At 54.6% G+C, this 230,686-nt stretch carries 201 protein-coding genes, 7 tRNA genes, 1 other RNA gene and 5 pseudogenes (2 of these 214 only partly in view); 149 read left to right on the forward strand and 65 right to left on the reverse strand.

The window, feature by feature from the left end; translation table 11 throughout:
• From galE to thiL, 8 genes are all read left to right on the forward strand, one after another.
• A protein-coding gene (gene galE, locus AC1Z3F_RS04170) for a UDP-glucose 4-epimerase GalE (protein ID WP_483566632.1) crosses the window boundary here: on the forward strand, window positions 1-156 show its end. 936 nt of this gene lie to the left of the window's left edge; 156 of the gene's 1,092 nt are visible here — the last part of the coding sequence; the start codon falls outside the window, past its left edge; it ends in the stop codon at window positions 154-156.
• A gap of 17 nt (window positions 157-173) precedes the next feature.
• A complete protein-coding gene (locus AC1Z3F_RS04175; RefSeq protein WP_483566633.1) occupies window positions 174-938 on the forward strand; it encodes a fumarylacetoacetate hydrolase family protein in 765 nt (254 codons plus the stop codon).
• A gap of 157 nt (window positions 939-1,095) precedes the next feature.
• Window positions 1,096-2,601: a glutamate--tRNA ligase gene (gltX, locus tag AC1Z3F_RS04180; protein ID WP_483566634.1), complete on the forward strand. Its 1,506-nt coding sequence runs from the start codon at window positions 1,096-1,098 to the stop codon at window positions 2,599-2,601.
• A 368-nt stretch (window positions 2,602-2,969) separates the two neighbouring features.
• Window positions 2,970-3,041 (forward strand) — tRNA-Gln (locus AC1Z3F_RS04185).
• Between the two features lie 48 nt (window positions 3,042-3,089).
• Window positions 3,090-3,165, forward strand: a tRNA-Glu gene (locus AC1Z3F_RS04190).
• A gap of 98 nt (window positions 3,166-3,263) precedes the next feature.
• Window positions 3,264-5,033, forward strand: coding sequence for a dynamin family protein (locus tag AC1Z3F_RS04195; protein ID WP_483566635.1), 1,770 nt, complete (start codon window positions 3,264-3,266; stop codon window positions 5,031-5,033).
• Complete coding sequence (locus AC1Z3F_RS04200; RefSeq protein ID WP_483566636.1) at window positions 5,030-6,673, forward strand: GTPase; 1,644 nt, start codon at window positions 5,030-5,032, stop codon at window positions 6,671-6,673. The genes AC1Z3F_RS04195 and AC1Z3F_RS04200 overlap by 4 nt, the downstream gene beginning before the upstream one ends.
• A 6-nt stretch (window positions 6,674-6,679) precedes the next feature.
• A complete protein-coding gene (thiL, locus tag AC1Z3F_RS04205; protein WP_483566637.1) occupies window positions 6,680-7,690 on the forward strand; it encodes a thiamine-phosphate kinase in 1,011 nt (336 codons plus the stop codon).
• 37 nt (window positions 7,691-7,727) lie between these two features.
• On the opposite strand, the gene AC1Z3F_RS04210 is transcribed toward thiL, so the two are convergent.
• Window positions 7,728-8,453 carry an IclR family transcriptional regulator gene (locus tag AC1Z3F_RS04210; protein WP_444613259.1) on the reverse strand — a complete coding sequence of 242 codons (726 nt, stop codon included), beginning with the start codon at window positions 8,451-8,453 and terminating at the stop codon, window positions 7,728-7,730.
• Window positions 8,454-8,575: 122 nt separating this feature from the next.
• On the opposite strand from AC1Z3F_RS04210, the gene leuC reads away from it, so the two are divergent.
• The 6 genes from leuC (at window position 8,576) to AC1Z3F_RS04240 (ending at window position 15,174) form a co-directional block, all read left to right on the forward strand.
• Window positions 8,576-10,015, forward strand: a complete 1,440-nt coding sequence (gene leuC / locus AC1Z3F_RS04215) for a 3-isopropylmalate dehydratase large subunit (protein WP_262199741.1) — start codon at window positions 8,576-8,578, stop codon at window positions 10,013-10,015.
• Between the two features lie 14 nt (window positions 10,016-10,029).
• Window positions 10,030-10,635 carry a 3-isopropylmalate dehydratase small subunit gene (gene leuD, locus AC1Z3F_RS04220; protein ID WP_483566638.1) on the forward strand — a complete coding sequence of 202 codons (606 nt, stop codon included), beginning with the start codon at window positions 10,030-10,032 and terminating at the stop codon, window positions 10,633-10,635.
• Between the two features lie 257 nt (window positions 10,636-10,892).
• Window positions 10,893-12,212 (forward strand): UDP-N-acetylglucosamine 1-carboxyvinyltransferase, encoded by a 1,320-nt coding sequence (gene murA, locus AC1Z3F_RS04225; protein ID WP_131088023.1) that lies wholly within the window; start codon window positions 10,893-10,895, stop codon window positions 12,210-12,212.
• 98 nt (window positions 12,213-12,310) lie between these two features.
• Window positions 12,311-12,994 carry a lysophospholipid acyltransferase family protein gene (locus AC1Z3F_RS04230; protein WP_483566639.1) on the forward strand — a complete coding sequence of 228 codons (684 nt, stop codon included), beginning with the start codon at window positions 12,311-12,313 and terminating at the stop codon, window positions 12,992-12,994.
• Between the two features lie 33 nt (window positions 12,995-13,027).
• Window positions 13,028-14,062, forward strand: a complete 1,035-nt coding sequence (locus AC1Z3F_RS04235; protein WP_483566640.1) for an NAD(P)H-dependent glycerol-3-phosphate dehydrogenase — start codon at window positions 13,028-13,030, stop codon at window positions 14,060-14,062.
• On the forward strand, window positions 14,062-15,174 hold the full coding sequence (locus AC1Z3F_RS04240) for a D-alanine--D-alanine ligase family protein (RefSeq protein WP_483566641.1): 1,113 nt from the start codon (window positions 14,062-14,064) through the stop codon (window positions 15,172-15,174). Before AC1Z3F_RS04235 ends, AC1Z3F_RS04240 begins: the two co-directional genes overlap by 1 nt.
• 78 nt (window positions 15,175-15,252) lie before the next feature.
• Here AC1Z3F_RS04240 and AC1Z3F_RS04245 read toward each other — a convergent pair whose 3' ends face one another.
• Complete coding sequence (locus tag AC1Z3F_RS04245) at window positions 15,253-15,705, reverse strand: DUF3515 family protein (RefSeq protein WP_483566642.1); 453 nt, start codon at window positions 15,703-15,705, stop codon at window positions 15,253-15,255.
• Window positions 15,706-15,840: 135 nt separating this feature from the next.
• Between AC1Z3F_RS04245 and AC1Z3F_RS04250 the strand changes: the two genes are divergently transcribed.
• Genes AC1Z3F_RS04250 through rsmD form a run of 4 tightly spaced genes read left to right on the forward strand, consistent with a single transcriptional unit; the run spans window position 15,841 to window position 20,657 of the window.
• Entirely contained in the window at window positions 15,841-16,884 is a 1,044-nt protein-coding gene (locus AC1Z3F_RS04250; protein ID WP_483566643.1) for an LCP family protein, read from the forward strand.
• Between the two features lie 22 nt (window positions 16,885-16,906).
• A complete protein-coding gene (locus AC1Z3F_RS04255) occupies window positions 16,907-17,875 on the forward strand; it encodes a DAK2 domain-containing protein (protein WP_483566644.1) in 969 nt (322 codons plus the stop codon).
• Window positions 17,865-20,054 carry an ATP-dependent DNA helicase RecG gene (locus AC1Z3F_RS04260; protein WP_483566645.1) on the forward strand — a complete coding sequence of 730 codons (2,190 nt, stop codon included), beginning with the start codon at window positions 17,865-17,867 and terminating at the stop codon, window positions 20,052-20,054. Before AC1Z3F_RS04255 ends, AC1Z3F_RS04260 begins: the two co-directional genes overlap by 11 nt.
• Before the next feature lie 18 nt (window positions 20,055-20,072).
• Window positions 20,073-20,657, forward strand: coding sequence for a 16S rRNA (guanine(966)-N(2))-methyltransferase RsmD (gene rsmD, locus AC1Z3F_RS04265; RefSeq protein WP_483566646.1), 585 nt, complete (start codon window positions 20,073-20,075; stop codon window positions 20,655-20,657).
• Here the strand turns inward: rsmD and AC1Z3F_RS04270 are convergent.
• On the reverse strand, window positions 20,634-21,413 hold the full coding sequence (locus tag AC1Z3F_RS04270) for a spermidine synthase (RefSeq protein ID WP_483566647.1): 780 nt from the start codon (window positions 21,411-21,413) through the stop codon (window positions 20,634-20,636). The genes rsmD and AC1Z3F_RS04270 overlap by 24 nt on opposite strands.
• Window positions 21,410-22,660, reverse strand: a complete 1,251-nt coding sequence (locus AC1Z3F_RS04275; RefSeq protein WP_483566648.1) for an aminotransferase class I/II-fold pyridoxal phosphate-dependent enzyme — start codon at window positions 22,658-22,660, stop codon at window positions 21,410-21,412. The genes AC1Z3F_RS04270 and AC1Z3F_RS04275 overlap by 4 nt, the downstream gene beginning before the upstream one ends.
• Before the next feature lie 73 nt (window positions 22,661-22,733).
• Here AC1Z3F_RS04275 and coaD point away from each other — a divergent pair, with 73 nt between their 5' ends.
• Both coaD and galU read left to right on the forward strand, forming a co-directional pair.
• The gene (coaD, locus tag AC1Z3F_RS04280) at window positions 22,734-23,201 is read left to right on the forward strand and encodes a pantetheine-phosphate adenylyltransferase (RefSeq protein ID WP_131088034.1); all 468 of its coding nucleotides are present in this window, start codon (window positions 22,734-22,736) and stop codon (window positions 23,199-23,201) included.
• Window positions 23,202-23,293: 92 nt separating this feature from the next.
• Window positions 23,294-24,193 carry a UTP--glucose-1-phosphate uridylyltransferase GalU gene (galU, locus tag AC1Z3F_RS04285; protein ID WP_483566649.1) on the forward strand — a complete coding sequence of 300 codons (900 nt, stop codon included), beginning with the start codon at window positions 23,294-23,296 and terminating at the stop codon, window positions 24,191-24,193.
• A 205-nt stretch (window positions 24,194-24,398) separates the two neighbouring features.
• Here the strand turns inward: galU and AC1Z3F_RS04290 are convergent, their stop codons facing one another.
• Both AC1Z3F_RS04290 and AC1Z3F_RS04295 read right to left on the reverse strand, forming a co-directional pair.
• A complete protein-coding gene (locus AC1Z3F_RS04290; RefSeq protein WP_483566936.1) occupies window positions 24,399-24,806 on the reverse strand; it encodes an SGNH/GDSL hydrolase family protein in 408 nt (135 codons plus the stop codon).
• On the reverse strand, window positions 24,757-25,146 hold the full coding sequence (locus AC1Z3F_RS04295; protein WP_483566650.1) for a hypothetical protein: 390 nt from the start codon (window positions 25,144-25,146) through the stop codon (window positions 24,757-24,759). The genes AC1Z3F_RS04290 and AC1Z3F_RS04295 overlap by 50 nt, the downstream gene beginning before the upstream one ends.
• 428 nt (window positions 25,147-25,574) lie before the next feature.
• Between AC1Z3F_RS04295 and AC1Z3F_RS04300 the strand changes: the two genes are divergently transcribed.
• From AC1Z3F_RS04300 to AC1Z3F_RS04350, 11 genes and pseudogenes are all read left to right on the forward strand, one after another.
• Window positions 25,575-26,645, forward strand: a complete 1,071-nt coding sequence (locus AC1Z3F_RS04300) for an LCP family protein (protein WP_483566651.1) — start codon at window positions 25,575-25,577, stop codon at window positions 26,643-26,645.
• Window positions 26,646-26,779: 134 nt separating this feature from the next.
• Complete coding sequence (locus AC1Z3F_RS04305; protein WP_483566652.1) at window positions 26,780-27,628, forward strand: ABC transporter permease; 849 nt, start codon at window positions 26,780-26,782, stop codon at window positions 27,626-27,628.
• Window positions 27,629-27,776: 148 nt separating this feature from the next.
• A complete protein-coding gene (locus AC1Z3F_RS04310) occupies window positions 27,777-28,496 on the forward strand; it encodes an ABC transporter ATP-binding protein (RefSeq protein WP_483566653.1) in 720 nt (239 codons plus the stop codon).
• Window positions 28,497-28,503: 7 nt separating this feature from the next.
• The gene (locus AC1Z3F_RS04315) at window positions 28,504-29,541 is read left to right on the forward strand and encodes a glycosyltransferase family 2 protein (RefSeq protein WP_483566654.1); all 1,038 of its coding nucleotides are present in this window, start codon (window positions 28,504-28,506) and stop codon (window positions 29,539-29,541) included.
• Window positions 29,538-30,359, forward strand: a complete 822-nt coding sequence (locus AC1Z3F_RS04320; RefSeq protein ID WP_483566655.1) for a CDP-alcohol phosphatidyltransferase family protein — start codon at window positions 29,538-29,540, stop codon at window positions 30,357-30,359. Before AC1Z3F_RS04315 ends, AC1Z3F_RS04320 begins: the two co-directional genes overlap by 4 nt.
• Before the next feature lie 44 nt (window positions 30,360-30,403).
• Entirely contained in the window at window positions 30,404-31,294 is an 891-nt protein-coding gene (locus AC1Z3F_RS04325; protein WP_483566656.1) for a glycosyltransferase family 2 protein, read from the forward strand.
• A gap of 209 nt (window positions 31,295-31,503) precedes the next feature.
• A complete protein-coding gene (locus AC1Z3F_RS04330) occupies window positions 31,504-32,874 on the forward strand; it encodes a stealth conserved region 3 domain-containing protein (RefSeq protein ID WP_483566657.1) in 1,371 nt (456 codons plus the stop codon).
• Window positions 32,875-33,028: 154 nt separating this feature from the next.
• Window positions 33,029-33,490, forward strand: a complete 462-nt coding sequence (locus AC1Z3F_RS04335; protein WP_444613275.1) for an FAD synthase family protein — start codon at window positions 33,029-33,031, stop codon at window positions 33,488-33,490.
• A gap of 48 nt (window positions 33,491-33,538) precedes the next feature.
• Window positions 33,539-34,813 (forward strand): CDP-glycerol glycerophosphotransferase family protein, encoded by a 1,275-nt coding sequence (locus tag AC1Z3F_RS04340; protein WP_483566658.1) that lies wholly within the window; start codon window positions 33,539-33,541, stop codon window positions 34,811-34,813.
• 186 nt (window positions 34,814-34,999) lie between these two features.
• A complete protein-coding gene (locus AC1Z3F_RS04345) occupies window positions 35,000-38,836 on the forward strand; it encodes a CDP-glycerol glycerophosphotransferase family protein (RefSeq protein ID WP_483566659.1) in 3,837 nt (1,278 codons plus the stop codon).
• A gap of 549 nt (window positions 38,837-39,385) precedes the next feature.
• A pseudogene (locus AC1Z3F_RS04350) lies at window positions 39,386-40,584 on the forward strand (IS30 family transposase).
• 40 nt (window positions 40,585-40,624) lie between these two features.
• Here the strand turns inward: AC1Z3F_RS04350 and AC1Z3F_RS04355 are convergent.
• On the reverse strand, window positions 40,625-41,860 hold the full coding sequence (locus AC1Z3F_RS04355) for a CDP-glycerol glycerophosphotransferase family protein (protein WP_483566660.1): 1,236 nt from the start codon (window positions 41,858-41,860) through the stop codon (window positions 40,625-40,627).
• 438 nt (window positions 41,861-42,298) lie between these two features.
• On the opposite strand from AC1Z3F_RS04355, the gene AC1Z3F_RS04360 reads away from it, so the two are divergent.
• The 6 genes from AC1Z3F_RS04360 to AC1Z3F_RS04385 all read left to right on the forward strand — a co-directional run bounded on the left by AC1Z3F_RS04360 (window position 42,299) and on the right by AC1Z3F_RS04385 (window position 47,247).
• Window positions 42,299-42,805 carry a YceD family protein gene (locus AC1Z3F_RS04360; RefSeq protein WP_207306456.1) on the forward strand — a complete coding sequence of 169 codons (507 nt, stop codon included), beginning with the start codon at window positions 42,299-42,301 and terminating at the stop codon, window positions 42,803-42,805.
• A gap of 17 nt (window positions 42,806-42,822) precedes the next feature.
• Entirely contained in the window at window positions 42,823-43,026 is a 204-nt protein-coding gene (gene rpmF, locus AC1Z3F_RS04365) for a 50S ribosomal protein L32 (protein WP_060701450.1), read from the forward strand.
• Window positions 43,027-43,050: 24 nt separating this feature from the next.
• Complete coding sequence (gene rnc, locus AC1Z3F_RS04370; RefSeq protein WP_444613278.1) at window positions 43,051-43,728, forward strand: ribonuclease III; 678 nt, start codon at window positions 43,051-43,053, stop codon at window positions 43,726-43,728.
• A 9-nt stretch (window positions 43,729-43,737) separates the two neighbouring features.
• A complete protein-coding gene (gene mutM / locus AC1Z3F_RS04375) occupies window positions 43,738-44,670 on the forward strand; it encodes a bifunctional DNA-formamidopyrimidine glycosylase/DNA-(apurinic or apyrimidinic site) lyase (protein ID WP_131088048.1) in 933 nt (310 codons plus the stop codon).
• 472 nt (window positions 44,671-45,142) lie between these two features.
• Window positions 45,143-46,249 carry a PQQ-dependent sugar dehydrogenase gene (locus tag AC1Z3F_RS04380; protein ID WP_483566661.1) on the forward strand — a complete coding sequence of 369 codons (1,107 nt, stop codon included), beginning with the start codon at window positions 45,143-45,145 and terminating at the stop codon, window positions 46,247-46,249.
• A gap of 47 nt (window positions 46,250-46,296) precedes the next feature.
• Window positions 46,297-47,247, forward strand: coding sequence for an aldo/keto reductase (locus AC1Z3F_RS04385; protein WP_483566662.1), 951 nt, complete (start codon window positions 46,297-46,299; stop codon window positions 47,245-47,247).
• Between the two features lie 144 nt (window positions 47,248-47,391).
• Here the strand turns inward: AC1Z3F_RS04385 and AC1Z3F_RS04390 are convergent, their stop codons facing one another.
• The gene (locus tag AC1Z3F_RS04390; protein WP_262197882.1) at window positions 47,392-48,207 is read right to left on the reverse strand and encodes a serine hydrolase domain-containing protein; all 816 of its coding nucleotides are present in this window, start codon (window positions 48,205-48,207) and stop codon (window positions 47,392-47,394) included.
• A 149-nt stretch (window positions 48,208-48,356) separates the two neighbouring features.
• Between AC1Z3F_RS04390 and smc the strand changes: the two genes are divergently transcribed.
• Complete coding sequence (gene smc / locus AC1Z3F_RS04395) at window positions 48,357-51,929, forward strand: chromosome segregation protein SMC (RefSeq protein ID WP_483566663.1); 3,573 nt, start codon at window positions 48,357-48,359, stop codon at window positions 51,927-51,929.
• 51 nt (window positions 51,930-51,980) lie between these two features.
• Here the strand turns inward: smc and AC1Z3F_RS04400 are convergent, their stop codons facing one another.
• The gene (locus AC1Z3F_RS04400) at window positions 51,981-53,384 is read right to left on the reverse strand and encodes a tetratricopeptide repeat protein (RefSeq protein WP_483566664.1); all 1,404 of its coding nucleotides are present in this window, start codon (window positions 53,382-53,384) and stop codon (window positions 51,981-51,983) included.
• 490 nt (window positions 53,385-53,874) lie between these two features.
• Here AC1Z3F_RS04400 and AC1Z3F_RS04405 point away from each other — a divergent pair, with 490 nt between their 5' ends.
• Window positions 53,875-55,383, forward strand: a complete 1,509-nt coding sequence (locus AC1Z3F_RS04405) for a glycosyltransferase family 2 protein (protein WP_483566665.1) — start codon at window positions 53,875-53,877, stop codon at window positions 55,381-55,383.
• Window positions 55,384-55,476: 93 nt separating this feature from the next.
• On the opposite strand, the gene AC1Z3F_RS04410 is transcribed toward AC1Z3F_RS04405, so the two are convergent.
• Entirely contained in the window at window positions 55,477-56,760 is a 1,284-nt protein-coding gene (locus AC1Z3F_RS04410; RefSeq protein ID WP_483566666.1) for an MFS transporter, read from the reverse strand.
• A gap of 172 nt (window positions 56,761-56,932) precedes the next feature.
• On the opposite strand from AC1Z3F_RS04410, the gene ftsY reads away from it, so the two are divergent.
• The 14 genes and pseudogenes from ftsY to AC1Z3F_RS04480 all read left to right on the forward strand — a co-directional run bounded on the left by ftsY (window position 56,933) and on the right by AC1Z3F_RS04480 (window position 70,695).
• Window positions 56,933-58,105 carry a signal recognition particle-docking protein FtsY gene (ftsY, locus tag AC1Z3F_RS04415; protein ID WP_131088056.1) on the forward strand — a complete coding sequence of 391 codons (1,173 nt, stop codon included), beginning with the start codon at window positions 56,933-56,935 and terminating at the stop codon, window positions 58,103-58,105.
• Window positions 58,106-58,571: 466 nt separating this feature from the next.
• Window positions 58,572-58,865 (forward strand): annotated as a pseudogene (locus tag AC1Z3F_RS04420) (SH3 domain-containing protein); the annotation flags it as partial.
• Between the two features lie 483 nt (window positions 58,866-59,348).
• Complete coding sequence (locus AC1Z3F_RS04425) at window positions 59,349-59,912, forward strand: SH3 domain-containing protein (RefSeq protein WP_483566667.1); 564 nt, start codon at window positions 59,349-59,351, stop codon at window positions 59,910-59,912.
• The gene (locus tag AC1Z3F_RS04430; protein ID WP_483566668.1) at window positions 59,906-60,094 is read left to right on the forward strand and encodes a hypothetical protein; all 189 of its coding nucleotides are present in this window, start codon (window positions 59,906-59,908) and stop codon (window positions 60,092-60,094) included. Before AC1Z3F_RS04425 ends, AC1Z3F_RS04430 begins: the two co-directional genes overlap by 7 nt.
• Window positions 60,095-60,110: 16 nt before the next feature.
• Window positions 60,111-60,413 (forward strand): hypothetical protein, encoded by a 303-nt coding sequence (locus AC1Z3F_RS04435; protein ID WP_483566669.1) that lies wholly within the window; start codon window positions 60,111-60,113, stop codon window positions 60,411-60,413.
• A complete protein-coding gene (locus tag AC1Z3F_RS04440) occupies window positions 60,380-60,790 on the forward strand; it encodes a hypothetical protein (protein ID WP_483566670.1) in 411 nt (136 codons plus the stop codon). The genes AC1Z3F_RS04435 and AC1Z3F_RS04440 overlap by 34 nt, the downstream gene beginning before the upstream one ends.
• Before the next feature lie 388 nt (window positions 60,791-61,178).
• Complete coding sequence (locus AC1Z3F_RS04445; RefSeq protein ID WP_483566671.1) at window positions 61,179-63,287, forward strand: acyltransferase family protein; 2,109 nt, start codon at window positions 61,179-61,181, stop codon at window positions 63,285-63,287.
• 179 nt (window positions 63,288-63,466) lie between these two features.
• A complete protein-coding gene (locus AC1Z3F_RS04450; RefSeq protein WP_483566672.1) occupies window positions 63,467-64,126 on the forward strand; it encodes a hypothetical protein in 660 nt (219 codons plus the stop codon).
• A gap of 296 nt (window positions 64,127-64,422) precedes the next feature.
• The gene (locus AC1Z3F_RS04455) at window positions 64,423-65,643 is read left to right on the forward strand and encodes an ammonium transporter (protein ID WP_262199738.1); all 1,221 of its coding nucleotides are present in this window, start codon (window positions 64,423-64,425) and stop codon (window positions 65,641-65,643) included.
• Window positions 65,644-65,894: 251 nt separating this feature from the next.
• On the forward strand, window positions 65,895-67,457 hold the full coding sequence (ffh, locus tag AC1Z3F_RS04460; RefSeq protein ID WP_483566673.1) for a signal recognition particle protein: 1,563 nt from the start codon (window positions 65,895-65,897) through the stop codon (window positions 67,455-67,457).
• 261 nt (window positions 67,458-67,718) lie between these two features.
• A complete protein-coding gene (locus tag AC1Z3F_RS04465; RefSeq protein ID WP_483566616.1) occupies window positions 67,719-68,039 on the forward strand; it encodes a helix-turn-helix domain-containing protein in 321 nt (106 codons plus the stop codon).
• A gap of 47 nt (window positions 68,040-68,086) precedes the next feature.
• Window positions 68,087-68,890 (forward strand): IS3 family transposase, encoded by an 804-nt coding sequence (locus AC1Z3F_RS04470; RefSeq protein ID WP_483566937.1) that lies wholly within the window; start codon window positions 68,087-68,089, stop codon window positions 68,888-68,890.
• A 197-nt stretch (window positions 68,891-69,087) separates the two neighbouring features.
• The gene (locus tag AC1Z3F_RS04475; protein WP_262197871.1) at window positions 69,088-69,216 is read left to right on the forward strand and encodes a hypothetical protein; all 129 of its coding nucleotides are present in this window, start codon (window positions 69,088-69,090) and stop codon (window positions 69,214-69,216) included.
• A gap of 285 nt (window positions 69,217-69,501) precedes the next feature.
• Complete coding sequence (locus AC1Z3F_RS04480; RefSeq protein WP_483566674.1) at window positions 69,502-70,695, forward strand: hypothetical protein; 1,194 nt, start codon at window positions 69,502-69,504, stop codon at window positions 70,693-70,695.
• 92 nt (window positions 70,696-70,787) lie between these two features.
• Here AC1Z3F_RS04480 and AC1Z3F_RS04485 read toward each other — a convergent pair whose 3' ends face one another.
• Window positions 70,788-72,506, reverse strand: coding sequence for an AMP-binding protein (locus tag AC1Z3F_RS04485; RefSeq protein ID WP_483566675.1), 1,719 nt, complete (start codon window positions 72,504-72,506; stop codon window positions 70,788-70,790).
• Between the two features lie 230 nt (window positions 72,507-72,736).
• On the opposite strand from AC1Z3F_RS04485, the gene AC1Z3F_RS04490 reads away from it, so the two are divergent.
• On the forward strand, window positions 72,737-73,540 hold the full coding sequence (locus AC1Z3F_RS04490) for an IclR family transcriptional regulator (RefSeq protein WP_131088066.1): 804 nt from the start codon (window positions 72,737-72,739) through the stop codon (window positions 73,538-73,540).
• Window positions 73,541-73,556: 16 nt separating this feature from the next.
• Here AC1Z3F_RS04490 and AC1Z3F_RS04495 read toward each other — a convergent pair whose 3' ends face one another.
• The 5 genes from AC1Z3F_RS04495 to AC1Z3F_RS04515 all read right to left on the reverse strand — a co-directional run bounded on the left by AC1Z3F_RS04495 (window position 73,557) and on the right by AC1Z3F_RS04515 (window position 80,496).
• Window positions 73,557-74,498 (reverse strand): beta/alpha barrel domain-containing protein, encoded by a 942-nt coding sequence (locus tag AC1Z3F_RS04495; protein WP_262197867.1) that lies wholly within the window; start codon window positions 74,496-74,498, stop codon window positions 73,557-73,559.
• Entirely contained in the window at window positions 74,495-75,742 is a 1,248-nt protein-coding gene (locus tag AC1Z3F_RS04500) for a CaiB/BaiF CoA transferase family protein (protein ID WP_262197865.1), read from the reverse strand. The genes AC1Z3F_RS04495 and AC1Z3F_RS04500 overlap by 4 nt, the downstream gene beginning before the upstream one ends.
• A 31-nt stretch (window positions 75,743-75,773) precedes the next feature.
• The gene (locus tag AC1Z3F_RS04505) at window positions 75,774-77,195 is read right to left on the reverse strand and encodes a GntP family permease (RefSeq protein WP_483566676.1); all 1,422 of its coding nucleotides are present in this window, start codon (window positions 77,193-77,195) and stop codon (window positions 75,774-75,776) included.
• Between the two features lie 192 nt (window positions 77,196-77,387).
• Window positions 77,388-79,094, reverse strand: a complete 1,707-nt coding sequence (locus AC1Z3F_RS04510) for an AMP-binding protein (RefSeq protein WP_483566677.1) — start codon at window positions 79,092-79,094, stop codon at window positions 77,388-77,390.
• 253 nt (window positions 79,095-79,347) lie between these two features.
• Window positions 79,348-80,496, reverse strand: a complete 1,149-nt coding sequence (locus tag AC1Z3F_RS04515) for a thermonuclease family protein (RefSeq protein ID WP_483566678.1) — start codon at window positions 80,494-80,496, stop codon at window positions 79,348-79,350.
• Window positions 80,497-80,877: 381 nt separating this feature from the next.
• Here AC1Z3F_RS04515 and AC1Z3F_RS04520 point away from each other — a divergent pair, with 381 nt between their 5' ends.
• Together AC1Z3F_RS04520 and AC1Z3F_RS04525 are read left to right on the forward strand one after the other, a co-directional pair.
• A complete protein-coding gene (locus AC1Z3F_RS04520) occupies window positions 80,878-81,588 on the forward strand; it encodes a hypothetical protein (RefSeq protein ID WP_131088073.1) in 711 nt (236 codons plus the stop codon).
• Window positions 81,589-82,126: 538 nt separating this feature from the next.
• Window positions 82,127-82,996 carry a VOC family protein gene (locus AC1Z3F_RS04525; RefSeq protein WP_131088074.1) on the forward strand — a complete coding sequence of 290 codons (870 nt, stop codon included), beginning with the start codon at window positions 82,127-82,129 and terminating at the stop codon, window positions 82,994-82,996.
• 14 nt (window positions 82,997-83,010) lie between these two features.
• Here AC1Z3F_RS04525 and AC1Z3F_RS04530 read toward each other — a convergent pair whose 3' ends face one another.
• Window positions 83,011-83,790, reverse strand: a complete 780-nt coding sequence (locus AC1Z3F_RS04530) for a CatB-related O-acetyltransferase (protein WP_483566679.1) — start codon at window positions 83,788-83,790, stop codon at window positions 83,011-83,013.
• 64 nt (window positions 83,791-83,854) lie between these two features.
• Window positions 83,855-85,699: a glycosyltransferase gene (locus AC1Z3F_RS04535; protein ID WP_483566680.1), complete on the reverse strand. Its 1,845-nt coding sequence runs from the start codon at window positions 85,697-85,699 to the stop codon at window positions 83,855-83,857.
• Window positions 85,700-85,915: 216 nt separating this feature from the next.
• On the opposite strand from AC1Z3F_RS04535, the gene AC1Z3F_RS04540 reads away from it, so the two are divergent.
• The 17 genes from AC1Z3F_RS04540 (at window position 85,916) to AC1Z3F_RS04620 (ending at window position 101,833) form a co-directional block, all read left to right on the forward strand.
• Window positions 85,916-87,607: an HNH endonuclease signature motif containing protein gene (locus tag AC1Z3F_RS04540; protein WP_483566681.1), complete on the forward strand. Its 1,692-nt coding sequence runs from the start codon at window positions 85,916-85,918 to the stop codon at window positions 87,605-87,607.
• A 254-nt stretch (window positions 87,608-87,861) separates the two neighbouring features.
• A complete protein-coding gene (gene rpsP / locus AC1Z3F_RS04545; protein ID WP_131088078.1) occupies window positions 87,862-88,272 on the forward strand; it encodes a 30S ribosomal protein S16 in 411 nt (136 codons plus the stop codon).
• 2 nt (window positions 88,273-88,274) lie between these two features.
• On the forward strand, window positions 88,275-88,517 hold the full coding sequence (locus AC1Z3F_RS04550; protein ID WP_022876627.1) for an RNA-binding protein: 243 nt from the start codon (window positions 88,275-88,277) through the stop codon (window positions 88,515-88,517).
• Between the two features lie 147 nt (window positions 88,518-88,664).
• Window positions 88,665-89,234, forward strand: a complete 570-nt coding sequence (gene rimM, locus AC1Z3F_RS04555) for a ribosome maturation factor RimM (RefSeq protein ID WP_131088079.1) — start codon at window positions 88,665-88,667, stop codon at window positions 89,232-89,234.
• A gap of 3 nt (window positions 89,235-89,237) precedes the next feature.
• A complete protein-coding gene (gene trmD, locus AC1Z3F_RS04560; protein WP_444613304.1) occupies window positions 89,238-90,095 on the forward strand; it encodes a tRNA (guanosine(37)-N1)-methyltransferase TrmD in 858 nt (285 codons plus the stop codon).
• 251 nt (window positions 90,096-90,346) lie between these two features.
• Window positions 90,347-90,706: a 50S ribosomal protein L19 gene (rplS, locus tag AC1Z3F_RS04565; protein WP_131088081.1), complete on the forward strand. Its 360-nt coding sequence runs from the start codon at window positions 90,347-90,349 to the stop codon at window positions 90,704-90,706.
• A 13-nt stretch (window positions 90,707-90,719) separates the two neighbouring features.
• Window positions 90,720-91,367, forward strand: a complete 648-nt coding sequence (gene lepB, locus AC1Z3F_RS04570; RefSeq protein ID WP_131088082.1) for a signal peptidase I — start codon at window positions 90,720-90,722, stop codon at window positions 91,365-91,367.
• Window positions 91,368-91,796: 429 nt separating this feature from the next.
• Complete coding sequence (locus AC1Z3F_RS04575) at window positions 91,797-94,109, forward strand: S1 family peptidase (protein ID WP_483566682.1); 2,313 nt, start codon at window positions 91,797-91,799, stop codon at window positions 94,107-94,109.
• Between the two features lie 189 nt (window positions 94,110-94,298).
• A complete protein-coding gene (locus AC1Z3F_RS04580; RefSeq protein WP_262197851.1) occupies window positions 94,299-94,874 on the forward strand; it encodes a hypothetical protein in 576 nt (191 codons plus the stop codon).
• 207 nt (window positions 94,875-95,081) lie between these two features.
• Window positions 95,082-95,786 (forward strand): signal peptidase I, encoded by a 705-nt coding sequence (lepB, locus tag AC1Z3F_RS04585; RefSeq protein ID WP_242632432.1) that lies wholly within the window; start codon window positions 95,082-95,084, stop codon window positions 95,784-95,786.
• 1 nt (window position 95,787) lies between these two features.
• A complete protein-coding gene (locus AC1Z3F_RS04590) occupies window positions 95,788-96,525 on the forward strand; it encodes a ribonuclease HII (protein WP_483566683.1) in 738 nt (245 codons plus the stop codon).
• On the forward strand, window positions 96,525-96,845 hold the full coding sequence (locus tag AC1Z3F_RS04595; protein WP_131088087.1) for a DUF2469 domain-containing protein: 321 nt from the start codon (window positions 96,525-96,527) through the stop codon (window positions 96,843-96,845). The genes AC1Z3F_RS04590 and AC1Z3F_RS04595 overlap by 1 nt, the downstream gene beginning before the upstream one ends.
• 120 nt (window positions 96,846-96,965) lie before the next feature.
• On the forward strand, window positions 96,966-97,328 hold the full coding sequence (locus AC1Z3F_RS04600; protein ID WP_444613310.1) for a YraN family protein: 363 nt from the start codon (window positions 96,966-96,968) through the stop codon (window positions 97,326-97,328).
• A complete protein-coding gene (locus AC1Z3F_RS04605) occupies window positions 97,325-98,884 on the forward strand; it encodes a YifB family Mg chelatase-like AAA ATPase (RefSeq protein ID WP_483566684.1) in 1,560 nt (519 codons plus the stop codon). The genes AC1Z3F_RS04600 and AC1Z3F_RS04605 overlap by 4 nt, the downstream gene beginning before the upstream one ends.
• Before the next feature lie 10 nt (window positions 98,885-98,894).
• Window positions 98,895-100,139 carry a DNA-processing protein DprA gene (dprA, locus tag AC1Z3F_RS04610; RefSeq protein WP_483566685.1) on the forward strand — a complete coding sequence of 415 codons (1,245 nt, stop codon included), beginning with the start codon at window positions 98,895-98,897 and terminating at the stop codon, window positions 100,137-100,139.
• A 19-nt stretch (window positions 100,140-100,158) separates the two neighbouring features.
• A complete protein-coding gene (locus tag AC1Z3F_RS04615) occupies window positions 100,159-101,187 on the forward strand; it encodes a tyrosine recombinase XerC (RefSeq protein ID WP_262197846.1) in 1,029 nt (342 codons plus the stop codon).
• A 142-nt stretch (window positions 101,188-101,329) separates the two neighbouring features.
• Entirely contained in the window at window positions 101,330-101,833 is a 504-nt protein-coding gene (locus AC1Z3F_RS04620; protein WP_131088091.1) for a DUF3145 domain-containing protein, read from the forward strand.
• Window positions 101,834-101,987: 154 nt separating this feature from the next.
• On the opposite strand, the gene AC1Z3F_RS04625 is transcribed toward AC1Z3F_RS04620, so the two are convergent.
• From AC1Z3F_RS04625 to aceE, 6 genes are all read right to left on the reverse strand, one after another.
• Window positions 101,988-102,563, reverse strand: coding sequence for a dihydrofolate reductase family protein (locus tag AC1Z3F_RS04625; protein WP_262197845.1), 576 nt, complete (start codon window positions 102,561-102,563; stop codon window positions 101,988-101,990).
• A 209-nt stretch (window positions 102,564-102,772) separates the two neighbouring features.
• Window positions 102,773-104,020, reverse strand: coding sequence for a beta-ketoacyl-ACP synthase II (fabF, locus tag AC1Z3F_RS04630; protein ID WP_131088093.1), 1,248 nt, complete (start codon window positions 104,018-104,020; stop codon window positions 102,773-102,775).
• 108 nt (window positions 104,021-104,128) lie between these two features.
• Entirely contained in the window at window positions 104,129-104,374 is a 246-nt protein-coding gene (locus AC1Z3F_RS04635) for an acyl carrier protein (RefSeq protein WP_131088094.1), read from the reverse strand.
• Window positions 104,375-104,582: 208 nt separating this feature from the next.
• Complete coding sequence (locus AC1Z3F_RS04640) at window positions 104,583-105,506, reverse strand: ACP S-malonyltransferase (RefSeq protein ID WP_262197844.1); 924 nt, start codon at window positions 105,504-105,506, stop codon at window positions 104,583-104,585.
• A 190-nt stretch (window positions 105,507-105,696) separates the two neighbouring features.
• Entirely contained in the window at window positions 105,697-106,905 is a 1,209-nt protein-coding gene (locus tag AC1Z3F_RS04645; protein WP_131088096.1) for a PucR family transcriptional regulator, read from the reverse strand.
• A gap of 158 nt (window positions 106,906-107,063) precedes the next feature.
• Complete coding sequence (gene aceE / locus AC1Z3F_RS04650; RefSeq protein ID WP_483566686.1) at window positions 107,064-109,808, reverse strand: pyruvate dehydrogenase (acetyl-transferring), homodimeric type; 2,745 nt, start codon at window positions 109,806-109,808, stop codon at window positions 107,064-107,066.
• 404 nt (window positions 109,809-110,212) lie between these two features.
• On the opposite strand from aceE, the gene AC1Z3F_RS04655 reads away from it, so the two are divergent.
• The 4 genes from AC1Z3F_RS04655 (at window position 110,213) to ltrA (ending at window position 113,154) form a co-directional block, all read left to right on the forward strand.
• Window positions 110,213-110,587 (forward strand): DUF3052 domain-containing protein, encoded by a 375-nt coding sequence (locus AC1Z3F_RS04655; RefSeq protein ID WP_131089758.1) that lies wholly within the window; start codon window positions 110,213-110,215, stop codon window positions 110,585-110,587.
• A complete protein-coding gene (locus tag AC1Z3F_RS04660) occupies window positions 110,587-111,036 on the forward strand; it encodes a redoxin domain-containing protein (protein ID WP_131088098.1) in 450 nt (149 codons plus the stop codon). Before AC1Z3F_RS04655 ends, AC1Z3F_RS04660 begins: the two co-directional genes overlap by 1 nt.
• 119 nt (window positions 111,037-111,155) lie before the next feature.
• Window positions 111,156-111,231, forward strand: a tRNA-Val gene (locus tag AC1Z3F_RS04665).
• Window positions 111,232-111,744: 513 nt separating this feature from the next.
• A complete protein-coding gene (gene ltrA / locus AC1Z3F_RS04670; protein ID WP_483566687.1) occupies window positions 111,745-113,154 on the forward strand; it encodes a group II intron reverse transcriptase/maturase in 1,410 nt (469 codons plus the stop codon).
• A gap of 103 nt (window positions 113,155-113,257) precedes the next feature.
• Here the strand turns inward: ltrA and AC1Z3F_RS04675 are convergent, their stop codons facing one another.
• On the reverse strand, window positions 113,258-113,728 hold the full coding sequence (locus AC1Z3F_RS04675; RefSeq protein WP_131088099.1) for a hypothetical protein: 471 nt from the start codon (window positions 113,726-113,728) through the stop codon (window positions 113,258-113,260).
• Window positions 113,729-113,926: 198 nt separating this feature from the next.
• On the opposite strand from AC1Z3F_RS04675, the gene AC1Z3F_RS04680 reads away from it, so the two are divergent.
• Together AC1Z3F_RS04680 and AC1Z3F_RS04685 are read left to right on the forward strand one after the other, a co-directional pair.
• Window positions 113,927-114,002 (forward strand) — tRNA-Val (locus AC1Z3F_RS04680).
• Window positions 114,003-114,093: 91 nt separating this feature from the next.
• Window positions 114,094-114,702 carry a class I SAM-dependent methyltransferase gene (locus tag AC1Z3F_RS04685; protein ID WP_131088100.1) on the forward strand — a complete coding sequence of 203 codons (609 nt, stop codon included), beginning with the start codon at window positions 114,094-114,096 and terminating at the stop codon, window positions 114,700-114,702.
• Between the two features lie 49 nt (window positions 114,703-114,751).
• Here the strand turns inward: AC1Z3F_RS04685 and AC1Z3F_RS04690 are convergent, their stop codons facing one another.
• Window positions 114,752-115,987 carry a methyltransferase gene (locus tag AC1Z3F_RS04690; protein ID WP_131088101.1) on the reverse strand — a complete coding sequence of 412 codons (1,236 nt, stop codon included), beginning with the start codon at window positions 115,985-115,987 and terminating at the stop codon, window positions 114,752-114,754.
• 202 nt (window positions 115,988-116,189) lie between these two features.
• Here AC1Z3F_RS04690 and AC1Z3F_RS04695 point away from each other — a divergent pair, with 202 nt between their 5' ends.
• Window positions 116,190-116,384 carry a CsbD family protein gene (locus tag AC1Z3F_RS04695; protein WP_061952239.1) on the forward strand — a complete coding sequence of 65 codons (195 nt, stop codon included), beginning with the start codon at window positions 116,190-116,192 and terminating at the stop codon, window positions 116,382-116,384.
• Window positions 116,385-116,479: 95 nt separating this feature from the next.
• Here AC1Z3F_RS04695 and AC1Z3F_RS04700 read toward each other — a convergent pair whose 3' ends face one another.
• Window positions 116,480-117,691: a glycosyltransferase gene (locus AC1Z3F_RS04700; protein ID WP_483566688.1), complete on the reverse strand. Its 1,212-nt coding sequence runs from the start codon at window positions 117,689-117,691 to the stop codon at window positions 116,480-116,482.
• 67 nt (window positions 117,692-117,758) lie between these two features.
• Here AC1Z3F_RS04700 and AC1Z3F_RS04705 point away from each other — a divergent pair, with 67 nt between their 5' ends.
• The 3 genes from AC1Z3F_RS04705 to AC1Z3F_RS04715 all read left to right on the forward strand — a co-directional run bounded on the left by AC1Z3F_RS04705 (window position 117,759) and on the right by AC1Z3F_RS04715 (window position 120,947).
• Complete coding sequence (locus AC1Z3F_RS04705) at window positions 117,759-118,412, forward strand: TetR/AcrR family transcriptional regulator (protein WP_131088103.1); 654 nt, start codon at window positions 117,759-117,761, stop codon at window positions 118,410-118,412.
• Between the two features lie 94 nt (window positions 118,413-118,506).
• Window positions 118,507-119,676 carry an acetylornithine deacetylase gene (gene argE / locus AC1Z3F_RS04710; RefSeq protein WP_242632434.1) on the forward strand — a complete coding sequence of 390 codons (1,170 nt, stop codon included), beginning with the start codon at window positions 118,507-118,509 and terminating at the stop codon, window positions 119,674-119,676.
• The gene (locus tag AC1Z3F_RS04715; RefSeq protein ID WP_483566689.1) at window positions 119,673-120,947 is read left to right on the forward strand and encodes an MFS transporter; all 1,275 of its coding nucleotides are present in this window, start codon (window positions 119,673-119,675) and stop codon (window positions 120,945-120,947) included. The genes argE and AC1Z3F_RS04715 overlap by 4 nt, the downstream gene beginning before the upstream one ends.
• 78 nt (window positions 120,948-121,025) lie before the next feature.
• On the opposite strand, the gene trhA is transcribed toward AC1Z3F_RS04715, so the two are convergent.
• Both trhA and AC1Z3F_RS04725 read right to left on the reverse strand, forming a co-directional pair.
• Window positions 121,026-121,715, reverse strand: a complete 690-nt coding sequence (trhA, locus tag AC1Z3F_RS04720; protein WP_483566690.1) for a PAQR family membrane homeostasis protein TrhA — start codon at window positions 121,713-121,715, stop codon at window positions 121,026-121,028.
• Window positions 121,716-121,902: 187 nt separating this feature from the next.
• A complete protein-coding gene (locus AC1Z3F_RS04725; protein WP_444613322.1) occupies window positions 121,903-122,163 on the reverse strand; it encodes a GlsB/YeaQ/YmgE family stress response membrane protein in 261 nt (86 codons plus the stop codon).
• Window positions 122,164-122,482: 319 nt separating this feature from the next.
• Here AC1Z3F_RS04725 and AC1Z3F_RS04730 point away from each other — a divergent pair, with 319 nt between their 5' ends.
• Window positions 122,483-123,004, forward strand: a complete 522-nt coding sequence (locus tag AC1Z3F_RS04730) for a gluconokinase (protein ID WP_483566691.1) — start codon at window positions 122,483-122,485, stop codon at window positions 123,002-123,004.
• A gap of 47 nt (window positions 123,005-123,051) precedes the next feature.
• Window positions 123,052-124,467, forward strand: a complete 1,416-nt coding sequence (locus AC1Z3F_RS04735) for a GntP family permease (RefSeq protein WP_483566692.1) — start codon at window positions 123,052-123,054, stop codon at window positions 124,465-124,467.
• Window positions 124,468-124,564: 97 nt separating this feature from the next.
• Here the strand turns inward: AC1Z3F_RS04735 and AC1Z3F_RS04740 are convergent, their stop codons facing one another.
• Entirely contained in the window at window positions 124,565-125,299 is a 735-nt protein-coding gene (locus AC1Z3F_RS04740; protein ID WP_131088109.1) for a FadR/GntR family transcriptional regulator, read from the reverse strand.
• Window positions 125,300-125,505: 206 nt separating this feature from the next.
• Here AC1Z3F_RS04740 and gndA point away from each other — a divergent pair, with 206 nt between their 5' ends.
• The 4 genes from gndA (at window position 125,506) to AC1Z3F_RS04760 (ending at window position 130,930) form a co-directional block, all read left to right on the forward strand.
• Window positions 125,506-126,945 (forward strand): NADP-dependent phosphogluconate dehydrogenase, encoded by a 1,440-nt coding sequence (gene gndA, locus AC1Z3F_RS04745; protein WP_483566693.1) that lies wholly within the window; start codon window positions 125,506-125,508, stop codon window positions 126,943-126,945.
• Between the two features lie 197 nt (window positions 126,946-127,142).
• Complete coding sequence (locus AC1Z3F_RS04750; RefSeq protein ID WP_483566694.1) at window positions 127,143-128,138, forward strand: phosphodiester glycosidase family protein; 996 nt, start codon at window positions 127,143-127,145, stop codon at window positions 128,136-128,138.
• A 4-nt stretch (window positions 128,139-128,142) separates the two neighbouring features.
• The gene (locus AC1Z3F_RS04755; RefSeq protein WP_131088112.1) at window positions 128,143-129,240 is read left to right on the forward strand and encodes a bifunctional glycosyltransferase family 2/GtrA family protein; all 1,098 of its coding nucleotides are present in this window, start codon (window positions 128,143-128,145) and stop codon (window positions 129,238-129,240) included.
• 67 nt (window positions 129,241-129,307) lie between these two features.
• Entirely contained in the window at window positions 129,308-130,930 is a 1,623-nt protein-coding gene (locus tag AC1Z3F_RS04760) for a carbohydrate-binding domain-containing protein (RefSeq protein ID WP_131088113.1), read from the forward strand.
• 102 nt (window positions 130,931-131,032) lie between these two features.
• Here the strand turns inward: AC1Z3F_RS04760 and AC1Z3F_RS04765 are convergent, their stop codons facing one another.
• On the reverse strand, window positions 131,033-131,617 hold the full coding sequence (locus AC1Z3F_RS04765) for a TetR/AcrR family transcriptional regulator (RefSeq protein ID WP_131088114.1): 585 nt from the start codon (window positions 131,615-131,617) through the stop codon (window positions 131,033-131,035).
• Window positions 131,618-131,715: 98 nt separating this feature from the next.
• On the opposite strand from AC1Z3F_RS04765, the gene AC1Z3F_RS04770 reads away from it, so the two are divergent.
• A complete protein-coding gene (locus tag AC1Z3F_RS04770; RefSeq protein ID WP_262197828.1) occupies window positions 131,716-132,102 on the forward strand; it encodes a DUF1304 domain-containing protein in 387 nt (128 codons plus the stop codon).
• 46 nt (window positions 132,103-132,148) lie between these two features.
• The gene (locus tag AC1Z3F_RS04775) at window positions 132,149-133,159 is read left to right on the forward strand and encodes an NADP-dependent oxidoreductase (RefSeq protein WP_131088116.1); all 1,011 of its coding nucleotides are present in this window, start codon (window positions 132,149-132,151) and stop codon (window positions 133,157-133,159) included.
• A gap of 109 nt (window positions 133,160-133,268) precedes the next feature.
• Here the strand turns inward: AC1Z3F_RS04775 and AC1Z3F_RS04780 are convergent, their stop codons facing one another.
• Complete coding sequence (locus AC1Z3F_RS04780; RefSeq protein ID WP_483566695.1) at window positions 133,269-133,778, reverse strand: N-acetyltransferase family protein; 510 nt, start codon at window positions 133,776-133,778, stop codon at window positions 133,269-133,271.
• Window positions 133,775-136,042 (reverse strand): ATP-binding cassette domain-containing protein, encoded by a 2,268-nt coding sequence (locus tag AC1Z3F_RS04785; protein ID WP_483566696.1) that lies wholly within the window; start codon window positions 136,040-136,042, stop codon window positions 133,775-133,777. The genes AC1Z3F_RS04780 and AC1Z3F_RS04785 overlap by 4 nt, the downstream gene beginning before the upstream one ends.
• Window positions 136,043-136,473: 431 nt before the next feature.
• Between AC1Z3F_RS04785 and AC1Z3F_RS04790 the strand changes: the two genes are divergently transcribed.
• Complete coding sequence (locus tag AC1Z3F_RS04790; RefSeq protein ID WP_483566697.1) at window positions 136,474-137,757, forward strand: dicarboxylate/amino acid:cation symporter; 1,284 nt, start codon at window positions 136,474-136,476, stop codon at window positions 137,755-137,757.
• 71 nt (window positions 137,758-137,828) lie between these two features.
• Here the strand turns inward: AC1Z3F_RS04790 and epsC are convergent, their stop codons facing one another.
• From epsC to msrA, 3 genes are all read right to left on the reverse strand, one after another.
• The gene (gene epsC, locus AC1Z3F_RS04795; protein WP_444613332.1) at window positions 137,829-138,413 is read right to left on the reverse strand and encodes a serine O-acetyltransferase EpsC; all 585 of its coding nucleotides are present in this window, start codon (window positions 138,411-138,413) and stop codon (window positions 137,829-137,831) included.
• A 141-nt stretch (window positions 138,414-138,554) separates the two neighbouring features.
• Window positions 138,555-139,490, reverse strand: coding sequence for a cysteine synthase A (cysK, locus tag AC1Z3F_RS04800; RefSeq protein ID WP_131088121.1), 936 nt, complete (start codon window positions 139,488-139,490; stop codon window positions 138,555-138,557).
• Between the two features lie 127 nt (window positions 139,491-139,617).
• Window positions 139,618-140,145, reverse strand: coding sequence for a peptide-methionine (S)-S-oxide reductase MsrA (gene msrA, locus AC1Z3F_RS04805; RefSeq protein ID WP_262199733.1), 528 nt, complete (start codon window positions 140,143-140,145; stop codon window positions 139,618-139,620).
• A 132-nt stretch (window positions 140,146-140,277) separates the two neighbouring features.
• Between msrA and AC1Z3F_RS04810 the strand changes: the two genes are divergently transcribed.
• The gene (locus AC1Z3F_RS04810; RefSeq protein WP_444613333.1) at window positions 140,278-141,228 is read left to right on the forward strand and encodes a Nif3-like dinuclear metal center hexameric protein; all 951 of its coding nucleotides are present in this window, start codon (window positions 140,278-140,280) and stop codon (window positions 141,226-141,228) included.
• 12 nt (window positions 141,229-141,240) lie between these two features.
• Window positions 141,241-141,639 carry a VOC family protein gene (locus AC1Z3F_RS04815; protein WP_483566698.1) on the forward strand — a complete coding sequence of 133 codons (399 nt, stop codon included), beginning with the start codon at window positions 141,241-141,243 and terminating at the stop codon, window positions 141,637-141,639.
• A gap of 128 nt (window positions 141,640-141,767) precedes the next feature.
• Here the strand turns inward: AC1Z3F_RS04815 and AC1Z3F_RS04820 are convergent, their stop codons facing one another.
• Both AC1Z3F_RS04820 and AC1Z3F_RS04825 read right to left on the reverse strand, forming a co-directional pair.
• On the reverse strand, window positions 141,768-144,032 hold the full coding sequence (locus AC1Z3F_RS04820) for an exo-alpha-sialidase (RefSeq protein WP_483566699.1): 2,265 nt from the start codon (window positions 144,030-144,032) through the stop codon (window positions 141,768-141,770).
• Window positions 144,033-144,184: 152 nt separating this feature from the next.
• Window positions 144,185-144,991, reverse strand: coding sequence for a YaaA family protein (locus tag AC1Z3F_RS04825; RefSeq protein ID WP_483566700.1), 807 nt, complete (start codon window positions 144,989-144,991; stop codon window positions 144,185-144,187).
• Window positions 144,992-145,152: 161 nt separating this feature from the next.
• Between AC1Z3F_RS04825 and rnpB the strand changes: the two genes are divergently transcribed.
• From rnpB to AC1Z3F_RS04840, 3 genes are all read left to right on the forward strand, one after another.
• Window positions 145,153-145,507, forward strand: an RNA gene (gene rnpB, locus AC1Z3F_RS04830) — RNase P RNA component class A.
• Window positions 145,508-145,710: 203 nt separating this feature from the next.
• Window positions 145,711-147,168 carry a glyceraldehyde-3-phosphate dehydrogenase gene (locus tag AC1Z3F_RS04835; RefSeq protein WP_131088127.1) on the forward strand — a complete coding sequence of 486 codons (1,458 nt, stop codon included), beginning with the start codon at window positions 145,711-145,713 and terminating at the stop codon, window positions 147,166-147,168.
• Between the two features lie 129 nt (window positions 147,169-147,297).
• Window positions 147,298-148,344, forward strand: coding sequence for a winged helix DNA-binding domain-containing protein (locus AC1Z3F_RS04840; protein WP_483566701.1), 1,047 nt, complete (start codon window positions 147,298-147,300; stop codon window positions 148,342-148,344).
• Window positions 148,345-148,356: 12 nt separating this feature from the next.
• Here the strand turns inward: AC1Z3F_RS04840 and def (AC1Z3F_RS04845) are convergent, their stop codons facing one another.
• The 5 genes from def (AC1Z3F_RS04845) to orn form a co-directional block, all read right to left on the reverse strand.
• Window positions 148,357-148,929, reverse strand: a complete 573-nt coding sequence (def, locus tag AC1Z3F_RS04845; RefSeq protein ID WP_131088129.1) for a peptide deformylase — start codon at window positions 148,927-148,929, stop codon at window positions 148,357-148,359.
• A gap of 24 nt (window positions 148,930-148,953) precedes the next feature.
• Window positions 148,954-150,102, reverse strand: a complete 1,149-nt coding sequence (locus AC1Z3F_RS04850; RefSeq protein WP_262197821.1) for an acyl-CoA dehydrogenase family protein — start codon at window positions 150,100-150,102, stop codon at window positions 148,954-148,956.
• Between the two features lie 870 nt (window positions 150,103-150,972).
• A tRNA-His gene (locus AC1Z3F_RS04855) sits at window positions 150,973-151,048 on the reverse strand.
• A 346-nt stretch (window positions 151,049-151,394) separates the two neighbouring features.
• Window positions 151,395-151,470 (reverse strand) — tRNA-His (locus AC1Z3F_RS04860).
• A gap of 156 nt (window positions 151,471-151,626) precedes the next feature.
• On the reverse strand, window positions 151,627-152,241 hold the full coding sequence (gene orn / locus AC1Z3F_RS04865) for an oligoribonuclease (RefSeq protein WP_483566702.1): 615 nt from the start codon (window positions 152,239-152,241) through the stop codon (window positions 151,627-151,629).
• Between the two features lie 212 nt (window positions 152,242-152,453).
• Between orn and mptB (AC1Z3F_RS04870) the strand changes: the two genes are divergently transcribed.
• The 6 genes from mptB (AC1Z3F_RS04870) (at window position 152,454) to AC1Z3F_RS04895 (ending at window position 160,494) form a co-directional block, all read left to right on the forward strand.
• Window positions 152,454-153,980 (forward strand): polyprenol phosphomannose-dependent alpha 1,6 mannosyltransferase MptB, encoded by a 1,527-nt coding sequence (gene mptB / locus AC1Z3F_RS04870; protein WP_483566703.1) that lies wholly within the window; start codon window positions 152,454-152,456, stop codon window positions 153,978-153,980.
• Entirely contained in the window at window positions 153,980-155,497 is a 1,518-nt protein-coding gene (gene mptB, locus AC1Z3F_RS04875; RefSeq protein ID WP_483566704.1) for a polyprenol phosphomannose-dependent alpha 1,6 mannosyltransferase MptB, read from the forward strand. Before mptB (AC1Z3F_RS04870) ends, mptB (AC1Z3F_RS04875) begins: the two co-directional genes overlap by 1 nt.
• Window positions 155,498-155,558: 61 nt before the next feature.
• A complete protein-coding gene (locus AC1Z3F_RS04880) occupies window positions 155,559-156,677 on the forward strand; it encodes a VanZ family protein (protein ID WP_483566705.1) in 1,119 nt (372 codons plus the stop codon).
• A gap of 117 nt (window positions 156,678-156,794) precedes the next feature.
• Window positions 156,795-157,583, forward strand: coding sequence for a DUF2637 domain-containing protein (locus AC1Z3F_RS04885; RefSeq protein ID WP_444613345.1), 789 nt, complete (start codon window positions 156,795-156,797; stop codon window positions 157,581-157,583).
• 79 nt (window positions 157,584-157,662) lie between these two features.
• Window positions 157,663-158,760, forward strand: coding sequence for a GTP pyrophosphokinase (locus AC1Z3F_RS04890; protein WP_131088135.1), 1,098 nt, complete (start codon window positions 157,663-157,665; stop codon window positions 158,758-158,760).
• Between the two features lie 132 nt (window positions 158,761-158,892).
• Window positions 158,893-160,494, forward strand: a complete 1,602-nt coding sequence (locus AC1Z3F_RS04895; protein ID WP_131088136.1) for an ABC-F family ATP-binding cassette domain-containing protein — start codon at window positions 158,893-158,895, stop codon at window positions 160,492-160,494.
• Between the two features lie 525 nt (window positions 160,495-161,019).
• On the opposite strand, the gene AC1Z3F_RS04900 is transcribed toward AC1Z3F_RS04895, so the two are convergent.
• The 3 genes from AC1Z3F_RS04900 to AC1Z3F_RS04910 are packed head-to-tail and all read right to left on the reverse strand — an operon-like array spanning window position 161,020 to window position 162,569.
• Window positions 161,020-161,925, reverse strand: a complete 906-nt coding sequence (locus AC1Z3F_RS04900; RefSeq protein WP_131088137.1) for an SURF1 family cytochrome oxidase biogenesis protein — start codon at window positions 161,923-161,925, stop codon at window positions 161,020-161,022.
• Complete coding sequence (locus AC1Z3F_RS04905; protein ID WP_131088138.1) at window positions 161,926-162,171, reverse strand: acetone carboxylase; 246 nt, start codon at window positions 162,169-162,171, stop codon at window positions 161,926-161,928.
• A complete protein-coding gene (locus AC1Z3F_RS04910; RefSeq protein WP_483566706.1) occupies window positions 162,171-162,569 on the reverse strand; it encodes a DUF3099 domain-containing protein in 399 nt (132 codons plus the stop codon). The genes AC1Z3F_RS04905 and AC1Z3F_RS04910 overlap by 1 nt, the downstream gene beginning before the upstream one ends.
• A 215-nt stretch (window positions 162,570-162,784) precedes the next feature.
• Between AC1Z3F_RS04910 and fabG the strand changes: the two genes are divergently transcribed.
• Entirely contained in the window at window positions 162,785-163,507 is a 723-nt protein-coding gene (gene fabG / locus AC1Z3F_RS04915; protein ID WP_131088140.1) for a beta-ketoacyl-ACP reductase, read from the forward strand.
• 65 nt (window positions 163,508-163,572) lie between these two features.
• Window positions 163,573-164,322, forward strand: a complete 750-nt coding sequence (locus tag AC1Z3F_RS04920) for an SDR family oxidoreductase (protein WP_131088141.1) — start codon at window positions 163,573-163,575, stop codon at window positions 164,320-164,322.
• Window positions 164,323-164,484: 162 nt separating this feature from the next.
• Here the strand turns inward: AC1Z3F_RS04920 and AC1Z3F_RS04925 are convergent, their stop codons facing one another.
• The gene (locus AC1Z3F_RS04925; protein WP_131088142.1) at window positions 164,485-166,215 is read right to left on the reverse strand and encodes a VanW family protein; all 1,731 of its coding nucleotides are present in this window, start codon (window positions 166,213-166,215) and stop codon (window positions 164,485-164,487) included.
• Window positions 166,216-166,377: 162 nt separating this feature from the next.
• On the reverse strand, window positions 166,378-167,298 hold the full coding sequence (serB, locus tag AC1Z3F_RS04930) for a phosphoserine phosphatase SerB (RefSeq protein WP_262197818.1): 921 nt from the start codon (window positions 167,296-167,298) through the stop codon (window positions 166,378-166,380).
• A gap of 123 nt (window positions 167,299-167,421) precedes the next feature.
• Between serB and AC1Z3F_RS04935 the strand changes: the two genes are divergently transcribed.
• The 5 genes from AC1Z3F_RS04935 to lplAB all read left to right on the forward strand — a co-directional run bounded on the left by AC1Z3F_RS04935 (window position 167,422) and on the right by lplAB (window position 171,495).
• Window positions 167,422-168,207, forward strand: coding sequence for an ABC transporter ATP-binding protein (locus tag AC1Z3F_RS04935; protein WP_131088144.1), 786 nt, complete (start codon window positions 167,422-167,424; stop codon window positions 168,205-168,207).
• 28 nt (window positions 168,208-168,235) lie between these two features.
• Window positions 168,236-169,033 (forward strand): sulfite exporter TauE/SafE family protein, encoded by a 798-nt coding sequence (locus AC1Z3F_RS04940; protein WP_131088145.1) that lies wholly within the window; start codon window positions 168,236-168,238, stop codon window positions 169,031-169,033.
• A 4-nt stretch (window positions 169,034-169,037) separates the two neighbouring features.
• Window positions 169,038-169,871 carry a TrmH family RNA methyltransferase gene (locus AC1Z3F_RS04945; protein WP_131088146.1) on the forward strand — a complete coding sequence of 278 codons (834 nt, stop codon included), beginning with the start codon at window positions 169,038-169,040 and terminating at the stop codon, window positions 169,869-169,871.
• A 148-nt stretch (window positions 169,872-170,019) separates the two neighbouring features.
• Window positions 170,020-170,277, forward strand: coding sequence for a type B 50S ribosomal protein L31 (locus tag AC1Z3F_RS04950; RefSeq protein WP_131088147.1), 258 nt, complete (start codon window positions 170,020-170,022; stop codon window positions 170,275-170,277).
• Between the two features lie 162 nt (window positions 170,278-170,439).
• A complete protein-coding gene (gene lplAB / locus AC1Z3F_RS04955) occupies window positions 170,440-171,495 on the forward strand; it encodes a lipoate-protein ligase LplAB (protein ID WP_483566707.1) in 1,056 nt (351 codons plus the stop codon).
• A gap of 81 nt (window positions 171,496-171,576) precedes the next feature.
• Here the strand turns inward: lplAB and pepN are convergent, their stop codons facing one another.
• Together pepN and AC1Z3F_RS04965 are read right to left on the reverse strand one after the other, a co-directional pair.
• Entirely contained in the window at window positions 171,577-174,225 is a 2,649-nt protein-coding gene (gene pepN / locus AC1Z3F_RS04960; protein ID WP_262197816.1) for an aminopeptidase N, read from the reverse strand.
• A 63-nt stretch (window positions 174,226-174,288) separates the two neighbouring features.
• On the reverse strand, window positions 174,289-175,014 hold the full coding sequence (locus AC1Z3F_RS04965; protein ID WP_131088150.1) for a FadR/GntR family transcriptional regulator: 726 nt from the start codon (window positions 175,012-175,014) through the stop codon (window positions 174,289-174,291).
• 141 nt (window positions 175,015-175,155) lie between these two features.
• On the opposite strand from AC1Z3F_RS04965, the gene AC1Z3F_RS04970 reads away from it, so the two are divergent.
• From AC1Z3F_RS04970 to AC1Z3F_RS05010, 9 genes and pseudogenes are all read left to right on the forward strand, one after another.
• On the forward strand, window positions 175,156-175,257 hold the full coding sequence (locus tag AC1Z3F_RS04970; RefSeq protein WP_131088151.1) for a twin-arginine translocation signal domain-containing protein: 102 nt from the start codon (window positions 175,156-175,158) through the stop codon (window positions 175,255-175,257).
• Between the two features lie 69 nt (window positions 175,258-175,326).
• The gene (locus AC1Z3F_RS04975) at window positions 175,327-176,763 is read left to right on the forward strand and encodes an ABC transporter substrate-binding protein (RefSeq protein WP_483566708.1); all 1,437 of its coding nucleotides are present in this window, start codon (window positions 175,327-175,329) and stop codon (window positions 176,761-176,763) included.
• A 100-nt stretch (window positions 176,764-176,863) separates the two neighbouring features.
• On the forward strand, window positions 176,864-177,820 hold the full coding sequence (locus AC1Z3F_RS04980) for an ABC transporter permease (RefSeq protein ID WP_483566709.1): 957 nt from the start codon (window positions 176,864-176,866) through the stop codon (window positions 177,818-177,820).
• An 11-nt stretch (window positions 177,821-177,831) separates the two neighbouring features.
• Window positions 177,832-179,799 (forward strand): annotated as a pseudogene (locus tag AC1Z3F_RS04985) (dipeptide/oligopeptide/nickel ABC transporter permease/ATP-binding protein); the annotation flags it as partial.
• 27 nt (window positions 179,800-179,826) lie between these two features.
• A pseudogene (locus AC1Z3F_RS04990) lies at window positions 179,827-180,621 on the forward strand (ABC transporter ATP-binding protein); the annotation flags it as partial.
• 49 nt (window positions 180,622-180,670) lie between these two features.
• On the forward strand, window positions 180,671-181,618 hold the full coding sequence (locus AC1Z3F_RS04995) for a dihydrodipicolinate synthase family protein (RefSeq protein WP_262197814.1): 948 nt from the start codon (window positions 180,671-180,673) through the stop codon (window positions 181,616-181,618).
• A gap of 41 nt (window positions 181,619-181,659) precedes the next feature.
• Window positions 181,660-182,565 (forward strand): annotated as a pseudogene (locus AC1Z3F_RS05000) (ROK family protein).
• Window positions 182,566-182,576: 11 nt separating this feature from the next.
• Window positions 182,577-183,263, forward strand: a complete 687-nt coding sequence (locus tag AC1Z3F_RS05005; RefSeq protein ID WP_131088156.1) for an N-acetylmannosamine-6-phosphate 2-epimerase — start codon at window positions 182,577-182,579, stop codon at window positions 183,261-183,263.
• Between the two features lie 90 nt (window positions 183,264-183,353).
• A complete protein-coding gene (locus tag AC1Z3F_RS05010) occupies window positions 183,354-183,917 on the forward strand; it encodes a hypothetical protein (RefSeq protein ID WP_131088157.1) in 564 nt (187 codons plus the stop codon).
• Here AC1Z3F_RS05010 and AC1Z3F_RS05015 read toward each other — a convergent pair.
• Complete coding sequence (locus AC1Z3F_RS05015; protein ID WP_131088158.1) at window positions 183,914-185,326, reverse strand: aminotransferase-like domain-containing protein; 1,413 nt, start codon at window positions 185,324-185,326, stop codon at window positions 183,914-183,916. The genes AC1Z3F_RS05010 and AC1Z3F_RS05015 overlap by 4 nt on opposite strands.
• Here AC1Z3F_RS05015 and AC1Z3F_RS05020 point away from each other — a divergent pair.
• From AC1Z3F_RS05020 to AC1Z3F_RS05030, 3 genes are all read left to right on the forward strand, one after another.
• Window positions 185,325-186,272 carry a DMT family transporter gene (locus AC1Z3F_RS05020; RefSeq protein ID WP_131088159.1) on the forward strand — a complete coding sequence of 316 codons (948 nt, stop codon included), beginning with the start codon at window positions 185,325-185,327 and terminating at the stop codon, window positions 186,270-186,272. The two genes, AC1Z3F_RS05015 and AC1Z3F_RS05020, sit on opposite strands and share 2 nt — an antisense overlap.
• A gap of 73 nt (window positions 186,273-186,345) precedes the next feature.
• Window positions 186,346-187,239, forward strand: a complete 894-nt coding sequence (locus AC1Z3F_RS05025; RefSeq protein WP_207306500.1) for a dihydrodipicolinate synthase family protein — start codon at window positions 186,346-186,348, stop codon at window positions 187,237-187,239.
• 67 nt (window positions 187,240-187,306) lie between these two features.
• Window positions 187,307-187,750 (forward strand): VOC family protein, encoded by a 444-nt coding sequence (locus AC1Z3F_RS05030; RefSeq protein ID WP_131088161.1) that lies wholly within the window; start codon window positions 187,307-187,309, stop codon window positions 187,748-187,750.
• A gap of 69 nt (window positions 187,751-187,819) precedes the next feature.
• Here AC1Z3F_RS05030 and AC1Z3F_RS05035 read toward each other — a convergent pair whose 3' ends face one another.
• A complete protein-coding gene (locus AC1Z3F_RS05035; RefSeq protein WP_131088162.1) occupies window positions 187,820-189,835 on the reverse strand; it encodes an acyl-CoA dehydrogenase family protein in 2,016 nt (671 codons plus the stop codon).
• 49 nt (window positions 189,836-189,884) lie between these two features.
• On the reverse strand, window positions 189,885-190,544 hold the full coding sequence (locus AC1Z3F_RS05040) for a TetR/AcrR family transcriptional regulator (RefSeq protein WP_131088163.1): 660 nt from the start codon (window positions 190,542-190,544) through the stop codon (window positions 189,885-189,887).
• Between the two features lie 73 nt (window positions 190,545-190,617).
• On the opposite strand from AC1Z3F_RS05040, the gene AC1Z3F_RS05045 reads away from it, so the two are divergent.
• The 3 genes from AC1Z3F_RS05045 to AC1Z3F_RS05055 are packed head-to-tail and all read left to right on the forward strand — an operon-like array spanning window position 190,618 to window position 194,112.
• A complete protein-coding gene (locus tag AC1Z3F_RS05045; RefSeq protein ID WP_131088164.1) occupies window positions 190,618-191,913 on the forward strand; it encodes an acetyl-CoA C-acetyltransferase in 1,296 nt (431 codons plus the stop codon).
• Window positions 191,913-193,250 carry a 3-oxoacyl-ACP reductase gene (locus AC1Z3F_RS05050; RefSeq protein ID WP_131088165.1) on the forward strand — a complete coding sequence of 446 codons (1,338 nt, stop codon included), beginning with the start codon at window positions 191,913-191,915 and terminating at the stop codon, window positions 193,248-193,250. The genes AC1Z3F_RS05045 and AC1Z3F_RS05050 overlap by 1 nt, the downstream gene beginning before the upstream one ends.
• A gap of 1 nt (window position 193,251) precedes the next feature.
• Complete coding sequence (locus AC1Z3F_RS05055) at window positions 193,252-194,112, forward strand: MaoC family dehydratase (RefSeq protein ID WP_131088166.1); 861 nt, start codon at window positions 193,252-193,254, stop codon at window positions 194,110-194,112.
• A gap of 62 nt (window positions 194,113-194,174) precedes the next feature.
• Here the strand turns inward: AC1Z3F_RS05055 and AC1Z3F_RS05060 are convergent, their stop codons facing one another.
• The 5 genes from AC1Z3F_RS05060 to AC1Z3F_RS05080 all read right to left on the reverse strand — a co-directional run bounded on the left by AC1Z3F_RS05060 (window position 194,175) and on the right by AC1Z3F_RS05080 (window position 198,845).
• The gene (locus AC1Z3F_RS05060; protein ID WP_262197806.1) at window positions 194,175-195,365 is read right to left on the reverse strand and encodes a glycosyltransferase; all 1,191 of its coding nucleotides are present in this window, start codon (window positions 195,363-195,365) and stop codon (window positions 194,175-194,177) included.
• A 66-nt stretch (window positions 195,366-195,431) separates the two neighbouring features.
• A complete protein-coding gene (locus AC1Z3F_RS05065; protein ID WP_483566710.1) occupies window positions 195,432-196,340 on the reverse strand; it encodes an alpha/beta fold hydrolase in 909 nt (302 codons plus the stop codon).
• A 180-nt stretch (window positions 196,341-196,520) separates the two neighbouring features.
• Window positions 196,521-196,604 (reverse strand) — tRNA-Leu (locus AC1Z3F_RS05070).
• Window positions 196,605-196,832: 228 nt separating this feature from the next.
• Entirely contained in the window at window positions 196,833-197,480 is a 648-nt protein-coding gene (locus tag AC1Z3F_RS05075) for an NADPH-dependent F420 reductase (protein ID WP_262197803.1), read from the reverse strand.
• 81 nt (window positions 197,481-197,561) lie between these two features.
• A complete protein-coding gene (locus tag AC1Z3F_RS05080; protein WP_483566711.1) occupies window positions 197,562-198,845 on the reverse strand; it encodes an Nramp family divalent metal transporter in 1,284 nt (427 codons plus the stop codon).
• Window positions 198,846-199,087: 242 nt separating this feature from the next.
• Here AC1Z3F_RS05080 and AC1Z3F_RS05085 point away from each other — a divergent pair, with 242 nt between their 5' ends.
• The 5 genes from AC1Z3F_RS05085 to AC1Z3F_RS05105 all read left to right on the forward strand — a co-directional run bounded on the left by AC1Z3F_RS05085 (window position 199,088) and on the right by AC1Z3F_RS05105 (window position 204,736).
• Window positions 199,088-199,756 carry a response regulator transcription factor gene (locus AC1Z3F_RS05085; RefSeq protein ID WP_131088171.1) on the forward strand — a complete coding sequence of 223 codons (669 nt, stop codon included), beginning with the start codon at window positions 199,088-199,090 and terminating at the stop codon, window positions 199,754-199,756.
• 179 nt (window positions 199,757-199,935) lie between these two features.
• Window positions 199,936-201,186 (forward strand): sensor histidine kinase, encoded by a 1,251-nt coding sequence (locus AC1Z3F_RS05090; protein WP_262197802.1) that lies wholly within the window; start codon window positions 199,936-199,938, stop codon window positions 201,184-201,186.
• Window positions 201,179-202,153: a TAXI family TRAP transporter solute-binding subunit gene (locus AC1Z3F_RS05095; protein ID WP_131088173.1), complete on the forward strand. Its 975-nt coding sequence runs from the start codon at window positions 201,179-201,181 to the stop codon at window positions 202,151-202,153. The genes AC1Z3F_RS05090 and AC1Z3F_RS05095 overlap by 8 nt, the downstream gene beginning before the upstream one ends.
• A gap of 86 nt (window positions 202,154-202,239) precedes the next feature.
• A complete protein-coding gene (locus AC1Z3F_RS05100; protein ID WP_483566712.1) occupies window positions 202,240-203,553 on the forward strand; it encodes a M20/M25/M40 family metallo-hydrolase in 1,314 nt (437 codons plus the stop codon).
• Between the two features lie 43 nt (window positions 203,554-203,596).
• Window positions 203,597-204,736 (forward strand): acyl-CoA dehydrogenase family protein, encoded by a 1,140-nt coding sequence (locus tag AC1Z3F_RS05105; protein WP_262197800.1) that lies wholly within the window; start codon window positions 203,597-203,599, stop codon window positions 204,734-204,736.
• On the opposite strand, the gene AC1Z3F_RS05110 is transcribed toward AC1Z3F_RS05105, so the two are convergent.
• Entirely contained in the window at window positions 204,733-204,972 is a 240-nt protein-coding gene (locus tag AC1Z3F_RS05110) for a DUF5703 family protein (protein WP_131088176.1), read from the reverse strand. The genes AC1Z3F_RS05105 and AC1Z3F_RS05110 overlap by 4 nt on opposite strands.
• 44 nt (window positions 204,973-205,016) lie before the next feature.
• On the opposite strand from AC1Z3F_RS05110, the gene AC1Z3F_RS05115 reads away from it, so the two are divergent.
• From AC1Z3F_RS05115 to mshC, 3 genes are all read left to right on the forward strand, one after another.
• Window positions 205,017-205,226 (forward strand): hypothetical protein, encoded by a 210-nt coding sequence (locus tag AC1Z3F_RS05115; RefSeq protein ID WP_262197798.1) that lies wholly within the window; start codon window positions 205,017-205,019, stop codon window positions 205,224-205,226.
• 78 nt (window positions 205,227-205,304) lie between these two features.
• On the forward strand, window positions 205,305-206,129 hold the full coding sequence (locus AC1Z3F_RS05120; protein ID WP_262197797.1) for an undecaprenyl-diphosphate phosphatase: 825 nt from the start codon (window positions 205,305-205,307) through the stop codon (window positions 206,127-206,129).
• A 127-nt stretch (window positions 206,130-206,256) separates the two neighbouring features.
• Window positions 206,257-207,519: a cysteine--1-D-myo-inosityl 2-amino-2-deoxy-alpha-D-glucopyranoside ligase gene (mshC, locus tag AC1Z3F_RS05125; protein ID WP_131088179.1), complete on the forward strand. Its 1,263-nt coding sequence runs from the start codon at window positions 206,257-206,259 to the stop codon at window positions 207,517-207,519.
• Window positions 207,520-207,568: 49 nt separating this feature from the next.
• Here the strand turns inward: mshC and AC1Z3F_RS05130 are convergent, their stop codons facing one another.
• The gene (locus AC1Z3F_RS05130; protein WP_131088180.1) at window positions 207,569-208,477 is read right to left on the reverse strand and encodes a proteasome assembly chaperone family protein; all 909 of its coding nucleotides are present in this window, start codon (window positions 208,475-208,477) and stop codon (window positions 207,569-207,571) included.
• An 82-nt stretch (window positions 208,478-208,559) separates the two neighbouring features.
• Between AC1Z3F_RS05130 and AC1Z3F_RS05135 the strand changes: the two genes are divergently transcribed.
• The 16 genes from AC1Z3F_RS05135 (at window position 208,560) to AC1Z3F_RS05210 (ending at window position 227,343) form a co-directional block, all read left to right on the forward strand.
• Window positions 208,560-209,273 (forward strand): HAD family hydrolase, encoded by a 714-nt coding sequence (locus AC1Z3F_RS05135; RefSeq protein WP_131088181.1) that lies wholly within the window; start codon window positions 208,560-208,562, stop codon window positions 209,271-209,273.
• Window positions 209,270-210,397: a site-2 protease family protein gene (locus AC1Z3F_RS05140; RefSeq protein ID WP_131088182.1), complete on the forward strand. Its 1,128-nt coding sequence runs from the start codon at window positions 209,270-209,272 to the stop codon at window positions 210,395-210,397. The genes AC1Z3F_RS05135 and AC1Z3F_RS05140 overlap by 4 nt, the downstream gene beginning before the upstream one ends.
• A gap of 43 nt (window positions 210,398-210,440) precedes the next feature.
• Entirely contained in the window at window positions 210,441-211,496 is a 1,056-nt protein-coding gene (locus AC1Z3F_RS05145; RefSeq protein WP_131088183.1) for a tRNA (adenine-N1)-methyltransferase, read from the forward strand.
• A 201-nt stretch (window positions 211,497-211,697) separates the two neighbouring features.
• Complete coding sequence (gene arc / locus AC1Z3F_RS05150; protein ID WP_483566938.1) at window positions 211,698-213,353, forward strand: proteasome ATPase; 1,656 nt, start codon at window positions 211,698-211,700, stop codon at window positions 213,351-213,353.
• Window positions 213,350-214,966, forward strand: a complete 1,617-nt coding sequence (gene dop, locus AC1Z3F_RS05155; protein WP_262197794.1) for a depupylase/deamidase Dop — start codon at window positions 213,350-213,352, stop codon at window positions 214,964-214,966. The genes arc and dop overlap by 4 nt, the downstream gene beginning before the upstream one ends.
• A 62-nt stretch (window positions 214,967-215,028) precedes the next feature.
• Complete coding sequence (locus AC1Z3F_RS05160) at window positions 215,029-215,214, forward strand: ubiquitin-like protein Pup (protein WP_131088185.1); 186 nt, start codon at window positions 215,029-215,031, stop codon at window positions 215,212-215,214.
• A 77-nt stretch (window positions 215,215-215,291) separates the two neighbouring features.
• Entirely contained in the window at window positions 215,292-216,665 is a 1,374-nt protein-coding gene (gene pafA / locus AC1Z3F_RS05165; protein ID WP_131088186.1) for a Pup--protein ligase, read from the forward strand.
• Between the two features lie 120 nt (window positions 216,666-216,785).
• Complete coding sequence (locus AC1Z3F_RS05170; protein WP_131088187.1) at window positions 216,786-217,721, forward strand: FKBP-type peptidyl-prolyl cis-trans isomerase; 936 nt, start codon at window positions 216,786-216,788, stop codon at window positions 217,719-217,721.
• 33 nt (window positions 217,722-217,754) lie between these two features.
• Complete coding sequence (locus AC1Z3F_RS05175) at window positions 217,755-218,150, forward strand: FKBP-type peptidyl-prolyl cis-trans isomerase (RefSeq protein WP_131088188.1); 396 nt, start codon at window positions 217,755-217,757, stop codon at window positions 218,148-218,150.
• A gap of 93 nt (window positions 218,151-218,243) precedes the next feature.
• Window positions 218,244-220,241 (forward strand): helix-turn-helix transcriptional regulator, encoded by a 1,998-nt coding sequence (locus AC1Z3F_RS05180; RefSeq protein ID WP_131088189.1) that lies wholly within the window; start codon window positions 218,244-218,246, stop codon window positions 220,239-220,241.
• A 3-nt stretch (window positions 220,242-220,244) separates the two neighbouring features.
• Window positions 220,245-220,604 (forward strand): hypothetical protein, encoded by a 360-nt coding sequence (locus AC1Z3F_RS05185; RefSeq protein ID WP_131088190.1) that lies wholly within the window; start codon window positions 220,245-220,247, stop codon window positions 220,602-220,604.
• Between the two features lie 32 nt (window positions 220,605-220,636).
• Window positions 220,637-220,852, forward strand: a complete 216-nt coding sequence (gene tatA, locus AC1Z3F_RS05190; RefSeq protein WP_131088191.1) for a Sec-independent protein translocase subunit TatA — start codon at window positions 220,637-220,639, stop codon at window positions 220,850-220,852.
• A gap of 9 nt (window positions 220,853-220,861) precedes the next feature.
• On the forward strand, window positions 220,862-221,728 hold the full coding sequence (tatC, locus tag AC1Z3F_RS05195) for a twin-arginine translocase subunit TatC (RefSeq protein WP_131088192.1): 867 nt from the start codon (window positions 220,862-220,864) through the stop codon (window positions 221,726-221,728).
• A 29-nt stretch (window positions 221,729-221,757) separates the two neighbouring features.
• Window positions 221,758-224,541 carry a DEAD/DEAH box helicase gene (locus AC1Z3F_RS05200; RefSeq protein WP_483566713.1) on the forward strand — a complete coding sequence of 928 codons (2,784 nt, stop codon included), beginning with the start codon at window positions 221,758-221,760 and terminating at the stop codon, window positions 224,539-224,541.
• Window positions 224,542-224,604: 63 nt separating this feature from the next.
• Window positions 224,605-226,203, forward strand: a complete 1,599-nt coding sequence (locus AC1Z3F_RS05205) for an amidohydrolase (RefSeq protein WP_262197791.1) — start codon at window positions 224,605-224,607, stop codon at window positions 226,201-226,203.
• 411 nt (window positions 226,204-226,614) lie between these two features.
• A complete protein-coding gene (locus AC1Z3F_RS05210; protein WP_483566714.1) occupies window positions 226,615-227,343 on the forward strand; it encodes a polyprenol monophosphomannose synthase in 729 nt (242 codons plus the stop codon).
• 182 nt (window positions 227,344-227,525) lie between these two features.
• Here AC1Z3F_RS05210 and AC1Z3F_RS05215 read toward each other — a convergent pair whose 3' ends face one another.
• From AC1Z3F_RS05215 to def (AC1Z3F_RS05235), 5 genes are all read right to left on the reverse strand, one after another.
• On the reverse strand, window positions 227,526-227,873 hold the full coding sequence (locus AC1Z3F_RS05215; protein ID WP_131088196.1) for an RNA polymerase-binding protein RbpA: 348 nt from the start codon (window positions 227,871-227,873) through the stop codon (window positions 227,526-227,528).
• Window positions 227,874-228,058: 185 nt separating this feature from the next.
• A complete protein-coding gene (locus AC1Z3F_RS05220; RefSeq protein WP_131089763.1) occupies window positions 228,059-228,988 on the reverse strand; it encodes an SPFH domain-containing protein in 930 nt (309 codons plus the stop codon).
• A gap of 58 nt (window positions 228,989-229,046) precedes the next feature.
• Complete coding sequence (locus AC1Z3F_RS05225) at window positions 229,047-229,523, reverse strand: NfeD family protein (RefSeq protein WP_131088197.1); 477 nt, start codon at window positions 229,521-229,523, stop codon at window positions 229,047-229,049.
• 103 nt (window positions 229,524-229,626) lie between these two features.
• Window positions 229,627-230,478, reverse strand: coding sequence for a putative RNA methyltransferase (locus AC1Z3F_RS05230; RefSeq protein WP_131088198.1), 852 nt, complete (start codon window positions 230,476-230,478; stop codon window positions 229,627-229,629).
• Window positions 230,478-230,686, reverse strand: partial view of a peptide deformylase gene (gene def / locus AC1Z3F_RS05235; protein ID WP_131088199.1) — the 3' end only. It continues 433 nt past the right edge of the window; 209 of the gene's 642 nt are visible here — the last part of the coding sequence; its start codon lies off the right edge, out of view; it ends in the stop codon at window positions 230,478-230,480. The genes AC1Z3F_RS05230 and def (AC1Z3F_RS05235) overlap by 1 nt, the downstream gene beginning before the upstream one ends.

Here is a 230,686-nt window from a genome sequence, read left to right on the forward strand (position 1 = left end):
GCAGAGCGTGGTGTCGAGGAAATGGCCCGCGACATGTGGCAGTGGCAGTCCAAGAACCCAGCCGGGTACCCGGAATTTTCCCTCGATGATATTTCTGAAGACGAGATGAACGAGTTTATTCGAGGCGAACGAACTTCGCTGGCAAAACAAGATTAGATAAGAGAAGTAATCGAATGAAGATAGCAAGGTTTGTAGTAGACGGCGACCCGCTTTACGGCGTCGTTGATGGAAATGATATTCACGTTCTCGCGGGAGACCCGTTCTTCCAAGGAATCAAGACAACTGGTGCGACCCATAGCTTGGATGACGTTCGGCTTGTCGCGCCGATCATTCCTCGTTCCAAGGTTGTCGGATTCGGCCGCACCTATCGCGAACATGCCAAGGAACTAGGTAATGAGGTTCCAAAGGAACCAATCATGTTCCTTAAGCCCAACACTTCGGTGGTTGGTCACGGCGACCCGGTTACTCTGCCGGCATTCTCTGAAGAAGTCTCTTTCGAGGGTGAACTTGCTGTGGTCATTGGTCGCATCTGCAAGGATGTTCCAGCAGACAAAGCTCAAGACGTGATCTTTGGCTACACGGTGGCAAATGACCTGACCGCACGGGATGCACAGCGGTCAGATCCGCAGTGGGCACGTGCCAAGGGATTTGACGGATCTTGCCCATTGGGTCCTTGGATTGAAACTGAACTGGCCGATCCAGATGACGCTGGCATTGTGACTCGCGTGAACGGTGAAGTCCGTCAGGACGGATCTACTAACGAGATGATCTGGCCAGTGAACGAACTTGTGGCTCGCGCCTCCGAGGCATTCACCCTCCTGCCAGGTGACGTCATCATGACCGGCACTCCAGCGGGTGTTGGTTTGGTTGAAGCTGGAGACGTAGTTGAAATTGAAGTTGAGGGCATTGGCTCCTTGCGAAGTGTATTTAGACGTTAAGTATCGTCTACTAGGCAGACAGGCGCTCCCTAGCTATCCTGCCCAACTTGCCATCATCAAATTGGTGGAACCGCACTGGCTCTCGATCATTTATGTGATCGGGAGCCTTGCGGTTTAACTGCAACTTTCGGCTTCAAAGGCATAGAATGTAGACATCATGACTGATCTATCGCTGATTCCTGAAGTAACCGAAGACACCCCAGTACGCGTTCGTTTTTGCCCATCACCCACAGGTACGCCACACGTTGGCTTGATCCGCACGGCCCTGTTCAACTGGGCCTACGCTCGTCATACCGGTGGAAAGATGATTTTCCGCATCGAAGACACCGACGCAAAGCGCGACTCGGAAGAAAGCTACAACCAAGTGCTTGAAGCATTGGGCTGGTTGGGCATCGACTGGGACGAAGGCGTCAATGTTGGCGGACCACACGAGCCATACCGTCAGTCACAGCGAGGCGAGATCTACCAAGATGTCATTGCAAAGCTTCGTGCAGCTGGACACGTATACGAGTCCTACTCCACCCCGGAAGAAGTAGAAGCGCGCCACAAGGCTGCTGGTCGTGACCCTAAGCTGGGCTACGACAACTTTGACCGTGAACTCACCGATGAGCAGAAAGCAGCGTTCAAGGCAGAAGGCCGCGAGCCAGTCTTGCGCGTTCGCATGCCGGATCACGATGTGACCTTCAACGACCTTGTTCGCGGAGAGATCACCTTCAAACCAGGCACTGTTCCGGACTACGTTGTAGTCCGCGCCAACGGACAGCCGCTTTACACGCTGGTCAACCCTATCGATGACGCGTTGATGGGTATCACTCACGTGCTTCGTGGAGAAGACTTGCTTTCTTCAACTCCACGTCAGGTTGTCCTGTACGCACTGCTCCACGACATTGGCGTCGCACAGTACATGCCGCGCTTTGGTCACCTGCCATACGTAATGGGACAGGGCAACAAGAAGCTTTCCAAGCGTGATCCAGAATCAAGCTTATTCTTGCACCGTGACAACGGCTTCATCCCAGAAGGCCTGCTGAACTACTTGGCGCTCCTTGGTTGGTCCCTAAGCGCTGATGAAGATATCTTCTCGCGTGATCAGCTTATTGAAGCCTTTGACGTGACGGACGTGCTGTCTAACCCAGCACGCTTTGACGTGAAGAAGGCCGAAGCTATCAACGGTACTCACGTGCGCATGCTTGATCCACTAGATTTCCGTGACCGTTTGGTTCCTTACCTTCAGGCTGCTCAGCTTGTTGGTGAAGAACTTACCGCGCGCGAAAACGAGATCTTGGATCAGGCTGCTCCACTGGTGCAGGAACGCATTGCCTTGCTCGGCGAAGCTACAGACATGCTTGAATTCCTCTTCAAATCAGATGATCAGATCGTTATCGCTGACAATGCGCTCAAGGGCATGCCAGCTAACTTGGTCGAGGTCGTTGATGCATCGGTAGCCGCTTTGGAAACTGTCAGCGAATGGAATGCTGAACACATTCAGGTTGCCCTGCGTGCCAAGCTCGTTGATGAACTGGAATTGAAGCCTCGTCAGGCATTTGGTCCAGCCCGTGTTGCCATCTCAGGCAAGCGAGTTTCTCCTCCACTTTTCGAGTCAATGGAAATCCTGGGACGCGAATCAAGCCTGAACCGCCTGCGTGCCTTCGGTGAAAGCCGATAGATAGCCACTGTAGGTTTTCTTGATTCGATCCGTCGCTCCGAGGTGCCGCAACATTTTTGTTGTAGCCCTCGGGGCGATGTTTTTGTGTCACTGACGCCTTGGTCTACCTTCGACGCAGAACTCTCTGTTTCGTTCTTGGCTAGTCGTAGGAAGAGTGCGTTAATTCACAGATACTAAACACTGGGTTCTGCACTTGATGAAGGTGAACTGAACTGAGTGGTTCCGCACCATGTCGCGCAATATCTCCTTAAAAACCAACACAGTTTCCGATTTGTGTAGATAATCGTAGAGCTGTATAGTTTTATCTCGTGCTGCGGGAGTGGACGGAAATCAGAACTATCTGAATTCCCTAAACCTCCAAGTCACATTGGGATATGGTGTAATTGGCAACACAGCAGTTTCTGGTTCTGTCGTTCTAGGTTCGAGTCCTGGTATCCCAGCGCTTCACCAAAGCAATTTGGTGAGTTGAAGATCCGTCTTCGGCATACGGCCCCATCGTATAGCGGCCTAGTACTCCGCCCTCTCACGGCGGCAACACGGGTTCGAATCCCGTTGGGGTCACCATATTAAAACCACGGAGAAATCCGTGGTTTTTTCTTTTGCCCCAAAATTCTGCGTTGGGCTCTCCATAATCACCGTTGTCATAAGGCAAGATGGTGCACATGGAGTCGAATTCAGATCAGAGCGAAAACGCAGCAAGTAATGTTGCTAGTGGTAGAGGATTCAGCAGCGTCGCCACCCAGAACCTGACTGAACTACGAGACACACTCACCGAATTAGTCTTTGTTCACGGTCCTTCAGAAGCTGTGTCCCAAAGCGAAGAGCTGCGTGCCAAAACCTTGCACCAGATTTCTGATTACCTTCTGCCCCGTGTATCAAACTTGGGAGCACCGTTGCTCGCCGTGGTTGGCGGGTCTACCGGTTCAGGAAAATCGACTTTGGTGAATTCGTTACTGGGGGAGCAAGTCAGCGTTTCCGGTGCCGTGAGGCCAACCACTCGAACTCCAGTCCTTGCATTTAATCCTGCAGACCAAGCTTTTTTTGATTCGGAACGCGTATTACCGGAACTCATCAGAGTAACAGGACAGGGCTTTGCTGTGGGCGGCGACTCATCTCGAAGTGATGCGCTGCTCATGACTCCACACGAACGCGTTCCGCAAGGTCTAGCAATTTTGGACGCGCCGGATATTGACTCGGTATCCGACGATAATAGAGCGCTTGCGGGACAGCTTTTGAACGCCGCGGATTTGTGGATTTTTGTCACCACAGCCAACCGGTATGCCGATGCCCTACCGTGGGATCTGCTCACCGACGCCGGAGTTCGAAACATTACTGTGTGCGTCGTACTCAACCGCGTACCTCTGGGCGCTGAAAAAGATATCGTCCCTGATCTACGCCGGCTGTTAACGGAAAAGAATCTTGACCCCGCGCTGCTTCATGTACTGAACGAGACGCAGCTAAACGACGACAAGCTAATTCCAGCAGACCAAGTAGCTCCACTATCTCAGTGGCTTAACGAACTGGCTGCGGATGCGACTAGGCGACAGCAACTGGCAGCCCAGACGCTTGAAGGAGCAATGCGCAGAACCACAGCTGACGCAGGTGAGCTGCTGGCTGAAGTGCAAGATCAGGAGAACCAACTAGCTGAACTTCGCAAACTAACTTCCGACAGGTTCGATCAAGCGCTGGCGAGAATTAACGAAGGGCTAGACGACGGTTCGCTTCTTCGAGGCGAAATCTTGGCCCGGTGGCAAGACTTCGTCGGCGCAGGAGAGCTACTTCGCGGGATTGAAGGTGCTGTTGGCCGCATGCGTGATCGCGTGAGTTCGTTCTTCTCTGGTCGGCCAGCCGCGACCCATAAAGTGGAACAGGCGATTGAATCTGGACTCCATACAGTCTTCATTGCAGAAATCACCAAAGCCTGCCACGACATAGACCGATCTTGGAAAAACACACCTCTGGGGCAAGTGCTTCGAGGCGAACTCAGTTCGCCTCGGCCCGCCGCTGACTTTAATGAGCAAGCTGCCGACAGCATTCGGCTTTGGCAAAAAGACATTCTTGAGATGATCCGTGAAGAAGGTGCGGGCAAACGCAAGACCGCCCGTATGGCCGCTTTTGGTGTTAACGGAGTCGCGGTGATCTTGATGGTGGTGGTCTTTGCCTCCACCGCTGGGCTCACCGGGCTAGAGATCGGTATTGCCGGCGGGTCCGCGGTTGTTGGCCAAAAGCTCTTGGAAGCGATTTTTGGTGAGGACGCTGTGCGTCGCATGGCTTCACGAGCAAGAAAAATGCTTGATACGCGAGCAAAAGCACTCATTGCAAATACATCTGAGATCTACACGAATGAAATAGACGGACACTCGCAGCCTGAGGTTGTAGAGGCATTGAACCGTGCTACGGAGAGCCTGAACAACAAGGGGGCCCGCAAATGACGGAACGCAAAGTAGTTCGTGCAGCCAATGGTCTTGATCAGCAGATCAACAGCGTCGTCCAAGCGATGCAACTTGCTGAACCATACCTGGACACGGAGAGTATAGATTTAGCCGCTGCAGTCATCAACAAAGCTGAATCACGCCGTCAACTATCAGCTGACCACGTAGTAGTTGGGTTGTTCGGGGCTACCGGAAGCGGAAAATCCACACTCTTCAACGCACTCGTTGGCCAGAAGCTAGCAAGCACAGGGGTCATTCGACCTACAACAACAAAGACCGTCGCAGCCATTTGGGAGACCGAAGGTGCCAACGAACTCCTTGATTGGCTAGAAGTCACTGACCGCCACGTCATTGAGAAATCTGCTGAAGGGAAAAGAAGGGTAACCAAGAAGTCCCTAGACTCAGGCTTGATGCTCTTGGATCTGCCCGATATGGACTCCACAAGAGTAGAACACCATGAGATTGCCGCCCGGCTGGTTGGTCAAGTGGACTTCTTAGTCTGGGTGCTAGATCCCCAGAAGTACGCCGACGCGTCGATTCATCATGGATATCTGAATTCCTTGCGCAGTCAGCAGGGAAATATTGTGATTGTCCTGAACCAGATCGACAAGGTTGCAGAAACAGACCGCAAGAACGTCGTGCATTCACTGCGCGAGATCCTCGCGCAATCTGGTCTCGAACGGTTGCCGGTAGTTTGTGCTTCTGCTGTGACTGGCGAGGGCCTGGACGAGGTTCAGAAGCAGATTGCAACTGTGGCTAAGAACAAGGCTTTGTCTACTCGGCGTTTACGTTCTGACGTAGATCAAGTTATCCATAAGCTCAACGGTGATTTGAGTACCGAAAAGGTGCGTTTGCCGGGGCAAATGCATCAAGCAGAGCTTGAACAGACAATTGCCAATGCGCATGGAGCAAAGTACATCGCTGATGCTGTTGAAACTTCGTACAAGCTTCGTGGCGCGCAACGCACCGGCTGGCCACTGACCACGTGGTTGATCCGACTGCGAAATGACCCGTTGCAGAGAATGAATTTGGGGCGTAGTAGGCAAACTTCTGATGTGTCCATTACTTCGCGTCCAGAGCTCTCGGTTGCAGAATCCGCGGCTATTGATCATGGGATCGACAAGTACGTAGCAGAGGCTACAAGTCAATTGCCGGAGAGCTGGCATGAACCGATTAGAGATGATGTCAGCTCAAACGTTACTTCGTTGGACAGCGCAGTAGACTCAGCCATCGCCGCAACACCACTTGGGGTGGAACGTCCTTCTTGGTGGTGGCCAGTGATCAAGTTTGTTCAGTGGGTGGCACTGCTCGCTGCACTGGCAGGGGCTCTTTGGCTCGCGGCCTACCCGGTGGCCGGATACTTCCAATTTGACCTGCCAGAAGCACCGCGCATAGAGGGCATAGCCGTACCAACGTTGGTTCTTGTCATTGGTGTGTTGCTTGGCGTGGTGCTGGGTATAGGGTGCTCGTTCGTCAATCGAATAGTGGCTAAAGTTAAACGTAGAAAAGCGTTGAAGAATATTCAACGTTCTGTGTCGGGTTTGGTCCGGACGGCAATCGTTGATCCGGTTGATCAGTACCTGAACACTTACAACAGTTATGCCGAACTCATCAGCTCGGCAGCAAAGAAAGCCGAATAGAACTCCGTGACTAATTTTCAATCCGAAGCTACGGTTGGTGACCTTGGCGAGCAAGGAATACTTGACGCCATTTTGCCGCTTCTTGATTCAAGCAAAGCGAGCTTGGGTCCCGGTGACGATGCGGGTGCGTTGCGTGTGGCCGGGGGAGAAGTTCTCGTTTCGGTTGACACGCTAGTTGAAAATCAAGATTTCAGGTTGGTCTGGCCTAGCGGGCAAGAACATAAGGCTTATGACATTGGGTGGAAATCAATTGCCCAAAATGTCTCTGATATCAACGCAATGGGTGGCAAATCCACTGGGGCTGTTATCTCGTTATCCCTTCCTGGTAACACGCCATTGGAGTGGGCCAAGGATTTTGCCCAGGGCGTTACGGATGCAATCAAGTATCTCGGAGCAGAGGAACTGACTATCCTCGGCGGTGATCTTGGAAAGGCCTCAGAAATTTCGGTGACTACCACGGTGCTCGGTGAATCTGAGCATGGAAAAATTCTGCGTAGCGGTGCCAAGCCGGGTGACCTCATTGCTGTGGCTGGCCATTTGGGTGATGCTGGTGCCGGTCTAGAAGTACTGGAGCATCAAAGCGATTCAGCAACCTGGAACCGAGCTGTGCGTCGGTTAGTCGCTGGACAGTGTAGGCCTGTTCCTCCACTAGGCTCTGGACCTCGCGCCGCAGAAGCTGGTGTTCATGCACTAATGGATATTTCGGATGGGCTGATTCGTGACAGCACCCGTATGGCTAAAGCCAGCGGTGTGAGCATTGATTTTGATCTTGAGGTTCTCAAGAAATTTGCTGAACGGTTAAAGCCGGCTGCCGTGTTGACCAAGCAAGAGCCGATGAAGTGGGTTTTGCACGGCGGTGAGGATTTTGGACTCCTGGCTGCTTTCCCGAACGCTTCGGATGTGCCAGAAGAATTCACTGTCATTGGCAAAGTCACTGCCCGCAGTGGCCGTCGGTCTGTGGTGACTGTGGGTGGCAAGCCCGCTCTTGGAAGTGCGGGCTTTGATCACTTCAGCTAAGTCAGCCTAGCGGCCGCAGCGTAGTGCAACTCAGCGCTTAGACGTGGTCGTTCTGAACGCGCAGTAGTTCGGAAAGTTCGTGGGCCGCGCTGGTCACCGCTTCATGATGTATTTTGCCCGGCTGTCGGGTTAGACGTTCAATCGGTCCTGACAGCGATAACGCGGCGATGACTCTTCCAGACTGTCCGCGAACTGGAGCTGAAACAGAAGCGACGCCTGGTTCACGTTCGCCCAGTGATTGGGCCCAACCGCGTCTGCGCACGCCGGCGAGGATCGTTGGAGTGAAGCGAGCATGGTGAAGCCCATCAACCATGCGTTCATTGTCTTCCCACGCAAGCAGGATCTGGGCGGCGGAGCCTGCCTTCATGGACAGCTGTGTTCCTACCGGAATGGTGTCTCGTAAGCCGATAGGTCGTTCTGCGCTGGCAATGCACACACGGAAGTCACCTTGCTTGCGGAAAATCTGAGTACTCTCACCGGTGATATCTCGAAGCTTAATCAGAATCGGTCCAGCGGCGCTCACAAGACGGTCTTCGCCGGCGGCGCTAGCCAGCTCTACCAACCGGTTGCCCAGCTCAAAACGGCCATGCATGTCTCGTCCAACGAGTCCGTGATGCACCAAGGATTGGGCAATGCGATGCACGGTGGGACGTGAAATATCGGTCAGGTCCACAAGCTGAGAAAGGGAAGTGGGTCCATTCTCAAGCGCGTTGAGAATAGCCGCTGCTTTGTCGAGTACGCCTACACCGCTACCAATAGTCATACAGTTAGTATCGCGTCTCATTATTTGAGATTCAAGTCCGCATACTGGAAAAGACTCTCTGTGAAGTGTCAAAGTTGAACTACCACAATTACGTAGCTTGAGGAGTGTGTCGCATGTCCGTCATGCAGTCGCCCCAGACATTGGCAGAAAAAGTTTGGAACGCACACGTTGTGCGCCATGGAGAAGGCAACGGCGAAGCCCGTCAGCCTGATTTGATCTACATTGATCTCCACCTATTACACGAGGTGACCTCCCCGCAGGCCTTTGAAGGTTTGCGCTTAGCGGGACGTCAACTTCGTCGCCCAGATCTGACCATTGCGACAGAAGATCACAACACTCCCACGCTTGAAATCGATAAGCCTATTGCTGATCTCACCAGCCGTACGCAGATCGAAACCTTGCGCGAGAACTGTAAAGAGTTCGGCGTGCGTCTGCACTCGCTGGGTGACAAGGAACAGGGAATCGTTCACGTTGTCGGCCCCCAGCTGGGACTGACCCAACCTGGCATGACCGTCGTTTGCGGAGACTCCCACACCTCAACCCACGGTGCCTTCGGCGCTTTGGCATTTGGTATCGGAACTTCCGAAGTTGAACACGTCATGGCTACTCAGTCTCTGAGCCTGAAGCCCTTTAAAACCATGGCCATCAACGTTGAAGGCACTCTGAAGCCGGGTGTTACCGCAAAGGATATTATCTTGGCTGTTATTGCCAAGATCGGTACCGGTGGCGGTCAAGGTTACGTACTTGAATACCGCGGTTCAGCAATTCGCTCGCTGTCCATGGACGCACGTATGACCATCTGCAACATGTCAATTGAAGCTGGCGCTCGCGCTGGCATGATTGCTCCAGATGAAACGACTTTTGAATACGTCAAGGGACGTCCACACGCGCCACAAGGCGAAGACTGGGACGCAGCAGTTGCCAACTGGAACACCTTGCATTCTGATGAAGGCGCGAGCTTTGACGCAGAAGTCTTCCTGAATGCTGATGAACTTGAGTCGTTTGTCACCTGGGGTACTAACCCTGGTCAAGGCGTTTCACTCTCGCAGAGTGTTCCTTCCCCGGAAGATTATGAAGACGAGAATGACCGTAAGGCTTGCGAACGCGCATTAACCTATATGGGCCTGACTGGCGGAACGCCAATGAAGGACATCCGTGTAGACACAGTCTTCTTGGGATCATGCACCAACTCCCGCATGGAAGATCTGCGAGCGGCTGCAGAAGTAGTCAAGGGCAAGGTCAAAGATCCAAACGTACGGATGATTGTCGTTCCGGGTTCGGCTCGCGTTCGCTTGGAAGCCGAAGCAGAAGGCTTGGATCAGATATTCAAAGACTTCGGAGCAGAATGGCGATTCGCCGGTTGCTCAATGTGCTTGGGAATGAATCCAGACCAGTTGGACGAAGGGGAGCGTTGCGCTTCGACCTCCAACCGAAACTTTGAAGGACGTCAGGGCAAGGGTGGGCGTACCCACTTGGTTTCACCGCTGGTTGCAGCTGCAACCGCAGTGCGCGGAACCCTGTCTTCACCTAGCGACCTGGCCAATACTCCGGCCGCAGTCTAGAAAGGATTACCATCATGGAAAAGATTCTTACTCATACCGGCATTGGTGTCCCACTGCGTCAGAGCAACGTTGACACGGACCAGATCATCCCTGCCGTTTATCTGAAGCGTATTACCCGTACTGGGTTTGAGGATGCCTTGTTTGCTGGCTGGCGCCGCGACGAGAACTTCATCCTGAACAAGGAACCATTCAACGAAGGTTCTGTGTTGGTAGCGGGCCCAGACTTTGGTACCGGTTCTTCCCGTGAACACGCAGTATGGGCGCTGAAAGACTACGGCTTCAAAGCTGTAATCTCAGCTCGATTTGCCGATATCTTCCGTGGGAACTCTGGCAAGCAGGGATTGGTTACTGCCGAGGTTGCGCAAAGCGACATTGAGCTGATCTGGAAGGAACTGGAAAATAATCCAGGCACTACCGTGAGCGTTGATCTTGAGTCACGCACGGTTCAGTGTGGATCGATTTCTGCTCCGTTCCAGATTGATGATTACACTCGCTGGCGCCTGATGGAAGGTTTGGATGACATCGGGCTGACCTTACAGCAGGAAGACGCCATCACGGCGTATGAAGCCACGCGCCCGGAGTACAAGCCAAGAACCCTGCCTGCTAAAACCGCCGAATAATTCTCACGCGCAATTGAGGAATAATAGGTCCGTTCTCATCTGTTCAAATAGGTGAAGAACGGACCTACCTTTCTTTAAGGACGCACATACCGTGCGAGAAGGCTGACGTGGCTGAAAGCATGCTCACAATGTGTGCGCCACACGATGACCTGAACGTATCAACAGCTAGATAAGCGGTATGCTTGCTAAGTCCTGCCAGTTCGAAAGCTCAAAAGCTTCGGCGGGCGATAACGACTACGCGATGAGGTAATTCATACATGGGTAAGATCTTGACGATCCATGGTGGTGTCCCACTTAAGGGCACCGTACGAGTCGGCGGAGCTAAGAACCTAGTGCCAAAAGCCATGGTTGCAGCTCTGCTCGGTGACACTCCTTCGGTTTTGCGAAACGTACCGGAGATTAAAGATGTCGTTGTAGTACGCAGCTTGCTTGAAATCCACGGAGTCAAGGTTGATCAGGACCCAACCACCGGTGACCTCTCGCTGGATCCAACCAATGTGAAGACCGCGTCGAATCAAGCAATTGATGCGCACGCTGGTGATTCACGTATTCCTATTCTTTTCTGTGGCCCACTGATCCACGCACTGGGTGAAGCCTTCATTCCAGACCTTGGTGGTTGCCGCATTGGTGACCGTCCAATCGATTTCCACCTAGAAGTTCTTCGCGAATTCGGTGCAGTCGTAGACAAGGCTCCTGATGGCATTCGTATCTCGGCTCCAAATGGTCTCACCGGCGCTAAGCTGAACCTCCAGTACCCAAGCGTCGGCACCACCGAGCAGGTACTGCTTTCGGCAGTTCGTGCTAAGGGTGTTACCGAGGTCAGCAACGCAGCTATTGAGCCAGAAATTCTAGATTTGATCTCGCTGTTGCAGAAGATGGGCGCAATCATCTCTGTACACCGTGACCGTGTGATCCGTATTCAGGGTGTAGATAAGCTCAGCGGCTTTGACCACACTTCGCTGCCAGACCGCAACGAGGCAGCTTCATGGGCTTCGGCAGCGCTGGTGACCAAGGGTGATATTTTCGTTCAGGACGCGCAGCAGCGTGACCTGACCGCATTCCTGCACGTCTACCGCCAGATTGGTGGCGAGTTCGAGGTCAAGTCCAACGGCATTCGTTTCTACCACCCAGGTGGAGATCTGAATCCGTTGATCCTCGAAACCGACGTTCACCCCGGCTTCATGACCGACTGGCAGCAGCCGTTGGTTGTCGCTTTGACTCAGGCTAAGGGCGTCTCAGTAATTCACGAGACGGTCTACGAAAACCGTTTCGGTTTCACCGACGCATTGGTGCGCATGGGTTCTACGGTTCAGGTGCACACTGACTGCCTTGGGTCCACTCCTTGCCGGTTTGGCCAGCGAAACTTCAAGCACTCTGCAGTTGTTGTCGGTCCAGCAAAACTCAGCGGCGCAGACATTGACGTTCCAGACTTGCGTGGCGGCTTCTCGCACCTGATTGCTGCCTTGGCAGCTGAAGGTACCAGCCGTGTGACCGGGATTGAAATCATCAACCGCGGTTACGAGCACTTCATGGACAAGCTTCAGGGCCTGGGCGCAAACGTCGAGCTGAGCAACTAACTAAGGGGATCTCGTACGTGGTAAAGATCCTGGCTCCCGGAGAGTCTGCTAGCACCAAACTTGTTTTTTCTGTCTTGGCAGGAATTGTCCGTTCAGGCATGAACCTGATGACAGGCAAGTCATGGAAGGGCTTTGATTCTCTTCCAAAGGGTGGCTACATTGTGTGCCCTAATCACTTGACGGAAATTGATCCGTTGGTGGTTGGCCACGCAATCTATAGCAACGGCAGGCTCCCACGGTGGCTGGCAAAGGAATCTTTGTTTAAGGTTCCTTTACTTGGCTGGTTCCTTAAGAAGACCGGTCAGGTTCCGGTGACACGTAGTTCAGCTAGTGCTGGGGAATCTCTGAAATCAGCGCAAAAAGTTCTGGACGCTGGGGGAGTCATTGTGATCTACCCAGAAGGTACCCTTACCCGAGATCCAAATTTATGGCCAATGGTCGGTCGCACTGGTGCTGCGCGTCTTGCGCTGCAGACCGGTGCGCCGGTCGTGCCTATGGCCCACTGGGGAGACCAAGAGCTACTGCCTAGGTATTCCAAAAAGATGTATTTGTTCCCTCGCAAACACGTAACCGTCGCTGTTGGTGCGCCGGTAAACCTTGATGATTTGCGTGATGGCCCCAGGACTCGCACCGTTCTTCAAGAAGCCACGGACCGCATCATGGATGCAATTACCGGTTTGCAGGCCGAACTTCGTCAAGAAGAAGCTCCGGCTACTCGCTGGGATCCTAGCGACCACGGCCAGACTCAGACCGGGCGTAGTTTCGACAAGCCAGAAAACTAATCGACTTCATCATCACTTTCTAGAGGACAGATAATGACTAAGCCGCTTCCACGTAAAATTGCCGTCATGGGTGCCGGCAGCTGGGGAACCACCTTCGCCAAAGTACTTGCCGACTCCGTTGTGGACAAGGGGACTCCGGTGCAAATCTGGGCTCGCCGTGATGACGCAGCTGCAGAAATTAATGAACGCCACACCAACTCCCGCTACCTGCGTGAAACAAAGCTTCCGGCGAACATCTCTGCTTCCTCAAATCAGCGTGAAGTGCTAACGGATGCGGATCTTGTGGTCCTGGCCATTCCTGCGCAGTCGTTGCGACAGGAACTGGCGGCGTTCAAAGAACACTTTGCGCCTGGCGTGGTTTTGCTTTCGCTGATGAAGGGTCTGGAACGCGGCACCGATCTACGCATGAGCGAAGTCATCTCGGAAGTGACTGGATTGCCAGCCGAACAAGTAGCCGTGCTTTCAGGTCCAAACCTTGCAATGGAGATTGCCCGTGAGCAGCCAACTGCCTCGGTTGTAGCTTGCACAGATTCGGAAACTGCTGAGTGGATTGCAGAACTTTGTTCAGCACCATATTTCCGTCCTTACACCAATGACGATGTGTTGGGCGTGGAGCTTGGTGGAATCGTCAAAAACATCATTGCCCTTGCTGTTGGCATGTGTGATGGCATGGGCATGGGTGATAATACAAAATCGACTGTCATCACCCGCGGCTTGGCAGAAACCACTCGTCTAGTTCTCGCGCTCGGTGGCCGATTAGATACTCTGTCAGGGCTCTCCGGCCTGGGTGACCTGGTGGCAACGTGCTCATCATCATTGTCGCGTAATAACACCGCGGGTCGCTTGCTGGGGCAGGGACTTTTCCTTGAAGAAGTCAATGACCGCATGTCGCAGACCGCTGAAGGCATCAAGTCTGCACGTGCAGTGTTTGATCTGGCACAGACTCACAAGGTCGAAATGCCAATTACTGAAGCAGTAGTCATGGTTCTTGAAGGTACGCTAAGTGTTGAAAACATGGCAGCACGTCTACTTTCTCGTGAATTGAAGTCTGAAGGAGAACAGCACTAATGGTCGATCGTAAACTCCGAGTCCTGCTCCTTTTCGGCGGTCGTTCATCTGAGCACTCCGTATCTTGTGTAACGGCAGCCGGTGTCATGCATGCCATTGATCGTGAACGTTTTGACGTAATTCCAGTGGGAATTACTCGTGACGGAGGCTGGACCTTGCTGGACAAAGACCCAGAGGGCTGGGCTTTGGACTCCGGCCAACTGCCGGAAATCTCCTCCGTTGACCACCCGGTGCAGTTGTCTCCTGAAACCAATACAACATCTCTTCAGTCATTGACTGGCGCGACCATTTCTGAGGTTGCTGAAGTTGATGTGGTCTTCCCATTGCTCCATGGTCCTTTTGGCGAAGATGGATCAATCCAGGGAATGCTGGAAACCGCAGGCGTTCCTTACGTCGGCTCCGGAATTGCCGCCAGTGCCATCGGCATGGATAAGCACTTCATGAAGGTCGTTTTTGAAGGCGCTGGATTCAACGTTGGACCTTATGAGGTCATCACCAATAAGCAGTGGCTACGCGATAGCGAATCTGCTCTAGAACGTTGCCAGAATCTTCAGTACCCACTGTTCGTAAAGCCTGCCCGTGCAGGTTCCTCTGTGGGTATCACCAAGGTGGATGTCCCATCGGAACTTCGCGCCGCAATTGAAATCGCTCGGGCCGAAGACCCTAAGGTCATTGTCGAGCAAGGCATCGTTGGTCGCGAAATTGAGTGTGGCGTATTGGAAGGCCGGGGTAGTTCAGCTGCACGAGCTTCATTGCCTGGTGAAGTTGCCGTCGCAGCTAACGGACACACCTTCTACGATTTTGAAGCGAAATATGTGGATGGCACCGCAGCCCAGCTCAGTTGCCCAGCTGAACTGAGTGAAGAAGCCACGACAGAAATCCGCGAGCTTGCTGTTAAAGCCTTTGACTCTTTGGACGCTGAAGGTCTATCCCGCGTTGATTTCTTCTACACGCCCGAGGGCGAGTGGATCATCAATGAAATCAACACCATGCCGGGCTTTACGCCGTCAAGCATGTACCCACAAATGTGGGACAAGACTGGCATTGAATATCCAGAGCTCATCAATGAGCTCATAGCTTTGGCGACTGAACGAAACGTAGGACTGCGCTAAACGACATACTGCTTTTCCAAATAACAAAGCGAGGAGACGATTCGTCTCCTCGCTTTGTTATTGCTCAGTGGTTCTTGGCTACAGCTTTTCTGCCTTATCGACGCTTACACACGCCTTTTGGGCTGGGATCTTGGCCGCCGCGTCAGAAAGGGAAGCGAGCACCGTGCTGGAAGGTATGACGTTCGGGTCAAGCACCACTTCTGTCGCAGGAGTGCGTCCGTAGGTGGTCAATGTCCAGATCTTTGACTTTTCATCTTCGTGAGCAACCCAGTCAACATCATTGACTGATACACACGGATCTGAAGTAGGCGTAGGAACTTGCACGCCGCAACGCAGTACTACTTGCGAAGGATCGCCCCAGGCTGAGGTAGCTTGAGAAGTTGTGGACCGTCGTTGTGCGTCCCCGATTAAATCAGGTAGCGCCACCATCATCTCTGCGCAGGCAGGATTGGCCGCGTCTGGTGCAGCGTCAACGGCGGCGACAGATGAACAAGCAGTGAGAGAAGCAAGTGCAACTACGCTTGCCGCCATGGTCGCAATCTTTTTTATATCTGCATAACATTTCGGCGACACTTCGGAATTCACACTGAGTTTAGACACTTCATAAGCCTACATCCCTACGCTGACAGATAAGATGTATTCAGATGAAACTGTGAAAGGTAGCATATGTCCTTCGATGCACACGCAAGTCAGCCAGTAAAGAAAAAACATACTGGCCGCGCGATAGTACTGAGTATTCTTGTTTTGGTCGCAATTGCGGCGCTTGTAGCCGCGGGCTACCTTTGGAATCTGGGGCGAACATTCGACTCTGAGAGTGGCAAGATTGCTGATGCCTTCCCTAACGAGGACACCCGTCCTGAAGTTAAGGATGAGTCCAAGGATGCAGTCAATATTCTTCTGCTAGGTACTGACACTCGGGCCACGCGAGATGCGTCTGAAGACAGCGAAGACTTTGGCACACTGCCAAATGGCGGTCGTTCCGACACGATGATGCTGGTTCATATCCCGTCGGATCACAAGAACATTTTCGTCACCTCCATCATGCGTGATACCTGGTTAAACATCCCAGGTGTAGGTGAAGCAAAAATTAATGCTGCCTTCGCCCATGGTGGCGTTTCCAAAGCTGTCGAGACCCTCGAAGGTCTATTCGGCGTTCGCATCAATCACGTTGCGTCAATTGACTTTGAAGGCTTCAAGGGCCTCACCGATGCCGTTGGTGGCGTGACCATCAACAATCCACGTGCATTCAATTCAACATCTTTCAAGGGCAATAATTTCCCTGAAGGTGTTCAGACCCTCAACGGTGATCAGGCATTAGCGTTCGTTCGTGAACGCCACGCGTTCCCCGAGAGTGACTACCAGCGCGTCAAGAACCAGCAGCTTTTTGTCAAGGCCTTGCTTGGTCAGATCATGTCTAAAGACACCCTGACCAATCCTGCTAAGGTATCGGACGCCGTGGGACAGATCGCCCCATACATTGCTGTTGATGATTCTCTTGATTCAACTCAGGTTGCTTCATATGCATCGTCCATGCTCAACGTTCGTCAGAGCGACATGGAATTCTTCACCCTTCCAAATAGTGGTACCGGTACATCTGCAGACGGTCAGTCCATCGTAGTTCCAGACATGGCAGCCATTGATAAGTTTGGTCAAGCGCTTCAGGACGATACAGTTTCTGAGTTCGTGAAAACCACTGATCTATCTAAATAGTTCAACTAAGGACTAGGAATCCATGACTCCCCAAAAGCTCGATACCTCCGTGCGCGCAATTCATGAATGGCTTGCGCGGAGCGTCAAGAGTCTCGGGAACCACTCTGATCGACTTAATGCCATCAACGTCTTTCCAGTTGCAGACGGGGATACCGGGAGCAATCTCTATCTCACCGCCCGGGCTGGGCACGATGCCGTTAGCCAACTGAAAAGTGACGATATCGGTGGTTTTCTTGAAGTTGCTGCGCGCGCATCCATGGAGTCCGCCCGCGGTAACTCAGGAACGCTCTTTGCCGTCTTTCTTAGCGGCCTCAGCGAGCCATGGATTGGCCACGAGCGCCTGACCGCACCTCTGCTCGCTCTAGGATTGGAGCGAGCAAAGGTACGTTCATGGTCTGCATTGAGTGAACCGGTTGAAGGCACCATGCTTTCGGTAATTAATGCGATAGCTCTAGCTGCCGGATCGACCCTTTCGCATATCAAGACTGATCTCGAAAGTCGTGCTGCATTAGACGCACTGTTGACCCAAATGACTCAGGCGGCGCAGCTAGCGGTCAAGGGTACGGAAACGGAATTGGAACCACTGCTTGAGGCCGGAGTTGTCGATGCCGGAGCAGTGGGAATGCTGATCATCATTGATGAGCTCTGTGCAGCGATCCGTAATGACGTCACTGATTTTGAATCTTATGAATCATTCCATGGCTACAGGGTGCAGGATCCGCATGTTCACCTGAATCGAGAAACCGAATCCGGGGTTGAAGTCATGTGCACCGTTTCCTTAGATGCCTTGGGTGCGGCCACGTTGCGTGGCCAGCTAGACGCCATGGGCAATTCGGTGATCATGTCGCCGGTGAACCAATTGGAAGAAGATACCTATCGTTGGCGAGTCCATGTCCATGTTCCTGAAGCAGAGCCAGCCATAGAACTAATTGGGAAATACGGCGATCCTATAAATGTCAGCGTCACCGACTTGTGCACGAATGATGACTGAACAGACCCTGGTTTCTTTTGAGGCTTCAGAACTTTCCACCTACCTTGGCGACAAGAACGCCGCGGCACTGGAAAAGGCTTTTGGATATACAACAGTAGGGGAATTGCTGTGGCACTTTCCGCGTCGATATGTTGAAGTCGGTGAGCTGACCCCTATCGCTGAGTTGCCATTTGATGAACACGTCACCGTGGTCGCTCAGGTTGTCAACGTTAGCCAACGTCAGATGCACTCACGCCGAGGCTTCATCTATGAAGTTACGGTTAGTGATGAGCTGAGCTCTGGCGGACAAGAACTGAAGATGACTTTCTTTAATGGTTATCAAGCGCGCACTGATCTGACTGTCGGTACTATCGCGATGTTCAGTGGAAAAGTTGGTTGGTATCAGGACCACTTACAACTCAGCCAACCAGACTACGCAGTATTGGACGAAGCCTCCCAAGCGGACCCTCGACCAATTCCTATCTATCCTGCATCGGCAAAGATGCCCAATAAGCGGATACGAGATTTGATGGGGCTGCTTCTCCCACACGTCATCGAAGAGAACCTGCCTGAATTTCTCCCTAGCGACCTTCTTGGATCAAATCATTACCCCCAGCGTTTCCAGGCGTACCTCCAGCGCCATGCGCCACGCGAGGTTAAGCACGCGTACGTTGCCCGTCAACGCTTTGCTTATGAAGAAGCATTTGTATTGCAGCTGACCCTAGCTGAACGTAGTCGTCAGCTCGGTGCCCAGCATGCCGTTGCGCGTCCACGTCAGTCCGGGAAACTGGCTGACAAGTTTGAAGCGCAATTGCCTTTTACCTTGACCGAAGACCAGCTACAAGTAGGGGATCAGCTTGCGTCTGATCTTTCCCAACCACATCCAATGCACCGTCTTTTACAGGGTGAAGTGGGCTCCGGTAAAACGATCGTCGCATTGCGGGCAATTCTCCAAGTCATTGATGCTGGGGGACAAGCCGCCCTCTTAGCGCCAACGGAAGTTTTGGCTGCTCAGCACTTTGCGTCCATTACTAAGATGTTGGGCAGACTTGCAGACTCAGGACTATTCGGTGAAGGCGTGGGGGCCGGCGTTGCTCTTTTGACCGGTTCTGCAAAAACGGCACAACGACGACAAGCCCTGTTGGGCATCGCTAGTGGCGAGATCGGTTTGATTATCGGTACTCATGCCTTGCTTAGCGACCAGGTGCAGTTTGCCGAACTCGGGCTCGTCGTTGTTGACGAGCAACACAGATTTGGCGTTGAGCAACGCGATGCGTTGCGAGACAAGTCTGGTGACGCGGTTCCACACACTTTGGTCATGACGGCTACACCAATTCCACGTACCGTCGCGATGACAGTATTTGGGGATCTAGACACCTCTACCATCAAGCGTTTGCCAGCTGGACGTGCGCCCATTCAAACGCATATTGTGCCAATGCAACTGACCAGTTTCCGGGAACGGTTGTTCTCGAAAATTACGGAAGAAGTGAGTCAGGGGCACCAAGTGTATGTGGTGTGCCCTAGGATCACTGACACCGCTGCAGAACAAGGTGTACTTCTGTCGACGTATGAAGAATCGTCGGGACAAACCATGAGCGTTGAAGCCATGATGGAGTTACTGGCCGGTATGCCTAGTTTCGCTAATGTGCGGGTCGAAGCATTGCACTCGCAATTGGACTCAGATGAAAAACAAGACGTTATGGACTCATTTGCTGGGGGCAACGTCGACGTTCTAGTTTCCACGACGGTCATCGAAGTTGGCGTTGACGTCCACAACGCGACTCTCATGGTGATCATGGACGCTGAACGATTCGGAATCTCACAGCTGCACCAGCTTCGCGGACGTGTTGGTCGTGGCGGGTTGCAGGGAACATGCCTAATGACTACGTGGCTAGATGCTGATCATCCATCTGTGAGGCGGCTCAAAACAATCGAGTCCACCATGGACGGATTTGAATTGGCCGAGGCCGACTTGGCTGAACGTAGGGAAGGCAATATTCTCGGTGCGCAGCAGTCCGGAAGTAGGTCAGCCTTGAAAGAGCTAAGCATTATCAAGGACCGTAAGCTCATTGAGCAGGCCAGAGCCAATGTTGAGGCGCTGATGAATGTACCCGAGTGGCAAAGCAAATACCCAGAACTGCTGAAGATGGCTGGTTCCTGGGTGGACGAGTCATCTCAAGAATTTTTGAATAAGAACTAACTAAAGATTGAGGCTGGAATGAGCCGTATTATTGCCGGTGCAGCGGGCGGAAATCCGTTGAAGTCAGTACCCGGAGATGCGACGCGACCAACTACGGATAGAGTCAAGGAAGCACTGTTTTCCCGCTTAGAGAGCTGGGACGTGCTTTCTGGTGCACGCGTTCTGGACCTATTTGCAGGGTCAGGTGCTCTTGGCATTGAATCGGCAAGCCGGGGCGCACGCCAAGTTGTGCTTGTTGAAAAAGCGCCTAAGGCAGCGAGCGTTTGTCAGCAAAACGCGTCCATGGTTAACAAGGCGCTCAAGGCAACGGTGGTTGCGGTGCAACGAGGTTCTGTTGATTCGGTACTGGACAGTTTCGTGTCAAGTAGTACAGGTCTGCCGAACCGAACATTCGACCTTGTTGTTTTAGATCCTCCCTACCCGCTGACCGAAGAAGAACTAACGGTTACTTTGGGCAAAATATCCAAGGTTCTAGCTGATGACGCGACAGTAGTGATCGAACGCTCGGCTCGTTCACCCGAACCAACCTGGCCCGAGGGCCTAGAGAATTTCTCAGATAAAAAATACGGAGAAACGCACTTATGGTTTGCTGAACCTGTCTAGGTCCAGCGAGTGCCGCACCTCGGAAGGATGCGGCCCGGCTGCTTGGCATCGCTCAACCATGTCTTCGGGTAATGGGCTCTGCATGGCGGTGAGGATCAAGTTTCCCGGATAGCGCTGCGTAAACATCTCGGGGCTAGAACTGAGCATCACAAATCTAAAGACTGACTGAGCTGCAACGACTTGAGACTTCGCAAAGTTCAACGGGGGATCATCGCCAATGTTGACGAATAGTAGTCCGTCCTCGGACAAGGAATTTAGAAGTTCTGAGTAGTAGTCAGCTGTAGTTAGGTGTCCGGGAGCTTCCGGACCAGAGAAGATATCCAAAACGATGACATCAAATTTTTCGTTTGCTAGTTGTTCGCTTAGCACCGATCTTGCGTCGGCAACAATTGGTCGTAGCTGGCATTGCGTGGGCAACGGCAATTGGGTCAGTACAAAGTCCAGAAGCTCACGCTCAATGTCTACTGCCACATGGGTGCTAGAAGGGTAGACAACGCTGGCCCACCGGGCCAGAGTTAGAGCTCCTGCGCCCAGATGGAGCATTTTGAGAGGTCTATCCGGGGTGCGCAGCACCTGCAAATGATTAGCAACACGGGCAAGATATTCGTAGAAGACCTCTTCAGGGTGCGCCAAGTTCACATGCGACTGCGGAGCATCACCTATGGCCAGTATTTTTGATCCTGGGATCAAATCGTCATCATAAATTGTTGCGTGCTCTTGGACGAATCCAAGCCAACGCTTTGCTGTTTTGCTCATCGGTTTAATACCTCTGGTAGGTGCTGGAGCTTTTCTACTGCAGCGGCGATCACCTGGGGTTGTTTGCAGAAAGCGAATCGTAAGAAGCCCTGATAGTGCTTCATGTTTTCGGGGCGCACAAACACTGACAACGGTATCGCAGCGACACCGACTTGTTCAGGCATCAACCGTGCTACCTCCACTGCATCCTTGCGCTTAAATTGATTAATGTCCGCCACAAGGAAGTATGTGCCCCTGGGCCTGATGACAGGGATGCCAGCGGCCTCCAGCCCACGGGACAACGCTATTGCGCTTTCCTCTAGCGTTGCGGCGAATCTTTCAAAGAATGGATCTGGCAGCTGTAGAGCTTGGGCAATTGCTGGCTGAAAAGCTGGGCCTGAGGAGTAGGTGAGGAACTGCTTGACTGTTCGAAGCGCGGTGATCAGTTCTTTTGGACCAGTGGCCCAGCCGACTTTCCAACCCGTGAAAGAAAATGATTTACCGGAAGACGAGATCGTGAGCGTTCGTTCAAAACCGCCAGGCAGGCTTGCAATCGGAACATGCTTCGTACCAAAGGTGAGGTGTTCATAGACTTCATCGGAGACGATGATGCAGTTGTGCTGATGAGCCAGGGCAATGATCTCATTGAGAACAGTGAGTGAAAATACCGCACCCGTAGGATTATGTGGGTTATTGATAAGAATGACTCGAGTTTGGTCCGTGACTGCACTGCGAAGATCATCTAAGTCGGGTTCAAACGCGGGAGCCCGCAGCGGGACTACCTTATGCTGCGCATTCGTCAAGCCGATCATGGCCGCATAAGAGTCATAAAACGGCTCGAAAGTTACTACCTCGTCGCCTGGTTCTATGAAAGCCAGTAGCGCCGCGGCGATGGCTTCGGTCGCACCAGTGGTTACAACTACCTCGGATAGTGGATCGATCTTCAACGAATAGAAGCGGTTCTGATGCTCTGAGATTGCCTCTCTGAGCTGCAGGGTTCCGGATCCTGGCGCATACTGATTGGCCCCGCCCATTATGGAATCTATAGCAATTTGGCGGACTTCCTCCGGACCTTCAGTATCCGGGAAACCTTGACCTAAGTTGATTGCATTATGTTTGTTGGCGAGTGCGGTGATCTCTTCAAAGATCGTCACTCCGGGTTGACCGGCAGAGTCCAGAAGATTCGCCTCGTGCGCTGTACGTTGCCAAGGAGTCATTGAAATACCCATAGGTTCATTATGAGTGCCTTGTAATGGTTTGTTGGCCATTTAGTCAACAAGTGGTTGCATGACATTTACCTTAGAACCAACAATTGAGCTGAGTTCTTGATAGATTCAGTTCATGCGAAGAGCAGTATGCCCCGGATCCTTTGACCCCATCCACAATGGTCACGTTGAAATCATTGCGCGTGCGGCAAGCCTTTTTGACGAGGTGATCGTTGCTGTGTCGACGAACTATTCCAAGAAATATCGGTTTAGTGAAGACGAGCGCGTTGCAATGGTTGAAGAGACCGTCGGGGGGTTGCGCGGCGTCACTGCTGTCCCGATGGGGCAGGGGCTCCTAGCTGATTTCTGCAAGGAAAACGGCGCCGAGGCCATAGTCAAAGGACTTCGTAGCACTGTGGATTACGCATATGAGATCCCAATGGCGACCATGAATCGACACTTAACTGGCGTCGAGACGGTGTTCCTACAGGCAGATACTCGTTTCACTCATCTGTCTTCTTCACTGTTGAAGGAAGTTCAAGCATTGGGTGGAGACGTTGACGAGTACTTCCCTCGTTCAGTCAAAAAACGGCTCCTTGAATAGCTGATGCTTAACGCAATTGGTAATTACACAGGGTAGATATAAGATTAGGGTCTTGAAAGATCACTCTCACTTTTTCGGACGGTATTTCTAAAATGAATCCACGAGTCATCACTAAAGCAGTAATCCCAGCCGCAGGTTTGGGTACTCGCTTCTTGCCAGCAACCAAGGCAATGCCAAAGGAGATGCTGCCGGTTGTTGATAAGCCAGCTATCCAGTACGTTGTCTCGGAAGCTGTAAAGGCTGGCTTCACCGACCTTTTGATGGTCACCGGCCGTAGCAAACGAGCTCTAGAGGATCACTTTGACCGAGTTCCATCGTTGGAGTACTCGCTAGAGGCTAAGGGCGACAAGAAAAAACTGGCTGCAATTCACGAAGCAACTCACTTGGGCGACATTCACTATGTCCGCCAGGGCGATCCAAAGGGGCTCGGCCATGCAGTCTTACGTGCTAAGCAGCACGTCGGTAACGAGCCATTCGCTGTCTTGCTTGGTGATGACCTGATCGATGAGCGTGACGAGTTGCTTTCGGTGATGGCTGAAGTTCAGCAAAAAACCGGTGGTTCTGTGATCGCTTTGATGGAAGTTGAGCCAGAGCAGATTAGCGCATACGGTTGCGCCGACGTATCAGTCGTTGAAGGCGAAGAATACGTCAAGGTCAACGGGCTTGTTGAAAAACCGGCAGTGGACGAAGCACCAAGCAACCTGGCGATTATTGGACGCTATCTTCTTCACCCACGTGTGTTTGAAGTACTTGAGCACACCGCGCCAGGACGAGGCAACGAGATTCAGCTGACCGACGCTCTCCAAGTTCTTGCAGCTGCAGAAGGGGAGGGTGCTGGTGTGCACGCTGTTGTGTTCCGTGGACGCCGTTACGACACTGGTGACAAGCTGAGCTACCTTCAGGCAAATATCACTCTGGCAGTAGACCACGAAGATCTCGGCGCAGGACTCAAGACCTGGCTGAAGGACTTTGTAGCAGGACTCGACGACTAGAGAGCTCCCGGCCTGTTCCGGATGGCATAGACGCTATAAAAGCGGCGACCTAGAAAAATCTAGGTCGCCACTTCGATTTTGAGGGTTCAGGTTTCAACTTCGTGGAATCCAAAGGTTCAGCTGATCTGGTGCTGAAATGTGTCCATCGTGAAGCTGAATTGCCACTAGAGATACCAGAACGGAATGGGTCGCCTAAACCCAAATCTTATTTGGCCTGCAGCCCCAGTTCGCGGCTAAGTCTTTTCGCGATGGCCTGATGACCCAAATTATTTGGATGGAATGCGTCTGACTTCCCTTTCCAAGTGACGGCGCCGGCAGGCCCACGATTGGCTGGCTGATCAAAGATGTCGGAGATTTGAATATAAGTGCCACCGTTTTGCAGGCATGATTCGCGAATGATGCGATCTAGGGCTTGAGTATTCTTTGATTTTGAATCATGCCACACGCCTAGACAAACCAGTTTTACCTTTGGCGAGCTGGCTTTGATCTTTTTCAAGTATGCCTGATATTCACGCTTGAACACTTGGGCCGGTGTGCGTCCCCTTATGTCGTTGGTCCCCAGCTCAACGATCGCCAGGTCGACTTTTGAGGGCAGTTCCTTGCGCTCGGCGATGTACTTTTAACTTCGCACCGGACTTGGCAATGTTCGTGATTGAATTCGTTCCTCCGCTGCTGAGCTTTTTCTCAACAAGTTCACGAAAGCTCTTGGGCAGTTCCTGAGCATCACGACCGACGGTGATGGAATCGCCCGCAAACAGCACACGGTCGTAAGTGTTGATCGTGGTGGTCTGTTGCGGATCGGTACTTGGCAGTGTCTCATTGGCCTGATCTGAAGAGGTGGTGACGCTTCGAATTACCGGAATTGCTCCTACGGCAAGAACGATTAATATGATTAGTCCGATTGCTAGCTTGCGACCCGCGGATTTCCTATCGGTGCTGGGGTGGTCAGGCACTCGGCACTCCCACAAAGACGATTCTCTTACTTCTTGACGGCAGGACTTAGTTTATCGGTGGAGTGTGAATACCGGGTCTCGGGCAGCTGGGGAAGCTAGTGACCTACATCGCACTTTGAGAAGTGTCGGATTCGCTCCATGGGGGTCTGATTCTGCAGGTTTGTTCTTGTTGACTCACCCCAAACATCCATATTGGACTTTCGTTTCAATAACTTCAGTTCTTGATTAATTCGATAGGTCAATGACGTATGAAAGCAATATTGATCGGCTCATTCTATGATTTCGTGGATTAATCGTGGTAATTATCACTAGCGAATCGGCTGATTTTGCTCAGGGTAAACACAACTAGCGTCGGTATTCTGTTTGCTTGCGCGAAGTCTCGCGGATCGTTGGTTTGCTTCGGTGTGTGTCATCCCCGTGGAGTTGGTTTGAAAAAAGAAGTCCCTGAGTCGTCAGGTTTTGCGTCACGTAGTACGCGCAAAGCGGTAAAACGAAAAAAGAAGAAACGAACTAGAACTGTCTTCGCCGCTGTCGTTGCAGTGATGTTGGTTTGTGTGCTCGGAGCCGGTTACTACGTCTTTGATCTTCAACGACAGTTCAACTCAAAATCTAATTCGCTGTCTTTGGCTTTTTCGGATGCAGACCAGCAAGCCCGTCCCGTGAAGGACCCTGACGACAAGTCGATGAACGTCTTAATGCTTGGCGTGGATCATGCAGAAGATGACAGTGACGGATCAGCTGCTTTGAGCGGTGCTGTCGAGCAGCGTAGTGACTCAATGATGCTTGTGCATATTCCGGAAGACCGTTCGCAGATTTACGTCATGTCCATGGTTCGAGACATGTATGTGGATATTCCCGGGCATGGCCAGAACAAGATCAATGCCGCAGTGTCATTGGGTGGCGTTCCGCTTCTAATGCAGACTGTCGAAGGTATGTTTGATACAAAAATCGACCATGTCGCCATGGTCGATTTTGAAGGTTTCAAAGAGCTCTCGACCGCACTCGGGGGAGTGAGCGTGGAGAACGACATTCCATTTACTGCAAATGACACTGACTACTTCTATCCAAAGGGCACAGTTGCCCTGGAAGGAGATAGAGCCCTTCGGTTTGTTAGAGAACGTAAGTCATTCTCAAACGGTGATTATCAGCGCGTAGTCAACCAGCGAAAATTCATTGCCTCGGCCGCCAATAAGCTCTTGTCTTCGGATACGCTGACGAATCCAGTCAAGCTTTACGACATTGTGGATACCGTTTCGCCTTACCTAACCTTTGATGAAGATTTTGATGCAGCGACCCTGGTTGGTCTCGGCACCCAGCTAAAGAACGTGGATACAGAGAACATGGCCATGTTTACAATGCCTACCGCGGGAAGTTCGGTCGATGCCCAAGGTCAATCTATCGAGCTTGCCAGTGAGCAGGCCGTCGCCCAAATAGGTGAGGCCTTACGTACGGATGCCATGGCGGAGTATCTCAAGGAAAATCCACCTGAGAGCGAATAATCTTGTGATCGGCGTGACAAAACGGCTGATAGTCAAGTCGAATCACGAGGATCGCTGATCCTATCTACTAGACTTTGAACATCTGTGCTTACGAACTGAGCCACAGTTAGCTTCGAGAATGAGGACTTTTGGGGATGACAGTTGCAGAGGAGGCCGACAAGTTCGGCTTGCACCGAGTTGGTGCGCGTCCTTCACTGGGCGACTATCTGAGGCAAACTTGGGAGCGCCGCGAATTCATTTATGAGTTAGCGAAGGCTCGGGTTCAGAAACAGAACCAACAGAATCGCCTCGGAATGATTTGGGTTGTTCTCAAACCCACCATGAACGCCATCATGTATGGCGTTATTTTCGGCGTTTTGCAGGGAGACAAGAAGGGGCCGGATTTTGCCGTTTTCATAGTCATTGGCGTTTTCCTCTTTGAATTCTTCACCAGCTCCATGAACGGTGGCGCCAAGTCCATCACGGGGAACTCAGCCTTGGTTCAGTCCCTGTCGTTCCCCAGATTGAGCTTGCCGGTTGCCCAAGTAACGCAAAATCTACTTACGCTGATGCCAATGGTTTTGGTCATGTTCATCTACGCAATGATTCTCGGAACTACACCCAAGTGGTCTTGGTTTGGGGTCATTCCGCTCATCGCTATTTTCTCCGTGTTTAACATGGGTATTGCATTGATATGTGCCCGAATTACGGTTCACGTTCGCGACTTCACACAGATCCTCCCGCTAATTTCCCGCATGCTGTTCTACACCTCTGGCGTTCTTTTTGACGTTGACCGACTCCTTAGCAGCTGGCCATGGTTGGTAACGGTCTTTGAATTCCATCCCTTGTATCAAACCCTGCATCTTGCGCGAGCGATGATCATGAATGAAGCTGAGTACAATCCGATGAGCTGGCTTGTTGTCAGTGTTTGGGCAGTCGTAGTACTGGCCGTGGGACTTGTTTATTTCTGGAAGGCTGAGGAGCGTTACGGCCGTGCCAATTAGTTTTGATGATCTCATCAACCCTGGACTGCATCCAGAGTATGAGCCTGCCCCAATTTTTTCGGACGACACGTCTTTCATAGACGTCGTGAAACCGGAGGATATTAAGCCCTCTATACTGACAATCGATGCATCACGCAAGCCTGTCGTGATGGTCGATAACCTTCACGTCAAATACCAAGTGTTTTCCAGCGGTAAAGCCGTGGGCAACGCTGGCGCTCGTAAGCTCCTTCAGCCAAAGATGCGTGGAGTTAGGACCGTACACGCATTGAAGGGTATTTCTTTCGTTGCGTATGAAAACGAGTCCATCGGAATTATCGGTTCTAACGGTTCCGGTAAGTCAACTCTTCTGCGTGCCATCACAGGATTAACTCCACCTGCCGACGGTTCTGTGTATGCCCGCTCGCGGCCAAGCCTGCTTGGCGTTGGAGCGGCACTAATCCCGGATCTTTCCGGTGATAAGAACATCACTTTGGGTGGATTGGCATTGGGCTACAACCGTGAGCAGGTTGAGCAGATGCGTGAGGAAATCACTAAGTTTGCAGAGTTGGAAGAGTTTATTGATCTTCCAATGCGAACGTATTCCTCAGGTATGGCCGCCCGTCTGAAGTTTGCAATCGCTGCGTCCAAAGAGCACGACATTCTCATCGTTGATGAGGCCTTGGCCGTTGGCGATGCGAAGTTCCGTAAGCGAAGCGAAGCCAAGATCCGTGAAATCCGCGAAAACGCCGGAACCGTGTTCTTGGTGTCTCACTCGATGAACTCCATTAAAGAAACTTGCAACCGCTGTATCTGGATTGAAAAAGGCGTCCAGAAGATGGATGGCGACCCGGACACCGTGATCAAGGCCTACCAGCAACATAAGAAGTAAGAGACGAATGACTGAACTTCCCGGCGTATCGTACGTCATGCCAGTGCTGAATGAAGCTGATTATCTAGAAGAAGCAGTCAGTTCAATTCTGACCCAGGATTATGACGGCGATAAAGAGCTGATTATTGCTCTGGGTCCAAGCACCGATGATACCGATGAAGTTGCTCAGCGATTAGCGGCCTCGGATCCTCGGCTGATCTTGGTCGATAATCCTCTTGGGCGTACGCCGATTGCTCTGAACTTAGCTATCAGAAAGTCATCTCATCCGATCATCATGCGTGTTGACGCGCATAGTGAACTCCCTGCCAATTACACGAGTCGGGGTGTGGAGACGCTTTATCGCGTAGGCGCCCACGATGTTGGCGGCCTGATGGACGCGCGAGGAAAAACTCCTGTTCAGCGAGCTATTGCGGCAGCGTACCACTCCAAATTTGGTTTTGGGGGACCGGCATACCATTCCGGTGCGCCTGAGGGTGAAGCCGAGTCTGCTTACCTAGGAATCTTCCGACGCGAAGTATTTGATGAAGTTGGTTTCTACGACGAAAACATGTGGCGAGCTCAGGACTGGGAACTGTGCTTGCGTATCCGCCAGGCGGGACACAAGGTTTGGTTTGATCCGGAACTCAAAGTTGGATATTACCCACGAGATAACTTCGTGGCGCTAGCGCGTCAGTCCTTTGCCTCAGGAACTTGGCGTGGAGAGATTGCGCGCAGATTCCCGGAAGGGAAATCATTGCGACATGACATCCCGCCATTGCTATTGGCCGGTGTGGGCATTGGATCTGTTGCGTTGAGCCTTGCGCCGTTGACGCGCGGACGTGTATCGCCATCGGTGCAATCGCTCGTAAACCTTGCTGCCTCTGCGCCCATGGTTTATGCGGCGGCCACGGTAGCAGCTGGATTGGCATCCAAGGGTGAGAACCTAAAAGAGAAACTTCTGACTGCTGCGGCTTTCCAATCTATTCACCTTCCGTGGGCTGCTGGTTATCTGAAGGGCCGTATTTTTGGTGCCGCAGGTACCTTGGACAAGGGTCGTGTTAAGTGAGCGTTCAACGCCCAAAAAATCCAACGCTTGAGCAACTCCGCGCTGTTTGCCAGCCGCCGGAGGTCAAAGCAAGGAAAAACGCGGAACACTGGACTGCTGAACTGTATTTGCGACACATCTCAATTTATCTGACCGCAGTTTTGGTAAGAACTCGAATCACAGCCAACGGCGTGACCGGTCTGATGATTCTGGCTGGTTGGTGCATGTCTTTGGCACTGCTGATCCCAGGCATTTGGGGACCCTTACTTGCTGTAGTGCTGTCCCAAGTGCAGTTGTACTTTGACTGTTCAGATGGTGAGGTAGCCCGCTGGCGCGCTTCACAATCTCCACGTGGAATTTTCATCGACATGGTGGGTCACCACACCACCGAGGCATTGATTCCCATTGCCTTGGGTTATCGAGTGTTCAAGGAGCTGTCCGCTGATGGCCTGCTCACTGAACAAGCCTGGCCAACCTTGTTTATGAGTGCATGCCTGTCGGTCTTGCTGGTCCTGAACCGTTCACAGTCGCTTATGGTGCATGCTGCGCGTGGCATGGCGGGTCTGACTAAATTGCCAGATACTGCCGAGGCGCGAGCAGTTTCTACGACCACCGTGATTGGCCGCCTGCGCTCGCTTGCACGCTTCCTTCCGTTCCACCGTCTTCTGCATGCCGTGGAGCTAAGCTTGCTCATCCTGGTTTGCTCCATTATTTCTGGCCTAGCTGGAACTCCGGGCCTCGCTGAAAAGTGGATGATTTGGATCTTGCTGCCGGCATGTGTGCTGGTGAATATTGGCCATTTCCTATCAAACATGGTTTCGTCGCGTTTGAAGGCTTAGAGCTTTGACGCAGTATCAATTCGAATAAACGGAAAGGGGAGTGCATGGAAAAGCGATTAGCTCCAACAATCGGTGTTGTCGTACTGACCATGGGCAACCGTCCGGTCGAGCTACGTCGGGCTCTTGACTCATTGTTGTCGCAGTCAGACGTCACCATTGATGCCGTAGTCGTGGGAAACGGTTGGGACCCAACCGATATACCTGCAGGCATCAAGACTCACTTCTTACCGGAAAACTTGGGAATTCCTGCCGGTAGGAACGCGGGAGTAGGGCAAGTTGAGGGCGAGTATCTTTGCTTCCTGGATGATGACTCCTGGTTCTTGGACGATGATTTTCTGATTGCTGCTGTACAGCGATTCAAAAAGTATCCGCGCATGGGTCTTCTTCAGCCACGAATTACTGACCCGGAGCACAGCGATCAAGATCCAACCCGTTGGATTCCACGTCTAAAGAAGCGCACTGCTGAAGAACCGAGCCGAGTATTCCACGTTGGCGAAACTTGCTTGGTTACGACTCGCGAGCTATTCGACCTCACCGGCGGATGGGCCGGCGGATTCTGGTACGCCCACGAAGGTATTGAGCTGGCATGGCGTATTTGGGATACCGGAACTTACGTCTGGTACGCAGGCGATATGCGTATCGCCCACCCTGTGGTTGATCCACGCAGGCACGAAGAGTTCTACCGTCTTAATGCGCGTAACCGGGTGTGGCTTGCTCGCCGAAATCTGCCAGCTCCGTTTAGCTTTATCTACCCGACCACGTGGATGCTGATCGAATGCCTGCGCATGCGGGACAAGCCAAACGCGGTCAAGCAGTATCTGGCTGGCTGGAAGGCAGGCTGGAAAGGCAGCCCTTGGTACAAGGAACCGCGCGCGAAGCTTCGCTGGATCACCTTGCTGAGGATGACCCTTTCTGGGCGACCGCCGATTATCTAACACACCTTTGCGGCTGTAATTATGACGTCATAGCGCGAACGAATCACTCTTAATTATCGTCCAGAAACGAAGCCGGATTCGATCCTGTTGGTACGATGTTTCTCACTGCGCTGTTCAAACTTTAGATGAACAAGCGGTAAGATGTTTTTGAACGAAGCATGGAATTCTTTGTCATGCGTGATACTTACGACTGTTGGACGGTGTGAAATTTGGGAATCCACGGGTGGAGAGGGCAGCTAAGCCGTAGTCTCCCTGATCCGTTCTGGGAAAAGGTTCTTGCATGGTCGACCAGCAACGCAGCGCATAGCTCGCTTAGCATCACTGACGTTCGGGATGCGAATATTGCCAGTTCGCGTTCCGTAGCCAAGCGTCTAGGCATTGATTTTTCACAAGATCCTTTGCTGGGCATTTCCACTGTTTCAAAATCCGATTGGGCTCTACTAGTTGAGGGCTTCTCTGCAGATGGGTTTAGGCTCACACGCGCTGACTCTGTTGCTGCTAGCTTTGGTGCCTTGCAAGTATGGTCCGTCCAAAGTTCTAATTCCACGCCAGGCATCACCCGTAGACGACAGTCCGGGGTTGGCGCTTTGTGGGCTGTCTATTCTGACGGAAAGACATTCGCACCGGACGTCCAGGACTTCACTTCTCCCATAGATGCCGTTTATACCTGGGTAGATTCTGCTGATCCTGAGTGGCAAACCTCGTATCGCGAATTCAAACAGTCGGTTCCCGCTGGAGAAGCGCATCCCACAAGCCGCGATTTAGGTCGTTATACATCGCGGGATGAACTCAAATATTCCCTACGGTCCTTGGAAATGAACATGCCGTGGATCCGGAACATATATCTGGTCACGGCGGGGCAAGTTCCTTGCTGGCTGGACACGGAAAATACAAAGATAAAGCTTGTTAGTCATACTGAGATCTTTGACGATCCCGCGGAATGTCTCCCGACGTTTAACTCGCATGCGATTGAAACGCAGCTTGCGAATATCGAGGGGCTCTCAGAACACTTCATCTACGTCAACGACGACATCTTCTTCGGGCGGCCAATGTCCCCGAATGTGTTCTTCACCGGAAGTGGTTCGGTAAAATACTCGTTAGCGAAAGCCCACTACGCTGAGGCCGCCAATCCCCGTCTTGCAGTAAACCTTGCGGCTAAATTGAATGCAGGGCTAATCGAGTCAAAATACGGGAAAACAACTGCTCTGAAGTTTAAACATGTTGCTCATCCGCAACTTCGCAGTATACACAAACTAATTAGGGAAACTTTTCCCGATGAAGTGAAAGCCACAGCAAGACACAAGTTTAGGCACGTTGAAGATATTTCGGTGCCTTCCTCGCTCGCACACTATGTTGCTGCCGCCGAAGGGCTAGGCGTACCAGCTGACATTGACTATTCGTATGTTGATTTAGGCGGCGATCATTTGCCGATGAAGCTCTATCGACTTGTTCGAGGGCGCGGCATGCAGATGTTTTGCCTGAACGAAGTTGCCAGTGTCAGCGAGAAAGAAAAACGCGGTCAATTGGCAAAGAGGGTGCTGGACGCGTTGTTCCCGTTTAAATCTTCCTACGAGAAGTGACGCGCTGCATTCAGTTTTCGTCCAGTTCGACATGACATGATTTTTGAAACTTTCAAACATCAATTACATGAGCAACCACAGGTCAGGCAGAATTGGGCCTGTGATTTAGACCTCGGAATCGAGGTGTGTTGCTCACTACCGCAGGAGACTACTAATGACCAAAACGGTTCTTACTTACGGCACTTTCGACCTCTTTCACGTCGGTCACCTCAATATCTTGAAGCGCCTTAAGGCCAAGGGGGATCGCTTGATCGTCGGTGTTTCGACCGATGAGTTCAACGCCATCAAGGGCAAGAAGCCGGTGGTTCCTTTTGAGCAGCGTCGCGAAATCGTGCAGGCCATTGAGTACGTTGACTTGGCTATTCCTGAAGAAAACTGGGAGCAGAAGCGCTTGGACATTGCCAAGTACGATGCAAAGGTCTTTGGAATCGGTGAAGACTGGAAGGGCAAGTTTGATGACCTCGGTGACGAGGTTGAAGTTGTCTACTTGCCACGTACCGATGGAATCTCAACCACTGAGCTAAAGCGCGTTCTGAGTGAATTCGACGAGCGTCACGTGGCCTCATTGAAGAGTACGCTGGATACATTGAGCCAGATCGTTAAAGAACTGAGCTAAACGTAGTTCTAACCACCGTATTGCTGAAGCCTTTTATCGAAAGATTCTATGTCTAGCTTGAATATCAAGAGCTCTATCAAGTCCCGCGTTAAAGTCGCACTACGCAAGGTTGGACGCCGGCCTGAGGGTAAGCGTCTGACTCGGGCCATGGGCTTTGCTAATAAGCCGGCTGGCGCCAATGTTGGTGTATCCAACGTGCCGTTGCCTGGTTCCGTAGCCGTGTACTTTGGCGACGGCGCAGACAAGATCTACCAGGTGAATCAGTGGTTGCCTGTGCTTGAAGAGTTGCATGAGAAAGAACAAGTTCTGTTGGTCTTCCGCACCCTCAGTGCTTTTAATGCGGCAAGTAAGGTGACGGATCTTCCTAAGATTTTTGTGCGCCGTTTCTCAGATCTTATGGACGCTTACGACGACAACGATCTCAAGCTGGTCATCTACGTAAACAACTCACGTAGTAACTTCCAGTCTTTGGATCATCCTCGTCTGGTCCATGTTCACGTTAACCACGGTGAGAGCGACAAGCTTTCGATGGTTTCAAACAAAGCCAAAGCTTATGACAAGGTCTTTGTTGCTGGCCCCGCAGCCATCAAGCGTCATGAGGCTATGCTGATTGACTTTGACTTCAACAAATTGCTGGTCACTGGACGCCCACAGCTGGACATTGACTTCAAACCTGAACTGGCCCCAAGCGAAAAGTTTGACGTCATGTATGCGCCAACGTGGGAAGGTGAAAACGAGGACAATAATTACACCTCGTTGGACCAGTACGGTGTGGCAATTATTGAAGCTCTGCTGGAGAAGCCGGATTTGCGGATCATCTACAAGCCTCATCCTCGAGTGCAGTCAAGCAAGACTCCAGGCGTGGCTCAAGCGCACCGCCAGATCAAGGAACTGCTCCAGATTGCCATTGAAGAAGGCAACGAGCATGTGATCTCCGAGCAGGGAAATATCCTTGCTATGTTCGAGTCCACCGATGCCTTGATTACCGACGTATCCAGCGTTGGGTTGGATTACCTGTATCTGCATCCGGAAAAACCTTTGGTGATTTCGGACCGTCGGAACAATCGTGAAAACCTACATCGTGATGCGCCGATCGCTCAAGCCTGCCACGTTGTTGACAAGAAATCTTCTGAAGTACTTCCTGCGTTGCTAGAGGAAGCATTGACTGAAGATAGTCACCGTGCACAGCGTCTAGAAATGCGTCAGTTCTACTTCGGTGACTTGCGCCGTGGTGATTCAACTAAGAAGTTCCAAGAGTTTGTGCAGGAACTGATTGTTGAGCGTGAAGCCAGCTTGGTTAATTTCCGCGGATGGCACAGCTAAATCTGAAATAGTCTTTCATCAACGCCCCAAGTCTTCCTTCGGTTGACTCGGGGTGTTTTTGGTCTGCCACTAGTTTTGTCCGACGCGAGTCCAACACTCTCATCGCAATCGGGTAAATCACGAATAGATTAAGGCAGAATCGGTAGTTATGTGAGCACATGTTGGTTGGTGCTCAAGGGTAAGACCATGTTTGAAGGAAATAATCTGGTGGATGTAATTCGTACTCGTGTTGCTCTGGGGTTAGGGCGTCGTATTGAGCGCCTCGGACGCTACAAGATTGCTGCAATGTACTACGAGCGGACGTTGTCCACCGGGATTTCGCAATCATCTGAGATTCAATTTCGCTACGGATTCAGCTTGTACAAGTGCAAGCAGTACACCAAGGCCATGCACCAAATTGAAGCGGCTATCGCGCGTCAGCCTCATCGCTACGGTTGGATTCAAACACTTGCTCTAACCATGCAACGTCTAAAGAAGTATGAGCGCGCCCTAGAGCTTTTTGAAGCGGCGTGCCAGGGTGACCCGAGCAAGATGACTTGGCGTATCCGCTGGGCCCGTTGTGCCCGCGTGGCCAGAAAAGGTGACCTAGCATCATCGGTCCTCGATGGGCTGGTCTCAGATTTCCCGGATGATCCCAAGGCGTCTTCGGCGATTGCCACGTTCCTACTGAATAACAGCCAGCGCTGGCGTGAACTAGATGTTCGCGTGCAACATGAAAACCAGCATGCCGATGATCCGAACTGGTTCTTCCTTACTGCGCAAGCCGCAACGTACATGTCCAGGTTCGAGCAGGCAGAAAAGTATTACCGTAAAGCCTTAGAACTTGATGATAGCCATGTGAATTACTGGTACGGCTTGGGACGTAGCCTCGAAGAACAAGGCAAGCAGGACGAAGCTGAGGTAGCGTATTCAAATGCTGTACTTCGCTCGCGTGATAAGACTGTTCAAAGTATTGGCATCGGCAAGATTCACGAACGTGAAGATGACTGGAATAAGGCCCTAGACGCCTATGAAACTCAGCTTTCGCTCACTGAAGAAAACAACAATCTTTACCTTCTCAACTACCGTGCCGGCGAAGCTGCTACCCGTCTGTTTGAATTCCGGCAGGCAGCGGATTACTACCAGCGTGCGCAGAATCTAGCCGACACTGTTCAAGAACGAGTGCTTGCCGGCTACGTCCAAGGACGCGTTCTCTCTCGTGCAGGCGATTTTGAAGCCGCAGAACAAAGCTTTTCCCAGTTTGTTGACTTGTTGCCGGAGCAGAAGCGCATTGAAAGTTCAGTTGCGCTCTTCCGTTATGCCCATAGCCTGCACCAGCTTGGTCGATTCGCTGAGGCAAGTGAACGTTATTTGCAGGCAGCTTCCGATTGGGGCTACCTAGGTACCTCGTTCGAGGGTTCCAAGGCAGCTGGCTTGCGCGCCAATGAGCATCGCCAACGTGCTGCCATCGCTGCGGCCACCGGTGACTGGTCAGTCGCTGCCCAGTCGTATTCGTCTGCGCTATGGCATGCATCCTCCACAGAACGTCAGTGGCAGGCTAGGGCCGGACAGGCCTATGCCAAGCTGGGAGAATTTGAGAAAGCGTGCCAGTACTTTGTTGGCATGATTCTGTTTACTGAGATCTCAGTAGCAGGACTAGGCGATGCACTTAAGGGTGTGGGCCGTCGTCGTGGTGCTCTAGCCATTCATGCCCGCGAAGTTGAAGAACTGGATGAGCACCTGGTGCTCTTCGAATCTTCACATGGCAAGAATGTTCACTGCCATCCGTACGCGATCTACCGCGGCATGCGTCAGGATCCTCGCTTCGCAAAATTCCGCTACGCCTGGGTGTACAACGAATACTCCGAGGTTCCAGCACAGCTGGCCAATGATCCTGATGTCGCAGTGATCAAGCAACATTCTGACAAATACATCCGGTTGCTGGGCACGGCAAAATATTTGATCAACAATGCCACGTTCCCAACGTACTTCGCGCGCCGTGAAGGCCAGCAGGTATTAAACACTTGGCACGGTACTCCGCTGAAGTTCATGGGTAAGCTCGTGAAGGATGGTGTGGCGGAGCACCGTAACGTGCAGCGCAACTTCCTGCAGACCACACACATGATGGTCCCGAACGCCCACACGCTCAAGACCCTGAGCACGGACCACGATCTTGATGGCTTGTTCCCAGCCCAGGTTGCGCTGACCGGAAGCCCTCGAATTGACCAGATGGTCAATATGACCGCGCAGCGACGGAATGAAATCCTGACCGAATTGGGGATTGATCCTAATAACCATCAGAAGATTGTTCTGTTTGCTCCCACCTGGCGTGGCCAGCTCAAAGACCAGGCCTACGATGTCAGTGGCCTGGTCGAGGACTTAGCCACACTCGCCCAAGGGGAGCACCACATGCTCTTCCGTGCGCACCGATTTGCCGAGAAACTCATTGGTGACGCAGAACTGGACGCGACCGTAGTCCCTTCTTCAATTGACACCAATGAACTACTTGCTGTCATTGACGTATTGATCACCGATTACTCGTCGATCTTCTATGACTTCTTGCCAGCGAAAAAGCCAGTGATCTTCTATACCCCTGACTTTGAAGCCTATGAGGCAGAGCGTGGACTCTACTTTGAGCGCTCCACGTGGCCTGGAGAAGTGCTCGACTCAATCCAGGATGTAGCAACAGAACTGCAGCGCCAATTAGCCAGTGCTGATGCACTACTGCACCCGAATTTTGAGACGAATCTGGAAACCTTCGCTTCCATGGAAGACGGGCACGCTGTTCAACGTGTTATCGAATTCTTCTTCTTCGCTGACCAGAGTCATGTTCTTACCCCTGCAATAGATGAACGCACAAAGCTACTGTTCTTCCAAGGACCGTTTAAGCCCAACGGCATTGCCACGGCGTTTACCAATCTCATTGGATCCTTGGACCCAGAAAAGTACCTTGTATCTGTTGCGGTAGACATGGGTGCGGTAAGCAAAAACGCAGACTCAATGGAGATCCTGTCTTCATTGCCTGAACACGTGAAGATCTTGCCACGTGCTGGGGCAACGATTATGTCAGCGGAGGAACGTCACGTCTCCGATGGCTATCATGCCCATCGCGGGTTTGATTCGCCGGGTGCTGAGAATGTGCACATGCAAACCATGACCCGAGAGATGCAGCGCTCCTTTGGTGATGCCAAGTTTGACGCCGCCATCAACTTTGAAGGGTACTCGCGCTTCTGGGCCAGCCTTTTTGCTGCCGCTCGGAATAATGCAGAACGCAACTTCATCTACCTGCACAACGACATGGTGGGCGAGTGGAAGCTTCTCTTTGGAACAATGTCAGGGCTGTTTGCCACTTATCGCCACTATGATCAATTGGTTTCGGTGACAAACAGTGTGGGGGAGCAGAATGAAAAGGAACTCTCAAGACTCTTCGGTATAGATCCAGAGAAGTTCACCGTGTCTGAGAATCTCTTGGATCTAGAAAAGCCGATAGTTTGGTCAACTCTAGAAGAGCCAGTTCATGTATTTGACGGTGTTGGTCTGACGGTCTTCGCCAACATGGCACGCCTGTCGCCTGAAAAGGGGCAGATGAAACTGCTTCAGGCTTTTGCGCAGGTTCATGAGCAGAACCCAGATACTCGTTTGTTGCTCATCGGTGATGGCCCACTGCGAAGTGACCTTGAAAATGAGATCAAGGCGCGAGGGTTGACCGGACATGTAGTGGTGACGGGACTTCTTGCTAACCCATTCCCAACGTTGAAAACTGCTGATTGCTTTGTCTTCTCTTCAGACTATGAAGGTCAAGGGCTGGCCATGATCGAGGCAATGATGCTTGGAATGCCAGCTATATCAACTGACGTTGTGGCCTCGCGCAGTGTCCTTGAAGGTGGCTTCGGGTTACTCGTAGAGAATTCAGCGGACGGTTTGGCTGAAGGCATGATCAAGCACCTGAACGGGTTCCAGTCTGAAAAGACCTTTAATCCCGAGGAATATCAGGCAAGTGCGCTGAGCCAATTTGAACGGCTAGTCGAGCCAGTCAAGGTTTAGGGTACGGACGCAAATAGTGGAGTGCGAATTTCTTCGCACTCCACTATTTCGTTAACGTTCTTCTAGCTGGTGGGCGGGTTCTAACGGTCGTTGCAACACCCTGAATAATCAGGAGTTGCAACGGCCGTGCCTCATTTAACCCAGAACCCGTCACCCGCCACCCGGAAACGAGCTCGCAGAGCGAGACTCACACCGGACGAGAAGCAACGTTTCAACGAAGTGCTCGATGAGACTCAGCGTGTCAAAGATGCCGCCCAAGCCATCGGCGTCTCACTTCCCGTGGCGTATCAACTCGCCAAAAAACACGGCTGGTCATCATCCCGATCGGCTCCTTCCGCCACTCGTGGCAAGCCCAAAACGCGATACACGCAAGAAGAGAAAGAGGAATTCTTCGTTGCCTTCGACAAGCTTCAAAACGTTAGCCAAGCGGCACGCGAAGTCAATATACCGATCCACACTTGCTACCAATGGGCGGTTAAGGCAAAGGTAAAAATTCCGGCATCTCACGTGGGCAAACGTGAAGAGTTCTTCCGCCTTCGCGCCGAGGGTATGAGCCGTCGGGAAGCGACCAATCAGGTGGGCGTCCATCCAGAATCTGTTCGGCGTTGGGAAAAGGGTATCCGTTACGGCCGAAGCAGACAGGCCTATCCTGACGGTCGGGTGGTGGACTATAACAGTGGAATGACCACCTACACGACCGAGTCGGGTCGGCAGCACAATACCGCGAGTCCAAGTCTTCCCGCGCTGGAGAAGCAGATTGATCCGCGATATCTGTCCATGACTGAACGCGAAGAAATCTATGCGCTAGGCATTGCTGGGCACTCGATACGTCAGATCGCCATCAAGCTAACCGTGCACCGTCCACCATCAGTAGAGAACTGCGACGAAACTGCACTGCCCAGGATGATTATTATCCTCACGCGGCGCACCGGCAGGCTGTGGCCCGTAGGGCACGGCCGAAGGAAGCGAAACTTGCTTGTCCTGGTCCGTTACGTGATTACGTTGTTTATGGTTTGCGTCTAGGGTGGTCACCGGAACAAATCTGTTTCCGTTTGGTTGCTGATTACCCTGATGATTTGGAGATGCGAGTGACTCACGAAACGGTGTATCAATCAATCTTTGTGCAAGCCCGTGGTGCTTTGAAACGAGAAGTTGTTCATACCCTGCGTTCGGGCAGGGTGCGCCGCAAACCACAGAAGAAGGTTGATGAGCGCCGTCCGCGTTTCCGTGATCCGATGATTAATATCAGTGAACGTCCTGCTGAGGCTCAGGACCGTGCCGTGCCAGGTCATTGGGAAGGTGACTTGATTATGGGTGCGGGGAATCAGTCAGCGATTGGCACGCTGGTTGAACGCGCCACCCGGTTTGTGATGCTCGTGCATTTGCCTGGTGACCATACGGCAGAGACGGTGCGTGACGGGCTGATTGCGACAATGGCGACGTTGCCTGAAGCGTTGCGTGGTTCTTTGACGTGGGATCAGGGTATTGAGATGGCGTTGCATAAGTCGTTTAGCGAGGCGACGGATATGGATGTGTATTTCTGTGATCCGCACAGTCCTTGGCAGCGTGGTTCTAATGAGAACACGAATGGGTTGTTGCGTCAGTATTTTCCGAAGGGTACTGATTTGAGCAAGTATGGTCCGGAGGATTTGGAGCAGGTGGCGGTGTTGCTTAATGGGCGTCCACGCAAAACGCTCGACTGGAAGGCTCCAGCCGAGCGTATGCATGAATTATTGTTAGAGGCCTAGACCGTCGGTGTTGCGACGATCGCTAGAACCCGCCGTGACCTTAGGCTGCCTTTTTTATCGGCAACTGTTGGGTCTGGACTTCGCCAACAACAAGCTTGAGTGACTCGGTAATGAAGCGATGCATGCTGGCTCCCGCCGTCACGTCACCAAAGTAGTAGTCAACAACTTCTCGGAAGCTGGCGTTCTCTTCAGCTAGAGCGGCACGAATCAGCGAAGCCGCATCGTGAGAAGCGTCAGCGCTGAGCGACGGTACCTTGGCCAATGCTGGCGAATCGGTAACCGTGGCTTCCTTAGATACTGGCTTGGTAACAAACATCGGCTTACCGGTGGCCAAGAAGTCATAGGCAACTGCGGAGATGTCGGTGATGCACAAATCTGATTCGGCCCATTGCCACCCCCAATGCGCGGTGTCGTCAAAGAGTAACCGAGCACTCGACGTTGCATTGGCTGCTGCGAGCTTGTGGCGAATCTTTTCCACCATTTGCCCGTAGGCTGCGGAATTCATTCCGGAGCGTGGGTGCGGACGGAAGATCAAGTTGAAGCCACCGTCTTTAATGAGGGCATCAACCAGTTGCTCGCCGTGCGAAACAACTGATCCATAATTCATTGAAGGACGGTCACCCTCCCACGTTGGCGCGTAGAGCACCGTTGGCAGAGACGGGTTCAGCGAGTACGGGGCCAAGTAGGAAACGTCAATCTGAGGACGACCGATCAGACGAGTTCGTTCTTGGGCATCATAGTTACGTAAGTGCAGTTCCAGGCGATCGCGGGCGGCCTGGCCAGCGGAGAAGACATAGTCATAGGCCTTCAGCTGGTTGGACCACATGTAGGCCTTTTCGCTTTCACCATGGCTGATGAAGACGTGGTTGGGTTGATTGAAGCGCATCATCTGGAAATTACGGATGTTCTGGTTTACGTAGAAGACCAGACGCAAATCTTGGGAATCAACTAAGCGCTCAACATCTTCAATGGTTGGCGCGTAGTGAACAGGCAGTGGGCATTCTTCACGTAAAGCCAAGGCGGAATCCGGGCCACGGGTGATGACAACAACTGGCAGGAATTCAGCCAGGCGTTTCATCGGTTCGTACCATTGGCGAATCTGATAGGCGTTGATCATCTCATCTGCGAAGTACAGGGCGACTTTATAACGGGCGTTACCAACAGGAGTGTGGAATAGCTCTGTGGCATGACGAGTGATGAACTGTCGTTGCTGCCTAGCAGCAAGGCGTTGGCCGGCATAGCTTGCCGCCCTGTTCAGGGTGTTGAACACCTTCATCTCAAATCCTTTTTGCCGCTAGTAACTGCCTGTTCTCATAAGCATAAGGTCAAGATCTAGCTGAGGACTGTTGACATGCCTTGAAACGCCTATGTACATAGGGAATTTTGAGCTTATGACCTAAATTTGCTCAGGTAACGTGCAAGGCGGTTTATAAATTGCGATAGTTGAGCCCTTGGCTTGGTTTGGCTGTGTAGTGTTCTGTCTTTTACTGGACACTGCGATAGGCTGTGGTGAGTGCAACACCAACATCCGGGTTCTTTGGCTGGTTTCAGTTTGGGAACTTGGGTCGCGGCAAGCTAAGATGGAATGTCGGACTATGTTTTAGTAGGAGTCATCATTAGCGAAAAGCGTTCTGATCGATCGTCACATGACGCACTCGATCGCAACTCGCCTCTGGTTTTTTCAACCAGGGATCTCGGCCGTTCGCCGGGCTCTATGGAGACTCTAAACGAGCAGGTTCCGGCACCCACTGATGTGGGAAATGCACTCATCGGTATTCGTGGAGGATCTGAGCTTGACTTAGATCTTCGCCTTGAAGCCGTACATGAGGGAATTTTGGTATCGGGTACCGCTACAGCGCAAATTGCTGGGGAATGTGGACGATGCCTTGATCCTATCGAGTACGACTACGAGGCTGATATTCAAGAGCTCTTCTACTATGAAGAGAGCGAAGAATTCGAAGACGATGATGATGTGGATCAGTATTGGGTAGTCGGTGACTTGATTGACATCGATCCGGTATTGCGGAGCGCAGTGGTTACCGCCCTGCCGTTCCAGCCGGTTTGCCGGGAAGATTGCTTGGGGCTCTGCAACGAATGCGGAATCAACCTCAACGATGAACCTGAGCATCACCATGAGGTTCTTGATCCACGTTGGGCAGCGCTAGCGCAGCTGTCCGACAACGCCACAGAAGATGTGGCACAAAACAAAACGTTAGACTAGAGAGAAGAGAAGTAGTCGTGGCTGTTCCAAAGCGGAAGATGTCCCGTGCGAATACTCGTGCCCGCCGTTCTCAGTGGAAGGCTACCGCACCGAGCTTGGTTAAGACCGTTGAAAACGGTCGCGTAACCTACAGCCTGCCTCACCAGGCAAAGGTTGTGACTGACTCGGCTGGTACCGAATTGTTCCTTGAGTACAAGGGTCGCAAGGTCGCAGACGTCTAAGACATGTCTTCTAAAGAAGAACTAATGAAGCGTCTCGGAATCGATATTGATTCCGAGACGTTTCGTCTTGCATTTACCCATCGCTCGTATTCATACGAGAACGGTGGCATTCCAACGAACGAGCGCCTTGAATTCCTCGGCGACTCAATCCTTGGCTTCTGCGTAGCTGAATACTTGTACGCTACTTTCCCTGATCTGCCTGAAGGCGATCTAGCGAAACGTCGAGCTGCAATCGTCAGCACCCGCGCATTGGCCATCATTGCCCGTGACCTCCAAGTAGGCGAACACCTGCTTCTCGGACGTGGCGAAGCCCAATCCAACGGAGCAAACAAGTCCTCCATCCTGGCTGACACCATGGAAGCAATTTTGGGCGCAACGTACCTAGTGCAGGGGATGGACGCCGCGCGTGCATTTGTCCTGCGTTTTGTTACCCCGTTGCTTGAAGACCCTCGTCTGGTGGGTGCGACTACCGACTGGAAGACTGTCATCCAAGAAGTTGTTGCCTCGCAGAAAATGGGCGAACTTCGCTACGACGTTGCCGGTTCCGGGCCAGATCACGCCCGCACTTACGTAGCCACCTTGCGCATCGCTGAAAAGGGCTACGGCGAAGGCCACGGTCCATCCAAAAAAGAGGCCGAGCAAGAAGCTGCCCACCAAACGTGGCTGCAATTTAATCCTGGCGAGCAAGTTCCTAAGCGTTAGGTACTGCGCATGCCTGAACTTCCCGAAGTTGAAGTAGTCCGACGTGGGCTAGAGAAGTGGGTTCGCACCCGTACAGTTCAAACCGCTCAGGTGTTGGACCCACGTTCTGTCAGAAGACACCTTGATGGTGTTATCGACTTTGAGCAAACCTTGACCGGTTGCACCATTTCTTCTGTTGCCCGTAGAGGCAAATTTCTTTGGATGGGCCTTGACGGGCTTGCTACTCCTGCCGTCCTGATGGCACATCTGGGCATGAGCGGGCAGCTGCTGGTTGAGCAAACTGATGCACCCGACGAAAAACATCTTAAAGTCCGGCTAACGCTCAGTGATCACTTGGATTATCCCAGTGAGCTCAGATTCATAGATCAGCGCATCTTTGGTGGAATGTTTATCTCACCGCTCGTTCCAACTAGTGACGGTTTCCCTGGGGGAGACGGAAGCGACCAGGCCGCTATTCCGCTAGCCGCCGCGCACATCGCTAGAGACGTGCTAGATCCATACCGCAGTGCAGAAGACCTTTACGTATCCCTGCGCAAACGCAGTACAGACCTGAAGCGTGCCATCTTGGATCAGGGAGTCATCTCTGGTGTTGGCAACATCTACGCGGATGAAGCCCTCTGGTTGGCACAACTCTCTGGGCTGCGTAAAACTGCAACGATACGGCGCAACGAAGTTCAACGACTTAATGATGCTTTGAAAGACGTCATGACTCGCGCGCTCGCTGCCGGTGGGACTAGTTTTGATTCCTTGTACGTCAACGTGAATGGCGCTAGCGGTTACTTTGCGCGCTCACTGAACGCCTACGGCCGCGAGGGGAAAACATGCCTTCGGTGCGTCGAACAGGGCAGGGAATCATTGATTCGCCGTGACCCGTTTATGGGTCGCTCTTCGTATAGTTGCCCGGTCTGTCAGCCGCGGCCACGTGCTGCGCGGGGTCGGTAAACGCACTTCGCTGGTCTCGGGCTGAGAGCTTTCTTTGGCCTGTATAAGGCCGTGCGCTTCCGCGCCCAGTCAGATAATGATCAGGCTCAGGATAGTGCCGGAGATACACGTCGAATGCGCAGCCATTCCTCATGGTCCCGAATAGATCCGCCGGCCGCTCGGGCGTCGCCGGCTTCGGGTTGGCCACCTCGATGCGTCGCAACCAGGGGACTCGCCGGTTTTGGCCAGTGGGCAGTCCCACCTGAGGTGATTCCACCTTCTCGCGGCAAGAAATCAAGAATTCTCGCACCTCTGACTTGTTACCCATGTCTATGTCGGTATAACGAAAACCGAGCTCAAGGGAGCCATTCTTTGTACCCCATGGACCTAGACCTGGTTCGATTCGTTGTGTAGGGATACAAACAGGGACTGCCAGAGCGATGAACAAATCGCTAGGGTTAGAGACCACAGAGCCCGCGAGAAAAGATGTCTGATGAGTATCCCTATTGTTTGCACCGCAAATGACCGTTTGGCTCGGCGCCGAGCGGTGACTTTGATATTGCCACTGCTCAGTTTCTCCCTTCTGACCGGCTGCTCCGCTGATGCCAAGCCCCCGATATCCAGCCCGGGAGCTGCGGAAGCCTCGGAAGCCTCGGAAATCTCGGCATTAACCACTGAGCTTGATGCGCCGTGGTCTATTGCTTTTCACGGTGAAACCACGTTGCTTAGTGAACGGGACTCCGGCAGGATACTTGAAATTGACGCCAACGGAAATCAAAGAGAAGCGGGCAATATTTCAGCAGTCTCCGGTGTCGGAGAAGGCGGGCTATTAGGAATTACCGTTCACGAACGGTACCTCTATGCATACTTCACTGCAGGTGAGGAAAACCGTATCGAACGCTTCACGCTCACCGGTGCGCCAGGGGCGCTGGAGTTAGGAGAGCCCCAGACGATTCTGGAAGGTATCCCCTCGGCGAGTTACCACAACGGTGGACGGATAGCCTTTGGCCCCGATGGCATGCTCTACGCGACAGTGGGGGATGCTGGGGATAGCTCGGTGGCGCAAGAGAAAAGCTCACTGTCCGGCAAAATTCTACGACTCACCCCTGAGGGCAAAGTTCCTGAAGATAACCCCTTTGAAAACTCGCCCGTCTACAGCTACGGGCATCGTAATCCTCAAGGGATTGTCTGGGACGCCAAGGGGATCCTCTATGCCTCTGAGTTCGGGCAGAATACCTCGGACGAACTGAACATTATTAAACCCGGCGGGAACTACGGTTGGCCAAAAGTTGAAGGAATCGCCTCGGATGATCAGTATGTTGATCCGATACAACAATGGGATCCAGCCCAGGCTAGTCCTAGTGGCATGACTATTGCCGGGGACTCGATTTGGATAGCCAACCTTCGCGGTGAACTACTTCGGGAAGTTCCGCTTCAAGACACTTCAACGTCCATAGAGCATCTGGCAGGCGAGTACGGCCGCTTGCGCGATGTTGCCACCGCACCGGACGGATCCCTACTGATCCTGACAAATAACACCGATGGGCGGGGAACTGCGAATAATGAAGATGATCGCCTACTGCGCATGGAGCTTGGCTGAGGGTTAGGCTAAGAGCCAACATCGCTTTCGCGCACTGGAGCTAATCAATGAAGACACTTCCCCTTGGTCGCACCGACATTCAGGTATCCACGATAATCGCCGGCATGATGCGAATCGCGGGGGACACCGATGAGCAGATCCGAAACTTGTACGACACTGCGCGCCAAGCGGGGATTAACTTCTTTGATCATGCAGATCTGTATGGCTTCAACCATCCAGGTGGTGGATACCACCACTGTGAGCGTCGCTTTGCTCAAGCGCTACAGCTAACTTCCTCACAGCGTGAAGAGATTATCTTGCAGACTAAAACCGGCATCTTGGTTAACCCATCCGGTTACGACCAATCTTATGAACATATTGTTAGCTCAGCAGAAGAATCTCTCAAAGCCTTGAGGACCGACTATCTAGACGTGCTGATGCTGCACCGTCCCGACGCGCTAGTGGAGCCAGAAGAAGTAGCCAGGGCATTTGATCATCTGCACGCTAGCGGAAAAGTGAAGGCCTTCGGCGTCTCCAACCACACAGCACGCCAGATTGACCTGCTGAAGACCGCGGTCACCCAACCGATCGTGGCCAATCAGGTGCAACTGTCCATCACTCACGCCCCGATTATCACTCAGGGTCTGTCAACCAATATTGCCGGTCATGATGACTCGATCACCCGGGATGGCGGTGGGCTCTTGGACTACTGTCGGATCAATAAGATCACGCTTCAAGCGTGGTCACCGTTCCAGAAAGGCGTTTCCGACGGAGTCTTCCTAGGCTCGCCAGATTTCCAGGAGCTCAATGCAGAGCTGGATCGGCTAGCCGACGTTTATCAAGTGGATCCAATGGCTATCGCAGTGGCATGGATAACTCGGCATCCTGCTGGAATTCAGGTTGTTTTGGGTAGTACCAAACCACAGCGCATCCTGGATGCAGCCAAAGGTTCAGATGTTGAGTTGACCCGCAGCGATTGGTACACCCTATATAAAGCTGCCGGGCACAACCTGCCTTAAGCACCTCATTTGGAAGAGACTTCACGACCCGCTATCGCCGGCAGCGCAAGCTGAGCGGTGCGCCCGCCAAACGTGCCACGCCTATGGCCCGAGTACTAAATAGCGCGAGACCGGTGAGTACAGCATGAAGTTAGTTGGCTGGTCTTAGCTAGTGAGTTCAGCGAGTAACTGCTCATTAAACGGAGTCCACGCATCAACGGCCCACTGGCCAAAGTTCTTATCGGTCAAGGTCACGCAAGCTAGCCGGTGTTCTGGATCCACCCACAGGAAAGTCCCGGACTGACCAAAATGGCCAAAGGTCGTAGCAGGATGATTAGCTCCGGTCCAATGTGGCTTCTTGGTGGAACGAATCTCGAAACCTAGACCCCAATCGTTAGGATTCTGACGTCCATACCCAGGCAGGATCCCAGCCAGATTCTCAAAATGAACGCGCGTTGCATCGTTCAAAGTCTGCAGAGCAATGAGGGTTGGGTTCAGCAGTTCAGCGGCAAACTTCGCTAAGTCTGCTGCGGTGGATCGTCCGTCTTTGGCGCAGCTACCAGCGATCGTAGTTTGGCTCATGCCCAAAGGCTCAAAAACAGCCTCACGAGCGTAGTCGGCCATACTGATCCCAGTTTGCGCCTCTAGATGTTCGGCAAGCTTCTCAAAACCAGTATTCGAGTAACCGCGCTTGGTACCAACAGCAAAGCGAATGGTTTCTGAATCGAAGTCGTAACCGGCGGTGTGCGCCAGTAGGTGATGAACGGTGGAACCTTCAGGCCCGGCGTGTTCATCAAGACTGATGGCTTCTTCTTCCAGAGCTATCAAGAAGGTGTAGGCACTGAGCAGCTTCGTCACTGAAGCCAATGGGTATACCCGGCCCGTATCGCCGTGCTGGTCAACGATGGATCCTTCGCCGTTGATAACAACGGATACGGCGTTATCGGATGGCCATTGCTCGATCTGGCTCAGAATGCTCATGAAATGATCTATCCCTCGATATTTCTTGACGGTATATGCGAGCAGAATCAGAAAAACCCAAGCACGCTTCGCTAGAATTGCGTGAAGGATTGAGTGTTACTACCCAAACCAACCATAGCGATCTGACCCAAACATAGGAACTTAACGCCGTGCATCTAAAGACTCTCACCGTTCGCGGCTTTAAGTCTTTTGCGTCGGCAACAACCTTTGACTTTGAGCCAGGTGTTACCGCGGTGGTTGGTCCCAACGGTTCAGGTAAGTCCAACGTGGTGGACGCACTTGCTTGGGTTATGGGTGAGCAGGGCGCCAAGACACTGCGTGGCGGCAAGATGGAAGACGTCATCTTTGCGGGCACTACCGGGCGGGCCCCGTTGGGTCGAGCCCACGTGTCTTTGACCATCGATAACTCAGATGGCCAGCTACCAATCGACTATGCAGAAGTCACCATCTCTCGTACGCTCTTCCGTGCCGGTGGCTCAGAGTACGCCATCAACGGAAATTCCTGCCGCCTGCTTGATATACAAGAACTCCTCTCCGACTCCGGCCTAGGCCGAGAGATGCACGTCATCGTTGGACAGGGCCAGCTGGACAAGATTCTGCATGCAACGGCCGAGGATCGCCGTGGCTTCATTGAAGAAGCTGCCGGTGTACTCAAGCACCGTCGCAGGAAAGAAAAAACCCTTCGTAAGCTTCAGGCGATGCAGGGAAATCTTGACCGTCTAGAAGATCTCAACGCGGAAGTCCGCCGTCAGTTGGCGCCATTGGGGCGCCAAGCTAAGATTGCTCGCCGTGCACAAACCGTCCAGCATGATGTGCGTGATGCAAAATCGCGTCTGCTCGCTGATGACTTGGTATCGCTGAACAATAAGCTAGCTCAAGACATTGATGATGAGTCGCAGATTCAGGCTCAGCAGCAAGAAGCAGCTTCACGCCTTGAACGCGTCAAGAAGCACATCAACGAGTTGAGCACCGAGCTTGAAGATGTTGCCCCACGCCTAGGGAAAATTCAAGACACGTGGGTGGCTCTGAGTACCCAGGCTGAACGTTATCGTTCGCTAGCTGCCCTGGCCCGGGAACGAAGCAAGCTGCTGGAAAGCAACGAGACTCATTTTGATTCAAGCCGAGACCCAGAACGCTTAGAAGCTCAAGCCCAACGGGTGAGCGAAGAACTCGAAGAGCTAGAAGAAGCCGTAGAAGACCGCCACGAGATTCTTGCCGAAGCGGTCGAAGCCAAGGAACAGGCTGAAGAAGAATCGCGCGCGGAACAGCAGCGCATGGCTGCAATGCTTCGCGCCGCCGCGGACCGTCGCGAAGGAATCTCTCGTCTTGCTTCTCAGGTAGCCTCCGCTCGTAGCCGTGTGGACGTCACCCGAGCAGAGATTGTGCGACTTCAGGAAAGTATTCAGTCCTTTGACTCTGACCTTGAACTTGATCAGCGGTCCCATGATGAAGTCTCCGTGGACCTCAATGTGCAGCTAGCCGGCGAAGCTGAACTAAACGATGCCTTTGAAACCGCGGATCATGAGTATTCAGAACTATCGCAAGCACAACTTTCAGATGCGCATCGAGAACGTGAGCTTTCGGTTCGCGTCTCTGGTCTGCGCTCGCGCCTCGAAGCGCTGAAGCTCAATACCAAACCGGATGATCAGTCCTCCCGGTTACTGCGTGATTCCTCTGAAATCTTGCTTGGACGCCTCGGTGAGCTGATGACCGTGAACGCCGGCTACGAGCAGGCCGTCGCTGCAATCTTGCGCGATAACGCGGAGTCCTTGGTAGCAACGGATATTCACAGTGCACAGCAGCTGATTGAACAGTTGCAGGCGGATGAGGCTAGCGCAGTATTCCTGCATGCAGTTAATCCTGAAGCAGCTAAGACAACACCAAAGATTGCCAGTGCTATCAGTGCCCGCGAGGTAGTGGGCGGTCCAGAAAATCTGACCGCCCTGCTAGATAACTTGTTCGCCGGTCATTATGTGATTGAAGAGCTGAGCCAAGCTGCTGAGATATTGAAAGAGAACCCAACGGCTCAACTGACCACCCTAGAGGGGGCAACACTCTCCGCACTACGCAGTTCGGTCGGTGACTCTTCAGGTGCTTCGCTGATTGCTCAGCAGGCCATGGTGGAACAAACCGAAACCGAACTCACCGAATGCCAAGAAGAACTGGCACGAGTTGAAGAACAAATCGCTGAACGCTCCCCAATCCTCTCCGTAGCGCAACAGGGCCGAGAAGACGCACTGGGAGCACTGGGCGAATCGGATGCCACCATTGATGAGCTCAGTTCGTACCTTGCCCGTCTGGGCCAGAAGCTGCGTAGTGCACAAGAAGACAAGCAAAAGCTCGTTGAACGCCTTGAAGCCTCAAGGGAAAAGCTTGAAATTGAGCAGGAATCTCTTGAAGAGATCACCGAGCGCATGGAACTTGCCTCTACTGACCAAGAGGAAGAAACCATCGATGATGTAGCACGCGCGGCATTAGCCGATGCTGCCGCGTCCGCTCGCCAGCAGGAACTCGAAGCTCGGCTAGCGCTTCGAAGCAGTGAAGAGCGCGTCACCGCACTACGCTCACGCATTGAAGGACTACGCCGTACCGCTGCAGCTGAAAGAAATCACCGCGAAGTTGCTGCGCGCCGGGCCGAACAACGTCAGGCGCAGGCCGCAAACGCGGCACGTATTGAAAAGGCCGCTGAGCGAGTTCTGCGTTTTATTGAAGTCTCGGTTTCCATGGCTGGCCAAGAACGCGAAGAACTGTCCGCGAAGAAGGCCGAACTTGATGAATTGCTTAGCAGCCAGCGCACCGAAGCTGAACAGCTCTCCACCGAACTAGCTCGTCTAGCCGACGCCGTACATCGAGACGAGATGGCCCGTGCCGAGTTGCGGTTGCGCATAGAGAATCTAGAGACCAAGGCATTAGAAGAGCTAGGCTTCACCCCGGACCACCTCATTGCTCACTTTGGTCCAGATCAGTTGATCCCTGAAGCTATCGATGAAGACGACAAGTGGGGATCACTGCGCCAAAATGTCGATGAAGATGGTAATCCAATCGGCACCAAACCTTTTGATCGTGTTGAGCAAGAGAAGCGTTTGAAAAAAGCTGAACGAGACCTCTCCGCACTGGGCAAGGTTAACCCGTTAGCGCTTGAAGAGTTCGCAGCGCTCGAAGAACGTCACAACTTCCTCTCTGGACAGCTAGAAGATCTCAAGAAGTCACGTGGAGACCTAGAACAGATCATCGCTGACGTTGACGCGCACGTAGAGCTCGTCTTTACCGAGGCGTACAACGATACTGCCGTTCAGTTCAAACGTATCTTTGACCGACTCTTCCCTGGGGGAGAAGGACAACTAGTTCTCACCGACCCTGAGCACATGCTTACCACCGGTATTGAAGTAGAAGCACGTCCTGCCGGTAAGAAGATCAAACGGCTGTCCTTGCTATCGGGCGGTGAGCGCTCATTGACTGCGGTGGCCCTGTTGGTAGCGATCTTCAAGGCTCGCCCTTCACCGTTCTATGTCATGGACGAGGTGGAAGCTGCCCTTGACGATATGAACCTGGGACGCCTGATCACCATCTTTGAAGAGTTGCGTGAATCTTCTCAGCTCATCGTGATCACTCACCAGAAGAAGACCATGGAAATCGCTGACGCTTTGTATGGCGTGACCATGAGAGGCGATGGCGTCACTACCGTGATCAGTCAGAAGATGGACCGCGCTGTTTCTTCGTAGCGGGTAAATCTCGTGTTCTGTCTGGATGCCGTGTACAAGCTAGATCAACAATCAGCTCGTGACCGCTAGCTTCTTTTTGGCCACGGCCGCTTGTACTGCCACAAGGCGCTTCTTCGAACGTTGATGTTTAGGTGCTAAGCGCACTGCCTCACGCATGGATGTCTGGGCGGCGTCCAAATTTCCGGCCTTCACCAGACATTCGCCCAATCTCAGATGAAATGCGGAAGTCTTAGGCGCAAGCTCAACCGCTCGCTCCATTGCGCTCGCCGAACGTTCATAGTCGTCTTGTGCGGCGAAGACGTAGCTGAGCCGAACCAGATAGTGGGAATTATCCGGCGCAAGCGTGATGGCTTGTTGCACCGACTTTTCTGCACCAACAAAGTCTTCAGCTTGCAGCTGCCACTCGCCTAAACGCAGGTGATACTTGGCCCGGTCAGGTGCAATAACTTGCGCCTGTTTCATCGCATCGATAGCGTCTGCCCACAGTTCCTGGCCTGCGTAGGCATAGCTCAATCGAACATAAGCAGCTGAGACCTTCGGATCAATCTTGATTGCCCTACTGATCGAGGCCTGAGCTTCTTTGGCTCTGTCGGCCTTTAGTAGCAGTACACCCAAACGCAGGTGGAAGTCGGCTTTGGAAGGGGAAATCTTGATGGCTCGTCGAATGGCCCTGATGGCGTTCGATATGCGGCCCTGGTTCTCAAAAATCTGGCTGAGCCGAACGTGCGCCTTGGGCAATGCTGGTTCTCTACCCAAGGCTTGCTCGAAGGCTGTCTTTACTTCATCGTAGTTTTCGGCCTTGAACAATAACTCACCGAGCTTATAGGGGAGTCGTGCAAGTTTTGTATTCAGCGTGACCGCGGTTCGTAAGCTATAGATCGCTTCAGTTAGATAGCCTTCGCGATTGAGTACGGCAGTCTGAGACTCATACGGATAGTGCGTGAGCGCAGTCTGGGTCTTAACGACTTCACGGAACTGGTCCACGTTGAATTCCTCGTGAGCAATTTCGCTGACGAGTCTTTTCAGTTTGTAGGTGTCGTTGAGGAAAAACGACACGGGGTGTCCGCCGTATTCGAGGGGAACCATTGTTCCGGCGGTCATTCGTTCAATGCAGCGTGCGTGTTCCACATCGATGGTGTCTGGGCAGTAGAAAACGTAGCCTTGGGAATCCTTACAATCGCCAGTCCGGATGTAGTTGTGCGTGAAGTCAAGGATCTGTCCTTCGTCGCCCCACCTGTCGTCATTGACTTCGCCTCCCTCAGCAATGTCGTACAGAGGGGAGAGGGCAATGAAGTATTTGGCGCCGAGTTTAGGGGCAAGACTAATCGCCGCCATACCTCCCATGCTTCCGCCGTAGGTGATTACGGTGGTTCCTTTGGTGCGATCCTTGATGAGTCTGACGACTTCTTCGATTTCATCGGTCTGATACCAATGATTTCTACTACGCTTAACCAAAAATTCATTTAAACCTAGTTGCGCAAATATGCCACGACCATATCCGTTTTCAAACGGGCTTGGCTCAACCGCACTGATGTATTTGTTTCTTGCCTCAAAAGTGACGATTGATATGGGAAAACCCCCGTCGTGGTAGTCCACGCAAGGTCTTCGCCGACAAATAGTTTTCCATGATCAATAGCATTCTTTTGCACAGATAAAACCTTAGCTGTGCGGCGCTGAATCGTTCAACATATTAAGGGGATTGGAGGGGCGTAGGATGTACCCAGAACTATTTTTCTCAGTTCGTGCAAGATGTGTCCCTAGTTACCGTTAGGTAGTCGACGAAGTGGTGGATATGGCCAATCTGGCTTACCGTTACCAAATCGTAACCGTACTGATCAGACCGGATTTATTATCCAGTGAGTCCACCTCGCAACTCGTGTGTATCTGTATATAATTAGGGTAGACATACACTGAACCTAATCGGGTTCTGAAATTTGGGAATTTGATGGCGCTGTTTAGAAAACGTAGCAAAACTACTGGTGACAAAGCTCTTCAGGAGGCCGTAGCCCCAGAGCCGACGATCTCGGAGCCGCAAAAGACTGTTACTCCCGAGTCGCAGGCACCAGCGGCCGAAGCGACGGTAGCACCGGACGAAAACATTGAGCCCGCAAAGCCTGAGGGTATTTTTGTCAGCGTCGTCATCCCTGTTTACAACTCGATGCCATATTTGACCGAGCTGCTCAATTCTCTAGAGCTTCAGGATCTGGACAAGAGCCTGTACGAGGTTATTGCCGTCAACGATGGTTCCACCGATTTTGGTGGAGAAATCTTGGACGTCTACGCCAAGCGCAATGAGAACTTCACCGTGGTCCATCAGGAGAACAGTGGATGGCCAGGCAAGCCCCGCAACGTTGGAACTGCCTTGGCTAAGGGCGAGTATGTCTTCTACGCTGACTCCGACGATACGTTGGGTACCGAAGCGTTGCGCCGTATGCGCGACTTCGCGCTGGAGCATGACGTTGATGTGCTTGCCCCCAAGCTGGTTCCAGTCGGTGGCCGCGTTATTAGAACTTCGCTCTTCTCTTCGACCCAGGTTGACGTGCCACTGGAGTCCATCTTTGCGACCTTGATGCCACAGAAGCTGATCCGTCGCCAGATGATCCTCGACAATGATCTGCGCTTCGCTGAAGAAAAAGTCCGTCTTGAAGACGGTATGGTCCTAGCCGGCTGCTACCTGCACGCAAAACGTGTAAGCGTACTTGCCGACTACGAGTACTACTACATCCGTGAACGTGGCGACGGAAACAACATCAGCGCTCAGCCATTTGAGCCACACGGCTACGTGCAGTCCATGACTCACATCAGCAACACCATCCGCGATAACACCAAGGGTGATCCTGAACTGGGTCGTCGTTTGATCGCCGGGTTGTTCAAGCGCAAGGGACTGAAGTTCTTCGTTGGAGAACGCTTCTTGAAGTACCGCGATGCACGTGCCAAGTTGTGGATGACAGCCTTTGGTCCCTATGTGCAGGAATTCCTGTCCGACCGCACGAACGAAGTGCTCAATGACCAGGACACTGCTAAGGCACACGCAATCATCGCTGGCGATCACGATGAGCTCAAGCGTCTGGCCGCTTTGGATGAACAGGGCGCAGTCCGCCCGGAACTGACCAAGTCTGCGAACAAGAGTGATCACTTTGAACTGCAGTTTGTGGTTCCGACTCTCGGTCCTACGCCGCGCGCGTTGTACGTTGACGAACGTGAAACCGATCGTCGATTGGAATTCCCGGTCACCGAACAGGGGACTGGAAAGTATGTTGCTCTGCTTCCTTATGCGGCACTATCGGCGCAGCCCCTGGCCATCACCGATGTCCACGTGAAGTATGACCATGCGGAGACCCGCCGAGTGCGCGTTCCTGCCAACGTTAAGGAAACAAGCTTTGCGGGTGTTCGGGTCTACCGAACCGTCAATGGCGCGTTGAGCATTGACCTACGTAAAGCCAAATGGGCCTAAACAGCTGACTTAGAGCAAAGTAATGGCGCCACTACCCGAGTACGGGTGGCGGCGCCATTACTGATTTAACGCAGCAGGCTCATCGCCTAGCTCTTATTTTGTTGTGTCGGTGTTCTGTGAATCGACGGAGTCTGTTTCATCGTTAATGGCCACCGGCCGGATGGTCCGGGGAACAAAGGACCAGCCGATTAGGCCAACCAGAGCGACCAGGGCAGAGACCCCAAAAGCGATTTCATAGTTGAACGCATCGGCGAGGAAACCTGCGAGCAGTGGGCCGATGATGGCACCCAGATCCTGACTCATCTGGAAGCCTGCCAGTGCCTTACCGCCATTACGGCCCGTACCAATCACGTCGGAAATTGATGCCTGCTGAGCTGGGCCAAGAATGCCACCGCCAAATCCAGCAAAGATTGAGCAGATAATAAATCCAGCGGCACTGGTGAACACGCCCATCGAGCCGATGGACAGCAGTAACAAGGTCAGGCCAACCATGATCGGGATCTTGCGACCCACTACGTCTGTGAATTTTCCGGAGAAAAGAAGCGCGAGGCCATTGCCGATAGCAAACAAAGCCATCGAGAAGCCGGCGACGGTGGTTCCTAAGCCTTGACCAAATACTGCCAAAGCAAATAGCGGGATCATGCTGTTGCGAATACCGAAAGCTAACCATCCATAGCTGAAGCCAGAGAAGAGGGCCGCACGGTAGGCAGGCGAATTCAACGCCTCACGGGTGGTGACCACCTCGATGGCTGCACGGGTCTTCTTCGGATCTTCGGCGTCACGATCCAGATCCCGGCGACGCCCGAGTGCAAAGTACACAACAGCTGCCGCCGCAACCAGTGCGGTGCCGTAAACGAAGAAGGGTACCCGCATGCCCAGCGGTGCCAGCACGCTACCGAGTACCGGACCCGCGACGTTGCCCAGCAGGAACGCTCCTGCGTACAAACCTGAGATTCGACCGCGAGATGCCTCGGGGGAGAGTCGAGCGATGAGGGCCATGGCTGAAATGGTGAACATGGTCGAGCCAAAGCCACCCAGTCCGCGGGCAATCAACAGCTGAGTGTAGTTCTGCACAAATCCACACAGCAGTGTCGAGAGCGCAACCAAGAGCACACCGGTGACATAAATGCGCGGTTCACCAAGCTTGCCTACCAAGGCACCAGCCACGGGTGCGAAGATCAGTCGAGTGAAGGCAAAAATGCTCACAATGACACTGGCTGCCGCTGCGCCCACATCAAAACTAACTGCGTACTGCGGCAGGATCGGTGCGATCAGGCCAAAGCCCAGCGCGATGATAAAGGCCGCCACCAGAAGGACTCCGATTTCCCGGGGGATCGGGGCACGTGCCTTGGTATTGCGAGTGAAAAACTTGTTCATTGCCGATGGTCTGAGTCAGCTCAGACCTGCCAGCCTTTCTGCGGAGCAGTGAGTTGGGTCAGTAACTGACTAAGTCTATGTTCTCCACCTTGCATAAGACATCGCTAGAAGAGTGCTTCCTGCGACATCACAAGGCGTGGTAACTCACAGAAGGTGTGAGACGATTTAACCTGTGTCTGATTCGCTTACATTAACCATCATCATTGTCGCGGTTGTTGCCGTGGTGGCCATTGGCATTATCGCCTTTGTCACCAAGGGTCGCAAGCCGAAGACTCCATATACTTCCGAGCGCGATGCTGACGACAGTTCAGCTGGTCAAGGCGAGGATGGCTCTACCGTTACGACGGAAGGTGCCACCGATACTGCCATTGCTGTTGAGGAACCAGTTTTCCCAGCAGCGCCAAAGCTTGATGTACCCGAGCCAGTTCAGGGTCGTCTTGCGCGGTTGCGTGCTCGACTGACCAAGTCCAACAACATGTTCTCTAAGGGTCTTTTGGCCCTGCTCAGCCAAGACACCATCGATGAGGATGTCTGGGACGAGATCGAAGAGAACCTGCTCATGGCAGACCTCGGAACCGAACCAGCCATGGAGCTTGTTGACGCATTGCGTGAACGAGTGAAGATCGAGGGCAGCAAGGATCCTGTTCGGGTCAAGGCGATGCTTCGCGAGGAGCTACTCAAGTTAGTAGATCCAAGCCTGGATCGCAGCTACCTGCCTGAACCTCATGCTGACCGCCCAAGTATCATTATGGTTGTAGGCGTCAACGGCGTCGGCAAAACCACCACCATCGGCAAGATGGCCCGCGTATTTGTTGCAGACGACAAAGACGTGTTGCTCGGTGCTGCGGATACCTTCCGTGCAGCAGCTGCTGAACAGCTGGCTACCTGGGGTGACCGCGTAGGTGTTCCCACGGTACGTGCCGATATTGATGGTGCTGACCCAGCGTCGGTTGCTTTTGAAGCCGTTAGTGCCGGTATCGATCAAGAAGTCGATATTGTCATGATCGATACCGCCGGTCGCTTGCAGAACAAGGTCGGCCTGATGGACGAGCTGGGCAAGATCAAGCGCGTGGTTGAAAAGAAGGCCACCATTGACGAAGTCCTGCTAGTACTCGATGCAACCACCGGACAGAACGGTCTCCAACAGGCCAAGGTGTTCTCGGAAGTTGTCAACGTTACCGGCATCGTACTGACCAAGCTCGACGGTACCGCCAAGGGTGGAATCGTCGTTGCTATCCAGCGTCAGCTTGGTGTTCCAGTGAAGCTAGTTGGTCTGGGCGAAGGCCCGGATGACCTTGCTCCATTCAACCCAGAAGATTTTGTGGACGCGCTGCTCGAAGGCTAAGCGAACCAAAAAATCTGTACAACTGTGGCCCTGCCTTTTGGCGGGGCCACAGTTGTCTGCGCTGACCGTCCAAGGCATCTCCAAGATAACAATTACGTCTCGGCGCTCCGTGCGCCAGGCACCGTGGCGCGATGGTTACTGGGAGAACGTGTCAATAAATAATAAACACGTCGTGAATACCTGCAAGTGGTTCAAGTTATTACTTGAGTGGCGCGAGGCACTTCATTGCATGGACAACCTTTGGTGCATTCGAGTTTCATAGCGCACGTGGGAACTTAAAATGTAAAGAGTTGATAAAACGCTTGCGGCTTCACCTCTTGGGCTCTATTCTTCAATTGAGGTAACCTCCTGGGCATTCCTTGCCCGGAACCATCAGTCGCATCTTTCGAATAGAAGATGAGGTCAAGGTCTGATGCACATGGCACAACTCAAACTTCGGTATGCGCTTGTCGCAACCCTTGGAATCATGTCACTCTTTGTCACGCCTTTAGTGGCCGTGGGCGCCAACTCGTCAGTTCCATCTCAGACAGTCCAGGTATCACTAAGCCCCTACGATCCTGAGAACGCTCCGCCGTCAAAGTACATCAAGAAAGTCACCGAGACGAAGACAACGGAAAATCTGAATCTCAGGAAGTCTCCCTCAACCAGTGCAGAATCCCTTGGTGTCATGCCTAAAGGGACCATCGTTAAACTGACCGGTCAGAAATCTGGCACCTGGAGCCAACTTACCTGGGGGTCCAAGACCGGTTGGTCGGCAAGCCAATATCTGAGCACTCGAACCTATTTGAAGGATGACTCGGTCCGGTATATGACCAAATACTCCGGTATCTACTCCACCGCAGCGCGTACCAAGCGAATTGGTTCGGTGAACTTTCGCACTCAGGTAAGTCTGTTGGAAGTTAGCGGAACCAGTTCTCATATCAAGACTGCGTACTATCACGGTTGGGTCGAGTCCAAAGATGTGGTTCGCACCCGTCCGGCAAAGCAGTATCGATACGTTCAAAAAAGCGGCAACATCTACTCGTCAATGAATCCAAAAACCGATGCCTATCTGGGCCGGATTCATCACGCTGAAAAGTAGGAGTACCGTCGTTGGGATGCCGCAAACCGACGGGATGAAATCTACGTCAACGGTCGCTGGGTCTGGACCAGCACCACCAACCGCGACTACGTAGCCCCGCAATACCGGTACGCACAGCGCAACGGATCGGTCTACAGCGCCGCATCAAAGACCAATTCGAAAGTGGTAGGCACCATTACCAGAGGCACCCGTGTTCGTTGGGGTGCTTGGGACTCTGCTAATCGTCGCGACGAAATCAATCTCAATGGCAAATGGGTCTGGTCCTCGGTTACCGACCGCAACAAGCCGGCTCCAATCATTCCTCCCGCCGTGGACGTCAAGAACTACGCCCGTTTCAGCACCATGGGGTTGACCTTGCGAAAGAATCCGATCTCCGGCTCTGCTTCCGTTGGCAGCATCAAAAAGGGTTGGAAAGTTGTTGTCACGCATAAGGCCGAAGGTGGATGGGTGCATATTAATGCTGGCTCCATCTCTGGTTGGATCAAGGAATCGGGGAACCTGCGAAAGCACGGACCATATTCTGTAGCCGTCTACGGCACCTTGCGTACCGGACAATCTGCTTACAACGTCATGGGCGGGTTCCAGCAAAAGGTCAAGGACCAGCGGTTAGCCAACTCGTCCCTGTACCAATTGTGGAATAGGAATTGGACCTTCCTTACCAATGGTCCAAAACCGTTGTGGCCGAGCAATTCCAATATTCGGATTCGGCCGGTCCAGGCATGCTGAGGAAGCTTGATATCTACGAAGGTCAGTTGAAGTACCAAGGCAAGCCGATGTACACCAGGCAAAATGTTCCGCTCACCGACGGATCTGAGTCGTGGACGTACAAGACAACATCGTTCTCGGAGCAAGTGGTCAAGAATTCGGGCCGCTACATTTCCTCCGGCGACTTCCTGAAGCGTTCATAGAAAAGGGGACTGGACAATGAACACACTCAATGAACAGAAGAATCCGTCCAACAGCCCAAAGCGCAAAGTCGCGCTGGCTGTAGGTTCCACTATCGCGGTGGCTGCAGTCTCGGTAGGGCTCATTATGAGCACTAACTACTATTCTGCTCAGGCAGGGCCAACGTCCCAGAAGTTGCAGGACGACATGGCAGACGTAGCAAAGACCACGCGGAAACTGGAGAAGACGTCCACGTTGACACCCAAGCCCAAGTCATCAAAAACTTGGGTCAGGCAGGAAAGCTCACGATGGATGGGGCAACCAAACCGTCTTTTGAGGTGACCGTGCACAGCGTGAAGGTCTTGGATACCTGCACACTGCGTGGCTTCGGTGAGAAGATCGCACCAGAGAACAAAAAGTTCCTGTTGTTGGATGTCAGCGCCAAGCTCGCGGAATCAGCCGAAAAGGTAGTCAAGGAAGACATCGCGCTGATGCCATTGGATGCTTCGGCTTTTGGCGTCTCACCGGGGGAGAACCGCACTGTTGTTTATGATCTGAATACCGTTGCGGCATTCTCCTGTGATGTGGATGATGCTTTGGATATCGCAGTCGGTGCAGGGGATGAAATTCGAGGCAAGGTCATCCTCGACTCTCCCTACGCAACCGGTGAGGTTGTTTACGACCCAGACAAGACCGGCGGATGGACCTGGAGCTACTGAGGTCATTTCAAAACAATCAAGGCGCTTGGCTTCCACTGTCGTGGAAGTTAGGCGCCTTGTTTGCTCTACGGCAGTGTTTTGGTTTCTTGCTTGTAGACGTATTGCGACACGCCCAAAGCCCGACAGGGACGAGGTCTACGCGAATCAGCGCTTCAGTTCGTGGGCAGTTGAGAAATATCCCAAGTCAAACGTCAGGTAAACAAGATCTGAGCGAAATGTGAACCGACCCTAGAAGCGAAGCTGCGAAGCGATTTTCAGAAATTGACCAAAATTTCCGGTAAATATTGAATGCGATCAATGGCGTTTGAACTCCATGGATGCCTGCTCCGTAAGCTAAACCAGCCGGTAAAGGATCCACCACGACGTGTCGTCAAATCAAGACTTGCCCATGCCTTTAAAAAAGGATCCTAAACCCGCGGGATTTCGCTCTGATATCCAGGGGTTACGTGCCATTGCCGTAGGCATTGTGGTGCTCTATCACTTCTGGAGTCACTACCTCCCAGGTGGTTTTGTTGGTGTAGACGTCTTCTTCGTCATCTCAGGGTTCCTGATTACCTCCCACCTGATCGTCAAGCCACCAAAGAACATTGTTGATGTCGGTCGATTCTGGATGCGGCGCGTCAAGCGACTGCTCCCGGCCTCGTTCCTAGTCATTTTCTTTAGCGTGCTGGGTATTTGGATCTTCGCCCCGCAAACGGTCTGGCAGGACTGGGGTCTGCAAGCACTTGCAGCGACGTTCTACTTCCAGAACTGGTTCCTGGCATTAACCAAAGTTGATTACCTTGCTGAAGGTGACGCGCCAAGCCCCTTCCAGCACTTCTGGTCACTCTCGGCTGAAGAACAGTTCTACTTCGTCTGGCCGGTACTCATCGGCCTGCTAGTTTTCGCAGCATTGAAGTACAAGAAGCAGATCAAGCACATTGTTCTGGCAGGCGTTGGCCTAGTATTCGTTCTGTCCATCGCCTATTCGCTCTACGCCACGGCAACAGACCCGGGCGCCGCCTACTTCTCAACCTTCACCCGAGTTTGGGAATTCGCAGCCGGAGCATTAGTTGCCGCACTCGGGGCAAAGGCTCACGCCGCCAAGAATGATCTAGCTAGCTTGATCGGATCCTGGGGCGGTATCCTCGCAATCGCCTTCAGCGCTTTCGCCTTTACCGGTGACATGCCATTCCCGGGCTACATCGCAGCCATTCCGGTGTTCGGTACTGCATTAGTCTTGCTGTGCAATTCAACGCACAAGTATTCCCCAAATATCTTCTTGAGCACTAAGCTCTTTCGGTTCTTCGGCGATAATTCCTACGCCATCTACCTCTGGCATTGGCCGTTGCTGGTCCTAGTGCCGTTTGTGGTTGACGACTTCAAATGGCCTCAAAAGTTTGCTGCCCTTGCGCTGACTTTAATCCTGTCGGTCTTGACGCAGAAGCTCGTTGAAGTTCGCTTCAAAAAGTTCATTGAGACTTCTGCACTTCTCACCGCTCCACGCTTCCTCGCCGCAGGCAGCCTGGTCCTTGCCCTATTTGCTGGCGCCTTCTACATGAACAGCGTCAATGTTGCAGATGAGGCTCAGGACATCAATAAAGCAAAGGCACAAGTTGAAAAAACAGTCGGTGAAGATTGCCTCGGCGCATCAGCACTGAGCGATAAATGCTCGTTGCCTAATGCCGCGCAAACGCCAGACCAAGAGATCGCGCCTGCGCCCGTAGCCGCAAAAACCGATAAGCCTGTGCTGTACAAGGACGATTGCTTCGCCAGCCAAGTCACCGACTTCAAAGAGCGCCCGGTCTGCAGCTACGGTAAGGGCAAGATCAAAGTTGCCTTGGTTGGTAACTCGCATGCCGGCCAGTGGTATCCAGCAATCAACCGCATTGCCAAAAAGCACGGCTGGCAAGTTGATACCTACGTAGCCAACCGTTGCGCCGTCATGGGCGAAGGTCAGCGATTTGATGATGAAGCCAGCGTGCAAGGTTGTGAAGATCTAGGGGACTGGGTCACCGGTCAGATCAAGAAGAAAGACTATGACCTAGTCATCTCTTCCAACCGCCAGTCCGAGCCCCTTGCCGGGCACACGATGGAAAGTTCTGAAGCCCCTGCCACTAAGGCCTACGAAAAGATCCTGAGCGATTGGTCCGACACCGGAGCTGAAGTAGCGGTCATCCGTGACACTGCGTGGCCTGGAGCCACGCTAGAAAACGCGCCTGACTGTGTTGCCGAAAACTCTGACGATCTAAATGAATGCAACGGCAAGGCCGAAGACTGGATCCCGATGGATCCACAGGCTGACGCCGCTAAGGCGCTGAAGGATCCAAACATCGGCGAGGTCGACATGAACGATCAGCTGTGCAAGGACGAGACGTGCTACACCGTCATCGGTGGCATCTTGGCCTATTGGGATCACTCCCATCTCAGTGCTACCTACGCCGCGTCGCTTTCGGGCACTTTGGATTCGCGTCTACAAAAGGCTGTGGGATCTTCCAAGCTGTTTCCAACGTCCTAGGAACGCAACAACAACTTAACTGAATAACCAAAGCTGCCACCGGTCCCGGACCGGTGGCAGCTTTGTCTGTGCGCAGACCTTCGATAAAGCCAAAGTGTCCCTACCCACTGTCATGATCAGCAGTACCCGGATGCAATTGGGGGATCCGGGAACTCGCACCCATGAAATGGAGTAGGACCATGAAGAGGTTCTTATTGGCAGCGGTCGCTGTCGCTGTCGTTTTTTCTTTGAGCGCTTGTGGAGTTTCAAAAGAAGACCTTGAAGCTGCCCAAGCATCCGCTGCGTCCTTGGACTCACAGAAGCAAGCACTGGAAGCTGAACTTGCTGATACCAAGACCACCTTGGCAACGGTTCAAGACGAAGCGGACACCTTGCGCACCGCTGAGGAAGAACGCGTCGCTGAGCAAGAGGCTGAAGCATCTCGCAAAGCCGAAGAAAAAGAAGCCAAAGAAGCTGCCGAGAAAGCTCAGAAGGAGCAAGAGAACAAGGCAAAAAAGATCAGCAAGCGTGAACTTGACCAGATCGTGAAGAATCCAGATTCTCACATCGGTGAAAATGTCATCTTCTACGCGCGGATCACCCAGTTCGATTCCGGTACCGGACCGTGCATGTTCCGTGCAGAGCTGAGCAACGCTTTGGTGGGCAAATACGACTACGAACACAACGCGTTGTTCGCCGCTGGTGATGGAGTCTCCGAGTGCGTCGAGCTAGATGATTATGTGGCTGAGGATCTGGTGAAGGTCACCGCCACGGTGACCGGTTCACTGACCTATGACACCACTATTGGAGGCTCAACTACCGTGCCGAAGTTCCAGGTAGTGAAGATTAAGCGCTCCTAAAGACGGTGTGAATTCATAAAGGTTCGGGTCAGTCCTCGATTCAGAGACGCTGGCCCGAACCTTTTTCGCCCGTCTTTATCTTCGTGGTGAATGAGGCGAAACAGGGTCGAAACATAGCAGAGAACTAATCGTTACTTAAAGGGGTGACTTGATACACACGCGAAACGAATCCGCGAGTATATCGAAACATCAGTGGCGAAGAATGGAGTCAACACCGGGCCAAGGACACCGTTCTCCTGCAGTAGGGCCCGACTCGCCACCGATACACCGATACACCTTGAGGGGATGTGATCCAGATGGAGTTGGACGTTGCCAGCTTATGGATCCTGATAGCAGCCGCACTTGTACTGATGATGACACCAGCACTTGGAATTTTCTACGGCGGTATGACTCGTTCTACCGGCGTCGTGAACATGATGCTGATGAGCTTTTCTGCAGCAGCGATCACCGCAGTAGTTTGGGTACTTTGGGGGTACTCGTTCTCCGCAGGTGAGCCAACCATCGCAGGCATCGTGGGAAATCCAATCAGCGATTTCGCGATGCACAACACCGCAGAAGCGGATCTGCTTGCTGCCGGCTTCTCCGGCACCTTCGCCATGATTTCGGTGGCCATTATCTCCGGCGCAATCGCCGACCGCGCTCGCTTTGCTCCATGGCTATTCTTCATCCCACTGTGGGTCACCCTGGTTTACGCACCGGTGGCCTTCTGGGTATGGGGTGGCGGTCTTCTCTCCGCTGATGGCGCACTGGGCAAGATCTTCGGTGAAGCAATTGACTTCGCCGGTGGCGCAGTAGTTCACACCAACGCAGGTATCGCAGCTCTTGTACTCGCACTGAAGCTCGGCCAGCGTCACAACTTCCACGATCGTCCACAGCCACACAACACCCCACTGGTCATGCTCGGCGCTGGCCTACTGTGGTTCGGTTGGTTCGGCTTCAACGCTGGTGCAGCCACCACCGTTGAGCAGGCTGGTTTGATCTGGATCAATACTTTCGCTGCCCCTGGTGCAGCAGTTCTAGGTTGGGTCCTCATCGAGAAGCTGCGCGGAGAACGTGCAAGCTCGGTAGGTGTCGCTTCCGGTCTGGTCGCTGGTTTGGTAGCTATCACTCCTTCGTGTGCAGACCTGGCCCCATGGGCAGCATTGGTTCTTGGCCTAGTGGCAGGTGCCGGTTCGGCTTGGGCAGTGAACCTCAAGTGGAAGCTTGGCTATGATGACTCACTCGACGTGGTCGGCGTTCACCTGGTCTCCGGTATCATCGGCACCTTGTTCCTTGGCTTCTTCGCACTGCCAACCGAGGAAAGCGCTGGTGGCCTGTTCTACGGTGGCGGACTAGCCCAGCTGGTTGCACAGTTCGTAACACTGGCAGTAGTCATGATCTTCTCGGCAGTGATGACCTGGATCATCGCAACGGTCATTGGAAAGTTCAGCCCATGGCGAGTATCGGCAGATATTGAAATCGCCGGTATCGATGCCGCAGAACACAACGACGCCGGATACCAGCTGGCTTCTAAGTAACGAGGTGGGATCTGAAAAATAACATGAACAAAATCAAGGGGTAGGACACCGGTTACGGTGTCCGGGAAACCGCCGGTGGGCCATGCAGCCACCGGCGGTTTTCTTTTCCCTTGGAGCGCAGCAAGCAAACGCACAACCAGTATTGGTGTGGAGCTGGTTAGATGCAGCCTCGATTCTTGATATTCTTATAAGTCGAGTCCCGTGCGTTTTTTATACGCACCACAAGACCTATCGAAAGAAGTGCCCGGCACGTGTTTAATTCACTTTCCGATCGCCTGACAGCAACCTTCAAAAACCTGCGCGGCAAGGGCCGCCTGACCGAAGCAGACATTGACGGTACCGTCCGCGAAATCCGTCGCGCCCTGCTCGACGCTGACGTTGCCGTCTCGGTGGTCCGCGCCTTTGTGGCCCAGGTGAAAGAACGTGCACTGGGCATCGAGGTCTCCGAATCTCTGAACCCAGGCCAGCAGGTCGTCAAGATCGTCAACGAAGAACTTGTTGGCATCCTCGGTGGCGAAACCCGTCGCCTGAACTTGGCCAAGAACCCTCCAACGGTGATCATGCTCGCCGGTCTACAGGGTGCCGGTAAGACCACCCTGGCCGGTAAGTTGGCTAAGCACCTGAAGTCTGAGGGCCACACCCCGATGCTGGTGGCCTGTGACCTTCAGCGTCCAAACGCCGTAAAGCAGCTACAGATCAACGGTGAACGTGCCGGAGTGCCTGTCTACGCACCGCACCCGGGTGTCTCCTCGGAATTTGATACTCCAACCGGTGACCCGGTAGTAGTAGCCCGCGACGGTATCGCCGAAGCCAAGGCTAAGCTGCACGACGTAGTCATCGTGGATACCGCCGGCCGTTTGGGTGTTGACACCGAAATGATGGCCCAGGCTGCCAACATTCGCGCTGCCATCAACCCGGACGAAGTCCTCTTTGTTATCGATGCGATGATCGGTCAAGACGCGGTCAACACCGCGCAGGCCTTCCATGAAGGCGTCGACTTCACTGGTGTAGTTCTTTCCAAGCTTGATGGCGATGCCCGTGGTGGTGCCGCACTGTCGGTAGCATCGGTGACCGGTAAGCCAGTGATGTTCGCATCCACCGGTGAAAACCTGGACGACTTCGAGATCTTCCACCCAGATCGTATGGCTTCACGCATTCTGGACATGGGCGACGTCATGACGCTCATCGAACAGGCTGAGAAGAACTGGGACAAGGGCGAAGCCGAGCGTATGGCGAAGAAGTTCGCCGACCAGGAAGACTTCACCCTGGATGACTTCCTTCTTCAGATGGCCCAGATCAAGAAGATGGGCTCGATGAAGAAGCTGCTGGGCATGATGCCCGGTGCACAGATTTCTCGTCAGCAGCTTGAACAGTTTGATGAGCGCCAGATCGACCGTGTCGAAGCCATCGTTCGTTCGATGACCCAGCACGAACGTGTGGCTCCAAAGATCATCAACGGTTCACGCCGTGCACGTATTGCTAAGGGTTCCGGCGTTACGGTGTCCGAGGTGAACCAGATGCTTGAACGCTTCACCGAAGCGCAGAAGATGATGAAGAAGATGGCCTCCGGTGGCGGTATTCCTGGTATGCCAGGTGCCGGTAAGGGCGCAGCTCGCAAGGCAAAGGCCAAGGGCAAGGGCAAAAAGCAGCAGAAGTTCGGTAACCCAGCCAAGGCTGCACAGGCCGAGCTGGAAGCTCAGAACAAGAAGCCAGCAGCACCTTCGGGTGCCGCGTTTGGCCAGAACGCCAATGCGGACTTCGACCCATCAAGCTTGAACCTGCCTGCAGGCTTCGAGAAGTACTTGGGTAAGTAAGCACTAGCGCGTAGAAAAGGACCTGTGCCGATCGTCAGTAGATGAACTGCTCCCCAAAAGTTGGACTGTAAAAGTCAACAACTATTGGGGAGCAGTTTCATGCGCGCACGAAGCACACTATCCGAGTATCAACGGGAAAAGCTCGTTGTTCTTTTTGAGCAAGGCAATGGGTATATGGCTGCGTCATCCAGGATCAACGTAAACCCAGGGGCGGCCAAGCGTCTCTATGACCGGTGGCGATTGCATGGCAGTCTTTGTCTCATGGAGAATCCAACTAAAACGCAGTATTCCTTCGAAACCAAGAAGGAAATCGTTGACCGCTTCCTTTCCGGAGAAACGGCCATGGGCCTTGCCGCTGAGTTCAATCTCAGTTCCAAAGTGCTGGTTATTACCTGGGCACGTGAATGGCGGAAAGCCGGCGACGAAGCACTCATGCCCAAGGCTAAAGGACGTCCGAAAGGCTCCGCACCTAAACCAGCGTTGAGCGAAGAAGACAAACTCCGTAGGGAGAACAAGTTCTTGTTGGCCAAGGTGGCTTACTTGGAAAAACTCCGAGACTTGAGGGATCAGGGACACCGCTAAAAGCCCAGGCGGTCGTCACTCTCAAGTCAGAGCACGACCTCGCAGACCTGCTTGCCGCGGCGGGATTGGCCAGGTCAACCTATTACTACCACCTGAAATTGATGGATCAGGCGGATCCGTATGCGGAACTCAAAGCTGCCATCACCATGTCGTTTGAAGGCAGTAAGCGACGCTATGGGTATCGAAGAGTTCACATGGATCTTCACGCTGAAGGTTGGGACGTTGGTAGGAAGCTGGTCCGTAAGCTCATTCGGATCCTCGGATTCCAGTCCAAAGCTCGTCCGAAGCGACGTTACAACTCGTATCAGGGTGAGCAGGGCAAGATCGCTGAAAGCCTTTTGCAAAGAAAGTTTGACGTGGAATCCCCGGACACTGTTTACGTCAGTGACGTGACAGAGTTTCGGGTTGATGAGAGGAAACTGTATTTGTCTCCCATTATGGATCTGTTTGACCACAGCATCCTGAGCTACACGATCTCTTCATCACCGACTACGGCGTTCACCAATGGGAGTTTGGCACTGGCTTTAGGGTCGCGGGATTTCGGGAAGAAGTTGTTGGTGCATACGGATCAAGGTTTCCAATATCAGCATCAGTCTTGGAAGGCCTTGTTGGAGGAGCATGGTGCGGTGCAGTCCATGTCGCGTAAGGGAAAATGCTATGACAATTCTGTTATGGAGAATTTCTTTGGTCATCTGAAGTCAGAGATGTTCCATGGAGAGCATTTCGCTGATTTTGCGGAGCTCAAGGTGGAGATTGAAGCGTATATCCATTGGTACAACACGGATCGACGTCAGGAACGGCTGAAGGGTATGGCACCGATGGAATATCGATGTCATACCCTTGCAGCCTAAGCCAGGACTATTATTTAGTTAGTCTAACTTTCGGGCCCCAGCTCATAGACGATTTGCGCAGGTCCTTTCTCATCTCATGCCAGCGAGTCCTTTCGGCCAGTTGGTATCGGTTGTACCGAATGCACCGTAGGATGAGGCCATGGGGTACTCTCCCCATATTTTGGAAGCGATTAATGCTTCCGGCAAGGCGGCACATCATGTCCGACAAGTCACCACGCAAGGGCGAAGCGAAGAAGCCCACCAAATCCATCAAGGAAAAGCGCGCCGAGAAGCGGCTGAAGGGTACTGATTCCATCAGCGACCCGGTACGTAAGACTGCTAAATAAAATAAAACTTTCCGCGATTCCACCATGTGCTGAGCATGGTCTAGCGATCTGACAGCCAAGAGCCCAAGCATCATCGGTCAATGACCATCGATGCAAGGGCTCTTGCTGTATTCAGGCCAAGCAGGTTGCCTTCCGAAGAGAACCTAACTTTTCGAATTCCACGTCAAGTGGCGGAGCGCAAGGGCTTCGGCTGGCTGATAGGCAGAAGTCTTGGAGCTGTTCTTCAGCGAGGTAACTAGAATTGACAGTAGCAAACCAATGCAGAGATGAAAGGGATCAGACTTCGTGGATTCTTCAGAGTTCAACTACCTCAACCTTGAGTTCATTTTTATGGGTGATAAGCCGGATGCCGTTCAGACTGTGCGCAGCGTTTTGGCCGACCGTCGTCTGCTCGGATTCATCGGCGGAGCTATCGAGCGAGAGAAAGCCACCGAGGTATTGGCTGAGGTTGCCACCGTCAGCGAAGCACGCGACGCGGTCCTCTACCGGATTGATGCCAATGGCAAACTGCGTGAGGGTTCCCGGGTGACCAAGCTGGTTCATGAGCTGAAGAACTCCACCGGTGCCAACTACGTTTTGGTTGATGGTGAAGAAATTGATGGTCCCACCCCGGATGAAGACATTCTCGGTGAACTTGGCTCCACCAACGAGTTGCTTCATGGTGCCACCCTCAAGGCTTCGGAACTAGTTTTGGCTGCCGGGTTTGAGGATAACCAGATCACCGTATGGAACAGTGAAGCCGGGCTCATGGCCATGCCTACGTATCCAGTCTTTGCTCCTGGTATCTCTCGAAGCAACCGTCCGTTCTTGTCGCTTACGCGCACCGGTAACGTCATCATGGCCACCATAGAAGCCAAACGTGCCCGCAAGGATCTTTTTGCTCCAGCCTTAACCATGGTGCTGGACCTGGAACGACAGGTGATTCTTGATCCAGGTGCTGAGTCGCCGGCTGCAACCCGGTTGGCAGAATTAGATGCGTTGTTGCGTGGTATCGACGACGAAGTTATTGAGTTGATTGACCAGTTGCTCAGTGATGACGCCCAGCGTCAGGAAGCATTAACACTGCTGCGCAACCCCACGGACGTGGCTAGCCTCAAGCGCTTTGTGGCCCTGTTCGGGTTCGACCCGCGTAGCGTGGACTACCTCACCGGCCGTCCCATCCCTGAAGACCGTCGCATTATTTCCACTGGCGGTCCGTTCAGAAGCCTGCGCGCTGCACTGAGCGAGCAAGAGCGCGAAGCCACCGGAATTTCGCGGGTATTATTCCGCGGTGGATGGAACCCCAAAGCACTGATTGCTTCCGGTGCATTGGTTCTTGCCTCGGGCGCCGCTGCACACGCGGTTATGGTCAATAGTCAGAAATTTGCTTGGCTACCCAAGCCCGCACGTCAACTATTGATTTCCGCTTGGTATGCCGACGGCGCGTTCTACCTGGGCAAGGGAGTCGTTGACGCGGTCAAAGAAAAGAATAAATTCTAAGCTGCATTCTCTCTTTGCTTAGCGGTTGGTCGGAAGCTCCGTCGAAGTAGCTTCCGACCAACCGTCGTTTTTTGCGGGGGAGCGCCCCTAAATTAGGCTGAGCCCAGTTTCTTTAGATCCGGGAAATCGGTGTCGCGGAATTCTCCAGCTGGAGTCGTGCCAGCAGCATGTTGTTCCGCCTCGGCAAGGCGTAGCTCAACTCGACGGATCTTGCCCGAGATGGTCTTTGGAAGATCTGAGAACTCTAAACGACGGATGCGTTTGTAGGGAGCCAGGTGCTCGCGGCAGAACCCAAGAATGTCCTCGGCCGTCTGCGCGTTAGGCTCATATCCAGCAGCAAGTATCACGAAGGCCTTTGGGACCGAAAGTTTGAGCGGATCTGGAGAGGGAACCACCGCAACTTCAGCCACTGCGGGATGTTCCAAAACTACTGACTCAAGCTCAAACGGGCTGAGCTTGTAGTCACTTGATTTGAACACATCATCGGCACGACCAACGTAAGTGAGAACACCAGACTCATCGATTTCCGCAATGTCACCAGTGTGGTAAAAACCGTCTCGTAGAACCTCGTCGGTTTTCTCCGGGTCATCAAAGTAACCCTTCATCAACCCAACCGGGCGAGGATCAATTCGCAGGCAGATCTCGCCAACCTCAGCCAACTGGCCGGTGGTTGGGTTGCGAAGTTCAATCTCATAACCGGGCATCGGTCGACCCATGGCGCCTACCTTCACCGGGGAACCTGGAGAATTGGCAATCTGCACCGTAGTTTCGGTCTGTCCGTAGCCGTCACGAATCACCTGACCCCACGCATTACGCACCTGGTCAATCACTTCAGCGTTCAGTGGCTCGCCGGCAGAGATCAGTTTGTGCGGCGGATTCTTCAAGGTGCTCAGGTCCGCTTGGATCAGATAGCGCCACACGGTCGGCGGTGCACAGAAGCTGGTGACGTTTTCCTTATCCATCTGATTCATCAGCGCTTCGGGGTCAAAGCGCTCGTAGTTGAAGACAAATACCGTGGCTTCGGCAATCCAAGGACCAAAGAAGTTTGACCACGCGTGCTTGCCCCAGCCAGGGGACGCGACGTTCAGGTGCACATCTCCTGGCTCCACGCCGATCCAGAACATCGTTGCCAGGTGCCCCACCGGATAGGACGTGTGCGTGTGCTGCACCAACTTAGGCTGCGAGGTTGTTCCCGAAGTGAAATACAGCAGCAGGTTTTCATCTGCACGGGTTGGGGTCTCAAGCGAGAATTGTGCTGGTGCTTGGTAAGAATCTGCATAATGCAGGGTGCCTGGAAGTGCTTGACCACCAACCTGAACGATGGCGTAAGTTCCGGGAACTTCTTGTAGCTTCTCCAGTTGGTCATCACTGGTGATGACCCAGTTGGCCTTGCCGCGATTAATGCGGTCAGCCAAATCTTCGGAAGTGACCTGCGTAGTTGTCGGGATGATCGCCGCGCCGAGCTTCATACCGGCTAACATCGTCTCCCAGAGGGCCACTTCATTGCCCAGCATCAAGACGATGGTGTCTCCACGCTCCAGTCCTTCGTCGCTGAGCCAGCGCGCTACTTGGGTGGAACGGTGTGAAAGTTCGGCCCAGGAGTACCGGGCAGAACTTCCATCAGGTTCGGTCAAGATCAGTGCGGGTTCATTGGCACGCTGCGGATCTGCTGCGACGGCGTCAAACCAGTCGTAGGCAAAGTTGAAGTCGGTGAATTGGGGCCAAGTGAACTCTGCCCGTGCTCGCTCGTAGTCATCCCGAGCTGCCAACAGGAGGTCGCGGGCGGCTCGGAACTTCTCGGTATTGTTCATCGCAGTCCTTCATTTGTCGGGCGCCAATGCCCCTGAATCTGATCGTTGCTCTAACCCAAATATACGATAATGATCAGTGCTGACGAATTGTTGCGTCATTGTGCGTGGTGTTTTTGATTTGCAGTTCAGTATTTGTCCAATAATTGACCCCTCGATCTGTCATTGTGATGTCTGAGTCAAAAATAGTGAGCAATTGGACGGTGATGGTCCGATGGTCTAGCGTCTGAAATATGTCAAAGGATCAAGCTCCGGCAAAGAATCAGAATCAGCTTCTTGTGCTGGGAAAAATCAGCTCCATCCTTGATGCTTTTTCCTTACGCCAGCCGGTCCTTACCTTGACGGATCTTCGTGAGGCCACGTCCCTGCCTTCCTCTACCGTGCAGCGGTTAGTATCAAACCTCGTGGAGCAGGGCTTCTTAGATCGGGACGGAGACGGTTACCGCATCGGCATGAAGATGGCCTATTGGGCTGCTCCGGCTACCCGAGGCAAAGAAGTCCTCGATGTGATCAGCCCACTGCTTGGCGAACTGCGTGATGTTACAGGGGAGACCGCCTGCATCTTCCGTGCCGAACAGTCCTACCGGGTGTGCGTAGGTATTGCCGAAACCCGCCACGTTTTGCGTCGCGAAATGCATCTGGGGGAACTGGCTCCACTGCACGCTGGATCCGCAGGACGAGTACTTCTGGCCTGGAAGCCAGAACTGATGCAACGGCTTGTTGAAGGTTCCTTGGAACCCTTGACCGCCTCCACCATTACCGGTCTGGATGAATTACAAAGCGCAGTGGACACCACACTTGCCGATGGTTTTGCCATTACCACCGGCGAGCGCGAAAGTGGAGCTTCAGGATTGTCGGCACCAATTTTTGATTCTTCAGCCGGGTTGGTCGCTGCGGTAACAATCAGTGGTCCATCCCTACGCATGTCGCAAGAGGTCTGCGAGTCGTGGGTTGAACCGCTCTTGGAGACCGCAGAGCGAATGACTCGACTCATTGGTGGACGTTTCCCCGGTGAGACCCACCGCCCTGCAGGCTAGTCGTTCCTGCTCGGCTTTAGCTTTCTTCGCTGGGGATGACCCATTCGAACGCTTTGGCTTTAGACCTTGCCCCTTGGGCTGACTTTGATCGGTTGGGTTCACCCAGTTTGTTGAGCAGATGCTCGGAGAGCTGCACCAGCGAGCCGAAGCGTTCTGGGCTCAGCCATGCTGGGCGGGTGGCGAAGAGAATGTCTTCGCTGGAGGTGTTGCCACTGGCTCCCGGAGCGAAGGGACATCCACCTAATCCGCCGAGGGCTCCGTCTACCACTTCGGCACCGGCGCTGATGGCTGCCAAGGTATTGGCAACTCCCAGTCCCCAGGTGTCGTGGCCGTGGAAGACGATCCTTCGCTGGGGCGAGTTTTCCTTAACGTTGCTGATCAGTGAGGCCACTTGAGCGGGGACTGCTTGGCCAAGTGTGTCGCAGATGACGATGTCGCAGGTGCCTTCGGCACGCGGGTCGTTGGCTATTTCTAGTACTCGTGCTTCTGGCACCTGACCCTCAAAAGGGCAGGTAAATGAGGTGGCCAAGCATAACTGGATGCGCCCGTTGACGGCCTGTGCATACTTGATGGCTTCGGGTAGTGCTTCAAGGCTTGCCTCGGTGCTGCGCGAGATATTCGCCTGGTTGTGCGCATCGGAGACGGAGAGGCAGTACTGAAAGTTGGTGATGCCGGCTTTGGCTGCCTTGGCTACATGGCCCGGGGTGGCCACCCAGATCCAACAGTGCGCCAGTTCTTCTGCGGTGAGCGCTTGAGCCACCTCAAGGGTGTTGGCCATGGGTGGGACCAAATCTGCTCGGGCCATGGAGCCCAGTTCAATCTCTTGGACGCCAAGGTGTAGTAGTTGTCTGACGGTGGCGATCTTTTCTTCCGTGCTTAACAGTTTGCCGGTCAGCTGTAGTCCGTCGCGCAAGGTGACGTCGCGAAGGGTGGCTGCTGGGGTGAAGTTGTAGCTCATGCTTGGCTCTTTTCGCTGGCGCTGGCGTCGTGGATCTGGTCTTGGTCGTAGCCCAGTAACTCACCAAGTACCCAGTCGGTATGTTCGCCGAGGTCTGGTCCGAGGTTGCGGATGGGTAGGGAAGTTCCTCCCATGACCGGGACGATGCCGGGGAAGCCGACGTTTTTCAGGGTTTCTTCGCCGGTGGAGACGTCGAGGTGCTGGATCATATTGCGGGCTTGATACTGTGGTTCGTTTTCAATGTCGGCCGCGGTGTAGATCGGGCCTGCAGGAACCCCTGCGGTATCAAGGATGTCCAATGCTTGCGCCGAGTCTAGTGTGGCGCTCCATTGACCGATGGCGGCGTCGAGCAGCTCTCGTTGTTCCCAGCGCTGCTGGTTGGATTGCAGGGTGGGGTCATCTGCCAGATCCGGCCTACCGATGGCTTGCATATAGCGTTTGTAGATTCCATCCCCGTTGCCGGCCACCACGATGCTGGCCCCATCGGCGCAGCGATAGGCGTTGGATGGCGCTATGCCTTCCATGCGTCCACCGGTACGACTGCGCGTTTCTCCGTAGGCGCCGTGATCCGGGATCAACGATTCCATCATGGAGAACATCGCTTCGTGCAGTGCCACGTCGATTACTCGGTGATCTAGTGGCAAGGACTTTGTCTCGGGACGATTTTTATCGCGCTCAAACAAGGCCATGACCACGCCGAAGGCTGCATAGAGTCCGGCGATGGAATCTCCAATAGAGACACCCACGCGTACCGGGGCCCGGTCGGGATCTCCCACCAGGTTGCGGAAGCCGCTGAAGGCTTCGGCGACTGCGGCGAAGCCTGGGCGCTGGGAGAGTGGTCCGGTTTGGCCAAAGGCGGAGATGCGGGTGATGACCAGATCCGGGTTGGCTTCACTGAGTACCTCGGGTCCCAGACCCCACTTTTCTAGGGTGCCGGGTCGGAAGTTTTCCAATAACACGTCGCATTCACGGACTAGGTCGAGTACTGCGGCCCGTCCGGCGTCGCTACGCAGATCAAGGACAACGGATTTTTTGTTGCGGTTGATCGTTCGATACAGCATCGAGACACTGCCCTTTTTTAGCCGCCAATTGCGTAGTTCATCCCCGGTGGCCGGGCGTTCTACCTTGATGACTTCTGCACCGAAGTCGGCAAGTAGTCGACCGGCGGTGGGTGCGGCAATGTAGTTGCCTAGTTCTAGGACGCGGATTGAGGATAATGGTGCGATCGTTGCTTGTTCGTTCATGAGTTAACTCCTTGGGTTGATCGGTTGCGCACTAGATGAAGATGCTCAAGGTCAGCACCATGCCTAGTGCAATCACCGAAGCCACCGAAACTCCCACGCTGACCGACTTCAGGGCACCACGCACGGTTTGGCCCAACAAGGATTGCAACAGCCAGAAGGTATTGGAGGTTACGTGAATCATGAACAGCGATCCTGCACCAGCGGCCAGGGCGATCAGTACCGGGTCGAGGCCTAGCGCCGGGGCTATTGGGGCAAGCATGCCTGCAGCGGTAATGGCCGAGAGGGTTACCGAGCCGACGGCGATGTGCAGAACGGCGGCGATCACCCAGACAACTACCAGTGGTGCTACGGCGCTGGCGCTAAAGAAGCCGCCGAGGATATCGCCTAGACCTGCAGCTGCCACGGTGGCTGCCAATGATCCGCCGGCGCCGGTCAGTAGCAGGATCTGTCCGCTGTCCTTAAAGCCGATGGTGATGGCCTCATCCAAACCCTTCTGACCCAGGGTGCGCCGTCCCACGATGGTGGTGCCGATCAGGCCGATCAGCAGTGCAACCACCGGGTTGCCGAGCAGCTCAAGAACACCGTTATGGATCTTGGCAATTTCAGTGACAGCACCAACGGCAATCAGGATCAGTGACAGTAGTAGGGGAGCAAAGAGTACCCACAGTGGTGCTTCGCGTTTGGCTTGCGGGTCAACCGCGAGCTTAACTGCGCCCGGTTCGCTGCGTGCCTCATCCGCATCATTCTGCGTTTTGGTGCCAGCGGTGTTGCGCAGACTTGCTTGGGGGTAATCTTCTTCGTCAAAGATATTTTGTTCATCGCGTTCGGGCTTCCAGAAGCCGCGACGGAACAGGAAGGACATGATCATGATTGCCAGCAATACCGTTGGTACCACCACGATCAGACCGCAGATCAGCATGGTTCCCAGGGGGACTTCGAGTACGCCAGCCAAGGCTAGTGCTCCGACGCCCGGAACCATGAAGATGATGCCGCATTCCAGCGAAATGGCCATGGCGGTAGCCAGTCGCGCAGTGCCCAGAGGACCGATTTTGGGAGCCATGCGCCGGGCCAACGGGGCGGAGATGACCAGCAGTACGTCAACAAAGATCGACTGCAGGACGGTACTCATGGCCACCGCCATGGAGTACGGCAAGAACTTCGGCCCAAATACGCTAAGCAACCGTTCAACTAGTCGTCGAATGGCTCCGACTTCGTTCAGGATGGCGCCCATCAGCACACCAAAGGCAATCAGCAACCCGACTTCCACCATGATGTCGCCAAAGCCCTGGGTGATGGTCTCAACGGTTTTGGTGATGCCCAGCCCGGTGCTGAGCCCCAGGTAGAGGGATCCAAGAACCAGTGCGATGACTGGATTGACCTTAAATTTCACGATCAATAGCACCGTGGCGAGTACTGCCACAGCGGTATTAATCAGAATCGCGGTATCTGACATGGTCGGTCCGATCTACAAAGGGGTGTGGGTCTTAGTGAGCTAGGTCACTGATCTTCGACTCATAGTATGAGCTGTAACCCACGATGTAAACTTCGTGTCTCAACTTGGTCATCTGCCACTGTCACTACATAAAGCATTGGGGCCCGTAGTTGAACTACAGGCCCCAATGGTGAATGTCAGTTATGGATTCAGTTATGGCTTTAGATTCGGGAAGTCGATGTCCCGGTATTCGGTTCCCGCAACCTCGCCACCGGCGAAGCGCTGTTCTTCGGCTTGACGCAATTCCACCCGTCGAATCTTTCCCGAGATGGTTTTAGGTAACTGCGCAAACTCAATACGCCGCACCCGCTTAAAGGCCGAAAGATGCTCGCGGCAATGCGCCAAAATGGATTCGGCCAGTTCTGCTCCTGGTTCATGATCGGCAGTCGGAACGATATACGCCTTAGGTACACTCAGGCGCAGCTCATCGGGAGCTGGCACCACGGCAGCCTCTGCGACCCCGGGATGTTCGATCAGCACCGATTCCAGTTCGAAGGGGCTAATCTTGTAGTCGCTTGATTTGAACACATCATCGGCGCGGCCCACATAGGTCAGGATTCCACGCTCATCACGTTCGGCAATGTCACCGGTGTGATAGACGCTGTCGCGGAACACCTCGTTAGTCTTCTCCGCGTTCTCGAAGTACCCCTTCATTAAACCCAGCGGCCGCCGCTCGGTGACCAAACAAATTTCACCCAGGTCACCAACTTCGCCGGTGGCCGGATCGATGAGCACCACCTCGTAGCCGGGCATCGCTTTGCCCATGGCACCAATCTTGACCGGTTCTCCCGGTGGGTTGGCGATTTGTACTGTGGTCTCGGTCTGCCCGAAGCCGTCGCGGATCACCTGACCCCAAGATTTGTGAACCTGATCGATAACTTCAGCGTTCAGCGGTTCGCCGGCCGAAACCAACTTTTGCGGAGCCGTCTTCAGCGCGCTCAGGTCTGCTTGAATCAGCAGGCGCCAGACCGTGGGCGGGGCGCAGAAGCTGGTGACCTTTTCCTTATCCATCTGGTTCATCAGGGCGATCGGATCAAAGCGGTCGTAGTTATAGAGGAAGACCGTAGCCTCGGCGATCCATGGAGCGAAGAGATTGGACCACGCATGTTTGGCCCAGCCCGGAGAGGCAACGTTCAGGTGCACGTCCCCTGGCTCCAGCCCGATCCAGAACATCGTGCTCAGGTGCCCGACAGGGTAAGAGGTATGTGTGTGCTCTACAAGCTTTGCCTTGGAAGTGGTTCCCGAAGTGAAATAGCGCAGCAAAGTTTCATCGGAGCGGGTCGGTGAGTCCAGTTCAAAAGATGCTTCCGCCGTATGCGATTGTGCGAAGTCCAGAATTCCATCCGCCGGGGTGCCGCCGATCTGAATCAGCGTGTAGTCACCCGGCACGGTTTCAAACTTGGGCATCTCGGACTCGTTGGTGATCACCCAATTGATATGTCCGCGTTCGATCCGGTCCGCCAGATCTGTCGGGGTCAACTGGGTGGTACAGGGGATCAGCACCGCACCGAGCTTAATGCCAGCGAGCATGGATTCCCATAGTTCTACCTGGTTACCGAGCATCACCGCGATCGTCTCGCCGCGCGCCACACCCTGATCACTGAGCCAACGAGCTAGTTGCGTGGAGCGTTCGGACAGTTCAGCCCACGTACGCCGGGTGGAGGCTCCATCTCGTTCGGTGATAATCAGCGCCGGAGTCTGCGCACGGGCCGGATCCTTGGCTACCTGATCAAACCAGTCGTAGCCGAAGTTGAATTCGGTAAATTCTGGCCAGCTGAATTCGGCACGCGCTTTGGTGTAATCGGTGCGTAATTCTAGGAGTCGGTCACGGGCAGCTCTGAATTCTTCGGTAACGCTCACAATCAAACCTTCTGTCGCTGGAAAGATTTACGCCTCTACAGCGACACAAACGACGATGTGAGGTGGCTCACTAGATAATCTACTTTGAAGTCCTAGTAATTGAAAGACCTTCTAGCTGCGTGCCGTGTTCTGCAGAATCGACCTCTCGGATTGAAGGGGTGATGCCGCCACAAAAGACCGATTCCCGCACGGCCGAAGCCATACGGGAATCTAATGAGCATCAAACTGCTATTACGCGTCTGTGCTTCCGCTGCTAGCCACACGGCTTCCAGGATTTGCCACCGGGTGCATAGCATCGTGGTCCGGTGTATTTTTCTGGCACCGATGACTTTGGTGGCGTCTTCACCTTAGGAGCCACCGATTTTGGTGCCTTGTAGGTTGGTGGGGTCTTCTTGGGTGCAACATTCTTAGGCGCAACATACTTGGGTGCAACGTATTTAGGAGCAGCGTTTCGTTGCTGTTCAGCGGCCATGTCTTGTTCCGCTTTCTTTTTGGCGGCTAATTGCGCAGCTTCCTTTTCGGCGGCTGCTTGCTTCTCAGCTTCGCGCTTGGCTTGTTCCTCGGCCTTTTGTTTTGCCTTGGCCTTAGCTTCTTCCTCTTTGCGCTTCTTATCCTCAGCGACAAGATCATCGTGCTGCTGCGTGTGCTTTTGTTCCAGCTTTTGGGTCTGCGCGGTAACTTCGTTCATCGTTGTCACGGATTTTTTGAACGATGTCGCTAGCAAGATGGCCGTGACCGGGTGGGTGTCAGGAGTGATTGCCGCCAAAGCTTTGCCTGTAGCCAGTCCGGTAGCCACGGCAGCTGCAGCTTCTTGGGCCGCTGACTGCGCTTGCTCGACACTGCTGGCTGTTTCGCTCGGCACTTGTCCCAGTTCATCAAGTGCCTTGGTTACCTGAGCTGGAATTGTGCATGAGATGTCGGCGCTGAAAAGACCAGCATCATCTTGTTCCGCTTCTTGCTGCGCGTCGAGAATCTGTTGGTAGTACTTGACGTTGGGTTCAAACTTTACGGCGACCCCCAGGCCGTTCGCCGCGATCGAGCGATTAATGAACTCACCGTCTTTGTATACCGCCGCCAGTGTTCTGCCGTAGCGATCTTCACGCTCAACGTCGTACTTTAAATCAACCTTGTCGCCCGATTTGAGCAGCGACTTGAGGTTCTCTGATGCCTCTGGGCCCATGCATTCGACGGGCTTGTTGGGATCTACGGTTTCTGGCGTGTCAATGTTTAGAAGTCGCACCCTGGTTTCCTGGCCTGCAATTTCCATATCCATGGTATCGTCGTCGATAACGCGGGTCACGGTTCCTCGTGAGTCAGGCTCGTGGGTGCTTGCGTAGACCACGCCACCGGTCGCGAGGGTTCCGGCTAAGAGCGCGGAGACCCAGATAGTCGTTTTCTTCAATTGTGTTCGTTCCTTGATGTGCGAGTGCTAATTCTCTGCTCCCTGGCAGAAAATCGAGTGATTTCATCAGAATAGCTAGTTTTATTGAACTTTCAAATGACGCGTTTTTTATGGCAGAAACGAGGTCATAATTGACGAGGGTTTAGAAGGACTACTCCCGCTTCAGGTTTCAAGACGCAAAGATGGCCTGATTCCGTCAGCCTTCAGTTTCTTCGCGAAACGGAACTGTTTGGGGAACCATTGTTCGCTACGAATTTGAGTGGATATCTTCATACTGGGTGTGCGGTGGGTCGGCGCACCCAACTACTACTTAAGTATGATTGCACGCTAGACGAGCTGCGACTAGGCTATTTTTTGTAAGTCTACCGTCTAAGGGTAACCGTGAAGATCAAAATAAAAATAGCGCTCAGTTCCCTTGCTGCCACACTCCTGGCCAGCGGGTTGGCATTGCCTGCTCAAGCGCAGTCTTTGGGGCCATCCGTTGAAGCATTTGCGGTCGTTGGCGAAGAGAGTTCTGTCCCATCAAAATCTCAAAAACTGAAGCTAATTGACGCGTTGGAATTCAGCTACAAGCAAGGTGCTGAACAGGGCGACGAGGCAGCTATCGAATCCCTTCGGAAATTGGACAGCTTGTCTCGTGCGGAACAGTTGGACGAAGCGGCTTCTATTCTCACTGGAGAAGTGGAATTCGCCGAAGATGAGCCGCAAGTGGCCACTCAAATTCCGTTCGCAACTCCAGCTGCCAAATCCACAACAAGCCGTCAGCCAGTTGCCTGCTATCTGCGTGGTGTGTCTCTAGGAGGGCTTGTGGTCGCACGAGTCAAGGTGTCTGGCGGTGTTTGGGCTAAGAACTTCGGGGCGACGCTAGTCCGCGTGGAGAACCCTACTGCCCGCATCACCACTGTGTACGACCCGACCCTCAAGATCGCATTCAGTGGGGACAAAGCGTGGAAGAGCAATAACCGTGCCCATATGGAAATTGACGCAACTTCAAACAGGACAATCGGCTGGGCTACCACCGGAAGGGCGGCAACTATCCAGTTTATTACTAACAGCTTTGGTATCACACAGTCCTGTAAGTGGGTGGCATAGAACTATGAATCCACTAGTGCCCAACGCATTTGAATTGGTATTTTTCATCATAATTCCACTATTGGTAACAGTAGGGCTTGCGGTTTTCTTGTTCGCCGCTCTCCGGAGAAACAATTCGAAGCCGTACAACAAGCAGGATGACGACAGTTCTGAGGCGGATCAGTAGCATTTCTTAGTTCAGGAGTCTGCAGTGGCAGTTCGGATAACCGGGCTGCCACATTCTTTTTCCTATTGAACCTTGACGCCTTCCTTGATGCTGGAGCATGCCAGCTGCACTTTCGGAGAATTTGCTTATTCACCCGCAGGTTAGGGGGTCGAGCTTGGTTGAAACCTGATGGAAGTGGCCCTGGCACATGGCTCTCCGGAGCTCATTTTGGCAAGCGCTGCGCACCTTCGCGCAAGGGCGAGCAAGAGTCTCTTGGCGACGTCGTAAATTCACTGTGATGCACAGAGCTTCGAAAATTACTTGAAGCATCAACTAAATCGGAGTACGGTAGGTATCAATAGGAACAAGTGAACAGAAAACAGGGGACAGGTCATGACTACGCTCAAAGAAGATAAGCTCGCCGCCGAAACTCATATGAACGCCGTACAGCTCAAGGTCGGCGATATGAAGACCATGAGCGAGTACTACCAAAAGGCACTTGGGTTAGAGGTACTTGTTGAATCGGCCGAAGGCACCACGCTGGGTCGCGGGACTCAAGAGCTGGTCAACCTGCGCAACGCTCCGGGTCTACAGCTGGCCTCGCGCAATGAAGCTGGACTGTTCCACACCGCACTGCTCTTTGACACTCAGGCGGATCTGGCAGCCACCGTACTCTCGGCTGCACAATTTGATCAGAGCAAATTTGTGGGAAGCTCAGACCACCTAGTCTCCGAAGCGTTCTACTTCACAGATCCCGAAGGTAACGGCATCGAGCTCTACTTCGACCGCCCGCGCGACGGCTGGACGTGGAAAAACGGTGAGGTATCGATGGACACCATCTACCTGGACCCCAACGAATATCTCAACTCGCACTTGAGCGAACAGGCTGTCGCAACCCAGCGCAAGGCCGCAGCCGATATCGGCCACGTACACCTGCAGGTTGGCGATGTTGCCACCGCGCGCCAGTTCTACGTGAACACCCTCGGCTTTGATGAGACCACCGCATTGGGCGAGCAGGCCTTGTTTGTCTCCGCCGGCGGCTACCACCACCACATGGCGATGAACGTCTGGAACTCCCGCGGCGCCGGTCCGCGCAAAGACACCCTGGGCCTGGGTGAAGTACTGATCAATGTGCCTAGCGAAGAAGAAATCGGCAAATTGGCCGAACGCCTAAGCTTCGCGAAGGTAACGCACCATCACACCGGATCGGAACTACGCTTTAATGACCCATGGAACAACAATTTGCGCGTCACTCTGGGCTAATCGGTTCGTGCCAGCTACTTCAAGGTGTCCAGGTGCTCTTTGATCATTGGCGCGGTCAGTGGTTGGGTCACCAGCGGAACTAAACTGCCATCCTCGCGGCCGCGCATCACCTGGTGGGCAAACTCCTCGGGATTGCTGACATCAAAACGGGTCAGATCCTCCGGTGCAAACTCCCACCATTCTGAGGCTTGCAGTGCGTGCACGATCCCGGGGGCAAAACGTTCACGCAATACACGAGCTGGCACCCCGCCGACCACGGTATACGGGTCGACATCTTTGGTCACCACCGAATTTGAGGCGATGACTGCACCGTCGCCGATCTTCACTCCATGGCCCAGCGACACCTTTTCGCCGATCCACACGTCGTTGCCGATGACGATTTGGCCCTGGGCATAGTCAAAATTGGTCGATTCAAGGCTGACACCACGATCTTGAGAGTAGGCTTGGGCCATCACGCGCTGGTTGTAAAAGACCGGACTGGTTGAGGCCCACTCCAGAGGGTGTCGGGCACCCATCACGCTCATACCCTTGGCGATCGAGGTGTAACGACCTACGCTCACCGACTTATGCAGCTTTGAAATCGTGTAGGAAAACGCACCCATCCGTGGCAAGGCGGTGCCTGCGGTGCCATAAAACGTCGTGTAAGGGTGTAGCTCTAGGTCTGCCTCAAAAGTAACCTGCGTGTTCGCAGCGTATGAGTCCCCGGACTTTTCCATCGTGTCCACGCCTTGGCCTGCGAGCAGGATTCGGTGGTGGCCGAGCAGTGGCTGCAGGTCAGACATCGCAATTTTCATAGCTTCAACTCTAGTTCGTGTTTCTGGGCGAGCGATAAGTGCGAGGCCGATGCGCGCTGGAAGCCTACTTCTCTGGTTTAAAGGACAGATTATTATGGCTGGTGAAGTACGGTAGCACCCGCGAATTTTCCACACCCAAGCGCTTCATCAACATGCTGGAACCTACCCGCATACGCAAAAACACGTCGGTGGGCTTCTTTTGGGTGCGCGCTTCCTTTACCCCGGCGACGTCGATGGTGAACACGGCCTGTTGCTCATCAAATTCGCTGGCTGCATAGACCTTCACCTCAGCCTCATTGTCGCGCTGCACGATGACCAATTCAAAACCGGTGTCACGCGGCAATTTTGCCTTATGCGCCACGCTGATTTTCAGGGCACCGCGCTCCAAGAACTCCACCGATTTTAGCCGTGCGGAAAATTCTGGAACTTCTTGCCGGGCACCGAGCTGCTTGATCTTGGACGCGATGGACATGGTTTCCTCCCAGAGCGAGACCAGGTCCCGCGAAGCATACTCTTGAGCAAATTTTCGAGCGTTGGCCGAAAGCTGCGCCGCCAATTGTGGATCGGTCATTAACTGTTCAGCGCGATCAGCCATCCGGGTAATGTCACCGGCCGGAACCAAGAAGCCGTTGACCGAATCTTGGATGCTATCGGCCGGGCCAAAGTTGATGTCGAAGGATATCGGCACACAGCCCTGGGCCTGAGCTTCAAGCAACACCAAAGCCTGGCCCTCATTGCTAGAGGTAAACAACTGCGCTGTGCAGGTGGCAAAGAAGGTTGGCAACTTATCGGAGAAGCCGTGGAAAATCACCGCATCTTCAACGCCGAGCTTGGCGCACAGCTGCTCAAGTTTTTCCCGTTGGGATCCCTGGCCGACCACATGCAAGACCGGAGCCTGTCCGCGGCGCACCAATTCGGCCACCACTTTAATGGCTGCCGCCACGTTTTTATTGGTGGTCAGCGATCCGGCAGCGATCAATTGAGTTGGCTTTCGTTCCGGTGCATCCTGGCCCTCGGCTACCGGGGTGACCGCGCTGGATTTGAGCGGATTGGGGATCACAAACGTAGTATCGGCATCACCAAAACGGCGGTTATAAATGGCGCGTTGCCCCTCGGTGAGGAACACAAAACCGTCCCACAATTTTCGTTGGGCGATCACCGGGGAATGTGGATCGGACAGCTCACCGGTGAGCAGGCTTTCGCCCTTGGTCACGTGCACACTGTGGAAGGCGTACAACTTAGGCACGATCTTGGTTTCCCAGCTCCCGAGCATCGAGGCGGTGTACTTGCTGTCCACCACCACCAAGGTATTGTCGCGATCGGCCAACTGGCTTAACCAATGCCGGTACAAGGAGGCTGCGCTCGGGAAACGCGCGGTGATATTACCGGCACGATCAAGCACCTCGACGATGCGACGGTTTTTCCCGGCAGTATCGGTAAATCGGGTATCAAGTAGGAAGGTGCTGCCGTCCTTGCGCAAAAAACGTAACTGCGTGGTGGCCTCGTCCGGCCCGGCCGAACTGCTCTGGCTAAAGGCAAGCTGTGGCTCATCGCCGTAGTACACCGTATGTTGCAGTTCAAAATCCTGATGTTCCGGCTGCGCCTTGCGCTCCGGAATCCTATCCTGCGCGGCGATATCGTGTTGTGCCAAGAACGAGTAGATGTTCAGCACCTGCACCTTAGGATCCAACTTACCGCGCGCCACCAGATCCTCAACGGTCTGCGGCAGCTTCGGGTCGCGATTAAAGGTGACGATAAACGAGCGGCCATAACGTTGCGCAAAAAGCCCAGCGCGTTGGGTGCACACCGTAGTCATGCCACCAAATTCGCGTTCGAGCTTCCACGTCACCATGTAGGCGTCAAGTTCTTCGCTGCGTTCTTCGCTGCGTTCTTCGCTGCGCAAAGCCACGGGGGTATTCCTTCGGTCGATCTCAAAAACGTCGAACGCAACCGGCCGACATCTAAGCGCCAGCGCATCCAACTTTTACTCTACAGTCGCCTAGCTCATTGTGCGCAGTGGATCAGCAACTTGGCACGAGTCGAACAGCGCCTATACAGCATCACACTTACCCACAACCGGTATTTTTTGTGCCCGATCCTCCCGCCGCCGCACCATGATGTCCCCATGAGCATTCATCAGTTGGCCGCCGCCCTGGCAGCACTGCGCATCAGCCTCACCGGAAATTTCCCCCGTGGCGCCACCGCACTGCTGCTGGAAATCATGGCCGCCTGCTGCGCGCTCCTGCTCCGCCTTTCCCACACGCTGCGCACCAGCACCGACCCGCGGATCGCCGCCGCCTACGCCCAACTGATTGAAACCCTGCACCGCTACACCCTGCGCGAACAGTTGCACAGCATCATCGCGCTGGAATCCACCGGCGCACACCTGCTCACCGATGAGGACCTGGCCGCCGTCCGCACCGGCACCACCGACTTTTCCACCCCCGCCCATCAGCATTCAGGCCGCGCGCACTACCTGAACACCGCCGACTTCGCCGCCAAATTTCTGGGCCTCAACGCCCACGAGGCGATGCGCCGGGTGAACGACGCACACCTACTAATCGCCCGCCGCGCCATCGACGGCAGCACCATGCCTCCGCGCCTGACCAAATTAGCCGACCTCTACACTTCTTCGGCCGATCTTGACCCCCGTATGGTGGCCCGCGCTGCCCGCGCGCTGGACTCCTTTGAGCCAACCGACACTTGTTTTGAAGGGCTACCCCTCGCGCCCACCGCCCTCCACTCCGACGGCCAGCTACTTGAAGATCACGCAGTGCAGCTTCTGGCTGAACCCGAACGCAACACCCGCGAAAGCCTACTGAACAACTTCATCTCCGCCGAACGCAAAGCGCGCAAAGAAACCACAGCTCCCGAATGCGGACTGTTTTTACAGAGCCAGGTGGGGGACCGCGACATCTGGAAGCTAGTTGTCGCCGGCGATCAGCGCGAGGAAATGCGCTCCCACGCCGCCCAGAGTGATAACCCGCGCACCGATGCCGGCAAATCTGCCCGCGCTGACCAGTCCGGCTCACCTGATGAAACGCAGGCGTCAAAAGATCAAGACCACCCGGCAGACGATGGACCCCTGAACAGCGATGCACCCTTGAACAGCGATGCCCTCTTTAACGGCAACGACCCGATGCCACCGTGGGCCCAAGACCCCACCCCCGAAACGCACCCCTTGTTAAAGGAGGGAGAACAAAACGCAGGTTTTGTTAATCCCAGCGCGCAGGTTCCCGGCGACGGTAATATCTCGGTCGCTCAACGACGCCTGAACGCCCTGCTCGCGGCCATAAAAAATTCGGATCCGAGCAACACCGCCAAAACCGTCACCCCAAAGATCGCCATCCACATCAAGCTCGACGCATTGGCGGATCTAAAAAATCTGGACAAGCTCACCTCTATCACCGAACACGGACTAAAACTCGGGCCGGCAGATACGGGCCAACTAATCTGCCAAGGCGACATCTATCGGGTAATTTTTGGCCCCAATTCTCAACCGCTCGACGTAGGTCGATCTCAACGCTTCTTCACCGAGGCGATGAAGCGCGCCATTTATGCTCGCGATAAAGGCTGCATCGTTCCGGGCTGCACCGCGCCGGTGGAAATGCTCGAATACCACCACAACAATTGGTGGGAAAACGGCGGCTGCACCTCGAGCGCCAATGGCAGTTGCCTGTGCCGCGCCCATCACCATGCGATCCATGCCGGATTGTTAACGCTGAGCACCATCGGGGGACTGGCGTACATCACGCTGCCCAAACATCTTGATCCGCTCCAGATCCCGGCCCGAAACCGGATCCACACGGTGTCCTGACCCAAGCCCTGAGCTAAACTAGTGCTACCGGCTAACTGCGCGAGTGATCAACCTCATGGCATCAGCGCCACGCGCGACCAAAATAGAGTTGGCCAGCATGCTCGCTCTCTGACATAATTGCAGGGTACTCGATTTGATTCGGCCCCTCTCTCCGCTTCGAATCCTGTCCCTTTTAGAGTCCGATCAGTAAGGCCTGCCCCACAGGTGCTAAAAATTGGGCTCGACCATGTTGAGAAACAGGAGTGACCACTACAGTGGCCGTTAAAATTCGTCTGAAGCGCTTCGGTAAGATGCGCGCACCTTTCTACCGCGTTGTTGTCATGGACTCCCGCGCTAAGCGCGATGGCCGTGCCATCGAGGAGATCGGTAAGTACCACCCAACCGAGAACCCATCGATCATCGAGATCGATTCTGAGCGTGCTCAGTACTGGCTGTCCGTTGGCGCTCAGCCATCGGAGCAGGTTCACAAGTTGCTGAACATCACCGGTGACTGGCAGAAGTTCAAGGGCATCGATGGCCAGGAAGGCACCTACAAGGTTGCCGAGCCTAAGCCAGCATTCGTTGCACCTGACAAGGGTTCAGTGATCCTCCCAGAGGCAATCACCAAGAAGGCTGAAAAGCCAGCTGCTGAAGAGGCAGAGGCCGAAGCTACCGAGGCTGAGTAACAGTGCTCGTTGATGCGCTCGACCATATGGTTCGCGGAATCGTTGAGGAACCGGAAGACGTCAAGGTTGCCTTGAAGTCCACCCGCCGCGGCGATCTGCTCGAAGTACGGGTCAACCCTGAAGATCTCGGTCGTGTGATCGGACGTCAGGGACGTACCGCACGAGCACTGCGTACCGTCATGGCAGCGCTGGCCAAGGAATCGGTTCGTGTTGATGTTATCGACACCGACCGTCGCCGCGGCTAAGCAACTGCAGCTCAACTTCTAGTTGGCTTCATTTCGAAAGGAGTTTCCGTCCTACAAGTGACGGGAACTCCTTTCGTGTTTCACCCAGATATTGCACCCCACCTCCCGGCGTATCCCCGGATCACCACGCAGAAAGAGCAGCAGACTATGCGATTGCAGGTTGCCCGTATTGGTAAGCCCCACGGTATCCGTGGCGAAGTCACCGCCCAGGTCCAGACCGACAACCCCGAAGAGCGATTCACCCCTGGGGTGGAGATCATCGTGGTCGATGGCCCGGTCAAAACCCTCACGGTGAAAAACGCGCGCTGGAACAAGACCATTTTGCTGCTCTCCTTCCAGGAGATCTCCGACCGCAACCAGGCTGAAACCCTGCGCGGCGCACGACTGGAAATTGAAGTCTCGGACGTGCCAGAGGATGACTCCGATGAGTGGTACGAGCACGAGCTGCTGGACCTGAAGGTCATGCTCGATGGCCAGCAGGTTGGCGTGATCACCGGACTACGCACCAACCCTGCCCAGGACCTTTTGGTCTTTGAGGACAACGACGGACAGGAAATCTACCTGCCCTTCGTCGACGAGTTTGTCCCGGATGTCGATCCGGAAGCCGGCATCGTCGTGATCACCCCACCAGCGGGCCTGCTCACCCTCAATAGCGACGACGCGGACGACGAAGCGCAGCTCGACAACGAGAACTCCAGCGATCAGGAAGAGCGCTAAGCCATGCGTCTTGATGTCATCTCGATCTTCCCGGAGTACCTGCAGCCGCTTTCACTGTCGCTGATCGGCCGCGCCGCCCAAGACGGAATTCTGGACCTGAATCTCACCAACCTGCGTGACTTCACCGAGGATAAGCACCGCAAGGTGGACGACACTCCCTACGGTGGTGGCGCTGGCATGGTCATGATGCCCGAGCCATGGGGCAAGGCCCTTGATTCGGTACGCTCTGCTAACGCGCAAGGCCCCAAGCCAACGCTGATTGTTCCTTCGCCTGCCGGCGCGGTCTTCAACCAGCAGATGGCCTACGATCTGGCCGAAGAAGAGCACCTGGTCTTCGCCTGCGGCCGTTATGAAGGCATCGACGAACGTGTCATCGACTACGCGCACGAGAATTTTAATGTCATCCCGGTTTCCATCGGCGACTACGTGCTTAATGGGGGAGAAGTAGCGGTCATGGTGATGGTTGAGGCCATCGCCCGCCTGATCCCGGGCGTGATCGGCAACCCTGAGTCGCTGGTCGAAGAATCCCACTCCGATGTGCTGCTGGAATACCCGGTCTACACCAAGCCGTCCTCATGGCGTGGCCGCGAGGTCCCCGAGGTTCTGCTCGGTGGCAATCACCAGCGTGTGGGTCGATTCCGTCGCGACGAACAGATTAAGCGCACCGCCGCCCGTCGCCCGGACTTGATCGAGCAGCTCGACGTGCAATCGCTGAACCGTCGCGACCGTGATGCCCTCTGGCACAACGGCTTTGCCGTAGTTGAAGGGACGATCACCCCTAAGTCGCAGCTGGAGTGGGCCACCGGTGCCGGCGCCGAAACCAGTCCGGCAACCGCACCAGATCCGGAATCGGCCAGCTAAGAGGTCAACATCACGACGGCTTAATTTCTGGCAGACTCGCGTCCGCTAGTTAGATACGGCATAATTGTTTCTTGGTGTGTTTTTGTCCGGCTCCTGCCGCAGGGGGACGACTGGATATGAAAGAACCACCGCACCGATTGCTAGAGCCAATCGGTGGTATACGTTCCGGGGAGTTCGCAAAGCCGATGGCTAGCGAAGAGCCCCGCTACGAGGATTCGGTGACCTGCGGCATTGATCCTAGGAGATGCAACATGCATTTACTTGACTCTGTTGATTCAGCTTCGCTGCGTTCAGACATTCCAGCTTTCGGTGCCGGCGATACCTTGAAGGTACACGTCAACATCATCGAAGGTAAGAACTCGCGTGTCCAGGTATTCCAGGGCTACGTTGTAGGTCGTCACGGCGACGGCATTCGCGAAACCTTCACCGTTCGCAAGGTATCCTTCGGTACCGGTGTTGAGCGTACCTTCCCAGTTCACTCCCCAATCATCGACAAGATTGAGGTTGTAACCAAGGGTGACGTACGTCGTGCCAAGCTGTACTACATGCGCGATCGTCACGGTAAGGCTGCTCGCATCCGCGAGAAGCGTGACTTCAACGCAAAGAAGTAATCTGCGTTCTTCGATGAACCAGACTGCCCGCTCCGAGCGAGCAACTTTGAAGCGCCGGGCCTTTTCATGGGTCTGGCGCTTCGCTGTACTCGCCATCATTCTCGGCCTGCTCTCTACCATTATCTTCCGCGCGAGCGTGATTGACCTGTTTCATATCGACTCCAACTCGATGCAGTCCACCCTGAACCCTGGCCAAAGCATCGCCGTTGACCGCCGAGCCTACAAAGACACCGATCCGCAGCGCGGGGACGTGATCGTTTTTGACGGCCGCGGCTCATTCCTGCCCTATGCCAAGGCGAGTTTCGCCGACGATCTGCTCGGCGCACTGAGCCTGACGGGCACCGGCAGCAAGTACGTCAAGCGCGTCATTGGTATTGGCGGCGATACTATCGAGTGCAAGGGCACACCCTGCCAGCTCACCGTCAACGGTCAGCCCCTAGAAGAGCCCTACGTTTTTGACGGCGATGCACCAAGCGAGCAATCATTCTCGGTGAAGGTTCCTGAGGGCCGGCTCTGGGTGATGGGCGATCACCGCTCCGCCTCCAAAGACTCGCGCTCCCTGCTTGGTGCCAGCGGCGGTGGCATGATCAGCGTTGAGCGTGTAACCGGCAAAGCAACCAACATCGTGTGGCCGCTGGACCAGAAATCGCAGATCCAATAAATGGCCCGTGCGCAACTGCCACAACGGCTGCAAAGTAGCGTCAGATGACGAAATCCTCGACATCTGACGCTATTTTTTCGTTTCTCGTGTATTTTTTCGCAAGTTCCCAGACTCGACCGGGAATCTGTGTGTTTAGTATGGAATTTCTGCGACAGTACACAGGTTTCAATAAGCTGACTAGGCGCTAGAAAGAGTACTCCAATCTTAAACCAATTGAGTAACGGTGCGAGATGTGACCTAATCGAAAATCGACAGCGTGCACTGACTAGGCGGTTTGCGTGTTTATGTTTATATTTTCGTTGGATTCCTTACTTGAAACCATGCATTGCACCCGCTATTGTTTCATTTTGGTAACAACACCTGTGCTGAGGTGTGCCCGGAGGTATGGGCCGCGCTAGCACTCGCACCAAAAATGTGGGAGAAGCATTAATGCCAAATCCAAATAAAAAGACTGCGCAACGAGGTCTCGTTGCTGCAGCCGCTACCGCTCTGGTAGTTGGCAGTAGCTTCATGCCAGCCGTTGCGGCCCCGGAGGCGACTAGCTCGCTGTCGGCCCCTTCGAGCAGCTCGGCAACCCCTAGCGCGACGCCTAGCCAAAGTGCAGTGGACACGACCGGACTGCCTGAAGCTATCGAACGCGACCTAGGCAAAACCGTCGAGGAATACCTCGAAGAATCGAAGACCAGCGAAACCGCCGCAGCCCTTGCAAAGCAGCTGAAGGCCAAGGGTATCGAGTCCCGCACGTCCGTCAAGGACGGCAAGGCAAAGGTTGAGGTCAGTAAGAAGGACGCGACCGAGGCCAAGAAAATTGTCGAGGTTTCCCCTGCGGCTGTGTCTCTTGAAATCAACAAGAACAACCTGTCAACCGTTGAAGGCGTTTACGAGGAAATCGTTGACAACGTCGATAACTCGCAGCTAAGCCGACTGACCGCGATCGTCAATACGACCGTCAAGGGCAAGAACGTCGTGAAGATCATTGCTTCGGGTCCTGGCTCCATTGAGGGAACCAAGCGTAAGACTGTCACCAAGAAGAAGGCCGCTGCCGGCGAGCTTTCCTTGGAAGAATTTGCCGAACATGCAGCCGCTTCTGACGTTGTCTTCGCGCCATCTAAGAAAGATGGCAGTGGAGCTGCGAAGCAGGGCGCTACCGAAGATATTTACGGTGGTATGGGCTACGCCATCGGTCAGGGCGGACAGGAACCAGGCGCTCGTTGCTCGATCGGTTTCAACGCGTGGGACTCGACTGGTAAGGACGCAATCCTCAGCGCAGGTCACTGTACTGAAGATGGCTCCATGACCGACACCTATGTAATTGAAGCAGAAGCTCCAAACCAGTTCCTCGGATACTTTGCGGAACTTGGTAATTTTAGTTTCGCTCAGTTTGGTGGACCCGGCAACTCGGGTTACCCAACGGATGCAACCTGGGATGACGTAGACACTGAAAACCCAGGCACTGATATCTCGGTTATCGAGGGTATCAACGCAGATCTGAACCTGAAGCCCGCTGTTTCGCAGTGGCCAGCAGGTGGAGACGAGCGCGATAAGGTCATCAACATTACCGGTGCCGCTTCCGGTGCCGTTGGCGCCAACGCTTGTTCCTCGGGTTCAACTACCGGTTGGGGCTGTTCGGAAATTACCGGCGAAGGCATCTTCTTCGTGCAGGGCAAAGACGGAACCTTGCGTGACGTTTGGGGCTACACCGCAAAGAACCCAGGCCAGCGTGTTTTGGACCAGGGTGACTCGGGTGGAGCCGTGCTGATTGGCACTAAGGCTATCGGCATCAACTCTGCCAATGGTGCCGGAACCGACGGTGTGGAAAACACCAGTGATGACATCGCTATGTACACCGGGCTGACTGATGCACTGAACCGCATTAGTGGAGTCAAGGGTTACACCGTCAAGAAATTCATCAACGCACCAACCCTGACCACCAAGAATGGTTCAGAGGTTGACGCTGGAGATTCGATTTCCGGCAACGTAGAGGGTGCAGGCTCCGGTACCAAGGTTGACGTTATCGTCGACGGCAAGGTTGTGGAGACCTTAACCGTTGATGGCAATGGCAACTTCAAGTTCACCGCACCGGATAAGGCTGGCGCTTACGCCTTCACTTTGCAGGCACGCAATGGGTTCGACAAGTCGGCAACCACCAAGGGCAGCGTAGTAGTTGTTGTAGCTCCAACGCCTACTCCAACCCCAACGCCTACCCCGACTCCAACCCCAACTCCTACTGAGGAGCCTTCCGAGACCCCTACCGAGGAGCCTTCCGAGACTCCAACTGAGGAGCCTTCGGAGACCCCTACCGAGGAGCCTTCGGAGACCCCTACCGAGGAGCCTTCGGAGACCCCTACTGAGGAGCCTTCGGAGACTCCAACTGAGGAGCCTTCGGAGACTCCAACTGAGGAGCCTTCGGAGACCCCTACTGAGGAGCCTTCCGAGACTCCTACTGAGGAACCATCGGAAACTCCAACTGAGGAGCCTTCCGAGACCCCTACTGAGGAGCCTTCCGAGACCCCTACTGAGGAGCCTTCCGAGACTCCAACTGAAGAGTCGAGCGAAGCTCCACAGGATGAGACCTCCGATGAGCCAACCAACTCGGCTACTCCAAAGGAAACTCCTAAGAACGACGATCCTTTGGCAGACACCGGTTCGGCTAGCGCTCCTTTGATCGCTGCAGGTGGCGCACTGGCTCTGGTCGGCGCAATGTTCCTGCTGTTCCGTCGCGGCAACCGTCGTCACGGCTAAGCAACACACGGTCCAGCAATGAACCGCTAAGAGGTTCTAGCAACCGCTAAAAATGTCCCGCTACTTCATCATTGGTAGCGGGACATTTTTAGTAGGCACACATGTGCTTCACCGAATGCTTTACGAAAGGCGCGTTAGCCTGAATTCTAGGTAGGCTGTGGCAACGCAAAAAATACTGAGGTGGAAATAATGAATTTCAACGCCAAAACATCCCGCACCCCATTAGCTCTGGCGTCGACGGCGCTCATGGCCAGCCTGCTGCTGTCGGGCTGTGGCCAAGAAGCGGAACCGGGCACCAAAGAGTCAGCAAGCACGCACTCAGCCCACCCTTCCGAAGAATCGAGCGAGAACACCGTGGACCAAACTGCACTATTGGACACCAACGAGAAGCTCTCGAAGGAATTGGGCGAGGACTACGTGCAGGGCTGGATCAAGGACGGCAAGCTGCACGTGTCTACCACCAATGAATCGAAGACCATCATCATTGAAGATGCTGGGGCGATCGGTCATGTAGTGAAGTTCAGCAACAAAGAGCTACGTGCGGCCATCGGCAAGATCATGAGCTGGCAATCCAAGCAGGAGACCCCGATCAGTTCCTCGATCCACGCCTACTCGCTGAACCCGGAAACCGGCGGCCTCACGCTCTCAGTGGATAGCAACCAGATCGACGCGCTTCAAACACTGATCAAGACCGAGAAGCCGATCGGCGAGATTCCGGTGGACTTAGAACCTAGCGGCGGCATCGGCTCACCGGCGAGCAACTAACCACCACCAACCAACTACCACCATCCCGTCAGGGTGCGCACAGTGGCTGGGCCGAAAATTCGGGCCGGCCATTAGCGCGCCCAGCGGCGGGTAATTAACCGGTCGCCAGGCGCATCCCAAGGATCCGCACCACCCAATGACCGATTGAACAACTTGGGGCACGTAAGATGGGGGTGTTACGCGATAATGGAAGGTACAAATCGAACTGTGAGCGCCGCCCCAGCTGAAAATTCCCACGAATCGGGACCGCTATACAAAATATGGCGCTTTGTTCGCGAGATCGTCATCATCGTTGTCATCGCGTTGGTGCTCTCCTTCGCGATCAAGACCTTCTTCTTCCGCGCGTACTACATTCCTTCGGGATCCATGGAAAGCACCTTGGAAATCAACGACCGAATCTTCGCCAACTTGATGGTTCCCGGTCCCTTTGAGCTGAACCGCGGCGACGTGGTCGTCTTCCGTGATGATCTGGGCTGGCTGCCGCCCCTAGAGCAATCGCCCACCGCCTTTGAAAACGTGCTCTCCTTTGTCGGAATCCTGCCCGCAGCCGACGAGCAGTACCTGGTCAAGCGCATCATCGGCATGCCGGGGGACACCGTCTCCTACTCGCAGAGTGACGGCAAATTGAAGATCAACGGCGAAGAAATCGACGAGCCATATGTGTACCAGGGCAACAAGCCCTCAGATATGGAATTCTCGGTCACCGTGCCACAAGGCAAGATCTGGGTCATGGGCGATCACCGTGCAGCCAGCGCCGATTCACGCTTCCACACCGACATCCAGGGCGGATTTGTGGACCTAAACTCCGTGCAGGGTCGCGCGTCGATCATTTCCTGGCCAGCCTCGCGATGGGGCACCGTGGATTCCCACGATGAGGTCTTCTCCAACGTTCCCGAGCCGGCAGCCAACTAACGTGCCAGCAGCTAAAATTTCGGCCAAAAACCAGCCCACCACCCTCGATCATGAACGTGCCTTAGCCGCGACGCAGCAGGTGCGCTTCATTGGCGCGGTGGATGAGGTGGGTCGTGGGGCCTTGGCCGGTCCCATCACCGTGGGCATGACCGTGATCGACATTCAGTCGGTCAGCGAGTTCCCACAACTACGCGACTCCAAACTTTTGCGTCCCGAAACCAGGGTTGATTTGGTGCCGCAGGTTCGTCAATGGGCGGTGGCCTACGGTGTGGGGCACAGCTCGGCCCAAGAAATTGATGAGCTTGGTGTCACCGCAGCCCTGCGTCTTGCCGGCTCCCGCGCCGCGGCGCAGTGCTGTGTCGCACCCGAGGCGATCTTGCTTGATGGTAGTTACGACTGGTTGACCGCCCCGGAGCCGGACCTCTTTGACCTATTGGCCGATGATCGAGAACCGGTGGGTTTACACCTGCCGGTGCGAACCATCATCAAGGGCGATATGACCTGCCAAGCGATCGCCGGGGCTTCCATTCTGGCCAAGGTTGAACGAGATGCGATCATGGTCGACCTGGCCTCAAGCTACCCGAGCTTCGGCTGGGAAATTAATAAGGGCTACGCCACGGCTGCGCATCGTGCGGCGATCGTGGATCAGGGCCCGTGCGACTACCACCGCAAAAGCTGGAACTTGACTTCAGGGGCCAACACAGCCCAAGGTGAAGCCACAACAAAGAAAGCAAAGTGATGGCTGGCGACGACCTGGAAAATTACGAGTCCGATATGGAACTACAGCTGTACCGCGAGTACAAAACCGTGGTGGGGCTCTTTAATTATGTGGTTGAAACCGAACGGCGTTTTTACCTGGCCAATCAGGTTGACGTGAAAACGCTGAGCAATGCCGGCGAGGTCTACTTCGAGCTGAACCTCATCGACGCCTGGGTCTGGGACATCTATCGGCAGGGCCGCTTTGTTAAAGCCGTGAAGGTACTGACCTTTAAGGACGTCAACGTCGAGGAACTGAACCGCGACGAACTGCAGATCCCCAAAGAGGGCATCGACTCCTAACCACTCGCTGCGCTTTATTCCCCACCGCAGTAATCCACAACCGGCCACAACACCGCACCATGGCGTGCTGATCAAGCCCAGGATGTTCCTTACAGATAGTTTGAACATCCAGGAGCGATCATGCGCACTGCTGCACAGCGCTTGGGGGCGGCCGGGGAACAAGCCGCCGCCGAGTACCTAAGCCACAACGACTATGAGATTCTCGACCGCAACTGGCGATGCTCGGCCGGTGAGCTTGACGCGGTAGCCCGAGCCGGAAACGGGCAGATCGTGGCCATCGAGGTCAAAACTCGCTCCAGCCAGCGCTTCGGCACCGGCTTTGACGCGATCAACGCGCAAAAGTATCGCCGGCTGCACAAATTACTGATCCTCTGGGCCCAAGCGCACGCAATGTTCATCGCCCAACCGCGCATCGACATCGTTGAAGTCTATCCCTCGGGCGACCAATACCTCTTTGACCTGCACCAATCGGTGCAACCATGAGTACCGCCCGAACTACCGCGGTGGCCATCCACGGGGTCAACGTGTCGTTGATCGAGGTGGAGGCCGATCTTGGCAACGGCATCCCCGGGTTCATCATCCTCGGCCTGCCTGACGCCTCCCTCAACGAGGCACGCGAACGCATCAAGGCCGCAGCCCGCAATACCGGGATCCCTCTGGCTAACCGAAAACTCACGGTGAACCTCACCCCGGCCACCCTGCCCAAATATGGTTCCGGTTTTGACTTAGCGATCCTTACCGCTGCGTTGGCCGCGGATCAACAGCTAGTCACCAGCCCCAACACGCTCTACCTCGCCGAGCTGGGTCTGGATGGCACGTTGCGCCCGGTGCCCGGGGTGCTGCCGGCGGTACAACTGGCCAAAGAACATGGACTCGCCCGGGTGATTGTGGCTGAAGCCAACGCCCACGAAGCCAGGCTCGTTGCGGGCATGGAAATCTTTTCCGCCCACCACCTCGGCCAGGTTCTTGAATACTGTGGGGCACCGCGAGAACTACTGAGCACCTATCTGCACCATCCACGCGCGGATCAAGTAACTGCCGGAACGCAGAACGCCATCACACCGGCGGCCAGTGAAGAGGCGGATCTGCAACTAGTCAACGGGCAGCACGAAGCCAGACTGGCCTTAGAACTAGCGGCGGCCGGGGGACATCACCTGATCATGGTGGGGCCCGCCGGTGCCGGCAAAACGATGCTCGCCAAGTGCCTGCCAACCATCATGGCGCCCCTTGACGATCAGCAAGCCCTAGAGGCCACCGCCGTCCACTCGATCACGCACGGTGCGTTGAGCGAAATGACCCAACTGCAACGCACCCCGCCGTTTATCGCCCCGCACCACACCGCCTCGTTATCCGCGTTGATCGGCGGTGGAACCTCCCAATTGATTCCCGGCGCCATCACTCGGGCGCATCAAGGTGTGCTGTTTCTCGACGAAGCCGCCCAGTTTAATTCTGGTGTGCTCGACGCGTTGCGCCAACCCATCGAGGAGGGCTACATCAACCTTGCGCGCGCTAAAGGGCACCAACGACTGCCTGCCCGCTTCCAGCTGTTGCTCGCTTCCAACCCGTGCCCCTGTGGACGCAACTTTGGCACCGGCACCGGTTGTACCTGCACTCCGATGGCTCGCCGCCGATACTTCGCCCGTCTTTCCGGGCCGATCCTTGACCGCGTAGACCTACAAGTGCGGGTTAACCCGGTGCCCCAAGCTCAGCTACTGCAAAACGCCCCGAACGAGTCCAGTGAAAAAGTGCGCGATCGAGTGCTGGCCACCCGCGAGCGTAGCCAAGGCAGGCTGAAAAACTTTGGCGTGAGTTGCAACGCGCAAATCCCCACTCGGGTACTGCGCCAAGAATTGCGCTACCCGGCGAAAACCCAAGTGGCCCTCGAACAGCTGGCCACCCGGCGTGGTCTATCGGCCCGCGGCATCCATCGCCTACTGCGCGTGGCGTGGACGGTTGCCGATCAGCAACAGCATGACGCACCCACCCAAGACGACTTAGCCATTGCCGCGCATCTGCGCCAAAGCCTAGAAAACAGTTAGGAACCACCCGATGCAACGCAACCAGAACGTCGAACTTCTCACCACCAATACCAGCGCGCAGCGGCTGGTCATCGCCCACCTCAACCAGCTCATCGAACCCAACGACTTCACCGCCACCGCATTACTGGAGCTAATGTCGCCGTCCGAACTACTCACGCTGATTCAGCGTCAGGACTTTGTGCCGCAGGGACTCAAAGCCCAGGTAGATCAGATCCTCGGGTTTAAACCTTCCTCGAATATGGCCCAAGATCTCAAAGTTGCCCTGACTCGTTGGCGCAAGCGACTTTCCCTGAGTAACCCGCAGGCGGTCCTAGACATGGCGGCGCGCCATGGCGGCGGACTCCTACTGAACACCGATCCCGGCTGGCCTAGCCAGGTTGATGAGCTGAACCTCGGTAGACCACTGTGCCTGTGGTGGCGAGCGAACAATCCCGAGTTGCTGAGCGGCCAACAGCTGTCGCGCAACGTCGCAATTGTCGGCTCACGCGATGCCAGTGACTATGGCGACCAGGTGACTTTTGATCTGGGGCGCACCCTTGCGTTGCGTGGCTACACCGTGGTTTCGGGCGGTGCCTATGGCATCGATGCCAGCGCTCATCGCGCCGCCCTGAGTGTGGATCAATGGGAGCACCCCAACCCTGCGACCATTTCGGTGATGGCAGGAGGGATCGACCGGCTCTATCCCTCGGGAAACAGCAACCTACTCAACCAGGTGATCGCTCGTGGAGTCCTGCTTTCAGAGGTGCCTCCGGGAACCACCTCGGCTCGATTCAGGTTCCTGAACCGTAACCGTTTGATCGCGGCACTGAGTCGACTCGTGATTGTCACCGAAGCCAGGCATCGCTCCGGAGCACTGAACACGGCAAGCCATGCGGTAGAGCTCAGTCGCGATGTGGCAGCCGTCCCCGGTAGCGTTTTTGCACCAAATTCGGCTGGCTGCCATCGGCTGATTTCTGAAGGCAGCGCCCTGTTGCTCACTAGTCCGCAGGATGCCCTGCGGCTTGTTGGTGCGGAAAGTGTCGCACAACCGGTGCAGGAGCAGTTGAGCATTGAAGGTCCCACGGATCGGCTGGGTCGGGATGAAGGCATGGTATATGACTGCATGTCCTTCGCCCGCGGCCTTGTCATCGACGAGATCTCGGCACGAAGCGGGGTCCCGCTGATTCAAACCTTGCAAGCGGTGGGCCAGCTTGAAGCACTGGGCATGGCGAGCACCGATGGTAGGACGTGGAAGTTGGTTCGTCCGGCCGCCTGAGCAGACTCAGGTAAGCTCGGTGGTGATGAAGCATGATCCTTCCACCACCGCACCAACGGGCCTGTCTGCGAAATTTGCCGAGCCTGTGGCCGATTATTTGGAATATCTGCAACACGAACGAGGACGCAGCGAGAATACCCTGCGCGCCTACGACGTTGACCTGCGAAACTTGGGGCAGTTCCTCAAGGACCGCGCGCAAGATCCGGGCCTGAAACAGATTTCGGTTGAGATGCTGCGCGATTGGCTCGCGTTGCTCCACGAGTCGCAGATTTCGCGCACCACTTTGGCACGGCGTATCTCCGCGGTGAAAAACTTCTTCGCTTGGGCGCTCAAACATGACCTAGTTGATACCGACCCGGCGCTGCGTTTGGCCGCTCCGAAAAAGGAACGTCGCTTACCGCATGTGCTTCAGCCAAGCCAGATCGATCGACTGTTGTCTTCCGAGCCTTCCGATCCCTCCGCGACCGCCGCGCAGGCTGAACCACCATCCGGTGATTCCGAAACAAGTGCCGAGGCGAAGCCTGATGATGCCAAAGCGAGGGCGGTCAAATCCCGGGACAAGGTGATTGCTGAATTGCTCTACGCCTCAGGGCTACGCATTAGTGAGCTTGTTGCGTTGGATGTTGCCGACATTGATTTTGAACGTCGAACCCTGAAGGTTCTCGGTAAGGGTAACAAGGAGCGGATGGTTCCTTTTGGCAAGCCAGCAGAGCGGGTCATCATTGACTGGATCAGGTCTCACCGTCGGGTTTTAGCCGTCGAACAGGCCGAGGATGCGCTCCTGGTGGGAGTCCGTGGGGCCCGGCTCAACGTGCGGCAAGCTCGTGAAGTGATAGCTACCGCCCTTCGGTCGTTGGGGGACACCTCGGCTAGTGGGCCGCACGCCCTGCGACATACTGTGGCCACACATCTATTGGACGGCGGTGCTGATTTGCGCGCAGTTCAGGAGTTCCTTGGTCACGCATCCTTGGCCACCACCCAGCTCTATACCCATGTTTCGGTGGAACGATTGCGGCAAAGTTACCGCCAAGCACACCCTCGGGCATGATTATTTGCTAGTTATCTGGGAAAAGTGACGTACCGGGTGGCGAAAAGTGCCCTTCATCGGGCAAAATAGAAGTATCGGCGGCAAAAGCACGTGTTCGATGTTGACGTAGGGGAAGACGATCAACACCGCAACGGAGGATGGCATGTCTGCACCGATGACCAGAGGCGTGATTTTTGTACATTCCGCCCCTGCAGCGCTGTGCCCACATCTGGAATGGGCAATTGGGTCTGTGCTTGGGACGCCAGTCAAGATGGACTGGACGGAACAGCAGGTAGCACCCGGTTTTTGTCGCGCCGAAATCCAGTGGGTAGGCCCTCAAGGTACCGGCGCTCTGCTCACCAGCGAAATGCATGGTTGGCAGCACCTACGCTTTGAAATCACCGAAGACCCGAGCCCCGGCGCCGATGGCAGCCGTTGGTCAGTCACCCCGGATCTGGGAATCTTCCATGCCACTATCGATGTTGCAGGCAACATCATGGTCAGCGAAGAGCGCATCCGTTGGGCCTATGAAAAGGGCGAAGGCAATCCTTCGATCTTCTACCAAGAGATGTCCGTGGCCCTAGGCGAAGCCTGGGACGAAGAACTCGAACCATTCCGCCATGCTGGGGACGAAGCTCCAGTTCGATGGCTTAACCAGGTGGTATAACAACTGGTTAATTAGTCTCTGGGTGAGTTTTCGACTGCATCCAGTTGAGCCCGGGTGGTGCGGGGTTGTTACCAAAAGAAGTAGGACCCAATACTAAATTGGGTCCTACTTCTGGCTTTTGCGCTAAATTTGCTCGCGCTAACCCCCGCAGCTCCTACCGAACAACATCAAATACGTTTTTCTGGACCCCGTTGGGGTAAGCCTGCGAGTCAACCAGCTTCAGCTTCTGTGCGTCCAAAGATTCCTGGCTAAAGAGCCGCTTGCCTTCGCCCAAGAGCACCGGGAACACCAAAAGGTTGTACCGGTCGATCAGGTGATGCTCCTGAAGTGAACGGACCAGCGTGGCCGAACCGTGAATGCTAATCGGCCCGCCCTCACCGGCACGCAAACGTGCAACATCAGCCACCGATCGCAAGATGGTGGTCTCACCCCAGTTCTGTATAAGATCCTTGTCATCAAGCGTGGTGGAAAGTACGTACTTGGGCATAGCGTTGTACAGCGGAAATTGGTCGTCCATGCTCGGCCACACCGGAGCAAATGCCTGGTAGCTGACTCGACCGAGCAGCATGGCGGTTGCCTCGCCCTGTTCGGTACCCTTGAGCTCGTAGGCGGCCGGATCGAACGCAACACTATTCATGCTCCAGCCCGTATTGCGGTAGTCAGCTTCACCGCCAGGGGCTTCAACAACACCGTCGAGGGAAATGAATGAAGTGGCGATCAGCTGACGCATAACGGTTGCTCCTTGGCTGGTAGTCAGTGTCGCGACGCGCAAAATGACCTGCAGGTTAGTTGCGCGGTCGCGAACGAAGAGAAATCAGGGTTAGACAAAGGTTAGCACCTGAAATATCGGGGTGAGCCGGGACAAGAGAGCAAAAAATGGGCTGGCTCCGGAAATAAATTCCTGGAGCCAGCCCAAATGTGTTTAGCCGGAGAGAACTACTAGACGCTACGGATTGCTACAACGGCGTTGTGGCCACCGAACCCGAAGGAGTTGTTCAGTGCGACGATGGTGCCCTCGGCCCGAAGAGCCTGAGGAGCGCCGGTCACAACCTTCAGCGGGATCGCTGGATCCTGGTTGTCCAAGTTGATCGTCACCGGGGTGGTGCGGTGGTACACGGCCAGTGCGCAGAGCACGGACTCCACTGCACCGGAAGCACCGAGCAGGTGACCCATCTGGGACTTGGTTGCCGAAACCCAAACGTTTTCGAGCTGATCGCCCAATGCATTCTTCAAGGCGGTGTACTCAGGAGCGTCGCCCACCGGAGTGGAGGTGGCGTGTGCGTTTACGTGCACCACGTCCTCTGGCTGAATGCGGCCGTCGTACATCGCTGCCTTCAGCGCACGAGTTGCACCGGACCCCTCTGGATCCGGTGCGGTGATGTGGTGCGCGTCCGAGGTGACCGAGGAACCTGCAAGCTCGGCGTAGATGCGTGCGCCACGAGCCAGGGCGTGCTCTTCGGATTCGAGCACCAGGGCGCCGGCACCTTCACCCATCACAAAGCCGTCACGGTCCACGTCGTACGGACGCGAAGCCTTGGTTGGATCATCGTTGCGGCGCGAGAGAGCGTGCATGGAGGCAAAAGCAGCCATTGGCATTGGGTGGATGGCAGCTTCAGCGCCACCAACCATTACAACATCAGCCTTGCCCGAGCGGATCAGTTCCAGGCCAACGTGCATAGCCTCGGTACCCGAAGCGCAAGCCGACACGGGGGTGTGAGCTCCACCAGCGGCGCCCAGATCCAGCGAGACCGCTGCGGCTGGGCCGTTAGGCATCAGCATTGGTACGGTCATCGGCAGCACACGACGTGGGCCCTTTTCGCGCAGGGTGTCCCAAGCGTTGAGCAAGGTCCAGACGCCGCCGATGCCGGTAGCAAATGCCACGGCCAGCTTGTTCTGATCGATCTCTTCCTTGTTCAGGCCAGAGTCGGCCCATGCTTCACGCGAGGCGATGACAGCGAACTGGGTCGAAGGGTCCATGCGCTTGGTTTCGGGGCGGCTGAGGACCTCGGCTGGCTGTACGGAAGCACGCGCTGCGAAGGTGACCGGCAGGTCGTATTCCTTCACCCAATCATCCTCTAGGGTTGCGGCGCCGGAGACGCCCTTCAAAGCATTCTCCCAGAGGGTGGGGACGTCCCCGCCGATTGGGGTGGTGGCTCCGAGACCGGTGATCACTACTTTGCGCGCCATCATCAAACTCTCTACTGTGCGATTAAGAAATTTAGGGGGCCGGCTTTACGTACCGGCCGATGTGCACGGCGTACCCATGCAACGGTGGTGGCGATAAACGCCGAAGGCTTAGGCCTGTGCGCCGGCGATGAAGCTAACTGCGTCGCCTACGGTCTTCAGGTTCTTAACTTCTTCGTCCGGAATCTTAACGTCGAACTTCTCTTCGGCCTCTACGACGATGGTCATCATCGAGATCGAGTCGATGTCCAGGTCCTCGGTGAAGGACTTGTCCAGCTGCACGTCTGCTTCGTCCAGGCCGGTCTCGGAGTTGACGATTTCGGCGAGGCCCGCCAGGATTTCTTCGTTGCTAGCCATGGATGGCTCCTTTTCTTCAGTGACCGGAGGGCTCCGGTGTTCGTAGTGGCCGATCCGCTCCTGTTACCAGGATGCTTCACGAGCCGGTTTGCTAAAACCGTGGTGCATCAAATGCTCCGCAGTTTCATCGCTTTAAAGCTTAGGTCAGAGATGAGCCTGCCTGCCGCATCATTGCGGGTAAGGCGCACAAATCTTTGAGTTCGCGTAGCTAGTTGCTGGTGTGCTCGGCGATGAAGGCTTGGGCGGCCTCTAGATCAGCCGGGGTCTTCACCGCGAGAGTCTTTACACCCTTCAGGCCACGGCGGGCCAAGCCCACCAAGGTACCTGCAGGGGCTAATTCCAGCACACCGGTCACGCCAGCTGCTGCCAGGGTCTCCATGCACAAATCCCAACGAACCGGGCGCGAAACCTGGGCGACCAAAGAATCCAAGTTGGCCGATCCATCGGCGACCGGCTGCCCGTCGAAGTTGGAGAGCAACGTGGAGGCTGGATCCTTTGGGGTGATGGTCCCGGCCAGTTCTGCCAAGGTGCCTACCGCTGGTTGCATGTGCGCGGTGTGGAATGCGCCGGCAACCTTGAGTGGGATCACGCGAGCCTTGGCTGGTGGGTTTTCGCCCAGCGCTGCCAGCTGCTCTAGCGTGCCAGCGGCCACGATCTGTCCGCCACCATTGGCATTAGCCGGGGTGAGCCCAAAGCTCTCCAGTGCGGCCAGGACCTCGTCTGGATCTCCGCCAAGCACGGCGGCCATGCCGGTCGGGGTAGCCGCAGCAGCCTGCGCCATGGCGTTGGCGCGAACCTTCACAAAGTTCATCGCGTCGGCCTCATCAAGCGCACCGGCCAGAGCCGAAGCGGTGATCTCGCCAACCGAGTGACCGGCAACAATCACGCCCGCTGGCAGGCTGTCGCCAAACAGTGCACGAGCGGTCACCAAGCCGGCGGCCACAATCAGCGGCTGCGCGACGGCGGTGTCCTTGATGGTCTCTTCGTCGGAGACGGTGCCGTGGGCGGTGAGGTCGCGCTCGGTGATCTGACTCAGGGTAGCCAAGTGATCGGCTACACCTTCAACTTCGAGCCATTCGGCGAGGAAACCTGGGGTCTGGGAGCCCTGTCCGGGGCAAACGATTGCTAACACTCTTACAGCTTTCCAAATTTTAGGAGCTTTTGGCGCTTCATTTGCACACCAAGCTCATGGGAAGTGTTTGTAGGAACTCTACAAAAGCTTATCTTATGGTCGAGCAAAGTTCCCAAGTAATGCGCCATACGCGCAGAAACTAGTGTTCTGCGTCTCGTAGGTTCTTTGGGTGAAGCCTACAAGTTGACGCCTACAAGTTAACTTCGTGAAGTCGGCCGTAGAGCAGGGCCGATTGCAGCACAAAGGCATCGCGAGGGACCAATGGGTCCCAGCCGGTGACTTCGGTGACACGCTTGAGCCGGTAGCGCACCGTATTGGCGTGTACAAAAAGTTCGCGAGCGGTGCCTTCCAAGGAGTGGCCCAGGGCCAGATAGCTGGAGAGCGTTTCGAGCAACCCATTGGAGGCCTGCTGCAAGGGCTGGTAGACCTGTTCGATCAGCGCGGTGCGGGCCAGCTCGTCGCCATTGGCTGCGCGTTCTGGCCACAAATCGTCGGTGCTCACCGGGTTGGGTGCCTGCGGCCAGGCGCGGGCTGCGGCATATCCGGCCACCGCGGCCACCGCGGCATGGTGCATCTCTTTGACTGCCGGGGCCAAGGGGGAGTAGACCAGTGGGCCGTGGCCAAAAAAGCGGGTGAAGCGGGAGAGATCGACGTCCTCAAAATTGGTGTCGGAGAGCATTAATACCGAGCGATCCCCGAGCACCCCGATTAATGAGTCCCGGGAGTAGCGGGTGGCCACCCGGCGCAGGGTGGCGACGAAAGTTGCTGAGTTGGAGGACGGGGTGGTGCCCACCAAAATGCGAATGTTTTTTTGTGACTTCCAGCCGATGGCGGCAATGCGCGAGGCTAGCGAGTCATGGGGTTCACCGTGCAGCACCGCGTCAACCACGTGCGCTTCCAGCCGGGAGTCCCAGGCACCACGGGTTTCGGCTGCCCGCGCGTAAACTTCCGCAGCGGCAAAGGCGACCTCTCGCGAGTAGCGCAGCACCGCTTCACGCAGCGCCCCTTGTTCGGCCTCGGTGGCAATATCTGGAACCTGGGATTCGACCACGTCCACGATGGTGCGCAGTAGACCCAGTGCTTTTTGCAGCGAGATCGAACGGGTCAGTTCAGTGGGGGCGGCACCAAAAACGTCGGTGACCACCCAGGCCGGCGAGGACGTGGGATCCTCATACCAGGAGACAAAGGTGGAGATTCCTTTTTGGGCGATCAGCCCCAGCGCGGCGCGTTCGTTGGGCTCCAGCGAGCGATACCACGGTAGCTGCTGATCCAGATATTTCAGCGCCGTGGTGGACAGAACCCCGATGTGGCTTTGGAGCCGTTTCAGCGTTTGGGCGCTGGGAGGCTGCTGGTGGCTGCTTCGGTTTTTCGACGCGGCGGCATCGAGTTCGGGACTCATACTTTAAGCTTAGTGACTTTTGTACAGGGATGTGAATGTGGCGGCGGATTTTTGGCTGAGGTGCTTAACCCCGGGATGTTAAGCGGCCAGCCCCGCTACGAAGAAAATCGTAGCGGGGCTGGGAGAAACCCGGGCACTAGGTGCCACAAGTGCGAGACTTACGCGTCGCCACCTGCATTGCCGGACTTGCCGGCATTTGGGTTGTTCAGATCGTACTTGGCGTGCGCCTTCACTGCGGTGTCCGCAGGGATTTCGCCACGCTCAACCAGCGACTGCAAGGTCTGGACGACCAGCGAGTGAGCGTCGATCTTGAAGAAGCGACGAGCTGCTGCACGGGTGTCTGAGAAACCGAATCCGTCGGCGCCTAAGGTGTGGAATTCACCTGGGACGTACGGGCGGATCTGCTCAGGCACTGCGCGCATGTAGTCGGTGGTCGCGATGACTGGGCCCGGGGTGGACTCCAGCTTGCTGGTCACGTACGGGGTACGGCGAGCCTTGGAAGGATCGATGAGTACCTCGGCGTCGGCGTTCATGCCGTCGCGAGCCAGCTCGTTCCACGAGGTGACCGACCAAACATCGGCAGATACACCCCACTCGTCGGCCAGGATCTGCTGAGCTTCCAGGGCCCAAGGCACGGCCACGCCGGAGGCCAGCAGCTGTGCGCGTGGGCCGTCGGTGGTAGCTTCCTTGAGCAAGTGGATACCCTTGATGATGCCCTCGGTGTCAACGTTTTCCGGCTCAGCTGGCTGGCTGATTGGCTCGTTGTACACGGTCAGGTAGTACATCACGTTTGGATCGGCGTGGCTGCCGCCGTACATACGATCCAGGCCGGAGCGCATGATGTGCCCGATCTCGTAACCGTAGGCAGGATCGTAGGTGATCACTGCCGGGTTGGTCGAGGCCAGGATTGGCGAGTGGCCATCGGCGTGCTGCAGGCCTTCACCGGTCAGGGTGGTGCGGCCGGCGGTAGCGCCGATGATGAAACCACGGGTCATCTGGTCGCCGGCAGCCCAGAACTGGTCACCGGTGCGCTGGAAGCCGAACATCGAGTAGAACACGTAGATCGGGATCAGCGGTTCGTCGTGGGTCGAGTAGCTGGTACCGGCAGCGGTGAATGCTGCGACGGCGCCGGCCTCGTTGATGCCCGGGTGGATCAGCTGGCCCTGAGGGGACTCCTTGTAGGCCAAGACGAGGTCGCGGTCTACGGATAGGTAGTTCTGACCTGCTGGGTTGTAGATCTTTGCGGTCGGGAAGAACGAGTCCATACCGAAGGTGCGCGATTCGTCGGGGACGATCGGCACAATGCGGTGACCAAATTCCTTGTCGCGCATCAGGTCCTTGAGCAAACGAACAAAGGCCATGGTGGTGGCTGCCTGCTGCTTGCCCGAGCCACGCTTGGCGATGGCGTAAGCCTTGTCGCCTGGCAGTGGAAGCTTAACCGAGGTCTCCTTGCGGCGGCTTGGTACCGCACCGCCCAGAGCCGAACGACGCTCCATCAGGTACTTGTACTCATCCGAGTCCTCGGATGGGCGGTAGTACGGTGGCGAGTACAGGTCGGCTTCGAGCTGCTCGTCGGTGATTGGGATGCGCAGGTGATCGCGGAAGCCCTTGAGGTCTTCCATGGTCAGCTTCTTCATCTGGTGGGTCGCGTTGCGAGCCTCGAAGTGCGAACCCAGACCGTAGCCCTTGACCGTCTTGGCCAGGATCACAGTTGGCTTGCCCTTGAACTCTACGGCTGCCTTATAGGCGGCGTAGACCTTGTGGTAGTCGTGGCCACCGCGCTTGAGGTTCCAGATCTCATCGTCACTCATGTCGGCAACCAATTCCTTGGTTTCCGGACGCTGACCGAAGAAGTGCTCACGCACGAAGGCGCCGGACTCAGCCTTGTAGGTCTGGTAGTCGCCATCTGGGGTCTGGTTCATGATGTCGACCAAGGCGTTGGACTTGTCGGCTTCGAGCAGTGCATCCCACTCGCGGCCCCAAGTTACCTTGATGACGTTCCAGCCGGCACCGCGGAAGAAGGCTTCAAGTTCCTGCATGATCTTGCCGTTACCGCGAACCGGGCCGTCAAGGCGTTGCAAGTTGCAGTTAATGACGAAGTTCAGGTTGTCCAACTTTTCGTTGGCTGCAAGCTGAAGGAAACCGCGGGATTCTGGCTCGTCCATTTCGCCGTCGCCAAGGAAGGCCCAGACCTGCTGGTCTGAGGTGTCCTTGATGCCACGGTTCTGCAGGTAGCGGTTCAGCTGTGCCTGGTAGATCGCGTTAGCTGGGCCAATACCCATGGACACGGTCGGGAATTCCCAGAAGTCTGGAAGCGAGCGTGGGTGTGGGTAGGAAGGTAGCGCGTGGCCTTCCTTGGAGTGTTCCTGACGGAAGCCGTCCATGTCTTCTTCGGACAAGCGGCCTTCGACGAAGGCACGAGCGTACATACCTGGGGAAGCGTGGCCCTGGAAGAACACCTGATCGCCGCCACCTGGGTGGTTCTTGCCGCGGAAGAAGTGGTTGAAGCCCACTTCGTACAGGGTGGCTGCACCAGCGTAGGTGGAGATGTGTCCGCCAACGCCGATTGCTGGGTTCTGAGCGCGGTGCACCATGATGGCGGCATTCCAACGCATAAATGCGCGGTAGCGGCGTTCGATGGCTTCGTCGCCCGGGAATTCTGGTTCCTGATCTACAGGAATAGTGTTCACGTAGTCGGTGGTGGTCACATGGGGCACGCCCACGGACTTGGCACCTGCACGCTGCAGCAGCGAGCGGATAATGAACTGAGCACGCTCGGTGCCCTGGGACTCTACGAGAGAGTCAAATGAGTCCATCCATTCCTGAGTTTCCTCAGGATCCTGATCTGAAAGCTGGTAAGTCAACCCGCTACGGATCTGGGAGATGTGTTCCTCTACAGCCACGGAAGCTCCTTGATTGAATTGCGGCTCCGCTACGTTGCAGTTTTGCACTGCGATGCAACGGTATTGGGACAACGGGTGCAGTAACACTGGAGTGATGTGCACTGTCGGTTCATATGCAACTCTAGTGTCAATTGCCGGTGCGTGGGGTCATGATTACGAGCGAAAATCCGCTTAAGTATGACTTTTAAAGTGACTTGAGCAATATCGTATAGGTGCTATTGCTCCAATGACCCTGTCGGTATGATGTGGACCACCGGATCGTGGGTTATATTTGTTCGGCGTGTTATTGCCTTAGCGCTTGAATGGAACGAGAAAACCGTGTTTCGTTGGTAGTAACGCTTTGCACCAGCAGGAGGAATGAAGTGAGCGACGCCGTATCGGCAAACTTGGAGTCCGCTAAAAAGATGGGCTTCGTAAATGACAACCTTATTCAGGAACTGGGTTACGACGATGACGTAGATTACGATCTGCGTGACTCGATCGAGGAACTGATTGGTTCAGAACTGCTCACCGAAGAGGATCATGACGTTGTCGACGCAGTTATCTTCTGGTGGCGCGATGGCGACGGAGATCTAGTTGACGCATTGATGGACGCGCTCAACTGCTTGGACGAAACCGGCATCGTTTGGTTGCTGACACCTAAGCAGGGCCGCGACGGACATGTGTCCCCAGCACTAATTCAGCAGGAGGCGCCTAGCGCTGGCCTGCATGTGACTACCAGTGAAGGTGTTTCGGAGGACTGGTCTGCAGTTCGCCTCGCCCCACGTAAGAAGAACTAATGATTCAAACAGGTTCGCGCCTGTTCGATTTCTCGCTATCAAATCAATATGGTGAGACGATTACCAGCACCGATCTGTCAAAGGGTCGTGTGCTGGTTGTCTTTTATCCTTGGGCATTTTCGCGAGTCTGCGGTTCAGAGCTGGCGGCACTTCAAGAAGAACAGCAATACTTCACCGATCACCAGGTGCGGGTGGTTGGCATTTCGGTCGACCATAAATTCACGCTGCGCAACTACGCTGAATCCCTTGGCATCCAGTTTGATCTGCTTGCTGACTTTTGGCCTCACGGTCAGGTGGCGTTGAAAGCGGGCGCCTTCGACGAAAATGTTGGCGTTGCCACTAGGGTCTCACTGTGGGTAGTTGACGGGATTGTGCAAGAAGTTTTCAGCAGTTCGATGACTGCACCTCGAAGTATGGATGACTACCAATCCGCTATTGAGGCCCGGTAACTCAGGGGAAATTGCATAGTGTGTGCCAGTTCACAAGAAATACCGGTCTCTCGATTTGCGAGAACCGAAATATCTATGTAAAGTTATTCCTCGTTGGCTTGCAAAAGCGAACATGGTTAGGGCCTTTAGCTCAGCTGGTAGAGCGTCACGTTTACACCGTGAATGTCATCGGTTCGATCCCGGTAGGGCCCACCAAATAAAAATCCTCGATCCACATGGATCGAGGATTTTTTTGTGTACGCCCAGCATGGGCATTTACTTGGAGGTGAAAGTCCTCTGGCCGGGAAGATGGTTTAAGGCCTAGCTGAAGGCAACTGCGTCACCGCGAGGTGGGGTGGGAAGGAAGCCGGAGGCAAACCTCTGCACCGAGGAACACGAATCACATGTGAGGCATGTCTGTCGGGGTAAGCCAGCGCAAGATGGTGAAGCCCGCTCCATCGAAACGGCAGATGTGTATATGTGGCGGGCGCAGGGAGAAAGTGAATGCTCTTATCTGGGGAGGTCTGTCCCAGTGCACCACCTGTCTTCTGACTGAGTGGGGCGGTTCTGGCCGAGAGGTCAGTAACTGATGGGGCAGAAGTCAGCAGAGGTCATAGTACCTGCCTAGGAATCGCGTCGGGTGAGGAACCTGATCGTTTGCCTGAGACCCATTGTGGTTGATGAGGGAGGCAGGGAAGGGCTGAACGCTGGGAATTGATGGACTGAAGCATGAGTTCTCGTGCTCACATGATTATCGCAGAAAACCCACGGACGTGGTGGGGCAGAGAGGGGATGGTACCGGTGAATCCGGGAGAGTATTTTCTTGCGTGTAGCGTTGAGCCGGCGGCTGATGGGAAAGACATCAGGGATCAACAAGTTGATCTGTGGGAGCAAGTGTTCTCGCGAGGTAATTTGTTGATTGCATTGAAACGTGTTGAGCGGAATAAGGGTTCTGCTGGTGTTGATGGGCTTGAAGCGCATGAATTGCGTGATTGGTGCCGTGAGCATTGGATCGAGACTCGGAAGTCGCTTGATGCTGGAACGTATGCGCCGTTGCCGGTGCGTCAGGTGATGATTCCGAAGCCTGATGGTGGGGAACGGATGCTGGGTGTTCCGTCTGTGTTGGATCGGTTGATTCAGCAGGCTCTCGCGCAAGTGCTTTCCCCGATTTTCGATGAGGGGTTCGCACCGATGTCTTATGGATTTCGGCCGGGCAAAAGCGCCCATGGCGCTGCTTCGATGGCTCGTAAGGTTATTGAGCAGGGGTATCGGTGGGTTGTGGAGGTTGATCTGGATGCATTCTTTGATCGGGTGAACCATGACGTGCTGATGTCCAGGATTGCGCGGAAGGTGAAAGACAAGCGGGTTCTGAAGCTTGTTCGGAAGTATTTGACGGCTGGGATCATGGCGCAGGGTGTTCGTCGGGAAACGGTGGAGGGCACTCCGCAGGGGTCGCCTTTATCGCCGTTGCTCTCGAACATCATGTTGGATGATTTTGATCAGGAGTTCTGGTCGAGGGATCACCGTTTTGTGCGGTATGCCGATGACATCAGAATTTTTGTGAAGTCGAAACGTGCTGCCGAACGGGTGTTGGATCAGGCGACGAAAGTCCTTGAACAGCGCCTGAAGTTGAAGGTTAATCGGCAGAAATCAGTGATCAATCCGGCGAGTGTTGCAACGTTGCTGGGTTTTGGTTTCTACTTCGTCAAAGGTTCGAAGGTCAGGATCAGGGTTGCTCCGAAGGCGTGGATACGCATGAAGGAGCGGATTCGGAGGTTGACTTCTCGGCGGTGGAGTGTGTCGATGGAGTACCGTATCGAGCAGTTGAATCGTTTTGTTCGGGGTTGGATGGGTTATTTCCGGTTGTCGATGACGGCGGATAAATTTGCCACACTCGATCAATGGTTTAGACGTCGGTTGCGTCAGATCCGTTGGGTTGAATGGAAGCGTCCTCGTACTCGGGTGGCGAATCTTCGCCGTCTGGGGATTGTCAAGGATAAGGCTTACCAGTGGGGAAACAGTTCACGTGCGTATTGGCGTGTGGCGAAGTCCCCGATTCTTCATCGTGCCTTGCCAACTTCATATTGGGAGGAGTTGGGTGTGCTGTTCCTTCGCCGTGCTTGGGATCGTTTTCAGTGACTTGGCGAACCGCCGGATGCGGGCCCGCATGTCCGGTGGTGTGAGAGGCGGGGGCTAGACACCCCCGCCTACTCGATTTCCACGCAGATTGTTCAGCTAGTGGCTACTGCTTGCTCAGGCGCATCGTAGTTGTTGTGCCCATGATCCCGGCCTCATAGGAAATCTCGCCGTTGATAAACGTGAACTTCTTGCTGTCGTCGCCCGAGGCCATAATTGCGCTATCCGTCGCCTTTTGATCACGCTGAGAAGTCCAGGTAAATGATTCGGCGCCAGCCTTCGGAGCCTTAAACGTGCCAACCCAGTAAATTGACTTTGTGTCTCCGTTGTTCGTCACCCAGTCAATGCTGATGACGTCCCCTTTGATGGTGGCCAGTTGGTAGGCGTCTTCGTCCATGGAATTTTTCTGTTTCCACTTTCCGCTGAGGTCTACAGGCTCTGCCTGCTGACCTTGCTGCGCGGTGCTGGATGTAGTTGTTGCACTTGTTGCACTTGGTGTGGAGGCCGGCGCCTGGCCGCCACAAGCGGACAGTGCAAAACATAGGGCGAGAGAGGCAACTGCCAGTGATCTTTTCATAGGGAAAGTATCGCCGAAGGTGCCGACAGTTTAGGGTCCGCCGTTAGTAGCCAAGGCAGCTTCCGGAGAGTGACGCTCGGCACTCTTTGCGAAAAATACCGTTCTCAATTTGCCAAGTCAGTTCGGCATGTACTAAATTATTTCTTGTTACAGAGAACGAATGAAGCAAAGAAATTTGCTTGGTTCTTCACTGTAGGAGGGCCTTTAGCTCAGCTGGTAGAGCGTCACGTTTACACCGTGAATGTCATCGGTTCGATCCCGGTAGGGCCCACCAACGAAAACCCGTTGTTTTTGATCGTCAAGATCGAAAACAACGGGTTTTTTCGTATGCCGTGACTGGTGCTCACTCGTGGCAAACTGGAGGCATGAGTGCCCCGGAAGAAAATCTTTGGCTTGCGACCCGTCGCGCCAATCCAGATCACGCGAAAAACTATGCGCAGCGCTGGCGAAACTTAGTGGCCGAAGGAAAAGACATTTTTGGCGAAGCCCGCGCCGTTGATGCGTTGGCACAACGCGGCAGTCGAATTCTTGATGCTGGGTGTGGAACCGGTCGGATCGCCGGTTGGCTCGCCGAACAAGGGCATAACGTCGTTGGTGTGGACCTTGACCCCGATCTGATCGAGGTAGCCCGTCAGGACTATCCCAACGCCACGTGGTATCTGGGTAATCTGGCGAGTTTTAGTCCCAAAGACATTACCTCAGGTCCGGTTGATTTTGATGTCATCGTTTGTGCAGGAAACGTTCTGACGTTCCTGTCCGAAGCCGAACGCTTGCCCGCCTTAAAACGCCTGGGTCAATTTCTTGCTCCCGACGGACGCTTGATTGTGGGATTCGGAGCCAACAGGGGGTACGACTTTGAGCAATTTGAAGCTGACGCACAGCGGGCCGATCTTCTGATTCAGCAACGCTACTCAACGTGGAACTTTCACGCGCCGGCCGATGATTTCCTCGTGGCTGTACTTGGCGCAAAGTAACGCTAGGTTGGCGAGCCTAAGATCTTGCTATACCGGGGATTGACTGCGCTTAGACCTTGACCTTCAGGCGCCACAAGGTGGTGATCTCCTTCGAACGAGCTGCGTGCAGGGGATCAGACTGATCATGGGCGCGGCCGTGTGTGGGACGTCCATCAATCTTCTCGACAACCCTCAGGCCAGCGTCGTCGATAGCGGCTAAGAGTAGTTCGCGGGTGCGCAGACCAAGCAGCTCGGCGAGGTCGGAGATGATGAGCCAGCCTTCACCGTCCTCGGTCAGGTGCTTAGGTAACCCGCGAAGGAACTGCAATAGCATCTTGCCGCCCGGATCGTAGATGGCAGCGTCGAGTGTGCTCGGAGCGCTGCCCGGTAACCACGGGGGATTGCAGATGATCAGCTCAGCCTGCCCGGCGGGGAACATGCTGGTTAATTCGGCGTGTGCGTCATCCTGCATACCCAAGCGGGCGAAGTTTTGATTGGCACAATCAACGGCTCGCTGATGGATATCCGTGGCCTTCACGGTCTTCACTCCCCGTGAGACCAACAGCGCAGCCAGCACTCCTGTCCCGGTGCCGATGTCGAAGGCGAGCTGCGCACCGTTAAGCGGAGCCTGGGCTACGAGCTGAACGTATTCTTGCCGGGTAGGCATAAAGGTGCCGTAGCGCGGATGGATGGTGGCCCCCAACGCGGGCACGTTGACACCGTTGAGGAACCATTGATGCGCGCTGAGCACCCCGGAGAGTTCTTGCAGGCTCACCACGGCTTGCGTGCCAGCAAAATCTTTGGCTTGTTCGTAGGTGAAGGTGATTGCTTCGGCTACCTGTGGGGAGCGCGCCAAACGTAGTTGTGCGGCATGCTCTGAATTCTCGAATGTCAGGGACACCAGGACCAAGGAGAGCATCCGGGAGCGGTGTGCACGAGCTTGACGGATGGCGTAGAACTTTTGACCAGCATCTTGTTCCTTCTTGGAGGACTTGCTGGTTTGGGTAGCGCTGAGCCGGCGGTCCATGGCCGAGATCAGTTGCTTGGCATTGTGATAGTCGCCCTGCCACAACATCGCGATTCCACGCGAAGCGTAACGCATCGCGGCGTCGGCGGTCAGTCGATCATCAACGAGGACTACCTTTTTGGGTGCCGGTCTATCGTTGGCCGAGAACCATGTGGCGCTGAAACTTTCCCCCTCGTGGTCCCACGAAATAGATGGTTCAAGAGCACTGGGTGCAGTACAGATGGCCGAACGCCCTGTCGTTTCGCGGTGCTCACCCGTTGGAGACCGCGCATGAGCCATGTGTTGCGTGGGCCGGTGTTAATAAGTCTACCGAGGATTGATCAGGGTGCGGTGCGCGAGGATCATACACTTCATTGGTGGATTCAGCAGGATTTGCGAGATCTTTCAGCTGGCCTCAAGTTGCTGACCAGCTGGCTACCGAAATTGGCATGTAACGTGGGTTTTGTTCGTTGTTCGATCGACTGCAAAAGGAGTACGACTTATGGGTTTAGGCGATAAGTTCAAGAACAAGGCTCAGGAAGCATCCGGCAAGGTCAAAGAATCTGTCGGCGATGCAACCAACAATGAGGATTTGCAGGCTGAAGGCGTGAAGGATCAGGCCGCAGCCAAGACGAAGCAGGCAGGTGAAGCTGTCAAGGACGCAGCTAAAGACGTCCGCGACGACTTCAATAAGTAGCAAGTAGTTCAATAAGGGCACTCACCATTTTGGTGGGTGCCCTTGTTGCGTTAAGTTGCTGTTGCGTACAGCTTCTGATGCGTTGAACTTCGTGATCAGTAGCGCTCCAAGAACCTTGCGACCTTCAGCGCACTGTCCTCTTCAGCTGCTAGTTTCGTTGAGATCAATCTGGCACCCTGAGCATAGTTCTCGTTGCTCTCGGCTTCATTGATGGCCTGGGCCAAGGAATTAACGGTCAAATTTTTATAGGCGATAGGGGCAACACCTGCGCCCAGACGGTAAAGCCGAGAAGCCCAAAACGGCTGGTCCGTGAAGATGGGTACCGGCACCGCTGGAACACCGGCGCGCAAACCGGCGGCAGTGGTGCCGGCCCCAGCATGGTGCACTACGGCAGCTACCTGGGGGAATAACCAATGATGCGGGACTGCGCCGACACCCAGAACGTTTGACTCGGAAAATTCTCCCGCGCCTTGGATGATGGTTCGTCGCCCGGTACGGCGGGCAACGTCGATAAGGAAGTCAGCTTCGAGTGCCTGTGTGCTTCCAAAACCTAGGAACACCGGTGGCTCACCTGCGCTGAGGAAATCACGCAGTGAGGCAGGTGCGCTCCACGATGGATCGGCCGCCGGCCACCAGTAGCCGCAATTGATAATGTTTTGGTGCCAATCAGCGGGGCGCGGCACCACGGTTGAACTGAAACCATTAAGAACTGGACTGCTAACCTTTCGGCGCAGACGTTCCGAGGCAGCACGGCTTCGCTTGGGCAATCCCAATTCTGCGCGAATGCGTGCGGTCGGTGCATCGTAGGGTGCCTTGGACGCGGAAATCAGTTGATGCAGCGCTTTGTTTCCTAGCTTTCCGAAACTGCGGGCCGTACCTAGCACCATAGGGGAGTAGTCCCCGCTGGGCTCGGATGGTTGCAAATGGGCGCTGATCGCCGGGATGCCCAGTGCCTCGGCGACATCAAAAGCGAAGGGCGCTACCGAATTGGCTAGGATCACCTCGGCACCGTGCTCGGCTGCCTTTAATGTTCCGGCAGTGGCTTGTTCGAAGTATGCGCCCAATTCTGCGAGGTATTTCCGCAGGTCTTTGGGACTGGTCTTTGTACCAGGAGGCGCAGGGTTGACTAGCGCGCTCATGTCACCTGGCAGCTCGCGGAAAGTGCAGCCCGCTGAGCTCACAAGCTCTTGGTAGGCAGGGTTAGCAGCGATCGATACATCAAAACCTTGCGCGGTCAGTGCCTGACCTAGACCTGCCATCGGAGCGACATCGCCACGGGTGCCTGGGGTGATCATCAGTACGCGCATGGTTCTCCTGTAAAGTTAATTGCGAACAGTGTTCGCGTTTAACTATACAGCCTCAGGAGTTCGCGCCATGGCCAAAAAATCACCGCAGAAAACCACCGGTCCCAAGCCTCGATACTCACGCGAAAAAATTGTTGAGCTTGCCGTTGATCTTGCTGACGCGCAGGGGATTGAGGCCGTTTCGCTCAGGGCGGTAGCATCGAGTCTCGGCACGGGTCCTGCCTCCCTCTACCGATATGTGAAGTCCTACGATCAGCTCACCGAACTAATGGTTGATCGGATCAGCGCCGAGTATGACTTTGATGCCTGCACTGGATCTGCAATTGAGCAGCTGGTGAACATCGCTCACCAGGGTCGGGGAATCATGCGGCGCCATCCATGGGTGCCATTGATCGTCCTGCAAAAACAGGTGATGACCCACAACTCCATGGCATACCTCGAGCGAGGATTGCTGGCCTTAGCTGATACGGAACTGAGCGCCGCCGTTAAGCTGCACACCATCGCGATGCTGAACTCGCTGACCGCCGCGTTTGCGCTTAACGATCAGAAACAAGATGAGCAACAGGAAGCCTCGGCCGTGAACGAAGCATTGCAGACGGGGGCCTACCCGCAGTTGCTGAGAACACTGAGCGAGCTGAAGCAGCCCCTTGATCGGGACGATGCCTTTGAGCAGGGAATCCGCACCTACCTGCACGGCATCGGGGTCGGGGTCGGGAAATATTAACCCGCATAGCCTTAGAATGAAATCTTCTATGCATAGGTGACTTGGTATGACAGCATGAAACCAGTGTAATTATGCCAAGTACTTAGGAGTTGTTGTGGCTGCACCGTCCGAAGCAAGCATGAAAGAAATCCGCGAGCTGATTGCCGTGGACACCACCAGTCGCGACACAAACTTGCCGCTGATCGAAAACGTAGTGGAAAAACTTCAAGCCTACGGAGTTGAATCCTCGCTGATCCATAACAGCGAGGGTACCAAGGCCAATCTGCTGGCGACCATCCCGGCCCATGATGGAACGCGTACCGGCGGCATCGTGCTCTCCGGGCACACCGACGTTGTTCCGGTGGACGGGCAGAAGTGGAGCAGCGAACCATTTAACGCAGAAGTTCGCGGAGATAAGCTGTATGGTCGCGGGACCTGCGACATGAAGGGCTTCCTCGGGGTGATCCTAGCCAAACTGGACAAGCTGACCGAAGCGAAACTAGCCGAACCAATCCACCTTGCCCTCTCTTACGACGAAGAGGTTGGCTGTGTTGGTGCGGTGAGCCTGGTTGAAAAGATCGTCGCTGACAAGTTGGCGCCGCGTGGATGCTTTGTGGGGGAGCCATCAAGCATGCGGGCTATTCGCGGGCACAAGTCAATGAACGTCTTCAAGGTGCAGTTTAATGGCGTGGCGGCTCACTCGTCCTTGCCATCGGAAGGCGTTAACGCCATTTCCTATGCGCTTCGCTTTGCGAACTTTGTGGAGCAAGTTTCCGCTGAGCTGCGCACCAGCGGGCCGAGTGATGATGCGTTCATCGAACCGACCACCACCATGAACGTCAACAAGTTTGATGCCGGTATTGCCGTGAATACCATTCCATCCCAGGCAGTGGTGTTTTTCGAGTACCGTTCGCTGGCAGTGGTTGATCGTGAAGCGTTGACCAATCGTTTCCGTGAGGAAGCCACAAAGCTTGAAGCGCAGATGCAGAAGAAAAACCCTGCATGCTCGGTGAGCCTGGAACAGCAGGCCGGGGCGCCCGGGCTGAATACCGAACTAGATGAGGACATCGTCGCTTTTGCTGCAGCTTGTGGCGCGCACGCCACCGACGAGAAGGTTACCTACGGCACCGAGGCGGGACTATTCCAAGCCGCCGGGATTCCTACCGTGGTGTGTGGCCCTGGCGATATCGCTCAAGCGCACGCACCAGATGAGTACGTGTTGCTTGATCAGCTCGTGGAGTGTGAGGACTTCGTCGACTCCTTGATTGCACAGCTGAGCCGATGAGTGCCGGGACGCAGGTTACTGCCCAACAGGTAGCGATGGCCCGCAGGGCCGTGATCTCCAGTTCCATTGGAGCGGCGCTTGAATGGTTCGACATCATCGTTTATGCCACCTTCGCGACAACCATCGCGAAAGTCTTTTACCCGGATTCGGATCCGACCTTCGCGCTGATTCTTACCTTTGCCACGTTCGCGATTTCCTATGTGATCAGGCCACTGGGCGGAATGGTGCTGGGCAGCTACGCCGATCGTAGGGGTAGGAAAAAGGCGCTCACCCTGACCCTGGCCATGATGATGGTGGGCACGCTGATCATGGCGGTGGCCCCGCCTTATGAATCGGTAGGTGTCGCCGGTGCCTTGATCATTTTGCTTTCGCGACTGATTCAGGGATTCTCCGCCGGCGGAGAATTTGGTACGGCGACCGCATTCTTGATTGAAACTGCCCCGCATAAGAAGGCGTACTATTCCTCGTGGCAGGTAGCCAGCCAGGGTGCATCCATGATGCTGGCCTCGGCCTTCGGCTATTTCCTGACCACGGGATTGAGCGCAGAAGCCCTGGAATCCTGGGGCTGGCGCGTGCCGTTCTTTGTCGGTTTGCTCATCGGTCCAGTGGGCTTGTACATTCGCGCTCGTCTGGAGGAGACCGAAGAATTCACTTCCTCGGTCAAGGAGAAGTTCCCGCTGGGTACGCTGTTCAAGCAGCACTATGGTCGTTTGCTGGCCGGCGTTGGGGTAATTGGTGTAGCGACGATCTCCGTCTACCTGATCCTGTTTATGCCTACTTTTGCCGTGAATAACCTTGGGATTCCGGGAGACGCGGCGTTCTTAGGTGGGATCGCCGCGGGCGTTATTACCCTGTGCGGGGTGCCGCTGGTAGGTCACCTGGCGGATCGAATTGGTCCGGCACACGTGATGACCTATGCGGCCATCGCCGCCTTTGTCCTGGCGTATCCGATGTTCAAGCTCATGACTTCTAAGCCGAGCGTTCCGGTAATGGTGTTGGTGATCGCGCTGCTCGGCGTGATCATGTCCTTCTACTTCGGACCGCTGCCAGCGTTGCTCTCCAACCTATTCCCTGCGGCCATCCGTGGCTCGGGCCTTTCGGTGGCCTACAACGTGGGTGTCACGCTACTCGGCGGAATTGCTCCGCTGGTGTTGACCTGGCTGTTGAAGATCACCGGATCGTTGGATGCACCGAGTCTTTACTACATGGCGATTGCCGTGATTTCTTTGGTAGGACTGTTTGTGGTTCGTCGCCGTTACGGACAGCGATAGACCAACCGAGAAAGCGCAGTGGCCGCCAGCTTGAGAAAGCTGGCGGCCACTGCGCTTTTTTGTGTGTGTTGCTGATTTCTAGATGGCTACCAAAAGCACTGCGGTCCAATGGCAGAGGAACGCGACGATGGTGCATGCGTGGAAGAGTTCGTGGAAACCGAAGATTGTTGGCAGGGGATTAGGCCGTTTGGTTGCGTAGAACACCGCACCGACGGTGTAGGCCAGGCCACCGGCAAGAATCAATATCATGACTGCCGGATTTGTGGCCCAGAAGGTAGGTAGCTGCATCAGTGCGCCCCAGCCAAGCAAGATGTAGAGGCTGACGCCGACCCAGCGCGGGGCGGTAGGCCATACGGTCTTGATGACGATACCTGCCAAGGCGCCGCCCCAAATGATGGACAGAACAATGATTGCTTGTTTGGCTGGCAGCATAAGCGCGGCGACAGGTGTGTAGGTACCGGCGATCAGCAAGAAAATGTTTGCGTGGTCGGCTCGGCGGAACAGACCCATTACCTTATCGGTCCAGTTGCCACGGTGATAGAGCGCCGAGGTGCCAAAGAGCAGGATGGAGCACAGGGCAAATACTGCGCTGGTCCACTCGGCGAGGTGGCTGTCGGCAAGCACGATCAGAACCAGGTTCATGATGATGATTCCTGGTGTTGACCATGCATGAATCAGGCCGCGCCAACGAGTTCTTTCGGTACCGATAGACAGAAATTTCTTTGGTGCTCGAACTTCTGCCTCTGGGGTCATGGGATCAATGGCCATGGGCGTCCTTAACGTCGTGCTCGGGGAGTAATCCCCAGTTCTTGAAGTCTACGACAAATATCTGTTGTGAACCTGTGCTGAGAAGCGAACGCAGGACATACAAAAGCCCGCCGGTTGCCACTGTAAAATTAGCGGCAGCCGGCGGGCTTGTTGCTTAGTGCGAGGGACTAAAACCCGATGATACGAGCTATGCTCGCCTCTTGGTGATGAATCCCCAGATGACCAATACGATCAAGGCGCCACCAATGGCTAGGAGCCAGCTCCAAATGGAGAAGAATCCGCCGACACCCTTATCGAAGAGGGCACTTCCGATCCAACCGCCGAGTAGTGCGCCGACGACACCTAGCAGCAGGGTTGCGATCCAGCCGCCACCTTGCTTGCCTGGCAGGATTGCCTTTGCGATAGCGCCTGCAATCAAGCCCAAAACTATCCATCCAATGAATCCCATGATTCGCTCCAATGGTCAGAACTTGCAGCGGCCGGGTTTGACCACTCATTCGCGACAATACATGGCATTGAGCTGGGCTTCCAGAGTTGCCACGATGAAATTCATACTTTTCACACAGGAGTTTCGACTAGTGGTTGAAGGTCGTGAAGGTTTCATCACCTAAACAACATCTGACCTGTTCTTTAAAGGACAATGTTACTTCGCGCACTTGAAGTGGTTGACAGCACCCGATTGCGCTCTTAGTCTTGTTAAATCAGATTTTATCCAACCAAATATTCCTTAAGTCTGATATTAGGTTTGCACACAACGGAGTGAAAACATGAGTGAACTGGTCCCGCCCATTGTTGTTATGGGTGTTTCGGGTAGCGGCAAGTCGACCATTGGTCAGATGCTGGCGGATGCATTGCACCGCGAGTTTATTGACGGCGACAGCTTGCACCCAGATGCCAACAGGCAAAAAATGGCGGCAGGTCATGCACTAAATGACCAAGACCGCGAGCCATGGTTGCGAGTTATCGGGCAGAAACTTGCCGACGGTACTGCACAGGGCGAACCTCTGGTCATCGCATGCTCCGCGCTCAAGCGCGACTACCGCGATTTGATCCGTAGTCTTGAACCAGCAACTCTGTTTGTGCACCTTGCAGGCGTTCCTAATCTGATTCGTGATCGAATGAACGCACGCTCCCACGAATACATGCCAACTTCGCTGCTCGACAGTCAGCTGGCCACTCTGGAACAGCCAGAAGCAGATGAAGCTGTGCTCACTGCAAACATCTCTAACTCTCCCGAAGACATCGTGCGTCAGCTCGTCGCTGACCTCGCCGTAGTCAACCACGCCTAATCCATCTGCCAGATGCTGGCATTGATAACCATTGATCAAGGACGACAATGACAACTGAGCTCGAAATGAATTGGACGCTGGGTACCACCGGCCTCCTTGCACTGGCGGTGGCTGCAGTAGCCCTGCTGCTGGTGCTTATTATCCGCTTTAGAGTCCACGCATTTGTGGCTCTGGTGCTAACAAGCCTTATTACAGCCATTGCAGCTGGTATTCCAGCAGGCTCAGTCATCACCACACTAACCGGCGGTTTTGGTTCAACCTTGGCCAGCGTGGCCTTGCTGGTTGGCCTTGGCGCAATGCTCGGTCGCATGCTGGAAACCAGTGGCGGCGCAGAGGTGATGACCAACTGGTTGATCTCCAAGTTCGGTGAGAAGCGGGCGCCACTGGCGTTGTCCATAGCTTCGCTGCTTTTCGGTTTCCCAATCTTCTTTGATGCTGGCCTTGTGGTCATGCTGCCAATTATCTTCACCGTCGCACGTCGCCTTGGCGGCTCGGTACTGTACTACGCGATCCCTGCAGCTACCGCCTTCTCGGTGATGCACGTCTTCGTACCACCACACCCAGGTCCGGTGGCGGCCTCGGGTCTGCTTGAAGCAAATGTAGGACTGGTCTTGGTCTTGGGTCTGCTTGTTGCGATTCCTACCTGGTTCTTCGCCGGTCACCTGTTCGGTAAGTTCGTTGGCAAGAAGTTCGACATTCCTGTTCCAGATATCTTGGATGCCGCTCTGGGCAATGGCTCAAACAAGGATGCTTTCAAGTCCTCGCCTTCAGTAGGCACCGTCTTTAGCCTTCTGCTACTTCCACTGATCCTGATCTTCTTGAACACCGGATTGAACATGCTCGGCAGCGCCGGCGTTGTTGATCCAAAGGCTTCATGGGTTACCTGGTTGCGTCTGTTCGGTGAAACCCCAGTAGCTCTGCTGATCACCGTGCTGTTGGGCATGGTTCTGCTTGGCTTCCGCAAGGGCAAGGACAAGACCCTTATCGAAACCGTGGTCGACTCCGCATTGGGCCCAGTATGCTCGATCATCTTGATCACCGGTGCTGGTGGCATGTTCGGTGGCGTACTGCGTGCCAGCGGTATTGGTAACGCTATCGCCAATTCGTTGCAGGCTATTGGTCTGCCACTGATCATCGCGGGCTTCCTGATCGCTGCCATCGTTCGACTGGCTCAGGGCTCGGCAACCGTGGCACTGACCACCGCCGCTGCCATCGTTCAGCCAGCAGTGTTGGCAGATAGCTCGTTGAGCGCCTTCCAGATCGCCACCATGGTTCTGGCTCTGGCTGCCGGTTCGGTCTTCGCCGGACACGTCAACGACTCGGGCTTCTGGTTGGTCTCGCGCTTCTTGAACATGGACGTATCCACCACCCTGCGTGTTTGGACCGTTGGCCAGGCACTGGTTTCCGTGGTTGGTTTCGTCTTCGTGATGGTGCTATACGGTATTGCTACCGCAGTGGCGTAGCTACTGTTACTAGTAACCACAAAAAATCCTTCCTCTCTAACAATCGTTAGAGAGGAAGGATTTTTTGCTATCTAAAACAAGATTTTGGAGCTCGTGCTTAGCGTGTTTCCTTGGGTGGATCAACGAATATGCGCGCTTGGCCCTCCCATAAGCTGCAGATCTCGTTATGTGTACGACGCATAATACTTTCCATATTCTTGCGTGCACTGGCGGAGTCAGAGTTGGAGATGGCATCAGATACCGATTGGTGCCAGAGCAGCGCTTCTTCGTGCGGGCGTTCGGGCATGAGCCCAAGCTCTGTGCGACCGCGCAGGATTGCACCAATAGGGGTGGCAAGGTTGGCAAACATCTCATTGCCGGAGGCTGCAAGGACTAGGGAGTGGAACCGGATATCCAGTTCCAAGAATTTGTGCAGGTCACCTTGGCGACCGTAGTGACTCATCTGGGCTGAAACCATCATGAGCTCTTTGCGCATTGCCTCGGGGGCAACCTCGGCAGCCAGTTCGGCGGCCATGGGCTCTACTGAGATGCGAAGCTCGGTCAATGAGCGAAGTTGTGTACCTTTTTGATCGCTCGCTAAACGCCAGCGGATGACATGGGAGTCGTACGGATTCCAGAATTCAGCGCCCAGAACACGAATGCCGACTCGTTTGGTGCTGGTCACTAAGCCCGATTGAGCTAGTACACGAATGGCCTCACGAATCACCGATCGGGAGACTTGGAGTTTTTCCTCGAGTTCAGCGGCCAGCAGAATCGATCCGCGGGGGATTTGTCCGCCCACGATGCGCGAGCCGAGGTGCTCGACCACATGAGCGTGCAGACTAGTTGACATACCGTTAGTTTAGCCAAGGACTAGTCTCATACCTTGATACGCGCTGTAGTTCGGTGGGATAAATATGTTTTAACATCCGCTATGAGCTGTGAAACGTAGGGTATTGGCGAGTAGGATATAGAGGTCACGTGGTCGTGATTCAGGGGCCACTTTAATTGGTCTCTGTTTACGGCACACCTCCCCGTAATTGATGGAGACTTATTTTTATGCCTGCACAGATTGGTGTCACAGGTCTGGCCGTTATGGGCGCGAACCTTGCCCGTAACTTCGCCCGCAACGGATACACTGTAGCCCTGCACAACCGCTCGGTCGGTAAGACCGATGCACTGCTTGAGGCGCACGGCGATGAAGGTGACTTCATCCGCACCGAGAGCCTAGAAGAACTGGTTGCGAACCTCGAAACCCCGCGTCGCGTCTTGATCATGGTCAAGGCTGGCGGCCCAGTAGACTCGGTCATCGACCAGCTTGTTCCTTTGCTTGATGAGGGTGACATCGTCATTGACGCTGGTAACTCGCACTACTCCGACACTCGTCGCCGCGAAGCTGCGTTGAACGAGAAGGGCCTGCACTTTGTAGGCGTTGGCGTTTCCGGTGGCGAAGAGGGCGCACTGCTCGGCCCATCGATCATGCCAGGTGGTTCCGAAGAGTCCTACAAGGCTCTGGGCCCAATGCTAGAAAAGATCGCCGCTAAGGCTGACGATGGCACTCCTTGCTGCGCATGGATCTCCACTGACGGTGCTGGTCACTTCGTCAAGATGGTGCACAACGGCATCGAGTACGCCGACATGCAGGTTATCGGCGAAGCTTACGACCTACTGCGCAACGCTGCAGGTATCGAGCCAGCAAAGCAGGCCGAAATCTTCAACGAGTGGAACCAGGGCGAACTCTCTAGCTTCCTCATTGAAATCACCGCAGAAGTTTTGGGTCACACCGATGCTTCCACCGGCAAGCCACTGATCGACGTCATCCAGGACTCCGCTGGCCAGAAGGGCACCGGTCGTTGGACCGTGCAGTCCGGCCTGGACATGGGATCGCCAGTTTCGGCTATCGCCGAGTCGGTCTTCGCTCGTTCACTATCTTCCCAGCGCGATATCCGCGCCGTGGGCCAGAAGGTTCTGGGCGCAGCAACCTCTGAGGTTACCCTGCCTGAGAACTTCGTTGAGGACGTGCGTCAGGCACTGTTCGCTTCGAAGCTGGTTTCCTACGCACAGGGCATCGATATGCTCACCTCGGCTGCCGGTGAATACAACTGGACGCTGAAGCTGGACGAGATCGCTGGCCTGTGGCGCGAAGGTTGCATCATCCGTGCAGCCCTGCTCAAGGACATCACCGCTGCCTACGCAGCCGATGAGAAGCCTGCGAACCTCTTGTTCGCACCTGCATTCGCTGAAGCGATCACCAAGGCTGTTCCAGCTTGGCGTCGTGTTGTAGCTGTTGCAGTTCAGATGGGTATCCCAGCACCGCTCTTCTCCTCGTCGTTGGCTTACTACGATGGTCTGCGCAGCGAGCGTCTGCCAGCAGCCCTGACCCAGGGTCTGCGCGACTTCTTCGGTGCACACACCTACCGCCGTACCGACAAGGAAGGCACCTTCCACACCTTGTGGAGCGGTGACCGTTCCGAGATCGCAGCTGAGGACACTCACTAGAGTTTTCACAGCTAAAACCGGCCTTCTTTCTAAGGAATTCCTTAGAAAGAAGGCCGGTTTTTTCTTAATAGGAGCCGCGTCACAGAAGTTCTTTTTGCCCGAATTTATCGGGATTTATCTGGCATGAATTCTCATTCATGGAAAACACCTAAGTAGATCGAGATCTGCTGACAGGTAGCGTCTATATAAATTTTCACATGACGAATTCACCTGTAACGCAAAACACCAGATCCCAGCAGTTAGCCACCGAAAAAGCATCCAAGAGTAAAAAGCCATCACGTCGGACGGTGCTTATTGGCTCGCTCGCCGTTCTAGCTGGCGCAGGTGGCGGAGCCGGCTGGGCATTGGACCGCTTCGTTGTTGAGCACGTCGAGCAAACAGGGGTTACTAGTGCCGCAGCGGCGACTGCCAGCACCGCCTCTGACACGGCAGCCAAAATTACCGATACCAGCTACACCTCAGATCTTGCCAAAATCAATATCGCTAAGACCGTCACGGGCAGCGGCAACAGCCAAGTCACCTACTTCGCAGCCGATCTGAATCTCAAAGACGGCACCGTACTGGCCTCCGCTTTTGCAAAAGACAGCTTCGGCGAAAACATCACCGAAACCACCAGCGCCATAGCCGTGAACAACTCCGCAATCTTTGCAATCAACGGCGACTATTACGGTTTCAGGGACACCGGCATCATCATCCGCAACGGAGTCGCCTACCGTGACAAGGGGGCCCGTGAGGGACTGGCGTTCTACAAGGACGGCAGCGTCAAGGCGTACGACGAGACCAGCACCGATGCAGACACCCTAGTTTCAGAAGGCGTATGGCAAACTGTGTCGTTCGGGCCGACGGTAGTGAAAAACTCCAAGCAGGTTGACGGCATCGACGACGTTGAGGTCGATACCAATTTTGGTAACCACTCCATCCAGGGCCAGCAACCGCGCACCGCGATCGGCATCATCGATGATAATCACTACGTCTTTGTTGTGGTCGATGGTCGCTCAGAAGGATATAGCGTCGGGGTGACCATGCCGGAGCTCGCCCAAATCATGCTGGATCTTGGCTGCAAAACCGCCTACAACATTGACGGTGGCGGTTCTTCGACCATGTACTTCAACGGCAAGCTGGTCAATAATCCGCTGGGCCGCAACCAAGAACGTGGAACCTCCGACATTCTGTTCATCGCAGGACAGGGGTAAGACCATGATTCTCCTGATTCCCGCGTTTGAACCAGATGAAAAGCTCAATACCCTTATTGAGTCCCTGCAGCTGACGAGCAATGAAACGGTCCTGGTCGTTGTTGATGACGGCAGCGGACCTACGTCAGCAGAAATCTTCGCTTATGCCCAGCGTCAGGGAGCAATCCTCGTTCAACACCCGGTCAATTTGGGTAAAGGGGCCGCACTCAAGACAGGATTCAGCTTTATCGCTGAAAACTTCCCTGGCCACGATGTTGTCACCGCGGACTGCGATGGTCAGCACGCTGCTGAAGACATCTACGCTGTGGCCAGGGAAGTGGGTCAGAAGAAAAGCATTGTTCTTGGAGAACGTGAGTTCTCCGGCAAGGTACCGCTACGCAGCAAGTTGGGCAATAAGGCCACCGCGTTATTCTTCGCACTCTCCACAGGCACATGGCTCAACGACACCCAAACCGGGCTACGCGGATTCCCCGCAGAGATACTTCCATGGCTAGGCAAGGTGCCCGGCGAGCGCTACGAGTACGAACTGAACATGCTGCTGGATGCACGACGGAACAATATAGAGCTCCAGCGGGTGAAGATTCAAACCATTTACCTGAACGACAACGAAAGCTCACACTTCCGGCCCATCAGGGATTCGATAAGAATCTACGCCCCACTCTTGAAGTTCTCCGCTTCGTCATTGGCAGGATTCGCGGTGGACACGGTGTTGCTCCTGATCTTCACCGCGACGTTCCACCAATTACTACCTGCTGTGGTCCTAGCTCGTCTAGGCAGCGCCGCCGTGAACTTTTGGATCAACCGACAGCTGGTGTTTACCGAAGGTCGTACGCTTCCATTGCGCGCAACAGTAAGTCGTTATGCATTACTGGCCATTGTCCTACTGGCCCTGAATTACGAGTTGCTCACATTGCTTTCCTCGTCCGGGATTCCGTTATTACTCGGAAAAATCATTACAGAGATCGTGCTCTTCTTGGTGAGCTTTTCCGTTCAAAAGCGGTTCTTGTTCCGGAAAAAGTCGAGCAAGTCATCCCCATTTCAACATTCACAAGCGCGGCATTTGGTGAATACAGAGTCACCACAGGGAACTATTGAAAGATAGTCATATACCCTCAGATAGGCAAAAATAAATTGCCGACAATCCTATTATGAATTCAGAGAGAATGCTCATGAAACGCTCATTTCGAAACAAGGCACTGAGTTCAGTTGCCGCTTTATCGCTGGCGCTGACCATGGTTGGGTGTGCGACAGGCTCTGGCGGGACAACGGTCTCCGATGTCATCAACGCAACCAGCAACGCAAGTAGCGCATCCACGGTGGCAGAGAGCAGCAGCTCTTCGGGCAACACCTCAACTGCCTCAGCAACCGACATTTCGGAAGACACGCACTTTGATGAGGATGATCTGCAGTGGGACGCTGACAAAGAAACAACTGTGGACCTGGCCGATGGTGGCACCAAAGCTTCAGGAACTGACGCTGACAAGGTCTCGGTAGATGGGGATACCGTCACCATCACCGGTGCTGGTACTTACCGCCTGTCTGGCTCGCTCAGTGACGGCAAGGTTGTCGTCGCCGCCGGCGAGGAAGACGTTGTTCGAGTCATCATGGATGATGCCTCCATCACCAGTTCAACCGGTTCCGCAATCCAGGTTGATGAATCCAATGAAACCCTTCTTTATCTAGAAAAGGGCACCAGCAATTCTGTATCCGATGCGAGCACCTACGCTGATACCGCCGAAGATGCTGCCAATGCGGCAATCTACTCGATGGCTGACCTAACTATCGCAGGTGAGGGTTCCTTGGACGTGAAGGGAAATTACCAGGACGGCATCGTTAGTAAGGATGGTCTAGTTCTTGCCTCCGGTGACGTCACTGTCACCGCGAGCGACGACGGAATTAAGGGTAAGGATTACGTAGCCCTACTCGGTGGCGATGTGAAGATTACTGCAGCCGAAGATGGCATCAAGTCAACCAATGACACTGACGCTGATCGCGGCTGGCTACACCAGTACGGCGGCACGTTGAAAATTGACGCAGGAGACGACGGAATCAAGGCGGAGCAGATTTTGACGCTCAGCGGTGGAACCGCGACGGTCAGCAAGTCTAACGAGGGACTGGAATCGCCGACCATCAACCTAGCCGGAGCGACGGTCAACGTGAACGCTACCGATGACGGAGTGAACGCCACCGCTGGTAGCAGCGAGACTACAACGCAAGGTGGCGCAGGAGGAGGCATGGATGCCGCGCAGGATGCCCACCTGAACATTTCCGGTGGCAAGGTCACGGTCACTTCGGAGGGTGACGGGTTGGATTCCAATGGCGACATCTCAGTTACCGGTGGTACGACCGTAGTCAACGGTCCAACCAACGGCGGTAATGGCTCACTCGACTCTAATGGGGATATTTCGGTTGACGGTGGTGTACTTATCGCGGCTGGCAGTGACGGCATGGCTGAAGGTCTAAGCGATACTTCCAAGCAGTCCGGCGTTCAGGCTTCCCTTGGCACCACGGTTGAAGCAGGAACCGCTATCCACATCGTTGATTCGAGCGGAAAAGTAGTCGCTAGTTTTGTCACCTCAAAGGCCACCGCCAATGTCGTGTACTCCAGCTCCGAGATTGTTGACGGCGATAGCTACAGCTTCTACACCGGAGGTACCGTAGATGTTGATGCGGGTCTAGGTACCGGTAGCATCACCGACGCAACCGAGGTTATCACCGCAATCGCCGGGGAGTTTGAATCCGGAATGGGCGGCATGGGTGGCGGCATGGGCAGAGGCCCAGACGGTCAGTAAAACTAAATAAACTAAAGGGTTGTCATACTAATGAACTCCGCTGTCCCATTCATGAGCTGGGGCAGCGGGGTTCAGTGTCGTTTCCGGAAAGAACCTGTTGGCTTAGTGCTCGCAGATAACTAGCGTCTTGGCATCTTCAAGCAGGGTCCGGGCCTGTGCTGGAGCGATTCGCACCAGCGCAAAAGCGGCAACAACAAGACCTGTCACCGTTGAGGCCAATCGTTGTTGGACGGTTGGGTCGAGATCGCTTCGGGCAGCGCTAATCCCGCGACCAAACGCAGTTTCTAGCTCTTCTCTGTAGGCCTGGACCACTTGCGACACGTGGGAGTCGGCTGATAGGGGTGAATTGGCGGTGTTGATCAGCAAGCAACCATTGCTGGTTGGCAGCGCCTTGGGCTGACCAAATACGGAGATCAAACCATCAAGGTACTCAGTGAGTGCTTGCGGGCTAACGTCATCAGATATCAGTGGTTCTAGGCGCGGGCGAACAATCTCATCGAGGTAGCTCTGCACGGCTGCGTCAAACAAACCTCTTTTGGAGCCAAAGGAGTTGTAGATGCTGGATCTGCTCAGGCCGGTGGCTGATTCAAGTTCTGGGATGGACGCTGCTTCAAAGCCCCTAGACCAGAATAGGGAGCGAGCTTTTTTGATGACAGCGGTACTGTCAAAGGCTAGTGTTCTTGCCATCACATACCTTTCTACTTTCGGAAACGACCATTACAGTATATATTGAAATGGACGTTACAGAATGCTTGTTCTGCTAAAACTTTCAGGAGCTGTTAATCATGATCATCACCGCACTCGTGCTGGCCACCCTTGCTGCATTGCTTCACGTGTACATCTTCTTCATGGAGTCCCTATGGTGGACCACTGACAAAGTTCGAGCAACCTTTGGCTCGACGCCTGAAGATGCGGAAGCAACCAAGGAGATGGCCTTCAACCAAGGCTTCTACAACCTGTTTCTGGCCATCGCCACCCTGGCAGGCGTCGTCTTCCACATGGCTGGAGAAGCAACCATCGGCTCGACCCTGATCTTCACCGGAACCGGCTCCATGTTGCTGGCCGCACTGGTCCTAATCATTTCCAGCCCATCCAAGGCTTCGGCAGCAATCAAGCAAGGCGTCTTCCCATTACTGACGGTGATCGCACTGATCATCGGCGTAGCACTCTAAATTTTCAAACCCGAAAAAATTCGAAAAAGGAAAGGTACTCAACATAATGAGCGAAACCACCAGCACCCAGATCCACCTCGCCAGCCGCCCAACCGGATGGCCAACGAACGAAAACTTCACCGTTGAGCACGTTGAACTTGCAGAATTGAAGGACGGCGAAGTTCGGGTTCGCAACGAATTCATCTCGGTTGACCCTTACATGCGCGGACGCATGAACGACACCCGCTCCTACGTCAAGCCATTCCAAATCGGCGAGCAGATCGCCGGCGGTGCAGTAGGACGCGTCATCGCTTCAAATGACAGCTCCCTGCCAGTAGACACCCTGGTTCTTCACCAGCTCGGCTGGTCGGACTTGGCTCAGGGTCCAGCAGCTAGCTTCAAGGAAATCCCTGACCTTCCAGGTGTTCCAAGCTCGCTGCGCCTGCACATCTTGGGCATGACCGGGCTGACCGCCTACGTAGGTTTGAACGCAATCGCCGGCTTGGCTGAAGGCGAAACCGTCTTCATCTCCGGTGCGGCCGGTGCCGTTGGTACCGCAGCCGGACAGATCGCCAAGCTCATGGGAGCTAAGCGCGTTATCGGTTCCGCAGGTAGTGCTGAAAAGGTCGAACTGCTCACCAGCAAGTACGGCTACGACGCAGCCTTCAACTACAAGGACGGCGACGTTCGTGGACAGCTAGCCGCTGCTGCCCCTGAGGGCATCGACGTCTTCTTCGACAACGTTGGTGGCGATCACCTCGAAGCAGCACTGGCAGCTTTCAATGACGGTGGCCGTGCAGCCCTGTGTGGTGCTATCGCAAGCTACAACACCACCGAGCCAACCCCAGGCCCACTGAACATGGCCAACCTGATCACTCGTGGCCTGAAGCTTCAGGGCTTCACCCTGTCGAGCTACCTGAACTACGGCGAAGAGTTCTCCCAGCGCATGGGCCAGTGGTTCGCTGAAGGCAAGGTTTCCTACGATGAGACCATCGTTGACGGTGTAGAGAACACCGTTCAGGCCTTCTTGGACATGATGGCCGGAGCAAACACCGGCAAGATGCTTGTTCGCATCTAATTGATCTTGCACTAAGCAGGTAACAACTAACGGGTCCGACCGGAAAATTTTCCGCTCGGACCCGTTATGCGTTAATGATGACCTGTCGCGATGACGCAGCGAATCATTCTCAGACAGGCAAGCGCACCATGCGCAGATCAGTGATCAGCGGTGCGGTGGGGTCATCAAGCACTTGACCATCAAAGGCGAATCCGTTGCGCTGATAGAAGGCTATCGCCCGAGGATTCTGTTCGGCCACCCATAAGAGGGCCGGTTGATCCCCAAGTGCAGCATCCAGCAAGGCCTGGCCCGCACCGGAGCCGTGCTGATCGTTGAGCAGATACAAGTTGTATAGTTGCCGGTCAATTCCCGCCGGAACATCGACCGAGTCCTTGGTGCACGGTGCAGCAAACGAGAAACCAATCAAGTCTTCCTGCTCATTGCATGCCACAGCTAGAGAGAACGCAGGGTTCGGGTCAGCTAAAATCCGTTGCCACAGGTTGAGACGATGCTCAGCATGCTCTGTGCTAAAAAATCCCTCGGGCAACAGTTCCGTGTAGGTCTGCTTCCAGCATTCAACATGCAAAGCGGCCAGCTCAACGGCGTCATCAGCTACGGGTTTGCGCAAAGTGAAGCTCATTGACTGCCGCCGACGTATTCATTCAAGTGAATTCCGGTGAGCGTGCCAGATTGACTAAGTTCTGCTGGCGTTCCTTCAAAGACAATCTGACCGCCCTCATGCCCGGCCCCTGGTCCAAGGTCAATCACCCAATCAGCATGGGCAACTACCGCTAGATGGTGCTCAATGACAATGACGGTGTTTCCTTCGTCAACCATTTCGTCGAGTAGACCCAGCAAGTTTTGGACATCGGCCATATGCAGACCAGTGGTTGGTTCATCCAGTACGTAGGTGCCAGAACCCTTGCCTAAGTTGATGGCAAGCTTGATGCGCTGGCGCTCACCGCCCGAGAGCGTACTGAGGCGCTGCCCGAGCTTGAGATACCCCAGTCCTACTTGGTTCAGCCGGGTCAGCATGGCTTTGGCTTTAGGGATCTTGAGTTGTTCTAAGGCTTGCTCCATGCTCAAGTCCAACACTTCACCGATATTCAAACCGTCCAAGGTGTAGTTCAAGACTTCAGCGGTAAAGCGCGTACCTTCACATACTTCACAGGGCAGAGCCACTCCGGCCATCGAGGCCAAATCGGTATAGGTGAATCCGACGCCCTTGCAGTTTGGGCAGGCTCCTTCGGAATTTGCGCTGAATAAGGCCGGCTTGACCGAGTTGGCCTTGGCAAAGGCGGCTCGAATCGGATCCATGATTCCGGTGTAGGTGGCAGGATTTGAACGGCGCGAGCCTCGGATCGCTCGTTGATCCACCACGGCCACATCTTCACGCTTGGAAATCGTTGAGTGAATGAGCGTGGACTTACCGGACCCGGCAACACCGGTGATGGCACACAGTACACCGGTAGGGATATCTACGTTCACGTCTTTGAGGTTATGTGTGGAAGCGCCACGAACTTCTAGGGGAGTACCCGGTGACCTGGTAGCGGGCTTCAGCGGAACACGCGTAGAAAAATGTTGACCGGTCAGTGAATCGCTGGCCAACAGGCCAGAAACATCTCCGCTGTAACTCAGCGTTCCACCGTGCGTTCCAGCACCCGGACCAAGATCAATCACGTGATCAGCGATCTTGATAACTTCAGGCTTATGCTCAACGACCAGTACGGTATTGCCCTTATCTCGCAGATCCGCCAACAGCCCATTCATGCGTTGAATATCGTGCGGGTGTAGCCCCACGGTTGGTTCATCAAAGACGTAGGTGACATCCGAGAGTGCGCTACCTAGATGACGAATCATTTTCACGCGCTGGGCTTCACCGCCCGAAAGTGTTCCAGCGGGTCGATCTAGCGAGAGATATCCCAAGCCCAACTCGACCATCGACTCAAGAATCGCAATCAAGTTCTTGATCAGGGGAGCGGCGTCCGGGATCTGAAGTTTGTCTAGTTCCGCGGAAAGCTCAGAAACCTGCATGGCCGTCATATCGGCGATGCCCAGTGAATTCATCTTTGAGGCTCTAGCAGCTTCACTCAGTCGGGAACCGGCGCACACCGTGCACGGTGCCGTGGTTGAGATCCGGTCGATCCATTCACGAATGTGCGCTTGCTTGATTTCGCGACCAGAAAGAATGTAGTTGGACTTGATGCGGGTGATGAGCCCCGAGTAGCTCATGTTCGCCCCGTTGAGCTTGACCTTGCCATCTTCGGCATGAAGCATGCGATCAAGCATGTCCTTGGGCATATCTTTGAGCTTGATATCAAGATCTGGTTCGGTGCCTGCAGTCAATGTTTGCCAGAGCCACGCGCCAGGAGCAAAGTTTGGTGCCTTGATGGCGCCCTCGTTCAGGGTCTTATCCCAATCCAATAACTCGTCAAGGTCGATACTTGCTTCCGTACCAAATCCCTCACAGGCCGGGCAAGCTCCTTGTCCGAGGTTGAAAGAATATGCGCCCGCGCCACCGGCACTTGGAGTTGAGTAGCGTGAGTAAAGAACACGAAGCAATGAGTAGGCATCGGTGGCGGTACCAACCGTTGAGCGGGAATTGGATCCCATGCGCTCCTGATCAACAACGATGGCTGCCGACAAGTTCTCTAGAACCTCAACGTCGGGCCGAGGCATCGAGGGCATGAACGACTGAACAAAAGAGGTATACGATTCATTGATCAATCGCTGTGATTCGGCAGCGATCGTTCCGAAGACGAGTGAAGACTTACCTGAGCCGGAAACCCCAGTGAAAACCGTAATGCGTCGTTTGGGGATGTCGACATCAATACCCTTGAGGTTGTTCTCTCGGGCTTGACGGACTCGGATCATATTGTGGGTATCGGCAGGATGCGCATTCATAGGCCCAACATTACTAAGAGGTATCCAGATCGGGTACTAGGCTCCTCTAAGCTTCAACAAATCAGGGACGTTAAGTCAGGGTCATGTTCAAGCGGTGGGCCGAACATGCTCAGGCGCTCGCCGAGAGCACCCACAACCGATCTTGTCAGTCGTCACGTTGCGCCACTTAATTCAGCAGAGGATTTCCCGCGATGCGGATCTCTCAGATCTTCCACTCGTCTGGTGTACGCGTGATCGATTTCGAATTTTCTCGAAGAAAACTTGTCCTGCGAAGCTAAACGTTCGAAATTTGTCGGTACTGTGGGAATCCCTGAGCGATTCACAATGTTTTCGGGTTGCCATGTGCCCAACTATCATTGTCGAGACGTGTGCTGCGACACATCGATGGCTGTTTAAGCGTCGCTATGATCCCGAACCAATGAAGGACCTTCATGAAGCTGTTGAAATCAATCCCACTGCTTGGCTGGGTGCTCATAGCAATCGTCTTAGGCGTTTTGCTTGGCCCAGTAATGCCGGTATGGCTAGGAAGCGTATTCCTGACCTATAACTCGATCTTCTCGGGCTTCCTGAACTTCGTTGTGCCACTGATTATTTTTGGTTTGGTTTCGCCAGCTATTGCTGAACTTGGCAAGGGTGCAGGCAAATGGTTGGGCATCACTGCGCTGCTCGCCTACGGATCAACTTTGGCTGCAGGGCTACTTGCGTACTTTGTCAGCCGCTGGCTATTTACCCAGTCATTGTCCGGTGGTGGACTTGAAGCCATCGGTGAAGGTGAAGGCTCAGGATTTAAGCCCGTCGTTTCCTTGGTTAGTAGTGCGGGGGACTCGGCCACCGAGATCGTCCTGCCACCAGCTTTGGACGTGATGACTGCACTGGTCCTTGCGTTCATCATCGGGTTGGGCATGACTGCTTTCCGCTCCACGGTACTTTTCCGCGGTGTTGTCGAATTCCGCACCATCATTGAGATGGTCATTCGTCGTGTTGTCGTCCCTGCCTTGCCGGTCTTCATCTTCGGCATCTTCTTGGATCTCTCCGCCAGCGGAAACGCAATCACTGTGGTGACCAAGTTCTTGTTGGTCGCTGTGGTTTCCTTCGCACTGACCCTCGTTGTTCTGCTGGCCCAGTACTCGATCGCTGGAGCCATGAACAAGCGCAACCCACTGAAGGCTCTCTGGGGTATGCGCGATGCCTACTTCACCGCACTGGGCACCTCGTCCTCGGCAGCCACGATTCCAGTGACGCTGGCTTCAACGAAGAAAAATGGTGTTTCGGACGCTGTGGCCGGCTTTGTTGTTCCACTGTGTGCGACCATTCACCTCTCCGGTTCAATGGTGAAAATTACCTGCTTCTCGATCGCAGTCCTTTTGCTCACTGGCGGAGAAGTCACCTTCGGTGCTTACCTCCCATTCATCTTGATGCTCGGAGTCATGATGATTGCCGCTCCTGGTGTTCCAGGTGGCGCCATCGCAGCAGCAGCTGGTCTGCTTGGCCAGATGCTCGGCTTCGGTGATGTTGAAGTTGGCCTCATGTTCGCCGCTTACATCGCACTTGATAGCTTCGGCACAGCGACCAACGTGACCGGTGACGGAGCCATGGCGATGATCATGCAGAAACTGACCAACGGCAAGCTGGGCACCGCACCGCAAAGCCAGGACGATGAGATCGTTGAGCTGGCTGACGGCAGCCGCACCGAAACTCATCAAGTCGCTGAGTAAGCGTTCTTACTTAAACTGATCGGGTCCGCACCAAATGGTGCGGACCCGATCAGTTTAAGAACTACGTGCAGCTAGATCCACATCGCAGGATCGATGTACTCAGCTGGGTCAACAGCAGGCTTGCGCTCTTCTGGGGTACGTGGGCGATTCTGTGCAGGAATGCCGGTAACGATCGAGCCTTCTGGTGCATTCTTGACCACTACAGCGTTAGCACCGATGGCGGAATCGGCTCCGATGATGATCGGACCGAGGACCTTGGCTCCGGCGCCAATGACCACACGATCACCAATGGTTGGGTGACGCTTGACCTTAGCTAGGGAACGACCGCCCAGAGTTACACCGTGGTACAGCATGACGTCCTCGCCGATTTCAGCAGTTTCACCAATGACGATGCCCATGCCGTGGTCGATGAAGAAGCGACGGCCGATGGTGGCGCCAGGGTGAATCTCAATGCCGGTCAGCGCACGTGCAGCCTGCGAGATCAGTCGTGCGGCTCCCTTGGTGGAAGGGTTCTGCCACAACTTGTGAGCTGCGCGGTGTAGCCAAATAGCGTGCAACCCGGAATACACGAAAAAGTTTTCGGTATCGCTGCGTGCCGCAGGATCGTGCTGTCGAGCTGTGGCTAGGTCTTCACGCAGGCGGGAGAAAAAACTCATGAATACTACCTTAGGGGTTGCAGTTCGCTGTGCAGGAATCCGAAGACGACACACAGCAAATCGGCGCGAGCTGCACCGATTAAGGTCTCTATTAGACCAACGGTGGCTCGCGCCGATTTATTCTAACTTTCCGAAACTGATTTAGCCGCGGATGTCATCAAAGAGCAGGGTGGAGATGTAACGCTCACCGAAGTCAGGGATGATAGTCACGATGCGCTTGCCAGCGTTTTCTTCGCGAGCAGCGATCTGCAGTGCACCCCAAACGGCTGCACCAGCGGAGATACCGCCGAGGATACCTTCCTTGACGCCCAATGCGCGTGCGGTAGCAACCGAATCTTCGATGCTGGCATCCAGAACTTCGTCGTACAGTTCAGTGTCCAGAACCTCAGGGATGAAGTTAGCACCAAGGCCCTGAATCTTGTGTGGGCCTGGCTTGCCACCGTTGAGGATCGGCGAATCCTTTGGTTCAACAGCAACGATCTTCAGGTTTGGGTTCTTTTCCTTCAGGAAGCGACCTGCACCGGTGATGGTGCCACCGGTACCGATACCAGCAACAAGGATGTCTACCTGGCCCTCGGTGTCATCCCAGATTTCTGGGCCGGTGGTGTCCGCGTGAATCTGAGGGTTAGCGGAGTTAGCGAACTGCTGAGCCCAGACGGCGTTCTCAGAAGTCGCAACGATTTCCTTAGCCTTTTCTACTGCACCGCGCATGCCATCGGCACCTGGGGTCAGTACGATTTCAGCACCGTAAGCGCGCAGCATAACGCGGCGCTCGGTGGACATGGTTTCAGGCATGGTCAGGATGACCTTGTAACCACGTGCTGCGCCGACCATGGCCAGAGCGATACCGGTGTTACCCGAGGTACCTTCAACAATGGTGCCACCTGGCTTCAGCGCGCCCGACTTTTCTGCAGCGTCGACGATTGCTACACCGATGCGGTCCTTGACGGAGTTTGCTGGGTTGTAGAATTCCAGCTTCACAGCGACGTTGCCGGCTAGGCCTTCGTCAAGTCGGTTCAGCTTTACCAATGGGGTGCGGCCGATAACTTCGGTGACGTTGTTGTAAATCTTGCCCATGTTTTATGCAGTCCTTACGTGACTCATTGCGGCCGCGATTGCTGGCGGCGAGTTACTTGCAGATGACCGGCTAAATGGCTCGGACATCTCGAGGTTCATTTCTAACCCTAGTAGGCATGCCGTCAAGCTAGGCTTCATTTAGCCATTGTGCGTAATATTTCCTGACTTTTGCGATCTTCGGGTCGATGATCACTCGGCAATATCCGACATCTTGGTTAGCTGCGTAGTAATCTTGATGAATTTGCTCCGCAGGATAGAAATCTTTCGACTCTTCTATTGTGGTGACAATCCGATTAGGGTATAAAGGCGCAAATTTTGCGATGGCCCCAGCGAAAAGCGTCCGCTGCTCTTCATCCAGCGGGAACATGGCCGAGCGGTATTGGGTGCCTACGTCATAACCCTGGCGATTGAGCGACGTTGGATCATGAACGGTGAAGAACATGTCCAAGATGATCTCGGCTGGAACAACTTCTGGATCAAAGATGACTGCAACACCTTCAGCGTGCCCGGTGGTTCCGGAGCAGACCTGATAATAGTCCGGGTCACTGGTGTGCCCACCGATGTATCCGGAGATCACGGCGTGCACGCCACGGGTTTGCTGGTAGATGGCGTCCAAGCACCAGAAGCAGCCACCTGCCAACACGAAGGTTGTCAGCTTGGCCCCCTGAAGCTCGATTGTAGGGCTGAATTGATGCGGTGATTGAAGGCTGAGAGTACTCACACAGTTCACAACGATGCGGCGTTGCATTCTGTTCCATCGATGTACCCAACGCGTAGGGTTGGTGACATGCAGAGCAAGGCAAATAACTCGCAAGAACCTGATAAGAAGCCGTCAGTTACGGACGCCACTTCGCTCAAGCCAGTGACCGACGAAGAAGTAAAGCAGCCAGTTGATGGGGAACCGGCTGCAACTACTTTGGGCGATGTGCTTGAGGCAGTAGAAGAGCTTTGGCCAAAATCCTTGGCGGAGGACTGGGACGCCGTTGGTCTAGTGACCGGACGTAGCGCCCAGCAGATCACCAAGGTTGTAATGGCTGTAGACCCGACCCTTGAGGTGATCGAAGATGCCATCGCGCGTGGAGCTGACTTGCTCATCACTCATCATCCACTGTTACTTCGTGGTGTCACCCAAGTAGCAGGAACCAGCTTTAAGGGCGAAGCGATTCACCGGCTCATTGAGACCGGAACCGCTTTGCTCACGGCACACACCAATGCTGACAACGCCATTGGGGGAGTCAACGACGCCCTGTCCGACGCGTTTGGCCTCAAGGATTGTGTGCCTCTGGTGCATTCCAAGGACGGATTGCCAGAAGAAGGACTAGGCCGAGTCGGCTTCCTGGACAAGCCAATGAAGCTTGAAGATTTTGCTGAACGCGTTTACACCGTGCTACCTGCCGTGGCCGGTGGCGTACGCGTTGCAGGTGACCGCACCGGGATCATCCGCAAGGTCGCCCTATGCGGTGGGGCCGGTGACTCGTTATTTGATGCGGTGCGCTCACACCAAGCCGATGTCTACGTCACCGCAGATCTACGCCATCACCCGGCCAGTGAAGCACGCGAAGCAGCCAACGGTGGCTTCCCTTACTTGATTGATGTTTCCCATTTTGCCTCCGAGTGGGTCTGGCTTTCAGCCGGCGCTCGCGCTTTGCAGAATGTGCTCAACGATCTGGGACATTCGGTAGAGATTGAAATATCGCAAATTAATTCGGATCCTTGGGACTTTGTCCTGACCCCATAGGCAGGGAACCGCATGCTGCATCATTTGGAAATCTGGGTTGATGACTTATCAGCCAGTAAAGCAACGTTGGGATGGTTGCTGACGCGTCTGGGTTACCGGATTGATTCTGAGTGGAGTAATGGGATCAGCTACGCCCATTCAAACTTTTATATCGTTCTTGAGTCCGGGTCTGATGTGCGCCATGGACGCCACGAACGCTTGAATCCAGGATTGAACCACTTGGCTTTTACTGTTGAGTCCAAAGAACTAGTTGAGCAAATTTCACGCGAGGCTAGTGACCACGGATTTACCTTGATGTTCTCGGATCAGCATCCACACGTTGGTGGAGAACAGCACTACGCTGCGTATCTGGAAAATGGCGAGGGCTTTGAAATTGAACTCGTCGCCGCTGATGGGCAAGGTGGCAGTTAGTTCAACCAACAAAAGTTCAACCAACAAAGAAGACTGCCATGGGTGGGATTCGGGAATAGTAATCCCCAAGTCTTGCCCATGGCAGTCTTCTTTTGCTTCAGTGCATTGTCAGGTTTTGCACTTTCAACCTACGGGGCGATGGATTGAGAAATCTCAGCCTGGATCTTGATATCGCCGTTGCGAGCGGTAGCAATTTTTGATTTTTCCTGTGCGCTTCGGCTTGAGACATCAGCGCTAGTGCGAAGGCGTGTGATGGTTGCGCTCTTCGATTCGCCTGCGTCAAGCTCCTTAATGCTGAATCCCGAACCTTCTAGGGCGCTGAGTCGAACGTTTCCGGTATTTGTAACCGTGACTTCATAGCTAATCCAGTCACCGGCTTTAGGCGACGAATTCAAAGCAGGCTCAGCGGTAACTTGCTGTGAGGCCTCGACGGTAAAGCTAGGTTGGCGATCGACGAGGTCGACTTCTTGATCCGTAATTGTGTATTCATCCACGATGGCGTTGCTGCCGACCCGGCCAGAAGTCCAGTGCGTTTGAGGAATAAAGAATCCGTTGGCTAGCTCATTGCTGGTTACCTCATGGCGTGGAGTGGCGCAGGTGTAGCCAGCACCCGCGGGCAGGTTCGAGTAGCGGCAAGTGCCCGCCGGGCTGGGCTGTCCAATTGGCCTGGCGGCAAACGGTGAGAAGTTACCCGCAGTTGGTACGACCCATTGAGCGATGTTTCCAATGCTATTCACACGGAAGCTGTACGGAACTTTTTCACCGACCGCATATGGGTCCACGGCCAAGTCTCGACTCATATCGGTGCGTTGACCCGAAATGTTAAGTCCAGTGGTTTCTTCGCCGGTGATCTGAGCGGACACAGATACCTGCGAAGTTTTTCCAGTACTACTCGTGAACTGCAACGGTAGACTCTGGTTTCCAAGCGCGGTGGACGCGACAGTGACTGGAAGGTTGATGGTGGTGCTGGCGCCTGCGGCAAGATTGGTGACCGATTTTGCTGTGGCGCTGAATTGCGTTGAGGCGCCCACCGCGATGGCGCCCGAGAGCTCCTCGTCTTCCTGGTTCGTGATGCTCACTGGAACGTCAAGAGTGGATCCTGAGCTGGCGGTGAACGTTTCTGCCTGCATCGGAGCACAGACGTAGTTCAACCATTCTTCATCGAATGTGGCAAGCTGCATGTCGTCGGTGTAGTTAGCTTCGTAGAACACGCCAAATTTTCCATTATCCAAGACATCGGCTACCGAGTACGCGGAGAAACCACGACGAATGGTGCGCAACCCTGGCCACGTTTTTCCGTCATCGCAAGAAACTCGAGCTGAAACGTTGGAGCGCGAAGTTTGTGAATTGGCTCCGGTATACAGCAACTTTTTGGCCTGCGCACTGTTGGCTTGCGCATCCGGGAACATTTGGGTGATGTGTGCGTTATTTGTGGGATCGGGGAGGTTCCTATCCTGGGTGACCTCCGAGTAGCTGTGGCCACCATCATTAGAAATAGCTACCTTTCGATAGCCACCGCCGGCGTTGTCACGGGAATTGAGCATAAGCCGCCCGTCGGAAAGTTCAACCACTTTGTTCTCGTCCATGGCCTGTCCGGTGAATTCTCCATGTTTCCACGTCGCTCCGTGGTCATCGGAATACACCGAGAAGGCTTGAATCGCTCGGGTGCCATCGGCCTGCATGACATCTCCGGCGTATTGCTGAACGAGTCGCCCCGCGTATTGGCCGCGGGTTATCTGGATGCCTTGACCGGACGTGGCGAAGGTCGAACGTACAGCGCCGGGGACCGCGCTGTCTCCTGGTTTGACGACATCGGTAATCAGTCGAGGCTTGCTCCACGTGGCTCCGTCATCGGTGGATTCGACAACAGCTGCGCTGAGCACTTGCCGGTTGGCATCGTCATGGCCCCAAATGCTCCCTACGAAGCCTCGATCCTTGGAGTAGACAAAGAAGGCGAAGGTCTTTCCGCTTTCGTCATCCACCACATAACTGGGGTCAGAATAGCCGTGCTTTCCTTGTTCGGGGGAGCCGGTGAAGCCGGCTGCGACAGTGGTTACTGGCCCCCACGTTGCACCGTTATCGGTGCTTTTGCGCTGCACGATGCTATTGGGGTTCGGTGCATCTGAGGCGTTTCCCGGACGGCCGTCCCACGCGGCGAGAACTACCCCGTCGCCCAAGTGAGCGAGAGCGGGGATGCGATAGAAGAAGTTGTTTTCGGTGCGGTCGGTTCCGAGATTTATTTCTTTGAAGGTTCCCGGCGGCACCGCAGGGTCCGCTTCCTCTAATGTGGTGGCCGCTAGGGCCCCGTTTGCGCTGAAAAGGGGAATGGTCAGGCTGACTGCCAGTGCAGCGGTCAGGATTCTACGGTGCTCGTATCGAAAATGGCTTCGCATGGGCTGGTTCCTCGCAGGGGTATGGTTCCTGAAAATTGGAAGGACGTATGACGTAGGACGTCATACGTGAAGCCTATGTGAATTGAATCACAAGCGGAAGAGGGAAAGTTTGTTCTTTTGTCGTGTGCGCCAAGACGAGAGGCTGATTCTTACTACTTTGTGGTGGTGAACTGATGGTCTTCGGGGAGCAGAATATTTAGTGCTTGACCCTTTTTGTCGTCCACCAGGGTGGCCTCCCACTTAGATTGAATCAGTTCAAGCAATTCCGTCGCCGTCTTGGGCTCGACTTCTTGCTGAACCAAGAACCGGGCAACTTCGCCGCGAGTGTGTTTGGCGAAGTGCGATACGACCTTCGGAACACCGTTGCGTAACTGAAAAACATTGACGGCCACGCTATTTCCGTTGCTTGGCTTGTAGGCTGCCGTGTAGGTACTTGAGCGTGCGTCGATGATGAGCTGGTTCCCGGCCATCTCGTCCAATACTGGAGTTAATCGTTTCTTCCACCAGCTCCCGAGCCTGCCCAGTGGTTCAAGCTTGGTGGACATAGAAAGTCGGTACGGTGGGATCCGGTCATCAAATCTCACGGCGCCCCACAACGCAGAAATGACCAGAATGCTTTGATCTGCCCGCAGCTTTGCTGGCTTATCCAACGACGCGTAGTTCAAAGCCTCAAAAAGCACACCTGAATAAATATCGTGTGCCCTGGCTGCCGGTTCAGTGTGCAGTGAGATATTGCGAGCTACTTCGTTAGCTAGTGAAGCTCCAACGCCTAAGACTTCCATGGCGTCTTCGCGAGCAGAAACTTGCGCAAGAGAATCGATGACTTGGTGACGATCATCATTTAGTTCCGGAAACGAGAGTGTTTCCAATTCAAACGGAGCACCTTGAGTATGGGCTGTCTTGCCTTCAGAAGGCGGCAACAAAATAAGCACGCCTTCCAGCCTATCGGAATTCAACACTCAACCTTTGTCGGTGAAGACTTGCTGATGCTTTGAGCTACGCGTGCATCCAGTGCGTATCAAATCGTTCGTGGTTAGGTATTTTTGGAGAATCTCCGTGTCGGACACCTCGCTCAGAGCGTTACGGCAGGCAAAGTCCCGGGGCTAGAATGGTTAACGAATGGGATGGCCAGACGGTCGCGTGGCAAGCAATTGTCCCGAGGAACGTCCGGGCTCCACAGAACAGGGTGGTGGGTAACGCCCACTCGGGGTAACCCGCAGGCTAGTGCCACAGAAAATAGACCGCCAGGTTTCCTGGTAAGGGTGAAACGGTGGTGTAAGAGACCACCAGCGTCCCGGGTGACCGGGATGGCTTGGTAAACCCCACTCGGAGCAAGGTCAGACAGACTGCGTTATGAGGGCTGTTCGCCCCATGCAGTCGGGTGGACCGCTAGAGGCTGTCGGCAACGGCAGTCGTAGATAGATGACCGTCCCGCTTCGGCGCGACAAAACCCGGCGTATCGGCCATCCCATTCACCATATTTTTCCTCACTTCTCAAGTGAGATGATTCACAGATCTTGGTGCCCGGAAAATTTCTGCGCAGTTTAGAATGGAAAATGTACTTAGTACTTACGAGGATGATCCTGTGACCTCGTACCACCGCAAAAGCAATGGTGCTTCCCACGGTGCCAACCGACTTTATGGATCTGCAAGTCGGCTGAATTGGAAGGATTTTCCTTTGACCCAGCAGTCTGTCGTCGCCCAGCAAGAATGGAGCGGGCGCGAAGAGCTCGCCGAGGCCATGATTCCACTGATCGGACGTTTGTACCGCAAGAACAATGTGGTGCCCTCCGTATATGGCCGCAAGCTGATCAATCAGTCCTCAATCGACATCATCAAAGCACACCGCGTTGTGCGCCGCATCGATGGCGAAGAGCTAAGCCTGAAGGCAACCAAAGCAATTCTCGATGAAATCGAGACACTCAATGTTGGCTCGGTCGCCGTTGACCTTGGCCGCTTGAACAAGAAGTTCAAAGAATCTGGCTCCGTTGACCTGAACTCATTTATCAGCAACGAACTGGGCGAAAAGGTCGGCAAGGCCGGCGCTACTGACGCAGAACCAAAGGACGTAGTGCTCTACGGTTTTGGTCGCATTGGTCGCTTGCTCGCTCGTATCCTGATTGAGCGTGGCGGTTACGGCTTGCGTCTGCGGGCAATCGTTGTGCGCAAGGGGTCGGATGATGACATCGTTAAGCGCGCGTCATTGCTTCGCCGCGACTCGGTGCATGGCCGCTTTGAAGGTTCGATCACCGTCGACGAGGAAAACAACACCATCCTCGCTAATGGAACACTGATCAAGGTCATCTACTCGAATGATCCAGCAACCGTTGATTACACCGAATACGGAATCAACAACGCGATTGTTGTCGACAACACCGGACGCTGGCGCGATGAAGCTGGCCTGTCCCAGCACCTTGAAGCTAAGGGTGTTGCTCGCGTTCTACTTACCGCTCCAGGTAAGGGCGACTTGAAGAACATCGTTCACGGCATCAACGATTCGTGGATTACTGCAGAAGACAAAATTGTCACCGCAGCATCGTGCACCACCAACGCCATCACCCCAGTGCTCAAGGCGCTGAACGACAAGTTCGGCGTTAACCACGGACACGTTGAGACCGTTCACTCGTTCACCAACGACCAGAACCTGATCGACAATTTCCACAAGGGCGAACGTCGCGGACGCGCAGCTGCACTGAACATGGTGATCACCGAGACCGGTGCAGCCAAGGCTGTTGCTAAGGCACTGCCAGAGTTCGAAGGCAAGCTGACCGGTAACGCAATTCGCGTACCAACCCCAGATGTCTCCATGGCCATCTTGAACCTGACCCTGGAGAACGAAACCAGCAAGGAAGAGTTGAACGCTTACCTGCGTGAAACTTCGCTGACCTCGAACCTGCACAAGCAGATCGACTACATCGATTCCCCAGAAGTGGTTTCCACCGACTTTGTTGGCTCACGTCGTGCCGGCATCGTTGATGGCCTGGCCACCATCGTTTCGGGCAAAAACGCTGTTGTCTACGTTTGGTACGACAACGAGTTCGGTTACTCCTGCCAGGTAGTGCGCGTGATCGAATCGATCGCTGGCACCCACCCGGTAGCTGTTCCAGATGTGAAGGCTGAAGCCGTCAGCGTCTAGAACTAGAGTTGTACGACTTTTCGGGACCATACTTCGCGCATGATGCGTGAGGTACGGTCCCGAAAGTCGTTTAAGCCTCAGCCCGTTCCTGCTACGCTCGGCTCTAGGTGCGAGAGATAGGGCAAAGACGTGGAACGAGAGCGGTTGTTGGCCGCACGGATGCGCAGTCAGAAATTACGTGAGCCTGCACAAAGCTTGCTGGGTGCAGCCGAGCATATGTTGGCGATTCAAGCTCAAGACTTCACCGCCGGACGTTATGCCTTGGCTCAGCGGGTAGCGTCCGAACCGAACCGAGCACAGGTTAATGAGCTGTTCAATGATGGCCAGCTCGTTCGTTCGTGGACCATGCGTGGCACCCTGCATATCTGTAGGTCACAGGACGCCAAGTGGATGGTGCAGGCGGCCAGAGAGCGTACCCTGAAAACAGCTGCGACTAATTTGCGCGCTTTGCAGATAGATTCGCAAACCATTGACCGCGCCTCTACCATCGTGACCAACCTGCTCATTGACTGCCAAAGAGCCAGTAGGGCCACAATCTTTGCCGAGCTAGAGAGTCACGGGATACAGACTAAAAATCAGCGCGGACTTCATGTGCTCTTGGTGCTGGTACAAAACGGGCTGATCTGCTTGGGACCGATTCCTGGGCAGGCCAAACTGATCGCCCAAGACTATGTGCTGGTAGATCGCTGGATCAGTGATCACCGTGTGCCTACAGATCCGATGCACGAATTGCTGCTTCGCTACCTAGGCTCCCATGCACCTGCGACTTTGCGTGGTGCCGCTTGGTACACGGGACAAACCCTGACAACGATGCGCAAGGCGGCCAATGAGGTGGCCGATCAGCTTGTGGCAGTAGGGCAAGACGAGCGGGGTGAGGATTACCTCGTAGTTGCCGGCTCTGCCACGCATCAAGAGCTTGAGAGCTCTGGCGAGGTGGAACTACCCAAGCGGTTGTTAGGCCCGTTCGACGAGTACTACCTGTCCACCGCGGATCGGCACCTGATCGCCGATGCACCCATGCAGAAAGCGATCATGCCAGCTACCAACGGCATGTTTAATGCATTCTGGATTGAACAAGGGCGAGCCACGCAAGTGTGGAATACAAATGTAGCGCCGACCGATACACTCGGTGCGGCGCTACATCAGCGATATCTTGACTTCAAGACTGCAAACTAGGCAGCCAAAGCGTTAGTGACCAAAAGGGTCCTCGTCGGTGCCAGGCAACCAGGTAATGCCAGGTACGCCCCAGCCCAAAGACTTCTTGGCTTTGTTCCAACGCTTATCCCAGCGAGGTTGGAGCTTATCTACGTAGAGGAAACCATCAAGGTGATCGTATTCGTGCTGCATCACCCGGGCGAACCAGTCGTGAGCCTCGAAGGAGATCGGATTTCCGAACTCATCAAAACCTTCAACCTTGGCATAGTCCGCACGCTTGAGCGGGTAGTTCAGCCCAGGGACCGACAAGCAACCCTCGGACTCGTCATCAACGTCTGCCGGAGCTTGCGACACCTTGGACAGGGTTAGCTTCGGGTTGATGATGACACCACGCTCAGGAGCGGTGTCCTGGTCTGCGTAGACATAGGTGAATAGACGTAGACCGATACCAACCTGCGGAGCAGCCAGTCCCACGCCGTGGGCTTCGTCCATGGTCACGTGCATATCTGCAACAAGCTGGCGTAGCTCATCATCAAACTCGGTGACTTCTACTGCGCGACGATGAAGAACAGGTTCTCCATAAACTGTGATCTGCCGGATTGGCACGTGATCAGGTCCTTTCAAAAGTGCTTAAAGTGCTCGTCCAATAGTTTCACGCATGATCTCACTTGTGCCACCAAAGATGGTCAACAAACGAGCCGCGGTGAAGGATTGAGCAATTGGGTACTCCATGATGTAGCCATAACCACCATGGATCTGCAACGCCTTGTCCGAAAGCTTTTTCGCGCTCTCACTAGCCCAAAGCTTCACTTCGGCAGCTTCCTCAGCACTAAGTTCGCCCTCGTTAAACGCAACAACCGCCTGATCAACAAAGGTCTGGGTGACATGCGCCTCAGTTTTCAGGTTAGCCAGTTCAAAGCGGGTGTTCTGGTACTCGGTGAGGGCCTGCCCGAAGGTTGAACGATTGGAGGCGTGCTCCAGTGCTTGCTCAAATGATGCGCTGGCGATGGCAGATGCTGCTACCGCAATAGCCAAGCGTGCCTGAGGCAACTGTTCCTTGACGTAGGTTAGTCCCTGCCCGATCTCACCAATGCGATCAGCATCAGAAACCTTGACCTCATCGAAGAACAGCTCCGCGGTGTCAGAGGCACGCAGTCCCATCTTGTCGAAGGGAGTGCCGTTGCTGTAGCCCTCGGAACGCTCAACCATGAACAACGAGAACGACTGCGCCGTGGCGCGACCGCTTTCACCGTCAGTACGGGCAAGCACTAAAGCGGCATCTCCGAATGCACCATTACCAATAAAGGTCTTCTGACCGCTGAGCAGCCAACTCTCACCATCACGTACGGCCTTGGTGCGCACAGCGCGTAGGTCCGAACCAGCTCCGGGCTCAGTGAAGGCGCAAGAAGTGATCGTAGAACCATCCACCATGCGAGGAAGCCACTTGGCCTTCAGTTCATCGGTACCGTAATTGATCAAGTACGGCAGAACCAGATCATCGTGCAGATGGAAGGCCAAGGCAAGGGCTAGGTGCCCGGCACGGACGAACTCTTCATCAAGAACGACACGGAATCGGTAGTCATCGATTCCCATTCCGCCAAACTCTTCAGGAACAGCAAGCCCAAGCAAGCCGTTCTCACCGGCTGACTGCCAAACCTCACGTGGAATCTGGTGGTCCTTCTCCCACTGGGCGTATTTTCCGGAGACTTCACGAGTATTGAACTCCGTTGCCAATTCACGGAACTGCTCGTGGTCCTCTTCAAGAAGTGCGCGTTTCACAGGGGGAGTACCTTTCGGTGGATTGGACGCAGGCAAAAGCACAGAGGCCTGCCAAAGTACAACATCCATTATGGGTGGTCGAGCCAACTCGCGCCTATTTGAGCTGTAAAACTTTGCATCAAGTCGCAAAATAACGCTAGAAGTCTCGAAAAACAGGGGGATAGACCCCAAAAATCAACAGATTCGAACATAGTTTCGAATATGGTGTTGAATTTGCTGAAATGTGACAAGAAGGCAACAAGTGTTGGAGCGGAACGTCATGCGCTCGCCGAACCCCAGCCAGACTCAGCGCAAAGTGCGGAAGTCCGAAGCTGCGGTAAAACCTCCTGAGTCGGTCGGTTGATGCAACGTAGGGGCCTGAGTAGGTTAGTTCAGCTGTTCTATGGGGTGCCCCTGGTAACGACCAATTGTGCGCGAGTCAGGTGATCCGTATTTCGATGCGCATGAGTAGACAAGCGTTGAACGGGCCTAAGGGTAATGCGAGGCCTCGATGCTAGTTGGTTGGACTAAATCTCCTCTGCACCACGTGGACCTGTGCATCCAACTGGTATTGCTCCGAAAGGTACGGGCGTCAAATCATTCACGTTACATACTGTGCCCATTGTCGAAAGCATGTTGAGTGGGGGACCGAGCAACGGTTTGTGCGCCGCATTGAGCGGTCTGGGTGATCAGGAACGCGCTCGCCGTAGGTTCCGCGTCAGTGCCCACTGCTTTTGATTCAAAGTGAGGCAAACTGCGCATCTGCGGTTCTTGGGTTGCGTTTGTTGAACCCTGAATGGATGTAAGTACGCGGACCAGAGCTGCGTCAATAGGACTGAGAATGCAAAAGACTCGATTCGGAACCTAAGTTCTGAATCGAGTCTTTTGATATGGGGTGAGTAACGGGGTTTGAACCCGCGACCTTCTGGACCACAACCAGACGCTCTACCAACTGAGCTATACCCACCATGTTCACTTCAATACTAGTCAGACGCTCTAGAGCTGGTGACTAAGTATCGGGCAACGAGAAATACTATACACGTAGTTTGCCGTTCAATACTAATCTCAATACTAATCAGGAAAGCGTGAGCCGTTGGTTTGTGACCAGAGGCTCATTTTCGAGTCGAAATGCCGACCGGGCGTCTTTGCAAGTGTGCCATTCATCCGAGCCTTGTGGGCAAATCTTGCGCGCAAAAGAAGCGGAAGCCTAGCGTGGGCAATGGTGTCGCCAGCCGATTACCGGATGCTCGCAAGAGGGTGAACGAAGAAAAGGCTTGATTTGAAACCTAAGTTTCGAATCAAGCCTTTTGATATGGGGTGAGTAACGGGGTTTGAACCCGCGACCTTCTGGACCACAACCAGACGCTCTACCAACTGAGCTATACCCACCATGTTTGCTTTATTACTAGTCAGAATGCATTTGAAAACTGATTTCGTATCTGGCAACGAGAAATACTATACACATATTTCTCACCTATTAGCCAATCGGGAACCCCAGGGGCGCTATGCAGTGCATCACTCTGCGCCCCAAGGGTTCCGGCGCGACTACTGGTCGTCGCTGGTAACGATTTGAGCTGCTACAGCTTTGGCCTCGTCAGTGCTTAGTCCGGGAGCTGGAACCATGATGGTCTCTCGGTAGTACCGAAGCTCATCAATCGAATCTTGAATGTCGCCTAGGGCACGGTGGTTGCCGGTCTTGGCAGGGGCCGCATAGTGTGCCTTCGGGTACCAGCGACGGCTCAGTTCCTTCAGCGTGGAAACATCAATGATCCGGTAGTGTAGGTGCTCAATCACTTCAGGCATATCCCGAGCCAAGAAGTTCTTGTCCGTCCCTACCGAGTTGCCACCGAGCAGCGCTTTATTTGCTTCAGGAACATGCTTCTTGATGTACTCCACCACGATGCGCTGGGCTTCGTCCATGCTCAAACCCTGTTCCAGCTCTGGGAGCAAGCCACTGACGGTGTGCATGTTGCGCACAAAGTCGTTCATCTGTGCCAAAGCAGCATCTTCAGGCTTGATGACAACCTGAATTCCTTCATCAACGATTTCCAATTCGGAATCGGTGATCAGTACCGCTACTTCGATCAGTGCGTCGTTGACCAGATCCAGTCCGGTCATCTCGCAGTCGATCCATACAATTTTTTCTGAGTTACTAGCCACGTAACCAATCTACACTTGCTCCGCGCCTGTGGGAGAGCGCACGCGGTGAAAGCACGAGTGCAAGCAGTGTCCTGCCCAAGCTAAGCGGAGAGACAATGCTAAAATCGGCAGAGAATTCTGGCTACCAAAAGACCCTCTGTCAGGGGAGCTTTTGATACGACGTAGGCCTTGAAATTCACGAATTTTGGTCCGCTACAGCACGAGGTGTCAGTGTGTCAGCCAGCAACTTAGAAGCAGTGCGATCCCAGCCAAACGCTGGAGTGAACAAGACGCTGCTCAGTGGCGTCATTGGCGCTTCGCTGATACTTTTTGGCTCTTTCGGCACTGGCTGGCTAGCTAGCGTTTCCCCGCTGAATCGGGATCCGTTTTTCATTATGCTGCGCACCGAATCTTCGGGCGTGATCCTCTGCGTGATTCTCTTGGCGCTTGGTTGCTGGTTGCTCTTTCGCTCCTGGTGGCGCCTAGGGCAGAAGCTTCGCGACTGGGGCGAAGGATCACTGAAGATTGTTCGCCGGGCGGTCTGGCTGTGGAGCATTCCCATGTTTGTGGCCCTGCCAATCATGAGCCGCGATGCTTTTGCCTACCTTGGCCAGGGGCGACTGGTGGTAGCCGGTCAGGACCCATATGTTGATGGCATCTCAAGTTTGAACAATTGGTTCCAGCTGGGGACCGACACCATGTGGGCTCAAGATGGGACCCCGTATGGGCCACTCTTTCTTTCCATTGAATACTTGGTAGCCAAACTGGTTGGTGGCTCTACCGACGCCGCCATCCTCGCGTTCCGCGCTATCGCGTTTATCGGTGTTCTTCTTTGCTTGCATTTTGTGCCAAAGCTTGCTGAACTGCACGGGGTATCGGGGGCAAAAGCTACCTGGATGACTGTGGCAAACCCGTTGTTCCTGGTGAACTTTGTGGCCAGCGCGCACAACGATGCTTTGATGACTGGACTGTCCGTATGGGCCGTTTACCTAGCGTGCAAGCGTCACGGTTTCTGGGCCATCGTTGTGTTGGCCGCTTCCATCGGAGTCAAGCCGATCACGTTGGTTCTATTGCCATTTATCGGTCTGCTCTGGGCCGGGCCCGAAGCCAAATGGCCACGCCGTATCTTGTACTGGGCCTATTCAGGTCTGATCTTCCTGGCACTGATGACCTTCGTTGGCTGGTTGAACGGCTACTGGTTCGGTTGGCTAGATGTCATGCTTCACTACACCGGTTCTGGATTCTCAATCTTTGCCCCGCTGGGTTTGATGACCGTCGCAATGACGAGCATCTTCCACTCGTTTGGGCTTGAATCAACCGGAGTGCTCCCAACCATCAGCACCATTGGTCGTCTGCTCGGTGTTGGCGTAGCCATGGTGTTGATGTTCCGTGGAAAGTACTCACATTTGGTTCAGCGCATGGCCATTGCCTATTCGGCCATTGTGGTTTTGTCCCCAGTCATTCAGCCTTGGTACCTCTTGTGGCTTCTGCCGTTCTTCGCGGTCACCGGACTTCGCGATGACTGGCAGATGCTGTGGCTACACTTGACCACTATTTTCTTCTTGGCCTACCAAGCTGCCGACCAAATTTTCGTCTGGCAATTCTTGCAAGAATCCCTGGTGCCTCGCGTACAAATGATTTCCTGGGGAACCTCCATCGCTTGCGCCGTCTATCTTGTCTTCTTTGATCGGAAAACCAAGTCAATTGTCCCTGACCTCTTGAGCTCAACTAATTGGCTGACAAAGGAAAAGAAGGCCTAGTGACAGTGCTGGAAATTCGCCGGAAATTACAGGGGGAAAGTCTGCGATCGCTTGGATGGCAGGGCTTTGCAGCGTCGGTGATGATCACCGTCGCGTCCTGGGGGATTGGCTGGTTTCCGCGCAATCAGCTCTCGCCGATAGCTCGGAGTGGATTCTTCATCGAATTTCGTACCGAGGCGAGCGGCGTCATTACCTGCATTGTGCTCATGGCCTTGGGCATGGTCTGGCTGACCCGAACGTGGGTTGTCACCCGTCCACGGGTTCAGAAGTCAACTGACATTACTTCAGGACAATTGGGCAAGCTCATCACGATGTGGTCAGCACCGCTCATGTTGAGTTTCCCCATTCTGAGCCGTGACGTATATTCCTACCTTGCTCAGGGACGAATGTTGCATGCCGACAAGTCTCCCTACGCTGAAGGGATTTCAGCCCTACCCGGCTGGTTCGATGGAGGATCAGACGGCCTCTGGGCGCAGTCTCCGTCGCCCTACGGTCCCTTCTTCTTGGTTTTGGCCCGCATCATCTTTTTTGCCTCGAATGGCATTCCGGAAATCGGAGTGGGCCTGCTTCGCATTGTTGCGGCCCTGGGTGTACTTGGCTGTTATCACTTCACCGCAAAGTTGGCCAAGAAGATGGGACAGAATCCTAACTGGGCCAATTGGGCAATTGTAGGTAACCCACTGTTCTTGCTGACCATGATTGGCGGCGTGCATAACGACGCACTAATGATTGCCGGTGTCTTCAGCGCGTTGGCCTATGCCTATGATCGGCGCCCTGTTGCCTCATCGATGGCCTTGGCGATGGCAGTTTCGGTTAAACCGATCGTGCTTCTGGCACTGCCATTTATCGGCTTGATTCTCCTGAACAAAAATCCATCCAAACGTGCTCGTTGGATTGTCTGGGCCAAAGTCTCTGTCCTGTCATTGATCTGGTTGACCATCATTGGTGCGGTGACAAACCTCTGGTTCGGTTGGATCCCTGCGATGTTCAGCGCCGGCGATGCGGCCTTCCCCTATGCACCGGTGGGCCTGGTCGGTTGGAGCCTTAGCAAACTGGCCGGACTGCTTGGTGGCAACGCGTTACTAGTGAACAGCATTGTCGTTCAGCTGTTCCAACTATTTGCCCTGGCCATTGTGGCTCGTCTTGCGTTGGCCAAGAACATCTCAAATCCGGTACGCCTCACAGCTTGGTCCCTGTCTGCAGTGGTCTTGCTGGCACCCATCATTCAGCCTTGGTACATTCTTTGGCTCATGGCATTTTTCGCCATCTCGCACCGGGTGTCTTGGACCTCCGAAAAATTGATGATCTATGCTTCCAGCCTCATTCTGGTTGCCGTTTTTGTTGACCAGCTTTCCATAGAGCAATGGCACACAGCATGGATGATGAAGACTTTTGCTGGTGTGCTGACTGTATTGCTGTTTGTCGGGCTCTTCCGCTTTGATTCGACTACGCGTCGGGTTCTTGATGGTCCGTTCGGGCCCTTGGACAGCGCGGAACACCGCAACAAAAAATCCTAGATAGTCAAGATCACACATCCGGGCACAGGGCTTACTTTGGAGCATCGGCTTAGATTGAACTATGCAAACGATGTTCTGGCCAGCGACCATAGCCATGCTTGGTGGTGCCCTCTTCTTGGGCGCTGCAGGCATTTTCCTATTGGCACTTCAGTACCGTCGGCATGGTCGACTGTCTTGGCGTAGGACCATTACCACTGCTGCGGCAGCGGTGTATGGCTTCGGTTTATTCAGTTACACCATGTTGCCACTGCCTAGCTCGCGTAGTGCGGCCTGCGTTCCGGGACGCGGTCTTCCGCAGCTAAACCCGGGGCACTTTGTTAACGACTTTGAACTAACTATCGCCGAGCAAGGGATGCGTGGTTTTGCGACCAGTTTTACCCTGTGGCAAGTGATCTTCAACGTCATTTTGTTCATGCCCTTGGGACTTCTGGCCGTGCGCTGGCTCAGAGGAAATATCTTCACCGCCATCGTGCTTGGCTTTGCAGCGTCGCTTTCAATTGAGTTGACCCAGTACACCGGCATCTGGGGACTGTACGACTGCGCCTACCGCGTAGCTGATGTTGATGACATAATCATGAATACCGCCGGGACACTAGCTGGCGCAGTCTTTGCCTACTTGCCCGTGTTCAGCTTCCTGACTGGTCCAAGGGAAGGGGACGCGCGATACGCAGCTCCACGCAGGGTTAGTCGTGCACGCCGAGTACTGGCCAACGTTTTTGATCTAGCGATCACTACCGGCGCCGTTTTTGTTATCTCAGGCGCACTCTCACTGGTAGAAAAACTAGGCGGGCCGGTGACCAACGAAAAGCTGATGAATCTGTGGATCCCAGTAGTGGTTGTCTTCTTCGTCTTCTTGCTGCCCAACCTCACCCCAGGGCGCGCATCGCTCGGACAGCGTTGCGCCTGGCTCATGGTTACCGGAGAAAACGGTGGCCCGGCGCCGGCCTGGCGAGCGGTACTGCGAAGCGTTCTTGGCTTCGGCGGGGTTACCTTCCTTTTCCAAATTTCCACCAGTATCACCAATCTAAGTCCCTACCCAGTACTGAATATGGTGCTCACCGCGTACATGGTAATTAGCGCGGTATTCTTCCTTGCGGATTCACAATTGCGGGGACTGGCGGCCATGGCTAGTGGCACCGGATTTATTGATCGTCGAGCAATACGACCTCCGGCGCAATAGCACTGATCATGTGGGGCTAAAATAAGAACTGATGGCTTTTTGACCAGTAACTTGGGGCTATCAAACTCGCTTTCGACGACATATCCGAATATTGAGAAGTTAGGTCTGCCCTGCAGCATGGAAGAAAATAAGCTCGACATCCCGAATGAACCGCACAAGGCAGTCCTAGGTACCGCTGTCGGCGCAACGGTTCTGATCGCCATTGGCGCATTCGTTTTGTCGTTCGCCGCACTGACCGACCTCGCCGAACGTTCAGGAATTAGCCCCCGCCTAGCCTGGATCTGGCCAATCATCATTGACGGTATGATCGTTGCCGCAACCGTGGCCATCGTCGCCTTGAACGGCTTTAGCCGCAAGGCCATGGTCTACCCATGGTCACTATTGTTCTTCGGTGCAGTGGTTTCCACGGCCGCAAACTCAACCCATGCGATTCTTACCGTTGATTCCATCGAAAACGGTGTGCCAGCGGTTGTTTCGGCGCTTGTGGCAGCCATGCCTCCAATCGTTCTTTTGGCCATCACTCACTTGACCGTGCACATGTACCAGAAGAAGTCAGAAGCCTCGAAGCTTCGCGCTGAATTGGAATACGACGAAGAGCAGGCCAACGCCGAGAAATACGGTGTTGCTTACGATGATGGATACAGTGCAGCGTTGACCGATGCGCAGACTGCTGAGTCCGAGCGTTTGACTGAACTGGAACAGCAGCATCAAGACGCTCTGGCTCGTGCTCGCGCCGAAGGTATTGCCAGCGCACGCGCTGATGCAAAAACCGCCAGCGCCAAGGCAAACACCCAGACCGCCCAGAATCCGCAGACCGCTGCAGCGCCAAAGGCTAAGCCAGGCAAGCCTGTAGAAGATAAGGCCCCGTTGTTTGACGACATGGCCAAGCGTCTTTCCCGTCCGTAATTTCACATAGAGAATCCCGGCCGGCGAGAGCAAGTATAAGGACTAAAGCAACGAGCAGATCAGCACCTAGGAGGCAGCAATGACGGTTCCACAGCATGAACAGAAGGACGACGAGTTCTCTGAGAACATTGCGACCGCCGTTGAACAGTACAAATCTGTAACCGGCGAACTGAATACGGTTATGTCGGCCATGAAGGCCAAGATCCGTAGGCTATTTGCTCAAAGTGAAGTCCAGCCGTTGTTCATCACTGGTCGGGTTAAATCTGCTGCGTCATTTACTGCCAAGGCCTCGCGTCGGCTGCAAGAAACCTCCGAGAGCGCACCGGTACTGGAATTTCCGAATCCGTTGCGCGAAATCCATGACATGGTCGGTATCCGAATCATCGTCATGCTGCCTCACGAGATCCAACAGGTGGCTAGCCTGATCAAATCGCACCGGGATTCTTTCGATTGCCGAAGCGACCGGGAGAAGGATATTGGCTCGGTTGAATCCGGAACCTACGGATACTCCTCACGACACCTGCTGCTAAAAACCCGTAGCGAACCTACCGTACGCAAATTCCAAGAAGCGTTGGGCAAGCCTGTAGTAGCCAGCGGAAACTTTGTTTTTGAAGTGCAGATCCGCACCGTGCTCCAGCACGCGTGGAGCGAGATGGAACACGACATCCGCTTTAAGCACCCGGGCGAGGCAGCTTGGAATCCACAGATTGACCGGCATTTCACCGCCACTGCAGCCATGCTGGAAACCGTGGAAGATTACTTCACCGACATTGACGAGCTCTATCACCGACTTAATGGTTATCACGACCAACAAGGTGCCGGTGCTGAGCCGCTGACCAGTGAAAAAATTGGTGAGATCTGGCAAACCCTGTTGCCGCACGTTGACCGTAAGCGTGATGACGACTGGTCGTGGGCCGCAGAATTACTTGATGCCCACGAGATTAACCAGACGTGGCAACTCGCTCAGCTACTTGATGCCAATGTGGTGACCGACGTGCGTGCCGCACTTGATCACCGTTATTCTCCAGGGCCGGACCGTCTGCTTGATGATGTATTGCTGTGGAGATTTGGCAAGGAACATATCGATAAAACCAGCGGCGGAGACCTTCGCCGTGAAGGCTCGTTGCGCCGTCGTCTAATTCAGATGAAGGATTACCGCTCCCAGCTGGGTAGTTAGCCAAGAGGTGAACCACTGCGGATTGTTAGTTTATGCACTTTCCACCAGTGGTTTAGCTCTTGGCTAGTAGACTAGTTAAGTTGCCCATTAACGGGCCATAATATTTTTTCCCGCGTGAAAGGGCCACACCATATGATTTCCGTAGCCAACCTTGAGCTACGCGTCGGCGCCCGCTTGCTGATGGACGAAGTAAACTTCCGCATCGACAAGGGCGACAAGATCGGACTGGTGGGCCGAAACGGTGCCGGAAAGACGACCATGACCAAGGTCCTCGCCGGCGAAACCCAGCCTGCGTCGGGCGAAGTAACTTACAAGGGATCCATCGGCTACTTGCCGCAGGACCCTAAAACTCCGGACATGGAGCAACTGGCTCGTGACCGCATTCTTGGCGCCCGTGGACTAGACGTTGTCCTTGGCAAGTTGGCCAAGAACCGTGACGAGATGGCAAGCGAAGACCAAGCCGTCTCCGAAAAGGCCATGCGTCGTTATGACCGCCTAGAAGCTGAATTCATCGCTGCCGGTGGTTACGCCGCTGAGTCTGAAGCTGCAGCAATTTGCGCCAACTTGGACTTGCCGGACCGTATCTTGGATCAGCCGTTGCGCACCCTTTCCGGTGGTCAGCGTCGTCGTGTGGAATTGGCCCGAATCCTTTACTCGGATGCCGAAACTCTGCTGCTCGATGAGCCAACTAACCACTTGGACGTTGACTCGATCATGTGGCTACGCGATTTCATCAAGAACTACGCTGGCGGCGTGCTGATGATCAGCCACGACACCGGCTTGATGGAAGAAACCGTTAACAAGGTGCTGAACCTTGACGCCAACCGTGGTGTAGTCGATGTCTACAACATGAACTGGAAGCGCTACAAAATCCAGCGCGAAACCGATGAGCGCGCTCGTAAGCGCGAGCGTACCAACATCGAGAAGAAGGCTTCGGTCTTGCAGGCTCAGGCCAACAAGATGAAGGCTCGTGCCTCGGGGGCTTCGGCAGCACAGTCCATGCTTAAGCGTGTGGATCGTATGCTCTCCGGCCTTCAGGAAGAGCGTTCTTCCGATAAGGTCGCAGCACTGCGCTTCCCGGATCCAGCACCATGTGGCAAGACCCCATTGATGGCCGAGGGCCTGTCCAAGGCTTACGGCTCGTTGGAGATCTTCAACGACGTGTCGCTGGCTATTGACCGCGGCTCAAAGGTCGTGATCTTGGGACTGAACGGTGCTGGTAAGACCACCTTGCTGCGTATGCTCGCAGGTGTGGCCGAACCGGATAGCGGCTCGATCATTCCAGGCCACGGCCTGAAGATCGGCTACTTCGCACAGGAACACGACACCCTGGATCCAGAAGCTTCGGTACTGGATAACATGCGTCGTAACGCACCTGATCACCTCAATGACGCTGATGTGCGTTCGATCCTAGGTTCATTCCTGTTTGTTGGTGATGACGTGTCCAAGCCTGCCGGTGTACTTTCCGGCGGTGAGAAGACTCGTCTTGCTCTGGCAACCATTGTGGCTTCCAGCGCAAACGTACTGCTTCTTGATGAGCCGACTAACAACTTGGACCCAGCGTCCCGCGCCGAGGTTTTGGGCGCACTGTCCACCTTCCCAGGTGCAGTAGTTATGGTCAGCCACGATGAGGGCGCAGTCATGTCCTTGAAGCCAGAACGTGTAGTTATCTTGCCTGACGGCGACGAAGACTTGTTCAACGAGGACTACCTAGAATTGGTCTCGCTGACCTAAGCGTTTACCGCAAAGCTCGAATCTCGTAGGCTTGGCACAACACCACTAGATGGGATGTGCCAAGCCATGCGTTTATCTACAGAGCTTTTCCGAGTTGCTTGTGTTGGCCTGATCGTGGCCACTATGTCACTAAGTGGCTGTGCCAAGAACACACCGGATCAGATCAACGCATAATGGGAACTAGCAGACCCCGCGGCTCTGACCGCACAGAGCACCCACCTTGATTTGAAGGTGACTCGAATTGCTTGTGGCTCTGGGGTGACCGGAGAGATTACCGTAACGCAGGTGAGCTACTCCAACGAGGATGTCTTAGTTGGTTTAGTAGTTGAACCGCTGAAGGGCAACGCGCAAACCTGCCAATCAAATGAGGCCGTGCCCTATACCCTCACGCTTGATGAACCGTTGGGCCAACGCAGACTCGTTGATGCATCCTGTGCCCAAAACAGCGAGCAGGATAGCGCAACAGAAAGTTGCCAATCTGATGCCGTTCGCTGGACACCTTGAGCCGAATGGCTAGTGGGCTAGTTACTTCTGATCTGGGGAAGAACTCACTGGCTGATCCAGCATCGCGTCTTCGGTGGCCTCATCGGTTAGCGAACCGTCGCGCCTAAATTTTTTGTCTTCAGCCGAGCGGACCTTGCGAACCTTGTGAATAGGTTCGTCAAAACCCAGTGCCTTAGCTTCAGCTATTTCAGCTGCATCTTCAGCGTTGAGCCTCTTCTGCTGTCGTGCCGCGTACCAGAAACCGACAAAGGCGAGCACACCAAAGGCATACCACTGGAATTCGTAGGATAGGTGTGGGCCCTCATCCATGTCCGGTGCATCCAACGGCAGGGGAGCCGAAGCCGGGGCAGGATCTTCTTGATACATGATGCCGTAGGCACCCTGAGCGATGTCGTAGTTCAGGTGCTGGGCATAATCTTGCAACTGAATTGAAGCGATCTGTCCCTCAGGAGCACCGCGGTCAAGACGAACTTCAGAAGGCTTCAGCCGAGCGTTGATGGTGACTTTTCCAGAAGGTGGTGCTGGCACCGCGTCGGGATGACCACTTTCCTTGTCGCCAATAGGCAAATACCCGCGGTCAATAATCACTACTTCGCCGTTGCTGGTCTTAAAAGGTACGAGGACTTCATAACCAGGGCGGCCCGCTTTGATGCGGTTTCGAACAATGTAGGTGTCATCAGCGATGTAGCTACCGGTGAGTGAGACAGTCATCCAGGTCTTTTCTTCTGGAAGCTGTTTGAACTTGGCTAACGCCTCTTCTCCGGTAGCCGGGTCAGCAAAGTAATTGCGGTTCACTCGTTCAATACCGGTAAGAACTTGGTCTCGACGGTTTGCTTGCCAATTGCCCAAGCTAATGCACGCTGCGGCGAAGATCGCCACCAGTACCAACCAGCCAACCCAGCGGGTGCTTGCTAGAAATCGATACATCTACGCAGTGTCTCCTGAGGTGCTGGACAGTGGCAACGTCTCGCGATGAAGAAGGCGCTCTTTGAGGTAGGTTTCCAGCCACTGCAAATGTTCCGGGCAGGCCAGCCAAATCTTACGGCGCTCGGGAGTGTGGATTTTCGGATTGTTCCACAGCAGTTGATACTCCGCGTGGTTTCGGCATCCTTTACGCGAGCACTGAACTTCGGCGGGGGACTGAGGCTGTCCCAGTGAACCTAATAAATCCACTAGTCCTCCTTGTCGGTGCTGCTGGGCTGATCAACAAAAGTTCCGTCAATCACGTCATCGTTATCAAAGTTAGTTTCTTGCGTGGAGGCAGCTGCAGGAATCTGCTGTGGCTCTGGTGCTTTGTAGAACTCAGGAGCCGGTTCGCGCTTGGTTAGATCGGCACCGCCGTTGGCAATGACCACGGCGATATAGGGCAGGATCACTGCGCCAGCAATGAAGAACCAACGCAGCCAGTTATCAAAGAAAAATGCCAAGATGAAACAAGCCATACGCACGGACATCGATATCGTGTACTTGCGCACACGGCTATCGCGCTCGGAGCTGTGGGATTCACGCGCTTCGGTGATGCGGTGAACGCCCGGCTCACCAGAATCATGATTCGTGGGCTGAGATGACATGTAAAAGACTTCACTTTGCTGTGCGGAAACTGCTTCCATTGTCTCACTTGTGGCGCGAAGAGCGTAATTTCTACGCGCTGTCGAAGCGGTAAAACCAGCCAGTAACTAATAGGATTGATCACGGAGAAGCTACTTAACTAGGCAAAGTGCGTCAGACGAGGCCCCGATCACATGATTCGGACACGCTTGAGTAGGCGCATGAATGGAGAAATACATTGACTACGGAACCAACCACTGGCCGCAGCGTCCTCGTGACCGGCGGCAACCGCGGCATCGGCCTTGCGATCGCTCGTGCCTTTGAGGCTAACGGCGACAAGGTAGCTATCACCTACCGCAGCGGCGAGGTTCCCGCCGGCCTGTTGGGTGTCAAAGCTGATGTCACCGACAGCGCATCGATCGATGAGGCGTTCAAAGAAGTTGAAGCAACGCACGGTCCAGTAGAAGTACTTGTTGCTAATGCGGGCGTCACCAAGGACACCCTGCTCTTGCGTATGAGTGAAGATGACTTCAGCTCGGTAATCGACACCAACCTCACCGGCGCCTTCCGCGTTATTAAGCGCGCAAGCAAGGGCATGATGCGCCTGAGGAAGGGCCGTGTTGTCCTGATCTCCTCGGTAGTCGGTCTCTACGGTTCGCCAGGACAGATCAACTACGCAGCATCCAAGTCCGGCTTGGTAGGCATCGCTCGTTCGTTGACCCGCGAGCTTGGCTCCCGTGGCATCACCGCAAACGTTGTTGCACCTGGCTTCATCAACACCGAAATGACCTCTGTGCTGCCAGAAGAAACCCAAAAGGGTTACCTGGCTAATATTCCAGCCAACCGTTTCGCCGAGCCAGAAGAAGTAGCCAACGTTGTTCGCTGGATCGCCAGTGACGAGGCTGCTTACATCTCCGGCGCCGTGATTCCCGTTGACGGCGGCCTAGGCATGGGCCACTAGAAGTTTTCATTGCCCTAAGTAAGGGCACAATCAATTTTCCCGAAGACCTAAGGAGAACAATCAAAATGAGCGAATACAAAGGTGCAGTAGTTACCGGTTCCTCCCGCGGCATTGGTGCGGTTACCGCACAGCTGTTGGCAGAGCAGGGCATTGGCGTTGTAGTGAACTACCGCGCAAAGGCCCCACGCGCAAACAAGATCGTTGCAGCGATCGAAGCAAAGGGTGGCAAGGCCGTAGCTGTTGGCTCGGACCTGACCACCGTTGAGGGCCCACAGGCTTTGGTTGACGCCGCAGTTGAGAACTTCGGCTCCCTAGACGTACTGGTACTGAACGCTTCGGGTGGCATGGAAACTTCCCTCGGTGAGAACTACGCGCTGCGTTTGAACCGCGACGCACAGGTAGCCATGCTCACCGCAGCATTGCCAAAGATGAGCGAAGGTGGCCGAGTTGTATTCGTCACCAGCCACCAGGCACACTTCATCAATGAAGTTTCCACCATGGGCGCTTACGACGAAGTGGCCAAGTCCAAGCGTGCCGGCGAAGACGCACTGCGCGAGCTGATTCCACAGCTGAGCGAAAAGAACATCAGCTTTGTAGTTGTCTCGGGTGACATGATCGAGGGCACCATCACCGCAACCCTGCTTAACCGCATGGAGCCAGGTGCAATTGATGCTCGCCGCGAGGCCGCTGGCAAGCTGTACTCCGTTGAAGAGTTCGGCGCTGAAGTTGCCAAGATGGTCTTTGCTGACGTTGAAACCGGACACACCGAACTGGTTGGCGGCGCAGGAGACTTCCTGGAGCAGGCCGGTAAGTAACCTGCAGCTTTAGCAACACCAAAGGCTGGTGTTCAGCATCTCTCACGGATGTTGGACACCAGCCTTTGTTTTGCACCCTTGGATCATCGGTAGGATTCTAAAAAAATCGCCGGATGCCTTTGTTTGAAAAGGCATCCGGCGATAGTCAACTAATGGATTCTGTTATGGCTTTTCGCCACAAATGATCTTGTTCCATGGGCTGTAAGTCCATGTCTTCTTATCGGCTGGGAGCTTAGCGGAACCGTCAATGGACTCACGGTAGCGAGTGACATCGATGGTGAAGCCCTTTTGTCCGCCAGATTCTGAAACACACTTTTCAGCGCTGTTGTACTTGGTTTCAGGATTGGTCTTGTTGTACTTATCCGAGGTCTTCTGGGTGACCTTCCAGTACTTGGTGGACCACAGGCGGGTATGAACCGCATCGTCGTCAACCCAAGCCTGAACCATCACGCCATACTTAGTGTTGTTCTTCCAGATCATATCGACCTGGCCTTCCCACAAGGTAGCTTCACGACCAGCAGGGTAGCGGTCAAACCAGCGGGAGTGAGGCTTGTGGGTGATGTCGTCGTAGCCGGCCAGGAAGCCGACGTTGTACATCTGAGTGGAAATCTGCGACAGGCCGCCACCAACTGCTTCCGAGCTGAAGCCGTTTTCAACAACACCTGAAGTGAAGTAACCGTTAGCCTCGGTGATTGGGCCCAGGGTATCTAACAATGAGAATTGTTCGCCAGGCTTAACAATGACACCGGTGACTCGTGCGGATCCGGCCTTCAGGTTCTTGGTGCGGACCTTATCTGAGGCAGGATACGGAGTCGAGAAGTCAACGATCGGTTCCTTGATGCCCAACTCCTTGGCATCCGCGGTAGTGAAGTCCGGTTCAGTTTCGGTCATCTTCACGGTTGCAGTGCGGTTAGCAGCGGTGGTCGCCGCTAGCACCTTTGCGCCTAAACCATCGGTTTCCAGAGAAATGCCGTTGGCTGACTCGGTGATCGAAGGCTTACCGTCCTTCAAAGTGATCTTTGCATCCTTGGCGGTGCTGGAAAGATCCGTGCCCTTGGTCGCTGACTTGTACAACTTCTTGTCATCCAAAACAATGGCAGGCTTGCCATCCTTAGGTGCGTACGAAGCTGCGCTTGCGATGTCTGAAGCCGAAACGGTGGCCTTCTTATCGCCCGAATCAAGGGTTACGTCATCCTTGAGCAACGCCTTGACCTGATCATCGTAGAAGGTCTGCAGATCCTTTTCAGCGATCTGTGGTTTCTTCACCTCTGCGGGCAACTCGATAGCGGAACCGTCGATGGACCATTCATCACTGATTTTCTCGACGGCGTCGTCGGTGTTCAAAGCGACACCATCAACCGGCTTGGTCAGTTTGGCTTGTCCGTCAGCGAACTCAATGTTTCCCTCAGAAGCTTCGGCATTGGCCTTCTTAGCCAGAGCCTCTACCTGGGTCTTGAGCTTGTCCTCGTCAACATCAAGGTCAGGAGTGACGTTGTAGTCGTTGGTGAGTCGTTCATAGAGCTTGACCGGATTGACCTCGTAGGAGGTAAGGTCTTCGACCGTGTCAGCGACATTCAGGCTCAAGCCAGCCTTAGCTGGATCTAGCTCGTAGTCCTTGCCGTTAACCTTGAGCGCGACAGGCTTTTCGGCCAGCGGAGTTGCGACTTTGGCAAGTTCCGCCTGAGCCTCATCCTTGCTCATGGAACCGATAGTTACACCGGCCACCGAAGCGTTGGCCGGAACCTGCGAGCTGATCACTGCGGCAGCGCCGAAGTATGCCGCAGTAAGGGCTACCGCGCACGATCCGCCGATGATCCAAGGCTTAGCCTTGCTCTTCGACTTCTTCTTGTTAGAAGGCGTTGCGGGGTTAGTGTCCTGAGGTGTGGTCTGCACTGGTATTAGAGTTCTTTCGAAAGCGTAATGTTGATGCCGCTCGGTCGAGGTATCTACCACAGGCCATTAATGCGTCAGTCAAAATACTAACCGCTGGAGCAACTGAACAACGTGCCTAAAGGCCCGCATGTACCGAATTGTTATCTAGTTGTCGGGAAACAACTAGCTAAGATCATCAAGCACAAGATCAGCAATAACATCCAGACGACCAAAATCTAGACGCACATCGGCTTGATCACGCAGCGCTGGCTTCGCATTAAAAGCGATACCCAATCCTGAGGCTGAAACCATAGACAGATCATTGGCACCATCCCCGGCAGCGATAGTGGCAGCCAGTGGAATCTGGTGTTCCTCAGACCATTGACGAAGTTTCGTTTCCTTCATCGTGCGGTCAACAATCTCGCCGTGGACGGTTCCGTCCAGGATTCCGTCAGTGATACCCAACGTGTTAGCAAGGGCATGGTCCAAACCTAGCGTCGCCGCGAGTGGGTCGAGGATCTGCTGGAACCCTCCCGAAACCACTGCGACCTTGTGGCCGGCTTCGTGGAATCGTTTGACCAGCGATGGTGCGCCATCTGAGAAGATGATGCGCTGACCGACTTCCTGAAGCACAGAATCGGGAAGATTTTTTAGTGTGGCCACCCGTTGAATCAATGACTGTGCGAAGTCCAGTTCTCCACGCATCGCGGCCTCGGTGACTGAAGCGACTTCCGCTTCGCGCCCAGCGTGCGCTGCGAGCAGTTCAATAACTTCCTGCTTAATCAACGTCGAATCAACGTCCATGAGAAGCAGTAGCTGCTTCGCGTCACTGATCTCATCTGGAACAACAGCAAGGCATACATCGGAATAACTGATGTTTCCAGCGCTCACCTGTGAATCGAGGAATGAACTGGCATCGTCTTGAAGTTCGCTACGCTCAGAATCAGGCAGATGCAACTTGGTAACTAATCGATCTTGGCTGGTCTTGATCGATTCCTCGCTAACCTCCGGAATGAGGTGTGCAGCTACAGCAAGTTCCAAAAGATTAAGGAACTGCGTGCGGGGCAGAGAAGGGCGAGAGACAAAAACCAGTGAAGAAGCCATGCAACCAATTTTCGTCGATTCTGTGATTACGACCAAACATGACGGTGCTGACCGGGAGATAAGCGGTGATTTGACGGTGATTCAATTAGTGAATTAGCACCGAAAAGTCTAGTCTTGAATACCATGAGCGAAGTGCTAACTTTCAAAGATGTCAGCGTAGTACGCGGGCGAAAAGAACTGCTCAAGGACGTGTCCTGGGAAGTTAAAGAAGGACAACGATGGATCGTGCTCGGTGCTAACGGCGCCGGCAAATCGACCCTCATGAATATTGCGGCCGCTCGGTTGCACCCTACCCGTGGAACTGCCGACATTCTCGGCGAACGACTAGGCCGGGTTTCAGTATTTGATCTGCGCCCCCTGATCGGCTTGAGCTCTGCCTTGGTGGCGAATTCTATTCCAGCCAGTGAGACTGCACTGAACGTTGTGGTGACTGCTGCCTACGGTACTACCGGGCGTTGGCGTGAACAGTACGAAAAGCTTGATGAGCGTCGTGCTTTCCAGTTGCTACACCAGTGGGGTATGTCCACTTTCATGAATCAGCCTTTTGGCAAACTCTCCGAGGGTGAGCGTAAGCGTGTATTGATTGCTCGCGCATTGATGACTGACCCGGAACTGATGATTCTGGATGAGCCTGCAGCTGGACTGGACCTTGCAGGACGAGAAGAACTCGTCGCGCAAATGGCCGAATTGGCAGCCGACGAAGACGCACCTGCGTTGGTTCTCGTGACCCACCACCTTGAAGAAGTTCCTGCCGGATTTACGCACATCATGATGATGCGTGAAGGCGAAGTTGTTGCCGCTGGCGAACTTGAGTCCACCCTTACCGAAGAAAACCTTGAAGCGACGTACGGTCTCAAGCTGTCCCTTCGCCGCGAAGGTGGACGATTCTCGGCTTTTGCCAAGATCTAAGAGAACTATCTAAAGGGGATCACTCCGCGTGGTTGAATTTTGGCGTGAAGCCCTGATCTTTATAGGTGGTCTCTGGGCCGGAACCATCAATACCGTTGTTGGTTCCGGCACTCTGGTTACTTTCCCTATTCTTGTTGCCTTGGGTACTGCGCCGGTCAATGCGGTTGTATCCAACGCAATGGGTCTAGTCGCCGGAGGGTTCTCCGGAGCTTGGGGCTACCGCCGAGAAGCGGCAAGCGTCAAGAAAACACTGCTCAAGCTGATTCCCGTCTCACTTGTTGGTGGTCTGATCGGTTCGTTACTTCTGCTCAACCTTCCTGAAAGCGTTTTCGGGGTCGTCGCTCCGGTGCTGCTCATTTGTGCACTGGTCTTGGTGATCTTCCAGCCTCGACTGGCTACGTGGGCCAAGTCCCGCCAAGCGGCCCGAGGTGGCTCGGATCCTGATGCGGCAGACCGTGCCAAAATACCGATGATCTTGTATATCTTGGTCTTCGTTATCGGCGTTTACGGTGGCTACTTCACGGCGGCACAGGGCGTTCTGCTGATGGCGGTCTTTGGGGTATTCCTGCACGCATCGTTGCAACAGTCCAACGCGATCAAGGTAATTCTTTCGCTGATCGTTAACCTCATGGCCGCCGTGATGTATCTGCTGATCGCCCCCGAGCGCATCAACTGGCTCATCGTCTTGTTGATTGCGGTCGGATCACTGATCGGTGGCTTTATCGGCGCCAAGATTGGACGCAAGCTTTCGCCTGGTTGGCTACGCGGACTCATCGTGGTTCTGGGATTGATGGCCCTGACCAACATGATCATTAAGTTGCTGTAGAGCCATGAACGAGATTGTGAATCCTGAACGCATCTTGCACGTTGCAGATCTAGAAGATCCCCGTTTAGATGAATATTTGAGACTCTCCGAAGCGCATCTGAGGATGCGAACGGACGTTGAAAATGGACTGTATATAGCTGAAAGCACCAAGGTAGTTCAGCGCGCTATTAATGCTGGCCATGTTCCACGTAGCTTCCTGTTGGCCGAAAAGCATTTGGGCCAGTTGACCGAAGAGTTTAATAAGTTCCCGTCCGCCCCGATCTTCATCGGACATGACAAGCAACTAGAAGACCTGGTTGGATTCCATCTGCATCGCGGTGCAATGGCATCAATGAATCGCCCTGAACCGCTCGACTTGGATCAGGTTCTCGAATCAAGTTCGCGAATCGCGATTCTTGAAGACATCGCAGACCACACCAACTTGGGCGCGATCATTCGGTCCGCGTCCGGACTCGGTATCGATGCTGTGCTGCTGACACCTAAATGTGTTGATCCTTGGTATCGCCGAAGCGCACGCGTTTCTATGGGCACCGTATTTGATCTTCCGTGGGTTCGGTTGGACAACTGGCCCACCGATATTCAAAAGCTCAAGTCTCATGACTACGAACTACTTGCGATGGAACTGACCGATGATGCCGTGGCACTGAATGATGTCCGTATTAAACCGGGCGAAAAAATTGCGATGATCTTGGGCAATGAAGGCAGGGGAGTGACGCAAGAAGCGTTAGCTTTGGCTGACCGCACAGTCATCATTCCGATGCATCGCGAAGTTGATTCGTTGAACGTGGGTGCGGCTAGCGCTATTGCGTTCTGGCATCTGTGCTCCGCACCACGCTAACAGGGTTCTCCATAGGTGAAATAGTGCGATAGGATGTAATGTCTGTGTGTTTCGAGTTCTTCAATGATCTCTGCTGCATATGACTAAATTTCCGAGTAGGTAGCTGCTGGCAAAATCCAGTGGCCAATTAACATAAAGGTGTATAGCTATGAAGGCTGATATCCATCCAAAGTACGCCGCTGTGGTTTTCAACGACCTGGCATCCGGCGAAAAGATCTTGACCCGTTCGACCGCAACTTCGGACAAGACCATCGAGTGGGAAGACGGCAACACTTACCCAGTGATTGACGTTGAAATCTCGGCTGCTTCGCACCCGTTCTACACCGGTAAGCAGCGCATCATGGACACCGCTGGTCGTGTCGAGCGCTTCAACGCCCGCTTCAAGGGCTTCGGCGGCAAGAAGTAATACTTCGCCCCTCGCAAGCTTTATGCGACGTGCTTCCATTTTTGGAAGCACGTCGTTTTGCTTTAACGCGACGATTTTCAGCCCTTAATTCAGGATTCGCTGATTCTGTGATCTGCACGCTCGTGCGCTGTGGAAAGCGGTGGTCAGGGATAGACTAGTGGCATGATGCATCATGGTGAATACAAGGTTGTCGGTGGCAAATTAGTCGTTGTAGATCTCGATAGCAAAGATGGAAAGATCACCGACGTTTCACTCAACGGTGACTTCTTCTTAGAACCTGATGAAGCGTTAGAAGACCTCAATGCAGCGGTGCTGGGCCTGCCAACAGACGCCAGCCACAGCACCATTAGGGATGCAGTCACCAAGAACCTGCGGACCGGCGCAGTCATGTTCGGATTTGATGCAGATGCCGTGGCGCGAGTGGTTCGTCGAGCTCTCGGCCACGCAACCAAATGGGAAGACCACCAGTGGGAAGTGCTGGGTCCAGAGATCATCCCGATTGCTGAACAAGTAGCTCTCGACGAAGTCCTCACCCGGCAAATCGCTCAAGGTGTGCGTAAACCAACCATTCGCTTCTGGGACTGGAACGAAGGCGCAGTAGTTATCGGCTCCTTCCAGTCACTGAAAAACGAAGTGGATATGGAACAAGCACAAAACTATGGCATCAAGGTTGTGCGCCGCATTTCCGGTGGCGGTGCGATGTTCATGGAAGCGGGCAACTGCATCACCTACTCGCTTTACGCCCCAGAGTCCCTAGTTGACGGCATGAGCTTTGCCGATTCATACCCGTACCTGGATGCTTGGGTGATGGAAGCGTTGGAGAGCATTGGACTTAAAGCTCACTACAAGCCTCTGAATGACATTGCCACCCAGACCGGGAAAATCGGCGGTGCCGCTCAAAAGCGATTGGCCAACGGCGCTATGCTGCATCACGTCACGATGAGCTATGACATTGATGCTGAAAAGATTACTCAGGTGCTGCGCATTGGCCGTGAGAAAATTTCGGACAAGGGGATTACGTCAGCGGTAAAGCGAGTAGATCCCTTGAAGTCCCAAACAGAGCTGGACCGTTTGGAAATCATCAAGGTCATGATGGATACCTTCGCAAAGCGAACTGGTGCCAAGCCTGCGCAACTTGACGAGGAAACTCGCGCTGCAGCCAAGAAGCTGGCCGAGACCAAATTTGATACCGAGCAGTGGACTGCCCGCGTTCCATAACCGTATTGGTACAGGCAGACAAGGAGCCCGGACCCTCGGATGAAATAATCATCCAAGAGTCCGGGCTCCTGTGTTGTGGACCTACCGGCTGGTGCGACTGAACGCCTGAGCATTCAGCGAGCGTTCCAACTCAGCACGCTCTTCCAAAAGGATTCGCTTCAGTGCTGTAGGAGCTTGAGCATTATCTTCTAGCCATTTTGTGGCGCAGGCTAATGCCTGATTCTGTTCTACCGAGCCATCCAAGTCCTGATGTCCAGGGAACAGGCCCTCGATCACTCGGGTTGCGAATTCCATGCTCATCGTTTCAAAGACGGGCAAGATAGCTGCCCAGAAACGAGACTCGAATGGGGCCAGCAGAGAAGCCGAACCCAGCGAGAATCCCAAGGCTGTGGCGGAGAGAGCGTCATTGGACAGTTCTGACTTCTCGTCGCGAGCCATGAGTACGGTATCGAAGGCAGATTCCTTCACCTGTGCGTCTGGTCGCGCAGCTAGTGCCGTACGTACCGCGTTGTGCGCAATACTTGTTGGGTTCGCTTTGGCCACGGCATGCATTTGGGCTTCAGCTGATGCATCCAGCCGACCCGATGCTGCCAGAGCAACGTACGAGTTCCAGAGCAGCTGCTCATCGACAGTTACCTGCAGACGGTTAGGCTGTTCGCCCAGGAACGCATCAATAACCTCGTTGGCAACTCCGGATCGCGCGAGCCGGGTCAAGATTCGCGCGGTGGTCGTCTGCTGATCGCTGCCCGGTTCAAAGATGGCGAGCCAACCAGTGAGTACCTCAACGGCTTCACTTCGAAGCTCGACGCGCAATTCAGGAGCAACGTACTTGCTGATGGAATCAACCAACTGGTTGGTCAGCACGGTGAATACACCGGCATCGGTAACCGTATGTGCGTGAGCCAAAATGGCCTTGGCGTAGCTCTGTGCGTCCAAGGTCGCCGAGCGCACTGCGTCCCATAGTGAAGCCCAGCAGGTTGCTCGCGGAAGCGAGTCGGTCAGGCCCGAAAGGTTATTGAGCAAAGTGGAACGAGAAGCAGCATCAAATTCGATGAGCGCGTAGGTCTCGTCACCATCGTTGGGCAATAGCAGATCAGGAACTTTTCGGCCCACCAGGAAATCAAGGGCCACGGCCTGGCCTGTGAGTTCTACCGGGACAGAATCGGTACGTACCAGTTTGCCTTCACGAAGTTCGTACGCGCCAACGCTGAGCACATGCGGACGGATGATCCGCTGACCGGAAATGGGATCTGTGCCAAATTGCTCTAACTGAGCCGCTGAAATGAAGCCTTGCTCATCGGTGCTGTAACTGATCTTGAGCTTTGGTACTCCGCTGGTCTTTAACCATGCGTCGGCCCACTGGCGCATATCGCGACCACTGGCAGATTCAAGGGCCTGAAGGAAATCTTCAAGCGAAGTATTTGCGTAGGCATGCTTACGGAAGTAGGAACGTGCTGCATCGCGGAAAGCTTCTGCGCCGACAAAGGCCGCGAGCTGTTTGAGGACGCTGGCTCCCTTGGCATAAGTAATGCCATCGAAGTTCTGGTCGGCAGCCAGAAGGTCAGGGATGTCCGCAACGATTGGGTGCGTCGTTGGCATCTGATCGGCCACGTAGGCCCACGCCTTGCGGCGGGCCGCGAAGGTGGTCCAAGCGGTGGTGAAGTCGGTGGCTTCGTCATTGGCCAGGGTGCCAATGTAATCAGCAAATGACTCCTTGAGCCACAAGTCGTCCCACCACTTCATGGTGACCAGGTCGCCAAACCACATATGCGCCATCTCATGCATGATGGTGTTGCCGCGCTGCTCGTATTGAGCCTCGGTAGCGTGCGAAGTGAAAACGTAGCTTTCAGTGAACGTCACCAAGCCAGGGTTCTCCATGGCGCCGAGGTTGTATTCAGGCACGAACGCCGAGTCGTACTTGCCCCACGGGTAAGGGTAAGCAAACAGCTCATGATAGTAATCCAGTCCGCGGCTGGTCAGCTCTAGAATCTCTTGGCCATCAAAGTGTTCGGCTAACGAGGCACGGCAGGTAGCTGCCATTTCGATAACCAATTCTTCTCCGTCGGGCAATTCTTGGACATGCTCCGCACGTTCCACATGGTACGGACCAGCCAGCACTGCAGTGATGTAGCTGGAGATCGGTGGAGTGGGGGAGCATGCCACTGTTTTGGTGCCGTCGTCGTTAAACACTTCGTCAACGATTGGCTGATTGCTAGCCAAATGCCATGCCGAGGGGCCGGTGAGGGTGAAGCGGAAACTGGTTTTCAGATCTGGCTGTTCGAAGCAGGCGAAAACCCGCCGAGCCTCCGAAGGCTCAAATTGGGTATAGAGGTAGGTTTCCCCGTCTTGGGGATCAACAAAGCGGTGTAATCCTTCGCCGGAGCGAGAGTACAGTGCCTGACCGGTAATCCTCACGGTGTTGGGCGCATCGGTGCGCAAGGTATCCAGGTAGATACGAGCATCGAGTACCGCGCTGGAAAGATCAATAGCCGTTCCATTAACCAGAACTTCTTGAACGGACTCGTGAATGAAGTCGAGGAAGGTATCGGCTCGTTTTGAGGAGAAGTTTAAGGTAGTAATCGAGGTGAAACTGAGCGCGGAAGGATCACTCGCGTTGCCTAAGTCCAGTTGAACTTCAGCGAAGTGCCAAGTGATGTTTTCAGCGCGCCAAGCCGCCTCGTCGCGTCTTAGATTTTCATTGGGTGCGTAGCGTTCTAGTGTGTCCACCATCCCAGCTTAGCTGTGAAATGAATGTTTGAGACCTTGCGGAGTTTACTAATTCGCTTGGTCTTCTTACTCAGAGGCGCGTTTGGCCAGCAAGGCGCGGATCCCGTTGAAGTGTTCTGAAATCAATGACCGGGCAGTACCCACGTCACGGCTGCGAACGGCGTCGAGGATATCTCGGTGATCCTGTGCCGTCTTGGCTGGCTGGGTGATTTCCGTGTCGGTATCGATGGCATCGTAGATGGTCCGATAGACGTCCCAAAACACTCCGAGGAGATTGGTCAAAAGCTGATTTTCTAGCGGTTCAAAGAGGATGCGGTGAAAAGCCTTGTCTTGTTCAACAAAGGTCTCATCGCGTTCGGCGTGAGCTTCCATCTCGGTGACTACCTGCTCTAGTGCCTGCAAATGCTCTTTGGTCACCGACTGAATGGCCAATCCGATCAGTCCCGTTTCTAGTGCTTGGCGCACGTCCACCAGTTCGTTGGCTTCGTGCCCGTGATGCCGGAGAGAAAGCTGTCCACGGAAGGCTAGGGACTCCTGCAATGCGTTGAGGTTTTCCTTGGCTACAAACATGCCAAACCCATGGCGGGTATCAACAATGCCTAGTGCTTGGAGAACCTTGACCGCCTCGCGTAGCGAGTTGCGTCCTACGCCAAGCTCAGCCATCAGTTCTTGTTCTGTCGGCATCGGGTCGCCGGGCAACAAGCCGCGATCAAGGATCAGAGTTGTGATGTCGTTGGTCAGGGTGCGTAGTCGGGCGCGTGCATCTGGCCGGCGTACAGGTGGAGTGCTCAATGGATCCTCCGTTGTCCTTGGGTGCTAATTTAAAAATTGTGAAGTAGTTGACCATAGGGTGTGTCTCGCACTACAGTCTAAACCATAGATGGGACATCCTACGTCCTACAACATGCACTTTTGACCTTGGAGTTGGCACCGATGGCGCTAAAAGAAGTAGCTAATAAGCCCTTTGCACGTCGAGATTTTTTGCGATTCACCGGAATGGTCGGCGCTGCGGCAGCATTTTCTGCCAGCTTGTAGGCTTGTTCCTCGGTTTCCACTAGTACCGGAGGCGGCACTGGCGCCGGCACCGGAACTATTGAAGCCGGCATGTCGTACGCACTTTCCACCGGCTTTGATCCGATGACATCTTCGGGCGCAACTCCATTTGCGGCCAACATGCACATCTTTGAGGGTCTAGTTGATCTTCACCCGGCCACTCGCGAGCCATTCCTCGCCTTGGCTGCAGCCGGCCCAAAGCAAGTTGACGACACTACTTGGGAAGTGGAACTGCGCGAGGGTGCGAAGTTCCATAATGGTGACCCGGTCGCCATTGAAGACGTTGTCTACTCATTCGAACGCGTGCTGGATACCAAGAACGCGTCGCTCTTTGCTCAGTTCATCCCTTTCATCAAGTCGGTCAAGGCTAAGGGCAAGACGGCAGTGACGTTCAAGCTGAACTATGCCTTCCCACTCTTTGCCACGCGCATCTCGGTGGTCAAGGTTGTTCCTAAGTCTGTTGCTTCTAAGGATCAGGCAGCCTTCGATGCTGCGCCTGTGGGCAGTGGTCCGTACAAGTTCGTCTCGGCCACCAAAGACGACAAGATTGTCTTTGAGAAGTTTGACGGTTACAACGGCAAGTACGCAGCTACCGCTAGTGGCATGACCTGGTACCTGCTCTCGGATGCTGCCGCTCGCGTCACCGCAATGGAATCTGGCCGTGTCCAGGCTATTGAAGATGTTCCATACCTAGATATGGACCGTCTGGCTTCCAAGGTCACTGTGAAGACCGCGGATTCCTTCGGCCTCTTGTTCTTGATGTTCAACTGCTCCAAGAAGCCGTTCAACGATCCGAAGGTACGCCAGGCACTGCACTACGCCTTGGACACCGAGTCAATCATTAACATCGCATTGTTGGGCAAAGCGAAGCCGGCAAGTTCATACATGCAAGAAAGCCACCCACGGTACATCAAGGCTTCCACCGTGTACTCCCATGATGCAGAAAAAGCAGCCAAACTGCTTAAGGAAGCTGGTGTGGACAAGCTCGAATTTGAGCTACTCACCACCGACACCTCGTGGGTCAAAGACATTGCCCCGCTGATCCTCGAATCTTGGAACAAGATTCCGGGCGTCAAGGTCACGATGAAAAACCTGCAGTCCGGTGCGTTGTATACCGACAACGTTGATAGCGGAAAGTTCAGTGTTGTCGCGGCCCCTGGTGACCCTTCGGTCTTCGGCAACGACCTGGACCTCTTGTTGAGCTGGTTCTACCGAGGCGAAGTCTGGCCAAAGGCTCGCTTCCGCTGGAGCGACACCGCGGAGTACAAGGAACTGCAAAAGCAGCTTGACGCGGCTATCAAGACCGAAGACAACAATAAGGCCATGGAAGCGTGGGGCAAGGCAATCAATATTGTTGCCGATCAGGTTCCCCTGTACCCAATCCTTCACCGTCAGTTGCCTTCGGCTTGGGACGAAAATGCGCTGGAAGGCTTCCAACCATTGCCTACGACCGGCATCTCGTTCGTCGGCGTCAACCGAAAAGCCTAGCTGGCCCATAGCTCCGGTCCGCACCCCGAATCATCGTGGTGCGGACCGGAAATTACTGGCACATTGAACTGCACGCTTCGATAACCAACGGAGTTATTTCATGGGGAATTTCCTCAACCTGCTATTACGTCGCCTTGCTGCACTGCCGGTGATGATCCTAGGCATCTCAGCCTTGGTCTTCATCATCATGAAGCTTGCCCCAGGCGATGAAGCCACCAACGCCTTGGGCGACAGCGCATCAGAGGCGGCCAAAGAGGCCTACCGCGAAGAGCGGGGCCTGAATGACTCGTTGATCATCCAGTATTTTAAATTCATCGGACAACTGATCCGTTTTGATTTTGGTGTCACCACGCCGCCGGCCCAGTCCGTATCAGCAATGATCGCCAAGGCATTCCCGCTGACCTTGCAGCTAACTTTTCTCGGCGTGATCATTGCCGTGATTATCTCGCTGGCATTCGGTTTGCTCGGAGCTCTATACCGTGACTGCTGGCCGGATCAAGTAGTCCGAATTTTCTCCATTGCAGCCATCGCCACCCCATCATTCTGGCTTGGCATCCTGTTAATCCAGTGGTTCGCACTGGGTAAAAACCCGCTGCTTCCATCCGGTGGTGCGGCTGCCGCCGGCTCCGGTTTGGGCACCTGGTTCATGCACATGATCCTGCCGGCCTTGGCCTTGGCAATCCCCGTTTCCGCATCCCTGACCCGCGTGGTTCGTACCTCGATGGTCGAAGAACTTGACCGCGATTATGTGCGAACCGCCATTGGTAACGGTGTGCCTCGGGGTGAAGTGATCTCCCGCAGCGTGCTACGCAATGCATTGGTCACCCCGGTAACCGTTCTAGGCCTGCGAATCGGCTACCTGCTGGGCGGTGCAGTAGTCATTGAAATGATCTTCTCGCTTCCGGGTATGGGGCAGCTGATCATGAACGGCATTACCAACAAGGACACCAGCCTAGTTCAGGGAGTCACCCTGACCATTGCGCTGACCTTCGTTCTGGTCAACACCATCGTTGACCTGCTCTACTTGCTGATCAACCCACGTATTAGGACGGTGTAGCGATGACCATCATGGCTCCACGCAACAACCTGGTCACTCGACTCTCCAGCGGCGGCGCACGCTTCAAAGCGCTGCCAATTGGCTCAAAAATAGCTCTGGCCTTCTTGCTGATCATTGCAGTCTTGGCGGTTTTTGCACCGCTGATTGCTCCACATGATCCGCTAGGTACCGGCATTCCAGCCCAAAAGCCGGGTGCAGGACACTTCTTCGGCACCGACCGACTCGGTCGAGATATATACTCGCGCTTGCTCTACGGTGCCCAAGCATCCTTGATTGTCGGCTTGGGCTCCGTGGCCTTTGCCCTGGTCCTTGGCGGACTGCTCGGAGCGCTGGCTGCAACAAGCGCTAAGTGGGCTAATGAAACCATCATGCGCATCATGGACATGGTCATGGCATTCCCGGGCATCGCCCGTGCCGCTGCACTGCTGGCATCACTGGGAAATACTCTGCCGGTGATCATCTTGTCTATCGCCATCATTTACACCCCACAGATCGCCTGTGTTGTTCGAGCGAACGTATTGGCCCAATGGGGCGAAGACTATGTTCGCGCAGAACGAGTGATTGGTGCTGGACGATTCTTCATCCTCGGCAAGCACGTATTGCGTAACTGTGCGGCACCGGTACTTGTTTTTGCCACCGTGATGGTTGCCGACGCGATCATCCTGGAAGCTTCGCTGTCCTTCCTTGGCGCGGGCATCTAGGACCCGGCACCAAGCTGGGGCAATGTGATCTCTTAGGGTCGCAACCTGGTACTCAACGGTGCCTGGTGGGCTACCACCTTTGCCGGTCTGGTGATCTTGTTGACCGTTTTGGCGCTGAACATTCTGGCTGAAGGCATGACCGATGCTCTGGTGAACTCCAAGCGTTCAGGGGCAAAGTCGAAGTCGGATCAACCGGCAGTTCAAAAAGCCCGCCCAACCATGGACGGTGCTGCCAGCGAACGCCTGCGGACTGAATTGGATCTGCTCTCGGTAGCCGAAGCCAAGCGCAATGATCGTTTGGTTCTAGACACCTCCAACGGGGTCCCACGCACCATCTTGGAAGTTTCGAATCTGTCCATTCGCTTCCCCGAACGTTATGGGGATACACCAATCGTGCAGAACGTCTCCTTCTCGGTACGCGAAGGCGAAACCATGGCGTTGGTTGGCGAATCAGGCTGTGGCAAGTCCATTACCTCGCTGGCTATCATGGGTCTGCTCGGTAAGAGTGCAAAGCTGAGCGGTTCAATCACCTTCGACGGCAAAGAACTGCTTCCCGCCACCATCGATGGTGGGACCCTGGCTGGCGATGACAAGGTCTACAAGGGCCTTCGTGGTGAACAAATCGCCATGGTCTACCAAGATGCCCTCTCTAGCTTGAACCCATCCATGCTTGTTGGTGACCAGCTGCGACAGCTGACCAAGCGTGGCGGACGCAAGAGCCCAGAAGAACTGCTGAACCTGGTCAAGCTTGATGCCAAGCGCACCCTGCGTTCCTACCCTCACGAGCTCTCCGGCGGTCAGCGTCAGCGCGTCTTGATCGCTATGGCACTCTCGCGCAGCCCGAAACTGGTGGTATGCGACGAACCGACCACCGCACTGGACGTCACCGTTCAGAAGCAGGTTGTGGAACTGCTCAACGAGCTACGTGAGCAATTGGGCTTCGCTATGGTCTTCGTTTCACACGACTTGGCCCTCGTCGCTTCGCTGGCGCACCGCGTGACTGTCATGTACGCCGGACAGGTAGTTGAATCCGGTCCGATTAGCGATGTACTCAAAGACCCGCACCACGAATACACTCGCGGTTTGCTTGGAGCGGTACTGTCCATTGAATCGCAGTCCGAGCGCCTGCACCAGATTCCTGGGACCGTGCCAAGCCCGTACGACTTTGCTGACGGCGACCGCTTTGCGGAGCGATCCCTACGTGAAGACGCGGATCCATCCCGTCACTTGTCCTTTGTGCCGGTGGCTGCGGGAAGCGAACACCGATGGGCGAGCCATAGTGAAAGAAGTAGGAGCAGCGAAATGAGTCAAGTTCCAGTCATCGAACTGCAAGACATTCACGTGCACCACAAGATTCGTGGCGGAAAACTTTTCAGCCCGCGTTTGGTGAAGGCCGTGAACGGTGTGAACTTTACGGTGCACCGCGGACAGACCGTGGGCATCGTGGGCGAATCCGGCTGTGGGAAGTCCACTTTGGCCTCCGTACTAGTTGGGCTGCAAGAACCAACCAGGGGCAAGGTGCTGTTCAACGGTGAAGTGGTGGCAAAGCGCAACGCGGCCGGACGAAAGGCCTTTGGCCGTTCGGTAGGCGTGGTCTTCCAAGATCCCGCCACCGCGTTGAATCCGCGCATGTCCATTATGGATACGCTCACCGATCCACTGCGCGTACATGGAATCGGCAATGACAAATCCCGCCAAGCCAAGGCGTTGGAGCTGCTGAACGTGGTAGGCCTGCCTGCCTCGGCTGCCTCTGCGCTACCTAGTCAGGTCTCTGGAGGCCAGCGCCAACGTGTAGCTATCGCACGAGCCTTGGCCTTGGAACCGGACGTTATCGTGGCTGACGAACCTACCAGCGCACTAGATGTTTCGGTGCGTGCTCAGGTACTGAATTTGCTAACAGATCTGAAAACCCAGCTGAACTTGGCCATGGTTTTCATTTCTCACGACATTCAAACTGTCCGCTACGTCTCCGACGTAATTTGCGTGATGAATTCCGGAGAAATCGTTGAACGCGGCGACGCTGCGCAAGTTTTCGATTCACCAACCAATGACTACACCCGCACTTTGCTGGGTGCCGCTCCGGCCCTGCTGGAACACTAAAAATCCATAGCCTGCCTAACGCAGGCTTCAGAAGAAAGATCCGATTTCCGTGGCTTATCAGAATAATCCAAAATACACCGGCGTCATCCCACCGGTAGTTACCCCACGCACTGCCGACGGAAGCATTGACACTGTTGGCCTGGACGCCGTAGTTGAGCACCTCATCAAGGGTGGAGTCAGCGGGCTGTTTGTGCTTGGCTCCTCGGGCGAAGTCCCATACCTGACCAATAGTGAACGCGATAGCGTATTGCGCCAGATCGTTGCCACCAATGCAGGACGAATTCCGGTACTGGTTGGTGCCAGCGAACAGACCACCGCTCGCGTAATCGACGAAGGCTCCCGACTCATCGCTTTGGGCGCCGACGCCTTGGTAGTGACCACACCGTTCTACGCCATCGCTAACGGTTCAGAAATCGAAGCTCACTTCACCGCAATTCACGAAGCGCTGAAGGTCGTTATCTTCGCCTACGACGTGCCAGTTCGTACGCACCACAAGCTGCCATTGGATGTGGCAATTCGTCTTGCTGAATCCGGTGCCATCGTTGGTGTTAAGGACTCCTCAGGCGACGACGTATCCTTCCGCCAGCTGATCCTGGCCACCAAGCATGTCCAGGGGTTCTCGGTCTTCACCGGACACGAAGTTGTTGTGGATGGCGCACTCTTGGGTGGGGCACACGGCGTTGCCCCTGGCCTTGGAAACGTCGACCCGGCCGGTTACCGTCGCCTCTTTGATCTTGCCCAGGCGGGTTCGTGGGCTGAAGCTGCCGCCGAACAGGATCGCCTCGCACGAGTCTTTGACATCGTTTACACCCCGGATGCATCACGAGTCTCTCCTGGCGCAGCCGGGCTGGGCGCGTTCAAGACCGCATTGGTAGAACTGGGTGTCATCTCCTCCAATGCGATGAGCGCACCAATGGTGAACCTGGACGAAAGTGAAGCGGCGAAGATCCGCGAGATCCTTGCCGAAACCGGCCTGCTGGCCGTGGCTGTCAAGTAGGTTCAAAACCAGTGCAAGAAAAACACAGCGGCACCGGCGCAGTGCTGGCCTTAGATGTAGGCGGCACAAAAATCGCCGGTGCCGTAGTCCACCCCGATGGCAGTACTGGCTTTCGTGCCCAACTTCCCACCCCAGCGCAAGCTGGATCTACGGCAATAATTGAGGCCATGGATTCAGTAGTTGCTCAACGGCAGTCGCACTGTGACAGCGTGCCTGTTGGACTAGGTATTGGATCCGCCGGGGTCATCGATCCACACACTGCGAAGGTGGTTTCGGCAACCGATACGATTCTAGGCTGGGCTGGAACAGATCTGTCGGCCGCTCTGGGTGACGCTACCGGGCTAGAAGTGCGCGCCGTCAACGACGTCCATGCGCACGGTTTAGGCGAAGCTCGATTCGGCGCAGGCCAAGGAGCCGACTCGGTCATGCTGCTGGCCGTTGGCACCGGCATCGGTGGTGCGTTTTTCACCTCAGGGCAATTAGTCAGCGGATTCCATCACGTAGCTGGCCACATGGGTCATATCGATTCGCCCTACGCCGCGGGACTTGAATGTTCTTGTGGTCGGTTTGGCCATGTTGAAGCAATCGCTGCAGGACCAGGAATCTATCGGCACTATTAGCGCTTGGCCAACAACCCTGACGTTGGTGACACTAAAGCAGTGACCACGCTGGCCAACTCCGGAGATCAACAGGCACATAAAGCCTTGTACATCGGGGGATTAGCGGCCGGAAGCGCCACTGGTTCTCTGGCCAACGTTCTTGATCCGCAAAGGATCATCATTGCCGGTGGCATGGCCGGAGCCGGCGACATCTGGTGGGATGGGCTGCGCGCAGGCTTCGCGGCTAGCGCCATCAATCTTGTCAGCGGCACCGAACTGAGCGTCGCCAAACTCGGAACTGACGCAGCACTTATCGGAGCAGCAAGCCTGTTCTGGACAGAAAGTTAGAGGAGTAAAAGTTGTTGTTATCAGCGACGGACCTAGAAAAACTACGTGGATCATTGATCGTCTCGGCTCAGGCATATCCGGGGGAGCCGACGCGTAATCCACAGATCATGGCGCAGGTGGCTGCCTCAGCGGTCATCGGTGGTGCCGCGGCGGTGCGAGTTCAAGGCATAGCTGATATTCAGTTCACCCGCTCAGCCGTTGAAGTCCCGGTGATTGGTCTGTTCAAGGATGGACACGAAGGCGTATTTATCACTCCCACCATCCACCACGCATTGGCTGTGGCAAACGCAGGAGCGCATATTGTTGCCTTGGATGGCACGTCGCGTGAGCGTCCGGACGGAAAATCACTTACTGAAACGATTACCGCGGTGCATGAACGTACCGGTGCCTTGGTGATGGCTGACTGCGGCTCACTAAATGATGCATTGGCGGCGGCCGAGGCCGGGGCCGATCTGATCGGAACCACACTGGCCGGCTACACCGGCGAACGAGAAAAGACCGAAGGCCCAGATCTAGAACTGTTGGCGCAGATCGCCGGGGCGCAATTGGGCCGTCCACTGATCGCTGAGGGACGGATCCACACTCCAGCACAAGCTAAATCAGCACTTGATGCCGGTGCTTTTGCGGTGGTTGTCGGCACTGCTATCACCCATCCGGCCAGCATCACCGGCTGGTTTGATCAAGCGATGCGAGGCTAGTTCCAATTTGGTGTCTCTCGTTTCGTGCAGACTAGGAACTGACCTAGGCTTAAGCGCAGAACCTTATTCCTGCACGATCGGAGAAAACCAGTGGACGCTTTCATCAAAGGCCCAAGCAAGCGCGATGTAGCCGGTATGAAAGCCGCGTTTGGTGACGTTGAGGCCGGCGACGTCCTTTCCGTACTCTACAAAACCACTCGATTCGGCAACTTCCTGATTACAGGTGCCGCGCACGCAACGGTTCTTGACGACGTGATGGTAGGCGGGCTCAACGCTGCCGCTGCCAAGAAAAAAGCCAAGGACACTGACGGTGCAGAAGTGATGCAGCGTCAGCCAGATAAGGACGTTCGCGCTTTCCCCGCCATTTTTGAAGGCGACTTTGCGCCAGAAGATATCGAGGTCGCCCAGCTTTCCCACGGAGACTTGGTTGTTGCCTCCTTCAGCCAGAACCCTTATGGCGATTTTGTTGTCACCGGCGTCGTTACTGAAGCGCAGAACGATCACGAGTACTTGATGGTTGGCCCGTGGATCTTGCAGACCGCCCAAGGCCAGGGCTTGCGTTTGCTCTCGGTGCAGCGCGTGGCCGCCAACGGCACCCACGTGGCTCCGGTGCCTACCCGTCGCGGGCTGGTTGAGGTCGACGGGCTGGCTTAGCCGTACTGACTACGCAGGGCTTCGCCGAGAATTCTGGCGCCTTCATCAAAGGCGCCAGGATTTGGCCCCGAATAGTTGAGACGCAAAAATTGTCCAGATTCTTCGGCAGGGAACCAGCTTCCACCCGCAGCAATGGCCAACTTGCGCGTTTCGCAGTCTTGTTCCAACTGCCGCAAGTTGGTGCCATCGGGTAACTGCACCCAAAGGTTTAATCCGCCAGGCGGAACGGACTGCAGGTGAGCTTCGGGGACGTGCCGGTGGAGCGCGTTGATCAGTTGATCTCGTCTATTGGTCAACTGCTGGCGCAATGAACGCAGGTGCGTGCCCCACCCCGGCTGGGTAACAACATCCAAGGCCACCGCCTGCAACGGGCCACTGACGTACATTGACTGTGCCTGGTTATCTGCCAAAATCCGATCACGTGCCGGACCGCGAGCGATCAGCCCGGCCACGCGCACCGCCGGGGAGACACTCTTGGTCAGAGAACGCAGATAAACCACGTGCCCCGTGTCATCGCGGGCGGCCATGGGCGAAGACTCGGTGGAAATCCCGAAGTCCTTGGCCCAATCATCTTCGATCAGAAAAGCGCCACGAGCTTTAACAATCTCTAAAACACGTTCGGACACCAAAGGGGACCACTGTGCCCCTGTGGGGTTTGCAAAATTCGGGTGAGCGTAAAAAGCCCGTGCCCCAGTGCGCTCCAAGGCACGATCCAGTTCGTCGGTGTCTGGCCCGTTAGGCCCAGTTGGGACCGGCACCAAGCTCACACCGACTTGTGCTGCAGCCATAATGGCGCCCCAGTAGGTGGGGGATTCGATGAGCATTGGTTCGCCCTCACCGACCAACGCACGGAAGATAGAGCCCAGTCCGCTTTGGCTTCCAGGCAAAATGACAACATCTCTGGCAGTGGGCGCGCTCAGTCCGGGAAGCAGGTGTTCGTTTAGTTCGGAAGCGAACCATGCTTGTAGCTCGGGAAGACCTGCCGGCTCGGTACGCAGCAGTACCGACTCGGTGCGTGCTACTCGCGCGAAGGCCGACTTCACTAATCTCTGGGGCAACAATTCACGGTCTGGATAACCCGAGTGAAGAGCGATGACATCATTGGGCAACACCCGTTGGCTCGGATGTACCTGAGGCAAATGATTGCGCGTAGCGCCCAATGCTGCGGTCTGCCATCCGTAGTCGTTTGGTCGGGGTACCGGGATAGAGCGCACGAAGGTTCCAATACCCGGGCGTGACTCAATCAGCCCTTGAGTGATGAGAGTGCGTAAGGCTTTTTGAACCGTCACCGGGCTTAGCTCGTAGTCCGCAACAAGTTGGCGGGTGGAGGGAAGCTGGGCGCCGGTTGGTGCAGTGGAAATCCACTCACGCAGTTTCGAGACAAGCCGTTCACTGCTACTGTTAATCATGAAAGACAATAGTACCGCTACTCTGAAAACGCCTCAACCGCTACTGGGGACCTCAGCGGGTTTGATCTGGGGCATAGCTGGCGTCTGCGCCTTCTCGCTCACCGTCCCATTCACCCGAATCGCTGTTTCGGACGGAGGCATGGATCCCTTGTTTGTCGGATCTGGCCGAGCTGTTATTGCCGCAATTTTGGCCACGGCGGCACTTTTACTCACTGGGCAAAGGCCTCCGAACCGCACACAGTGGGCCAGACTGAGTGTTGTAGCCCTGGGCGTAGTCGCAGGTTTTCCTCTGTTGACGTCGTTTGCATTAACCTCGGTCCCGGCCAGCCATGGTGCTGTTGTCACCGCAATTCTCCCAGCAGCAACAGCTGTTGCATCGGTACTGCGAACCAAGGAACGACCTAGATTGCCTTTCTGGCTGGCCGCGGGACTTGGTGCCGTCGTTGCAGTCGTGTTCGCCGCCATTAATGGAGGAGGAATAGCCGGCCTACAAAGCGCAGATATTCTGCTCATTATCGCGGTGATCGTTTGTGCCATCGGCTACGCAGAAGGCGGACTGCTCTCCAGAGAACTAGGATCATGGCAAACAATTTCGTGGGCCTTGGTGCTCGCCTGCCCCATGATGGTTACCCTGACCGCCATCAGTTTGAGCAACAGTATTCCTGCCGGTGGAATTTCGAGTTGGGGTTCCTTTGCCTATCTGGGCATTGTAAGCATGTTCCTCGGATTTGTGGCCTGGTACCGCGGTCTGGCTATTGGGCCAATGTCGACGGTCAGCCAGGTTCAATTGGCTCAACCAGTCATGACGATGGGCTGGGCTGCTCTATTACTGGGCGAACATATCGGTTGGAAAACCCTCTCCGGAGGACTCGCAGTCATTGCGTGCGCGTTGCTGGCAGTCCGCACCAGAAACTCTGATCCTAAATCTACGTTCCTTCGACGCTAGGTGCGTTAGACGTATTTTGCACCTTCGTCTGTCATGATAAATTCACTAGCCAACTATTGGAGTCACATTGAAACTGTTCACCGGTCTGAGCGCATTCCCACTTACCCCGATGAAGGATGAACGAGTGGATGAAGGATCATTCACGAAGCTGATTCAACGATTGAACAAGGCCGGCGTTGACTCGATTACCGCGCTAGGATCCACCGGATCCTATATGTATCTGAGCCGTGAAGAACGCGCTCGCGTAGCGCGCTTAGCAGTCGAACATGCCGGCAACGTTCCTGTGCTTGTAGGCGTCGGTGCGATACGGACGGCCCACGTACTTGAACACATCGATGACGCAAAAGCCGCTGGTGCCGCCGGCGTACTTTTGGCGCCAGTGGGCTATCAAAAGCTGAGTGACGATGAGGTATTTGACCTGTTCCGAGCTGCCACGGAGCACAGTGAGTTACCTGTGGTTGTTTACGACAATCCCGGCACAACTCACTTCGAGTTCAGTATCGAACTCTATGCGCGCATAGCTGCACTACCGGGGATCGCATCAATCAAGATTCCAGGGGTGCCCACCGACCCTGTCGCTGCGAAAGCCCATGTGTCTGCGGTCCGAAAGGTGATTCCGGAGCACGTGAGCATCGGAGTCTCCGGTGATGGATTTGGAGCTGCTGGGCTGATTGCTGGCTGCGACGCGTGGTACTGCGTCATAGGCGGAACGCTTCCGGAACCGGCGCTTGCCATTACACGAGCAGCGCAATCTCAGGATGATGAAGTGGCCCTGCAACTTTCGGGTCAGCTGAATCCAATATGGGAACTGTTTGCTGAATTCGGTGGCAGCCTGAGGGTAACTGCAGCCATCGCCGAACACCTCAAACTGGTGAACCACAATTGCCTTCCGCTACCAGTTCAAGGGCTAAACTCTGAACAACGAGAAAGAGTAGCTCAGGTTCTTAAGGAGCTTCCCGCTAGATAGCCTTTACCTCTAGCCTGGAGCCAGATGAGCAGCTGTTAGCAATCAGAGCATTGGAAGGTTTTCTATCGTGGCACGCATCGTGAGGTTTGATCACATTGGTATCACCGTCGCGGATATCGATGAAGTCGCTAAGTTCTTTGTGAGCCTAGGCCTGAGCATTGAAGGACGAGCCGATGGACTGGAAGGCGAATTTCTTGAAACCGTCAGCGGAGTGCCCAATTCGCGTACGAATATCTTGATGCTCAAGGCCCCCGACAGCGAGGTAGGTATTGAGCTTTCCAGCTTCGAGAAACCGGAGCACGGCCCGGGACAACCGTACGCTATGGCTAATGAACTAGGCCTGAGATCTCTTGCCTTTGAAGTTGATGACATCGTGGCCGTGATATCCGAGCTAGATGCACAAGACTATACATTGATTGGCGGTCTCGGTGAATATGAGGGTGTCTGGAAGATGGCCTACATCAGGGGACCCGAGGGGCTAATTGTTGCCCTGGCCCAACGGCTTTCCTAAACAGCGAAGATCGCTTAAACAAATGTGGCGTCCACACTCATTTTGAGTGTGGACGCCACATTATTGTCTTTAGACAGAAGCCTTCTTTAGCGACTTCTCACTGATCGGAGCATTGTCGCTGGCGCGTAAAGCTCGGAAGTACTCCATCGCCTCGTCTTGACGCTGCGCTTCTCCACCGGAGGAGATGTCGGCACGCAGGTGGTCTTGGGTGTAGCCGAAAGCATCCACCAAGTCCTGAGCGTGTGGACGTAGGCGGGCGAGCAACCGGTTGAGGTAGCCGGGAAGGGTGCGTGCACGCTGCATCGACAGGTGTCCGTTGGCCAAATACCAGCCCAAATCCTCTTCGATCAAGGTCAGCGCAAATACATCGCGCAACCAGGTCACGACCTCTAGGGTTGCTGGATCCTCGATCTTTGCCAGTGCAGCTGTGAATGCTTCCCAACGCAAGAGCTCACCGTGATCTCGTGCCGCAGAAATGAGCAGATCCTGATTCTCGTTGAATGCTGCTGCACCCTTGGCCTTGTCCTTACCAGCCGCACGCAACGCATTAGCTACTTCAGCAACCTTGGCATTGATGCGTTCGGTGAGTAGCGCACGCTGGTTGTCAGCATCCTTGAAGAAGTTAGCGCTCTTACGCTCGTCAGAGGCATCCGCAAATGCTTGGCCAACCTTGCGTAGACCAGAACGGTACAGTGCGGTAGTACCAACCTGTCGAGCAGCGAACAACGCCATGGCACCGTTATCAAGCTTGCGGAACTCCGAAGCGTAGTCCGTCAGCAGACGCTTGCCAACCAACTGAAGCAACACGTTGTTGTCACCTTCAAAAGTGACGTAGACGTCTAGGTCTTGGTAGAGCTGGGTGAAACGGTTCTTTGCGATAAAGCCTGCGCCACCGCAAGCTTCGCGGCTCTCTTGAAGCGTATCCAGCGCGTCCCAAGTGCTCAATGGCTTCAGCGCTGCCGCCAACGTTTCTAGATCTTGGCGATCATCATCGCTGTCTGCGCGGCCGGAGAAGACAGCATCAAACTTGTCCAACAGACCATCGTGAGCAAAGGATGAGGCGTAGGTTCGTGCGATGCGAGTAATCAATCGGCGCTGATGACGCTGGTAATCAAGCAACGTGGTCTCTTCGGTATCAGAGGTCGAATTGAACTGACGGCGCTGGTTGCCGTAGGTGACAGCGATCTGCAGAGCAATCTTCGATGCGCTGGTCGCTGCGCCGTCCAATGAAACACGGCCCTGGACCAGGGTGCCGAGCATGGTGAAGAATCGGCGGCCCGGCGAAGAGATCGAGGAGGAGTAGGTTCCATCTGCGTCGACATTGCCGTACCGGTTGAGCAGGTTGGTGCGGGGGACTCGTACGTTGCTGAAGTGCAGGCGTCCGTTGTCGATACCGTTCAAGCCGCCCTTGAGTCCATCGTCTTCGCCGCCAATGCCGGGCATGAAGTTGCCCTGCTCGTCGCGAATTGGAACGTAGAAGCAGTGCACGCCATGGTTGACGCCCTTGGTGATCAATTGGGCGAAAACGGTTGCGGACTTGCCATGCAAAGCTGCGTTGCCAAGGTACTCTTTCCACGCCGCCTTGAACGGAGTGTGAATGACAAATTCGTCGGTGGCTTCGTCGTAGGTGGCGGTGGTGGCCACTGCAGCCACGTCTGAGCCGTGACCAATTTCAGTCATTGCGAAAGCGCCTGGCGTCTGCAGGTTCATTGCATCCGGGAGCCACTTAGCGTGGTGCTCTTCGGTACCAAGGTGAAGTATGGCACCAGCAAAAAGACCCCACTGGACGCCGGCTTTGATCTGCAGTGATGGGTCTGCGGCCACGAGCTCCTCGAAAGAAGCGATGGATCCACCATGATCGTCGTAACCACCGAACTTCTTCGGGAAGGCACGCTGGACAGCTTCTTCTTCAACCAGCAAGCTCAACTGTCCCAGAACGCGTTCGCGGTGCTCATCCATCGCCAATGATGGGTCGCGCTGCAGATCTGGACGTGCGGCGCGTGCGCGAGAAGCCTTGCGAACTTCCGCGTAGGGGCCAAGCAACTGTTCGGCCAGGGCAGTGACGTTGATGCGGTTCTCGCTCATGACGTACCTTTCATTCCTTGATGATTCAGTGAATTCGTTTTTACGATCTTTAGGCATTGATCTCTACCGAAGTTGAGGTGATTCCGTAGGCAAGCCAGTTGGTTAGTTCGAGCGCCATCGCTTCGAGACTCGGCTTTGAATCGGATGCGGGTAGGCGAAGCCATTGTTCTCCAGCTGCACGAACCATTCCCAAGGCTGCTCGGGGCCAAAGGCTCAAGGCAGCGGGGGTGGCTTTTTCGTCATAGAGCTTTAACAGGCGAATGCTAATGAGAGAGGAGGCTTCATCGAAAAAGTCGTTGAGTGCTCCGGCTGATTCATCATCCGCTGATCGCTGTGCGCCTGTGACGAAGTAATACAGATTTGGGCTGTTCGTGGCCAGCTCAAGGTAGGCAGTAACCATGGCGTGTAAGGAGCTGAGTTCTTTGTCCTTGGCCAGGGCTGCGGCGATAACCCTTTCGCGGAAGTCGTTAATGACCTTGGCGCTGAGCGCTTGGCGTAGCCCTTCCTTGTCACCGAAGTATCGGTAATAGACAGGCTTGGAGGTCTTTGCGTGGCTAGCAATGTCTTCCATGGAAACTTGTGGGCCGAGCTTGTGCACGGCCTTACGAGCTAACTTAAGCAGTTCCTCATGGCGAGCGGTGCGATGCGCCTGCCAGCGGACGGCCCGGCCGTCTGTTTCACCTTCTAATACTTCAGTGATCTTGTTCACGTAACTCAGAGTATCATGTACTCTTGGTTACAGTAATACGTGTCACAACAATCTTTGTAGGAGCTTTTTGAACATGAGCCAGCAGTCTGCGCGCAACGCCGTGATCATCGGTGGCAACCGTATCCCATTCGCCCGTTCCAACACCGCCTACGTCAATGCATCAAACCAAGACATGTTCACCGCCGCACTCGAAGGGCTGATTGCACGCTTCGGACTGCAGGGTGAACGCATCGGCGCCGTCAGCGGTGGCGCAGTACTAAAGCATTCCAAGGACTTCAACCTGATCCGCGAATCTGTACTCGGATCCTCCCTGGACCACGCAACTCCTGCCTACGACGTGCAGATGGCTTGCGCGACCGGCATGGAAGCAATCGGTTCCCTGGCAAACAAGATCAAACTTGGTCAGCTTGAATCCGCAATTGGTGGTGGCGTAGACACAACTTCCGACGCACCAATTGCTGTATCGGAAGCCCTGCGTGGCATTCTGCTAGAGCTATCCCGTGCACGCAGCACCAAGGCAAAGCTTGCTGCCCTTGCAAAAATTCGCCCTGCACACTTGGCACCTAACGCACCAGGTACCGGCGAACCGCGTACCGGACTGTCTATGGGCGATCACCAGGCACAGACCACCAAGGCCTGGGGCATCACCCGCGAAGCTCAGGATGAACTAGCTTTGGCCAGCCACAAGAATCTGGCCGCCGCCTACGACCGCGGATTCTTCAACGACCTGGTCACGCCATTTAACGGCCTTGCCAAAGACAACAACATGCGCGCCGATTCCAGCATGGAAAAGTTGGGTAAGCTCAAGCCAGCCTTCGGCAAGAATCTTGGCGACGAAGCAACCATGACCGCCGGCAACTCAACCCCGCTCACCGATGGTGCATCGGCTGTTCTTCTTGGCAGCGAGGACTACGCGCTGAGCCATGACCTACCGATGCTTGCCAACTTTGTGGACTTTGAAGCAGCTGCTGTGGACTTCGTTCATGGCGCCGAAGGTCTACTGATGGCACCTGCGTACGCCACCGCTCGGATGCTCAAGCGCAACAACCTCACCTTGCAGGACTTCGATTTCTACGAGATCCATGAGGCGTTCGCGGGCACCGTCCTTTCGACCCTCAAGGCCTGGGAAGACGAAGAATTCTGCCGCGAGAAGCTCGGACTAGACGCGCCACTGGGCGCTATCGACCGAACGAAGCTCAACGTTAACGGTTCATCGCTGGCAGCAGGACACCCATTTGCCGCTACCGGCGGTCGCATCATCTCCAGCACCGCAAAGATGCTGCACGAAAAGGGTTCCGGACGCGCACTGATTTCTGTCTGTGCCGCAGGCGGACAGGGCGTAGTAGCAATTTTGGAGGCACGTAGCTAATGGCTGATAAGTACATGGAACTCGTAAACACGGGAGCCACCAAAAAGCTGGCCAAGCTCCTTGGCCTCCCACGACCACCGCGCCTACGCCGATACAGCGTTGATAGCCCACTGCTACCAGGCCCGTTGTTGGTGCTGGGTACCAGTGCTCGTGCTCAAGAGCTCAGCGATGTTCTGATCTCTTGGGGACTTGATGTGCGTCGCCATGATGCAGGGGACGCCAAACTTGGTGGTCTGTTGTTGTTGCTTGATGAGGCAGCGCATCCAGAAGAACTTTCACCAAACATGCTTGCCGCAGGTCGCGCCCTACGCCAGCTGCTGCCCGGCGCACGTGTTGTCTCGTTCTCCCGTCCAGCGCTTGCAGAAGATGAACCGGCTCTCGCCGCAGTACGTCAGGGCATCGACGGTGCCATGCGTTCGGTTGGCCGTGAAGTGCGTGCAGGAGCAACCGCCAACGGTATTGTGCTGGAAAATTCCACCAGCATCGTTAGCCCCAGTGCGCTGGCAGCACTTCGCTTCTTCCTCTCGGGTCGTAGCGCCTACGTGGATGGTCAGTTCCTGACCGTGCGTAATGAACAGGGTGTTCTTCCAGAAGACTTCGCCAAGCCATTAGCCGGCAAGGTCGCAGTTGTTACCGGTGCAGCACGCGGTATTGGTGCGGCTATTGCTAGCACCTTGGCCCGCGACGGTGCACAGGTTGTAGTGGTTGATATGCCACAAGCAGGGGATTCCTTGGCCAAGGTGGCGAACTCCATCGGAGCGACTACCCTTCAACTTGATGTCACCGCCGCTGATGCTGCACAGCAGATTATGGATCATGCCATCGGCCGTCACGGCTCATTGGACCTGGTGATCCACAACGCCGGCATCACTCGTGACAAGCTGCTGGCCAACATGGACGCAGCGCGTTGGGATTCGGTCATCGCTGTGAACATCGCGTCTCAGTTGCGTATGAATGAGGCGTTCCTGGCCGCTGGGTTGCCAAACCTTCGTATCGTTTCGTTGGCGTCGACTTCTGGCATTGCTGGAAATCGTGGGCAGTCCAACTACGCTGCATCTAAGGGCGGAGTTATTGGCATGGTGCGTTCCAGCGCCAAACTATTCGAAGCCAACGGCGGCTCCATTGCAGCCGTTGCACCGGGTTTCATCGAAACGGACATGACTTCGAAGATTCCTCTTGGTACGCGCACCGTGGCACGAATGGTGCTTCCATCCCTGATGCAGGGTGGTTTGCCTCAGGACGTGGCCGAGGCGATCAGTTTCTTGGGTTCAGATTCTGCTGCTGGACTCAACGGTCAGGTACTGCGCGTTTGTGGTCAATCGCTGGTGGGTGCCTAAGGTGAGTGCATTGATCGTTTCTGAGATTCCTTCGATGGCTTCGGTGTATACCAAAGCCGTGAAAACTTTGGGACGTAAGCCAAAAAACCCTCAACTCCCGCAGACCGTGTTGGTGTATCAAGGTGCCAAGGCGGATCCGGCGAAGCTCACCGAGTTCCGCAAGGCGGTGAATGCACCAATGAACACGGTTCTGCCCAGCCTCTATGTGCATTCGTTGGCATTCCCGCTAGCCATGTCCTTGATGCTGCGTAACGACTTTCCATTGCCGCTGTTAGGGATGATCCACCTGAGCAATCAGGTCAGGGTTAACCAGCCTCTGGGCGAAGAGGAAGCCTTTGATATTGAGGTGCACAGTGAGAATCTCACCGCTCATGCCAAGGGGGCCACTTGCGATTTGGTGATTCGAATTGTTGTTGAAGGCCAAGACCGCATGCTCTTGCGCAGCACGTTCTTAGCTAAGGGAGTTAAACTCCCTGAATCTCAACCGGTGGCAACAGAGCATCCAGAGTTCGTTGCCCCAGTGCGTACTGCTCAGTGGAAACTTGATAGTGGCACCGGTAGGCGCTGGGCGAAGGTGGCGGGGGACTACAACCCAATTCACCTTTCCGCGTTGAGCGCGAAGGCCTTGGGAATGCCAAGTGCCATCGCTCATGGAATCTATCTGGCCGCTCGTGCCTTAGGTGGGATTGAACCCAGCTCTGGCGACTATTCGTGGAACATTGAGTTCAAAACTCCGGTGGTTCTACCTGCAACGGTAGACCTGGCTTTTGAACGAAATTCAACGGGATATGTGGTTAATGCTTGGCATGCTCGAAAGGGTAAGCCGCACTTCGAACTGGAACTAGCGACGACTGGTCACTGATGAGAAAAGCTCTGGTCTCTGACTCACCAATACGTGAGTTGGAGACCAGAGCTTGTTGCTGATTATCGCTGAAATTGTGATTGCGCCTGGCGATAACTGGCCAGCGTGGCGACACCTGCTCGTTCCCAGGTGAACAATCCGGAATGTTCCAGAGCGCCGTGCCCAGCAAGCGTGATCAACTCTGGGTTTCCGGCAAGTTCGATAAGCTTTTGTGCCCAAAGCTTTACCTCAGGTTCGGCCATTAGCCATCCAGAGACGTTGTTGTTGACCGCATAGGCCAACCCTCCCACGGCGTTAGCTATCACTGGTGTTCCGCATGCTTGAGCCTCCGCCGCCACCAGACCAAAAGTCTCCGAGAGGGAGGGCACAGCAACAACATCACCGTTGGCAAAGGCGAGAGCGAGTTTGTTTGGCTCCAACGGATCATAAAAACGGACCACGTCTTGTAGGCCTTCAGTGCTCACTATCGATTTCAAATCGTAGTCTGAGGATCCGGATAGGGAGCCGAAGAGCGAAGCGGTGATACGCAGGTTTGGAGCTTGTCGTTTGGCCTCACCAATTGCCTGAAGTAAGAGGTGGGCACCCTTCAGCCGTTGCATGCGCCCTGCATAAACTAGATGCAGGTCGTCTTCACCCAGCGGTCGACGCAGCTTGTCTTGGTTTGGGTGGAAGACGCGGTGGTTAACGCCGGGCAGAACTACGTCGAGTTTGTGGGAATCGACTGAATAGAATCGCTCTAGCTGATTCGCCTCAACAGGGGTATTGGCAATAATGCGTGAGCACTCTAGTAGCAACTGTTCTTCGGCAATTTTTCGATTTTCAGGTTCCGCTATTCCTGATTCATGTTCCTTGGCTGCAGCTGAGGTGTGCATCGAAACTACGAGTGGAACAGACCATTGTTTTGCCAGGCGCAGGCCCACCATGCCCGATAGCCAGTAATGCGCGTGAACAATGTTGATCTTCAGCCCGTGCAGATGTTCTGTGATGGCGCTAATCGACGGATCAATAATCGAGGGCAGTTCTTCTTTGGACAACTCCTGCCCGGCAGCGATTTGAATTTGATGCATCCAGACACCTTCACCAACCTGAACGGATTCAGATTCGCCCGCGGTGCGCGTGATCATGTGCACCTCATGACCCAAGGCGCCTAATGCGAAGGAGAGATTCTGAATATAGACGTTCATGCCACCGGCATCGCCTGAGCCAGGTTGTTGCATCGGCGAAGTATGCAAGGACAGCATGGCTATACGCATAGTTTGTGGCTCCAGAAGAGTAGGGGAGTGACCGAAATTTTCCGTCAAAGATCCGTCTTGATGCTATCAAGAAGCGCTATTGATCATTTTCAGATTGGCAGCAGTCCAGAGCTGCACCATTTCTTCGCCTCCGTGTGCATCCCTTTCGGCGATTATCAGTTCCGAATGAGCCCAACCTTGATGCAGTTTCCATGCAGTGCTCACTGGGCTTGAGACGTCGTATCGACCATGGATGAAGACTGCTGGAATATGTTGGATGCGGCCCAAGTTTTCCAAGATCGGAGGATGGCAGAACCCATCGTTGGCCCAGAAATGCGTGGTTAGCCGGGTCATCGTGTGTCTGAATTCTGAATCATTCCATCGTGGGTCGCGCGTGACTTCTTTGTGGCCCAGCGAGATATGGGTATCTTCCCACAGCGCCCATTCATCGGATGCCTGATCACGAAGATCTGTGTCCGCTGACCAAAGCATCGCAGCATACGCCTCCACTAAGCTGATTGTTCCTGATCGGTAGTGCGGCACATGCGCCCCGGCGAACGTTGAGAGCCGATCCCACGCTTCAGGGAAGATCGAACCGACCCCTTCGGTGATCCATTGGATTTCGCTTTGGCTGGTGGTTGTCACCGCGAACAGTACGAGACCACGAACTCGATTCGGATGGGCCAGAGCATAGGCTAAAGCCAGTGTGGAGCCCCAAGAAACGCCGTTGATGATCCACTGCTCAATACCCAGATAAATACGAAGCGCTTCAATGTCGTCGATGAACTTCTGGGTGGTGAAATCATCAGCAAGGACATGCGGATTTGAGGCGGACGGCGTGGAACGCCCACAACCACGTTGCTCAAAACCCACCAGACGTGTGCGGCTCAGATCCCATCGATGACGATAACCCGAAGAGCCTAATGTGCCGCCCGGCCCGCCGTGTAGGTGCAACGCTGGTATTCCATCAGGGGCGCCGAATTCTTCCCAATACAAGCGATGACCGTCATTGACGGTGAGGAAGCCGTGGTCGGACGGTGCGGCTGATTCAGCGGTAGAAGACACGTTCAAATCATAGGCCAGCAGCGCCTGCTTGGTGGATAACCCTGGATCCTCAGAACCATGAAACAAAAAAAGAAATCCCGATTGACCTTAGTCAACCGGGATTTCTACCTGTGCGCGAAAGGGGACTTGAACCCCTACCCTCTTTCGAGGACTAGCACCTCAAGCTAGCGCGTCTACCTATTCCGCCACCCGCGCAGGTTATTCGTTGTTCGCGTTGTTATCGCTGGCAACGAAGTAAAACATTACCATCCCCTGCCGATGTTTTCCAATCGGGCAACTCTGCGCCAAATGTGCTGAAAATTCCCGTGAACTCGCGGAAAATCATGGGCTGAGTAGTCCGTTAAGGAGAATTTCTAGCATTTCAGTGTCAAGCGTCACATGATATTTGCATTGCTGACCTAGTGAAGTGGGGTTTTTGTCGCCTCAACGGCTAATTTTTCCGGTGAGTCTGCGCGTAAGCTCATCCACGCCCAGAACTTCATTAAAAATCTCTCCGCCGGGCTCTAGGTGCTTGCCTTCAGCTAGGCTTGAAAGGATTACCGGAAAGAACCCGAGCTGCTCAATGAGGCTGGCAACGACTTTAGCGTCTTGAGCATTGTTGGAAGCCGTGCCAAGGGCGCGCTGAGAAGTCGCTTTTGCCACGCTGTCTGCATCCAAATCCCAATGGCTAATGTGATTCAGCGCTTTGACGAGGCGTGCCTGCGCGAAGCGCTCTGCCACTGCTTCAGAGCTGGACAGGCCCCGCGATAGTGAGTCTTCGAACCATTGCGGTAGTGGCTCATCTTGCCAGCGGTTGGTTGCATCCACGAGCAGGGAGCCTGAAGGGATATCGGGGTCCACCTCGTCCAGTTCTTCTTGGGGCACCATGAGTACAACCAATTCCACGTCGTTAGCGACGTCTTCGGCCGAAACTGCAACGGCCTTAGGAGCATACTGCGCCAAATGGTATTTCATCATCCGTGGAGGACGAGACCCGGCAATGTTCACATCAATTCCGCTGGAGGCCGCTGCTCTGGCTAATGCTGTGCCGGCGCGGCCTGCCCCAAGGATTCCGATTTTTTTGATGCTCATTACCTCAGCTTAAGGGCCTAAGCCGTCGGCCCATGCCAATGTTGCGCATGAATCGACGGCTTAGCGAAATAGTTGGAAAGTCTATCCGGCCCACAATGGAGACAGTGACTTATAAAGCTGCTGAATGCCGAGAATGATGAACAACGCGGCAGTGATAGCCAGAGCGGTATTAGTGTGCCAACGGTTGGCCCACTGCTTGGGAATTCGCTTGCCATTAAGCAATCCCAGAAGCGTCACGGCCAGGAATGGCATGAACAATGCGCCCAGGACACCGTAAGCAAGGATCAGTGCAATCGGCTTGTCCAAAAGGAATAGCACCATCGGTGGGAACGTAAGCCAGAGGACGTAGAACTTGAAGTACTTGCCGCCGGTCATCGTGTCTGGGTGATTGGCCGGACGCTTACGCATGTGGCCCCAGAAGTCAGCGAACATCAGCGATACGCCGTTCCACACGCCGATGATCGAGGAGAAGGAAGCAGCCCAGAATCCAACGAGGAATCCGTTGCCTACCAGAACGCCGTACTTCTGGCGCAGAACTTCTGATAGATCCAGCAGCCCTTCGTCGCCACCGGTGATGGCGACGCCCGCGGACTGAACTACTTCGGCGCCAACGATCAACATGGCAATCACGAAGATACCGGTCATCACGTAGGCCATTGAATTATCAATGCGCATCACGCGCATCCATCTAGGGGAGTACCAGCCCTTTTCGCGCAGCCAGTAGCCGTATGCTGCCAGGGTGATCGTTCCGCCGACGCCGCCGGCCAGGGCCAAGGTGTAGACCACGCCACCAGCAGGGATCATCGGAATGAGGCCCTTGAGCATATTGGGCACGTTCGGTACGGCGATGACCGCAAGACCAACAACGGTCACAAACATGATGCCCACGAGCACCGCGGTAATTTTTTCGAAGAACTGATAGCGGCCGAACCAGACCATCACAAAACCGAGCAGGCCCATCAGTACGGCCCAGATCTTCAAATCGATAGCAGGCATGAGCGCTGCCAACGGTAGTGCTGCCGAACTCATGGCGGTAGCACCGTATACAAATCCCCAAATGATGATGTACGGGCCGAAGTACCAGGTAGTCCATTTGCCCAGGGTCTTCCATCCTTCAAAGATGGTCTTGCCGGTCGCTAGGGTGTAACGCCCTGCGCCTTCAACCAAGACAATCTTTAAGATGACACCGAGGATGACCGCCCAGAGTAATGCGTAGCCGTACTGGCTACCGGCAACAAGGGTGGCGACCATGTCGGCTGCGCCAACGCCCGTGGCGGCAACAACCAGTCCGGGGCCAATAATCTTCCAGCGCGGAGGTCCGTCGCTTTCTGATGAGGCGCCGGGCGCCTGGGTGCTTTCGCTCATGAAGTCTTTCCTTTGGTCACAGTGCGAGTCGCTTCGGCTTCCATCGACAGTGATGCGTGCCACAAGCGCAGGAGATCGTTATCCATACTGGTAGTGATTTACGTTACTCGCAAACTGAAGCGCAACTACTTACACTTTCTTAGGATTTGGGGAGCTCAAAAAGGATTTGAGTCCGTCAGCTTGCTAGAATTGACAGGTCATGGAGGATTCAATCCTCGTCTCTGAACGCCAAGGGTGGTGCCGTGCAGCTATTGATCGTCGAAGACGACCAAGCCCTAGCGAACGCGCTCACCGACGCAGTCACAGCTTCTGGGCATCAAGCCAATCATGTGGCAAATGGGGCCGACGCACTCTTGCGGCACCAACAAGCTGAGCTGATTCTCCTAGACCTTGGTCTGCCTGATATTCATGGGCTCGAAGTCCTGCGCAAACTCCGACTGGTGAGCGACGTGCCGGTCATCATTCTTACCGCCCAAGATGATGAACGAAGTGTGGTTCGTGGACTACGGCAAGGCGCTGATGACTTTCTCATCAAACCTGTAGGGCTCAGCGTTCTCTTGGCGAGAATTGAAGCGGTAGCTCGTCGCTCCAAGGCGAGCCAGGGAATCTCGTCACAGCGCATAGTTGCCGGACCGCTACTGATCGACCTAGATAAGCATGAGGCCACGCTCTTGGGGCGCAGCCTTGGCCTGACTGCCAAGGAGTTTGACCTCTTGCATCTGCTGGCACAGCATACTGGTTCTGTGGTGACTCGCGAACAGATCCTTGATCAGCTCTGGGGTGATGCGTTCTTAGCCGTTTCACGCTCGTTGGATGTGCATCTAACGGGACTGCGGTCAAAATTGGCGAGCCCGGGGATGATCATCAATGTGCGTGGTGTTGGTTATCGCCTTGAAGTACCTAACTCGTGAGGTTCAGGGTACTCGGAGTGTTCGGAGCGCTCATTAGTGTAATTGTGGTGCTGCTTTGCGTAGTGCTTGTGCAAAGCGCTAGTCGAGATGTGACTGCAGATGTCCAAGTTAACAGGTTGGCGTCGCTCAACCGGTTCGTCCAGCTTTCATCCCAAGCGCAAAGCAACGACGAATTGAACATGTTGCAGATTGAAATGGACACCTACTGCGAACTTTATGGCGAAGGCCTGCTGATCATTCGGGATGGGAAACGACTTGTTTCTGGAGGTATAGACCCGAACAATTCCCAAGTTCAAGAAGCTGTTTACGCCGCCGGACTCAACTTAGAACAAAGCAAAATTTCCGAGATTAGCCCCTTCTCTAAAACTCAGACGTTGATCACGCGACCCTTTGGAAATTCAGCGCAGGTGCTGGGATCAGTGACGATGCAGGTGAACCTTGAACACGCACGATTGCGGGTTCTGCATATATCGACAGTTCTTGTGCTGATTACACTGAGCATCGGTGCCGGATTCCTGCTTGTGGCCGACCGTCTCACCACTTGGGTATTGCATCCTGTTCACCACCTTGATGATGCCGTTCAACTACTATCCAAGACTCAACGTCCGGTCACCATGGAAGAAGAAGGGCCACCGGAACTACGCAAGTTGTCCCGTTCGGTCAGCCTGATGGCACAAACCATGGCGACAAGTTTGCAACAACAACGAGAACTGATTGCAGAAACTTCGCATCAACTGCGCAACCCCGTAGCAGCCTTGCGACTTCGCGTAGATCTGCTGAACCTGCGTCTATCTAAAGACGAAGATATTGCGGGTTTGAAACTAGTCGAGTTGGAGCTTTCGCGAGTGGAGGCCTTATTGGATGGGGTGCTTCGACTCGCTACGGCAGAACATCGGCTTAATGAACAAGGAGCCGAAGGGCCACTGCCACAGGTTCAGCGACAACCCGAACAGATCAACGTGTGGCAAATAGTTGTTGAAGAAACCGAACGGCAATCATTGGCTGCCGTCGAATCAGGCAATCAACTCTCTACCGCTGTTCCGGAAGGTCCAGCAGGAGAGCTGATGGTGTGGTGCAACAGCTTCGAGTTGCAACAAATATTGGCTGAGTTGCTATCCAACGCCTTTAAATACGCGCCAGGAACCCTGATTACGCTGAGTGTTAATTCACTTCCTACCGCTGTAGAAATCGTCATTGAAGACCACGGCAACGGAATGAGTGAAGCCGACCTCGCACACGCTGGCGAACGGTTCTGGCGAGGAAACAACGACACGACGAGTCCAGGCACTGGGCTCGGTATCGCCATTGTCGATCGTTTGGCAAGGGCCAATTTCGGAGAGCTGAAGCTAACGTCGGATCACGACTCGGGACTACGTGCGGCCATAACCCTACCGCGCGTATCGACATCGGAGGAGGGCAGGCGTGAGTGAAAATAACGGGATAAAGCGACGCACGCTTCTTCGCAGTCTGTTGGGTCTTCCGCTGGCGAGCACACCGATAGTACTTAGCGCCTGCAGCTCACCGAGGCCAACATCAAACTTGGTTATTGCCTCCGGAGAAGAAGGAGGCATGTACTACGAATTTGCGCAGCTCTTGTCCACGGCCATCGAGGATGCTGGCCTTGCTGAAGATGCACAAGTTCTCAGGACGCAGGCAACAGCCCAGAATCTACAGCTTCTTGCCGACGGTAAAGCTCAACTTGCACTGGGTCTAGCTGACACCGTTGCGCAGTTTAATAACGCGAGAGAAGTAGACCAGCAGTTATTGGCGCTCGGCAGGATCTATCAAAATTATTTCCATTGCATCGTGAACGCAGATAGCAGGATCAACACGCTTGCAGAACTGGCCGACAAGAGAATCGGGACAGGGGCACCAGGGTCCGGAACATGGGTAACCGGACAACGAATTTTGAAGGCATCGGGTCTCAAAGACGTTGATCAACCGCCCGTGGAAACCAAGCTTGGATATAGCGCTGGGATTCACGCGCTAGGTCAAGGAAAGATTGACGCACTGTTCCTCTTCGGAGGAATGCCAGTGACGGCACTGACAAAATTAGCCAGCGAGCGGAAGCTAAGACTCCTCGACGTTTCAGCAGTTCTACCTAAATTACGTGAGGCCGACCCGGGCCTGTACGACCAAGTGCTGATTCCTAAAAACACCTATCCAGGCGTTGCGGAGGTCAACACCATTGGTGTGAGCAACCTACTGATGACCCGTACGGATCTACCCAACAAGACTGCTTCAGCAATCGTCAAGATGCTTGCCACACGGTCAACTATGCTCATCCCGTCAGGCAGCGCAGGAATTCAAAACCTGACCGCTGAGACCTTAATTAGCACCGCGGGCCAACGATTACACCCCGGCGCCCGCGAAGCCTACGAACAATTACACGGATAAGTGTTTCATTCGCTCTACCAGCGACGAATTGAGTTCTGCGCACTAGGGTGGTTACTAAAATAACAGCTGCGAAAGGTACTTGCCCGATGACTACTGCTACTGCCATTGAACGTATGGAACAAGAAGCTATAGACATCTGTCGAGATCTGATCAGAATTGATACAACCAACTTTGGTGGCAATAAAGGCGGAGAACTTGAAGCCGCCCAATACGTAGTGCGGCGTTTCGAAGCTGTAGGACTAGAAGCAAAGATTTACGAGTCAGTGCCGGGCAGGGCCAACGTAGTTCTGCGTATCCCTGGAACCGATTCAACGCTGCCAGCACTGATTGTTCATGGGCACCTCGACGTTGTTCCAGCCATTGCTGAAGACTGGAGCGTTGACCCATTTGGGGCCGAGATCATTGACTCAATGATTTGGGGCCGCGGGGCAGTGGACATGAAAAACATGGATGCCATGATCATTGCTGCAATCCTTCATCTACACCGTGAAAATCTCACTCCACGTCGAGACCTCATTATCGCTTTCTTTGCTGACGAAGAAGCTGGCGGAGACTACGGTGCGGGTTGGATGGTAAAAAATCATCCGGACCTGTTTGCCGGCGCCGAAGAAGCGATTAGTGAGGTTGGCGGATTCTCTGTAGACATCAATGGTCGCCGAGCCTACATGCTGCAAACAGCAGAAAAGGGCATCGCGTGGCTCAAGCTCACTGCACAAGGAATGGCAGGTCACGGATCGCAGATTAACGCTGACAATGCGGTGACCAGCTTGGCCGCAGCGGTTCATCGTATTGGCGAGTATCAATGGCCGTTGTCCTATACGAAGACCACCACGTCGTTGATGGAACAAGTCGCTGAACTGACCGGTTTGGAATTTGATCCCGCCAACCCGCAGCCACTGCTTGAAGCCATGGGAAACGTCTCCCGGTTTGTCGGCGCAACGTTGCAAAACACGGCCAACCCATCAGCCTTGCAAGCAGGATACAAACACAATGTCATCCCCGGACAAGCTGAAGCTCTCATCGATTGCCGCACGTTACCGGAAGAACATGAAGCAACATTGGCTACCTTGCGCGAGCTGGCAGGAGACCGGGTTGAGCTCTCCATGGTGCATGAACAAGATTCCTTAGAAGTACCGTTTGCCGGAAAACTCGTGGACAGCATGGTGAAGTCTTTGTTGGATGAAGATCCTGAAGCTATCGTTCTGCCGTACATGCTCTCGGGAGGAACCGACAACAAATGGCTGGCGACCCTAGGCATTACCGGATACGGTTTTGCGCCGCTACAACTTCCACCGGAACTGGACTTCACGGGAATGTTCCACGGCGTAGACGAACGAGTCCCAGTAGATTCGATCAAGTTTGGCGTCCGGGTTCTGGAGAACCTCTTGCGTAGCTACTAATGCTTTCGCGCCTCACTCATCAATAAGTTTCAGGAGAAGTTAGTTGTCAATTGAGTCAGTCCTATCGGAGCAGTTGCTCGAACGATTCCGGGAACGCGCCACAAAATACGATGCAGAGAATACGTTCTGCACCGAGGACTTTGAAGAGTTAGTTTCCCTGGGATATCTCAAGGCATTGATCCCAGTTCAAGATGGGGGACTGGGATGGAATTTTGAGCAGCTTGCCCTAGCACAACGCCGGCTTGCCACCGCCGCACCAGCAACCGCCTTGGCCATTAACATGCACCAGGTTTGGGCTGGTGTTGCCTATCTTCTTTCGGCACGAGGCGATACGCGCCTACAGATGGTGACTAACTGGATTGCTCAAGGCGAGGTGATGGCCTTCGGAATTTCGGAGCCAGGCAACGACTCGGTGCTTTTTGATTCCAAGACCAGCGCCGTCAGTGAAGCAGACGGATCGGTGACCTTTAATGGAATCAAGATTTTCACTTCACTCTCACCGGCATTTACCCGCCTAGGCGTATTCGGCAAGGATGAAGCGAACAATGAATTGGTGCATGGCTTCGTAGCTAAGGGCCAAGGCGTTGAATCCCTGGGGGATTGGAACACCCTAGGTATGCGAGCGAGTCAATCACACACAACTAAACTGCGCGATGCCGTGGCACCTGAAGAATGGGTTCACAGCCGACTTCCCATCGGTCCCAACTCAGACTTGCTCGTCTTTGGAATTTTCGCCTCATTCCTGACGCTGACCGCAAGCGTTTATGTGGGTATCGCTGACCGGGCTGTGAGCATGGCGCAAGAAACGCTGAACAAAAAAGTTCGTCACGACGGAACAAAGTACTCACAGGACGTTCGATCTCGCGGGCTACTAGCTGATGCGGCCATGCGCCTAATTTCCTTAGACGCGCTACAGCGCTCAGTGGCTGGCGATTTGGATTCTAAGGTGGACCACCGCGAAGAATGGTTCCCGAAGCTGGTCACGTTACGCACTATTGCTGGTGCGAGTGCGCGGGAGAATGTTCAGGTCCTTGGACAGCTCGTTGGTGGCGGGGGATATTTTCGAGGATCAGAATTCGAAAGACTGTGCCGCGACGTTCAAGCCAGCTGGTATCACCCCTCTAATGCTGCCTCCGCTGCCAACACCGTTGCTTCTTGGCTCGTTGGCCCGCTAGAGAGCTAGTTCATGGGTGGCAGGGTACTTCGAATGCGCATAACCCTGCGGCGTAGCCAATACTTGTACGCCCCGCCCTCGTAACGGCATGTGCGCATGAGCTCCCATTTGCCGTTGTCAGCATGCTCGCGTAGCGCCGCGCGGGCTAGGTGCACTGGTTCGGTGGGGAACGACGTGATCACCAAATATTCGAAGCGCTGTTCATCGGAATGATGTAGCGATGGCTTAATTATTTCTTGAAGCACCTTGCCCCCTATCTAAAGAACCCTTTGCGTTGTAGCGTAATGCCATGAGCACTGATCCCAGTTTTGCACTGCAATCATTGATTGCCCGGCTTGAGCAGCATCTGGCTGTTGTCTCGCAGAGTCGTGGCGCCGCCGAATCTTCCGTTGATGCTGCATTTGGTGTACTCGCGGATGCCTTCGAAGACTACGAAGACGCTCTCTATGACCAGTATTCCGAACTTTTGCCTTTCACCATACCTTCAGACGATCAGTGAGTACGACCACGGGGTGAATTTCGCCCCAATCGTGTTTTTTAGACACGATCCTCGTTGGCAGTGAAGTAATGTCAAGGGGTGAATTGGTTTGAAGCAGCATTCCTCGGATTGATCCAGGGCCTGACCGAGTTCCTCCCGATCTCGTCCTCAGCGCACCTCCGTATCGTTGGTGAACTCCTACCCAACGCCCAAGACCCCGGTGCAGCCTTTACGGCGATCACCCAGCTTGGTACCGAAACCGCAGTGATCTTGTTCTTCTGGCGAGACATTGTGCGCATCATCGGCGCCTGGTGCAAGGCACTGGTCGGTAAGGTTCCGCATTCGGATCCCGACGCCAAAATGGGCTGGCTGATTATTGTCGGCTCCATCCCCATTGCAGTTTTGGGAATCTTGCTCGAAGATTACATCGATTCGAACTTCCGTTCGCTGTGGATTGTAGCGACCACGCTGGTGGTCTTTGGTCTCTTCTTGGCAATCGCCGACCACTACGGCAAGCAGAAGCAGGGCTTGGAGGATCTCACCGTCAAGCACGGCATCCTTTACGGTCTTGCCCAGGCTATGGCGCTGATCCCAGGCGTCTCGCGCTCTGGCGGAACGATCACCGCAGGTTTGCTCATGGGATACACCCGTGAAGCGGCAGCGCGCTACTCATTCCTCTTGGCCATCCCAGCGGTCTATGCCTCTGGTCTATACAAATTGGTGAAGACCTTCGATGAGCCAGGCGTTTATAGCCTTGGCCAGACGGGCTTGGCTACGGCCATTGCCTTCGTTGTTGGTTTCTTCATTGTCGGTTGGTTCTTGAAGTTTGTCTCCACCCACTCGTACCGGTTCTTCGTCTGGTACCGCATCTTGCTGGGTCTAGTACTCTTTGTTGCTTTGGGCTTCGGCCTGATCAACGCATAATCTGCATAATTGGAGATGTCCGTGGAACGCTTCACGGACATCTCTGCGTTAACGGGAATAAACCTAGTCCTGCTTCACTTGGACTTAAAGGAACAAAATCGTCGCATCTGCGAAAGGACGTACATCAGTGCACGCGTGGAAAAACCCTGAGGTACCTCAGGTGGTTGGTTCAGCACCAATACTGGAACTTTTTAACACCGCCACCGGTAACCTGCAGGCCACCGCATCCGCGGACGCTGCCAAGGCCGATGCAAGCATGTACGTCTGCGGGATCACCCCGTATGACGCGACCCATATGGGCCATGCTTCCACCTATGTCACCTTCGACCTGGTGCACCGCACCTGGCTCGATAGCGGTCGTAGCGTTGCCTACTCGCAGAACATCACCGACGTTGACGATCCACTGCTAGAACGCGCAGAAGCTACTGGCGTTGACTGGCGCGATCTAGCCGAGGAACAAGTTCAGCTCTTCCGCGATGACATGGAAGCCCTCAACGTCATTCCTCCGCAGAATTACATTGGCGCCGTGGAATCAATCAGCTGGTTGGTACCTGTAGTTGAGCAGCTGCTTGAGTCGGATCTGGCCTACAAGGTGCCAGCGGGCCCGGACGGTGTTGAAGGCGACATCTACTTCGACACCTATGCTGCACAGAACGACGCCTGGAAGTTAGGTTCGGTTTCCAACTACGACCGCGAAACTATGCTTGGCTTCTTCGCAGAACGAGGTGGCGACCCGCAGCGTGTTGGTAAGCGCGATTCGCTGGATCCACTGCTGTGGCGCGCGGCTCGCGAAGGTGAGCCGTCGTGGGACGGCGCAAAGCTAGGTACCGGGCGCCCGGGATGGCACATTGAGTGTTCGGTGATTGCTCGCAAGACCTTGCCAGCACCATTCACTGTTCAGGGTGGCGGATCAGATTTGATCTTCCCTCACCACGAATTCTCTGCCGCTCACGCTGCCGCCGGCGACCACCACGAGCTAGCTCAAACCTACGTTCACACCGGCATGGTCGGCTTGGACGGAGAAAAAATGAGCAAGTCTCTGGGCAACCTAGTCCTCGTTTCAAAGCTCCGTGCAGCTGGCGTTGAGCCAGTGGCAATTCGTGCGGTACTGCTCTCACAGCACTACCGTACCGATTGGTTCTGGACCGATGACCTGCTCGCTACCGCTCAAGAGCGTGTGGCTTCCTGGCGCGAGCGTCTGGAAACCACTTCGCAGCACGAAGCTACAACGCTGCTGGACAGCATTCGTTCCCACATGGCGAACGACCTCGACGCTCCTGGCGCATTGGATGCTATCGATCAGTGGGCTGCACAGCCTGCCGGTACTTCCAACGACGGCGCTCAGCTGTTGCGCGAGGGTATCGACGCGCTGCTAGGCCTCAAGCTTTAGGCCACAACGCAGTACGTAGATGATCGGATGATCATTGCAGGGATCGACTTCAGAATTCGAAGTCGGTCCCTGATCCATCTGGACGGTACTTTCCTCGTCGGCGCAAGTAGCGTTCGAACTCTCGAGCGATTGATTCACCGCTAGCTTCAGGAAGATTGCTGGTATCGGTAGCCTCTTCGAGCTGCTTCACGTACTTGGCCACATCGGGATCCGCCGCGGCCAGCTCATCAACGCCATGCTTCCACGCCAGGGCATCTTCGCGTAGTTGTTGATCTGCCACGGTGATGGGCAGCAACTCTTCGAGTATTTCAATGAATGCCAGCTGCACCCGAGGGCTAGGGGACTGGGCCACATAGTGCGAGAGCTGGGCCCAGAGGGAGAGACAAGGGATCTGGCGACGCTGAAATTCAATACCCAAGATAGAAGGTATTCCGGTGGGACCTTCATAATCCGAAGGATCTACTTTGAAATACTCCTGGAACCGGACATCGTCGCTGCTCAGGGACGTCGGGACCGGGCGAGTATGCGGAACATCAGCCAATAATGCTCCAAGCGTCAAAATCGCCTGCGCATTATGTTCTTGAGCTATGTCTACGATTTGTGCACAGAAGTTTTTCCACTTAAAAGTAGGTTCCACGCCTATTACGACCAATAGGTCTGCGGCAGCTTGCGGAAGCGCTACCTTAAATATTTCAGTGCGTGGCCATTCCACCACTGCACCTTGATCGGTGCGTCGAGTCTTGGGACGGGAGAACTGGTAGTCGTAAAAGTCGTCTTCACCGATGGTGGCGATCAGCTCAAAAGTGTTCTCTTCGAGTAATAAGCGCACCGCATCGCTGGCAGCTGAACCGGCATCATTCCATCCTTCAAAGGCCGCCACGACGATAGTGGGGCGAATCTCATGCTCACTCTGGGCAACATAAGTATTCAGCGTTGGGGTGTGGAAATCCTTGGTCAATGCAAACTCCTATCCAGCGTTCTAGCCCACGGCGTGGCTTGCCGAAGCGGCTTAGCCCCACTCTTCCATCTAGAATGGACTCATGCCAAGCACCAGTTTTGACTTTAATTCCGGCTCACACCCCAGAACACCGCAAGCGGTCCTCTGGGATATGGACGGCACCTTGATTGACACCGAACCTTATTGGATCGCTGCCGAGGAAGAACTGGTGGCCGCACATGGTGGGCAATGGAGTGAAGAACAGGGCTTGTCGTTAGTTGGCAGCGCGCTTCCTAACTCGGCTCGAGTTCTCCAAGAAGCTGGCGTGAAACTTGATGTACGTCAGATTATCGATCTGCTCAGTGCCCAGGTGATCGCCGGCCTCAAGCGTGAAATTCCTTGGCGCCCCGGGGCCCGCGAATTGCTGACGGCCTGCAATCAAGCGGGAATTCCGCAAGCTTTGGTCACCATGTCTGAGCGCAGCATTGTCAACGAGCTATTGGAACAACTGCCAAAAGACACTTTTCTTACCTCCGTAACTGGCGAAGAAGTCAGCAAGGGCAAACCCAATCCGGAACCCTACCTTCGTGGACTTGAACTCCTTGGTGAAGCACTGGACCAAAGCCTTGACGCTGAAAAGTGCATCGGATTTGAGGATTCAGTACCCGGTATCGCTTCGGCTTCGGCTGCAGGGCTGCATGCTGTACTGATCCCTAACGCCATTGATCCAGGCGACGGCAACTGGCGCCGTGTAGATAGCCTAGAAAACGTAGACGTAGCAGAAATGACTCGATGGTTGGTGCAGGTTAGCGCGTGAGCGAATCTTCAGAACAAGCTCCCGGAATTAAACTCGGCCGTATTGGCGGGGTTCCGGTATATCTTTCGAGCTCGTGGTTCATTATCACCGCTGTGATCACCATTTCGGTGGGACTGCAGCTGTCTCGGAGTCAATGGATCCCGGCCCTGAACGCCTACCTGATGGGTTTTGCGTGCGCTGTGGTCATCGCCCTTGCGGTATTGATCCATGAGGTCGCCCACGCCATGACGGCGCGGGCCTTCAAATGGCCAGATGCCCACATTGTGCTCACCCTGATGGGCGGTCACACCCAATTTGGTTCGTTCAAGGCTAAGCCTGGCGCCTCCCTCTGGGTAGCACTATCGGGACCTGTCTCGAACTTTGTCCTAGCTGGCATCGGCTGGTTGGTTCTTGAGAATCTCGAATTGAACGTCTACGCCAAACTTCTTTTGGACTTCTTTGTCTACGCGAACCTGTTGCTTGGTGCCTTTAACGCTTTGCCAGGCCTTCCACTCGATGGTGGACGGCTTGTTGAGTCGATTGTTTGGAAAGCCACCGGGTCCCAGTTCAAAGGCACTATCGCTTCAAGCTGGGTAGGTCGTGTGATTGCGATCGGCGTGGTCTTCTTCTTCGTGGTTTATCCGTACCTTCGCGGACAAGAAGTTCAAATCATCACCGCGGTGGTTGGGCTGATGGTGGCAATCTTCATGTGGCAGGCCACAACTTCGTTGATTGCCCACTCCAAGATGATGCTGAACCTTCCCACCGTGATCGCCTCAGATCTTATGAGCCCGGCCTCGGCCATGGTCTCCCAGGCCATGGTCTCCGACGTACTGACGCGGCAGAATCAACGCGAAGGCTCCATTATCCTTGTTGATGCCAAAGGCATGCCGGTGGGAGTCGTGGATATTCAAGCTCTTTCGCGTGTTGACCCAGCGAACGCTACGACGGTCCCCGCTCTGGCGGTCTCCAGGGCCCTGGGCCAAGGAGCCATCGTGTCCGAGGAGTCGGATGGCCGAGCATTGATCGACTACCTAGCCAGCGTTGACTCTGCAGAGTACGCGGTCATCAACGCCCAGGGGCAGGTTGTAGGACTGCTGCACCAGCGCGATATCGTCAAAGCCGTTACCGGCCGACGCAAGTAAACTTTTAAAGACTGTATAGAGCATTAAGAAAAGGATCACTCCAGTGAGCGAAGCCATCAGCCCGGCACCCCATGGTGCGGCAGCCCGACGTGGACCATTCCGCGTAGGCGACCGCGTGCAGTTGACCGACGAGAAGCGTCGAATCAACACCATCACCTTGCAAACCGGTGGTGAGTTCCATACGCATAAGGGTATGCTCCCGCATGAGGCCATTATCGGCTTGCCCGAGGGCTCGGTTATTGAGAACATCGATGGTTTTCGATACCAGGCGCTACGCCCACTGGCCAAGGATTTTGTGCTCTCCATGCCACGCGGCGCCACGGTGGTTTACCCCAAGGATGCTGCTCAAATTGTCCAGTTTGGTGACATCTTCCCGGGTGCACGCGTGGTGGAGGCCGGCGTAGGATCTGGCGCACTGTCCATTTCGCTACTGCGCGCGGTGGGCGATGATGGTTACCTGCACTCTTTTGAACGACGCGAAGAATTTGCAGATATTGCTCGCGGTAACGTCTCGACCGTTTTTGGCGGGGACCACCCTTCGTGGAAAATCTCCATCGGCGATTTCCAAGACAAAGTAGTTGAACTTGAAGAGCCAGCCAGCGTTGATCGTGTGGTGCTGGATATGCTCAGCCCATGGGAATGCCTTGAAGCTGTGGCCACTGTTCTTGCTCCTGGTGGCGTATGGACCAACTATGTTTCTTCGGTGACTCAGATGTCGCGTGTGGTTGAGGCTATTCGTTCTTCCGGGCAGTTCACTGAGCCTGAGTGCTTCGAAACCCTGGTCCGCGGATGGCACGTTGATGGTCTGGCTGTTCGTCCGGATCACCGCATGGTGGCACACACGGCATTCTTGATCACCTGCCGCCGATTAGCAGATTCCACTGATGCGATTCCAAAGGCTAAGCGCATCAAGGAGCACTCGTACTCTTCTGAAGATTTGAGCGCTTGGACCCGAGATCATGATGAGCAGCAGTGGAGTGCTGAGGCACTAGGCGAGCGTGGAATCTCCGATAAGAAGTTGCGTCGTGCCAATCGGGATGCCCATCAGGCTGTTCGTGTGCGTGAATCCCTGAATTCAGAAGAATCAGCAGACGACTAACTAGCAATACTTTCACATACTGAGACAATGCGTCTCAGTATGTGACTTCGGGCCCTGAGTGTTCTGCACTCGGGGCCCGAAGTTCTTAGGATGGATACAAGACGGTGCGCCAAGCACCGGAGAGCCTCGCTGTTGCTTTGATAGCCAGCGACGTTGCAAGTTGGGAGTTGGAACGTGAACGAACATCACGAGACAGAACAAATGGCCGAGCGTCTGCAAATGACCGAACGCCAAGTTAATGTACTGCGCGATAAGAATCGCAATCTCGACAAGCAACTTTCCGGGCTTAGCGGCAATAACCAGCGACTGGTTGCACTGCTGGAGACTACGCGTGAGCAGATCATTACCCTGAAGTCCGCGTTGGAAAGAGATGGGGACACCCCGTTCAGCTATGGCACGGTCGTAGCCAAGCACCCACGTAAACACCCCGAAGCAGGTCAAGGAATTGAGTCAACGGGTGCCCAAGGCGTTGACGTTGTCTATTCTGGACGCAAAATGCGAGTCGCCGTTAGTCCCTTGATGGACTTCGACTCAGTGCTTATCGGCCAGCAAGTTTTGCTTAACGAAGCGCTGGTTGTTGTGGCTGCCTTAGGTTTTGAAGAAACCGGCGAACTGGTCACCGTCAAGGAACTGTTGGACGATAATCTTGCCGTGGTCATGGCACGAGCCGATGACCAACGCGTTATCGAACTAGCGGACCCGTTGCGCAAAACGCATTTGCGGGTTGGTGACCAGCTCACCGTTGACTCACGCAGTGGCATGGCGGTTAGTCGCGTGCAGCTGACCGACATGCAGTCACTGGTTCTTGAAGAAGTTCCGGAGATTGCCTACTCCGATATCGGTGGTCTGAACTCGCAAATCGAGGCCATCAAAGACTCGGTCGAATTGCCCTTCACTCACCCAGAGCTGTACCGCGAACACGGGTTGAGCGCGCCTAAGGGAATCCTGCTATACGGGCCTCCAGGTTGCGGTAAGACGCTGATTGCCAAGGCTGTGGCACACTCGCTGTCCCAGCGTGTGTTGGAGCGTAAAGAGGGCAACAGTTCCCGCAGTTACTTCTTGAACATCAAGGGGCCAGAGCTTCTAGATAAGTACGTGGGCGAGACCGAGCGTCATATCCGGTTGATCTTCGCCAGGGCCCGTGAAAAGGCTCTGCATGGCGATCCAGTTGTTGTCTTCTTTGACGAAATGGAAGCGTTGTTCCGTACCCGCGGTACAGGTGTCTCTTCGGATGTCGAGACCACTATTGTTCCGCAGCTGCTGGCAGAAATTGACGGTGTTGAACGCCTGGATAACGTCATTGTTATCGGTGCCTCGAACCGTGAAGACATGATCGACCCAGCCATTTTGCGTCCAGGTAGATTGGACGTGAAGATCAAGATTCGGCGCCCCGATGCAGCTGGTGCGACAGAGATCTTCAGCAAGTATCTAACCACCAAGCTTCCATTGCATCAGACCGAACTGTCAGCTGACTCAGGCGATGCATCAGCGACCATCCGCCGGATGATTGATTCAACGGTGTCCGCGATGTATTCAACGGAGCGGATCAACGAATTCCTAGAGGTCACCTACGTGACCGGCGACAGCGAGATTCTTTACTTCAAGGACTTTGCCTCGGGCGCAGTGATTCACAACATCGTTGACCGAGCAAAAAAGCATGCCATCAAGGCACTGATAACCTCGGGCGAACGCGGTCTGAAAATGGAGTACCTGTTGCGTGCGGTTCGCGAAGAATTTGCTGAACACGAGGACATGCCAAACACCACCAACCCGGATGACTGGGCCAGAATTTCAGGACGCAAGGGGGAGCGAATTAGCAACATTCGCTCTTTGGTTAACCACCAGGCCGCCTCATGAGTGCACGCCGCCTAGTAGGGCTAGAAACCGAATACGGCATTATTCGCCCGCAGATGCCCAAGGCCAATGCCACGGTGCTTTCGGCGCAGATTGTTGATGCCTATGCGCAGTTAGTTGCCGAGCAGAGCACAAGTGCCACAGCAGCCCGTTGGGACTATGCCGACGAATCCCCATTGCAGGATGCCCGTGGTTTTGCCATGGACCGAGATCAGGCACATCCAAGCCAGCTCACCGACGCTGAACCGGGTTTGGACGAGCCTGGGATCTGGACTGCCGAGTCCATCGCTTTAGATGGAAATGATGCGCGCGTAGGGTCAACTCTGTACCAAGAGAAAGATTCCACCGAAGTTGTCATGAACATGGTTCTTGGCAATGGAGCAAGGCTCTATGTGGACCACGCGCACCCCGAGTACTCCAGCCCTGAATCCTTAACTCCACGTGCGGCAGTCTTGTGGGATCAAGCCGGCGATGAGGTGATGCGACGCGCGGCAGTGACGGCGCAACGCTTAGGTGGCGGTGAACTGTTGCTCTACAAGAACAACACTGATAACAAGTCCGTTTCCTACGGTTCGCACGAGAACTATCTCGTTCCTCGCGAGGTCGAATTCTCCTCCATTGTCAAAGGTCTGACCCCGTTCTTCGCCAGCCGACAAATCTTCTGCGGTTCCGGACGAGTAGGGCAGGGCATGCTTGGGCAAAAACCAGCCTTTCAGATCTCGCAACGTGCCGACTTCTTTGAAGCTGAAGTCGGTCTAGAAACGACCATCAACCGTCCAATTATCAATACCCGCGATGAGCCCCATGCAAACTGGGACAAATATCGTCGACTGCATGTGATCATTGGTGACGCGAACCTCGGCCAAATTTCGACGTTGCTTCGAGTTGGAACAACCAATCTGGTGCTCTCGCTGATTGAAGCAAATATGGCTCCGGATCTTGAACTGGCCGAACCAGTTGACGCACTTCAGCAAATTAGCCACGACCCTAGCCTGAAGGCAAAGGTCAGGCTCCGAGGTGGACGTGAACTCACCGCCATTGAGATTCAGCGGCTCTATCTAGAAGCCAGTCAAAGGTATTGCACCGAGCGTGGAATCGACGATCCAGACACTGCCGAAATCTTGGAGCGCTGGGAAAATATTCTTGAGCTCCTTGAGCGTGATCCATTTTTAGCCGCGGATCAGGTCGATTGGATTGCCAAGTACAAGCTCATCAACGGGTTTACCCAACGTCACCAGTTGTCATTGGCTGACCCTAGAGTCGCAATGATGGATCTACAGTGGGCTGACTTGCGCACCGACAAGGGTCTGTATTACCGAATGGCAGCCAGAGGCGCGATGCAAACCCTGTTTAGCCAAGAACAAATCAATCAAGCAGTAACCAACCCGCCGGAAGACACCCGCGCATATCTGCGTGGAATGGCCCTGCAACGGTATGCCCCGTATGTGATTGCCGCGAACTGGGATGCATTGTCTTTCGCAGTTCCAGGCGCTCGGCAGATTAGTCGTTTCCATATGGCTGAGCCGCTGTACGGAACGCGAGAGAGCGTGGGCGACTTGTTTGATGCGCAGTTGCAGATTTCAGATTTTATTGATGAATTAGCTCGTCGTCGCTAAACAGCGCAGAATAGACATGAGTCTCAGGTCTTAGTCGAGATTCAAGATTTTAGGAGATAGTAATGACTCAGGAAAGCTTCTCAGCTCGCCGTTCAACTCAGAATCAGTCGCAGGAAACTGAACAGATTCAGGTAAATACCAACGCTCAGTCCGCTGGGGTCGATGACCTGCTTGATGAGATTGACTCGGTTCTTGAATCTAACGCCGAAGAATTTGTTCGCGGTTTTGTGCAAAAGGGTGGTCAGTAGAGCCTTAATGCCCATGGGGCATAGCTCATCTGTCATCAACTCCAAGTAACTGTGCAGTCGAGGGGAAGTAACCACGCGTGGATCGCAGAATTTTCGGTCTTGAAACCGAATTCGGACTGACCTATGTCCCATCGGACGGACGTCGGCTGACCCCAGAAGATGCCGCCAGGCACTTATTTAAGCCAGTGGTGAACTGGGGGAGAAGCTCGAACGTTTTTCTCGAAAACGGGTCACGACTGTATCTGGATGTCGGCTCACACCCTGAATATGCCACGGCCGAATGCGATCAGCTCAAGCAGCTAATTGCCCATGACCGTGCCGGCGAAGCGTTCATGCTTGATTTGGTAGATCAGGCCGAGGACCAGCTGCTAGAAGAAGGCCACGAAGGCCGGATCTACATGTTCAAGAACAACGTTGACTCGGCTGGTAATTCTTACGGTTGCCATGAGAACTATCTGATTCCTCGGAAGATCGAGTTTAAGCGCCTAGCCGACATGCTCATTCCGTTCTTGGTTACTAGGCAGTTGCTCTGCGGTGCAGGTCACCTGATCACCGAAGACGATCAGACAAAGTTTGTCTTCTCTCAACGTGCCGATCACATGTGGGAAGGTGTGTCCTCAGCGACCACCCGTTCTCGCCCCATCATTAATACCCGTGACGAGCCACATGCCGATGCTGAGTACCATCGTCGCTTGCACGTCATCGTGGGCGATTCAAGCATGAGTGAGACAACGCAGTTGCTTAAGATTGGTGCCACCGATCTTGTGCTTCGGCTCATTGAATCTGGCGAAATTTATCATGACCTTCGCCTTGAAAATCCGATTCGTTCGATCCGTCAGATTTCCCATGATTTTGACGGAAAAACCGTCGTCAGGCTGATGGGTGGCGACGAGCCGACTGCACTGCAAATTCAGTGGATCCTTTTTGAGTCAGTCAAAGAATTTGTGGCACGCCACGGCGCCCACCATGATCAAGTGGATACAGTTCTTGAGCTCTGGGAGCGGACACTGACCGCCATTGAGACTCAGAATTATTCATTGATCGACAAAGACATTGATTGGGCCATCAAGCACAAACTCTTGACGGGGTATGCTCAGAAGAACTCTCTGGAGCTTTCATCCTCGCGACTAGCTCAGCTGAATCTGACCTATCACGATATTGACCCTGCACGCGGTCTTTTCCACCTGCTTAAACGCCGGGGACTGGCCAATAGTGTGGTTAGTGATGCCGAGATTCGTCAGGCAGTGGAGAACCCACCTGCAACGACACGCGCTGCGATTCGGAGCAAATTCATTCGCGCAGCACGTGCCAACGGACGCCGTTACAGCGCCGACTGGGTTCACATGAAATATGAGGATGAACCCGGGGGAATAGTGCTGTGTAAGGATCCATTTGCGGTCAACGACCCTGAAGTGGATAGGCTTATTGACTTGATGAGTCAGCGAGCGTAACCAGCGGGCGGAAAGACTTTTCACAGCTACCCTACCTAGGGTGGTAGGCAGTGAGTTTGATACTTGCAGAGCGAGTATCTGAGTAAATTTTCATTTTTTGATTTCAACGAAAGTAGATTCGTGCGAAAAGTATTGGCATTGTGCGCAACCGCTTCGGTTCTAGCCTTAGCAGCTTGCGGTTCAGGTTCCTCTTCAGATTTGTCCAAGATTTCGGTCAAGCCAGCAGCCGACGACAAGACGGCACCTGAGGTTTCCTTCGATACTCCATTTGTCACGGACAAGGACGAGGCAGTAAATATCAAGAAGGGCGACGGCGCTGACGTTAACCCTGGCGATACTGTTTCAATCAAGTCGGGCCTGTACAAGGCGATTGACGGGTTGTCCGCTGGCGAAAACTTCACTGGTGCAGCGACCGACATGACGGTTGATGACACGATGAAGGAGCAGATGCCGGAGCTCTACGAGCGTTTGTCAGACTCTAAGGTAGGCGACTGGATCGCTTACTCCACCGTTGAAGGCACTCAGCAGGCTGATGGTTCGGTCGCAGAACCTGCAGAAGGCGCCAAGGCTGAACGCATCATCGTCTTGCATGTTGAAGACAGCACCACTGCCAGCGGCACCATGAGCAAGGATGACGTCGCCAAGCAGAAGAAGGAAGGCAAGCTTCCTACCGTCAAGGTCACCGACGACAAGCCGACCATCACCATTCCTAAGGACACTGAAGCTCCTAAAGATTTGGCAGTAGACGTCCTTGAAGAGGGTAAGGGCGAAGCAGCCACCGCTACCTCTAAGGTCAAGGCCAAGTACTCGGGTGTTACCTGGGCAGACGGTAAGGAATTCGACGGCAACTTCGGCAAGGATTCCACCGAATTCTCACTTGATCAGGTGATCAAGGGCTGGACCGAGGGCATGACTGGTCTGAAGGCCGGTTCTAAGGTTCTGCTGACCATCCCAGCCGATAAGGCTTATGGAAATACCTCGAGCAACGGTTCGCCAACCGGACCACTGGTATTTTACGTAGAATTGGAATCAGTTACTGCTGCTGACAGCAAGTAATCGTCTTAACCACGACTGAGAAAGGCCGTGACTATGTCGTTCGGAGAACGCAACTACGACCGCACCAAGCCGGAAATCGACTTCCCAGGCACCGACGCTCCTGAAGAACTGGTCATCACCGACCTGGTCGAGGGAACCGGCGCTGAAGTTACTCCTGGCACCACCGTTCAGGCACACTATGTTGGTGTTGCCTGGTCCACCGGCGAGGAATTTGATTCCTCATGGAACCGTGGCGAGACCTTGGACTTCCCAGTTGGAGTCGGTATGGTCATCCAGGGTTGGGATCAGGGCCTGCTGGGTATGAAGGTTGGCGGTCGTCGCCGCCTGGATATTCCGTCCAACCTTGCCTACGGTGAGCGTGGCGCCCCAGGTGCCATCGGTCCTAATGAAGCATTGATCTTCGTAGTGGATCTCGTCGGAACCAAGTAATTCGACGACGTTGTTATGGCCCCGATATAACAATCGGGGCCATAGCTGTCTTAAAAGCTCTCAGTAAGGTAGAAAGTTGGTTAGTCTAAGCACGTGAGCACAAAGCAATCCAGCGGACCAAGCAAGGCAGAACGCCTAACCAGCCTGATCTATGCCCTGGCTACCAAGTCCCGGAAGTTCAACGCCGATCTAATCGGCGAGTACCTCGTGCCAGACGGCTCAGCCGATACCCGCGAGAAGGCCTTAGACCGACTCAAAGACGAGATTCGCAATGACTTTGGTCTGCAGCTGAACAAAGAGTCTATTGACGGCGTGCCGTACTACAGCCTAGATACAACTGACTGGTTCTTACCCCCAGTGAAATTCAGCCCTGCAGAGGCCGGCATGATTGCCCTGGCTGCGAGCCTATGGAAAGACACCAAGCTACAGGCTCTGGGTCTGAACGCGGCGGCACGAGTCACCGGACATCTTGAATCGACGCCACCGGTTTCTCCGCTCGCGGGCTCGCTGGTGCCACGCTTGTCCATGGACGAACCAAATTTCAAAGAATGTGCGCTGGCGGTGTTTAACCGCAAGACCCTGAAGTTCTCTTACGTTTCTTCGCAAGGCACTCAGACCGAACGCAACGTGGATGTTTGGGGGATCGGGCAGCGCTACGGTAACTGGTACTTCACCGGATTTGATCACAGTCGTGAGGACGTCCGTGTTTTCCGCCTGTCACGAGTGCAAGGAAAATTCACAAATTCCCGGCATAGCGGAACGACGAGCGAATATCATCAGCGGCCCGTTGAATTTTCGATGAATCAGGTGCTGCAAGATTTTGATTTGAAGCACCCGGGACATATTGCCACCATCAAGCTGCACAGCGATGAGGCGATCCCACTACGTGCACAGTCGCTGAACGGGAACAGTGATAACCCGCAACTTCAGATTGGCTATTCGGACCCACAATCATTTGCCGCAGAACTTGCCGCTTATGGGCCGGCCGTCCAAGTCCTCTCACCGGCGCACCTAGCGGAGCAGGTTCAGCTGTGCTTGAGCGCGGCTCGGGCCACCCAGGTCGCACAGCAGGGGATTGATAGCTACTCGCAGGCGAAGTTCCGCCCCAACAGGGCAACCGGGCGTGGAACTACCACCACCCAAGTCATGAGAAATATCGACATGATTCAGTATGTCGCGGCCCATGGTGCGGTAGGAATCGAAGAACTGGCAACACGCTACTCCATGAGCGTTGCCAAGATCCGCGAAGAATTGGCCATGATCATGATGTGTGGTGTCCCGAACGGACAGCACGACGAGTTGATCAACGTCAACGACGGGGATTTAGAGTCTGACACAGTCACTATTTCCAATGCGGCGCTGCTGGCTGAGCCACAAAAACTTGCGCCCATGGAAGCAGTTGCCGTGCTTGGCGGTTTGAACGCACTGGCGAGCATCCCAGAGTTTGAGCATCAAGATGTTCTGGCTTCTGCCCTGGGCAAGGTTAATTCGGCGGTGGCCCGTTTTGAGGGGTGGAACGGCGCGTTGGGCTTCGCTCTGTCCAAGGCTCGTGAGAATGACATCCCGCAACAACTGGTTCAGGCCGTCAAGAAGCAAAACGTAGTTCGCATTGATTACTACTCCGCTAGTTCTCGAACTCACCAACTGCGCGACGTGGAACCTGTACGAATGATCGAAGATGGGTCAGTTCAATACCTGCGGGCGTGGTGCCGAACTCGTGAAAGCATGCTAACTTTCCGTGTCGATCGAGTATTAAGCGCAGAAACGCTTGATGAACAGTTCGACGTCACGCCGCGACACGATGATCAACAAGATGTGCAACTTCACTATCAGTCACAGGCCGAAGATCTAGAGGTAATTCTCTATGTTGATGCTGATATTCTGCCGGTGATTGAGGCGTTCCATCCAGTTTCATGGTCCACCGGTAAGGTCGAGAATGGCTATCTGGCCACCGTCCGGTTCTCAGATCATCAGGTTGCAGCGCCATTGATCGCTCGCCATGGCGGTAAACTGGCTGTGGTCTCTCCTGACGCTACGCGCGAACAAGTTGTGCTGTGGCTGGACGAGGCCATCGGAATGTATGAGGATTGATAGATGCTTCCTTGGTGGTTTTGGGTCCTATTGTGGACTGTCCTAGCTTTGGCGACATTGCTACTTGCTGTGCTCGCAGGCTTCAGGCTGTTCAAACGCGGCATGTCAGTAGTCGACGCCTTAGGCGCAGCTGCAGATCATGTTAGTGCTGGGCTGAGCCAGCCTGGCACGGTCGTTGCGTACACCGAGAACACGCGACGCTATCCTCACGGCACCGACGCCACGCACGGTGATCCAGAGGAGATTCGTGCCCAGCGCAGCATAGGTAAGGTCGAACGGATCGAGGCCCGCCGGGTACGTCGGGTCACCCGTCGTGCAGAACGTGGCCAAGCTCAGAACATGCGCGATCTTCGCCTGTTCTGACGTAGACTTTAGTTTGAGAGAAGGGAAATCACATGGGTGGTTTACAGGGATGGCACTTAGTCGTCATTATCGTTTTGGCACTGCTTCTTTTCGGAGCTCCAAAGCTTCCAGGTTTGGCTCGCTCGATGGGTCAGTCGCTTCGCATCTTCAAGTCTGAGGTGCGCCAGATGAAGGACGACGATCCCAAATCTGAGACTGTTGACGGCACCGTCAACGAACAGAATCCAAACGAAAAGAACAACTCGTAGACTTCCTCAGTGGCAATAGATAAAGACAAGACACCGCGCACTAAGAAAAAGCGGGTCAAGGACGAAGAAGGGCGGATGTCTCTTAAAGAGCATCTGATTGAAGCCCGGAACCGCCTTTTTATATCGCTCATCGCATTGACGCTGGGCACTGTCGCAGGATTCTTCCTTTACGACTGGCTTCTTGAGCTGATTATCGCTCCGGTTGAGGCCGCTGGCGGGTCAGTGAACTTCACGGCCGTGATGTCGCCATTCGACATCATGATCAAGGTTGCGCTGTTCGTCGGAATTCTGATCTCATCGCCGGTCTGGCTCTATCAGCTCTGGGCGTTTATCGTTCCAGGTCTAAAAAAGAACGAGCGACGCCTCAGTTACAGCTTCGTCGCAGTCTCGGTTCCGCTATTTATCGGCGGCGTTGCGATGGCTTATTTTGTGCTGCCATTCGCCCTGCACTTCTTCATCAGCCTGGCTCCGGAGAACTCGCTTAACCTGATCAACATCAACGAGTATTTGCCGTTCATTATTCGGCTTCTGCTCGCTTTCGGTTGCGCAATGCTTGTGCCCGTGCTGATGGTTGGACTGAACTTGGTAGGCGTGCTGCCGGCCAAGGTCATTCTGAAGAACTGGCGTATCACTGTCTTCCTGATTGCCTTGGTCGCCGCAATGGCTGCTCCTGGTGGCGACGCGATTACGATGTTCGCTTTGGCCGGTCCGCTCTTCTTGACCTTTGCAGCAGCTACGGTCTTCTGTCACTTCAACGATAAGAAGCGTGCCAAGAAGCAAGCGGCGTTAGACGCTGAAAACGAGCGGATGGCGCAGGGAAATTCCTCGAACATCCAAGAACCTAGTCCTCTCGACGAACCCAACTCACAGCTGTAATTCATCGGCGAGAAAGAGAACGGCCACAAGTGACTTCACCCGCGGAACGATACGCGATTTCCAAGACACGGCAGGTCGAGCAGGGCACTGCATTACCTGATTTTCGTGCCAGCATCTCTTTCGAATTGGATCCATTCCAAGCCGAATCCTGCCAAAAGGTCACCGAGGGGCACAGCGTTCTTGTTGCTGCGCCAACCGGTGCCGGCAAAACCGTAGTCGGTGAATTTTCCATCTTCCAGGCATTGCGGGAAAACCGTAAAGCCTTTTACACCACCCCGATCAAAGCCCTGAGCAACCAGAAATATTCGGAACTGGTCAATCGTTATGGTGCGCAAAGCGTTGGCCTGCTCACCGGTGATACCTCAATCAATTCTGAAGCTCAGATTGTCGTCATGACCACTGAAGTCTTGCGTAACATGCTTTACGCCGACTCTCAGACACTGGACGGTCTTGGCTACGTCATCATGGACGAAGTCCATTACCTAGCGGATAAATTCCGTGGCGCGGTGTGGGAAGAAGTGATCATTCACCTTCCGTCGAACGTGCAAATCATCTCCCTGTCAGCCACTGTCTCCAACGCCGAAGAATTTGGTGGATGGCTAGATACCGTGCGTGGACAGACCGACATTATCGTTTCGGAGCACCGACCTGTTCCGCTGTTCCAACACGTCATGGTGGGCTCCAACGTAGTTGACCTATTTGCCGAAGACGTTTCCTTCGACAAGGTGGCAGAAGGCGAAGCGAAGGCCAGCGTTAACCCTGAACTGCGCAAATTGGTCCGTACCCACAATTCCGGTGGACGCGTTCAGCGCGGCCGCGGAAAAGGCAGTCGAGGACCGCAGCGTGGTTCTGGCTTCGGCCAAAGAGTCAACCGTCCCTCGGTTATTGGCAAGTTAGACCGTGCATCATTGCTTCCAGCGATCTTCTTCATTTTCTCTCGCAAGGGCTGCGATATGGCTGTGCAACAGTGCGCCATGGCCGACCTTCGCCTGACGACTAATGAAGAAGCAGCAGAAATTGCGCAGGCGCTCGAAGAAGTCTCGTATCGGATTCCGAGCGAGGACCTCGACGTTCTCGAATTTTGGGCCTGGCGAGATGGTCTGGTTCGAGGCTTCGCTTCACACCACGCCGGACTACTGCCGATCTTCAAAGAGATCGTGGAAGACCTCTTTGCACGAAACCTCATCAAGGTTGTATTCGCTACCGAAACCTTGGCGCTAGGCGTGAACATGCCAGCCCGTTCAGTGGTCTTGGAAAAGCTAGTCAAGTTCAACGGTGAATCCCACGTACAAATTTCTTCCGGCGAATACACCCAGCTCACCGGGCGTGCAGGACGTCGCGGTATCGACGTAGAAGGCCACTCCATCGTTGTATGGAATCCGGAGCTTGAACCAGAATCCCTCGCAGGTCTGGCCTCAAAGCGTACTTATCCACTGAATTCTTCGTTCCGCCCGACCTACAACATGTCCACCAACCTGCTGGCGCAGTTTGGACGCGAACAAACACGACAAATCTTGGAATCGTCCTTTGCACAGTACCAAGCCGACCGTTCGGTGGTTGGCATGGCACGACAGGTCCGCTCCAAGGAAGAGTCACTGGCCGGCTACGCCAAGTCCATGGAATGCCATTTGGGCGACTTCACGGAATATCTGAAGTTACAGCGCAATTTAGCCACCATGGAAAAGAACGCCGCAAAGAGCAGGCGCACCGAGCGACGCTCAGCTGCCGAACGCTCCTTGCAGGCAGTAATGCGCGGTGATGTGGTAGATCTGCCAGGTGGCCGTCGATTCGGCCGAGCCGTAGTGATCGAACTTGATACCGCCATGTACAACCCGCGCCACACCGTTCTCACCGAAGAAGGTCAGCTTCGACGTTTGTCCGTTGATGACCTGACCGGTCCGGTAGAGATCATTTCTCGGATTCGCATCCCTAAAGGTTTCAGCGGACGTACGCCCAAGGAGCGTCGCGATCTAACGGCCTCCCTGCACAATGCTGTCTATGAGGAACGTCCACCGCGTCTGGATGCGCAGGGGTTCAATTACGAAGGTGCGGACTCAACCGAGCGCGAAATCAATGAGCTGCGTCTACAGCTCAAAGATCATCCTTGCCATTCGTGCTCCGAGAAAGACCAGCACATGCGTTGGGCTGACCGGTATTGGAAGCTGAAAAAGGATACTGAGAAAGCTCGTCGAGCGATCCGCGGGCGGACCAATACCATTGCTACGGAATTCGACAAGGTCTGCAAGGTTCTGGAGCAGTTCGAATATCTTACTCCTGATGAAGATGATGAAGGTTTCACGCTGACTGATTCCGGCCGGCGTTTGCGCAGGATCTACGGCGATCGAGACTTGCTAACCAGCCAGATCCTAGAAACCGGCAAGCTCACCAAGCTCAACTCTGACGAATTGTGCGCAGTGGTAGCCAGCTTGGTCTATCAGGCACGTCGTGACGGGGACCGTGCAGATCCAAAGATGCCTACCGACAAGATCGCGGACATCTGGAATAGCACGATCAAGATTTGGGGCGAGCTCTCTGACGCAGAGGAAGCATTAAGCCTTGATCCAACTGCGCCACCTGAGTCGGGCTTGATCTGGCCAATGTACAAGTGGGCCAGAGGAGCAAGCTTGAACAGCGCATTGCGTGGCACAGATATGGCGCCCGGGGACTTTGTACGCTGGGCAAAACAGGTCATCGACACCCTGGATCAGTTTGCCAAGAACCCTGAGTTGCCTCCGATGCTTGTGCGCAATGCCTATAAGGCTGTCGACCAGGTCAAGCGCGGAGTTGTGGCCTACTCAAATGTCTTGGCCTAATACCCACGCGGTTTAGGCGAATCAAAACTTACTAATCGGTGCACAAGAAAAGGGAGCACACTGATGGCAAAAACACTGTACCGAAACGGGGCAGTTTATTCAGCCGCGGATCCGTTTGCGACCGCCATTGTTGTAGATGGCGACACTATTTCATGGCTTGGCGGTGAGGACGCAGCAGACCGCCACGCCGAGAATGTCGATGAGGTCATCGACCTGCGAGGCGCATTGGTGACTCCGGCCTTCGTTGAGTCCCACACCCACCTGGCCGCCTTAGGACGCACTCTTTCGGGTGCTGACTTAAGTTCAGCAACTTCGGCAAGCTCTTTGCTGTCCTTGGTTGCCGTTCAGGGTCAGAAATCCAGCAAGGTAGTTCTTGCGCAGGGTTGGGACAATTCCGATTGGGAAGACCAAACTCTGCCAGAGGCTAACGACCTCACCAGCGCCGCCGACGGTCGTGCCTACTATCTTTCGCGCCGTGATGTTCACAGTGCCTTGGTCAACCGGGAACTGCTTGATTTCCTTGGGCTGGGTCACCTGAAGCCAGGCGTGGTAGCCGGAGCTGATCACGACGACGTACGTTTGGCGATTGCCAAGGCACAAAAAGCGGATCATGAATTCCAGCGTTTGGCACTGGCACACTATGCATCGCGTGGTTTTGCCACCGTCGTGGAGATGGCTGCCCCGCACCTTGAGGGTCGCGCTGCCCTAGATCAGCTACTGGCCGATAACCAGCCAAAGCTTCCGCAGGTTTATGCCTTCTGGGGCGAAGCTGTTAGTGACGCAGACACCGCAGACGAGCTCTTCAGCTCGTTCCCTAAGGGACGTTTGCTAGGTATTGGTGGGGACCTGAAAGTTGATGGCTCACTAGGTAGCCACACCGCCTACCTGCGCGAAGACTACAGCGACAAGGCCGGGGAACGCGGCACGCTGTACCTAAACAAGGAAGAAATCGCCGCTCACCTTGTGGCTTGTAGCAGCCGAGGTATCCAGGCTTCCTTCCACGTTATTGGTGATGGTGCACTGGATGAGGTGCTGGACGGATTTGATCTGGCCGCACAAGAAATCGGTGTTCCTAAACTCCAGATGGCCCGGCACCGCCTGGAGCACGTCGAAATGGTTGATGATGTTACGCGTCAGCGACTGCTGCAGTATGCGATCACCGTGTCCATGCAGCCAGTTTTCGATCACGCTTGGGGTGGTTCGAACGGCATGTACGCTCAGAGGCTGGGGCAGCGCGCCGAGTCCATGAATAACCTCTCGGCAATGCTTTCTGCCGGCGTTCCCATGGTCCTTGGCTCTGATGCACCAGTCACCGAGGTTGACGGTTGGCAGGTGGTGCGCGCGGCCATGAATATGTCTAACACCCAGGGACGGGTTTCGGCTCGTGCAGCATTCCTTGCCCAGACTCGATCCACGTATCGTGCGATGGGGGAGATGAACCCGTTGGCCGGACAACTAGCCATTGGCGCGCAAGCAACCTTCGCCGTGTGGACCGCATCAGAACTGGCCGTGCAGACCCCGGACGTTCGCATTAGTTCGTGGAGCACAGATGCCCGCGCTGGTACGCCTATGCTGCCGGTAGTGGACGAGGAAATCCCTGAGTGCCTGCGTACGGTGCGTGCCGGCGTGACGATTTTTGACAACCTCGAAACTCAAAATTAGCTTAAAGTAAAACTTTGACTTCAGCCTTAACATTTTTAGGAAACCTACGTTGACTTGAGTCGTCTAGATAAAGACTGAAGTCATTAGACGGTTGACAGTGTGGGTGGGGTAACCACTAGGCTGAACTAAGCGCCTCTTCGTGATGCACAAGCATTGCGTTCGATACGACGCAAGTTGAACAACGATCCTCAGTGACCTTAGATAACATTTTGCGTGCCTATGGCGCGCGAGATAGGGCCGAAGTCACTGAGGATCGCTGTTTAATCCAGTGTCTACGCCGGCTTCACGAGCAATTGATGACTATACTTTGAGTTTGGACTATCTCTATCCGTAGCAATATCTGACAATGTTTTGTCTCAGCTGCCGGGCAGGGAGAACATTCTTGTTGCATACCCAGAAAGGTGCCGCCGAGTGCGCGTCATTACCATCATCCCGACCTATAACGAGCTGGAGTCGCTCCCGCTAACAGTAGGACGGTTGCGGTCCGCCGTTCCGGATTCGGATGTATTGATCGTCGACGACAATTCACCTGATGGCACCGGTGAACTAGCCGACAAGATGTCAACTGATGACGCAAACATCCATGTGCTGCACCGTACGGGCAAGGACGGTTTGGGCGCTGCCTACATCGCTGGTTTCGAATGGGCCTTGGCTCGCGACTACGACGTTTTTGTCGAGATGGATGCTGACGGCTCGCACATGCCTGAGCAACTTCCGCGCCTGCTCGAAGCAAGCGCCGCTGGCGCAGACCTGGTGATCGGTTCGCGTTGGGTCAAGGGTGGAGAGGTTGTGAACTGGCCACTGCTGCGTAAGATCATTTCCCGTGGTGGTAGCTTCTACTCCCGCACCATGCTTGGTTTGCCACTGCGTGACATTACCGCAGGCTACCGAGCCTTCAAGCGTGAGACGCTTGAAGCCATTGACTTTGACGCCGTCGAATCACGTGGCTACGGCTTCCAGGTTGATATGACTTTCCGCGTAGCCATGCTGCGCAAGAGAATCGTTGAGGTTCCAGTAACCTTCGTTGAGCGTGAACTTGGCGCTTCGAAGATGAGCGGCAATATTGTTTTTGAAGCAATGTGGAACGTGACTCGCTGGGGCATGGGTGCACGCTGGAAGAAGCTCGCCTCAAAGAAGTAAATTTGTAGAAGTTGGTGCGCGCCCGGGTAACGGGTGCGCACCATTTTCTTTTAAGCACAGCGCATTGTGAGTGCTAGAAACATCTGAGGGGCCGGTGCTGCAACTATTAGTTGCGGCACCGGCCCCTCAAACGATTCCGAAACGGACGCTGTACTCGACGGTGTCCGTTGCTGGGGGAGAAGTTAGGCTGATTCCCCGCGAGCAGCGCGAAGCTGCGTCAGGCGGTCTGCCAGAGTCTTTTCCAGCTCTTCTTCACTGCGACGCTCGAGGAGCATGTCCCAGTGGGTACGAACTGGCTTTTCGTTGCTAGCTTCTTCTGCCCTAGCTTCGCCGTGGACAAGCTTGGCTTCCTTGCCCGTTTTGGTGTGCCAAACGGCTGGAATTTCAGCTTCTGCTGCAAAGACAACGAAGACGGTCTCGCCGTCCTCGGTACGGTATTCCACGCGCTGACGGGCAGCCGGCTCCACACCTGCCTCAGATTCCATGCTCTGTGCACCCAGGCGCATGCCTCGTAGGCTGCGATCGCTCATGTTTTTTCCTCCGCGATGTTTAAAGAATTCGCTACACGTACCAACGTTTGATATCCGGAAATAATTCCAGCCGACAAGCAGCTGACTTTCACTAAGTACCAAAACATCCATTATACGCGTCTGCGGCGAGGCGCAAAGCATGCACCTCGCCGCAGAGCGCGATCTAGTTATTTAAGCTGTTACTACTACACGTCAGTGCGTGGGGCAGCTGGGGGAGTCGGAGCTGAAGCAGCACCGTTTCCACCTAAAGCTCCGCCGATGCCCTTCAAGGCCTCGGTGAGCTCACTTGGGATAACCCACAAGGTGTTTGAGGTACCTTCGGCAAGCTTGGGCAGGGTCTGCAGGTACTGGTAAGCCAGCAACTCTTGATCCGGACGGCCCGCGTGGATTGCGTCGAAGACCTTCTGAATAGCCTGAGCTTCACCATCAGCACGAAGGATGGAGGACTGCGCGTCACCTTCGGCTCGGAGGATCTCAGCCTGACGCTGACCTTCGGCGGTAAGGATCGAGGACTGCTTGGTACCTTCAGCGGTCAAAATCGCAGCACGGCGGTCACGCTCTGCACGCATCTGCTTTTCCATGGAGTCCTGGATCGACAGGGGAGGATCGATAGCCTTCAGCTCAACGCGGGAAACACGGATGCCCCACTTGCCGGTAGCTTCATCCAACACGCCGCGAAGCTGACCATTGATCTGGTCTCGGCTGGTTAGCGCCTGTTCCAAGTTCAAGCCGCCGACCACGTTACGCAACGTTGTGGTCGTAAGCTGCTCGACAGCCTGGATGTAGTTGGCGATTTCGTACGTAGCTGCACGTGCCTCGGTGATCTGGAAGTAGACCACGGTATCAATGGAGACAACCAGGTTATCTTCGGTGATCACCGGCTGTGGTGGGAACGAAACAACCTGCTCGCGCAGGTCCAGCAGGGGCAAGAGGCGATCCACAAATGGGATCAGAATCGTCAAGCCGGGGTTCAAAGTGCGGTTGTACTTGCCGAGACGTTCCACAATGCCAGCTCGTGCCTGAGGCACGATTCGTACGCTGCGCAATAGAACGACAATCACGAAGATTGCCAAAACGACAAGCACAACAGACAAGCCAAAACCATTGTTATTCATGGTCATACTCACTTTCATTGTGCTGGGTGATGAGTGGTAAATAGCAGTTGAGCTAGCTCTAGACGTCCGCTTGATCAGCGGGCTTCGACGTCAGGAAGGCGGTTGCTCCGTCAATACGTGAAACTACGGCATAGGTACCAGGCGACATTGTCGGCACACTTGGTTCTGCCCGTGCCGTCCAGGTTTCACCTTGAATTTTTGCCGAACCTGACAGGCGCGAAGTTGGTTCAAGGATGAGAGCGTCCGCACCGATAAGTCGTTCGATGTTGGTTCGATAACCGACAGGTGACTTTTTTATGTGTTTCATCGCGATGGGGCGAACGAGCAAAATCATGAGGAGAGAAACAAGGCAGAAAACAACTACCTGCAACCACAACGGGCCACTAAGCAGTGCAACAGTGACACCGCCGAGGGCTCCGACGCCAAGCATGATGAAGTAGAGATCTAGAGAGAGCATCTCGATGATGGCCAGCAGCAAGAACAGCGCGAGCCAAATGACCCACGCGTTACTTATGATCCATTCCGCTGTAGTCATGGAATCCACCTAATTTCTCATAAGACAAGGACCAGAAGCTTTGGCCTTTCTTATATTCTGCCGTACACGCTCCCATAAATGAGTAGTCATTTTGGGGTATCTTCTAGGCGCTCGGAGCGAAAATGTGTACTCCAAAGGATGCGGTGACTTCTTGAGTGCCCAACGCTTCAGCTTTGTCTCGCAACGTATCGGGGGACAGATGGTGGCCTGCCGGTCCCATGAAGGCCAGGTTGAATAGGTCTGAAGAATCCAAGCTCATCGTGTAGCTCAGATTTTCGGATGCGATATGGCGCAGCTGTTCGGAGCCGAACTTTTCAGTCAGGGATTCTTGCTTTCCCTCGGCAACAGAAAGCATGCCTAGCGGCTCAATGACTTCTTGGAGATGTCCAGGCTCTCCGGTAACTACTAGGCACAATCCATTGGCCCGTAATACCCGGCGGAACTCAGCAGGATTGTGCGGGGCGAAGCAATTAAGCACGACATCGCGTGATGCGTCGGCCGTTGGGAGCTTACGCCAAACGTCCCAAACCATCGCCAAAGTAGCAGGCACCTTCGCCGCACGACGCATCGCGTATCGCGAGATATCCAGGGCAAGAGCATCCTGATGAGTGCTTGGCGAGGCTTTGAGGATTTCAGCTAAGTAGTAGCCGGTTCCGGCACCGGCATCGAGGATTTCCAGTACGTCGCTGTGATGATGCTCGTTGATCAGCGCTGCTAGTCGTTGCGCTAGCGGAGCATAGTGTCCCTTGGACTGGAAGGCATCGCGTGCCTGAACCATTGGGGAAGTGTCTTCAAGGAAGTTCGTCCCCTTCCCGGTAAGGAAGTTGAAATACCCTTGCTTGGCCGCATCAAATCGATGACCGTTTGAACAGATCAACGTCTTACGCTGTTTGCCACTGAAGACCAGCTCTAGCTCGCAGACAGGACAGGTTGCGGTGGTTGAGGTGTTGGTCATTAGAAATTTAGTACCCGTCGGGCAGTAGCGACATCTAGATCATCATGGTGCCAAAGCTCGCTCTCATTGATGAGCGAACGAGTTTCGACTTTGTCTACATAGACCGTGCCAAAGAGGTGGTCAGTTTCGTGCTGAACGATACGTGCCTGCCATCCGCTAAAGGATCTCGACTGTTCTTTCCCCTCACGATCTTCGAAGCTGGCAGTGA

Source organism: Glutamicibacter sp. MOO4, assembly GCF_056934395.1.

What these genes read in the sequence shown, in the direction of transcription:
- AC1Z3F_RS04700 (WP_483566688.1), bottom strand. Translation starts at nt 117,691, where the DNA reads ATGCGCGTACTGATGATCACCCCAGGCACCCGTGGCGATGTCGCTCCG.
- leuC (WP_262199741.1), top strand. Translation starts at nt 8,576, where the DNA reads ATGCAGTCGCCCCAGACATTGGCAGAAAAAGTTTGGAACGCACACGTT.
- AC1Z3F_RS04605 (WP_483566684.1), top strand. Translation starts at nt 97,325, where the DNA reads ATGAGTACCGCCCGAACTACCGCGGTGGCCATCCACGGGGTCAACGTG.
- AC1Z3F_RS05100 (WP_483566712.1), top strand. Translation starts at nt 202,240, where the DNA reads ATGACTACTGCTACTGCCATTGAACGTATGGAACAAGAAGCTATAGAC.
- AC1Z3F_RS04485 (WP_483566675.1), bottom strand. Translation starts at nt 72,506, where the DNA reads ATGAACAATACCGAGAAGTTCCGAGCCGCCCGCGACCTCCTGTTGGCA.
- AC1Z3F_RS04895 (WP_131088136.1), top strand. Translation starts at nt 158,893, where the DNA reads ATGATTTCCGTAGCCAACCTTGAGCTACGCGTCGGCGCCCGCTTGCTG.
- AC1Z3F_RS04705 (WP_131088103.1), top strand. Translation starts at nt 117,759, where the DNA reads ATGGCCAAAAAATCACCGCAGAAAACCACCGGTCCCAAGCCTCGATAC.
- AC1Z3F_RS04310 (WP_483566653.1), top strand. Translation starts at nt 27,777, where the DNA reads ATGGTCGATAACCTTCACGTCAAATACCAAGTGTTTTCCAGCGGTAAA.
- AC1Z3F_RS04815 (WP_483566698.1), top strand. Translation starts at nt 141,241, where the DNA reads ATGCTGCATCATTTGGAAATCTGGGTTGATGACTTATCAGCCAGTAAA.
- AC1Z3F_RS04750 (WP_483566694.1), top strand. Translation starts at nt 127,143, where the DNA reads ATGACGAATTCACCTGTAACGCAAAACACCAGATCCCAGCAGTTAGCC.
- AC1Z3F_RS04530 (WP_483566679.1), bottom strand. Translation starts at nt 83,790, where the DNA reads ATGAAAATTGCGATGTCTGACCTGCAGCCACTGCTCGGCCACCACCGA.
- AC1Z3F_RS04360 (WP_207306456.1), top strand. Translation starts at nt 42,299, where the DNA reads ATGGAGACTCTAAACGAGCAGGTTCCGGCACCCACTGATGTGGGAAAT.
- AC1Z3F_RS04765 (WP_131088114.1), bottom strand. Translation starts at nt 131,617, where the DNA reads ATGGCAAGAACACTAGCCTTTGACAGTACCGCTGTCATCAAAAAAGCT.
- AC1Z3F_RS04900 (WP_131088137.1), bottom strand. Translation starts at nt 161,925, where the DNA reads ATGTATCGATTTCTAGCAAGCACCCGCTGGGTTGGCTGGTTGGTACTG.
- AC1Z3F_RS05050 (WP_131088165.1), top strand. Translation starts at nt 191,913, where the DNA reads ATGGCTGATAAGTACATGGAACTCGTAAACACGGGAGCCACCAAAAAG.
- AC1Z3F_RS04885 (WP_444613345.1), top strand. Translation starts at nt 156,795, where the DNA reads ATGGAAGAAAATAAGCTCGACATCCCGAATGAACCGCACAAGGCAGTC.
- AC1Z3F_RS04500 (WP_262197865.1), bottom strand. Translation starts at nt 75,742, where the DNA reads ATGAACGAACAAGCAACGATCGCACCATTATCCTCAATCCGCGTCCTA.
- AC1Z3F_RS04810 (WP_444613333.1), top strand. Translation starts at nt 140,278, where the DNA reads ATGCAGAGCAAGGCAAATAACTCGCAAGAACCTGATAAGAAGCCGTCA.
- rimM (WP_131088079.1), top strand. Translation starts at nt 88,665, where the DNA reads ATGCGATTGCAGGTTGCCCGTATTGGTAAGCCCCACGGTATCCGTGGC.
- mutM (WP_131088048.1), top strand. Translation starts at nt 43,738, where the DNA reads ATGCCTGAACTTCCCGAAGTTGAAGTAGTCCGACGTGGGCTAGAGAAG.
- AC1Z3F_RS04210 (WP_444613259.1), bottom strand. Translation starts at nt 8,453, where the DNA reads ATGACTATTGGTAGCGGTGTAGGCGTACTCGACAAAGCAGCGGCTATT.
- AC1Z3F_RS04730 (WP_483566691.1), top strand. Translation starts at nt 122,483, where the DNA reads ATGAGTGAACTGGTCCCGCCCATTGTTGTTATGGGTGTTTCGGGTAGC.
- gltX (WP_483566634.1), top strand. Translation starts at nt 1,096, where the DNA reads ATGACTGATCTATCGCTGATTCCTGAAGTAACCGAAGACACCCCAGTA.
- AC1Z3F_RS04305 (WP_483566652.1), top strand. Translation starts at nt 26,780, where the DNA reads ATGACAGTTGCAGAGGAGGCCGACAAGTTCGGCTTGCACCGAGTTGGT.
- AC1Z3F_RS04200 (WP_483566636.1), top strand. Translation starts at nt 5,030, where the DNA reads ATGACGGAACGCAAAGTAGTTCGTGCAGCCAATGGTCTTGATCAGCAG.
- AC1Z3F_RS04950 (WP_131088147.1), top strand. Translation starts at nt 170,020, where the DNA reads ATGAAGGCTGATATCCATCCAAAGTACGCCGCTGTGGTTTTCAACGAC.
- AC1Z3F_RS04525 (WP_131088074.1), top strand. Translation starts at nt 82,127, where the DNA reads ATGACTACGCTCAAAGAAGATAAGCTCGCCGCCGAAACTCATATGAAC.
- AC1Z3F_RS05230 (WP_131088198.1), bottom strand. Translation starts at nt 230,478, where the DNA reads ATGACCAACACCTCAACCACCGCAACCTGTCCTGTCTGCGAGCTAGAG.
- AC1Z3F_RS04275 (WP_483566648.1), bottom strand. Translation starts at nt 22,660, where the DNA reads ATGGCCAACAAACCATTACAAGGCACTCATAATGAACCTATGGGTATT.
- AC1Z3F_RS05035 (WP_131088162.1), bottom strand. Translation starts at nt 189,835, where the DNA reads ATGAGCGAGAACCGCATCAACGTCACTGCCCTGGCCGAACAGTTGCTT.
- AC1Z3F_RS04975 (WP_483566708.1), top strand. Translation starts at nt 175,327, where the DNA reads ATGTCGTACGCACTTTCCACCGGCTTTGATCCGATGACATCTTCGGGC.
- AC1Z3F_RS04770 (WP_262197828.1), top strand. Translation starts at nt 131,716, where the DNA reads ATGATCATCACCGCACTCGTGCTGGCCACCCTTGCTGCATTGCTTCAC.
- AC1Z3F_RS04335 (WP_444613275.1), top strand. Translation starts at nt 33,029, where the DNA reads ATGACCAAAACGGTTCTTACTTACGGCACTTTCGACCTCTTTCACGTC.
- AC1Z3F_RS04890 (WP_131088135.1), top strand. Translation starts at nt 157,663, where the DNA reads ATGACGGTTCCACAGCATGAACAGAAGGACGACGAGTTCTCTGAGAAC.
- AC1Z3F_RS04910 (WP_483566706.1), bottom strand. Translation starts at nt 162,569, where the DNA reads ATGTCATCTCAGCCCACGAATCATGATTCTGGTGAGCCGGGCGTTCAC.
- AC1Z3F_RS04595 (WP_131088087.1), top strand. Translation starts at nt 96,525, where the DNA reads ATGGCTGGCGACGACCTGGAAAATTACGAGTCCGATATGGAACTACAG.
- AC1Z3F_RS04625 (WP_262197845.1), bottom strand. Translation starts at nt 102,563, where the DNA reads ATGCGTCAGCTGATCGCCACTTCATTCATTTCCCTCGACGGTGTTGTT.
- AC1Z3F_RS04230 (WP_483566639.1), top strand. Translation starts at nt 12,311, where the DNA reads ATGAACCTGATGACAGGCAAGTCATGGAAGGGCTTTGATTCTCTTCCA.
- AC1Z3F_RS04405 (WP_483566665.1), top strand. Translation starts at nt 53,875, where the DNA reads ATGGCGCTGTTTAGAAAACGTAGCAAAACTACTGGTGACAAAGCTCTT.
- trhA (WP_483566690.1), bottom strand. Translation starts at nt 121,715, where the DNA reads ATGGCCATTGATCCCATGACCCCAGAGGCAGAAGTTCGAGCACCAAAG.
- AC1Z3F_RS04600 (WP_444613310.1), top strand. Translation starts at nt 96,966, where the DNA reads ATGCGCACTGCTGCACAGCGCTTGGGGGCGGCCGGGGAACAAGCCGCC.
- AC1Z3F_RS04715 (WP_483566689.1), top strand. Translation starts at nt 119,673, where the DNA reads ATGAGTGCCGGGACGCAGGTTACTGCCCAACAGGTAGCGATGGCCCGC.
- AC1Z3F_RS04820 (WP_483566699.1), bottom strand. Translation starts at nt 144,032, where the DNA reads ATGCGAAGCCATTTTCGATACGAGCACCGTAGAATCCTGACCGCTGCA.
- AC1Z3F_RS04475 (WP_262197871.1), top strand. Translation starts at nt 69,088, where the DNA reads ATGTCCGACAAGTCACCACGCAAGGGCGAAGCGAAGAAGCCCACCAAA.
- AC1Z3F_RS04495 (WP_262197867.1), bottom strand. Translation starts at nt 74,498, where the DNA reads ATGAGCTACAACTTCACCCCAGCAGCCACCCTTCGCGACGTCACCTTG.
- gndA (WP_483566693.1), top strand. Translation starts at nt 125,506, where the DNA reads ATGCCTGCACAGATTGGTGTCACAGGTCTGGCCGTTATGGGCGCGAAC.
- AC1Z3F_RS04735 (WP_483566692.1), top strand. Translation starts at nt 123,052, where the DNA reads ATGACAACTGAGCTCGAAATGAATTGGACGCTGGGTACCACCGGCCTC.
- AC1Z3F_RS04245 (WP_483566642.1), bottom strand. Translation starts at nt 15,705, where the DNA reads ATGGCGGCAAGCGTAGTTGCACTTGCTTCTCTCACTGCTTGTTCATCT.
- lepB (WP_131088082.1), top strand. Translation starts at nt 90,720, where the DNA reads ATGAACCAGACTGCCCGCTCCGAGCGAGCAACTTTGAAGCGCCGGGCC.
- AC1Z3F_RS04935 (WP_131088144.1), top strand. Translation starts at nt 167,422, where the DNA reads ATGAGCGAAGTGCTAACTTTCAAAGATGTCAGCGTAGTACGCGGGCGA.
- tatA (WP_131088191.1), top strand. Translation starts at nt 220,637, where the DNA reads ATGGGTGGTTTACAGGGATGGCACTTAGTCGTCATTATCGTTTTGGCA.
- AC1Z3F_RS05220 (WP_131089763.1), bottom strand. Translation starts at nt 228,988, where the DNA reads ATGAATAACAATGGTTTTGGCTTGTCTGTTGTGCTTGTCGTTTTGGCA.
- AC1Z3F_RS04635 (WP_131088094.1), bottom strand. Translation starts at nt 104,374, where the DNA reads ATGGCTAGCAACGAAGAAATCCTGGCGGGCCTCGCCGAAATCGTCAAC.
- AC1Z3F_RS04945 (WP_131088146.1), top strand. Translation starts at nt 169,038, where the DNA reads ATGAACGAGATTGTGAATCCTGAACGCATCTTGCACGTTGCAGATCTA.
- fabF (WP_131088093.1), bottom strand. Translation starts at nt 104,020, where the DNA reads ATGGCGCGCAAAGTAGTGATCACCGGTCTCGGAGCCACCACCCCAATC.
- AC1Z3F_RS04760 (WP_131088113.1), top strand. Translation starts at nt 129,308, where the DNA reads ATGAAACGCTCATTTCGAAACAAGGCACTGAGTTCAGTTGCCGCTTTA.
- AC1Z3F_RS04385 (WP_483566662.1), top strand. Translation starts at nt 46,297, where the DNA reads ATGAAGACACTTCCCCTTGGTCGCACCGACATTCAGGTATCCACGATA.
- rsmD (WP_483566646.1), top strand. Translation starts at nt 20,073, where the DNA reads ATGAGCCGTATTATTGCCGGTGCAGCGGGCGGAAATCCGTTGAAGTCA.
- lplAB (WP_483566707.1), top strand. Translation starts at nt 170,440, where the DNA reads ATGATGCATCATGGTGAATACAAGGTTGTCGGTGGCAAATTAGTCGTT.
- AC1Z3F_RS05090 (WP_262197802.1), top strand. Translation starts at nt 199,936, where the DNA reads ATGTTGCAGATTGAAATGGACACCTACTGCGAACTTTATGGCGAAGGC.
- AC1Z3F_RS04380 (WP_483566661.1), top strand. Translation starts at nt 45,143, where the DNA reads ATGAGTATCCCTATTGTTTGCACCGCAAATGACCGTTTGGCTCGGCGC.
- AC1Z3F_RS04345 (WP_483566659.1), top strand. Translation starts at nt 35,000, where the DNA reads ATGTTTGAAGGAAATAATCTGGTGGATGTAATTCGTACTCGTGTTGCT.
- AC1Z3F_RS05045 (WP_131088164.1), top strand. Translation starts at nt 190,618, where the DNA reads ATGAGCCAGCAGTCTGCGCGCAACGCCGTGATCATCGGTGGCAACCGT.
- AC1Z3F_RS04880 (WP_483566705.1), top strand. Translation starts at nt 155,559, where the DNA reads ATGCAAACGATGTTCTGGCCAGCGACCATAGCCATGCTTGGTGGTGCC.
- AC1Z3F_RS04435 (WP_483566669.1), top strand. Translation starts at nt 60,111, where the DNA reads ATGAACACACTCAATGAACAGAAGAATCCGTCCAACAGCCCAAAGCGC.
- AC1Z3F_RS04690 (WP_131088101.1), bottom strand. Translation starts at nt 115,987, where the DNA reads ATGGCTCATGCGCGGTCTCCAACGGGTGAGCACCGCGAAACGACAGGG.
- AC1Z3F_RS04340 (WP_483566658.1), top strand. Translation starts at nt 33,539, where the DNA reads ATGTCTAGCTTGAATATCAAGAGCTCTATCAAGTCCCGCGTTAAAGTC.
- AC1Z3F_RS05115 (WP_262197798.1), top strand. Translation starts at nt 205,017, where the DNA reads ATGAGCACTGATCCCAGTTTTGCACTGCAATCATTGATTGCCCGGCTT.
- AC1Z3F_RS04445 (WP_483566671.1), top strand. Translation starts at nt 61,179, where the DNA reads ATGCCTTTAAAAAAGGATCCTAAACCCGCGGGATTTCGCTCTGATATC.
- AC1Z3F_RS05020 (WP_131088159.1), top strand. Translation starts at nt 185,325, where the DNA reads ATGAAAGACAATAGTACCGCTACTCTGAAAACGCCTCAACCGCTACTG.
- AC1Z3F_RS04410 (WP_483566666.1), bottom strand. Translation starts at nt 56,760, where the DNA reads ATGAACAAGTTTTTCACTCGCAATACCAAGGCACGTGCCCCGATCCCC.
- AC1Z3F_RS04740 (WP_131088109.1), bottom strand. Translation starts at nt 125,299, where the DNA reads ATGTCAACTAGTCTGCACGCTCATGTGGTCGAGCACCTCGGCTCGCGC.
- AC1Z3F_RS04270 (WP_483566647.1), bottom strand. Translation starts at nt 21,413, where the DNA reads ATGAGCAAAACAGCAAAGCGTTGGCTTGGATTCGTCCAAGAGCACGCA.
- AC1Z3F_RS05225 (WP_131088197.1), bottom strand. Translation starts at nt 229,523, where the DNA reads ATGACTACAGCGGAATGGATCATAAGTAACGCGTGGGTCATTTGGCTC.
- AC1Z3F_RS04790 (WP_483566697.1), top strand. Translation starts at nt 136,474, where the DNA reads ATGAAGCTGTTGAAATCAATCCCACTGCTTGGCTGGGTGCTCATAGCA.
- pepN (WP_262197816.1), bottom strand. Translation starts at nt 174,225, where the DNA reads ATGGTGGACACACTAGAACGCTACGCACCCAATGAAAATCTAAGACGC.
- murA (WP_131088023.1), top strand. Translation starts at nt 10,893, where the DNA reads ATGGGTAAGATCTTGACGATCCATGGTGGTGTCCCACTTAAGGGCACC.
- AC1Z3F_RS04450 (WP_483566672.1), top strand. Translation starts at nt 63,467, where the DNA reads ATGAAGAGGTTCTTATTGGCAGCGGTCGCTGTCGCTGTCGTTTTTTCT.
- AC1Z3F_RS05205 (WP_262197791.1), top strand. Translation starts at nt 224,605, where the DNA reads ATGGCAAAAACACTGTACCGAAACGGGGCAGTTTATTCAGCCGCGGAT.
- AC1Z3F_RS04175 (WP_483566633.1), top strand. Translation starts at nt 174, where the DNA reads ATGAAGATAGCAAGGTTTGTAGTAGACGGCGACCCGCTTTACGGCGTC.
- AC1Z3F_RS05075 (WP_262197803.1), bottom strand. Translation starts at nt 197,480, where the DNA reads ATGAGCATCAAAAAAATCGGAATCCTTGGGGCAGGCCGCGCCGGCACA.
- arc (WP_483566938.1), top strand. Translation starts at nt 211,698, where the DNA reads ATGGCCGAGCGTCTGCAAATGACCGAACGCCAAGTTAATGTACTGCGC.
- AC1Z3F_RS04430 (WP_483566668.1), top strand. Translation starts at nt 59,906, where the DNA reads ATGCTGAGGAAGCTTGATATCTACGAAGGTCAGTTGAAGTACCAAGGC.
- epsC (WP_444613332.1), bottom strand. Translation starts at nt 138,413, where the DNA reads ATGAGTTTTTTCTCCCGCCTGCGTGAAGACCTAGCCACAGCTCGACAG.
- AC1Z3F_RS04970 (WP_131088151.1), top strand. Translation starts at nt 175,156, where the DNA reads ATGGCGCTAAAAGAAGTAGCTAATAAGCCCTTTGCACGTCGAGATTTT.
- AC1Z3F_RS05060 (WP_262197806.1), bottom strand. Translation starts at nt 195,365, where the DNA reads ATGCGTATAGCCATGCTGTCCTTGCATACTTCGCCGATGCAACAACCT.
- AC1Z3F_RS04240 (WP_483566641.1), top strand. Translation starts at nt 14,062, where the DNA reads ATGGTCGATCGTAAACTCCGAGTCCTGCTCCTTTTCGGCGGTCGTTCA.
- AC1Z3F_RS04490 (WP_131088066.1), top strand. Translation starts at nt 72,737, where the DNA reads ATGTCAAAGGATCAAGCTCCGGCAAAGAATCAGAATCAGCTTCTTGTG.
- trmD (WP_444613304.1), top strand. Translation starts at nt 89,238, where the DNA reads ATGCGTCTTGATGTCATCTCGATCTTCCCGGAGTACCTGCAGCCGCTT.
- AC1Z3F_RS05015 (WP_131088158.1), bottom strand. Translation starts at nt 185,326, where the DNA reads ATGATTAACAGTAGCAGTGAACGGCTTGTCTCGAAACTGCGTGAGTGG.
- AC1Z3F_RS04980 (WP_483566709.1), top strand. Translation starts at nt 176,864, where the DNA reads ATGGGGAATTTCCTCAACCTGCTATTACGTCGCCTTGCTGCACTGCCG.
- dop (WP_262197794.1), top strand. Translation starts at nt 213,350, where the DNA reads ATGAGTGCACGCCGCCTAGTAGGGCTAGAAACCGAATACGGCATTATT.
- AC1Z3F_RS05185 (WP_131088190.1), top strand. Translation starts at nt 220,245, where the DNA reads ATGCTTCCTTGGTGGTTTTGGGTCCTATTGTGGACTGTCCTAGCTTTG.
- AC1Z3F_RS04315 (WP_483566654.1), top strand. Translation starts at nt 28,504, where the DNA reads ATGACTGAACTTCCCGGCGTATCGTACGTCATGCCAGTGCTGAATGAA.
- rnc (WP_444613278.1), top strand. Translation starts at nt 43,051, where the DNA reads ATGAAGCGTCTCGGAATCGATATTGATTCCGAGACGTTTCGTCTTGCA.
- AC1Z3F_RS04235 (WP_483566640.1), top strand. Translation starts at nt 13,028, where the DNA reads ATGACTAAGCCGCTTCCACGTAAAATTGCCGTCATGGGTGCCGGCAGC.
- AC1Z3F_RS04260 (WP_483566645.1), top strand. Translation starts at nt 17,865, where the DNA reads ATGATGACTGAACAGACCCTGGTTTCTTTTGAGGCTTCAGAACTTTCC.
- AC1Z3F_RS04655 (WP_131089758.1), top strand. Translation starts at nt 110,213, where the DNA reads ATGGGCTTCGTAAATGACAACCTTATTCAGGAACTGGGTTACGACGAT.
- AC1Z3F_RS04390 (WP_262197882.1), bottom strand. Translation starts at nt 48,207, where the DNA reads ATGAGCATTCTGAGCCAGATCGAGCAATGGCCATCCGATAACGCCGTA.
- AC1Z3F_RS04440 (WP_483566670.1), top strand. Translation starts at nt 60,380, where the DNA reads ATGGATGGGGCAACCAAACCGTCTTTTGAGGTGACCGTGCACAGCGTG.
- AC1Z3F_RS04920 (WP_131088141.1), top strand. Translation starts at nt 163,573, where the DNA reads ATGAGCGAATACAAAGGTGCAGTAGTTACCGGTTCCTCCCGCGGCATT.
- AC1Z3F_RS04455 (WP_262199738.1), top strand. Translation starts at nt 64,423, where the DNA reads ATGGAGTTGGACGTTGCCAGCTTATGGATCCTGATAGCAGCCGCACTT.
- ltrA (WP_483566687.1), top strand. Translation starts at nt 111,745, where the DNA reads ATGAGTTCTCGTGCTCACATGATTATCGCAGAAAACCCACGGACGTGG.
- AC1Z3F_RS04540 (WP_483566681.1), top strand. Translation starts at nt 85,916, where the DNA reads ATGAGCATTCATCAGTTGGCCGCCGCCCTGGCAGCACTGCGCATCAGC.
- AC1Z3F_RS04255 (WP_483566644.1), top strand. Translation starts at nt 16,907, where the DNA reads ATGACTCCCCAAAAGCTCGATACCTCCGTGCGCGCAATTCATGAATGG.
- AC1Z3F_RS04755 (WP_131088112.1), top strand. Translation starts at nt 128,143, where the DNA reads ATGATTCTCCTGATTCCCGCGTTTGAACCAGATGAAAAGCTCAATACC.
- AC1Z3F_RS04465 (WP_483566616.1), top strand. Translation starts at nt 67,719, where the DNA reads ATGGAGAATCCAACTAAAACGCAGTATTCCTTCGAAACCAAGAAGGAA.
- AC1Z3F_RS04195 (WP_483566635.1), top strand. Translation starts at nt 3,264, where the DNA reads ATGGAGTCGAATTCAGATCAGAGCGAAAACGCAGCAAGTAATGTTGCT.
- AC1Z3F_RS04620 (WP_131088091.1), top strand. Translation starts at nt 101,330, where the DNA reads ATGTCTGCACCGATGACCAGAGGCGTGATTTTTGTACATTCCGCCCCT.
- AC1Z3F_RS05080 (WP_483566711.1), bottom strand. Translation starts at nt 198,845, where the DNA reads ATGAGCGAAAGCACCCAGGCGCCCGGCGCCTCATCAGAAAGCGACGGA.
- AC1Z3F_RS04725 (WP_444613322.1), bottom strand. Translation starts at nt 122,163, where the DNA reads ATGGGATTCATTGGATGGATAGTTTTGGGCTTGATTGCAGGCGCTATC.
- AC1Z3F_RS05215 (WP_131088196.1), bottom strand. Translation starts at nt 227,873, where the DNA reads ATGAGCGATCGCAGCCTACGAGGCATGCGCCTGGGTGCACAGAGCATG.
- galU (WP_483566649.1), top strand. Translation starts at nt 23,294, where the DNA reads ATGAATCCACGAGTCATCACTAAAGCAGTAATCCCAGCCGCAGGTTTG.
- AC1Z3F_RS04505 (WP_483566676.1), bottom strand. Translation starts at nt 77,195, where the DNA reads ATGTCAGATACCGCGATTCTGATTAATACCGCTGTGGCAGTACTCGCC.
- AC1Z3F_RS04695 (WP_061952239.1), top strand. Translation starts at nt 116,190, where the DNA reads ATGGGTTTAGGCGATAAGTTCAAGAACAAGGCTCAGGAAGCATCCGGC.
- AC1Z3F_RS04675 (WP_131088099.1), bottom strand. Translation starts at nt 113,728, where the DNA reads ATGAAAAGATCACTGGCAGTTGCCTCTCTCGCCCTATGTTTTGCACTG.
- AC1Z3F_RS05175 (WP_131088188.1), top strand. Translation starts at nt 217,755, where the DNA reads ATGTCGTTCGGAGAACGCAACTACGACCGCACCAAGCCGGAAATCGAC.
- AC1Z3F_RS04355 (WP_483566660.1), bottom strand. Translation starts at nt 41,860, where the DNA reads ATGAAGGTGTTCAACACCCTGAACAGGGCGGCAAGCTATGCCGGCCAA.
- AC1Z3F_RS05135 (WP_131088181.1), top strand. Translation starts at nt 208,560, where the DNA reads ATGCCAAGCACCAGTTTTGACTTTAATTCCGGCTCACACCCCAGAACA.
- serB (WP_262197818.1), bottom strand. Translation starts at nt 167,298, where the DNA reads ATGGCTTCTTCACTGGTTTTTGTCTCTCGCCCTTCTCTGCCCCGCACG.
- AC1Z3F_RS05160 (WP_131088185.1), top strand. Translation starts at nt 215,029, where the DNA reads ATGACTCAGGAAAGCTTCTCAGCTCGCCGTTCAACTCAGAATCAGTCG.
- coaD (WP_131088034.1), top strand. Translation starts at nt 22,734, where the DNA reads ATGCGAAGAGCAGTATGCCCCGGATCCTTTGACCCCATCCACAATGGT.
- AC1Z3F_RS04660 (WP_131088098.1), top strand. Translation starts at nt 110,587, where the DNA reads ATGATTCAAACAGGTTCGCGCCTGTTCGATTTCTCGCTATCAAATCAA.
- AC1Z3F_RS04775 (WP_131088116.1), top strand. Translation starts at nt 132,149, where the DNA reads ATGAGCGAAACCACCAGCACCCAGATCCACCTCGCCAGCCGCCCAACC.
- dprA (WP_483566685.1), top strand. Translation starts at nt 98,895, where the DNA reads ATGCAACGCAACCAGAACGTCGAACTTCTCACCACCAATACCAGCGCG.
- AC1Z3F_RS04580 (WP_262197851.1), top strand. Translation starts at nt 94,299, where the DNA reads ATGAATTTCAACGCCAAAACATCCCGCACCCCATTAGCTCTGGCGTCG.
- AC1Z3F_RS04250 (WP_483566643.1), top strand. Translation starts at nt 15,841, where the DNA reads ATGTCCTTCGATGCACACGCAAGTCAGCCAGTAAAGAAAAAACATACT.
- AC1Z3F_RS04325 (WP_483566656.1), top strand. Translation starts at nt 30,404, where the DNA reads ATGGAAAAGCGATTAGCTCCAACAATCGGTGTTGTCGTACTGACCATG.
- rplS (WP_131088081.1), top strand. Translation starts at nt 90,347, where the DNA reads ATGCATTTACTTGACTCTGTTGATTCAGCTTCGCTGCGTTCAGACATT.
- AC1Z3F_RS04785 (WP_483566696.1), bottom strand. Translation starts at nt 136,042, where the DNA reads ATGAATGCGCATCCTGCCGATACCCACAATATGATCCGAGTCCGTCAA.
- AC1Z3F_RS04645 (WP_131088096.1), bottom strand. Translation starts at nt 106,905, where the DNA reads ATGAGTCCCGAACTCGATGCCGCCGCGTCGAAAAACCGAAGCAGCCAC.
- leuD (WP_483566638.1), top strand. Translation starts at nt 10,030, where the DNA reads ATGGAAAAGATTCTTACTCATACCGGCATTGGTGTCCCACTGCGTCAG.
- cysK (WP_131088121.1), bottom strand. Translation starts at nt 139,490, where the DNA reads ATGGGCAAGATTTACAACAACGTCACCGAAGTTATCGGCCGCACCCCA.
- AC1Z3F_RS04780 (WP_483566695.1), bottom strand. Translation starts at nt 133,778, where the DNA reads ATGAGCTTCACTTTGCGCAAACCCGTAGCTGATGACGCCGTTGAGCTG.
- AC1Z3F_RS04575 (WP_483566682.1), top strand. Translation starts at nt 91,797, where the DNA reads ATGCCAAATCCAAATAAAAAGACTGCGCAACGAGGTCTCGTTGCTGCA.
- AC1Z3F_RS04685 (WP_131088100.1), top strand. Translation starts at nt 114,094, where the DNA reads ATGAGTGCCCCGGAAGAAAATCTTTGGCTTGCGACCCGTCGCGCCAAT.